The sequence below is a fragment of the Caballeronia sp. LjRoot31 genome (genome assembly GCF_964253885.1).
In the GTDB taxonomy this organism is placed as follows: domain Bacteria; phylum Pseudomonadota; class Gammaproteobacteria; order Burkholderiales; family Burkholderiaceae; genus Caballeronia.
Genome location: NZ_CAXURX020000001.1, coordinates 2,235,370 through 2,466,055, shown reverse-complemented (window position 1 = coordinate 2,466,055; position 230,686 = coordinate 2,235,370). Strand labels below are relative to the sequence as shown.

General features: G+C 61.3%; 194 protein-coding genes, 1 other RNA gene and 1 pseudogene (1 of these 196 cut by a window edge). 117 read left to right on the top strand and 79 right to left on the bottom strand.

The window, feature by feature from the left end; genetic code table 11:
- Positions 1 to 30 precede the first annotated feature (30 nt).
- Both ACSQ8V_RS10865 and ACSQ8V_RS10860 read right to left on the bottom strand, forming a co-directional pair.
- Positions 31 to 483 (bottom strand): YidB family protein, encoded by a 453-nt coding sequence (locus ACSQ8V_RS10865; RefSeq protein ID WP_213761541.1) that lies wholly within the window; start codon positions 481 to 483, stop codon positions 31 to 33.
- Positions 484 to 682: 199 nt separating this feature from the next.
- Positions 683 to 1,297 (bottom strand): ComEA family DNA-binding protein, encoded by a 615-nt coding sequence (locus ACSQ8V_RS10860; protein WP_213761540.1) that lies wholly within the window; start codon positions 1,295 to 1,297, stop codon positions 683 to 685.
- 38 nt (positions 1,298 to 1,335) lie between these two features.
- On the opposite strand from ACSQ8V_RS10860, the gene ACSQ8V_RS10855 reads away from it, so the two are divergent.
- Positions 1,336 to 1,509 carry a hypothetical protein gene (locus ACSQ8V_RS10855; RefSeq protein WP_213761539.1) on the top strand — a complete coding sequence of 58 codons (174 nt, stop codon included), beginning with the start codon at positions 1,336 to 1,338 and terminating at the stop codon, positions 1,507 to 1,509.
- A 132-nt stretch (positions 1,510 to 1,641) separates the two neighbouring features.
- Here ACSQ8V_RS10855 and pbpC read toward each other — a convergent pair whose 3' ends face one another.
- The 10 genes from pbpC to trxA all read right to left on the bottom strand — a co-directional run bounded on the left by pbpC (position 1,642) and on the right by trxA (position 18,894).
- Entirely contained in the window at positions 1,642 to 3,840 is a 2,199-nt protein-coding gene (gene pbpC / locus ACSQ8V_RS10850) for a penicillin-binding protein 1C (protein ID WP_436205720.1), read from the bottom strand.
- A 4-nt stretch (positions 3,841 to 3,844) separates the two neighbouring features.
- Positions 3,845 to 9,811, bottom strand: coding sequence for an MG2 domain-containing protein (locus tag ACSQ8V_RS10845; protein ID WP_436205719.1), 5,967 nt, complete (start codon positions 9,809 to 9,811; stop codon positions 3,845 to 3,847).
- A 132-nt stretch (positions 9,812 to 9,943) separates the two neighbouring features.
- The gene (locus tag ACSQ8V_RS10840; RefSeq protein WP_436205718.1) at positions 9,944 to 11,323 is read right to left on the bottom strand and encodes an MATE family efflux transporter; all 1,380 of its coding nucleotides are present in this window, start codon (positions 11,321 to 11,323) and stop codon (positions 9,944 to 9,946) included.
- Positions 11,324 to 11,325: 2 nt separating this feature from the next.
- The gene (locus ACSQ8V_RS10835) at positions 11,326 to 13,089 is read right to left on the bottom strand and encodes an ArnT family glycosyltransferase (protein WP_213761879.1); all 1,764 of its coding nucleotides are present in this window, start codon (positions 13,087 to 13,089) and stop codon (positions 11,326 to 11,328) included.
- A gap of 305 nt (positions 13,090 to 13,394) precedes the next feature.
- Positions 13,395 to 13,649: a type B 50S ribosomal protein L31 gene (locus ACSQ8V_RS10830; protein ID WP_031356448.1), complete on the bottom strand. Its 255-nt coding sequence runs from the start codon at positions 13,647 to 13,649 to the stop codon at positions 13,395 to 13,397.
- 173 nt (positions 13,650 to 13,822) lie between these two features.
- Positions 13,823 to 14,671 (bottom strand): zinc-dependent peptidase, encoded by an 849-nt coding sequence (locus ACSQ8V_RS10825; protein WP_436205717.1) that lies wholly within the window; start codon positions 14,669 to 14,671, stop codon positions 13,823 to 13,825.
- Between the two features lie 47 nt (positions 14,672 to 14,718).
- Positions 14,719 to 16,266 (bottom strand): MFS transporter, encoded by a 1,548-nt coding sequence (locus tag ACSQ8V_RS10820; protein WP_436205716.1) that lies wholly within the window; start codon positions 16,264 to 16,266, stop codon positions 14,719 to 14,721.
- Positions 16,266 to 16,745: a MerR family transcriptional regulator gene (locus ACSQ8V_RS10815; RefSeq protein WP_436205715.1), complete on the bottom strand. Its 480-nt coding sequence runs from the start codon at positions 16,743 to 16,745 to the stop codon at positions 16,266 to 16,268. The genes ACSQ8V_RS10820 and ACSQ8V_RS10815 overlap by 1 nt, the downstream gene beginning before the upstream one ends.
- Positions 16,746 to 16,921: 176 nt before the next feature.
- Positions 16,922 to 18,187, bottom strand: a complete 1,266-nt coding sequence (gene rho, locus ACSQ8V_RS10810) for a transcription termination factor Rho (RefSeq protein ID WP_031356444.1) — start codon at positions 18,185 to 18,187, stop codon at positions 16,922 to 16,924.
- Positions 18,188 to 18,567: 380 nt separating this feature from the next.
- Entirely contained in the window at positions 18,568 to 18,894 is a 327-nt protein-coding gene (trxA, locus tag ACSQ8V_RS10805; protein WP_031356443.1) for a thioredoxin TrxA, read from the bottom strand.
- 413 nt (positions 18,895 to 19,307) lie between these two features.
- Here trxA and ffs point away from each other — a divergent pair.
- The 6 genes from ffs to ACSQ8V_RS10775 all read left to right on the top strand — a co-directional run bounded on the left by ffs (position 19,308) and on the right by ACSQ8V_RS10775 (position 25,473).
- Positions 19,308 to 19,406: signal recognition particle sRNA small type (ffs, locus tag ACSQ8V_RS10800), an RNA gene on the top strand.
- Between the two features lie 304 nt (positions 19,407 to 19,710).
- The gene (gene dnaX / locus ACSQ8V_RS10795) at positions 19,711 to 22,566 is read left to right on the top strand and encodes a DNA polymerase III subunit gamma/tau (protein ID WP_436205714.1); all 2,856 of its coding nucleotides are present in this window, start codon (positions 19,711 to 19,713) and stop codon (positions 22,564 to 22,566) included.
- A gap of 391 nt (positions 22,567 to 22,957) precedes the next feature.
- Positions 22,958 to 23,284, top strand: coding sequence for a YbaB/EbfC family nucleoid-associated protein (locus tag ACSQ8V_RS10790; RefSeq protein WP_158934461.1), 327 nt, complete (start codon positions 22,958 to 22,960; stop codon positions 23,282 to 23,284).
- A 35-nt stretch (positions 23,285 to 23,319) separates the two neighbouring features.
- Positions 23,320 to 23,916: a recombination mediator RecR gene (gene recR / locus ACSQ8V_RS10785; protein ID WP_031356440.1), complete on the top strand. Its 597-nt coding sequence runs from the start codon at positions 23,320 to 23,322 to the stop codon at positions 23,914 to 23,916.
- A 44-nt stretch (positions 23,917 to 23,960) separates the two neighbouring features.
- On the top strand, positions 23,961 to 24,185 hold the full coding sequence (locus ACSQ8V_RS10780) for a DUF1653 domain-containing protein (protein ID WP_031356439.1): 225 nt from the start codon (positions 23,961 to 23,963) through the stop codon (positions 24,183 to 24,185).
- Positions 24,186 to 24,267: 82 nt separating this feature from the next.
- Positions 24,268 to 25,473 (top strand): CaiB/BaiF CoA transferase family protein, encoded by a 1,206-nt coding sequence (locus ACSQ8V_RS10775; protein ID WP_213761531.1) that lies wholly within the window; start codon positions 24,268 to 24,270, stop codon positions 25,471 to 25,473.
- A gap of 44 nt (positions 25,474 to 25,517) precedes the next feature.
- Here the strand turns inward: ACSQ8V_RS10775 and ACSQ8V_RS10770 are convergent, their stop codons facing one another.
- Complete coding sequence (locus ACSQ8V_RS10770) at positions 25,518 to 26,492, bottom strand: NADPH:quinone oxidoreductase family protein (RefSeq protein WP_213761530.1); 975 nt, start codon at positions 26,490 to 26,492, stop codon at positions 25,518 to 25,520.
- A 196-nt stretch (positions 26,493 to 26,688) separates the two neighbouring features.
- On the opposite strand from ACSQ8V_RS10770, the gene surE reads away from it, so the two are divergent.
- From surE to rlmD, 6 genes are all read left to right on the top strand, one after another.
- The gene (gene surE / locus ACSQ8V_RS10765; RefSeq protein ID WP_436205713.1) at positions 26,689 to 27,447 is read left to right on the top strand and encodes a 5'/3'-nucleotidase SurE; all 759 of its coding nucleotides are present in this window, start codon (positions 26,689 to 26,691) and stop codon (positions 27,445 to 27,447) included.
- Positions 27,444 to 28,682, top strand: coding sequence for a protein-L-isoaspartate(D-aspartate) O-methyltransferase (locus tag ACSQ8V_RS10760; RefSeq protein WP_436205712.1), 1,239 nt, complete (start codon positions 27,444 to 27,446; stop codon positions 28,680 to 28,682). The genes surE and ACSQ8V_RS10760 overlap by 4 nt, the downstream gene beginning before the upstream one ends.
- Before the next feature lie 5 nt (positions 28,683 to 28,687).
- Positions 28,688 to 29,677: a peptidoglycan DD-metalloendopeptidase family protein gene (locus tag ACSQ8V_RS10755; protein ID WP_436205711.1), complete on the top strand. Its 990-nt coding sequence runs from the start codon at positions 28,688 to 28,690 to the stop codon at positions 29,675 to 29,677.
- Between the two features lie 11 nt (positions 29,678 to 29,688).
- The gene (gene rpoS, locus ACSQ8V_RS10750) at positions 29,689 to 30,783 is read left to right on the top strand and encodes an RNA polymerase sigma factor RpoS (protein WP_436205710.1); all 1,095 of its coding nucleotides are present in this window, start codon (positions 29,689 to 29,691) and stop codon (positions 30,781 to 30,783) included.
- A gap of 42 nt (positions 30,784 to 30,825) precedes the next feature.
- Positions 30,826 to 31,602, top strand: coding sequence for a 3'-5' exonuclease (locus ACSQ8V_RS10745; RefSeq protein WP_436181896.1), 777 nt, complete (start codon positions 30,826 to 30,828; stop codon positions 31,600 to 31,602).
- Between the two features lie 187 nt (positions 31,603 to 31,789).
- Positions 31,790 to 33,151: a 23S rRNA (uracil(1939)-C(5))-methyltransferase RlmD gene (gene rlmD / locus ACSQ8V_RS10740; RefSeq protein ID WP_436206638.1), complete on the top strand. Its 1,362-nt coding sequence runs from the start codon at positions 31,790 to 31,792 to the stop codon at positions 33,149 to 33,151.
- A 106-nt stretch (positions 33,152 to 33,257) separates the two neighbouring features.
- Here the strand turns inward: rlmD and ACSQ8V_RS10735 are convergent, their stop codons facing one another.
- Positions 33,258 to 33,956: a Bax inhibitor-1/YccA family protein gene (locus ACSQ8V_RS10735; RefSeq protein ID WP_031356430.1), complete on the bottom strand. Its 699-nt coding sequence runs from the start codon at positions 33,954 to 33,956 to the stop codon at positions 33,258 to 33,260.
- Between the two features lie 408 nt (positions 33,957 to 34,364).
- Here ACSQ8V_RS10735 and ndk point away from each other — a divergent pair, with 408 nt between their 5' ends.
- The 17 genes from ndk to ACSQ8V_RS10650 all read left to right on the top strand — a co-directional run bounded on the left by ndk (position 34,365) and on the right by ACSQ8V_RS10650 (position 54,303).
- Positions 34,365 to 34,790, top strand: coding sequence for a nucleoside-diphosphate kinase (ndk, locus tag ACSQ8V_RS10730; protein WP_047897645.1), 426 nt, complete (start codon positions 34,365 to 34,367; stop codon positions 34,788 to 34,790).
- A 99-nt stretch (positions 34,791 to 34,889) separates the two neighbouring features.
- Positions 34,890 to 36,032, top strand: a complete 1,143-nt coding sequence (gene rlmN / locus ACSQ8V_RS10725; RefSeq protein ID WP_436205709.1) for a 23S rRNA (adenine(2503)-C(2))-methyltransferase RlmN — start codon at positions 34,890 to 34,892, stop codon at positions 36,030 to 36,032.
- A gap of 213 nt (positions 36,033 to 36,245) precedes the next feature.
- Positions 36,246 to 37,445: a RodZ domain-containing protein gene (locus ACSQ8V_RS10720; protein ID WP_436205708.1), complete on the top strand. Its 1,200-nt coding sequence runs from the start codon at positions 36,246 to 36,248 to the stop codon at positions 37,443 to 37,445.
- A gap of 253 nt (positions 37,446 to 37,698) precedes the next feature.
- The gene (gene ispG, locus ACSQ8V_RS10715) at positions 37,699 to 39,018 is read left to right on the top strand and encodes a flavodoxin-dependent (E)-4-hydroxy-3-methylbut-2-enyl-diphosphate synthase (RefSeq protein ID WP_213761522.1); all 1,320 of its coding nucleotides are present in this window, start codon (positions 37,699 to 37,701) and stop codon (positions 39,016 to 39,018) included.
- A gap of 6 nt (positions 39,019 to 39,024) precedes the next feature.
- Positions 39,025 to 40,371, top strand: coding sequence for a histidine--tRNA ligase (hisS, locus tag ACSQ8V_RS10710; protein ID WP_213761521.1), 1,347 nt, complete (start codon positions 39,025 to 39,027; stop codon positions 40,369 to 40,371).
- Between the two features lie 102 nt (positions 40,372 to 40,473).
- A complete protein-coding gene (locus ACSQ8V_RS10705; RefSeq protein ID WP_213761520.1) occupies positions 40,474 to 41,103 on the top strand; it encodes a YfgM family protein in 630 nt (209 codons plus the stop codon).
- Positions 41,104 to 41,264: 161 nt separating this feature from the next.
- Positions 41,265 to 42,404: an outer membrane protein assembly factor BamB gene (gene bamB / locus ACSQ8V_RS10700; RefSeq protein WP_213761519.1), complete on the top strand. Its 1,140-nt coding sequence runs from the start codon at positions 41,265 to 41,267 to the stop codon at positions 42,402 to 42,404.
- Between the two features lie 486 nt (positions 42,405 to 42,890).
- Positions 42,891 to 44,228 (top strand): ribosome biogenesis GTPase Der, encoded by a 1,338-nt coding sequence (der, locus tag ACSQ8V_RS10695; protein ID WP_158934623.1) that lies wholly within the window; start codon positions 42,891 to 42,893, stop codon positions 44,226 to 44,228.
- Between the two features lie 151 nt (positions 44,229 to 44,379).
- Positions 44,380 to 44,616 carry an RNA chaperone Hfq gene (hfq, locus tag ACSQ8V_RS10690; RefSeq protein WP_031356421.1) on the top strand — a complete coding sequence of 79 codons (237 nt, stop codon included), beginning with the start codon at positions 44,380 to 44,382 and terminating at the stop codon, positions 44,614 to 44,616.
- A 29-nt stretch (positions 44,617 to 44,645) separates the two neighbouring features.
- Entirely contained in the window at positions 44,646 to 45,926 is a 1,281-nt protein-coding gene (hflX, locus tag ACSQ8V_RS10685; protein WP_213761518.1) for a GTPase HflX, read from the top strand.
- Positions 45,927 to 45,973: 47 nt separating this feature from the next.
- The gene (gene hflK / locus ACSQ8V_RS10680) at positions 45,974 to 47,446 is read left to right on the top strand and encodes an FtsH protease activity modulator HflK (RefSeq protein WP_436205707.1); all 1,473 of its coding nucleotides are present in this window, start codon (positions 45,974 to 45,976) and stop codon (positions 47,444 to 47,446) included.
- Between the two features lie 11 nt (positions 47,447 to 47,457).
- Positions 47,458 to 48,372: a protease modulator HflC gene (gene hflC / locus ACSQ8V_RS10675; protein ID WP_213761516.1), complete on the top strand. Its 915-nt coding sequence runs from the start codon at positions 47,458 to 47,460 to the stop codon at positions 48,370 to 48,372.
- Between the two features lie 42 nt (positions 48,373 to 48,414).
- On the top strand, positions 48,415 to 48,606 hold the full coding sequence (locus tag ACSQ8V_RS10670) for a DUF2065 domain-containing protein (RefSeq protein ID WP_031356417.1): 192 nt from the start codon (positions 48,415 to 48,417) through the stop codon (positions 48,604 to 48,606).
- 154 nt (positions 48,607 to 48,760) lie between these two features.
- Complete coding sequence (locus tag ACSQ8V_RS10665) at positions 48,761 to 49,912, top strand: ATP phosphoribosyltransferase regulatory subunit (protein WP_436205706.1); 1,152 nt, start codon at positions 48,761 to 48,763, stop codon at positions 49,910 to 49,912.
- 174 nt (positions 49,913 to 50,086) lie between these two features.
- Complete coding sequence (locus tag ACSQ8V_RS10660) at positions 50,087 to 51,433, top strand: adenylosuccinate synthase (protein ID WP_436205705.1); 1,347 nt, start codon at positions 50,087 to 50,089, stop codon at positions 51,431 to 51,433.
- Positions 51,434 to 51,536: 103 nt separating this feature from the next.
- On the top strand, positions 51,537 to 52,097 hold the full coding sequence (locus ACSQ8V_RS10655) for a phosphoribosyltransferase (RefSeq protein WP_213761513.1): 561 nt from the start codon (positions 51,537 to 51,539) through the stop codon (positions 52,095 to 52,097).
- A gap of 313 nt (positions 52,098 to 52,410) precedes the next feature.
- Positions 52,411 to 54,303 (top strand): potassium transporter Kup, encoded by a 1,893-nt coding sequence (locus tag ACSQ8V_RS10650; RefSeq protein WP_213761512.1) that lies wholly within the window; start codon positions 52,411 to 52,413, stop codon positions 54,301 to 54,303.
- A gap of 123 nt (positions 54,304 to 54,426) precedes the next feature.
- On the opposite strand, the gene ACSQ8V_RS10645 is transcribed toward ACSQ8V_RS10650, so the two are convergent.
- Positions 54,427 to 56,787 carry a Tex family protein gene (locus ACSQ8V_RS10645; protein WP_436205704.1) on the bottom strand — a complete coding sequence of 787 codons (2,361 nt, stop codon included), beginning with the start codon at positions 56,785 to 56,787 and terminating at the stop codon, positions 54,427 to 54,429.
- 156 nt (positions 56,788 to 56,943) lie between these two features.
- Complete coding sequence (locus ACSQ8V_RS10640) at positions 56,944 to 57,231, bottom strand: hypothetical protein (protein WP_436205703.1); 288 nt, start codon at positions 57,229 to 57,231, stop codon at positions 56,944 to 56,946.
- Between ACSQ8V_RS10640 and ACSQ8V_RS10635 the strand changes: the two genes are divergently transcribed.
- The 3 genes from ACSQ8V_RS10635 to ACSQ8V_RS10625 all read left to right on the top strand — a co-directional run bounded on the left by ACSQ8V_RS10635 (position 57,230) and on the right by ACSQ8V_RS10625 (position 60,776).
- Positions 57,230 to 58,069, top strand: coding sequence for a colicin transporter (locus ACSQ8V_RS10635; protein ID WP_436205702.1), 840 nt, complete (start codon positions 57,230 to 57,232; stop codon positions 58,067 to 58,069). The genes ACSQ8V_RS10640 and ACSQ8V_RS10635 overlap by 2 nt on opposite strands.
- Positions 58,070 to 58,144: 75 nt before the next feature.
- On the top strand, positions 58,145 to 58,372 hold the full coding sequence (locus tag ACSQ8V_RS10630) for a DUF465 domain-containing protein (RefSeq protein WP_165091437.1): 228 nt from the start codon (positions 58,145 to 58,147) through the stop codon (positions 58,370 to 58,372).
- 181 nt (positions 58,373 to 58,553) lie between these two features.
- The gene (locus tag ACSQ8V_RS10625) at positions 58,554 to 60,776 is read left to right on the top strand and encodes an ATP-dependent DNA helicase (protein WP_436206637.1); all 2,223 of its coding nucleotides are present in this window, start codon (positions 58,554 to 58,556) and stop codon (positions 60,774 to 60,776) included.
- A gap of 152 nt (positions 60,777 to 60,928) precedes the next feature.
- Here ACSQ8V_RS10625 and ACSQ8V_RS10620 read toward each other — a convergent pair whose 3' ends face one another.
- On the bottom strand, positions 60,929 to 61,381 hold the full coding sequence (locus ACSQ8V_RS10620) for a hypothetical protein (RefSeq protein ID WP_436205701.1): 453 nt from the start codon (positions 61,379 to 61,381) through the stop codon (positions 60,929 to 60,931).
- 448 nt (positions 61,382 to 61,829) lie between these two features.
- On the bottom strand, positions 61,830 to 62,615 hold the full coding sequence (locus ACSQ8V_RS10615; protein WP_255631120.1) for an outer membrane protein assembly factor BamD: 786 nt from the start codon (positions 62,613 to 62,615) through the stop codon (positions 61,830 to 61,832).
- Positions 62,616 to 62,760: 145 nt separating this feature from the next.
- Between ACSQ8V_RS10615 and ACSQ8V_RS10610 the strand changes: the two genes are divergently transcribed.
- The 6 genes from ACSQ8V_RS10610 (at position 62,761) to phaR (ending at position 70,388) form a co-directional block, all read left to right on the top strand.
- Positions 62,761 to 64,008 carry an RluA family pseudouridine synthase gene (locus ACSQ8V_RS10610; protein ID WP_436205700.1) on the top strand — a complete coding sequence of 416 codons (1,248 nt, stop codon included), beginning with the start codon at positions 62,761 to 62,763 and terminating at the stop codon, positions 64,006 to 64,008.
- A gap of 5 nt (positions 64,009 to 64,013) precedes the next feature.
- A complete protein-coding gene (pgeF, locus tag ACSQ8V_RS10605; protein WP_436205699.1) occupies positions 64,014 to 64,895 on the top strand; it encodes a peptidoglycan editing factor PgeF in 882 nt (293 codons plus the stop codon).
- A gap of 404 nt (positions 64,896 to 65,299) precedes the next feature.
- Positions 65,300 to 67,264 carry a class I poly(R)-hydroxyalkanoic acid synthase gene (gene phaC / locus ACSQ8V_RS10600; RefSeq protein ID WP_436205698.1) on the top strand — a complete coding sequence of 655 codons (1,965 nt, stop codon included), beginning with the start codon at positions 65,300 to 65,302 and terminating at the stop codon, positions 67,262 to 67,264.
- Positions 67,265 to 67,570: 306 nt separating this feature from the next.
- Positions 67,571 to 68,752, top strand: a complete 1,182-nt coding sequence (locus tag ACSQ8V_RS10595) for an acetyl-CoA C-acetyltransferase (RefSeq protein WP_213761505.1) — start codon at positions 67,571 to 67,573, stop codon at positions 68,750 to 68,752.
- Positions 68,753 to 68,844: 92 nt separating this feature from the next.
- On the top strand, positions 68,845 to 69,585 hold the full coding sequence (locus ACSQ8V_RS10590; RefSeq protein ID WP_047897600.1) for a 3-ketoacyl-ACP reductase: 741 nt from the start codon (positions 68,845 to 68,847) through the stop codon (positions 69,583 to 69,585).
- 176 nt (positions 69,586 to 69,761) lie between these two features.
- Positions 69,762 to 70,388 (top strand): polyhydroxyalkanoate synthesis repressor PhaR, encoded by a 627-nt coding sequence (gene phaR, locus ACSQ8V_RS10585; RefSeq protein WP_213761504.1) that lies wholly within the window; start codon positions 69,762 to 69,764, stop codon positions 70,386 to 70,388.
- Between the two features lie 185 nt (positions 70,389 to 70,573).
- Here phaR and ACSQ8V_RS10580 read toward each other — a convergent pair whose 3' ends face one another.
- Both ACSQ8V_RS10580 and ACSQ8V_RS10575 read right to left on the bottom strand, forming a co-directional pair.
- A complete protein-coding gene (locus tag ACSQ8V_RS10580; protein ID WP_213761503.1) occupies positions 70,574 to 70,858 on the bottom strand; it encodes a helix-turn-helix domain-containing protein in 285 nt (94 codons plus the stop codon).
- Positions 70,851 to 71,165, bottom strand: a complete 315-nt coding sequence (locus tag ACSQ8V_RS10575) for a transcriptional regulator (protein WP_436205697.1) — start codon at positions 71,163 to 71,165, stop codon at positions 70,851 to 70,853. Before ACSQ8V_RS10575 ends, ACSQ8V_RS10580 begins: the two co-directional genes overlap by 8 nt.
- A gap of 443 nt (positions 71,166 to 71,608) precedes the next feature.
- Between ACSQ8V_RS10575 and ACSQ8V_RS10570 the strand changes: the two genes are divergently transcribed.
- The 5 genes from ACSQ8V_RS10570 (at position 71,609) to ACSQ8V_RS10550 (ending at position 77,403) form a co-directional block, all read left to right on the top strand.
- Positions 71,609 to 72,661: a tRNA dihydrouridine synthase gene (locus ACSQ8V_RS10570; protein WP_436205696.1), complete on the top strand. Its 1,053-nt coding sequence runs from the start codon at positions 71,609 to 71,611 to the stop codon at positions 72,659 to 72,661.
- Positions 72,662 to 72,780: 119 nt separating this feature from the next.
- The gene (rimO, locus tag ACSQ8V_RS10565) at positions 72,781 to 74,172 is read left to right on the top strand and encodes a 30S ribosomal protein S12 methylthiotransferase RimO (RefSeq protein ID WP_436205695.1); all 1,392 of its coding nucleotides are present in this window, start codon (positions 72,781 to 72,783) and stop codon (positions 74,170 to 74,172) included.
- Positions 74,173 to 74,246: 74 nt separating this feature from the next.
- Positions 74,247 to 75,434 carry a beta-ketothiolase BktB gene (bktB, locus tag ACSQ8V_RS10560; RefSeq protein ID WP_436205694.1) on the top strand — a complete coding sequence of 396 codons (1,188 nt, stop codon included), beginning with the start codon at positions 74,247 to 74,249 and terminating at the stop codon, positions 75,432 to 75,434.
- A 26-nt stretch (positions 75,435 to 75,460) separates the two neighbouring features.
- Positions 75,461 to 76,117, top strand: a complete 657-nt coding sequence (locus ACSQ8V_RS10555; RefSeq protein ID WP_436205693.1) for a hypothetical protein — start codon at positions 75,461 to 75,463, stop codon at positions 76,115 to 76,117.
- 89 nt (positions 76,118 to 76,206) lie between these two features.
- The gene (locus ACSQ8V_RS10550) at positions 76,207 to 77,403 is read left to right on the top strand and encodes a cystathionine beta-lyase (protein WP_436205692.1); all 1,197 of its coding nucleotides are present in this window, start codon (positions 76,207 to 76,209) and stop codon (positions 77,401 to 77,403) included.
- A gap of 63 nt (positions 77,404 to 77,466) precedes the next feature.
- On the opposite strand, the gene serB is transcribed toward ACSQ8V_RS10550, so the two are convergent.
- Positions 77,467 to 78,309 carry a phosphoserine phosphatase SerB gene (gene serB, locus ACSQ8V_RS10545; protein ID WP_436205691.1) on the bottom strand — a complete coding sequence of 281 codons (843 nt, stop codon included), beginning with the start codon at positions 78,307 to 78,309 and terminating at the stop codon, positions 77,467 to 77,469.
- A gap of 128 nt (positions 78,310 to 78,437) precedes the next feature.
- On the opposite strand from serB, the gene ACSQ8V_RS10540 reads away from it, so the two are divergent.
- A complete protein-coding gene (locus tag ACSQ8V_RS10540) occupies positions 78,438 to 79,658 on the top strand; it encodes a cytochrome P450 (protein WP_436205690.1) in 1,221 nt (406 codons plus the stop codon).
- A gap of 37 nt (positions 79,659 to 79,695) precedes the next feature.
- On the opposite strand, the gene ACSQ8V_RS10535 is transcribed toward ACSQ8V_RS10540, so the two are convergent.
- From ACSQ8V_RS10535 to ACSQ8V_RS10525, 3 genes are all read right to left on the bottom strand, one after another.
- The gene (locus ACSQ8V_RS10535; RefSeq protein WP_213761494.1) at positions 79,696 to 79,989 is read right to left on the bottom strand and encodes a BrnA antitoxin family protein; all 294 of its coding nucleotides are present in this window, start codon (positions 79,987 to 79,989) and stop codon (positions 79,696 to 79,698) included.
- Positions 79,937 to 80,242, bottom strand: coding sequence for a BrnT family toxin (locus ACSQ8V_RS10530; RefSeq protein WP_436181877.1), 306 nt, complete (start codon positions 80,240 to 80,242; stop codon positions 79,937 to 79,939). The genes ACSQ8V_RS10535 and ACSQ8V_RS10530 overlap by 53 nt, the downstream gene beginning before the upstream one ends.
- A 227-nt stretch (positions 80,243 to 80,469) precedes the next feature.
- The gene (locus ACSQ8V_RS10525) at positions 80,470 to 81,429 is read right to left on the bottom strand and encodes a LysR family transcriptional regulator (RefSeq protein ID WP_213761492.1); all 960 of its coding nucleotides are present in this window, start codon (positions 81,427 to 81,429) and stop codon (positions 80,470 to 80,472) included.
- Positions 81,430 to 81,550: 121 nt separating this feature from the next.
- Here ACSQ8V_RS10525 and ACSQ8V_RS10520 point away from each other — a divergent pair, with 121 nt between their 5' ends.
- The 9 genes from ACSQ8V_RS10520 to ACSQ8V_RS10480 all read left to right on the top strand — a co-directional run bounded on the left by ACSQ8V_RS10520 (position 81,551) and on the right by ACSQ8V_RS10480 (position 93,936).
- Positions 81,551 to 82,567, top strand: coding sequence for a zinc-binding alcohol dehydrogenase family protein (locus ACSQ8V_RS10520; protein WP_436205689.1), 1,017 nt, complete (start codon positions 81,551 to 81,553; stop codon positions 82,565 to 82,567).
- Between the two features lie 172 nt (positions 82,568 to 82,739).
- Entirely contained in the window at positions 82,740 to 83,324 is a 585-nt protein-coding gene (locus tag ACSQ8V_RS10515; RefSeq protein ID WP_436181874.1) for a DUF6013 family protein, read from the top strand.
- Between the two features lie 225 nt (positions 83,325 to 83,549).
- On the top strand, positions 83,550 to 84,467 hold the full coding sequence (locus ACSQ8V_RS10510; protein WP_436205688.1) for a Ku protein: 918 nt from the start codon (positions 83,550 to 83,552) through the stop codon (positions 84,465 to 84,467).
- Between the two features lie 81 nt (positions 84,468 to 84,548).
- Complete coding sequence (ligD, locus tag ACSQ8V_RS10505; RefSeq protein ID WP_436205687.1) at positions 84,549 to 87,494, top strand: non-homologous end-joining DNA ligase; 2,946 nt, start codon at positions 84,549 to 84,551, stop codon at positions 87,492 to 87,494.
- Positions 87,495 to 87,541: 47 nt separating this feature from the next.
- Positions 87,542 to 87,868, top strand: a complete 327-nt coding sequence (locus ACSQ8V_RS10500) for a hypothetical protein (RefSeq protein WP_436181871.1) — start codon at positions 87,542 to 87,544, stop codon at positions 87,866 to 87,868.
- Positions 87,869 to 88,252: 384 nt separating this feature from the next.
- The gene (locus ACSQ8V_RS10495; protein WP_436205686.1) at positions 88,253 to 88,852 is read left to right on the top strand and encodes a biliverdin-producing heme oxygenase; all 600 of its coding nucleotides are present in this window, start codon (positions 88,253 to 88,255) and stop codon (positions 88,850 to 88,852) included.
- Entirely contained in the window at positions 88,849 to 91,323 is a 2,475-nt protein-coding gene (locus ACSQ8V_RS10490; RefSeq protein WP_436205685.1) for an ATP-binding protein, read from the top strand. Before ACSQ8V_RS10495 ends, ACSQ8V_RS10490 begins: the two co-directional genes overlap by 4 nt.
- Before the next feature lie 71 nt (positions 91,324 to 91,394).
- Positions 91,395 to 91,859: a response regulator gene (locus tag ACSQ8V_RS10485; RefSeq protein ID WP_436205684.1), complete on the top strand. Its 465-nt coding sequence runs from the start codon at positions 91,395 to 91,397 to the stop codon at positions 91,857 to 91,859.
- A 136-nt stretch (positions 91,860 to 91,995) separates the two neighbouring features.
- Positions 91,996 to 93,936 (top strand): response regulator, encoded by a 1,941-nt coding sequence (locus ACSQ8V_RS10480; RefSeq protein WP_436206636.1) that lies wholly within the window; start codon positions 91,996 to 91,998, stop codon positions 93,934 to 93,936.
- 39 nt (positions 93,937 to 93,975) lie between these two features.
- On the opposite strand, the gene ACSQ8V_RS10475 is transcribed toward ACSQ8V_RS10480, so the two are convergent.
- A complete protein-coding gene (locus ACSQ8V_RS10475; protein WP_213761484.1) occupies positions 93,976 to 94,788 on the bottom strand; it encodes an ABC transporter permease in 813 nt (270 codons plus the stop codon).
- Positions 94,785 to 95,465: an ABC transporter ATP-binding protein gene (locus tag ACSQ8V_RS10470; protein WP_436205683.1), complete on the bottom strand. Its 681-nt coding sequence runs from the start codon at positions 95,463 to 95,465 to the stop codon at positions 94,785 to 94,787. The genes ACSQ8V_RS10475 and ACSQ8V_RS10470 overlap by 4 nt, the downstream gene beginning before the upstream one ends.
- 193 nt (positions 95,466 to 95,658) lie before the next feature.
- On the opposite strand from ACSQ8V_RS10470, the gene ACSQ8V_RS10465 reads away from it, so the two are divergent.
- From ACSQ8V_RS10465 to ACSQ8V_RS10450, 4 genes are read left to right on the top strand one after another with little or no spacing between them, the layout of a single operon-like run.
- Entirely contained in the window at positions 95,659 to 98,085 is a 2,427-nt protein-coding gene (locus ACSQ8V_RS10465) for an AsmA family protein (RefSeq protein ID WP_436205682.1), read from the top strand.
- Positions 98,075 to 98,248: a hypothetical protein gene (locus ACSQ8V_RS10460; protein ID WP_436181864.1), complete on the top strand. Its 174-nt coding sequence runs from the start codon at positions 98,075 to 98,077 to the stop codon at positions 98,246 to 98,248. The genes ACSQ8V_RS10465 and ACSQ8V_RS10460 overlap by 11 nt, the downstream gene beginning before the upstream one ends.
- 51 nt (positions 98,249 to 98,299) lie before the next feature.
- Complete coding sequence (locus tag ACSQ8V_RS10455; RefSeq protein WP_035564930.1) at positions 98,300 to 98,572, top strand: helix-turn-helix domain-containing protein; 273 nt, start codon at positions 98,300 to 98,302, stop codon at positions 98,570 to 98,572.
- Entirely contained in the window at positions 98,569 to 99,861 is a 1,293-nt protein-coding gene (locus tag ACSQ8V_RS10450) for a type II toxin-antitoxin system HipA family toxin (RefSeq protein WP_436205681.1), read from the top strand. The genes ACSQ8V_RS10455 and ACSQ8V_RS10450 overlap by 4 nt, the downstream gene beginning before the upstream one ends.
- A gap of 506 nt (positions 99,862 to 100,367) precedes the next feature.
- On the opposite strand, the gene ACSQ8V_RS10445 is transcribed toward ACSQ8V_RS10450, so the two are convergent.
- The 4 genes from ACSQ8V_RS10445 to ACSQ8V_RS10430 form a co-directional block, all read right to left on the bottom strand.
- Positions 100,368 to 100,625, bottom strand: a complete 258-nt coding sequence (locus tag ACSQ8V_RS10445) for a hypothetical protein (protein ID WP_436205680.1) — start codon at positions 100,623 to 100,625, stop codon at positions 100,368 to 100,370.
- A gap of 1,207 nt (positions 100,626 to 101,832) precedes the next feature.
- The gene (locus ACSQ8V_RS10440; protein ID WP_436205679.1) at positions 101,833 to 103,332 is read right to left on the bottom strand and encodes an efflux transporter outer membrane subunit; all 1,500 of its coding nucleotides are present in this window, start codon (positions 103,330 to 103,332) and stop codon (positions 101,833 to 101,835) included.
- Positions 103,329 to 106,532: an efflux RND transporter permease subunit gene (locus tag ACSQ8V_RS10435; RefSeq protein WP_436205678.1), complete on the bottom strand. Its 3,204-nt coding sequence runs from the start codon at positions 106,530 to 106,532 to the stop codon at positions 103,329 to 103,331. The genes ACSQ8V_RS10440 and ACSQ8V_RS10435 overlap by 4 nt, the downstream gene beginning before the upstream one ends.
- Entirely contained in the window at positions 106,529 to 107,671 is a 1,143-nt protein-coding gene (locus ACSQ8V_RS10430) for an efflux RND transporter periplasmic adaptor subunit (RefSeq protein WP_436205677.1), read from the bottom strand. The genes ACSQ8V_RS10435 and ACSQ8V_RS10430 overlap by 4 nt, the downstream gene beginning before the upstream one ends.
- Positions 107,672 to 108,000: 329 nt before the next feature.
- On the opposite strand from ACSQ8V_RS10430, the gene ACSQ8V_RS10425 reads away from it, so the two are divergent.
- Positions 108,001 to 108,621 (top strand): TetR/AcrR family transcriptional regulator, encoded by a 621-nt coding sequence (locus ACSQ8V_RS10425; protein ID WP_165091303.1) that lies wholly within the window; start codon positions 108,001 to 108,003, stop codon positions 108,619 to 108,621.
- Between the two features lie 46 nt (positions 108,622 to 108,667).
- Here ACSQ8V_RS10425 and ACSQ8V_RS10420 read toward each other — a convergent pair whose 3' ends face one another.
- The 4 genes from ACSQ8V_RS10420 to ACSQ8V_RS10405 form a co-directional block, all read right to left on the bottom strand.
- Positions 108,668 to 108,910: a DUF2795 domain-containing protein gene (locus tag ACSQ8V_RS10420; RefSeq protein WP_436205676.1), complete on the bottom strand. Its 243-nt coding sequence runs from the start codon at positions 108,908 to 108,910 to the stop codon at positions 108,668 to 108,670.
- A 79-nt stretch (positions 108,911 to 108,989) separates the two neighbouring features.
- The gene (locus ACSQ8V_RS10415; RefSeq protein WP_436181858.1) at positions 108,990 to 109,265 is read right to left on the bottom strand and encodes a hypothetical protein; all 276 of its coding nucleotides are present in this window, start codon (positions 109,263 to 109,265) and stop codon (positions 108,990 to 108,992) included.
- A 284-nt stretch (positions 109,266 to 109,549) separates the two neighbouring features.
- A complete protein-coding gene (locus ACSQ8V_RS10410; protein WP_436181857.1) occupies positions 109,550 to 111,286 on the bottom strand; it encodes a ClcB-like voltage-gated chloride channel protein in 1,737 nt (578 codons plus the stop codon).
- Positions 111,287 to 111,407: 121 nt separating this feature from the next.
- A complete protein-coding gene (locus ACSQ8V_RS10405; RefSeq protein WP_436205675.1) occupies positions 111,408 to 113,678 on the bottom strand; it encodes a heavy metal translocating P-type ATPase in 2,271 nt (756 codons plus the stop codon).
- Between the two features lie 81 nt (positions 113,679 to 113,759).
- Here ACSQ8V_RS10405 and cadR point away from each other — a divergent pair, with 81 nt between their 5' ends.
- Positions 113,760 to 114,191 carry a Cd(II)/Pb(II)-responsive transcriptional regulator gene (gene cadR, locus ACSQ8V_RS10400; protein ID WP_436205674.1) on the top strand — a complete coding sequence of 144 codons (432 nt, stop codon included), beginning with the start codon at positions 113,760 to 113,762 and terminating at the stop codon, positions 114,189 to 114,191.
- 82 nt (positions 114,192 to 114,273) lie between these two features.
- On the opposite strand, the gene ACSQ8V_RS10395 is transcribed toward cadR, so the two are convergent.
- The 3 genes from ACSQ8V_RS10395 to ACSQ8V_RS10385 all read right to left on the bottom strand — a co-directional run bounded on the left by ACSQ8V_RS10395 (position 114,274) and on the right by ACSQ8V_RS10385 (position 117,119).
- The gene (locus tag ACSQ8V_RS10395) at positions 114,274 to 115,077 is read right to left on the bottom strand and encodes an aldo/keto reductase (protein WP_436205673.1); all 804 of its coding nucleotides are present in this window, start codon (positions 115,075 to 115,077) and stop codon (positions 114,274 to 114,276) included.
- A 54-nt stretch (positions 115,078 to 115,131) separates the two neighbouring features.
- Positions 115,132 to 115,866: a glutathione S-transferase gene (locus tag ACSQ8V_RS10390; RefSeq protein ID WP_436205672.1), complete on the bottom strand. Its 735-nt coding sequence runs from the start codon at positions 115,864 to 115,866 to the stop codon at positions 115,132 to 115,134.
- A 167-nt stretch (positions 115,867 to 116,033) separates the two neighbouring features.
- Entirely contained in the window at positions 116,034 to 117,119 is a 1,086-nt protein-coding gene (locus ACSQ8V_RS10385; RefSeq protein WP_436205671.1) for a YeiH family protein, read from the bottom strand.
- Between the two features lie 108 nt (positions 117,120 to 117,227).
- Between ACSQ8V_RS10385 and ACSQ8V_RS10380 the strand changes: the two genes are divergently transcribed.
- From ACSQ8V_RS10380 to ACSQ8V_RS10345, 8 genes are all read left to right on the top strand, one after another.
- Positions 117,228 to 118,118, top strand: coding sequence for a LysR family transcriptional regulator (locus tag ACSQ8V_RS10380; protein WP_436205670.1), 891 nt, complete (start codon positions 117,228 to 117,230; stop codon positions 118,116 to 118,118).
- 391 nt (positions 118,119 to 118,509) lie between these two features.
- Positions 118,510 to 119,244 carry a sugar phosphate isomerase/epimerase family protein gene (locus ACSQ8V_RS10375; RefSeq protein ID WP_436206635.1) on the top strand — a complete coding sequence of 245 codons (735 nt, stop codon included), beginning with the start codon at positions 118,510 to 118,512 and terminating at the stop codon, positions 119,242 to 119,244.
- A 34-nt stretch (positions 119,245 to 119,278) separates the two neighbouring features.
- Positions 119,279 to 120,280, top strand: coding sequence for a sugar kinase (locus ACSQ8V_RS10370; protein ID WP_436205669.1), 1,002 nt, complete (start codon positions 119,279 to 119,281; stop codon positions 120,278 to 120,280).
- A 63-nt stretch (positions 120,281 to 120,343) separates the two neighbouring features.
- Positions 120,344 to 121,642, top strand: a complete 1,299-nt coding sequence (locus ACSQ8V_RS10365) for an MFS transporter (protein ID WP_436205668.1) — start codon at positions 120,344 to 120,346, stop codon at positions 121,640 to 121,642.
- A 68-nt stretch (positions 121,643 to 121,710) separates the two neighbouring features.
- Positions 121,711 to 122,679, top strand: a complete 969-nt coding sequence (locus ACSQ8V_RS10360) for an NAD(P)-dependent oxidoreductase (RefSeq protein ID WP_436205667.1) — start codon at positions 121,711 to 121,713, stop codon at positions 122,677 to 122,679.
- 78 nt (positions 122,680 to 122,757) lie between these two features.
- Positions 122,758 to 123,816 carry a LacI family DNA-binding transcriptional regulator gene (locus ACSQ8V_RS10355; protein WP_213761462.1) on the top strand — a complete coding sequence of 353 codons (1,059 nt, stop codon included), beginning with the start codon at positions 122,758 to 122,760 and terminating at the stop codon, positions 123,814 to 123,816.
- 20 nt (positions 123,817 to 123,836) lie between these two features.
- Complete coding sequence (locus tag ACSQ8V_RS10350; protein ID WP_213761461.1) at positions 123,837 to 124,655, top strand: YhfC family intramembrane metalloprotease; 819 nt, start codon at positions 123,837 to 123,839, stop codon at positions 124,653 to 124,655.
- 1 nt (position 124,656) lies between these two features.
- Positions 124,657 to 125,025, top strand: a complete 369-nt coding sequence (locus ACSQ8V_RS10345; RefSeq protein ID WP_089163775.1) for a DUF3022 domain-containing protein — start codon at positions 124,657 to 124,659, stop codon at positions 125,023 to 125,025.
- Positions 125,026 to 125,069: 44 nt separating this feature from the next.
- On the opposite strand, the gene ACSQ8V_RS10340 is transcribed toward ACSQ8V_RS10345, so the two are convergent.
- Both ACSQ8V_RS10340 and ACSQ8V_RS10335 read right to left on the bottom strand, forming a co-directional pair.
- Complete coding sequence (locus ACSQ8V_RS10340) at positions 125,070 to 125,504, bottom strand: PGDYG domain-containing protein (protein ID WP_213761460.1); 435 nt, start codon at positions 125,502 to 125,504, stop codon at positions 125,070 to 125,072.
- A gap of 183 nt (positions 125,505 to 125,687) precedes the next feature.
- The gene (locus ACSQ8V_RS10335; protein ID WP_436181846.1) at positions 125,688 to 126,206 is read right to left on the bottom strand and encodes a Spy/CpxP family protein refolding chaperone; all 519 of its coding nucleotides are present in this window, start codon (positions 126,204 to 126,206) and stop codon (positions 125,688 to 125,690) included.
- 352 nt (positions 126,207 to 126,558) lie between these two features.
- On the opposite strand from ACSQ8V_RS10335, the gene ACSQ8V_RS10330 reads away from it, so the two are divergent.
- Both ACSQ8V_RS10330 and ACSQ8V_RS10325 read left to right on the top strand, forming a co-directional pair.
- Positions 126,559 to 127,020: an Lrp/AsnC family transcriptional regulator gene (locus ACSQ8V_RS10330; protein ID WP_031356349.1), complete on the top strand. Its 462-nt coding sequence runs from the start codon at positions 126,559 to 126,561 to the stop codon at positions 127,018 to 127,020.
- Between the two features lie 173 nt (positions 127,021 to 127,193).
- Positions 127,194 to 128,303, top strand: coding sequence for a saccharopine dehydrogenase C-terminal domain-containing protein (locus tag ACSQ8V_RS10325; RefSeq protein WP_436205666.1), 1,110 nt, complete (start codon positions 127,194 to 127,196; stop codon positions 128,301 to 128,303).
- A gap of 88 nt (positions 128,304 to 128,391) precedes the next feature.
- Here the strand turns inward: ACSQ8V_RS10325 and ACSQ8V_RS10320 are convergent, their stop codons facing one another.
- Positions 128,392 to 129,693, bottom strand: coding sequence for a cation:proton antiporter (locus ACSQ8V_RS10320; RefSeq protein WP_436205665.1), 1,302 nt, complete (start codon positions 129,691 to 129,693; stop codon positions 128,392 to 128,394).
- A 95-nt stretch (positions 129,694 to 129,788) separates the two neighbouring features.
- Positions 129,789 to 130,337 (bottom strand): cytochrome b, encoded by a 549-nt coding sequence (locus ACSQ8V_RS10315; RefSeq protein ID WP_436205664.1) that lies wholly within the window; start codon positions 130,335 to 130,337, stop codon positions 129,789 to 129,791.
- Between the two features lie 249 nt (positions 130,338 to 130,586).
- On the opposite strand from ACSQ8V_RS10315, the gene ACSQ8V_RS10310 reads away from it, so the two are divergent.
- Positions 130,587 to 131,483: a LysR substrate-binding domain-containing protein gene (locus ACSQ8V_RS10310; RefSeq protein WP_436206634.1), complete on the top strand. Its 897-nt coding sequence runs from the start codon at positions 130,587 to 130,589 to the stop codon at positions 131,481 to 131,483.
- On the opposite strand, the gene ACSQ8V_RS10305 is transcribed toward ACSQ8V_RS10310, so the two are convergent.
- The 4 genes from ACSQ8V_RS10305 to aldA form a co-directional block, all read right to left on the bottom strand.
- Positions 131,450 to 133,114 (bottom strand): GMC family oxidoreductase, encoded by a 1,665-nt coding sequence (locus ACSQ8V_RS10305; RefSeq protein WP_436205663.1) that lies wholly within the window; start codon positions 133,112 to 133,114, stop codon positions 131,450 to 131,452. The two genes, ACSQ8V_RS10310 and ACSQ8V_RS10305, sit on opposite strands and share 34 nt — an antisense overlap.
- 15 nt (positions 133,115 to 133,129) lie before the next feature.
- Complete coding sequence (locus ACSQ8V_RS10300; RefSeq protein ID WP_436205662.1) at positions 133,130 to 134,347, bottom strand: mandelate racemase/muconate lactonizing enzyme family protein; 1,218 nt, start codon at positions 134,345 to 134,347, stop codon at positions 133,130 to 133,132.
- Complete coding sequence (locus tag ACSQ8V_RS10295) at positions 134,344 to 135,675, bottom strand: MFS transporter (RefSeq protein ID WP_436205661.1); 1,332 nt, start codon at positions 135,673 to 135,675, stop codon at positions 134,344 to 134,346. The genes ACSQ8V_RS10300 and ACSQ8V_RS10295 overlap by 4 nt, the downstream gene beginning before the upstream one ends.
- Before the next feature lie 68 nt (positions 135,676 to 135,743).
- Positions 135,744 to 137,168, bottom strand: a complete 1,425-nt coding sequence (gene aldA, locus ACSQ8V_RS10290) for an aldehyde dehydrogenase (protein ID WP_436205660.1) — start codon at positions 137,166 to 137,168, stop codon at positions 135,744 to 135,746.
- Between the two features lie 249 nt (positions 137,169 to 137,417).
- On the opposite strand from aldA, the gene ACSQ8V_RS10285 reads away from it, so the two are divergent.
- The gene (locus ACSQ8V_RS10285; protein WP_436206633.1) at positions 137,418 to 138,815 is read left to right on the top strand and encodes an FAD-containing oxidoreductase; all 1,398 of its coding nucleotides are present in this window, start codon (positions 137,418 to 137,420) and stop codon (positions 138,813 to 138,815) included.
- Between the two features lies 1 nt (position 138,816).
- Here the strand turns inward: ACSQ8V_RS10285 and ACSQ8V_RS10280 are convergent, their stop codons facing one another.
- Both ACSQ8V_RS10280 and ACSQ8V_RS10275 read right to left on the bottom strand, forming a co-directional pair.
- Positions 138,817 to 139,560 (bottom strand): enoyl-CoA hydratase/isomerase family protein, encoded by a 744-nt coding sequence (locus tag ACSQ8V_RS10280; protein ID WP_436205659.1) that lies wholly within the window; start codon positions 139,558 to 139,560, stop codon positions 138,817 to 138,819.
- Between the two features lie 64 nt (positions 139,561 to 139,624).
- Complete coding sequence (locus ACSQ8V_RS10275) at positions 139,625 to 140,938, bottom strand: MFS transporter (RefSeq protein WP_436205658.1); 1,314 nt, start codon at positions 140,936 to 140,938, stop codon at positions 139,625 to 139,627.
- 165 nt (positions 140,939 to 141,103) lie between these two features.
- On the opposite strand from ACSQ8V_RS10275, the gene ACSQ8V_RS10270 reads away from it, so the two are divergent.
- On the top strand, positions 141,104 to 142,045 hold the full coding sequence (locus tag ACSQ8V_RS10270) for a LysR family transcriptional regulator (protein ID WP_436205657.1): 942 nt from the start codon (positions 141,104 to 141,106) through the stop codon (positions 142,043 to 142,045).
- A gap of 197 nt (positions 142,046 to 142,242) precedes the next feature.
- Positions 142,243 to 143,454 carry a CaiB/BaiF CoA transferase family protein gene (locus ACSQ8V_RS10265; RefSeq protein ID WP_436205656.1) on the top strand — a complete coding sequence of 404 codons (1,212 nt, stop codon included), beginning with the start codon at positions 142,243 to 142,245 and terminating at the stop codon, positions 143,452 to 143,454.
- An 84-nt stretch (positions 143,455 to 143,538) separates the two neighbouring features.
- Here the strand turns inward: ACSQ8V_RS10265 and ACSQ8V_RS10260 are convergent, their stop codons facing one another.
- From ACSQ8V_RS10260 to ACSQ8V_RS10250, 3 genes are all read right to left on the bottom strand, one after another.
- Positions 143,539 to 144,822: an MFS transporter gene (locus tag ACSQ8V_RS10260; protein WP_213761449.1), complete on the bottom strand. Its 1,284-nt coding sequence runs from the start codon at positions 144,820 to 144,822 to the stop codon at positions 143,539 to 143,541.
- 14 nt (positions 144,823 to 144,836) lie between these two features.
- Positions 144,837 to 145,919, bottom strand: coding sequence for a hypothetical protein (locus tag ACSQ8V_RS10255; protein WP_436205655.1), 1,083 nt, complete (start codon positions 145,917 to 145,919; stop codon positions 144,837 to 144,839).
- A 164-nt stretch (positions 145,920 to 146,083) separates the two neighbouring features.
- On the bottom strand, positions 146,084 to 146,650 hold the full coding sequence (locus tag ACSQ8V_RS10250) for an ankyrin repeat domain-containing protein (RefSeq protein WP_436205654.1): 567 nt from the start codon (positions 146,648 to 146,650) through the stop codon (positions 146,084 to 146,086).
- Positions 146,651 to 147,244: 594 nt separating this feature from the next.
- Here ACSQ8V_RS10250 and ACSQ8V_RS10245 point away from each other — a divergent pair.
- The 6 genes from ACSQ8V_RS10245 (at position 147,245) to ACSQ8V_RS10220 (ending at position 152,521) form a co-directional block, all read left to right on the top strand.
- Positions 147,245 to 147,880, top strand: a complete 636-nt coding sequence (locus ACSQ8V_RS10245) for a DUF938 domain-containing protein (RefSeq protein ID WP_436205653.1) — start codon at positions 147,245 to 147,247, stop codon at positions 147,878 to 147,880.
- Positions 147,881 to 148,264: 384 nt separating this feature from the next.
- Positions 148,265 to 149,404: a Rieske 2Fe-2S domain-containing protein gene (locus tag ACSQ8V_RS10240; protein ID WP_436205652.1), complete on the top strand. Its 1,140-nt coding sequence runs from the start codon at positions 148,265 to 148,267 to the stop codon at positions 149,402 to 149,404.
- A gap of 108 nt (positions 149,405 to 149,512) precedes the next feature.
- On the top strand, positions 149,513 to 149,776 hold the full coding sequence (locus ACSQ8V_RS10235) for a hypothetical protein (protein WP_213761444.1): 264 nt from the start codon (positions 149,513 to 149,515) through the stop codon (positions 149,774 to 149,776).
- A gap of 552 nt (positions 149,777 to 150,328) precedes the next feature.
- Positions 150,329 to 150,628 (top strand): hypothetical protein, encoded by a 300-nt coding sequence (locus ACSQ8V_RS10230; RefSeq protein ID WP_436205651.1) that lies wholly within the window; start codon positions 150,329 to 150,331, stop codon positions 150,626 to 150,628.
- Positions 150,625 to 150,933, top strand: coding sequence for a hypothetical protein (locus tag ACSQ8V_RS10225; protein WP_213761442.1), 309 nt, complete (start codon positions 150,625 to 150,627; stop codon positions 150,931 to 150,933). The genes ACSQ8V_RS10230 and ACSQ8V_RS10225 overlap by 4 nt, the downstream gene beginning before the upstream one ends.
- A 4-nt stretch (positions 150,934 to 150,937) precedes the next feature.
- Positions 150,938 to 152,521 carry a PepSY-associated TM helix domain-containing protein gene (locus ACSQ8V_RS10220; protein ID WP_436205650.1) on the top strand — a complete coding sequence of 528 codons (1,584 nt, stop codon included), beginning with the start codon at positions 150,938 to 150,940 and terminating at the stop codon, positions 152,519 to 152,521.
- A 399-nt stretch (positions 152,522 to 152,920) separates the two neighbouring features.
- On the opposite strand, the gene ACSQ8V_RS10215 is transcribed toward ACSQ8V_RS10220, so the two are convergent.
- Both ACSQ8V_RS10215 and ACSQ8V_RS10210 read right to left on the bottom strand, forming a co-directional pair.
- A complete protein-coding gene (locus ACSQ8V_RS10215; RefSeq protein ID WP_436205649.1) occupies positions 152,921 to 155,122 on the bottom strand; it encodes a TonB-dependent receptor in 2,202 nt (733 codons plus the stop codon).
- Positions 155,123 to 155,477: 355 nt separating this feature from the next.
- Positions 155,478 to 156,170 carry a FadR/GntR family transcriptional regulator gene (locus ACSQ8V_RS10210; RefSeq protein WP_218627138.1) on the bottom strand — a complete coding sequence of 231 codons (693 nt, stop codon included), beginning with the start codon at positions 156,168 to 156,170 and terminating at the stop codon, positions 155,478 to 155,480.
- A gap of 275 nt (positions 156,171 to 156,445) precedes the next feature.
- On the opposite strand from ACSQ8V_RS10210, the gene ACSQ8V_RS10205 reads away from it, so the two are divergent.
- From ACSQ8V_RS10205 to ACSQ8V_RS10175, 7 genes are all read left to right on the top strand, one after another.
- The gene (locus ACSQ8V_RS10205; RefSeq protein WP_436205648.1) at positions 156,446 to 158,014 is read left to right on the top strand and encodes a sugar ABC transporter ATP-binding protein; all 1,569 of its coding nucleotides are present in this window, start codon (positions 156,446 to 156,448) and stop codon (positions 158,012 to 158,014) included.
- Positions 158,007 to 159,035: an ABC transporter permease gene (locus tag ACSQ8V_RS10200; RefSeq protein ID WP_158934560.1), complete on the top strand. Its 1,029-nt coding sequence runs from the start codon at positions 158,007 to 158,009 to the stop codon at positions 159,033 to 159,035. Before ACSQ8V_RS10205 ends, ACSQ8V_RS10200 begins: the two co-directional genes overlap by 8 nt.
- Positions 159,036 to 159,121: 86 nt before the next feature.
- On the top strand, positions 159,122 to 160,066 hold the full coding sequence (locus ACSQ8V_RS10195; RefSeq protein WP_213761439.1) for an ABC transporter substrate-binding protein: 945 nt from the start codon (positions 159,122 to 159,124) through the stop codon (positions 160,064 to 160,066).
- Between the two features lie 252 nt (positions 160,067 to 160,318).
- A complete protein-coding gene (locus ACSQ8V_RS10190; RefSeq protein WP_436205647.1) occupies positions 160,319 to 160,879 on the top strand; it encodes a YceI family protein in 561 nt (186 codons plus the stop codon).
- 48 nt (positions 160,880 to 160,927) lie between these two features.
- Positions 160,928 to 161,512 carry a YceI family protein gene (locus ACSQ8V_RS10185; RefSeq protein ID WP_436205646.1) on the top strand — a complete coding sequence of 195 codons (585 nt, stop codon included), beginning with the start codon at positions 160,928 to 160,930 and terminating at the stop codon, positions 161,510 to 161,512.
- A 296-nt stretch (positions 161,513 to 161,808) separates the two neighbouring features.
- A complete protein-coding gene (locus ACSQ8V_RS10180) occupies positions 161,809 to 162,675 on the top strand; it encodes an NmrA family NAD(P)-binding protein (RefSeq protein WP_436205645.1) in 867 nt (288 codons plus the stop codon).
- Between the two features lie 61 nt (positions 162,676 to 162,736).
- The gene (locus ACSQ8V_RS10175; RefSeq protein WP_436205644.1) at positions 162,737 to 163,489 is read left to right on the top strand and encodes an SDR family oxidoreductase; all 753 of its coding nucleotides are present in this window, start codon (positions 162,737 to 162,739) and stop codon (positions 163,487 to 163,489) included.
- 172 nt (positions 163,490 to 163,661) lie between these two features.
- Here the strand turns inward: ACSQ8V_RS10175 and ACSQ8V_RS10170 are convergent, their stop codons facing one another.
- The 8 genes from ACSQ8V_RS10170 to ACSQ8V_RS10135 all read right to left on the bottom strand — a co-directional run bounded on the left by ACSQ8V_RS10170 (position 163,662) and on the right by ACSQ8V_RS10135 (position 177,954).
- On the bottom strand, positions 163,662 to 168,389 hold the full coding sequence (locus ACSQ8V_RS10170) for a cellulose synthase subunit BcsC-related outer membrane protein (RefSeq protein WP_436205643.1): 4,728 nt from the start codon (positions 168,387 to 168,389) through the stop codon (positions 163,662 to 163,664).
- A complete protein-coding gene (gene bcsZ / locus ACSQ8V_RS10165) occupies positions 168,383 to 169,522 on the bottom strand; it encodes a cellulose synthase complex periplasmic endoglucanase BcsZ (RefSeq protein ID WP_436206632.1) in 1,140 nt (379 codons plus the stop codon). The genes ACSQ8V_RS10170 and bcsZ overlap by 7 nt, the downstream gene beginning before the upstream one ends.
- 70 nt (positions 169,523 to 169,592) lie before the next feature.
- The gene (gene bcsB / locus ACSQ8V_RS10160) at positions 169,593 to 172,139 is read right to left on the bottom strand and encodes a cellulose biosynthesis cyclic di-GMP-binding regulatory protein BcsB (protein WP_436205642.1); all 2,547 of its coding nucleotides are present in this window, start codon (positions 172,137 to 172,139) and stop codon (positions 169,593 to 169,595) included.
- A 1-nt stretch (position 172,140) separates the two neighbouring features.
- Positions 172,141 to 174,369 carry a UDP-forming cellulose synthase catalytic subunit gene (gene bcsA / locus ACSQ8V_RS10155; protein WP_436205641.1) on the bottom strand — a complete coding sequence of 743 codons (2,229 nt, stop codon included), beginning with the start codon at positions 174,367 to 174,369 and terminating at the stop codon, positions 172,141 to 172,143.
- Positions 174,366 to 175,154 carry a cellulose biosynthesis protein BcsQ gene (gene bcsQ, locus ACSQ8V_RS10150; protein WP_213761431.1) on the bottom strand — a complete coding sequence of 263 codons (789 nt, stop codon included), beginning with the start codon at positions 175,152 to 175,154 and terminating at the stop codon, positions 174,366 to 174,368. The genes bcsA and bcsQ overlap by 4 nt, the downstream gene beginning before the upstream one ends.
- Complete coding sequence (gene bcsP, locus ACSQ8V_RS10145; RefSeq protein WP_436205640.1) at positions 175,151 to 176,050, bottom strand: cellulose biosynthesis protein BcsP; 900 nt, start codon at positions 176,048 to 176,050, stop codon at positions 175,151 to 175,153. Before bcsP ends, bcsQ begins: the two co-directional genes overlap by 4 nt.
- A gap of 242 nt (positions 176,051 to 176,292) precedes the next feature.
- Entirely contained in the window at positions 176,293 to 176,748 is a 456-nt protein-coding gene (gene bcsD / locus ACSQ8V_RS10140; RefSeq protein ID WP_158934571.1) for a cellulose biosynthesis protein BcsD, read from the bottom strand.
- A gap of 774 nt (positions 176,749 to 177,522) precedes the next feature.
- Positions 177,523 to 177,954, bottom strand: a complete 432-nt coding sequence (locus ACSQ8V_RS10135; RefSeq protein WP_213761429.1) for a YqaA family protein — start codon at positions 177,952 to 177,954, stop codon at positions 177,523 to 177,525.
- 147 nt (positions 177,955 to 178,101) lie between these two features.
- On the opposite strand from ACSQ8V_RS10135, the gene ACSQ8V_RS10130 reads away from it, so the two are divergent.
- The 4 genes from ACSQ8V_RS10130 to ACSQ8V_RS10115 all read left to right on the top strand — a co-directional run bounded on the left by ACSQ8V_RS10130 (position 178,102) and on the right by ACSQ8V_RS10115 (position 180,801).
- Positions 178,102 to 178,449, top strand: a complete 348-nt coding sequence (locus tag ACSQ8V_RS10130) for a YciI family protein (protein ID WP_436205639.1) — start codon at positions 178,102 to 178,104, stop codon at positions 178,447 to 178,449.
- Between the two features lie 145 nt (positions 178,450 to 178,594).
- Positions 178,595 to 179,011 carry a YciI family protein gene (locus ACSQ8V_RS10125; RefSeq protein WP_436205638.1) on the top strand — a complete coding sequence of 139 codons (417 nt, stop codon included), beginning with the start codon at positions 178,595 to 178,597 and terminating at the stop codon, positions 179,009 to 179,011.
- Between the two features lie 75 nt (positions 179,012 to 179,086).
- Positions 179,087 to 179,494, top strand: coding sequence for a VOC family protein (locus tag ACSQ8V_RS10120; RefSeq protein WP_436205637.1), 408 nt, complete (start codon positions 179,087 to 179,089; stop codon positions 179,492 to 179,494).
- Positions 179,449 to 180,801, top strand: a complete 1,353-nt coding sequence (locus ACSQ8V_RS10115; protein WP_436205636.1) for an RNA polymerase sigma factor — start codon at positions 179,449 to 179,451, stop codon at positions 180,799 to 180,801. Before ACSQ8V_RS10120 ends, ACSQ8V_RS10115 begins: the two co-directional genes overlap by 46 nt.
- A 64-nt stretch (positions 180,802 to 180,865) precedes the next feature.
- Here the strand turns inward: ACSQ8V_RS10115 and ACSQ8V_RS10110 are convergent, their stop codons facing one another.
- The 4 genes from ACSQ8V_RS10110 to ACSQ8V_RS10095 all read right to left on the bottom strand — a co-directional run bounded on the left by ACSQ8V_RS10110 (position 180,866) and on the right by ACSQ8V_RS10095 (position 185,137).
- Positions 180,866 to 181,654, bottom strand: a complete 789-nt coding sequence (locus tag ACSQ8V_RS10110; protein WP_436181818.1) for a DeoR/GlpR family DNA-binding transcription regulator — start codon at positions 181,652 to 181,654, stop codon at positions 180,866 to 180,868.
- A gap of 71 nt (positions 181,655 to 181,725) precedes the next feature.
- Complete coding sequence (gene pdxA / locus ACSQ8V_RS10105; protein ID WP_213761421.1) at positions 181,726 to 182,727, bottom strand: 4-hydroxythreonine-4-phosphate dehydrogenase PdxA; 1,002 nt, start codon at positions 182,725 to 182,727, stop codon at positions 181,726 to 181,728.
- Positions 182,728 to 182,810: 83 nt separating this feature from the next.
- Positions 182,811 to 184,136, bottom strand: a complete 1,326-nt coding sequence (locus tag ACSQ8V_RS10100; RefSeq protein ID WP_436205635.1) for a four-carbon acid sugar kinase family protein — start codon at positions 184,134 to 184,136, stop codon at positions 182,811 to 182,813.
- A complete protein-coding gene (locus ACSQ8V_RS10095) occupies positions 184,133 to 185,137 on the bottom strand; it encodes a 2-keto-3-deoxygluconate permease (RefSeq protein WP_436205634.1) in 1,005 nt (334 codons plus the stop codon). The genes ACSQ8V_RS10100 and ACSQ8V_RS10095 overlap by 4 nt, the downstream gene beginning before the upstream one ends.
- Positions 185,138 to 185,433: 296 nt before the next feature.
- On the opposite strand from ACSQ8V_RS10095, the gene ACSQ8V_RS10090 reads away from it, so the two are divergent.
- The 3 genes from ACSQ8V_RS10090 (at position 185,434) to ACSQ8V_RS10080 (ending at position 192,858) form a co-directional block, all read left to right on the top strand.
- The gene (locus ACSQ8V_RS10090) at positions 185,434 to 189,810 is read left to right on the top strand and encodes a DEAD/DEAH box helicase (protein ID WP_436205633.1); all 4,377 of its coding nucleotides are present in this window, start codon (positions 185,434 to 185,436) and stop codon (positions 189,808 to 189,810) included.
- Positions 189,811 to 190,313: 503 nt separating this feature from the next.
- Complete coding sequence (locus ACSQ8V_RS10085; protein WP_436205632.1) at positions 190,314 to 191,375, top strand: helix-turn-helix domain-containing protein; 1,062 nt, start codon at positions 190,314 to 190,316, stop codon at positions 191,373 to 191,375.
- A 628-nt stretch (positions 191,376 to 192,003) separates the two neighbouring features.
- On the top strand, positions 192,004 to 192,858 hold the full coding sequence (locus ACSQ8V_RS10080; RefSeq protein WP_436205631.1) for a hypothetical protein: 855 nt from the start codon (positions 192,004 to 192,006) through the stop codon (positions 192,856 to 192,858).
- Between the two features lie 44 nt (positions 192,859 to 192,902).
- On the opposite strand, the gene ACSQ8V_RS10075 is transcribed toward ACSQ8V_RS10080, so the two are convergent.
- From ACSQ8V_RS10075 to kaiC, 5 genes are all read right to left on the bottom strand, one after another.
- The gene (locus ACSQ8V_RS10075; RefSeq protein WP_436205630.1) at positions 192,903 to 193,274 is read right to left on the bottom strand and encodes a VOC family protein; all 372 of its coding nucleotides are present in this window, start codon (positions 193,272 to 193,274) and stop codon (positions 192,903 to 192,905) included.
- Positions 193,275 to 193,470: 196 nt separating this feature from the next.
- Positions 193,471 to 195,108: a response regulator gene (locus tag ACSQ8V_RS10070; RefSeq protein ID WP_436205629.1), complete on the bottom strand. Its 1,638-nt coding sequence runs from the start codon at positions 195,106 to 195,108 to the stop codon at positions 193,471 to 193,473.
- Between the two features lie 5 nt (positions 195,109 to 195,113).
- Positions 195,114 to 195,533, bottom strand: a complete 420-nt coding sequence (locus tag ACSQ8V_RS10065; protein ID WP_436205628.1) for a circadian clock KaiB family protein — start codon at positions 195,531 to 195,533, stop codon at positions 195,114 to 195,116.
- Positions 195,530 to 195,877 (bottom strand): circadian clock KaiB family protein, encoded by a 348-nt coding sequence (locus tag ACSQ8V_RS10060; RefSeq protein WP_436205627.1) that lies wholly within the window; start codon positions 195,875 to 195,877, stop codon positions 195,530 to 195,532. Before ACSQ8V_RS10060 ends, ACSQ8V_RS10065 begins: the two co-directional genes overlap by 4 nt.
- A complete protein-coding gene (kaiC, locus tag ACSQ8V_RS10055; RefSeq protein ID WP_436205626.1) occupies positions 195,874 to 197,556 on the bottom strand; it encodes a circadian clock protein KaiC in 1,683 nt (560 codons plus the stop codon). The genes ACSQ8V_RS10060 and kaiC overlap by 4 nt, the downstream gene beginning before the upstream one ends.
- Before the next feature lie 273 nt (positions 197,557 to 197,829).
- On the opposite strand from kaiC, the gene ACSQ8V_RS10050 reads away from it, so the two are divergent.
- The 7 genes from ACSQ8V_RS10050 to ACSQ8V_RS10020 all read left to right on the top strand — a co-directional run bounded on the left by ACSQ8V_RS10050 (position 197,830) and on the right by ACSQ8V_RS10020 (position 207,060).
- Positions 197,830 to 199,026, top strand: coding sequence for a GAF domain-containing sensor histidine kinase (locus ACSQ8V_RS10050; protein ID WP_436205625.1), 1,197 nt, complete (start codon positions 197,830 to 197,832; stop codon positions 199,024 to 199,026).
- A gap of 184 nt (positions 199,027 to 199,210) precedes the next feature.
- Positions 199,211 to 200,602, top strand: coding sequence for a GH1 family beta-glucosidase (locus tag ACSQ8V_RS10045; RefSeq protein WP_436205624.1), 1,392 nt, complete (start codon positions 199,211 to 199,213; stop codon positions 200,600 to 200,602).
- Between the two features lie 83 nt (positions 200,603 to 200,685).
- Positions 200,686 to 201,921, top strand: coding sequence for an ABC transporter substrate-binding protein (locus tag ACSQ8V_RS10040; RefSeq protein WP_436205623.1), 1,236 nt, complete (start codon positions 200,686 to 200,688; stop codon positions 201,919 to 201,921).
- Positions 201,922 to 202,046: 125 nt separating this feature from the next.
- Positions 202,047 to 202,883, top strand: a complete 837-nt coding sequence (locus ACSQ8V_RS10035; protein WP_436206631.1) for a carbohydrate ABC transporter permease — start codon at positions 202,047 to 202,049, stop codon at positions 202,881 to 202,883.
- Positions 202,880 to 203,764 (top strand): carbohydrate ABC transporter permease, encoded by an 885-nt coding sequence (locus ACSQ8V_RS10030; RefSeq protein WP_213761406.1) that lies wholly within the window; start codon positions 202,880 to 202,882, stop codon positions 203,762 to 203,764. The genes ACSQ8V_RS10035 and ACSQ8V_RS10030 overlap by 4 nt, the downstream gene beginning before the upstream one ends.
- 14 nt (positions 203,765 to 203,778) lie before the next feature.
- Positions 203,779 to 204,864, top strand: a complete 1,086-nt coding sequence (locus ACSQ8V_RS10025; RefSeq protein ID WP_213761405.1) for an ABC transporter ATP-binding protein — start codon at positions 203,779 to 203,781, stop codon at positions 204,862 to 204,864.
- A gap of 1,173 nt (positions 204,865 to 206,037) precedes the next feature.
- Entirely contained in the window at positions 206,038 to 207,060 is a 1,023-nt protein-coding gene (locus ACSQ8V_RS10020) for a LacI family DNA-binding transcriptional regulator (protein ID WP_436205622.1), read from the top strand.
- 9 nt (positions 207,061 to 207,069) lie between these two features.
- Here ACSQ8V_RS10020 and ACSQ8V_RS10015 read toward each other — a convergent pair whose 3' ends face one another.
- Entirely contained in the window at positions 207,070 to 207,816 is a 747-nt protein-coding gene (locus ACSQ8V_RS10015; protein WP_213768405.1) for a FadR/GntR family transcriptional regulator, read from the bottom strand.
- A gap of 173 nt (positions 207,817 to 207,989) precedes the next feature.
- On the opposite strand from ACSQ8V_RS10015, the gene ACSQ8V_RS10010 reads away from it, so the two are divergent.
- The 5 genes from ACSQ8V_RS10010 (at position 207,990) to ACSQ8V_RS09990 (ending at position 211,893) form a co-directional block, all read left to right on the top strand.
- The gene (locus ACSQ8V_RS10010) at positions 207,990 to 208,811 is read left to right on the top strand and encodes an NAD-dependent epimerase/dehydratase family protein (RefSeq protein WP_436205621.1); all 822 of its coding nucleotides are present in this window, start codon (positions 207,990 to 207,992) and stop codon (positions 208,809 to 208,811) included.
- Positions 208,812 to 208,922: 111 nt separating this feature from the next.
- Positions 208,923 to 209,672 carry an amino acid ABC transporter permease gene (locus ACSQ8V_RS10005; protein WP_213768407.1) on the top strand — a complete coding sequence of 250 codons (750 nt, stop codon included), beginning with the start codon at positions 208,923 to 208,925 and terminating at the stop codon, positions 209,670 to 209,672.
- The gene (locus ACSQ8V_RS10000; RefSeq protein ID WP_158935469.1) at positions 209,669 to 210,322 is read left to right on the top strand and encodes an amino acid ABC transporter permease; all 654 of its coding nucleotides are present in this window, start codon (positions 209,669 to 209,671) and stop codon (positions 210,320 to 210,322) included. Before ACSQ8V_RS10005 ends, ACSQ8V_RS10000 begins: the two co-directional genes overlap by 4 nt.
- Positions 210,306 to 211,034: an amino acid ABC transporter ATP-binding protein gene (locus tag ACSQ8V_RS09995; protein WP_213768409.1), complete on the top strand. Its 729-nt coding sequence runs from the start codon at positions 210,306 to 210,308 to the stop codon at positions 211,032 to 211,034. The genes ACSQ8V_RS10000 and ACSQ8V_RS09995 overlap by 17 nt, the downstream gene beginning before the upstream one ends.
- Before the next feature lie 52 nt (positions 211,035 to 211,086).
- Positions 211,087 to 211,893 (top strand): transporter substrate-binding domain-containing protein, encoded by an 807-nt coding sequence (locus ACSQ8V_RS09990; RefSeq protein WP_436205620.1) that lies wholly within the window; start codon positions 211,087 to 211,089, stop codon positions 211,891 to 211,893.
- Between the two features lie 70 nt (positions 211,894 to 211,963).
- On the opposite strand, the gene ACSQ8V_RS09985 is transcribed toward ACSQ8V_RS09990, so the two are convergent.
- Positions 211,964 to 212,860 carry a 2-hydroxy-3-oxopropionate reductase gene (locus ACSQ8V_RS09985; protein WP_436181801.1) on the bottom strand — a complete coding sequence of 299 codons (897 nt, stop codon included), beginning with the start codon at positions 212,858 to 212,860 and terminating at the stop codon, positions 211,964 to 211,966.
- Between the two features lie 44 nt (positions 212,861 to 212,904).
- Positions 212,905 to 213,690, bottom strand: a complete 786-nt coding sequence (gene garL, locus ACSQ8V_RS09980) for a 2-dehydro-3-deoxyglucarate aldolase (protein ID WP_213768412.1) — start codon at positions 213,688 to 213,690, stop codon at positions 212,905 to 212,907.
- 464 nt (positions 213,691 to 214,154) lie between these two features.
- On the opposite strand from garL, the gene ACSQ8V_RS09975 reads away from it, so the two are divergent.
- On the top strand, positions 214,155 to 215,705 hold the full coding sequence (locus ACSQ8V_RS09975) for a methyl-accepting chemotaxis protein (protein WP_436205619.1): 1,551 nt from the start codon (positions 214,155 to 214,157) through the stop codon (positions 215,703 to 215,705).
- 186 nt (positions 215,706 to 215,891) lie between these two features.
- On the opposite strand, the gene bluB is transcribed toward ACSQ8V_RS09975, so the two are convergent.
- Positions 215,892 to 216,566: a 5,6-dimethylbenzimidazole synthase gene (gene bluB, locus ACSQ8V_RS09970; protein WP_436205618.1), complete on the bottom strand. Its 675-nt coding sequence runs from the start codon at positions 216,564 to 216,566 to the stop codon at positions 215,892 to 215,894.
- A gap of 1,361 nt (positions 216,567 to 217,927) precedes the next feature.
- On the opposite strand from bluB, the gene ACSQ8V_RS09965 reads away from it, so the two are divergent.
- Positions 217,928 to 219,487, top strand: coding sequence for a methyl-accepting chemotaxis protein (locus tag ACSQ8V_RS09965; protein ID WP_436205617.1), 1,560 nt, complete (start codon positions 217,928 to 217,930; stop codon positions 219,485 to 219,487).
- A gap of 424 nt (positions 219,488 to 219,911) precedes the next feature.
- Entirely contained in the window at positions 219,912 to 221,345 is a 1,434-nt protein-coding gene (locus ACSQ8V_RS09960) for a purine-cytosine permease family protein (RefSeq protein ID WP_436205616.1), read from the top strand.
- A gap of 61 nt (positions 221,346 to 221,406) precedes the next feature.
- On the opposite strand, the gene ACSQ8V_RS09955 is transcribed toward ACSQ8V_RS09960, so the two are convergent.
- Positions 221,407 to 222,147 carry a hypothetical protein gene (locus ACSQ8V_RS09955; RefSeq protein ID WP_436205615.1) on the bottom strand — a complete coding sequence of 247 codons (741 nt, stop codon included), beginning with the start codon at positions 222,145 to 222,147 and terminating at the stop codon, positions 221,407 to 221,409.
- 310 nt (positions 222,148 to 222,457) lie between these two features.
- Between ACSQ8V_RS09955 and ACSQ8V_RS09950 the strand changes: the two genes are divergently transcribed.
- Positions 222,458 to 222,751 (top strand): hypothetical protein, encoded by a 294-nt coding sequence (locus ACSQ8V_RS09950; RefSeq protein ID WP_213768419.1) that lies wholly within the window; start codon positions 222,458 to 222,460, stop codon positions 222,749 to 222,751.
- Positions 222,752 to 222,771: 20 nt separating this feature from the next.
- Here the strand turns inward: ACSQ8V_RS09950 and ACSQ8V_RS09945 are convergent, their stop codons facing one another.
- Entirely contained in the window at positions 222,772 to 223,806 is a 1,035-nt protein-coding gene (locus ACSQ8V_RS09945; protein ID WP_436205614.1) for an alpha/beta fold hydrolase, read from the bottom strand.
- Between the two features lie 178 nt (positions 223,807 to 223,984).
- Here ACSQ8V_RS09945 and ACSQ8V_RS09940 point away from each other — a divergent pair, with 178 nt between their 5' ends.
- The gene (locus ACSQ8V_RS09940) at positions 223,985 to 224,650 is read left to right on the top strand and encodes a MarC family protein (RefSeq protein ID WP_213768421.1); all 666 of its coding nucleotides are present in this window, start codon (positions 223,985 to 223,987) and stop codon (positions 224,648 to 224,650) included.
- Here ACSQ8V_RS09940 and ACSQ8V_RS09935 read toward each other — a convergent pair.
- Positions 224,633 to 224,848, bottom strand: a complete 216-nt coding sequence (locus ACSQ8V_RS09935; RefSeq protein WP_436205613.1) for a hypothetical protein — start codon at positions 224,846 to 224,848, stop codon at positions 224,633 to 224,635. The genes ACSQ8V_RS09940 and ACSQ8V_RS09935 overlap by 18 nt on opposite strands.
- A gap of 100 nt (positions 224,849 to 224,948) precedes the next feature.
- The gene (locus ACSQ8V_RS09930) at positions 224,949 to 225,116 is read right to left on the bottom strand and encodes a hypothetical protein (RefSeq protein ID WP_213768423.1); all 168 of its coding nucleotides are present in this window, start codon (positions 225,114 to 225,116) and stop codon (positions 224,949 to 224,951) included.
- Positions 225,117 to 225,293: 177 nt separating this feature from the next.
- Here ACSQ8V_RS09930 and ACSQ8V_RS09925 point away from each other — a divergent pair, with 177 nt between their 5' ends.
- The 6 genes and pseudogenes from ACSQ8V_RS09925 to ACSQ8V_RS09900 all read left to right on the top strand — a co-directional run.
- On the top strand, positions 225,294 to 226,619 hold the full coding sequence (locus ACSQ8V_RS09925) for a sensor histidine kinase (RefSeq protein WP_436205612.1): 1,326 nt from the start codon (positions 225,294 to 225,296) through the stop codon (positions 226,617 to 226,619).
- Between the two features lie 225 nt (positions 226,620 to 226,844).
- A complete protein-coding gene (locus tag ACSQ8V_RS09920) occupies positions 226,845 to 227,534 on the top strand; it encodes a response regulator transcription factor (protein WP_436181790.1) in 690 nt (229 codons plus the stop codon).
- Between the two features lie 9 nt (positions 227,535 to 227,543).
- Complete coding sequence (locus ACSQ8V_RS09915; RefSeq protein ID WP_436205611.1) at positions 227,544 to 227,687, top strand: DUF2165 family protein; 144 nt, start codon at positions 227,544 to 227,546, stop codon at positions 227,685 to 227,687.
- An 8-nt stretch (positions 227,688 to 227,695) separates the two neighbouring features.
- Entirely contained in the window at positions 227,696 to 228,520 is an 825-nt protein-coding gene (locus ACSQ8V_RS09910; RefSeq protein WP_436205610.1) for a c-type cytochrome, read from the top strand.
- A 162-nt stretch (positions 228,521 to 228,682) separates the two neighbouring features.
- Positions 228,683 to 229,153 (top strand): periplasmic heavy metal sensor, encoded by a 471-nt coding sequence (locus ACSQ8V_RS09905; RefSeq protein WP_436205609.1) that lies wholly within the window; start codon positions 228,683 to 228,685, stop codon positions 229,151 to 229,153.
- A gap of 51 nt (positions 229,154 to 229,204) precedes the next feature.
- Positions 229,205 to 229,324, top strand: a pseudogene (locus tag ACSQ8V_RS09900) (LrgB family protein); the annotation flags it as partial.
- 117 nt (positions 229,325 to 229,441) lie between these two features.
- Here the strand turns inward: ACSQ8V_RS09900 and ACSQ8V_RS09895 are convergent.
- Positions 229,442 to 229,870, bottom strand: coding sequence for a hypothetical protein (locus ACSQ8V_RS09895; RefSeq protein ID WP_436205608.1), 429 nt, complete (start codon positions 229,868 to 229,870; stop codon positions 229,442 to 229,444).
- Positions 229,871 to 229,895: 25 nt separating this feature from the next.
- A protein-coding gene (locus ACSQ8V_RS09890; RefSeq protein ID WP_436205607.1) for an EAL domain-containing protein crosses the window boundary here: on the bottom strand, positions 229,896 to 230,686 show its 3' portion. Its footprint extends 1,555 nt past the window's final position; only the last 791 of its 2,346 coding nucleotides appear in the window; its start codon lies off the right edge, out of view — the gene reads right to left on this strand; its stop codon occupies positions 229,896 to 229,898.

The window sequence follows — 230,686 nt, the reverse complement described above, 5'->3', positions numbered from 1 at the left end:
ACTAGTGCCCAAAAATCAGGCCAACAACGTTTACGCCTTCGGTTCCTCGCTCTTGCCGCCGAGCAAGCCTGCCAGACCGCCAATCCCGCCGAGCGATCCCAGCAAGCTGCTCACGTCGAGCTGGCCGTTCGCCGGCACTTGGCCGTCCGGCGTTGCGTGGTTCACGAGATGCGGCAACACCGAAGCCAAAATGCCGGACACCTGGTCGCCGGACAGGCCAGCTTTCTGCGCCATTTGGCTGACCGCATCCGAACCGAGCACGTTGGTCACGGTGTCCGAGCTGATGGGCTTGTTTTCGCCGTTGCCGACCCACGACGAGACGATGTCGCCCGCGCCATTTTCATGGAAACGCTGAATCAAGCCGGTCAGGCCACCGGGCTGGTTGTTGACGAACTCCATCGCAATGGCGACTAGGCCGGACTGCGCGCCGCCACCTTGAGACGAATTGCCGAAAGAAGAGGCGAGGGTATCGAGTAGGCTCATGGCTGTCTCACTTGAAAACGATGCTGGTTAGATACCGTCCGGCGTCATGCTGGTTTGCCTGTGCCGGCCGGAAAACATGCCGTCCCGTGAAGGATGGCCGAAGTGTTTCTGCTGCAAGGCGACCTGGGCGGCTTGAATTCGAACTGCGCGCGATGACCATTCCACGCCCGGAATTCGGCGCCGAAGTGCGTCGCCGTCCTCAGGTTGCTGCCGCGTCGCTCGCGGCTTTCTTTTTCTTGGACTTCTTCGACGCCTTGGCGCCACTCGCGCCCGAGGCTGCATCGGCTGTTGCTGTTGTCGCCGTACTCGAACTAGCCGCCGCACTGGCCTTGGCTTTTTTACCCTTCTTGCCCTTGGTGGCAGAAGCCGCGTCTGCCGTTGTAGCCGTCGTTGCCGGCGTCACTGCGGGCGTCGTGGCCGTGGTCGCGGCGGGTGACGTGGCGGCCGTTGCAGCCGTGGACGACTTCACCGTCGATTTGGCGGGCGCGGCAGTGCCTGCGTTGGTGGCGGCCGGCGTCTTGCTGGCCTTTGTCCCGGTCGGCGGTGCGGATGAACCGCCAACCGTCAGTCCGGCCTGCTCCAGATTCGTCACGGACTTCGTGCCGAGTCCTTTCACTCGGTTGGCGAGATCGTCGGCATCTTTGAACGGGCCGTTCTTCGTCCGTTCGTCGATGATCGCCTTCGACTTCACCGGCCCAAGCCCCTTTACCGCTTCAAGCGAGGTTTGATCCGCCGTATTCACGTCGACGGCCGCGAACGCGGCGCCTATCGACAACGCAAGGGCCAGACACAGCATCAACAGCTTCTTAAGCATGACAAGTGCTCCAGGTTGAAAAACAAAAGGAGGAATCGATGTCGGCCTTACTGGAAGCCTGGCCAGAAAGCCCAACTAGCATAGGACAAAATGCGGGTCAGCATAATGGCAGCGAGGTCCATCCGGTGCGGGCGGGATTATTTTTTACAACATTGCCGGCTATTATTTTGCCGGTTGTGCCCAATCCACTCTCCGGTTTCGATTCTATCTAGCGATTATCACCAGACTCATGGCGGATGGGGGCAGGTCGGTTCAGATTTAACGTTTCGCGCATATACGCTTGTCGAAATCGACGCTATCCCGGATTTGATTCTTCGGGTCTGATTCATCGAGTTTGATCCTCATTAACCTTTTGTCTTGATTTTCGCAAACGCGCCGCGTACTTCGAATTTCACGGAATCGACCACCACGCCCTGGCGGTCGACCAGTTCCAGTGTGTGATGCCCCGGCCACGGCAGCCATGCCATGCGTGACATGCTAGTTGAAGGGCCGGCCAATTTGCCGTCCAGCCGCCACACGCTGCCCGCCGGTGCGCTTTGCGCGCTCTCGAACCAGACCCGCTGGCGCGCGGCGGGAATATCGGGATCGAGCGCGAAAATAGTGCCGTCGGTGGGAGAGGTGATCCGGGCCGTGCCGTTGCGTACGGCCGAGCCTTCGGCATTCGCCGACAACGCGATCCGCGACATTTGCATGCCGCTCAGGAACCAGTCCTCGCGCGCCGGCTCGATATCGTTTTGATAAACAATCTGCGTGCGCACCACGCCCGACGGCGCGATGGGCGGCCGGCTTGGTGTGCGCCGATGCAGGTAATTCACCAGCGCGGCCCACACGGGCGCGGCGCCCGTGACGCCGGAGACGTCCCACATCGGTGCACCGTCCGCGTTGCCCACCCACACGCCGACCGTATAGCGCGACGTGTAGCCGACCGCCCAGTTATCGCGCATGTCCTTGCTCGTGCCGGTCTTAACGGCGCTGAAAAAGCGCGTGGCGAGGACGCTGTCGAAGCCGAAGGTGCGCGTGCGCGCGTTGTTATCGGCGAGGATATTCGTCACGATAAAACTGGCTTGCGGGCTGAAAACGCGTGTGCCGGATGTAGCGAGGGCATGTGCCGGCAAGTCGGACATTGGCCCCGTGACACCGCCGTTCGCAAGCGTCCGATACGCGTTCGTGAGTGTCGCGAGCGTCACGTCAGCGCTGCCGAGCGCAAGACTGAAGCCGTAGTAATCGCCTGCTTGCGTGAGCGGTAGACCGAGCGACACCAGCGTTTTCGCGAACCGGTGCGGCGTAACCATCACCAGCGTGCGCACGGCCGGCACGTTCAGCGACGACCCCAGTGCCGTGCGCATGCTCACCCAGCCCTTGAAATCGTGATCGTAGTTTTGCGGGATATACAGGCCGCCGCCGGTGGCGAGATCGAGCGGGGCGTCATCGAGTAGAGAGGCCGGCGTGAGGCGTTTTTCGTCGATAGCCTGAGCGTACAGGAACGGCTTGAGCGTCGAGCCAGCCTGGCGCAAGGCGACGACGGCATCGACTTCCGGTGCGTTCGACAACCCTCCCGCCGAGCCGACCCACGCGAGAATCTCGCCGCTGCGGTTATCGATAACGATCGCGGCGCCGTCGTGCACGTTGCGCTGATGTGCGCGCGAGTTGAGTTCGAGCAAGGTACGCGCGAGCGAGTCGCGGGCGAAGCGCTGCAGCGAGGCGTCGAGCGTGGACTGGACACGCGCGCCCGCTGCAGGATGTACTTCGCCGGCCACACGTCGCGCGAAGTGCGGTGCGAGCGCGTCGTAATCCGAGGACTGCGGCGAGGCGGACGCGGTGCGCGTGAGTGTCAATTGCACGTAGCTGTCGAGGTTCGCGCAAGGGTCCGTCGCCGATGGCCGCGCCCGATTCATGTCCCGCAAAATGCCGCATGCCCGAGCCGATACCTTCGCGTAATTCGCATTCGGCGCACGCACCAGCGCGGCCGTGAGCGCGGCTTCACGCTCGTTCAGCCCGGACGGAAGTTTGCCGAACAACGTCTGCGACAACGCGGACAAGCCCACGATCTCACCGCGAAACGGCACGAGGTTGAGATAGGCCTCGAGAATCTGGTCCTTGCGCCAGGCGTGATCGAGCCATAACGCGCCGACCGTCTGCGTCGCTTTCTCGCCAATCGAGCGGCGTCCCGGCCGGCGATCTTCATCGATCAGACCGGTCAGTTGCATGGTCACCGTCGACGCGCCGCGCGTACGCGTGTTCCACAGATTCGCCCAGGCGGCGGCCGCAGCGCCACGCCAATCCACGCCGCTGTGCTCGTAGAACCGCTTGTCCTCCGACACGACAATAGCCTCGCGCAACGCCGGCGATACATCCTGCAACTCGACCCAGTCGCCGCGCCGCTCGGTTGTATCGATGCGTGTGCGCTGCAGCGGCTCGCCGTCGCGGGCGAGCAGCACCCAGTCGGAACTGCGCCAGCCCGAGCGCACTTCGTCAAAGGTCGGCAGCGCATTTGCCGGGCTGGCAAGCACGCAACAGACAAGGGCGAGGGCGGCGCGTTTCATCGCGTTATTTGGCCGCGGCCAGTGGCGCGACGACCATTGTTGCGTTGGGAATCGCACCGAATACGGAGGGCGCGTAGAGCGCTTCCACGCGCGTAGGCGGCAACCCGAACGTGCCCGCGTTGTTTAGCCGGACGGTGTATTCCACCTGCAATTTCCCCTTCGGCAGATAGTCGTAATACGCGCGATATCCATCAAAACCACGCTCGACAAACGCCGGCCAAGCGCCTTGCGGGCTCTTTTCGCCTTCGGTCGCCACTTCCGAGTCGCGGCCGAGGCCCGAACCGAGGATCGTCGCACCCGCCGGAATTGGATCATTGACGACGACCCATGTCATATCGCTTTGGGCATCGATGTCGAGATGCACCCGCACGATGTCACCACGCGAGAGCGTGCCTTTGACCGCCGGTTCGATCGGCGTGATGGTTTTCGTGATCCGATACCCCGCCGCGAACGGCGCTTTCAACGCGACGGCCGCGAGGCTCTCGATGGTCGCCCACGGTTTGCCGCTGCCTTCTTGCGTCAGGTTCAGCGTGCCGGATGCCCACGGCAACGTCACGTTGCGAGGATTCGCAGGCGAGGCCGGCGCGTTCCATGCGATGGCTTTCTCCGTCGTGCCCAGCGCAATGCGCGTTTGACCGCTGACCGGCGTGCTTTCGAACACCTTGGAAAAGCGCTGCACGGCGAGCTTGCCCCACAGGTTCGACGTCGTGGTTTGCCACGCGCCGTTCGTCTGCAACGCGAGCAAACCGCCGATCAGGCGCGGCATTTCATCCTTCCACGCGGGGTTATCGGCGAAGATCAATGCAGTGCGCGCCGCGTTCGATTCGGGGCCGGTCATGAGCCAGTAGAGGTCGTCGTCGGCGGCGGTGGAGAAGGTGAGGCGCGTGCCCGAATACGTCAGGCGCGCCCGTAAAATCTGCTCGACCTGAGCGCGTTGGTCGTCGCGTTGCGCGATGCCATCGACACGCGAAAGGATCGAGTAGTAATCGAGCAGCGCGGACGTCGGCCATTGATTCGGCGCGATGGTGATCGAGCCGAGCATGCGGGGCGCGGCCAGCCCGTAACGCGATAAAGCCTCAATCGCCGAGAGTTTCACGAAGTCCAGATCCTGACGCGGCGACCAGAATTTCCGCTCGATCTTGCCTTCCACGAAGTTGGTCAGCGCGCCTGCGAGTTTGTCGCGCAGGTCGTCGGGCAGCGCGAAGCGGGGATCCGCTTTCGATGCTTCATCGCTGACCGCGAGCAGGTAGGCCGACAACGCCGGACTGCCATAAGGCCGCGAATCGTCCGAGGGCGGGAAGTAGTTGGCGAGCCCGTCGCTATCCAGGTATGAGGGCATCCGCGCGATCACCGTCTGCCATTGCGTGAGGTCATCGAGACCCAGCGCACGCGACGTTTGCTGCTCGAGACAGCTATACGGATAACGTTCGAACCAGCGTCGCACACCCGGCAGGCCATCGGCGAGTTTCGGCTGCAACGTCACGGCAATGCCGCCGCGAATTTGTCCATCAGCCGATGCCACCGCGGTCTCCGGCGGCGCCACAGGCAACGCGAATGTACCGTCGACCTGGGTGATCGTTGCTTGCTGCACGGTCACGAGAATCGCGGCCACTACGCGTTGGGTGAGTTTGACGGCATCGGCGGCTTTCGGACCGCCTTGTTCCACCGCGCTGACCTCCCAGTTCAACGCGCCCGTAGCCGCCATGCCGATGGCATCCGGCGTCTTCACGTCCCACGAGATCTCCTGCGACGAATCCGGCGCCAGTGTCACGTTCTGCGCGGGGAGATCGAGCGTAGGAACACGCGGCGTCACGACAACCTGCATCGTCCGTGCGGTCGTATTGCGCAGCGTAAACAACGCGCGGAACTGGTCTCCTACACGCACGAGCGGCGGCAGGCCCGAGATCAATTGCAGATCCTGCGTGCTGCGTATCGATGCACTGCCGGTACCGAATTGACCCGCGCCCACCGCCCCGATCGCGACAATGCGAAAGCTCGTCAACGCGTCGTTGAGCGGGACATCCACCGTTGCTTCGCCGTTCGCATCGAGTGTCACGCGCGGGTTCCAGAGCAAGAGCGTGTCGAACAGCTCGCGCGTCGCGCTGTGTCCGCCGCCACCGCCCGCGGGCACGGCTTTACGCCCGAAGTGACGGCGTCCGATGATCTCCATCTGCGCCGTCGATGTCTCCACGCCATACGCGCGCCGTTGCAGCATGGCGTCGAGCACGTTCCAGCTTTGATTCGGCATCAGTTCGAGCAGGGCTTCATCGACGGCGGCGAGCGCGATTTGCGTGCCGGCCGGCGCGGGTTTGCCGTTCGGCAGCGTCACGCGGACCTTCACATGCGCCTTCGAACGCACGGCATACGACTTCGCATCCGGCGTGACCGTCACGCCGAGCTTGTGCGACGCCGTTCCGACCTTGATCTCGCCGAGCCCGTAACGGAACGCAGGCTTCGACAAATCGACCAGCGGGGTAGGCGCTTCATATTGCCGCCCTTCGTACCAGAACGCGTGCACCCAATCGAGCGGCGATTTCCAGCCCCACGTGAAGAACGAATACCACGGGACTTCGTGAATCCGCCCGCGGATCGCGAGCACGGAGACATACACGTTCGGCCCCCACGACTCCTGCACTTTCAGCTCGACGGTCGGGTTCTTGCCATCGAGTTCCACGACCTTCGTTTCCACGATACCTTCACGCTCCACCGCCACCAGCGCGGTCGCGAAGCGGAATGGCATGCGCACCTGGAAGCGGGCTGTTTCGCCGGGTTCGTAGCTTGTTTTTTCAGGCAGCACGTCGATCCGGTCCGTGTTTTCGCCGCCGAACCAGAGTTGATCTTCACGCGTGACCCAGACCGACGTGGTCGCGTTCGCCACACGTCCGTCACCATCCTTGGCAATGGCAATCAGGTCGACATTGCCTGCTTCCTTCAGTTTTGCTTCGCAGGAAAGCAGGCCGTGGTCATCGCTTTTGCCGCTGCATAGCGTGCCGAGGTCCTTGGTTTCCGTGTGGTTATCGTAGGCATAAAAACCGCCGACCATGCGCTTGCGCGAGCTTGTCATGGTCCGTGCAACGCCGCGGATTTCCAGCGCAACGCCCGCTCGCGGTTTGCCTTGCAAGTCGACCGCGAGCGCCTGCACCGGCACTGCGTTGCCGACCGATACCCAGTCACCCGCCTTGATGCCGGCGGCAACAGCGGCAGGCCAGAGCGTGGCGCTGCCGCGCAGCGTCTGGATCTCGCCGTTCGGGTCCGCGAAGGTCGCTTCCAGCGCAAGCTGCTTCGGTGCTTCCACCAAGGGCAGCGACTTCAGCGTGAGGGTCCCCGTGCCATTGCGGTCGAGCGTCAACGCGGTTTTATCGGCGATAAGCTTGGCCGTGGACGTATCTTCCTGCGCGTTGCTGTTGTCGTCCTCGCCTTCGGTTGCGGGCGCGCTGGCGCCGTCATCGGTGGGCTTCTTGTACGGCGCGAAGCTAAACGATTCGAACTGCGAAGCAAAAGCCGGTGACGTGTCTTTCATCAACGCCGACACTTGCACCGGCAGATTCGATGCCGGTCCGCCCGACACATATTCAATCTGTACCGCCAGCGGCGCCGTGGTCGCGGCCACCAGCGCGCCGGTCTTCTGATCGCGAATGCCGATCGATCCCTTGAACACCGGAAGGCGGAATTCCTCCACGCGGAAATTGCCGGTTTCGATGCTCATGTGCCCTGACCCGGCGTCGTCGCTGTCGGCATCCGAGTTGGCCGAGCCGTCATCCAGCGTCACGCTGTATTCGCCGAGCTTCGCGGCGGCCGGAATCGGGAAGGTGGAATCGGCGCTCCGGTCGGCCGCCCATTTGAGCGGAAGATGGTATGTCTGGCCGCTGCCCTCATGACGGATCGTCACACGCGAAGGTAAATGCGAGGGAAACGCAAAACCGCTCAGCGTTTCTTCGCGCATCAAATGTTTCATCGATACCGTTTCGCCGGCGCGCAACAATGTCCGGTCGAACACGGTCGTGGCGCGCGTGGTTTGATCGCGGCTCATATCGGTCGGGACGTTGAAACGCCACGACTCAATCCCGCGATTCCAGTCCGAGCGCACGAACGCCATGTCCGGGCCAGTCTTCGGATCATCGACACGCGCCGAGACGAAAAAGCCCGAATAGTCGAGGCTGTTTTCATCGCAAGAGCGCGCCGATGCCAAGGGCTTGCCGATCGTCGCAATGCCATGAAGATCGGTCTTGGCGACGGCGATCTGATCGCCATTGCAATCCGTGACGCGCACTTGCGCGTTCGGCACGGGTTTGCCGCTATCGAGCGCGGTCACCCAGACGATGCTGTTTTCGCGGCCTTGTTTAAAGTGAACGCCAAGGTTGGTCACAAGCACCGAGGTACGCACATACATGGCTTGCGGTTTGCCGAGCAATGACGCACCCAGTGCCGGCGACGCCAGTTCGACCACATAGAACCCGGGTTTCGGGAGCGGAATGCCGACCACTTCAAAAGGCCGCAGCGACTTCGGATCAGCCTGCGGCACGCTCAGGGTTTCAACGCCCGGTTGTTTCGCCAGCAACGACAGCGAGCGGATATCGATTAGCGGATCTTTCGCCGTGCTGTTCTGCGCGTAGACGGGCTTGATGCCGTTGCTCAGCGCCTGCGGCATCTCCTCTTTGATCTGCGAGACGGACATTGAAAAGCCGTCGAAACGATCGACGGTTTTCATCCATCGACGGATCTCGGTGTCGGCATCCACACGCAGTTTCGTCACACTCGATGAACCCGCGTTGAGCCCGTTCACTTTCAGGTCGGCCTCCACGTGGCGTAGCGTAACGGGCAACATGGCGGGCATGTTCGGCTCGGCGAAGCGCTCGATGATCCCGAACGTCGACGATGAAAACTTGGCAAGCGGCGGCATGGGCGCCGTTGATGTCTTCAGCGGGAAGAGGTCCGCGTTCGACAGCACGCGGCCACTGGAATCCTTGAGTCCGGCAGGCAGTTCTATCGATAAATCCGCGTGTTCGGGCAACGGCGCCGCGAACTGGACGCTGGTGATGTCGTTGTCCTTTTCATCGGGATCGAACTGGGGCGAGGTCTTGCCGCCCGGGCCGTGCAGAGTGATTTGTTGGGCATCCACACGCGGCACGGGCGAGCTGAAGCGGATGCGCAGCGGGCGCAAGGGCGTGCAGGGTGCTTTCGCGTTTTCGCGTTCGCAGGAAAAACTGGCGGTGAAGGGTTCGCGGACATCGAAGTCGAAGCGCTTCTCCACATCGTTCGCGAGGCCGCTCGGGCCCGCTACGCCCGCGCCGTACACGAGTTGCATTTTCGTCGCGGACGGCAGGGTTTGCTGGCAGGCGAGCGTGAGCACGCGTGCGCTGTCTTTTTCGAGGCGGAAATGTTTGAGGAGGTCGGCGCGTACGTTGGCGTCGACGGTTTTGACGGGAATCCGGTTACCCAACCCATTCGATTCGCACCAGATGTCCTGCAACGCGGACGCTTCCGTAGCGGGGCCATTCAGGCGCAACACGAAGATCTGGTTTTCTTCTATCTCGCCGTCGCCGGGCATGACTTGCGTGACAAACGGGCCGCCGGTTTCGAAGCGGAACTGGCGTGGACCGGTGAGTGCGTTGCCCGAGGTGGATTTGAGCCCGTCTTCCAGCGCGACTGAGCAGCGCATGCCGGGCGTGAGGTCTTGTCCGAAGTCGAAGGCCCAGGTTTTATCGTCGATCCAATGAGCGGAACCCGCCGATGCTCCCCCGCTGCAATGCACCTGAGCCGGGGCTTTGGCTGCGGGGTCTCCGAACGCGATCATGGCTTCGTCGAACTTGACGACCACCTGGCGCACCTGCGTCACCTTGCCTTGTGGCGATACGCTCACCGTGCGGGCAGCGTCCGCGCGATGCGTGGCGCCCAGGAAGCCCACTGCGAGCAAGAAGAGGGCGGCAAGCGTTGCCAGCGGCCAACGTTGTTTTTTTATGACGCGGATCATCGCACTCATTCCAGGGTGACCAAAACGCTGGCGATTTTACCGGAATGTTACGTCATCCTTGCCAATTGTTTTCATTTTATGACAAGACGATGTGAACTGATTGCATCGAGTGCGCGGTTGCGGCGGTTGAACCTAAACCGGCTCGGCCCCTGCGCGGACGCGATCGTTTGGAATGTGCCGCGTGCTGATCCGACGCCAGTAGAGAAACAGTCCTACGCCGGCCACGCCCAGGCTTAGCGAGTTCGCTACCCAGAACCCGCGTGCGCCTTGCAGCCATGCCGGCGTAAAACCGCCCACGTCGAACCCGAGCACGTACCCGCCGCCCAGCCCGATACCCCACAGCGCAACCGCGTAGATCACCGTGGGTACGACCGCCACCTTGTAGGCGCGCAACACGAAAGCCGTGGTGATCTGGAGGGCATCGAAAAAATGATAGAACGCCACAATGGCCAGCAGCGGCATGGCCGCCGCGATCACCTGGCTGTCAGGCGTGTAGGCCTCAAGCAAGTACGGTCGCAGTGCAAACAGCGCCGCGCCGTACACGCACGCAATACCGCACGACAACGTAATGCCGTGGCGGGCGAGCGAACGGGCGGCATCGAAACGTTGAGCGCCGAGTGCTTGCGAGACAAGGGTCGCGGACGCCACGCCAATGGACAGCGGCGTCATATAAAGCACCGCGCCAATGTTGCCGGTGATCTGATGTCCAGCCAGCGTGGTCGTGCCAAAGTGCGAGATGAACAACGCCATGAAGGTGTATGACGTCACTTCGATCAGATACGACAACCCCATCGGAATGCCGAGTTTGAGCAACGCCTTTTGACGCTGCCAGACGGGCCAGCAAAAGCGCGAAAACACGCCGAACGGCCGGAAGAACTCGACACGCAGAAGCACCGTTATGCCGACAATGGCTATGATCCAGTTGATGATCGTGCTGGCAATGGCACAGCCCGGACCACCCAGCGCCGGCACGCCGAAACCGCCGAAGATGAACCACAGGTTGAGCGGGACCTTCAGCATCAGCGCGCCGATTTGCAGAAACATGACCAGGCGTGGTTTGCCGACGGCGTTCGTGAGCGAGCTATAGACACGAAACGCGAGACCCGCGGGCAGTCCAAAAGAAAGGATGCGCAAATAGGCGAGGGTGCGATCGTGCAGGGCGGGGGGTGTATCGGCGATTCTCAGAAGAGGCTGCGGGAAATACAGGCAGACAAAGCCGATCACCGATAACACCGCCGCCAGCCATAACGCCTGCCGGACTTCCTCGCCAATCTCGGCTTCGTGCCGCGCACCGAACAATTGTCCGGCGATGGGCTGCAACGCCGTCAGAATGCCGGTCAAGCCGATATAGACGGAAATGTATATCGACGAACCCAGGCCGAGTGCTGCAAGATCCGTCGCGGAATAGCGTCCGACCATGGCGGTATCGATCACAGCAAACGCGATGATCGCCAACTGCCCGATCAGCACCGGCCACGCCAGGGCCACGATCTTGCGGACGTCCGGCCACATGATCAGTCGCTTCCGCGATGCAGCGACTTCGGTCGCACCCGCTTGACCGGCGCCACCGGCCGCTCGATGCGCACATACAGCCGGAACCGTTCGTCCCGGTCGGCCACGCGCCGGCCTTCCCACACGAGCTTCCACTCGAACGGCGAGATCGACGACGGTTCGCCGTAATCTTGCGTGTCCTGGCGCAGGATGACGTCGCAGTCTTCATCGAAGGCGAAATGCATGCCGCCGAAATACGCGAAGGTCGAAATCTGCGCATCGCCCAGACGCACCGGGGAAATACAGGTGTAGTCAGGCGGCAGATGATCGGCAATCTGTTCGGCCACGTCGCGATACGTCCGGCTGTAGTTCACCACCGGCAACCACAGCGTCATCAGCAGCACCCACATCAGCGTGGTTCCCGCACTCGACAGCACGACGCTGCGCCACAGCACCTTCGGATGACGTGCGAGACGCCAGCGCGCGAGCGAAAACCAGCATATCGTCACGGCGACCGCGCACACGAACGACAGGATCTTGAATTCGGGCTGGAAACCCGGCGCGAGACGCGCGAGATTGCGCGCGAGCGGCGCGGGGAAACTAAACAGGCCCGCGGTCCAGACAAGCCAGACGAACGTGGCGAGCAGGGTGAAACTCAACATGGCGAACCAGTCGATGGCGTTGATCGCCCCGCGCTTGAGCGTAGGCAGCGCGAACGTGGCCAGCACGGACAACGGCGGCAGCAACAGCATGAACAGGCGGTTCGACTGATGACTTTGCAGGATCACCAGCACCAGCAGCGGCCCGATCACCGATAGCGGCACAGCCACGTGTGGCGAGCGGCGCAGTCCGCTCCAGCTCACAAAGGTCCAGATAGCGAGCGGCCACGCGGGCCACGTGAAGAGCGGCAGGTTCTTGAGGGCGTAGGAGAGCGCCTGGATTGGCGAACCGGAAAACGAGTCGAAGCTGTTACGCCACCATTGTCGCAGCCACCATTCGCCGTCGTCCGGATAGAAGTGCAGCACCGGCCACACCCATGCGCCGATCAGGATGACCGCGACGGGCACCCCGAGCACAACCAGATAGAACGGCCGCACCTCGCGCACGATGACAGTCATGGCCAGCGTGCAGATCAGCAGTGCCAGCACCAGCACCGGGCTGCTCGACAAACCCACGAAGCCAATAGCCGCGCCCCAGATGAGCGCGCCCTGGATCGGCTTGTCGCAACTGCGCACGAGGCCGTAGAGCAGCATGGCGGTGCCGGCGAACTGAGCAAGCTGGGGCGTGGTTTCGTGGCCGCGCTCCGCCAGGCCGAAGCACGCGAGCAAGATCAGCAGCGCGCCGTCGGCGAGTGTGCGGCCGTAGTCGCGCGGCTCGGGCTCACCGCCAAAGGCGTATTTGAACGGTTGTGCCTCGTCGCGCCGGCCAAGTAGATACGCCGTGTACCAGACGAACGCGCAGGCGATACAAAACAGTAATCCCGTTACCACGCGCGATGCATTGCTTGCATCGACCCACGGGCTCAGCAGGCGGATAAAACCCGCGCCGAACCAGTACATGAACGGGCCGTCTCCGGTGAGCGCCTTGCCGACCAGATTCGGCAGCAGCCAGTCTTTCACGCTGCCGTTGGCCATTGTCCACATCACGCCGAAGCCCGCTGCGTCCTCGTTTTTCCATGGGTCGCGGCCGAACAGTCCAAACGACGCGTAGATGATACAAATGGCGAGCAGCAGCCAGCGCGGCAGGGCGTTGGTGGCGGAGGCGGTCAGACGGACGACATTTCGCATGCGTTTGGGCGATGGAACGAAACTGATGGAGCGCGGATGAAGCAATGCGGCGGCGCTTGGGTCGTGCATGACACGCGAATCTCGTGCCTTGGCGGGTCGTGCGATTTTTACCGAATCCGGCATTGTAGACGGGCGGCGTCGCGCGCGTCATTGCGGTGCTTATTTGCGTGGGGGTTTGACGGGGCGAGTTCGCCCGATTGGCTCCAGATTGCCCCGATGCCTGGGCAGAGACGGTCGCACAGACGAAAAAAAGGCAGCTTTCGCTGCCTTTTTTCGAATCCAGCCTTGGCTGCTTTCTCGACTAGTTACTTCTTTGCCGAAAATGCTGCGAACTTCTTGTTGAACTTCTCGACGCGGCCGGCCGTGTCCATGATCTTTTGGTTACCGGTGTAGAACGGATGCGATTCCGACGACACTTCGATCTTTGCCAGCGGGTACGTCTTGCCTTCGAACTCGCCGGTTTCGCGCGTGTTGATGGTCGAACGTGTGATGAACTTGAAGTCATTCGACATGTCGACGAACAGCACTTCGCGGTAATTCGGGTGAATGCCTTCTTTCATGGTCTTTCCTTGGTATCTGTTGGTAGCCAGCCCACCCGGTTTGCGGGTTTTGCGCATTTTTTCAAGCCGATCCTGCGAGCGCGAGCCACTTGCCTGAGGTCGAAAAGCGGCAATTATGCCAGAAAATCAGCCGTTTGACATGTTTTCAGGGCACCCGGACTGAGGCATCGGGTTCATTCCTGCCCCGGCGCGGCCAGGGCTGCCAGCGCGCCCACGCCCGCCGGGTCCTGCCGGTAATATCGCGCAAGCAGGCGATACAACTCCGGATATTCACGCTCGAACGCCACGGGTTGCACAAACAGCGCCTCGCTGCAGACCGCAAAAAACTCCGACGGATGGTCGGCGGCGTAGGGATCGATCAACGATTCACGCTCAAACCGGCCCCAGCGGCGCGGGGGAACGGCATCGACCTGAGCGCAGAAATGGTCGTAGGCGTGATCGAAGACGTCGTTCCAGGCATTGGAATCGAGCGGCGCGTGCCAGCGTCGAAAGAGCGGCGGATGGCCGTCCGCCTCGCCATTGAGCATGTCGATCTTGTGTGCAAACTCGTGGATCACCACGTTGTAGGCGTCCTCGCCATCGGTCATCTGCGCGTCTTCCCACGACAGCACGACCGGCCCGCCTTCCCATGCCTCGCCGCTTGCATCGTGTTCAATCTCGTGCACTACGCCCGCCTCGTCCTCGACCGTTTTGCGAATCACGAACTCGCCCGGATACACGATCACGCCGACCCAGCCGCGGTAAAGTTCCAGGCTCAGATTCAGTACGGGCAGGCAGGCCTGCGCCGCGATGGCGACGATCATCGCGTCGGTGAGCGTCAGATCGTGGGCGGTCGAAAACTCCTTTTCCGCGATAAACAACGTTGTACATTCGCGCAACCGGGCGCGTTCTGCGTCGTCGAGATGGCTGAAAAACGGCAGGCGGTCGAGCGTGTTTTGCCAGAGCGTATCGTTGATGGCGTGTTTGCGCAGCGCTCTTTCACGACGATTCCCGCTGATCAGCCGGGTCAGGAAATTGGCCATGAGGTCCGTGTTTGTCCTCTCGATGTTCTCTCGAATTGCTCGCACGCTCAATCGATCTGTTTCTGCCAGAGCGCGAATACGCCGCCGCAAATCGCCACGCCCATCAGGAAATAAAAGCCATCGAGCGAAGCCAGGAAACTCGCCTGTTGCGCGACCGTACGGGCAATGGTTGCTATAGCCAGCGCGTGGGCATCGACGGCTGAATGGCCTGCCGCGGTAAAACCGTTCGCCAGCGCATTCGCGGCGTTCTGAAACTCCGGATTGTACGGATTCACGGCTTCGGCGAGGCGCGACTGATGCAGCGCTTCCCGATGCTGTTCAACGATAATCACCGCCGCCGTCGCAAACGAGAGCGTCAACTGCCGCACGATATTCTTCAGGCGGTAGCCATGCGTAAACTCCTCGATCTCGAAAATCCTGAACGTCAGATTCGCGACGGGCAATACGATGAAAAGCAGCAACCATCCACGCAGCAGCATGGGCAGGACGAGATCGCTTTGAGCCACGTCCGGCGACATTCGCGTCATCAGCCAGCCGACCAGCGCCGCAATCGCAAAACCCGGCACGATGATCCATTTCTTGCGCTTCACGTACTTCGTATACCTGAAATACAGAAACAGCGCGGAACCCGATATCAGCGAGGTAATGCCGACCAGCCGGCCGGTGTTTTCGACCGGATAACCCAGTCCCTGTTCGAGGAATCGGGAGATCAGGTAGCTGAACCCCGTCGACTCGAAGTAATAGAACATGTACAGCACGAGGCCGACCTGAAACGAGCGTTGGCGCAGCGCGTGGAGGCGCACGAGCGGTGCGGGATGATGCCATTGATGCCATGCAAACCAGGCGAGGGCGCCGATACCCGCGACCGTCAGCAGCACGAGCGCGGGCGAGGTGCTGAAGTGCACGAAGCGCACTTGTTGCATCACGATCTGCAGCGCGCCCTGCGCGAATGCAAATAATAGATACGGCCAGAAACTTGTCGCGCCACGTTCCTCTCGCACCACATTGCCGGAGTCAGGCAGCGCGAGCATCGCCAGCACGGCAAACGCGAGCCCTGCGGGCGCGGTGCAGGCGAACAACGCGCGCCAGTCGAAATGCGACACCAGCCAGCCGCCAAGCAAGGGCGCAACCGCGCTGCTGCCCACAATCAGGATCAGGAATGCCCGCGTTGCGCTGGAGCGTTTTTGCGGCGTAAAGCTCACCTGGATCAGGATGCGGCAGGCGCCCATCATCGGACCGATGAAATAGCCTTGCAAACCGCGCGTGAACATCAGTTGCAGCGAGGTTTCGGTGAGCGCCGACATCATCGCGCCGCACGCGTACAGCAACATGCAGCCGGCCACATATCGGCGGTGCCCGAGGCGGTCCACCCACCACTGCTGCTGCAAAATTCCGAGCACGGCGGCGACTGCGTAAGCACTCGATGACCACACGAGTTCATCCGGTGACGCATTGATTCCGCCCGCAATGTAGCTGGCGAAAAACGAGAAGATGGCGTTGTCGAAGTAATCCAGCCCGGTCACGAGCGCGAGGACCCACGGGAAAAAATCGCCGCGCAACCGCTCGACGGTGAACACCGGCGCCCGCGCGCTCATTACTTCTTGCTCCCGGCTTTCGCGCCCGCCTTCGATCTTCGTTCAAGCAGCGCGTCAGCAGGCTGACCGGCGAGCCGCGCTTCCACGTAATCCAGGTCAAGGCGCAGTTCGGCGCGCACCGCTTGCGCTTCTTTTAGCTCGCGGCGCACGGATTCGATACGGCTATCGATCGCATTGAGTTGCTGCTGCAGACCCTGGCGGATGTCCGCCAGCGAATCCGGCGAATAGCGGTTCTGACCGGCTTCCGTTTTTTCGAGCGGCCGCTTGAGCATTTCCACAATGCCATGCAGCGAAAATCCCAGCGATCGCAGCCGCAGGATCCGCCCGAAGCGCTCGAGGTCGTTTTCGTCGTATAGCCGATAACGCCCCTCGCTACGGCTGGGCGTAAGCAGACCGCGTTCTTCGTAGTATTTCAGCGTGCGCGGGGTGACGCCGAGGCGTTCGGCGGCGTCCCGTACGGTGAGCAGTTCGCTGGACATGGTGCTGGCCGATGGGTTTATCGGCGGATGATGATGTCGCGAAATTATAGACCAACATGAACGTGAACGTTCACGTCTACAATCGTGTCACTCATTTCGGCAGACGAAAAAAAGCCGCCCGCGAATGCGGGCGGCTTTCATGTTTCGAACCAGCGCGTTGGATCAACTATGTTGAATTAACTACCGCCGCGGCGCATCAGATCGAAGAATTCAGCGTTGTTCTTGGTTTGACGGATTTTGTCGAGCAGGAACTCCATGGACTCGACTTCGTCCATGTCGTGAATGAACTTGCGCAGCACCCAGACTTTTTGCAGCAGGTCCGGCTTGATCAGCAGTTCTTCGCGACGCGTGCCCGACTTGTTCAGGTTGATCGACGGATACACGCGCTTTTCTGCGAGACGGCGTTCCAGATGCACTTCCATGTTGCCGGTGCCCTTGAACTCTTCGTAGATCACGTCGTCCATCCGGCTGCCGGTTTCAATCAGCGCCGTGCCGATGATGGTCAGCGATCCGCCTTCCTCGATATTGCGTGCCGCGCCGAAGAAGCGCTTCGGACGTTGCAGCGCGTTGGCGTCCACACCGCCGGTGAGCACCTTGCCCGACGCCGGGACAACCGTGTTGTAGGCGCGTGCGAGACGGGTGATGGAGTCGAGCAGAATCACGACGTCGTGCTTCATTTCGACCAGGCGCTTGGCCTTTTCGATCACCATTTCCGCGACTTGCACGTGGCGCGCGGCGGGTTCGTCGAAGGTGGAGGCAATCACTTCGCCGACCACCGAGCGCTGCATTTCGGTCACTTCTTCAGGCCGTTCGTCGATCAGCAGCACGAACAGCACGATGTCCGGGTGGTTCGATTTGATCGCATGCGCAATGTGCTGCAGCATCACGGTCTTGCCCGATTTCGGCGATGCCACCAGCAACCCGCGCTGACCCTTGCCGATAGGCGAGATCATGTCGATGATCCGGCCCGTCACGTTCTCTTCACCGCGCATTTCGCGCTCGAGCGGCATCGGTTTGTTCGGATGCAGCGGCGTCAGGTTCTCGAACATGATCTTGTGCTTCGAGGCTTCCGGCGCCTGGCCGTTGACCTTGTCCACCTTGACCAGTGCAAAGTAGCGCTCGCCGTCTTTCGGCGTACGCACTTCACCTTCGATGGTGTCGCCTGTGTGCAGATTGAAGCGCCGGATCTGCGACGGGCTGATGTAGATGTCGTCTGTGCTGGCGAGATACGAAGTCTCGGGCGAGCGGAGGAAGCCGAAGCCGTCAGGTAATACTTCGAGCGTGCCGTCGCCGAAGATCGTGTCGCCGGTCTTGGCGCGCTTTTTAAGAATCGCGAACATCAATTCCTGCTTGCGCAGTCGATTGGCGTTTTCGATCTCCAGGCCATTGGCCATTTCGATCAATGCGGAGACGTGCTGAGACTTGAGCTCGGATAAATGCATACGGATTTCCCGCCAGGGAGAAGAGGTACAACAGAGAATTTGGGAGGAGAAGTGAGCTGAACGCTCAAGGACCTAAACGTCTTGCCGTCTTAAGAAACGTCTTGCAGTCTTAGGATTCTAGCATAGCACATGCCGGCAGGGCCTCGGGTGGCCATGGTGACAGTGTGATTTGTTCATGTTGTGGCCTCACAACAATCTGCTGGAATCTCACGTGCAGCTAACTGCTTTTGCTGTCTTTACTTGTATTTGCCGATGCTGCCCGAATGAGACGCGGCTCAGGCGTCGGGTCGTGCCGCTGGGAGGCAGTTGTTCCGCGAGAGCCGGAAATGCCGTTGCGGGCTTTCCGGCTTCGAGTCACAACTGCGAGTCACAGCTTCAAATCACAGGTTGCTGTCCAGAAACGCGGTCAGTTGCGACTTGGACAATGCGCCGACCTTCTGCGCGGCGACTGCGCCATTCTTGAACAGGATCAGCGTGGGGATACCGCGCACTCCGAACTTGACAGGTGTCGACTGGTGCTCGTCCACATTGATCTTCGCGATCTGCAGGCGGTCGCCGTAATCCTTGGCCACTTCGTCGAGGATCGGAGCAATCATCTTGCAGGGACCACACCATTCCGCCCAGAAGTCGAGCAGGACAGGTTTATCCGATTTCGTGACGTCCTGGTCAAAGGATGCGTCGCTGATATGTTTGATCGATTCGCTCATTATGTGAATACCTCTATGAATTCGAGGCCCGCGTTTGAATGCTCGCCACGATACACCAAAACAGGAAATAGTTCGCCGCGCTGCGGGGTGTAGAGCCGCTCGCTTGGGTGGGCGCATACCGTTGCCGGAAAAGCCGCATTCTGCCCGTCACACGGTGATTAACCGGTGCTTCAAATTGTCATCTTAGCTTACTTTGCTATCTGTTGCCGGGTACCGATAGGCCCCGTCTGGATGAATCTCCAGCACCCGATATTGCGGCGTATTTATACAGCCAGTGCATGCCGCAACGCTGCTGCTCCCAGGTCATGCCCAGGTCATGCCCAGGTCATGCATATTGCGATTGCGCGCCTGAATTGCAATAGCACCCTCCTTGGTGGTGGGCGCGGCGATCCTTCTCTGATATGATTCTCCGTGACGGGCCTCCTCGCATGGTGGCGCGGTCAACCTGGTCAGGTCGGGAACGAAGCAGCCACAGCCGTTTTCTACCAGTGCCGAGGGTCGGGCTCGTCACCTTCGCTTTTCGTGTTTGTTTTTCGTCATCGTCTAGTCGTTCTCCGTCCCTCGCTGTATTCGCTATTTTTCGTCACGTCCCCGTAGTTTCGCCATCGTTTTGTCCCTCGTTTCACACTTTCTGTATTCCGGGTTTCTCGCGTCTTGTTAAGGTTTGCGTTTTTCGTACGCTTACTTTTCACGTTTTTCGCCCTTGAAAAAGCCACTCTGCCGGTATGCGGGCTAGGTTTCTGCGCGCTGCTTCCACGGGAGTGAGTCTCTTGGCGAAACGCTTTTGCCTCTTGACGTTGCTGATACAATTTCGGCATGACCTATCAAGTTCTGGCACGCAAGTGGCGGCCCAAATCTTTCGCTTCGCTCGTTGGCCAGGAGCACGTGGTACGCGCGCTCACGCACGCGCTCGACGGCGGACGGCTGCACCACGCCTATCTGTTCACCGGCACCCGTGGTGTCGGCAAGACGACGCTGTCGCGGATCTTCGCCAAGGCGCTCAATTGCGAGACCGGCGTGACATCCACGCCGTGCGGCGTATGCCGGGCGTGCAAGGAGATCGATGAGGGACGGTTTGTCGATTATGTGGAGATGGACGCGGCCAGTAATCGCGGCGTGGACGAAATGGCCGCGCTGCTCGAGCGCGCGGTGTACGCCCCCGTCGATGCGCGTTTCAAGGTCTACATGATCGACGAAGTGCACATGCTCACGAACCACGCGTTCAACGCCATGTTGAAGACGCTGGAAGAGCCGCCTGCACACGTCAAGTTCATCCTGGCCACCACCGATCCCCAGAAGATCCCGGTCACCGTGCTGTCACGCTGCCTGCAGTTCAATCTGAAGCAGATGCCGGCAGGGCAGATCGTGGGGCATCTGGAACATGTGCTCGGCGAAGAGCAAATCCCGTTCGAGCTGCAAGCGTTGCGGCTGTTGTCGCGTGCCGCAGACGGCAGCATGCGCGACGCGCTTTCGCTCACTGACCAGGCCATTGCATATTCGGCCAATCAGGTCACCGAGGAGGCCGTGCGCGGCATGCTCGGCGCGCTCGATCAGAGTTATCTGATCCGCTTGCTCGATACCCTCGCGGCCGGCGACGGGCAGGGCGTGCTTGGCATCGCGGACGAGATGGCGTTGCGCAGTTTGTCGTTTTCCACGGCGCTGCAGGACTTGGCCGGGTTGTTGCATCGAATCGCGTGGGCGCAGTACGCGCCGGCTTCGGTGCTGGACGAATGGCCGGAGGCCGCCGATATCCGCCGTTTCGCCGACTTGCTCAGCGCCGAGCACGTGCAACTGTTCTATCAGATTGCAACGATCGGCCGCGGCGAGCTGGGTCTGGCACCCGACGAATACGCCGGTTTCACCATGACCCTGTTGCGCATGCTTGCGTTCGAGCCCGCGGGTGGTCCAGGTGGGGGCGGCGCGCGAGTGAGGCAGGCGGTTGTGGGTGCGCCCAGTGTCGGCGGGACACGTGAGGCGGCGCCGAGTGGTGTCGTAGCTGGTGGGACGGGTTTATCGGCCGCGGGTGTTGCGACGCCGGCAGTGAAGCGCGTAGTCAATAGCGTCTCTACCGGAGCGGCCACGACGGGTTCGGATCGCGAAAAAACGCCGCTGCCGCGGGATGCGGGTCAATCGGCGGTGATCGGGCACGGCGCTGCTGCGGATGGACACGATTCGACGTCGTCGCCGCCGGTAGCTGGTTCGGGATCCGTCTCGCGCGAAAGTCTTGCAGCAACTGGTGTCGATGTAGCGCAAAGCCTCGCGGTTGAGCCGGCGCCGGCTGCGACGGAGAGGGTGATCGCGGAGCCTGATCAACCGGCTGAGGTTATCGATATCCCCGCCGTTGCCCAGGCTCGCGTCATCGATCCGGAAGATGCAGCGCAAGAGAAGACTGAAGCGCTGACGGACAAATCTGTCGACGATCGGCATGACGATGGCGCAAAGATCGACGCAGCGGATACGCAAAGCGCTCCGACGACCACTCCTGCCGGAGCGGGGTCCCCTGAAGTAGCGGCACTATCTTCTGATCCGCAGCCTTGGGCCGACGCGCCTTCGTCATCTGCCAGTTCCGATGCATCGCCGGATGACGTCCTGGCTATTCCTGAGTCGGAAGCCGATTCCAGCTCCGCGACGCTTGCCGCAGCCGCCCAGGAACTCGTCGATCGCGCCGCTACCGATCGGGTCGAGAACCGGGTCGAAAACCGGGCTTTACCGCCGGCTGAAAAACCCCCATCGCCACGTGCGGCGGGCGGTGCTAGCGCCGCGCTCGATGTGTTACGTAGCGCGGGCATGCGGGTATCGTCGGATCGCGGGGCGCGTCCTCCAGAACCCGTGCGCAAACCCGCAGCGAAGGCGACGCCGACCGTGCAGGTTCCTGTGCCACGCCGGCCTGCTGCTTCGGCCGATCGAAGCGCAGCACCCGCGGCCGACTCAAGGTTTAACGGTGCGCAGCCGAACGTGAACGGCAATGATGCAAATACCGGAGCGCCGCGCGGCGCTAACGGCACTGGCGGCACTGGCGCTATCGCAAGCAAGAACACCGGCGGCGCAACGCCACCGTGGGAAGAAATGCCGCTGGACGACTATCAACCGGTATCGTCGGAAGAGGGCTATTTCATGCCGCCCGACGATGGTTTCATGCCGGCGTTTGACAGCGGTCCCGACGACCTGCGGTTTAACGATGCACCTGCTGCCAAGCCAGCGCCCAGAGCCGATGCACGCCCGCTGCCGCCGGCTGTCCCGCTCGATGCCATTGGCGTGAGCGGTGACTGGCCAACGCTTGCCGTGGATTTGCCGCTGAAGGGCATCGCTTACCAACTCGCTTTCAATAGCGAACTGACCGCGTGCGACGGCACATCCATCACGCTTGCCGTGCCGGTCCCGCAATACGCCGAAAGCGCACAGGTCGCGAAGCTGAAGGCTGCATTAACCGATAAGCTCGGCCGGCCGATCGACGTGAACGTGAATGTCGGCCCGGCGCGTCGCACGGCCGCCGCGGTCGATGCCGCCACTCGCGCGCAGCGCCAGCAGGAGGCGGAGCAGGAGATTACGCAGAACCCGTTCGTGCAGTCGCTGATCCGCGATTTTGGCGCGAGTATCGTGCAAGGTTCGATCAAGCCGCTGGCATCGGGTAGCGCACAGGATGGCGGCCAGAACGCGGCATCGGCGAACTGATGTTTTTTCCGTGGGCGAGGAAAGGCTGGCTCGGTAGCGCGGCAGGCGGCGGAACATCGCGGACGCTGCACTGCAGGCAAGCACGCAGTGCTCAGGCTCCGAAAACCGTTAAGCTACGCAGCCCGTGAGAATCCTGGAAAGCGATAAAGCCAGAACCCCCGCGCGGCGAACGAGTCAGAGCGTCATACCGAGAGAGTTGCGCAAGCACGGAGGTGAGAACCCCCCCTTCACGCCGGACGGCTCGAACGAACATCGAAACACTCGCTGCAAAGCATATAAAGCACAAAGGCAACAACCTCACCCATTCACAGCCGGCGCGAACCCGGGCCGATCCCGAACCGCGCGGCATGCACTCATTCTCTTTACCCCGTTTCCAGCAAGGAGCCCGACCATGATGAAGAACCAACTCGCCGGCTTGATGAAGCAAGCTCAGCAGATGCAGGACAACATGAAGAAGATGCAGGACGAACTCGCCCTGGTCGAAGTGGAAGGGCAGTCCGGCGCAGGTCTTGTGAAGGTGACCATGACGTGCAAGAACGACGTCCGCCGCGTAACCATCGACCCGAGCCTGCTCGCCGACGACAAGGACATGCTGGAAGATCTCGTTGCCGCTGCATTCAACGACGCCGTGCGTAAAGCCGAAGCCACCACGCAGGAAAAGATGAGCGGCATGACGGCCGGCATGCCGATGCCGCCGGGTTTCAAGCTGCCGTTCTAAATACCTCAACCCTCAGAGCATAGGGTTCCAAGCGCATGAAACAACCTTCCGCCTTGTCGGCGCTCGTCGAAGCGCTGCGCGCGCTGCCGGGCGTGGGTCCCAAGTCGGCGCAGCGCATGGCCTATCACCTGATGCAGCACGACCGGCCGGGCGCTGAAAAGCTCGGCCGCTCGCTGATGTTCGCCACCGAGCATCTGCAACACTGCGAAAAATGCAATACGTTCACCGAGGCGGCGATTTGCGAAGTCTGCATCGACCCCGAACGCGATCCCGAACTGCTCTGCGTGGTCGAAACGCCCGCCGATCAGATCATGCTCGAACAGACGCTGACGTATCGCGGACTGTATTTCGTGCTGATGGGACGGCTGAGTCCGCTCGACGGCATCGGGCCGAAAGAGATCCATTTCGATCGCCTGATCCAGCGCGCCACCGACGGCCTCGTGAAGGAAATCGTGCTCGCCACGAACTTCACGAACGAAGGTGAGGCGACCGCGCATTACCTCGCACAGACCCTCAAGTCGAAGGGCCTGAAGGTGACGCGCCTTGCGCGCGGCGTGCCGGTAGGCGGCGAACTCGAATACGTTGACGCGGGCACGATCGCGCGTGCAATGCTGGACCGGCGCTCAGTTTAGACAGCAGTTTGTAGACGTCAGTTACACCGCAACAAGGCAAGGATATGACCGAAGCAGAAGCATTGGCGCTCGCCACGCACCGGCATTACAAGGGCGGTTTATATCGCGTGATCGGCGTGGCGCGGCATTCAGAGACGGAAGAGCCGATGATCGTCTATGAGCACCTCTGGCCGCACGATCATGGCCTGTGGGTGCGTCCGGCGGAACTGTTCAACGGCACACTCGCCGACGGTTCGCCGCGGTTCAAGGCGCTCGACATTCCGCTGTAAAAGGCCGTGTGGCGCTTCAAGCTCTCAAGCCACTTCAAGCCGCTTTGAAAACCGCTGTGAATACGACAACGAAGGGGACACCATGAGCGTTTCTACGGGACCGCTCGCCGGCGTCAAGGTGCTCGAACTCGGTACGCTGATCGCCGGGCCGTTCGCCTCGCGCTTCATGGGCGAGTTTGGCGCCGACGTGATCAAGATCGAAGATCCGAACGGCGGCGATCCACTGCGCAAATGGCGCAAGCTGTATCCGGAAGTGGGCGGAACATCGCTATGGTGGGCCGTTCAGGCACGCAATAAAAAGTCGGTGACGGTCAATCTCAAGTCTCCAGAAGGCAAGGAAATCGTCCGGCGGCTGGCGAAGGAAGCCGATATCGTCGTCGAGAATTTCCGGCCGGGCTTGCTCGAGAAACTCGGGCTGGGCTATGAGGTGTTGTCTGCCGAGAACCCCGGCCTCGTGATGGTGCGGCTGTCGGGTTACGGGCAGACCGGGCCGTATCGCGACCGGCCGGGCTTTGGCGCTATCGCTGAATCGATGGGCGGATTGCGCCACATCACCGGTTATCCGGACCTGCCGCCGCCACGCATCGGCATTTCCATTGGCGACTCCATTGCAGCGCTGCATGGCGTGATCGGCGCGTTGATGGCGCTGCATCATCGGCAAGCGAATGGCGGCAAGGGGCAAGTGGTCGATGTCGCGCTGTACGAAGCCGTCTTCAACATGATGGAAAGCGTCGTACCCGAATACGGCGTGTACGGCATGATCCGCGAGCGCACGGGTGCGTCGCTGCCGGGCATCGTGCCGTCGAACACGTATCCGTGCCGCGACGGCAGTATTGTGATTGGCGGCAACAGCGATCCAATCTTCAAACGGCTGATGCTCGCGATCGGCCGCGAAGACCTGGGCAACGATCCCACGCTGGCATCGAATGACGGGCGCGTGCCGCGCACACGGGAAATTGACGACGCTATCCGCGTATGGCTTTGCACCCGCTCCATAGATGAGGCACTTGCCGTGCTGAACGCCGCGGATGTTCCTGCCGGCCGGATCTATAGCGTGGCCGATATGTTCACCGATCCGCAATACATCGCGCGCCAGATGATCCAGCATTTTCCTTGGCAGGATGGCCGGGAGATCGCGCTGCCGAACGTCACGCCGAAGTTGTCGGAGACGCCGGGCGAGACACGCTGGCTTGGCCCGCAACTCGGCGAACACACGGACGACGTCCTGCAATCGCTCGGGTATGAGCCTGACGAGATTGCGCGGCTTCGGGCGAACAAGGCGATTTAAGTTTCCACGGTCTTGGTTTATGCCAGCCACCGCCTCGCGATTCGTCAAGGTTCGATCACGATCTTTCCCGACACGCGCCGGCTGGCCATGTCGTTCAATGCCTCGGCGGTCTGCGCAAGGGCGTAGCGCTTCGTGACGTGCGGCCGTACCCGGCCGTCCTTGATCCAGCCGAAAATCTGCTGCAACGCGGCGCTCGCCAGGTCGGGCTCGCGCTGGATATGCTGGCCCCAAAACACGCCAACAATACTCGCGCCCTTGAGCAGCGCGAGGTTGAGCGGCAGCTTCGGAATCTCGCCGTTCGCAAACCCGACCACGAGATACCGGCCGCGCCACCCGATGCTGCGAAAAGCCGGTTCCGCATACTCGCCGCCGACCGGGTCGTAGATGACGTCGGGCCCGTTCCCGTCCGTCAGCACCTTGATCCGTTCGCGCAGGTTTTCACTCGTGTAGTCGATGGTGGCGTCCGCGCCATGTTCCACGCACAACGCGAGCTTTTCCGGACTCGACGCCGCCGCAATCACGCGCGCACCAAGCGCCTTGCCAATTTCCACCGCAGCCAGCCCGACGCCGCCCGCAGCGCCCAGCACGAGCATGGTTTCGCCGGCCTTCAGTGCGCCCCGGTCGACCACGGCGTGGTGCGAGGTGCCGTACGCGAGCGTAATGGCCGCGGCGCTGGCGAAGTCGATGTCGTCGGGCAATGGCATACATGCCGCCTCGCTTGCCAGCGCCTGCTCGGCGAACGCACCTTGCGCCGTGTAGGCGGCGACCCGCATGCCGGCCTTCAACCGCTTGACGTCAGGGCCTACAGCCCGCACCACACCCGCGAACTCGGAACCGGGCGTGAACGGCAGTTCGGGCTTCATCTGGTACTTGTTCTGGATCACGAGGACGTCAGGGAAGTTCACGCTGGCGGCGCGTACGTCGATCACTACCTGGCCCGGCCCGGGCTGGAGGTCGGGGAGTGTTTCCAGAACGAGGGAGTCCGGTGGGCCGTACTGGTTGCATCGAATGGCGCGCATGGTGTCTCCGGGTGAAATTACCGTGATCTGGCAGTGTAGATCAGGGCTGCATGAGCGTGCGCCTGTCCCTGTCTCGTTGGCCGAAAGGTCTATAAAACGCGTGCGACTTGCCCGCAGTAAAGCGCTATAGCAGACCGTTTGGCCGAGTGTCCCGCCGTCGATCCGCGGGCCTTCCGTCCTCGGTTACAATCGTCGGATGCGAATTCTACTCAGCAACGACGACGGTTATCTGGCCCGCGGCCTCAACGTGCTGCACGTGGCCATGCAGCCGCTTGGCGAAGTCACCGTGATGGCGCCCGAGCAAAACTGCAGCGGCGCTTCGAACTCACTGACGCTGTCGCGGCCGCTCACCATTCACACTGCGGCGAATGGTTTCAACTACGTGAACGGCACGCCAACGGACTCGGTGCACATCGCGCTCACGGGCATGCTGGCCGAGCAGCCGGATCTGGTGGTATCGGGTATCAACAATGGCCAGAACATGGGCGAGGACACGCTGTATTCCGGTACGGTCGCCGCTGCCACGGAAGGGTTCATGTTCGGCGTGCCGGCCATTGCGTTTTCGCTGGTCGGGCGCGACTGGCTGCATCTGGAAGACGCGGCGCGCGTGGCGGCAGACATCGTCGCGCACTTTCTCGCGCACCCCATGCCCGGCCATCCGCTGCTCAACGTGAACATTCCGAGTCTGCCGTATGACGAGATGGGCGAGTGGCGCATTACGCGGCTGGGCAAGCGCCATCCATCGCAGCCGGTCGTTCGGCAAATCGATCCGCGCGGTAACCCGATCTGGTGGATCGGGCCGTCCGGCGACGCGCTCGATGCAAGCGAAGGCACGGACTTCCACGCGGTGGCGAACGGCCATATCTCGATCACGCCGCTGCAACTCGATCTGACGCATACCAAGCTGCTGTCCGCTACGCGCGAGTGGGCCGAGGCACGGAGCCGCCGTTCATGACGGACGAACGCGCGAAACGCTTTCCGCTGGCGCTCGCCGACCTGGTGCGCGAGCCACGCAAGACGGCTGCGCGTCCCGATGCGCGCAGCAAGCCGGCATTGAAGGCGATCTCGGGCGGCGGCGTTCAGAAATCCGCGGCGGCTGCGCACAAGGCCTCTGCGGTTGCACCGAAACTGGCGGGCGGAAGGGCAGTAAAACCGTCGGCTGGCATGCATCCCGGCACGAAGGTGAGTGCGGTGGCGAAACCTGAATTGAAGGCGCTCGCGGGCAATACGGCGGCGCGAGGCGTGGCGGGCAGCCCGGCTGCATCGATGGGAGAGGGGCATCGTCCGGCCCCAAGATTGCATACTGCATCGAAACCTTCCACAGTCGTCGCGCATCATCAGCCCGGCGCGCTGCGTTCGGGTGCGCGTCCGAACGAAACGCGCGATGTTCAGCCAAGGTCCACGACGCACTTGAAGCCGGATGCAAAATCGAATTCACAACCGGCGAATTTACAACCAGCGAAGCTGCAACCGGCGCCGCAGCCCGAGGTCAAACCGAACACCGTCCGAAAAGCTGCATCCCAGGGCGGGCAGCAAAGCACCCACGCGTTGACATCGGAGCGAGTGCGTGAGCGCATGGTCGAGCGGCTGCGTGCCAACGGCATAACGGACGCACGCGTCCTCGCCGCCATGGCCGCAGTGCCGCGCCATATGTTCGTCGATCCCGGCCTTGCCACGCAGGCTTATGAAGATGCGGCGCTGCCGATCGGTCATCATCAGACTATTTCGAAGCCGTCGGTGGTCGCGCGGATGATCGAGCTGGTCGCGGCCGGACGGACGCTCAGGAATGTGCTGGAAATTGGCACGGGCTGCGGGTATCAGGCGGCTGTGTTGTCGCAGGTCGCAACCGACGTGTATTCCATTGAACGGATCCGGCCGTTATCAGAGCGCGCAAAGCTGAACCTGCGGCCGTTGCGCGTGCCGAACATCCGTCTGCATTACGGCGATGGCCGTCTCGGACTGCCGGCGGTTGCGCCGTTCGACGCCATTGTGATTGCTTGTGCCGGACTCGACGTTCCGCAAGCGTTGCTCGATCAACTCGCTGTAGGCGGCAGACTTGTTGCGCCTGTTGGATCCCAGACGGCGCAAGCGCAGATACTGACGCTCGTCGAGCGCGTTTCGCCCACTCAATGGCGCGAGTCGCAGCTCGATCGGGTTTTCTTTGTACCCTTAAAATCCGGAGTGATTTGACACCGATGAGTATGTTGCGTGCTAAACGAGAAGTGAGCGCGAACCCCGGTCTGTCGGTGGTTCAGCGCGGTGTATGCGTCGTGGCGCTGTCCGCACTGGCCGCCTGCGCGACCCGGATGGATCAGGCGCCCGTCGTCGACCGGACTGGATCCGCTATCGGCACGCAGGCTGCCCAGGATGGAGCCGTGTTGCCACCGGGTCCGCCGCCACCGGGTTACTACCGAGTGAAGCCGGGTGACACCCTATACCGGATCGCACTGGAAAACGGCCAGAATTATCGGGATATCGCGTCATGGAACAACATGACGAACCCGAACCAGATCGAAGTCGACCAGTTGTTGCGCGTGGCACCTCCGGGCGCCAATCTCGCGGCTGCAACGCCGGGCGTTTCTACCGCTCCGATTGTCGGCGGCGGGGTGCAGGCCCAGCCGCTCAACAATACGTACGGAGCGAATCCGTCTGCGGCTCCCGGCACCAATGGCTACGCAAATGGCGGCACGCCGGCGGCGCCGAATTACGGCACGTCGTCCGGCATGGGAGCAATGCCGGGCACAGCGGCGCCAGGACTTGCCATGACGCAGCCGCCGGGAACCGGTGTTGACAACGGCGCGGCCGCGGTTCCGGCTGCGCAGCCGGCGTTCATCTGGCCGGCGCGCGGACCGATTCTCGGGACGTTCGATGACGCGAAGAACAAAGGCTTGAACATTGGCGGCGCAACCGGAGATCCGGTCAATGCGGCCGCCGACGGACGGGTCGTCTACTCCGGCAACGGTCTGCGCGGATATGGCAATCTCGTCATCATCAAGCACGACGCAACTTTTCTTACCGCGTACGCACATAACAGTGCTTTGATGGTAAAAGAGGGAGACGCGGTGACAAAAGGGCAGAAAATCGCCGAGATGGGCAACAGCGATTCGGACCGCGTGATGTTGCATTTCGAAGTCCGCCGGCAGGGCAAACCTGTCGACCCTCTGAAGTATTTGCCGCCGCAATAAGCGAAGCCATCATGCCTAAATCGAAGCGCCAACCGCCGCAAGCCGAGACTGAGACAATCAGCCGACCCACGCAGACAACGGTGGAAGACGGCGCTTCGAGCCAGGCAGACGAATCTGAAGGCGAAACGGCCGACGCCGAGCTCGATTCAGACGAAGACAGTGGCGCGAACGGCAAGGATGCCGTCGAGGCTGCGGCTGAATCCGTACCCGACGTCGACGACTTCAAGTCTATTTTGCAGGCCGAACTCACGGCCGACACAATCCAGCATTACCTGAATCGAATCAGCGTGAAGCCGCTGCTGACAGTCGAGGAAGAGCAACGCTATTCGCGGCTGGCGAAAGCCGGCGAATTCGAAGCGCGCCAGGTCATGATCGAGCGCAATCTGCGGCTGGTGGTCAGTATCGCGAAGGGGTATTTGAATCGTGGCGTGCCGCTGCTCGATCTGATCGAGGAGGGCAATCTTGGTTTGATGCACGCTATCGAAAAATTCGATCCCACGCGTGGTTTCCGGTTTTCGACGTATGCCACGTGGTGGATCCGGCAGAGCATCGAGCGCGCGATCATGAATCAGGCGCGCACGGTGCGCCTGCCGGTTCACGTGATTCGAGAACTCAATCAGGTGCTGCGCGCGAAACGTCATCTCGAAAAAAGCTCGGCGAATTCGACGGCGGCCATTGCGCCGGACCGGCGCGACGCGAGTATTGATGACATCGCGCATCTCACCGGCAAAACGCCCGAGGAAGTGACAGACATCCTCGCACTCAACGAACACACGGCCTCGCTCGATGCGCCGTTGGATCTGGATCCGGCGAGCAGCCTGCTCGATCTGCTGTCCGACGACGCAAGCCAGTCTCCGGATTCGGAAGTTCAGCATCGCGAACTGGAAACGCTCACGAAGCTGTGGCTTTCCCGTCTCTCCGACAAACACCGGCACGTGATCGAGCGCCGCTTCGGTCTGAACCATATTGAGCCGGCCACACTCGAAGAACTCGCCGACGAAATGGGGCTGACGCGCGAACGCGTACGCCAGATCCAGCAAGAAGCGCTGGTGCGGCTCAAGCGTTTCTTCGCATCGAACGGTGTGCGAAAAGACGCCGTGCTCTAGTAGGCGAGGCGCGGTCCTTGCAACGCTGTCCTTAAAAAAATAATGACACCCATTCTCGTATTCGACATCGAGACGATTCCCGATGTCGACGGTATTCGCCGTCTCGACTCTCTTCCCTCCACGCTGACCGACATCGAGGTGGCGGAGCATGCGTTCGCCGCGCGCCGCGAAAAGGTCGGCAACGACTTCCTGCCGCATCATCTGCAGCGCATTGCCGCCATTTCGTGCGTGTTTCGCGATAACACGGGTTTTCGCGTCCGTTCGCTCGGCACGACGACGGATTCAGAGGCGTCGCTGATCCAGTCGTTTTTTCGCGTGATCGAAAAATATACGCCGCAACTCGTTTCATGGAATGGCGGCGGTTTCGATCTGCCCGTGCTGCACTATCGCGCGATGGTGCATGGCGTGGCCGCGTCCCGCTACTGGGACCAGGGCAACGACGATCGCGAGTTCCGCTACAACAACTACATCAGCCGTTATCACGCGCGCCACACTGACCTGATGGACGTGCTCGCGATGTACCAGGCGCGCGCGAACGCGCCGCTCGATGCGCTCGCCAAGCTGTGCGGTTTTCCAGGCAAGCTGGGCATGGACGGCGGCATGGTCTGGCAGGCGTACTCGGAAGGGCGCATAGAAGAAATCCGCAATTATTGCGAGACGGACGTGGTCAACACGTACCTGATGTATTGCCGTTTTCAATTGATGCGCGGCGGGTTTTCCGCAGAAGAGTATGCCGACGAGATCAGCTTCGTAAAGAATGCGCTCGCGCTTGAGCCGGCGTCCCACTGGGCGGAATATCTGGCCGCGTTCGACGACTGAGCACCGCGCCGGGGCTCTCCCGGCATCGTCTACAATCTCGCTTTCGATGCTCTTTTCCGGGGTCTTGGCCCCGCTTTTCGTTTCGTTTTCCACTTCCCGATTGTTCATCTTTTCACATTAGCCAGGAAGTCCGCAGGTGTCTCACGCTCGAAAAAAATCGCGTAATCGCTGGAATCCGCCGACTCGGATTGTTCCTCTGGACCCTTCGGCCGCGCCGCTCGAGATCGAAATCAAATCGCTCGATATGGATGCCCAAGGTGTTGGCCGCGCGACGGCCGAGGACGGCTCGGACGGCAAGGTTATTTTCGTGGAAGGCGCGCTGCCGGGTGAACGCGTGTTGTACGCGAGCTTTCGCAGGAAGGCCGCATTCGAGCAGGCGCTGCTAATCAAAATCCTGCGTGAAAGCGTCATGCGCACGCGGCCGAAATGCCCTTATTTCAGTAAATGCGGCGGCTGCTCCATGCAGCACCTCGACGTGCGAGCGCAGATTGCCGTCAAGCAACGCGTCCTCGAGGATGACCTGCAGCATATCGGCAAGCTCCACGCGGAAACGATCTACCGGCCCATTCACGGGCCGTCGTGGGGATACCGGTATCGGGCGCGGCTGGCTGTGCGGCTGATCGCGGGAAAGGGTGGCGCGCTGGTGGGATTCCACGAGAAAAAGAGCAGTTTTGTCGCCGATATGGAAACTTGCGACGTCCTGCATCCGAATGTGTCGGCGCTGTTGATGCCGCTGCGCGCGCTCGTCCGCGATTTATCCATTCGCGACCGGCTGCCGCAGATCGAAGTGGCCGTTGGGGCCGAGATAACCGCACTGGTGCTGCGAATTCTTGAACCACTGACGCAGACGGACGAAGCGCTGCTGCGTATTTTCGCCGATGCCCATGGCGTCCAGTTCTGGCTGCAGCCAAAGGGGCCGGAGACGGCTTACCCGTTTTATCCTCTGGGGCAGGAACTGGCTTACACGCTGCCGGAATTCGGCATCCGCATGCCGTTCAAACCAACCGATTTCACTCAGGTCAATCATCAGATCAACCGGGTACTTGTCAGCCGCGCGTTGCGACTGCTGGCCGCGCAGCGCACGGATCGGGTACTGGATCTGTTTTGCGGCATCGGCAATTTCACGTTGCCGCTCGCGCGGATGGCGCATGAAGTGGTGGGTATCGAGGGAAGCGCGGGCCTGACCGAACGTGCGCTGGAAAATGCCAGGACAAATGGCGTCCGTGAGCATACGTCGTTCGCATGCCGAAACCTCTTCGAGATCACAGCAGACGATTTTCGCGCGCTAGGTCCCTTCGACAAGATTCTCATTGATCCGCCGCGTGAGGGCGCGCTGGCGGTATCGAAGGCGTTGGGGGAGATTGCTCAGAGCGGCGAGGGTGTGTTGCCCAAGCGGATTGTGTACGTCTCCTGCAATCCGGCAACACTCGCCCGAGACGCGGGCGTGCTCGTGCGCGATGCCGGTTATCGCATGAAGGGCGCGGGAGTGGTGAACATGTTTCCGCATACATCGCACGTCGAATCGATTGCGCTGTTTGAGCGCGACTGAATCTCAGGCTTTGAATCCCCAAGCTTTCTGAGCACAAAAAACGAGCATAAAAAAACCGGCCTTCGAAAAGGCCGGTTTTTACGCGCGAAGCAGGATCAACGCGCAATCAGTTCCGGTTGCCACCAAAGATACCGAGCAGCATCAACAGGTTCGTGAACACGTTGTACAAGTCAAGATAGATCGCGAGCGCGGCGCTGATGTAATTCGTTTCGCCGCCATTCACCACGCGCTGGACGTCGAACAGCATGTACGCCGAGAAGATCACGATAGCCAGCACCGATACCGTCAGCATCAAGGCCGGCAGGTGCAGGAACACGTTCGCGAACGCGGCCAGGAGCAATACCAGTACGCCCATGAAGAGCCACTTGCCAAGACCGGAAAAGTCGCGCTTGCTGACCGTCGCGATAGTCGCCATGGCAGCGAAGATCACACCAGTACCACCAAACGCCATCATGATGAGCTGCGGCCCGTTCGTGTAGCCGAGAATGAAGCTCAGCAAACGCGACAGCATCAGGCCCATGAAGAACGTAAAGCCGAGCAGCACGAACACGCCGATGCTGCTGTTTTTGGTGCGCTCGATGGCGAACATGAAGCCGAACGCGATCGCCATGAATGCGATGAAGCTCATGGCGGGGCTGGTAGCCGCGAACAGCGAGAAGCCCGTTGCTACGCCGACCCAGGCGCCCAATACGGTTGGGACCATGGACAGCGCGAGCAGCCAGTAGGTGTTCCGGAGTACGCGGTTGCGGGTTTCGGACGACGTGACGCTACCGCTGCGGCCAAAACCGTAAGGGGATTCGTTCATGGTTTCTCCTTGCCTAAACTTGTGTAAAGCCATCTGGTTCAAAAACACCGGCTTGATTTGCCGTAAAACGCCGACGCTACCGTGCGAAAACACGGCTTTTGTCAGTCAGGCGGCCTGGTTGGACGATTGGCCGCGAAACCTTTAGCTGCATTGTACGCTTCGGACACGACAGCCCTTCCCACACCAAATATGGCGCTATATTGCGCCGAAATCAACGATGTTGCTGTGCAGTATGAAGACCGCGAAAATTACCGCGCGTTTCATACCCACGCTGCAATCCGCACTGCAATTCATTCCTTGCTTTGACGCTTACGAAGCCGTAAGGTTTCCATCGCAATCATACAATGCTTCGTGCTACAATTGTCGATTCATTTATATTCGTAACCCGTTCATTTTTTGGAGTTTTTCATGGCGATCGAGCGCACCCTGTCGATTATTAAACCGGATGCAGTGGCAAAGAATGTGATCGGCCAGATCTACAGCCGTTTTGAGCAAGCTGGCCTCAAGATCATCGCAGCTCGCATGGTCCACCTGTCGCGCGCTGACGCGGAAAAGTTCTACGCAGTTCACGCTGCCCGCCCGTTCTTCAAGGACCTGGTCGAATTCATGATCTCCGGCCCCGTGATGATCCAGGCGCTGGAAGGCGAGAACGCCATCCTGACGAATCGCGACCTGATGGGCGCAACCGACCCGAAGAAGGCTGACAAGGGCACGATCCGCGCGGATTTCGCCGACAGCATCGACGCTAACGCGGTCCACGGTTCGGACGCGGCTGAAACCGCACGTCAGGAAATCGCTTTCTTCTTCCCCGAAGTGAACGTCTATTCGCGTTGATTCGGGAGTAGATTTATCGCAGGAATTGGCGCGAAATAGCTGGAGTGCGGCTCAGAACGCGTTCCATTTTTCGCTCAGCAAGGAAATGGCAGAATCGAAATGACAGCTGCAACAGTCAACCTTCTGGACCTCGATGCCGCCGGGCTCGTCGCTTATTGCGACAGCCTGGGCGAAAAGCCGTTTCGCGCCAAGCAATTGCAACGCTGGATTCATCAGTTCGGTGTCGACGACTTCGACGGCATGACGGACCTGGCGAAATCGCTGCGTGAAAAATTGAAAGGGCGGGCAAGCCTGGATATGCCCGCCATCGTCCGCGATCACGTGTCCACAGACGGCACACGCAAGTGGCTGATCGACGTGGGCAACAGCAACGCGGTCGAAACCGTGTACATCCCGGAAGAAAATCGCGGCACGCTTTGCGTTTCGTCGCAAGCGGGCTGCGCCGTGAATTGCCGGTTTTGTTCCACCGGCAAGCAGGGTTTTTCGCGCAATCTGAGCACGGGCGAGATCATCGGCCAGTTGCGCATGGCCGAGTTCGCGCTGCGGGCCTCGAAAAGCGATAGTTACGGCGCACCGAATAACGGCAAGGCCGATCGCGTCGTGACCAACGTCGTGATGATGGGCATGGGCGAACCCCTGCTCAACTACGACGCCGTCGTGCCGGCCATGCGGCTGATGCTCGACGACAACGCATACGGACTGTCGCGTCGCCGCGTGACGTTGTCCACATCGGGTGTCGTGCCCATGATGGACCGTCTCGGCGCGGATCTGCCGGTGGCGCTTGCCGTGTCGCTGCATGCGCCCACTGATTCGCTTCGCGACATGCTGGTGCCGTTGAACAAGAAATATCCGCTGCGTGAATTGATGGCTGCGTGCCAGCGTTACCTGTTGGTCGCGCCGCGCGATTTCGTCACATTCGAATATTGCATGCTCGACGGCGTGAACGACAGCGAAGCGCACGCGCGCGAGCTGGTTGCGCTTACGCGTGATGTGCCGTGCAAATTCAACCTGATTCCGTTCAATCCGTTCCCCGAGTCGGGTTTGACGCGCTCGAGCAACGAACAGATCAAGCGATTCGCGCAGGTGCTGATGGACGCTGGCGTTGTGACAACTGTGCGCAAGACGCGCGGCGACGACATCGACGCAGCATGCGGCCAGTTGGCCGGCGAGGTTCAGGATCGTACGCGGCTGGCCCAGCGCATGGGCAAGTCCGCGAAGGTCATCGAGGTTCGCGCTGTCTGAGCTTCCGGCGGGAGGGTCGTGCTGCCGACCTGCGGCGACTCATTCAGCGGAAAAACCGGAAAATTCGGCAATAAATGATAGAAGACGGCGCACAATGCCGTGCATTTTGTTATAAAGCCGTCTGCAACGCCGACTCGGCTGTGTCCGCGGTGACGCTAAGGTCAGCAACGAAGCTGAACAGCGACAAAAAAGAATCAATGCGAGGAATTTGGGATGAGTGAGCCGCAGCACCCGACGCCTTTCGGCGCTCATAAAGGTGGCCAATCAGGCAGTCAGGCCGGAGCTTTGCCCGGAAGCCAGCCCGAGAACGCCGCGAGCGCCGCCAATACCGCGCCGGGCGGCATTCAGCAGGCAGCGAGTCTTGATTCGGTCGCAGCAGTCGGTGCGCGACTTACGCAGCTTCGCGAAGCGAAGAACTGGTCTCTGGACGACGTATCCGCACGGCTGAAGGTATCGCCGCAGAAGCTGCGTGCGCTTGAGAGCGGCGATCTCAGCCTTTTCCCCGACCGGAATTTCGCGACGGGCATTGTGCGCAGCTACGCGAAAATCATGGGCGCCGATCCGGCTCCGTTCACCGCCGCGCTGCGTCACGCGAACGGTCCGGTCGAGCAGAATTTGTCGTTGCCGGCATCGTCAGGTGCGGGTTTGCCGCGCGGCCGCGTGTCGGTCCCGCTTGGCAGTTCGCCGCGACGCCGGTCCTGGTTATGGGGCGTTGCCGCGGTGATCGTTGCCGTGATTGCGCTCGCCATGTGGCACACGGGTGGGGATTCCGCCGCGTGGTTTGCCCGGCTGAAGGCCAGCGCCAACAATGCAACTCAGGCAACGAACAGCGAAACCAGTGCGAGTTCGTCGGTGGCGGCTACCGACGAAGCAACGGCCAATACGGGTTCGGTTGCGTCGGGTGACGCCGCTACTGAGCCGCCGGCTAATGCAACTGAGGCTCAAGCTCAGGCTGGAACGCAGGCAGGTGCCCAGCCGATGCCGAGCCCGCTAGGTACGAATGCGCTGCCCGCGTCATCGTCCACTATTACGGCCGTTCAGGGCGCCGCCGCACATGCACAAAGCGCGAGCGCTCCGGTGACGGCGCCGTTGGCGAATGCAGCGAAACCGGCGCTATCGGCGGATGCGGCCGTTACCGCGTCAGCGACTGCTTCAGTTGGTACCGGCGCCAACGAACTCGAATTGAAGGTGGCGAGCGATAGCTGGTTCAGCGTGCGCCAGAAGGACGGCAAGGAAGTGTTTTCAGGCCTGGTCAAGGCTGGCAGTGTGCAACGAGTGGCAGGCGACGCGCCGTTCAAGATCACGGTTGGAAATCGGGCAGGCCTCGATTCGCTGACGTTCGATGGACAACCCGTCGAACCAGCCAAATTTGGTCCTGCGAAGGGCAACGTCGCCCGTTTTTCGCTGCCCTGATCTCGCGGCCCCGGGTCGTCCAAGCGTGCATTCGTGCATGATCAGGCCCGCGCCGTTACAGGACGCGGGCTTGAAAGAATTACGCCACACGGCGTGAGGGGCTTTGAGGTCGGTTCTCAGCCTTGACACGGAGTTGTGCGAAGATTTCATCAAGGCGTCGCAAAGGTGGCGGCGCCGTTTTTATGTCCTCGAGTCTCATTCATGTCCAGATACGCGTCACCGTGTGATAGCCGGCGGCGCAAAGGGTCTTTCGATGCAATCCGAAGCTCAACAACCCCTTATTGAAAGCAAGATTTGTTCGTCGGAGCCAGTCTTCGGCGGATCGTGGAAACGGCGCGCATCGCACGCCGTCGACGTCCGCTGGGGCGGCCAGCTCGTGACAATCGGCGGCGATGCGCCCGTGCGCATCCAGTCGATGACGAATACCGATACTGCCGACGCCATCGGCACGGCGATCCAGGTCAAGGAACTGGCGCAAGCCGGATCGGAACTGGTGCGGATCACGGTGAATACGCCCGAAGCCGCAGCAGCGGTGCCCGCGGTACGCGAGCAACTTGACCGGATGGGCGTGACCGTGCCGCTCGTCGGGGACTTTCATTACAACGGTCATACGCTGTTGCGCGACTATCCGGCTTGCGCCGAAGCGTTGTCGAAGTATCGGATCAATCCGGGCAACGTGGGCGCTGGCGCAAAACGCGACACGCAGTTCGCTCAGATGATTGAAGCCGCTGCGCGCTATGACAAGCCGGTCCGGATCGGCGTGAACTGGGGCAGCCTCGACCAGGATCTGCTCGCACGGATGATGGACGAGAACGCGGCCCGTCCCACCCCGTGGGAAGCGCAAAGCGTGATGTACGAAGCGCTGATTCAATCGGCGATCGGGTCGGCGGAACGCGCGGTCGAACTTGGCCTCGGGCGCGACAAGATCATCCTGTCGTGCAAGGTCAGCGGCGTGCAGGACCTGATTGCCGTGTATCGCGAACTGGCCAAGCGCTGCAGCTTCGCATTGCACCTCGGCCTGACCGAGGCGGGGATGGGATCGAAGGGCATCGTGGCGTCGACAGCGGCGTTGTCGGTGCTGCTGCAGGAAGGAATCGGCGACACGATCCGCATCTCGCTTACCCCGGAACCCGGCGGCGCGCGGACCGGCGAAGTGATCGTCGGCCAGGAAATCCTGCAGACCATGGGCCTGCGCTCGTTCACGCCGATGGTGATTGCGTGCCCCGGTTGCGGACGCACCACCAGCACGTTGTTCCAGGAACTGGCGTCGCAGATTCAGACGTATCTGCGCAACGCAATGCCCGAGTGGCGTGATCAATTCCCCGGCGTCGAGAAAATGCACGTCGCGGTGATGGGTTGCATTGTGAATGGGCCGGGGGAGTCGAAGCAGGCGAATATCGGCATCAGCTTGCCGGGATCGGGCGAAAATCCGGCGGCACCGGTGTTTATCGACGGCGTGAAGGTCAAGACGCTGCGTGGCGAGCATATCGCCCAGGATTTCCAGCAAATCGTCAGTGAGTATGTGACGCGGACCTACGGCAAGCGCGAAACCGCGCAGGCAGAAACACTTTAAAGACAGATGACTGAAGTCAAGAAAAAGCTCGAGAAACTGAGCGGCGTGAAGGGCATGAACGACATCCTCCCGCAGGATGCCGCGTTATACGAATTCTTCGAAAGTACCGTCAAATCGATGCTGCGGGCCTACGGCTATCAGCAGATCCGCACGCCTATTCTCGAGCATACGCAGCTGTTTACGCGCGGCATTGGCGAGGTGACGGATATTGTCGAGAAGGAAATGTACAGTTTCACCGACGCGCTCAACGGCGAGCAGCTCACCCTGCGCCCGGAGAATACGGCTGCGGTGGTGCGTGCGTCGATCGAACACAATCTGCTCTACGACGGCCCGAAGCGGCTGTGGTACATCGGCCCGATGTTCCGCCACGAGCGTCCGCAGCGCGGGCGTTACAGGCAGTTCCATCAGGTCGGCGTGGAAGCGCTCGGCTTTGCGGGACCGGACACCGACGCTGAAATCATCATGATGTGCCAGCGCTTGTGGGACGATCTCGGACTCTCCGGTATCCGGCTCGAACTGAACTCGCTAGGCCAGCCGGAAGAGCGCGCAGCGCACCGGAAGGAATTGATCGCGTATCTCGAGCAACATGCTGACGCACTCGACGAAGAATCGAAGCGCCGTCTCTACACCAATCCGTTGCGTGTGCTGGATACCAAGAATCCCGCGATGCAGGAGATTGCGCAGAACGCGCCGAAGCTCGTCGATTTCCTCGGGTCCGAATCGCTCGCGCACTTCGAGGGTGTTCAGCGTTTGCTGAAGGCGAACAACATTCCGTTCAAGATCAATCCGCGTCTCGTTCGCGGCCTCGATTACTACAATCTCACCGTGTTCGAATGGGTGACCGACAAGCTCGGCGCGCAGGGAACAGTGGCGGGCGGCGGCCGCTACGACCCGCTGATCGAGCAACTGGGCGGCAAGGCAACGGCGGCGTGCGGCTGGGCGATGGGTGTCGAGCGCATTCTTGAATTGCTGAAAGAAGAAGATCTGGTGCCGGCGCCGGAAGGAACCGACATCTACGTGGTTCACCAGGGTGAAGCGGCGGCGGAGCAGGCATTTATCATCGCTGAGCGGCTGCGCGATACCGGCCTGGACGTCATCCTGCATTGCAGCCCCGACGGCACGCCGGCAAGCTTCAAGTCGCAGATGAAAAAGGCCGATGCCAGCGGCGCGGCTTTTGCCGTGGTGCTGGGCGAGAACGAGCTGGCGCAAGGCATGGTTGGCGTGAAGCCGCTGCGCAGTGCGTCGGTTGAATCGACGGGTCAAAAGAACGAGCAAGCCACGGTGCCGGTGGAAGACTTGACCGAATTTCTAATCAATGCGATGGTGGCAACCGCCGACGACAGCGCGGACTGATTTGTCGGGCGGCGCCACGCGGGCAAAGCCCGTGCGGCGGCCTGAAACAATGGCGCGCAGCGTTGCGCGTGAACACAAAAGCAGTCAAGGAATACGCAGGGCATGAGCTATCACGAAGAACAAGAGTCGCTTGAAAATCTGAAAGCCTGGTGGGCGAAATGGGGCAACTCCACGACCTGGATTGTCCTCGCGGTGCTCGTCGTCGCGGCGGGCTGGAACGGCTGGAATTTCTGGCAGCGCAGGCAGGCTGCGGAAGCCGCCGTGCTCTACGACCAGGTGCAGCAAGCGGTGGCATCGAGTGACAAGGCAATGGTCACGCGAGCGGCAACGGACATGGAAGACAAGTTCGGCGGCACTGCGTACGCGCAGATGACGGCGCTGGCCGCCGCCAAATCGCTGTACACCGCGGGCGACACTGCAGGGGCTAAAACGCAGCTGCAATGGGCCGCCGACCACGCGAAAGACGCTGAATACAAACAGATTGCGAAATTGCGGCTGTCTTTGTTGCTGCTCGACGAAAAATCCTATGACGCCGGCCTGAAGGTGCTTGCCGATGCGCCGCTTGACGCGTTCAAGGGCGTGGTGTCGGACCGTCGCGGCGACCTGCTGGTGGCCGAAGGCAAGCGCGATGACGCGCGCACGGCTTACAAGGTCGCGCTCGACACGCTGCCGAAGTCCGATACGTCGGCCCGTCAATTGGTCCAGTTCAAGCTGGACGCACTCGGCGGCTAGCGCCGACGGCCGGCCCTAAGGCCGGTCAGCCGACCTCGTCCTTATGCAGGCGTGTTGCTCGCTAGGTTAAAGTCACCGGTTTGCGGCGGTGAATCTAACCCTGGCGACCACCGCGCAGCACACCGATCAACCGATTTCACTTATTCATGTTGCGTCTACCGATGACCTTTCTGAAACGCTACGCTCTCCCGCTCGCTTGTGCGATGACGGTTATGCTCACCGCCTGCGCCACCAAGGACGAGCGCCGCGTGCCGACTCCGCTTGTAGACATCAAGCCGGTTCTCACCGTGGAGCAGGCCTGGAAGGCGAGCGTCGGCAAGGCCGGGCGTTACCTGTTCTCGCCGGTGGCGATTGGTGACTTCGTCTACGCGGCTGGCGCCAACGGCACGGTTGCGAAGATCGATGCCAAGACCGGGCAGGACGTATGGCGCATCAAGCTTAAAGACGATCTGTCGGCAGGCGTGGGCAGCGACGGCAACCTGACCGCGGTCGGTGGCCTGAAAGGCAACGTGTACGTGCTGGGACCGGACGGCAAGCAACTCTGGACGGCAATCGCGCCGGGCGAAATCATCTCGCCGCCGCTGGTCGGCAATGACGTGGTCGTCGTCCGGACGATCGACGGCAAGGTGATTGCGTTCAACGCGCAAACTGGCGAACAGAAATGGATATTCCAGGCGCGTGCCGTGCCGCTCAACCTGCGCGTGGCTGCCGGAATGACGTTCGCCGCTTCCCAGGCGGTCCTGGCGGGCTTCCCGGGCGGTACCTTCGCCGCAATCAATCTGCAGACCGGCGACGCCTACTGGCAGACGCCGGTGTCGTTCCCGAAGGGCGTGACTGAGGTAGAGCGCATCAACGACGTCACCGGCGCACCAACACTGGTGGGATCGGAGACATGCGCGGTGACGTTCCAGGGACGCATTGGTTGTTTCGACGCGAATTCGGGCCGTCCGCAATGGGAAAAGTCGTTCTCGAGCGATAGCGGCCTGGCGCAGGACAATGAAATGGTCGCGGCCGGCGACGACTGGTCGATTGTCAACGGGTTTAGCGGGATCGACGGCGCGCCGCTCTGGAAGAACGACAAGCTGAAGAATCGCATGGTCAGCGTGCCGTTTATCCTGGGCCGCGCGGTCGTACTCGGCGACTATCAGGGATTTGTGCATTTCCTTTCCACGGCAAATGGCGAATTCGTCGGCCGGGCCAAGACCGATGGCAGCGCGATTACGGCTGCGCCGGTGCTGGCGGGCGATACCCTGGTTATCCAGACGCACGACGGTGGCCTGTACGGTTTCCGTCCGCGCTGATGTAATGGTTTGAGTTGATCTGACGTTCTGACGAACGTGCCGGCTTTGCCGGCCGTTCGTGTTTTTTCGGACTTTTTTGTTTTTTGAGTCCGCGTCGTGCGAATAGAATCGATTCATCAAGGCTGCGCGTGAAGGATCATCGTGCGGCAAATAAGCGCACAAGCAGCATATAAGCAGGTCAGGCAACGTTACAAGTAACAACAGGCATCGGGATTCCGGCAGCAGGATTATGCAAGCCGGTCCACACCTTCGGGTGACGTTGCCCGATCGATCATGTCGTTTGGCGGAGCGCTCAGCGCGTTCCACATGCGCTTCAAACGCCATGAACGTGGAATATCGCTGCACGCCGCGGTCTCCGCCGAAACCGTGCTAATTTTTGACACATCGCCGGGCCACGCACACTCGCGGCTCGCCGTTTCCGGACTTTTATCCGGCGCGCGCCGGGCCGGAATCATCCGCCTTGCGTTCAACTGTGAACACCATCTGATGAAACCCGTAATTGCCCTCGTGGGGCGCCCCAATGTGGGGAAATCGACGCTTTTCAACCGCCTGACCCGTTCGCGCGACGCACTCGTCGCCGACTTGCCCGGCCTTACCCGTGACCGTCACTATGGCGAAGGCCGGGTAGGCGACCGGCCTTATCTGGTGGTCGACACCGGTGGTTTCGAACCGGTCGCGAAAGACGGCATCCTGCACGAAATGGCTCGCCAGACCCGCCAGGCGGTGGAGGAGGCCGATGTGGTCGTCTTCATCACCGACGGCCGCAACGGGCTCGCACCGCAGGACAAGGCGATTGCGGACTACCTGCGCAAGAGTGGCCGGCCGCTGTTCCTCGTGGTCAACAAGGCCGAGGGCATGAAATACAGCGCGGTCGCCGCCGACTTCTATGAACTGGGCCTCGGCGACCCGCGTGCCATCTCTGCCGCGCACGGCGACGGCGTCTCGGAAATGATCGATGACGCGCTCGAGATTGCGTATGCCGGACAGCCGGAAGAAGACCCCGAAGAAAAAGCGGCGCGCGGCGTGAAAATCGCCATCGTGGGACGCCCGAACGTCGGCAAGTCGACGCTGATCAATGCGTTGGTCGGTGAGGAGCGCGTGATCGCGTTCGACATGCCCGGCACTACGCGCGATTCCATCTATGTTGATTTCGAGCGAAGCGGCCGCAAATACACCCTGATCGATACAGCTGGGTTGCGCCGTCGCGGCAAGGTGTTCGAGGCCGTCGAAAAGTTCTCGGTGGTGAAGACGTTGCAGTCTATTTCCGACGCTAACGTAGTGATTCTGCTGTTGGATGCACAGCAGGACATCTCGGACCAAGATGCACATATTGCGGGATTCGTGGTCGAGCAGGGACGTGCGCTGGTGGTAGGGGTCAATAAGTGGGACGGATTGGACTCGCATGTGCGCGAGCGCACCAAGGCCGACCTTACGCGCAAGCTCAAGTTTTTGGACTTTGCTAAATTTCATTACGTGTCGGCGCTGGAAAAGACCGGCATCAGCCAACTGATGAAATCGGTGGATGATGCCTACGCCGCCGCCATGGCCAAGTTGCCCACGCCGAAGCTCACGCGCGCGTTGATCGACGCGGTTGAATTTCAACAGCCGCGCCGCCGCGGACCGATTCGTCCGAAGCTGCGTTACGCGCACCAGGGTGGACAGAATCCGCCGATCATCGTCGTGCACGGAAATGCCCTCGACGCGATCACCGACACCTATAAACGTTATCTCGAAGGCCGCTTCAGGGAAACTTTCGGGCTCGTGGGGACTCCATTGCGCATAGAGTTCCGTTCGAGCGCGAACCCTTACGCGGACAAAGGCTGAACCCCGCGTGCACCAAGCGTTTCGCCGGATTTTCGATGGCCGTGGCGCGCTGGTGCGAAAATGAAAATCGGCTATAGTGTAGCGATTGACGACGGATCTCTTTTTCTTCGTCGCAATCACATCAACCTGCAAAAATAATACGGAGTTTGCTATGAGCAACAAAGGGCAATTGTTACAAGACCCGTTTTTGAACGCACTGCGAAAAGAGCATGTGCCTGTATCGATCTACCTGGTCAACGGCATCAAGCTGCAAGGCAATATTGAATCGTTCGACCAGTACGTCGTGTTGCTCCGGAATACGGTTACCCAGATGGTCTATAAGCACGCCATTTCGACGGTCGTGCCGGCGCGTCCGGTGAATTTCCACCCGGATGCAGAGACGCCCTAAACCTCGTTGCGCCCGGTGTCACGGCATGAATGAACGTGCTAATTCACCGGTCGCTTCAAAATGAAAACATTGATTTGATCAACGCAGCGCTTGTCGGTGTCGACTTCGGAAAAATCGATTTCGATGCCAGTCTCGAAGAACTCAGTCTGCTCGCACAAAGTGCGGGTGCCCATCCCGCCGTCACCCTGACCGGTCGCCGTTCCAGTCCCGATGCCAAGATGTTTGTCGGCAGCGGCAAAGTCGAAGAGCTGCGCCTCGCGTGCGAAGCCAACGACGTGGAACTTGTCATTTTTAATCACGCTCTCGCGCCCGCGCAGCAACGCAATCTGGAAGGCGCGCTGGAACGGCGCGTGATTGACCGCACCAGTCTTATCCTCGACATTTTCGCCCAGCGTGCCCGCAGTCATGAAGGCAAGCTGCAGGTCGAACTCGCGCAGCTCACCTACTTGTCCACGCGACTGATCCGTGCGTGGACTCACCTTGAACGGCAGAAGGGCGGTATCGGTTTGCGCGGCCCGGGTGAGACGCAGCTTGAAACTGACCGCCGTTTGATTGGCGAACGGATCAAGGCGCTGAAGGCGAAGCTGAAGAAGCTGCAACGTCAGCATGGCACGCAGCGCCGCCAGCGCGGGCGCAACCGGACTACCTCAGTGTCGCTGGTTGGCTATACGAACGCGGGCAAGTCGACGTTGTTCAACGCGTTGACGAAAGCGCAGGCGTACACGGCGGACCAGTTGTTCGCCACGCTCGATACCACCTCACGCCGGGTTTATCTCAGCGAGGAAGCAGGGCAGGCCGTGGTGTCGGATACGGTCGGCTTCATTCGCGACCTGCCTCACCAACTGGTCGCGGCTTTTCGTGCGACGCTTGAGGAAACCGTTCAGGCTGATTTGCTGCTGCACGTGGTGGATGCATCGAGCATGGTGCGGCTCGATCAGATCGACGAGGTGAACAAGGTGCTGAGCAGCATTGGCGCCGACGGCATTCCGCAGATCCTCGTTTTCAACAAGATCGATGCGGTGCCTGAGCTGGCGGCCCGTGGCGACTCAGTTGAAAGGGATGAGTATGGTAATATTTTGCGCGTCTTTTTGAGCGCGCGAACGGGTCAGGGACTCGACGCGCTGCGCGCGGCCATCGCCGAATTTGCGGCTTCCGAACCCAAAGATAACAACGAGTACACGGAACTTCCGGACGGCACAATCGTGCCGGAGTCCATGGATAGCACATCCGACGACGGAACCACGCTACCGGAAGACCACCGGTCAGCCGACGAAAGTGATGACCGCAAGGTCCCCGAGCACGGGCACTGATCTGTTCCGATTTGCATTGACCCGGCTGTCTAATGGTGAATCACCGAGTGAACGACTACAACGAGCGGAGTAACCGGCAGCTTTCGCATGCCGTCTTTTCGATCAACGACCCGCGCTGGGGGCGGGGCGACGGCAATGGCGACGGCAAAAGCCAGGACCAGAAGCGTCCGCAGGAACAAAAGCGCCCATCGAAGGACAAGGATGGTGAGGGCCCGCCGGATCTCGACGAAATGTGGCGCGACTTCAACAAGAAGCTCGCCGGCCTGTTCGGCAAGAAAACGCCTGGCGGCGGTCCGCGTACCGACAACGGCCGCGGCGCCAAGATCGGCATGGGCATTGTTGTCGGCGTATTGATCGCGATCTATCTGGGCAGCGGCGTATTCGTCGTACAGGACGGCAATGTGGGTGTCGTGTCGCGCTTCGGAAAGTATGAAGAGTCGGACGACCCGGGCATCCATTGGCGTCTTCCGTATCCGTTCGAATCGCACGAGATCGTCAATACGTCGCAGATTCGTTCGATCGAAGTCGGGCGCAACAACACCGTGACCCAGGCCAACGTTCGTGACGCATCGCTGCTGACGCACGACGCGGATATCGTCGAGGTGCGGTTTGCCGTGCAGTATCAGATCAGGTCGGCGACCGACTATCTGTTCCGCAATGCCGATCCCGAGCAGAACGTGACGGAATCGGCGCAAGCCGCGATTCGCGAAATCGCGGGCACGCACAGTACCGACGACCTGCTTTTCAAGGATCGCGAAGCATTGCGCGCGAAGCTTGTCGACACCATCCAGGCATCGCTTGATTCGTACAAGACGGGCTTGCAGGTGACCGGCGTGACCATCGAGAGCGTGCAGGTGCCGGCGCAGGTTCAGCCGGCCTTTGAAGATGCCGCGAAGGTGCGCCAGGACAACGAGCGCGCGGTCGACACCGCGAAAGCCTACGCAGATCAACTGTTGCCGCGCGCGAAGACCGACGCGGCGCGCATGATCGACGATGCGAAGGGCTATAGCAACCGGGTCGTTTCGCAGGCGCAAGGCAATGCCGAGCGCTTCAAGCAGGTCTACGCAGAATATTCGAAGGCGCCGGCAGTGATTCGTCAACGCATGTATCTGGACACAATGCAGCAGATCTATTCGCGTGCGACGAAGGTGTTCGTCGACAGCAAGAGTTCGAACAATGTGGTGTACCTGCCGCTCGACAAGCTAGTCGATGCAAACCGCCAGAACGCGGCCGCAGCCGCTGTGGCGTCGGGCGCGTCAGGTGTTGCTGCAGGGACGGTGCCTTCGGGCGCAAATCAACCCGTCGGCGCCTCGCCTACCGGTGTGATCGGAGGGGCTATTACGCAGGACGCGCGCGCCGAAAGCGCATCGGCGGCTTCGGCCGTCACTGCCCAGTCCGCCGCTCCCGCCAGCGCTGCGGCTTCTGCTGCCGCCTCGGGTGCCGCCGCGCAGTCGTCGGGTGACCCATTGCGTTCGCGCGATGCGTTCCGTTCGCGTTCGCGCGAAGACGACACGCAATGAGGAGCGCGATCATGAATCGAATTATTGCGCTCGTCGCTGCCGTGGTGGTGGTGTTGTTCATTGGCTCGTCCATGATGTTCGTGGTCGACGAACGTCATGCCGGCGTGGTCACCGCACATGGCGGCGACACGCCCACGCTTGTCACGCCCGGCCTCCATTTCAAGCTGCCGCCGCCGTTCCAGACGCTGACGCTGATCGACACCCGTACGCTCACGCTCGACGAAGCAGGCTCGGACCGTTTCAATACGTCGGACAAGAACGAGGTGATCGTGAATACGGTCATCAAGTATCGCGTGGCCGATCCGCTCAAGCTGTTCGAAAGCAACGAGAAGAACACGCAGACGGCGCAGGACCGGCTGGCCGCGCTCACGCGCACGGCATTGACCTCGTCGTTCACGAAGCGTTCGCTGACGGACGTGCTCGGTGAGCAGCAGGCTATTGCGACCGAAGCGCAGAAGGCGATCGAGCAGCCGGCAGCGGCGTTCGGCGTGGAACTCGTCGACCTGCAACTGACGCGCATCGACTTTCCGCCGGCGGTGGCCGATTCGGTCTACAAACGCATGATCGCGGCGCGCCAGCAAGCGGCGGCCGAGGAGCGCGCGAAGGGGACGGCCGACGCCGATGCGCTGAAAGCGAGCGCAGAGCGCCAGCAGGAAGCCATTCTTGCCGATGCCTACAAGGAAGCGCAGACCATCAAGGGTGAGGGTGATGGCCGAGCTGCGTCCATTGCCGCCGATGCATACGGCGTCGATCCGCAGTTCTACCAGTTCTATCAAAGCCTCGAAGCGTATAAAAAGACTTTCAATGCCGGTGACGTGATGGTCGTCGATCCGAGCAGCGATTTCTTCCGCTTCATGCGCAGCCCCAATGGTGCTGCGCCGAGCGGCGCCGATGCCACCACCCCGGCGCTCGCGCGCAAGCGCTGAGCGTCCAAGCGTCGCGGCGAGAGCCGCGACGCCTTCAATCGAATGGATATGGCTGCATCGTTACTGCTCGCGATTGCGTTGATGCTGATTATTGAGGGGATGTTTCCGTTCGTCTTCCCTAACTCCTGGCGCGACACGTTCCGCCGGATCGCGCAACGGCCGCCGCACCAGATTCGTATCGGTGGGCTGATCGCCATGGTGCTTGGCGTTATCCTGCTGATTATTGCGACGTGACCATTGCAACGTGATCATTGCACCATGATCGTCGCGACGTGAAAACTTCAAAGCGGGTCGACTTGTAGTCTCCGGTCGCCCATAGACTCAAAGCTTGCGCTCACTCGCGGCAATCATCACCGCCGCGCTCAAGCGCTCCGTAGGAAACGCATCGATGTCCACCTGGTTACTCCCCGAGAATATCGCCGACGTCTTGCCGTCCGAGGCTCGCAAGATTGAAGAATTGCGCCGTCGGCTGCTCGACCGTTTTCGTTCGTACGGCTACGAACTTGTCATGCCGCCCATGCTCGAGTATCTCGAGTCGTTGCTCACCAGCGGCGGCAGCGACCTGAACCTGCGCACGTTCAAGCTCGTTGATCAATTATCCGGCCGAACGCTCGGCCTGCGCGCTGACATTACGCCGCAGGTCTCGCGTATCGACGCGCATTTGCTGAATCGCCAGGGCGTGACGCGCCTTTGTTACGCGGGCAATGTGCTGCACACGCGCCCGCGCGGTCTGCACGCTACACGCGAGCAGATCCAGATCGGCGCGGAAATCTACGGCCATGCGGGACTGGAAGCGGATCTCGAGATCCAGCAACTGATGCTGGACTCACTGCGTCTGAGCGGCCTCGATAAAGTGCGCCTCGACCTGTGCCACGCGGGCGTTTTGTCGGCGTTGCTGGATCTGGAGCCGGCTGCTGCGGTGCTCGGTGAAGCGCTGTTCGACGCGCTCGGCGCGAAGGATGTGCCGCGCCTGAACGAACTTACGGCCAAGCTTGGCGATGTCACCCGGGACGCATTGCGCGCGTTGCCTTCGCTGTATGGCGACGCTTCCGTGCTCGACGAAGCTCGGGCTCGGCTGCCGAATCTTCCGGTGATCGGCCGGGCGCTGGACGACCTCGCGTTCCTCGCGGCCCAGGCGAACGGAGCCGAGCTGATGATCGATCTCGCCGATCTGCGCGGTTACGCGTACCACAGCGGCGTGATGTTCTCGGCGTACGTCGATGGCGTGCCGAATGCGGTGGCGCGGGGTGGCCGTTACGACCATGTCGGCCAGGCCTACGGCCGTGCGCGCCCGGCAACCGGCTTCTCGCTCGACCTGCGCGAAGTCGCCCGCATTTCCCCCGTCGATGCCCGCGGCAGCGCGGTCCTCGCCCCGTGGAAGCATGACGAACCGCTGCTCGCGGCAGTCGCGCAATTGCGCGATGCGGGCGAAGTGGTGATTCAGGCGTTGCCCGGTCATGACCATGATCTCGACGAGTTCGCGTTCGATCGCGTATTGGTCGAGCGGGACGGAAAGTGGGTCGTAGAGGCCCGTTCCTAGCGGTTTTGCGGTTTGCCGGCGCGTTTTTTATGGGTGCGCAGCTGCAAACCGCGGACAAAATTTCTGCCAGATCCGATCGGTGCAAAATCGATACGCGTTCGCAAATACCGGGAAAAACTCGGAACCTTCCGCGAACATAGGTAAAATGCTTTTTTAACCAGCTATCAAATTGACATGTCTGCCAGCGCAGTGAATGTGAACCCGGGGCGCAACGTCGTCGTGGTCGGCACCCAGTGGGGTGATGAGGGCAAGGGCAAGATCGTCGACTGGTTGACGGACCACGCCCAGGGCGTCGTGCGCTTCCAGGGCGGCCACAATGCCGGCCACACGCTGATTATCGGCGGCAAGAAAACCATCCTTCGACTGATTCCGTCGGGCATCATGCGCGCCGGCACCGCCTGCTACATCGGCAATGGCGTCGTGTTGTCGCCGGAAGCGCTCTTCAAGGAAATCGGCGAGCTGGAATCGGTGGGTGTGGACGTCCAGAAGCGTCTTTTCATCTCCGAAGCCGCCAACCTGATTCTTCCGTATCACATCGCTATCGACCAGGCCCGCGAAGCGCGGCGCGGCGCGGCGAAGATCGGTACCACCGGACGCGGCATCGGCCCGGCGTATGAAGACAAGGTTGGCCGCCGCGGCTTGCGGGTGCAGGATCTGTACGACCGCGAAGTATTCGCTGAGCGCCTGCGCGAAACCCTCGATTTCCACAACTTCGTGCTGACCGGCTATCTGGGCGCCGCAGCGGTGGATTATCAGGAAACGCTGGACACCATGTTCGGCTACGCCGAGCGCCTCGCGCCCATGGTGACCGACGTCTCGCGCCGTCTCTATGACGAAAACCACGCTGGCCGGAACCTGTTGTTCGAAGGTGCGCAAGGCACGCTGCTTGATATCGATCACGGCACGTATCCGTACGTCACGTCGAGCAATTGTGTGGCGGGCGCAGCGACTGCCGGCGCGGGCGTGGGTCCGCAAAAGCTCAACTACATCCTCGGCATCACGAAAGCGTATTGCACGCGCGTGGGCGCAGGCCCGTTCCCGAGCGAGTTGTATGACGCCGACAACGCCAATCGCCAGGAGCAGGTTGGCCTGACGCTTGCGACCGTCGGCAAGGAATTCGGTTCGGTGACCGGCCGTCCGCGCCGTACCGGCTGGCTTGACGCCGCCGCGCTGCGCCGCTCGATCCAGATCAACGGCATCTCGGGCTTGTGCATGACGAAACTCGACGTGCTCGATGGCCTGGACGAAGTGAAGCTGTGCGTGGGCTACAAGCTTGACGGCAAAGATGTCGACATCCTGCCGCGCGGCGCGTCGGAAGTGGCGCGTTGCGAGCCGGTGTACGAGACATTCGGCGGCTGGAAGGAAAGCACCATTGGCATTACGCAATGGGACAGCTTGCCGGCCAATGCGCGCAAGTACCTGTCGCGTATCCAGGAAGTGGCGGCCGTGCCTATCGACATGGTGTCGACGGGTCCGGATCGCGACGAAACCATCCTGCTGCGTCATCCGTTCAAGGTTTAAGCAGGCCGGACGTGCAGCATCGACCAAAGTGGCCGCGAATCAGCGGCCACTTTTGCATATTCAACAGACGTACAGTGCTGTACATATTGAAAAGAGTTTCACCATGATCGCGATGAAAGATCCGCGCAATGACGACCGGAATCTGTGGGTAGGCTGGGACGAATATCACCGGCTGATCGAACTGCTCGCGCTCAGCGTGCATGACTCGGGCTGGAAGTTCGACAATATCCTGTGCCTCGCACGCGGCGGCCTGCGGGTTGGCGACCAGCTTTCGCGCATCTATGACCTGCCGCTCGCCATCCTGGCGACGAGTTCGTATCGCGAGGCGGCCGGCACGGAACAGGGCACACTCGACATCGGGCAATACATCACCATGACGCGCGGCGAGCTGTCTGGCAACGTGCTGCTTGTCGATGACCTGGTCGACTCCGGCGTCACGCTTTCGCGTGTGCAGCAGCATCTGAAAGACCGTTATCCGGCGGTCACGGCAGTGCGTTCCGCCGTGCTTTGGTACAAGGGCTGCTCCAAAGTGAAGCCCGACTATCATGTGCAGTTTCTCGAAACGAATCCCTGGATTCATCAGCCGTTCGAAGAGTGGGACACTGTCCGCCCGCACAACCTCGGTGCGTGGATCAAGCGCGGCGTCCAGGACGAGCGCGGCTGATTCAAGTCCTGAGCGTGTTCAAGTCGTGCGCGTCAGCCGTTCACGTGAGTTGTTAGTGGTTAGTTGTTGAGCAGCGGAACGAAACTGAAACGAAACGCCGTTCGATTCGCCTGTCCGGTGCGATCGAACGGCATTTTTTTGCTGATAGCCGGTTAAAGCCGGAAACCGCCGCGCATGCACCTTCGCGCCTTTGCCGCAATGCTAAACTGCCGCTTCGCTCCGGTCGTCGCGGTATCGCAACAGGCCGGTCGGGCGCCGCACGCAACGTTAGAATGGCGTTCGTTTTTTCCGCTTCGGACGGCTTCCCGCGTTTATGAACAAAATCACCCACGCGCACGAGCGCAAACAGCCGCTGCCCGCCTTGGCACTCGCCGCAATCGGCGTAGTGTTCGGCGATATCGGCACCAGCCCGCTGTACGCGTTGAAAGAGGCCTTCAGTAAGTCCCACGGTATTGAACTGAGCGACGCCTCCATCCTCGGGGTTATCTCGTTGTTGTTCTGGGCGATCATGATCGTGGTCTCCATCAAATACGTGCTCTTCGTGATGCGCGCCGACAACAATGGCGAAGGTGGCGTACTCGCACTCATGACACTTGCGTTACGCACGTTGAAGGGATCGGGACGTGCAACCGGCGTGCTGATGATGCTCGGCATTTTCGGCGCGTGCATGTTTTACGGCGACGCAGTCATTACACCGGCCATGTCGGTGATATCGGCGGTGGAAGGGCTGGAAATCGTCTCGCCGGCGCTGTCTGAATGGGTGATCCCCATCACCATCGTGATTCTCGTGATGCTTTTCTGGATCCAGCGCCGCGGTACGTCGGTGGTCGGCAAGCTTTTCGGCCCGATCATGGTGCTGTGGTTCCTGACGCTGGCCGTGCTTGGCGTGTATCACATCGCGCAAGTGCCGCGCGTGCTGATCGCGTTGAATCCGTATTACGCGTTCTCGTTCATGGCTGCCCACGTGCTGCAGGCGTATATCGTGCTCGGGTCGGTCGTGCTGGTGCTGACCGGCGCGGAAGCGCTATATGCCGATATGGGGCACTTTGGCGCCAAGCCCATTCGCTACGCGTGGTATGGCCTCGTCATGCCGTCGCTGGTGCTTAATTATTTCGGCCAGGGTGCGTTGCTGATGCACTCGCCGGAAGCCGCCGAAAGTCCGTTCTTTCTCCTGGCGCCGCAATGGGCTCTCTTGCCCCTGGTGATCCTGTCGACTGTAGCCACAGTGATTGCATCACAGGCCGTCATTTCAGGCGCGTATTCGCTGACGAGCCAGGCAATCCAGCTTGGCTACGTGCCGCGCATGAAGATCCTGCATACATCGGATCTGGCGATCGGGCAGATCTATATTCCGGTCGTGAACTGGATGCTGTTGTTCGTCATCCTGTGTATCGTGATCGGCTTCAAAAGCTCCGAGAATCTCGCGGCCGCATACGGGCTTGCCGTCACCGCGACCATGCTGGTCACGACCATTCTCGCGTCGGTTGTGATGACCAAGCTGTGGGGCTGGAACAAGTTCCTGGTGGGCGGGATCATCAGCGTGTTTTTTATCGTCGATGTCGGGTTCTTCGGCGCCAGCCTGCTCAAGATCGAGCAGGGCGGCTGGCTGCCGCTGGGTATTGGCGGCGTGCTGTTTTTCCTGCTGATGACGTGGTTCAAGGGCCGCATGATCGTGAAGGACCGGACCGCCGCCGACGGTATTCCGCTGATGCCATTCCTGCAGGGATTGCTTGCGCATCCGCCGCATCGGGTGTCGGGTACCGCAATCTATCTGACCGGCAACGACACGCTCGTGCCCGTTAGCCTGTTGCACAACCTGAAGCACAACAAGGTTCTGCATGAACGGACCATCTTCCTGAATTTCGTTACCCGCGATGTGCCGTATGTCGATGACGACAAGCGAGTGGAAGTGAAGGATGCGGGCGGCGGGCTCTTTCTCGTGAAAGCGCAGTATGGTTTTAACGAAACGCCCGACGTGAAGGCCGTGCTGAACGAGATTGGCCGTACCCACGACATGACGTTTGAACTCATGGATACGTCCTTCTTCATGGCTCGGGAAACGGTTGTGCCGACGCAGTTGCCGGGTATGTCGGTGTGGCGTGAACGGGTGTTCGCGTGGATGCATCAGAATGCCGCCAAGCCGACTGACTTCTTCAGTATTCCCGCGAACCGGGTGGTTGAGTTGGGGACGAAGATCGAGATTTGACGGGAAGCGTGCGGGGGCGTTTGAGACCATCATGCACGCGTGGCCCGGCTTGATCCGTCAAGATTGTTAAATAGAAAACGGCCCATCGGGCCGTTTTCGTTTCCATCGGGCCGTGCCGCTCGTTTACTTTTTCAGCTTGGCAAACGCCGCTGCCATTGCGCTGGCTGCTTCCGGTTCGCGCTTGCCGCCGCTATTGCCCCGGACATCGCGGGCACTGCCACCACCCGCGCCACCACCACCACGGCGGTCTTGCGCGCCGCGTTGCTGTTGCTGCGGCGGTGCTCCATCGGCGGCGAAGTCATCGTCCAGACGCATAGTCAGCGCGATCCGCTGGCGCTTCACGTCCGTCTCCAGCACTTTCACCTTCACCACCTGACCCGCTTTCACGACCTCGTGCGGGTCCTTGATGAACTTCGTCGACATCGCCGATACGTGCACCAATCCATCCTGATGCACGCCGATATCCACGAACGCACCAAACGCCGCGACGTTCGTGACCACGCCTTCCAGGATCATTCCGGGCGTGAGATCGGAGAGTTTCTCGACGCCGTCGCGGAACGTGGCCGTCTTGAATTCCGGACGTGGATCGCGGCCCGGCTTTTCCAACTCGGCGAGGATGTCTCGCACCGTCGGCAGACCGAACCGTTCGTCGACAAATTCTGCCGGCGACAGGCCCGCCAAGGCTTCACGCTTGCCCATGACATCGGCGGCGTGCTTCTTGATTTTCGCCAGGATTCGTTCGACCACCGGATAGGCTTCCGGATGCACCGACGAGCGGTCCAGCGGATTCACACCGTTGTTGATGCGCAGGAATCCGGCGGCTTGCTCGAAGGTTTTATCGCCGAGACGGGGCACTTTCTTCAATTGATCACGCGATGCAAACGGGCCGTTGGCATCGCGGAAATCGACGATATTACGCGCCAATGTCGCGTTCAATCCCGACACGCGCGCAAGCAATGCAACCGATGCCGTATTGGCGTCCACGCCGACCGCGTTCACGCAATCCTCGACCACCGCGTCAAGCGAACGGGCGAGGTCGCGTTGATTGACGTCGTGCTGATACTGGCCGACGCCGATCGCTTTCGGATCGATCTTGACGAGTTCCGCGAGCGGATCCTGCAGCCGCCGCGCGATGGACACCGCACCGCGCAGTGTTACGTCGAGGTCAGGAAACTCTTTCGATGCCAGTTCGGACGCCGAATAAATCGACGCTCCCGCTTCGGACACCACGATCTTCTGCAGCTTCAGTTCCGGATGTTTCGCGATCAATTCGCTCGCGAGCTTGTCGGTCTCGCGTGACGCCGTGCCATTGCCGATACTGATCAGCTCAGCCTGCGTCTGCGCGGCGATCCGCGCAAGCTTGGCGAGCGAGCCATCCCAGTCGCGACGCGGTTCGTGCGGATAAATCACGTCGGTGGCAAGCAGCTTGCCGGTACGATCGACCACGGCCACTTTCACACCGGTACGCATGCCGGGATCGAGGCCGATCACGGCTTTCGGCCCTGCCGGAGCGGCAAGCAAAAGGTCCTTCAGATTGCGTGCAAACACGCGAATGGCCTCGGCTTCGGCTTCTTCGCGCAAATTCGTCAGCAAATCGTTTTCGATATTCGGCTGAACCTTCACGCGCCAGCACCAGCGGCACACGTCCGAGAGCCATTTATCGGCTGGCCGGCCCTGATTCGCGATGCTCACATGGCGCGCGATCAGCGCTTCGCCGGGGTGCGGCACTTGCGCGTCGAGCTCTTCGCCCAGTCCCAGCTTGACCATCAGGACGCCTGCATTGCGCCCGCGAAAAAGCGCGAGCGCCCGGTGCGACGGGACGGTGCGGATGGTTTCCGAGTAGTCGTAATAGTCGCGGAATTTCTCGCCTTCCTCGGTTTCTTTCCCTTCCACGACCGTCGAAATCACGCTGCCTTGCTTGAACAGGTAGTCGCGAACCTTACCGAGAATTTCTGCCGTTTCACCGAACTGTTCCGAGAGGATGTCACGGGCGCCATCGAGCGCGGCTTTGATATCGGCGACGCCTTTTTCAGCGTCTACATAACGCGCGGCTTCTGTTTGCGGATCGAGCGTCGGGTCGGCAAGGAGGGCATCCGCGAGCGGCTGCAAGCCGGCCTCACGGGCGATCTGCGCACGCGTGCGGCGCTTCGGTTTGTAGGGGAGATACAGGTCTTCGAGCACCTGCTTGCTCTCGGCGCCTTCAACGGCTGCGCGCAGCTCGGGCGTGAGCTTACCCTGTTCGTCGATGCTCTGGACAATCGTCGCGCGGCGGTCTTCCAGCTCGCGAAGATAGATGAGCCGTTCCTCGAGATTGCGCAATTGCGTGTCGTCGAGATTGTCCGTTACTTCCTTTCTATAACGGGCGATGAACGGAACGGTTGCGCCTTCATCGAGTAGTTGCACGGTGGCGGCGACCTGCCGTGGTTGCACATTCAACTCTGTGGCGATGCGCTGGACAATCTTGAGTGCTACGGTTTCCGTCATGGGGGTCTGCGTCAGCCTGCTGGCTCATCAAGGGCTTTTCGTACCGCGCATTTCACTCGCATTTCACTGTAAGCCGCGCGAACACGTTTGCCGGGTTGGTGAAGCGGGGCATTTTGCCATAAATGCCGGAGGGCTCCGGCGCGCGGTGATAGAATTTCAGGATTGTAGAAGCTGCTTTTTCACGCCATTGTCCGTCTCCTTGTTCGTTTTCTTGCCTATCACGCTGGCTATCACGTTGCCGACTTCCCGCCTTTCGCCCGCTTTGCCGACTGCTTCAGTCGATTCGTTCGCCTCGACCGGTCCGGCCGCATCGGGTGGCGATGTTGCCATCGTGCGATCAGCCGGACTGTTGGCTGGCTTGTCGCGGCAGGTCTTGTCATTCGCCCGGCCCGTTGCGGCAATATTGGTCGCGTTAACCTGCGCGGGTATCGGCACGGCCGTCATGGCGCAGACGCCGAAGCCCATCAACCCGGGTACGTCGGTCACGCAAACGCCGCTCGACGAAACCGGCGCGCAAGCCAATGGCAATGGCGATGCAGGCCAAGCGGCATCGGGCGTGCCGGCAAGCCGGGCGGCGGGTCAGATCGGAGCAAGTGGCGTAATCGATGCTGACGCAGCACAAGCCACCGCCGATACCAACGCTTTCGCCGCGCGCCAGAAGGCGTTGGACGTTCGCAGCGCGGAGAACAACTATACCTACGGGGTCAAGCAGCACGATTGCTACAGCAATTTTTTCGTCAATCACTGCCTGGACAAAGCGCGGGACGCCAAGCGTGAAGTAGCCCAGCAAATTCGCAAGGAACAACTGGCGCTCGACGACGAACAACGTCTGCAGCACGCGCAGCAGCGGGACCAGCAAACGGCGATCAAACGCGCGCAGTACGTGTCCGAGGGGCCGCAGCGTGCGGCGAATGAGAAGGCGAGCGAGGAGTCGTTTGCAGAGAAGCAGCGCCAGAATGAGTTGTCAGCGGCGCAGCGAAATGCGGAAGCGCCGCAGCGCGCGCAGAACCAGGCCGATTACGATCGCAAGCAGGCGGATTACCAGAAGAAACTTGCCGATGCCGCCGCGCGCGGCGTGCAGGACGCAAAGGACCGCGAAGACAAGGCGGAACGTTTTGCGGCCAAGCAACGTGATGCTGCCGAGCATCAGGCGGAAGTTCAGTCCCGGCAGAAGGAAGCGGCCGCCAAGCAGCAACAGCGTGCGCAGCAGGACGCGGCAGATCAGGCGCACCAGGAACAACTCAAGCAGCAACAGCAGCAGCAACAACAGCAACCGAAGTAAGCCGGGACCGGACAGTAACCTCGGGCGACGCCGGTCAGTGACCTGAAGCGGCCTACGCGGCCAGGGGAGACGAATATGCATGCATATCCTGCAGCAGCAGTCGACACAGGCACGATCCGTGAACGCATCGGACAGCTGGAAGCGGAGCATCACGGCCTGAATAGTCTTATCGGCAAGATGGCTGAGGTTCCCGGCATCAACGACTTCGAGATCAGGCGCCTGAAGAAGCGCAAGCTCAAAGTCAAGGACACCATCATCCTGCTGCAATTGCAGTTGGAACCGGACGCGCACTTGAATCCATGACGTACACGTGAAGCACACGTGATGCATGCGCGGGCCGGAAGAATTTTTACGCCAGCTACCCTTGGCGCCTCGTCGGCAAGGGGGCAGACCTGGCTTGCTGACACGAGTCACGAGCCGGAACACAAGCAGGAACGTCCCTTTGAATTCGCCCGACAATGCCCTCACAGAGAACGCGGAAGCCGTGCTGAAGCCGGCCGCGAAGGCGGGTGCCGTCGACACCACGCTGTCGCTCTCGCTGGCGCCAAAACGCCGCACTGAACTCGATGCGATTTTTGCCGCCGAGGGTCTGTTGGCGCGGCAAATCGATGGTTATCGCTCGCGTGCTTCGCAGGTCGACATGGCGCGCGCGGTCGCCGCCGCCATGGAGGCTTCCGGGCGCGCCATGCCTGAACCCGCGATGTTCGACGCGCAACGCCGTCCCGCGCGCAAGCTCGGGCCGTCGGATGCGCCTGTCGTTCATGACGACGGTGCGGACGAGTTGGGTGTGGCGACGGCATCGACGGGAATCGACGGCGGCGAGAACACGCTGATCGTGGAAGCGGGTACGGGTACGGGCAAGACGTTTGCGTATCTCGTGCCGGCCATGCTGTGGGGCGGCAAGGTGATCGTCTCGACCGGCACGAAGCACTTGCAGGACCAGCTGTTCCAGCGCGACATTCCTACCGTGCGCGACGCGCTCGCCGTGCCGGTGTCGGTCGCCATGCTCAAAGGGCGCGCGAATTACCTGTGCCATTACTACCTGCAGCGCACGGCCGACAACGGCCGCTTGCCCACGCGCCAGGACACGTCGCATCTGCAGGAAATCATCCGTTTCGCCAAGATCACGCGCACGGGCGACAAAGCCGAACTTGCGAGCGTGCCCGAGAATTCTCCCGTCTGGCCGATGGTCACGTCTACCCGTGACAACTGCCTCGGTCAGGAATGCCCGCAGTACAAAGAGTGTTTCGTGATGCAGGCGCGGCGCGAGGCACAGCAGGCGGATATCGTGGTGGTGAACCACCATCTGTTTTTCGCCGATGTCATGTTGCGCGACACCGGCATGGCCGAGTTGCTGCCGACGGCGAATACCATCATTTTCGACGAAGCGCATCAGTTGCCCGAAACCGCGACGCTGTTTTTTGGCGAAACGGTATCCACCACGCAGTTTCTCGAACTGGCCCGCGACGCGGTAGCAGAAGGCTTGAGCCACGCCCGCGATTTCTCCGACTGGACCAAACTCGGCGCTGCGCTGGAACGTGCGGCGCGCGACGTGCGGCTGGCGTTCAAAGAAGATTCGGTGCGGATGTCGCTTGGCCAGCTTGCCGATGACCATCCGTTATTCGACGCGCTCGACACGCTTGAAGAGCATCTTGATGCACTCACCAAGGCCCTTGGCGAGCACGCGGAGAGGGCCGAGCCGCTGGGGGTGCTGTTGCGCCGTGCGCGCGAATTGCAGGGCTTGCTGGGCGGCTGGACCGCGCCGCCGACTTCTGTCGAAAAGGCGGTAGCCGAGGAGGCTGAAGCGGCGGCGAAAGCCGATCCAAACGAGATGGTGCGCTGGATCGAAGTGTTCTCGCATACGGTGCAGTTACACGAGACGCCGCTTTCCGTCGCGCCGATTTTCTCGAAGCAGCGCGCCGGTGTGCCGCGGGCGTGGATCTTCACGTCGGCAACATTGTCGGTGCGAGGGGATTTCACGCATTACGCCGCGCAAATGGGCCTGAACGCGCGTCGTTCCATGACGCTGCCCAGTCCCTTCGATTACCCGACGCAAGGCTTGTTGTACGTGCCGCGTAACTTGCCGCAACCGTCGTCGCCGAATTTCACCGACGCCGTGTTCGATGGCGCGCTGCCGGTGATCGAGGCATCGAAGGGCGGCGTGTTTTTCCTTTGCACGACGTTGCGCGCGGTCGATCGGATTGCGATGCGTTTGCGTGACACGATCGAGCAGCGCGGCTGGGACTACCCGCTGCTGGTACAGGGCGATGCCAGCCGAACCGAGTTGCTCGACCGCTTCCGCTCCTACGGCAACGCCATCCTGGTGGGCAGCCAGAGCTTCTGGGAAGGGGTGGATGTGCGTGGCGACGCGCTGTCGCTGGTGGTTATCGACAAGCTGCCGTTTGCGCCGCCCGATGACCCGGTGTTGTCGGCGAGGCTGGATGCGTTGACCAAGAAGGGGCTGAGCCCGTTTGCCGTGCATCAGTTGCCGCAGGCGGTGATTACGCTCAAGCAGGGCGCGGGCCGGTTGATACGCGCGGAAACGGATCGTGGCGTGTTGATGATCTGCGACACCCGTCTCGTCGATAAACCCTACGGCCGGCGTATCTGGCAAAGCCTGCCGCCGTTCAAGCGCACGCGCGAACTGGAAGTGGTGCGCGCTTTCTTCTCCGATCCGGAAACGGCGGTGGCTCAAGAAGACGAATGAACGCGGCGTGTTAAACGTCGCGAGCCTGTGGGCCTCTGCGCCGGCAGCATGTGTCGCCGCGCAGTCCTCGGCGCGTTTCTTTCCCTATGCACGCCCGCTCGGGCATGACGCCGGATCAGGCGGCGTTGATCCAAACGCGGCGCGCTGCTCGATCAGCCGCCGGGCGGTTGGGCCGGCACTGTCTGCCAACCTCCGGGGCAGGCCCTGACGTACGGGTAATAACCTTGAGGCTTCCCGCAGTAATACCAGTAGGACGCTTGCGGCGCGCCGCTACCTGTCGTGTCCGTTTGTCCCTGTTCGACATACTGAGTCGGCGTGGGATCGACGACTGGCACAGGGCCGTAAGCGTAGTAATTCGGGTAGTAACCGGGGTAGTACGGGTACGGATAGCCACCGACAAAACCCGGGCCAAAATACACCCCGACCGACCCACCGCAACAACCGCCGTGGTAGTAGCCGCCGCCGTGGTAATAGCCACCGCCATGATAGCCACCCCCCCAGCCACCGCCGCCGCCGTGATAGTAGCCGCCGGCCATGGCTGCGCCGCTTGCACCCACGGCCGCCAACACCACCAGCAATAGCTGGCACGCTCTACGCGCATTCATGATGATCACCTCTACTGTCCGCACTATTTCAGATTTGTTTTGCCAAGCCGGATCCTGCACAGGGCAGGCTACCCCGAATCAGGACCGGTTACTCACAAGTGTATGAATTCCGCGGAGATTTTTCCTTCTTTGTGTAACGGCAGATAACACAGGCTTCGATTCCACCCGATAACAGAGTTGTAATGTCCCCGCTACCCGTTGGGTAATCGTCCACCAGGCACGCTTTTCACGTCAGAAGGCCCGATCCTGGCATCTCTTTTGAGAGACCGGGACTGGCCGGGAATTGGCCGTCTGGAACCCGATTCAGCTGTGAGAATAGTGTCCGAAAAAAAACCGCGCTCCGAAATGAGCGCGGCTTTTTTATAAGGCTTAATTGAACTGCATCACGGCTTTCGCCGATCTTTTCGTTGCTGTGGTTAGCGTGAAGAACCTAGCGTGAAGAACCCGCTTACCAGATCTGCCACCACGATTTATTTTCCTTACCCGGGCGCGATTTGCCGGTGACATACGGGCTGTCGGGGAACGTAGCGGCCAACACGCGTTTCGTGTCGCCTTCCAGCTGCGGCTGGTCGAGCTTGCCGTACGACAGCATCATGATGTGCAACGCATCTTCCGTTGCAGGCGCATTCCGGTATTCACGGATCGCGAGTTGCGCACGGTTGATTGCCGCGACATAAGCGCCACGCCGATAGTAATAATCCGCAGCGTGCACTTCGTGCGAAGCCAGCGCGTTCACAATGTAGCGCATGCGTTGAGCGGCATCGGGCGCATACTTGCTTTGCGGATACCTGTCGACCACGACCTTGAACGCGTCGTACGATTCGCGCAGCGACACCGGATCACGTTCGCTCATGTCCTGGCCGGAGAAACGGCCGAACAGACCGAGGTCGTCGTTGAAGTGAATCATGCCTTTCAGGTAATACGCGTAGGGAATGTCCGGGTGATCCGGATGCAGCTTGATGAAGCGGTCGATAGCCGAATCTGCGGAAGCGGTTTCGCCGTCCTTCCAGTTGCAGTAAGCGACATTGATCTGCGCTTGTTGCGCAAAATGACCAAACGGATCGCGACCTTCCAGGCTCTCGAAATACTTCGCACATTTGCCGAAGTCACCGCCGGTCAGCGCATCCTGCGCCTCCGAGTATAATTTGCCGTTATTCCACGTTGCCGTTTCGTCGGTTTTCTCGGGCAAACCATGGCAGCCCGCAACAATGACGGCACCCGCAGCCAGCGCCATGACCTTGACAGACGAGTTCGACGATAGCCGGACCAGTTGACGGACAGGGTTCAAAACGGTTCTCAAAGCTTGATTCACGGCTCGCATCAGTGCTTGCATTTTCTAGCTCATGCCTTTCTGGCTAATTCCCAGCTTTTCAGTCTAAATGACCCGCTCAAGTACAAGTCGTACCAAAGATCGCAGCAAAGATTATAGCCCAAGCGCATCGGCCGACGACGCACGTCCGGACGATTTGACCGAACCGGCCGCTGCGCCGGACGCCGCAAGCGAAATTCACGGCAAACCCGTGCCCACCAACCTGCACGAGCGCCGCGCCGACGCCGAAACGCCGCGCACGATCCTCGTCCCCGACGAGTACGCCGGCGAGCGTCTCGACAAGGTCATGGCACGCCTGTTCCCCGAGTTTTCGCGTAGCCGCCTGCAGACCTGGATTGATGCGCAGCGTGTGCAGGTCGACGGCGCGCCCGCGAAGATCCGGCAACCGGTGCCGCTCGGCGCCACTATCACGCTGATTCCCGATTTACTGCCCGAACAGCTCGCGTTCACGCCGGAACCGGTGCCGCTCGAGATCGTCTATGAAGACGATGCGCTCGTGGTCATCAACAAGCCTGCGGGCATGGTCGTGCATCCGGCGGCGGGCAACTGGAGCGGCACGCTGCTCAACGGTTTGCTGTACCGGTACGGCGACGCCGCCGCCGGCTTGCCGCGCGCGGGTATCGTGCATCGGCTGGACAAGGAGACGTCGGGGCTGATGGTGGTTGCACGCACGCTCGAAGCGCAGACGGTCCTGACCCGTCAGTTGCAGGCACGCACGGTGAAGCGCCGCTACGTCGCGCTGGTGTGGGGGACGATGCCGGACGAAGGCACTATCGATGCACCGATTGGCCGCGATCCGCGCGACCGCACGCGCATGGCGGTGGTGGAGAGCGCATCGGGGAAATACGCCCGTACGCACTACCGCACCATCGACCGGGCGATGTGGAACAACCAGCCCGTGTCCGCGGTTCACTGCGATCTCGACACCGGCCGTACACACCAGATCCGCGTGCATTGTGCGCATATCCGCCATCCGTTGCTGGGGGATCCCATCTATGGTCACGCGCGTGGCAAGCGTTCGGTGCAGCCGCTGCCGGAGGGGTTCAATCGCCAGGCGCTGCATGCCTGGCGGCTTGGACTGATCCATCCGACCACGGGTCGCGAGATCAGCTGGCGCGCTGACGTGCCGGAGGATATTGAAGCGTTGGCGGCGGAATTGGGCCTGGGTCGCGATGAAGCGACGGATCTCGATCCGGAGGACGCGGATTTCATCGATGAAGACGATGGCGGCGTTCAGGCGCGCGGCGGCTGGGACGAGTCGCAGCCGATCGAATATGACGATGATGACGAGGAATGACGCCAATGGTGACGCCATCTGAGGCAGGCTTCGCGGCTAAGTTTGTGGATTACCCGCCGCTTCGCCACGACGATTGCCTTTGGCCCGGCTGGTCCAGCGGTCCCAATGCGGTTTCGCCGCGAGTGAAGGCGCTTGCAACCACGCGCAATGGGGGTGTCAGTGCCGCGCCGTATGGCGGTGCGAACAGCCGTGGCGGCCTGAACCTCGGCCTGCACACAGGCGATGCACCCGACGCCGTGATGGAAAACCGCCGGCGCGTGGGGGAACTCACTGGCGCCCCGATTGCATGGCTTGCGCAAGTGCATGGCGCACAGATCGAGGATGCAGGCGCGGTGATCGACCGCTGCGCCGGTTCCCCCGCGTCAGTGGTCGAGGCAGACGCAGCGGTGACCGATCGCGCGGGCGTCGTGTGCGTTGTGATGATCGCGGACTGCCTGCCGGTACTTTTCTGCGATGCAGCCGGCCGTGCCGTCGGCGCAGCGCATGCAGGCTGGCGTGGACTGGCGGCTGGAATCGTGGAAAAGACGGCGGAGCGGGTCGCGCATCTCGCCGGCGCCCAGACCAGCACGTTGCACGCATGGCTAGGTCCGGCAATTGGCCCGGCAGCGTTCGAAGTAGGTGAGGATGTGCTCGATGCGTTCGTCGCTGCGGCCGACCCTGAATGTCGCGATGCGACCATTGCCGCTTTCGTCAAGCGTGAAGAGAAACACAAATATCTGGCCAATCTCTATGCGCTCGCCCGTTTGCGCCTCGAACGGAGCGGCGTGCCGTCCGGCAATGTCCACGGCGGGACGTTTTGCACGATGACTGATGCGGACCGGTTCTATTCGTATCGACGGGACCGGACAACGGGACGCATGGCCGCAATGATCTGGCTGGCAGACTAGACCCCGGATCCGACTCGCGCAGATCCGGCTCAAACCCGGCTCAAACCGGCTATGACCTGATGTTCGCCTATGCCGCCAAGCGCACGCTTTTTGCTGCGCGACTAAAACGTGATTGGCCGCGATGGACGCGTCTTATGTTGCGCAACAATTCTTGACATTCATCATCGCGTCACATCGGGAAAACGATGATGAAAAAAATATCGCACTGCGTCAAAATCAAGGCGACGCATTGACACGCCTTGCACCGTGGAGCAAGAATGTTTCACAAAAGCGCACGGCGTAGCAAGGTCACATCATCGCGGTCGGGCGTTTAGCAGCCCGGCACGACGATTACAACGACGCGGCTCCACGTCACGCCTGCATCAGCAACTCAGTCTCTCGGGACGCTTAGGTCAAACGCGGATATGGCTGCTTCCAGATCTTCATCTTCATCATCACCGGGTTCATCAAGTCCATCCGCTGCCAAGGCTTCGCCTAGTACGTCGGGTGCGCCTTTTGGAGTGCCTGCCGCAGATCCAGCGGCAGTGCAAAAGATGTTCGAGCAATGGCTTAACACATGGCGTGCAGTAGCCGACCCGGCCCAGTGGCAAAAGCTTGCCGCCCAGGCGAATTCGGGACATGCGGAATCGGCAGGATCAGCATCGGCTAATCCGTTTGCGGCGCTGGGTAGTTTCCCGGGGTTTTCCGGTTTTCCAGGCATCAGTGGCGGCAACAGCAATAACGGTGGTAGTGGTCAATTGCCGTTGGCGATGCCGAAGATTCCGACTGCCGCTATCGCGCCGCAGCGCCTACAGGAGCTGCAGTCCAGTTTCTCGCGTGACGCCGCGGAACTGATCAAGCAGGCCAGCGAGCAAAGCATCGACCTGGCGACGCTGAAAGACCGTCGCTTCAGCACGACCGCGTGGCAATCAGCGCCTGGTTTCGCATTCGCCGCTGCATGGTATGTGTTGAATGCGCGTTATTTGCAGGAGCTTGCAGAAGCTGTCGAAGCCGATCACAAGACCCGCGAACGAATCAGGTTTGCCGTACAGCAGTGGGCAGCAGCGGCGTCGCCGAGCAATTACATTGCGTTGAATCCGGATGCACAGAAGGCGCTGATCGAGAGCCGTGGCGAGAGTCTGCAAAAGGGCATGCTGAATTTGCTCGCCGACATGCAGCGCGGCAAGATCCAGCAAAGCGATGAATCCGGTTTTGTGGTCGGCAAGAACATTGCGACCACGCAAGGCTCGGTCGTGTTCGAGAACGACCTGCTGCAACTGATCCAGTACACGCCGCGCACGGCGACCGTGAGAGAGCGGCCGCTGTTGATCGTGCCACCGTGCATCAACAAGTTCTACATTCTCGACCTGCAGCCGGAAGGTTCGCTCGTCGGCCATGCGCTTGACGCCGGCCATCAGGTTTTCATGATCTCGTGGCGTAATGCGGATGCATCGATCGCGCACAAGACCTGGGATAATTACATCGACGAAGGCGTGCTTACGCCTATCGATGTAGTCAAGCAGATCAGCGGACGCGAGCAGATCAACACGCTCGGTTTTTGCGTCGGCGGCACGATGCTCGCCACCGCGCTGGCCGTGCTGGCCGCGCGTGGGGAGCATCCCGTTGCATCCATGACGCTGCTCACCGCCATGCTCGACTTTTCGGACACGGGCGTGCTCGATGTGTTTATCGATGAGCAGCATGTGCAGATGCGCGAGCAGACCATTGGCGGCAAGAACGGCAAACCGCCTGCGCTGATGCGCGGTGTCGAGTTTGCCAACACGTTCTCATATCTGCGCCCGAATGATCTGGTGTGGAACTACGTGGTGGACAATTACCTGAAGGGCCGCACGCCGCAGGCGTTCGACCTGCTTTACTGGAACAGCGATTCAACCAATCTTCCAGGCCCGATGTTCGTCTGGTATCTGCGTAACACCTATCTGGAAAATCGCCTGCGTAATCCGGGCGAACTGACCGCGTGCGGTGAGCCGGTGGATTTGTCGAAGATCGATGTGCCGACGTTTTTGTATGGGTCGCGCGAGGATCACATCGTGCCGTGGACGGCGGCGTATGCGTCCGCACCGTTGCTGACCGGGCCGCAGACGTTCGTGCTTGGGGCCTCGGGACATATTGCGGGCGTGATCAATCCGCCGTCGAAGAACAAGCGCAGTTTCTGGCTTCTCGATAACGCCGATAAAACCCTGCCCGAAGACGCCGATGCATGGTTCGAAGGCGCGACCGAACATCCGGGTAGCTGGTGGCCGACGTGGACGCAATGGCTCGATGGTTACGCCGGCAAGAAAGTAAAGCCGAAAGCAAACCTGGGGTCCGGTGATTTCCCGGTGATCGAGCCGGCGCCGGGACGTTATGTCCTGCAGCGGGACCAGTGAAATTTTTGCATGACCTGCACGGCTGAATGACTTTTTGAGCGCAAGTTTGAGCGACGGCCAGGCGGGTCATGCGGATCGGACCCGATTGCATTTCGGGCGCGACCGGTCAACAGTATCCGACGTATCGCTTTATTGCAGTTGCTGAAACCTGAAGAAACTGTAACGCCAGCGCTGTTGAGAGCGTCGCCTGCACCGGGTGAAAACGGCGCAGGCAAACAAGGGGCAAGCGCGAACACGCATCCAGCCGGCCACGCAGTCAGCCGGCTAAACCCGGGCTACCACTTTCGATTCTCAAAGGAAACTGAAATGACAGACGTAGTGATCGTATCGGCTGCACGGACGGCCGTCGGCAAATTCGGCGGGTCGCTGGCGAAAATCGCCGCACCCGATCTGGGCGCCATCGTGATTCGCGCGTTACTCGAACGCGCAAACCTCAAGCCCGAACAGATCAGTGAAGTGATCCTCGGCCAGGTTCTGACGGCGGGCTCCGGCCAGAATCCGGCGCGTCAATCGCTGATCAAGGCAGGCTTGCCCAGTTCGGTGCCGGGCATGACCATCAACAAGGTGTGCGGCTCGGGCCTGAAAGCCGTGATGCTGGCGGCAAACGCGATTATCGCGGGCGATGCCGACATCGTGATCGCGGGCGGCCAGGAAAACATGAGCGCGGCGCCGCACGTGTTGCCGGGCTCACGCGACGGTTTCCGCATGGGCGACGCGAAGCTGATCGATTCCATGATCGTGGACGGCCTGTGGGACGCGTTCAACTCGATCCACATGGGCGTCACGGCGGAAAACGTCGCGAAGGAATACGGCATTACGCGTGCAGCGCAGGATGAGTTCGCGGCCCTGTCGCAGAACAAGGCGGAAGCGGCACAGAAGTCCGGCCGTTTCAACGATGAAATCGTGCCCGTTGAAATTCCTCAGCGCAAGGGCGAGCCGCTGCGTTTTGCCACCGACGAATTCGTGCGTCATGGCGTAACAGCCGAGTCGCTGTCCGGCCTGAAGCCCGCGTTCTCGAAGGAAGGCACTGTGACCGCGGCAAACGCCTCCGGTCTTAACGACGGCGCGGCGGGCGTGATCGTGATGTCGGCGAAAAAGGCCGATGCTCTGGGCCTCACGCCGATCGCGCGCATCAAGGCGTACGCGAACGCAGGCGTCGATCCGAAAGTGATGGGCATGGGTCCGGTGCCGGCATCGAAGCGTTGCCTGGAACGCGCGGGCTGGTCCGCGTCGGACCTCGATCTGATGGAAATCAACGAAGCATTTGCAGCGCAGGCGCTGGCTGTGCATCAGCAGATGGGCTGGGACACGTCGAAGGTCAACGTGAACGGCGGGGCGATCGCGATCGGGCATCCGATCGGTGCGTCCGGTTGCCGGATTCTCGTCACGCTGCTGCATGAAATGCAGAAACGCGATGCGAAGAAAGGACTGGCGTCGCTGTGTATCGGCGGCGGTATGGGCGTGGCGCTCGCGGTGGAGCGGCTGTAGGGAGACAGGGTGCGACAAGCACCGCGCGCCGCGATACGAGCCGGCAGCCAAGGCCGGTCGCCAAGCGCGCATAACGATAAACGGAGCGAGCAATGACGAAACGAGTAGCGTATGTGACGGGCGGCATGGGCGGCATTGGTACGAGTATCTGCCAGCGGCTCCATAAGGATGGCTACACGGTCGTCGCGGGCTGTGGACCGAACTCGCCGCGCCGGGTCAAGTGGCTCGAAGAGCAAAAGGCGCTGGGCTATGACTTCATTGCGTCAGAAGGCAATGTGGGCGACTGGGAGTCGACCAAGAACGCCTTCGACAAGGTCAAGGCTGAAGTCGGCGAAGTCGACATCCTGGTGAACAACGCGGGCATCACGCGCGACGTCGTGTTCCGGAAGATGACGCACGAAGACTGGACCGCGGTCATCGATACCAACCTGACGAGCCTCTTCAACGTCACGAAGCAGGTGATCGATGGCATGGTTGAGCGTGGTTTCGGACGCGTGATCAATATTTCGTCGGTGAATGGTCAGAAAGGGCAGTTCGGCCAGACCAACTATTCCACGGCGAAGGCCGGCATTCACGGCTTCACGATGGCGCTCGCGCAGGAAGTGGCGACCAAGGGTGTGACGGTCAATACCATTTCGCCGGGCTACATTGGCACGGACATGGTGAAGTCGATCCGCCCGGACGTGCTGGAGAAGATTGTCGCGACCATTCCGGTTCGCCGGCTTGGGCGGCCGGAGGAAATTGGTTCGATCGTGGCGTGGCTGGCATCGGAGGAATCGGGTTTTTCGACCGGCGCCGATTTCTCGCTGAACGGCGGCTTGCACATGGGGTGAGGGTGCTTCAAGCGGCGCGCCATAAAGCTGTGCGCGCCGCGCGTCTCGGGTAGGGTCGGGGCGTTGGGACTGGATGCCGGAGATCACCGGCACCAACTACGAACCGGCGGCTTGCGTCGCTTTCAATCACGCGGAGTCCGCCGGCACAGTTTGAGTTTTGCGTTTAAAGGCGTTACATGACCACTACAAAGAAATCCGCCGAACGACTCATAAAAAAATATCCGAATCGCCGGCTCTACGATACCGAAACCAGTACTTACATCACGCTTTCCGACGTCAAACAGCTCGTGCTCGACCAGGAAGAGTTCAAGGTGATGGACGCCAAGTCCGCCGAGGACCTGACGCGCAGCATCCTGCTGCAGATCATTCTGGAAGAAGAAAGCGGTGGCTTGCCGATGTTTTCATCGGTCATGCTCTCGCAGATCATCCGCTTCTACGGCAACGCGATGCAGGGCATGATGGGTACGTACCTGGAGAAGAATATCCAGGCGTTCATCGACATCCAGCATAAGCTCACCGACCAGTCGAAGGGGCTGATCGACGGTAATGCCGTGCCGCTTAATCCTGAAGTCTGGTCGCAGTTCATGAACATGCAGGCGCCCATGATGCAGGGGATGATGACGAGCTATATCGAGCAATCGAAGAACATGTTCGTGCAGATGCAGGAGCAGATGCAGACCCAGGCGAAATCGATGTTCAATACGTTCCCGTTCCCGACGCCGGGGACGGCCGGGGCGGCTGCGACTGCAGCGCCGGCTACTTCCACGGCTACTCCGCCGGCCGGCACGCAGGAGAAGAAGTAAGCGGCGCAGTGTTTGATTTGAAGCAGACTTGGCGAAGGGCCAAAGCCGCGCGGGTCAAGGCTGGGCGCGCGGTATCATGTGGCATCCGCGCGCGGAAAGTCAGCTTTGTTTCCTTCGGATATCTGAAGGAACGTTGATAAATCGGCGGCTTGGCTTTTATACCGGCTTGGCTCCGTATTTCCGCATCACACCGTTTGTAGGTCTCGCAACGCGTCTGGATGGAGAGCTGCGACCCGCAGCAGCGTCTGTGCGGCCCCGGTAGGTTCGCGTCGACCTTGCTCCCAATCTTGCAGTGTTCGCGTCGATACACCGAGCAGAGCGGCAAATGCGCTCTGCGAAAGTCCGACCTTGGCGCGGGCTAAGGACGCCGTTGTGGGTGCAACGGTAGTAGTGCGTCCAGCACGTCCTGCTTTCATATCGCGGACAGACTTCAACAAGTCCGCTTGGAATTGCTCCATTTCCTTATCCATTCTTCACCTCTTCACGTAACTGGTTTAGAAACGACGCTGGCAGATTGTCGAACTTCGCCTTCGTATACGCGATCAGCAACCAGATGCAGCCGTCATCGAGCAGGTTGTAATAGATCACACGTGCGCCGCCACGTTTTCCCATTCCTGGCCTTGACCACCGTACTTTGCGTAAGCCGCCAGTACCCGGAACGACATCTCCGGATAGAGGATTATTGGCAAGCCAAGCGATGAAAGCCTCTCGCTCTGCTTCGCGCCAGATGTCCGCAGCATAACGCTGAAAAATTTCAGTCTCGATGATCGTATACATTGGATCGAATTATACGGCATTGCCGTATAATTCGCAAGAACGCGTGCGCTACATTTGGGACTGGAGGACTGCCTGGTTCAGAAGGTCTGGAAGCTATTCGGTTGAGGCTCTGGTGCACGGCATTCCTTCGCGTCCGCTCACGGTACAATCTCGATTTGCAGCACAGCGCCCAAGGCGAATACCTCGCCCTGTGGCGGATGCCGCGCCGGTTCTCGTCTTTTCCAGCGTCTTTTGCCTGCTTTCGATTGGTGACGCCAACGCTAACGGCAGCACGCGCAGCGCTGCGCTCGCTAGCTTCGTGCCTGTCCGGTGCCCAAACGCCGGCCGGCACTCACCCAGAACACAACATGTCCCACATCACCACACCCGCCACTCCGAAAGTCGGCTTTGTTACGCTCGGATAGCCGTAAGATCGGCAAAAGCAGCCTAGGCGCCGTTCTCCCATGAGCCGGCTGTTTCTTGCGCCCATGGAAGGGCTTGCGGACTACGTGCTGCGCGACGTGCTGACCAGCACAGGCGGATTCGACGGCTGCGTGTCCGAATTCGTCAGGGTGACGGGCTCGGTGCTTCCCCGAAGTGTCTACGAGAGAGATACGCCCGAAGTTCTCCACGGAGGCCGCACACCCGGCGGCACGCCGATGGTGATCCAGTTGCTTGGCAGCGATCCTGAATGGATGGCGCTGAATGCGGCTCAGGCGGCCAGTCTGTCGCCGCATGGACTCGATCTGAACTTCGGCTGCCCCGCCAAAATCGTCAACCGGCACGGTGGCGGCGCGATGCTCCTGGCTCACCCTGAACAGCTGAACCGGATCGTTGCGTCCGTTCGCGCAGCAGTGCCTGCCGCCATCGCCGTGACTGCAAAAATGCGGCTTGGCGTGTCCGATACTTCGCTCGCAATCGACTGTGCCACGGCGCTGGCCGAAGGCGGTGCCGCTTCCCTTGTCGTGCATGCCAGAACGCGTGACCATGGCTATCGGCCGCCGGCCCACTGGGAGTGGATCGCGCGTATCGACGCCGCCGTGGACGTGCCGGTCGTCGCCAACGGCGAAGTCTGGACAGTGGCGGACTGGGAGCGGTGCCGGGCGGTCAGCGGCTGCGCGGACGTGATGATCGGGCGCGGCGCCGTCTCGGATCCGTTCCTGGCCTTGCGCATCCGCGGATTGATAGACAGGACGCCTTCCAGCGAGGAATGGCCGGCCGTGCTGGGTCAACTCGCCGATTACCTGAGAAAACTCCAAGTCCGTGTCGCGGTCCGTCATGAGCACGGACGCGTCAAAATGTGGCTCAGTTACCTCAAGCGGACCTGGCCTCAGGCGGCTGAGCTGCACACAGCCATCCGGCGCCTGCATGATTCGCGCGAAATTCTTGAGGTGATCGAGCGCGCTTCGGCTTTCCACGACTCGATACCGGCACATCAACGCGCGGCGCTCGGCCTGTTTGATGCGGCAACGCCTTGCCGCTTGGCCGGCTCTGCCACCGCCAGCGCGGTACAATAAGCGGTTACGTGCGCGGGACGCTGTCTGGGGTGTGGTCCTCATGGACCTCGGCTCCCTTAGCCTTGCCGCACCGTCCCCATTTGTCGCCATCGTCACCGCTATACGCCGGACCCACACCTATGTCGCAGACCATTTCCCCCGCCGTGCCGACCCCTTCGACTCCGAAGGTAGGATTTGTCAGCCTCGGATGTCCGAAAGCTTTGGTGGATTCCGAGCAGATCATCACCCAACTGCGCGCGGAAGGGTACGAGATTTCCGGCTCCTACGACGGCGCCGATCTCGTCGTGGTCAACACCTGCGGGTTTATCGATGAAGCCGTGCAGGAAAGCCTCGACGCCATTGGTGAGGCGCTCCACGAGAACGGCAAGGTGATCGTGACCGGTTGTCTCGGTGCGAAGAAAAGCGCGAGCGGGACCGGCTTGATCCAGGAAGTGCATCCGAAAGTGCTGGCCGTGACCGGGCCGCACGCGACCGCCGAGGTCATGAGCCACGTGCATCTGCATTTGCCCAAGCCGCACGATCCGTTCATCGATCTCGTGCCGCCTGCCGGCATCAAGCTGACGCCGCGGCATTACGCGTATCTGAAGATATCGGAAGGATGTAACCACCGGTGCACGTTCTGCATCATCCCGTCCATGCGCGGCGATCTGGTGTCGCGCCCGCTGGCCGACGTGATGCTCGAAGCCGAGAACCTGTTCAAATCCGGCGTCAAGGAACTCCTCGTGATCTCGCAGGACACGAGCGCGTATGGCGTCGATGTCAAATACCGCATTGGTTTCTGGAACGGCAAGCCGGTCAAGACGCGCATGACGGATCTCGTCGGCGCATTGGGCGAGCTCGCTGTGCAATACGGCGCGTGGGTCCGCCTGCATTATGTTTATCCGTACCCGAGCGTGGACGAAGTCATCCCGATGATGGCCGAAGGTCCGCTGAAGGGCCACGTGCTGCCGTATCTGGATGTGCCGTTCCAGCACGCGCACCCCGAAGTGCTCAAGCGCATGAAGCGCCCGGCGAACGCCGAGAAGGTGCTGGAACGCGTGCAGAAATGGCGCGCGATGTGCCCGGACCTGACGATCCGGAGCACGTTTATTGCGGGATTCCCGGGTGAAACGGAAGAACAATTCCAGACGCTGCTGGACTTCATTCGTATCGCCGATCTGGATCGGGTCGGATGTTTCGCTTATTCGCCAGTCGAAGGCGCAACGGCGAACGAGCTCGACGGCGCGCTGCCCGACGAAGTGCGCGAGGACCGTCGCGCACGTTTCATGGAGCTGGCCGAAGAACTGTCGGCGGAACGCATGAAACGCAAGGTCGGCAAGACGCTGAAAGTGCTCGTCGATGAACTGAGCAATGAAGGCGGCGTCGGCCGGACCGCGGCGGATGCGCCGGAGATCGACGGCGTGGTGTATATCGAGCCGGCAAAGAAGGCGTCGAAGCGTTACAAGGCAGGCGATTTCGTGTCGGTGAAAATCACCGGCGCCGATGGCCACGACCTGTGGGGCGAAGTCTGAGCGTCTGGTTGTGATTTCACGCTAGCCGCAGCGGTGTACGCAAGACACAAAACAACTGAGACGAAGGAGCTTTCATGGCGCAACGTGAAGTGATGGTGGTCAGCGGCGTGCGGACTGCAATTGGCGATTTCGGCGGTGCGCTGAAGGACTTCAGCCCGACGGATCTCGGTGCGCGCGTGGTGCGGGAAGTTTTGTCGCGAGCGAACGTGTCGGGCGAGGATGTTGGCCATGTGGTCTTCGGCAACGTGATCCAGACCGAACCCAAGGACATGTATCTGGCACGCGTCGCCGCGGTGAACGGCGGCGTGGCGCATCACGCGCCCGCGCTGACGGTCAATCGCTTGTGCGGGTCGGGCCTGCAGGCAATCATCTCGGCCGCTCAATCCATTCTGCTTGGCGACACCGATGTCGCCATCGGCGGGGGCGCGGAAAGCATGAGCCGCGCGCCGTATCTCGCGCAGTCGGCGCGCTTCGGACAGCGCATGGGCGATGCGCGCCTCATCGACATGATGCTCGGCGCGCTGCACGATCCCTTCGATACGATCCATATGGGCGTCACGGCGGAAAACGTCGCTGCCAAATACGGCATTTCGCGCGAGATGCAGGACGAACTTGCGCTCGAATCGCATCGGCGCGCGGCGCGGGCTATCGAAGCGGGTTACTTCAAGGAACAGATCCTTGCCGTCACGCAGGCATCGAAGAAGGGCGACATTGTCTTCGATACCGACGAGCACGTTCGTCTGAACGCGACGCTCCAGGACTTTTCGAAGCTCAAACCCGTGTTTGCGAAGGAAAGCGGAACGGTGACCGCAGGCAATGCGTCGGGCATCAACGACGCGGCCGCGGCCGTCGTGCTGATGGAACGCGGCGCGGCTGAAGCGCGTGGCCTGAAGCAGCTCGCGCGGCTGGTCTCGTATGCGCACGCGGGCGTCGATCCGAAATACATGGGCATTGGCCCAATTCCGGCTACGCGCAAGGCGTTGGAGCGCGCCGGCTTGACCGTTGGCGATCTCGATGTAATCGAAGCCAACGAAGCGTTTGCGGCGCAGGCTTGCGCGGTATCTAAGGAGCTGGATCTGGATCCTGCGAAGGTCAACCCGAACGGCTCAGGCATTTCGCTCGGCCACCCGATCGGGGCAACCGGCGCGCTGATCACCGTGAAGGCGCTGTACGAACTGCAGCGCGTGGGCGGACGTTATGCGCTGGTGACTATGTGCATTGGCGGCGGGCAGGGCATCGCGGCAATTTTTGAACGCGCATGAGCAGGGTAAGGACAGGAAACTATTCGATGACGCAACTGAAAGTGGCGGCGGTGGCGGCAGCGCTATTGCTCGCCGGCTGTAATTCGGCCATGCCGCCCGACGGCTCCCGAGCCGTGTCGGCGGCACGCGCGGCGGCTACGCCAGGCGATCTGGGCCTGCGGGGGCCGGGTACGGCCGAAGCAATTGAAACGCTGGCACTCCCGCCAGCCAAACCGCTGACGCCGAATCCGGCGTTTGCGCGTTTCCCGACCTATGTTGGTACGCTGGGCGACAAGCAGATTGAAATGAAGCTCGGCGCAAAAACCGATGAGCGCACGGGCGTACACGGCGAATACCGGTTTGCGGGAGCGTCGACGGTGATTTTGATCGCGGGTGACCGTGACGGCGATACGCTTGAGATCGAAGAGTCGAATGACGGCACGCATATCACCGGCAACTGGGTCGGCAAGTTTGCAGCCGATGGCAGCGTGTCGGGCGAACGCATGAACGCCGACGATTCCAATCCGCTGCCCTTCGACCTCAAGCCGGTCGGGTCCGGTGTTGTGCCTGCCCCTGCCGCCGGTGCGGTTGCACCGAAAGTGCCGCAATCGGCCGCGCCTTCGCTGGAGCCCGCGCCTCCGCCCGCTCCGTCGGCTGCGGGCCACGCGCTGGGCGGGACCAGTAACGTGATCATCGGCGAGTGAAACACGAACTCGCCGTTCGATGTAACACGGCGTCATCGGCTTCGAGCGATGACGCTTTTTTCTTATAGCCTCGAACAAGCAGGACACTCATGACCGATTCCAGCAACTCGTCCAGCGCGCGCAGCTTGCAGACCCGTATCGTCCATCCGGACGATCAGCTCAGCCCCGGTTTCGACTCGTTCTCGGTGCCGGTTGCACGGGCGTCGACCGTGGTCTTCCCGAATCTCGCCGCCATGCGCGCGCTCGTCTGGAGCGACGACAGTCAGTGGCGATACGGCCTTCACGCCACGCCCACGTCGCTTGCGCTGGCGCAGCGGCTGGCGGTGATCGAGGGTGGCAAGCATGCGTTGCTGCAGCCTTCGGGGTTATCGGCCATATCTAACGTGTACTTTGGTTTGGTGAAGGCCGGCGATCACGTGATGATTCCCGACAACGCTTACTCGCCGAATCGCGAGCATGCCGACTGGCTTGTGGCGGATTTCGGCCTGGAAGTGACGTATTACGATCCACTCGTCGGCGCGGGCATTGACGCGCTGATCCGGCCGAACACCAAGCTGATCTGGCTCGAAGCACCGGGTTCGGTGACCATGGAAGTGCAGGACGTGCCAGCGATCACGAAGGTCGCGCGGGCGCGCAAGATCCTGACGGCTATCGACAATACGTATTCGGCCGGTCTTGCATTCAAGCCGTTTGATCATGGCGTCGATATCTCGGTGCAGGCGCTGACGAAGTACCAGTCAGGCGCGAGCGACATCCTGATGGGCGCGACGATTACCGCCGACAAAGCTATCCACATGCAATTGAAGCGCGCGCGGATGCGCATGGGCGTCGGCGTGTCCTCCGATGACTGTTCGCTCGTGCTGCGCAGTTTGCCGAGCATGCAAATCCGCTTCGATGCTCATGACCGGACTGCGCTTTCCCTGGCTCACTGGCTCAAGACGCGGCCGGAAATTGCGGCGGTGCTGCATCCGGCATTGCCGGATTGCCCGGGCCATGAATTTTTCGAACGCGATTTCACGGGGGCCGGTGGACTGTTCTCCGTGGTCTTCGACAAACGCTACAGCCCGGCGCAAATCGATACCTTCGTCGAGGCGCTGGAAAACTTCGCTATCGGCTGGAGCTGGGGCGGGGCAAATAGTCTTGCCATGCCGTACGACATCAAGTCGATGCGCACCGCCGGGAACTGGCCGCATGAGGGCGTGCTGGTGCGGCTTTATATCGGGCTGGAAGATGAGGCGGATTTGCGGGCGGATCTGGAGCGGGCGCTGTCGGGCTTGGAGGGGTAAAGCCGGTTGATCGGAACAGGGCCGAGTCTCAGACTTAGCCCTTTTCTCGCGATACGAGCCCGCTCAGAACAGTCGCAGCAAGCCGTCCAGTCCGACGAAATTCAACGCCAATCCGGCCGCTTCGCGCACCACCGGCTTCGCCCGGAACGCAACGGACAACCCTGCTTCCGCCATCATCTTCAAGTCGTTCGAACCGTCGCCCATGGCGATGGACCGCTGCGGATCAATACCCAGTTGCGCGCAGGTTTCGCGCAACGTGCGCGCTTTGACATCAGCATTGACGATCTCGCCGGTGACCTTGCCGGTCAACTTGCCGTCCACTATTTCAAGCGTATTCGCGCGCGTGAAATCAAGCCCGAGCCGTGCTTTCAGCTTCTCGGTGAAGAACGTGAAACCGCCAGAGACCAGCAGGGTTTTCAGTCCCGCCGCCTTCGCCCCCGCGAGCATGATTTCCGCGCCCGGCGACAACCGCAGCCGTTCCTCATAAACCCGTTCCAGCGCGCTTGCGTCGAGCCCCTTCAGCAGCGCGACACGCCGCGTCAGGCTCTCGTTGAAGTCCTTGATCTCGCCGCGCATCGACGCTTCGGTGATCGACGCGACTTCTGCTTTCAACCCGCAAAAATCGGCGATCTCGTCAATACACTCGATCGTGATCAACGTCGAATCCATGTCCATCGCAACGAGGCCGAAATCGCTCAGGCGCCACGCGGGATCGATGAACGCGTAATCCAGCCGATGCGCGCCGCAATACGCATCGATATCCGGGCGCTGCAGCGGATCCGCGCGGGCCAGCCGCAACACCCGGCCGGCGTCCGCGCGTTCGGTCTGCTGCGAGCGGGCGAGCGCGGTGAGCGGTTTTAGATGGGTATCGGCGATTGGGTCGAGGCTTTGGATGACAAGGTTCATGACGGGCGGCGAGCGAGAAAAATAGCGGAAGAAAGCAGTACAAGACTCGTCATTGTAATGGTCCCGACCGATGGCGGACGTGCGCGCCGCGCCGCTATGATGACTCTCGATCAACGACGGAGACCCGCATGACCCCGACCGAACGCGCGCTCGACTTTGATCTGCGCAAGCTCGACGCCGCGTTTTACGCCGACCCATATCCGGTCTACGACGCGTTGCGCACCAGGGAGCCGATCAAGACAATGCCCGATGGCTCGCTGTTTCTCACGCGATATCGGGACGTTCAGGCCGTGTATCGCGATCCGAAAACCTTCAGTTCGGACAAGACCGTCGAATTCGGCCCGAAGTATGGCGTCCATACGCCGCTTTTCGCGCATCACACGACCAGCCTCGTATTCAACGATCCGCCGCGCCACACGCGTGTGCGCAAACTGATCGCGGGGGCGCTGACGGCCCGTGCGATCGCGGCGATGGAGCCGGGTCTTGTGCGTCTGGTCGACGGTCTCCTCGATCAGGCTGCGGTACGCGGTGAGATCGATTTGATCGATGACTTCGCTTCGGCGATTCCGGTTGAAGTGATCGGCAATTTGCTCGACGTACCGCACGATGAACGTGCGCCATTGCGTGACTGGTCGCTAGCAATTCTCGGCGCACTGGAACCTGCGCTCAAGCCGGAACAGGAAGCGCGGGGTAATCGGGCGGTCGCGGATTTCATCGATTATCTGGCTACGCTGGTAGCCCGCCGCCGGGCGCATCCCGGCGATCCGCAGCATGACGTGCTTACGCGGCTGATTCAAAGCGAGGCCGACGGAGAGCGCCTGGACGAAGCTGAACTGCTGCACAACTGCATTTTCATCCTGAACGCGGGGCACGAGACGACTACGAATCTGATCGGCAACGGCATCGTGCTACTGGCGCAATGGCCGGAGCAGAGGGCGCGGTTATTGGCCGATCCGGCGTTGATCGAGAGCGCGATCGAGGAGTGCTTGCGCTACGAAAGCTCGAATCAGCTTGGCAACCGGATCGCAACGGCGGATACACATATTGCCGGGATGACCGTGGCGCGTGGGACGCCGGTGACGTTGTGCATTGGGGCGGCGAATCGCGACCCGGAGCAGTTTGAGGTGGCGGATCAGTTCGATATTGCTCGCGAGCCGAATCGGCATCTTGCGTTTGGATTCGGGATTCATCAGTGCGCGGGGTTGTCGCTGGCGCGGCTGGAGGCGCGTATTGCGATCGGGCGGTTTATTGCGCGGTTTCCAGATTATGGGCTGGCGGGGGAGCCGGTGCGCGCGTCCCGGGCGCGGTTTCGGGGGTTCGTGAAGGCGCCGGTGACGGTGGTGGGTTGAGGGCGCCCTGAATGGCGCGCCTTTATTAACCCATCTTTCAACGCATCAATCCGTGCGATTTCGCGTAGTCGCGCAACGCGGCATTCATTCGCGTTTGCCAGCCTTCGCCTTGCGCTTTATAAGCGTCTACCACGTCCGGATCGATGCGCAATTTGATGGGTAACTTCGGGTTTTCCAGCTTCGGTCGCCCGCGCGGCCGCAGAATTTCCATCGCTCGCTCATGCCCGTAAAGCTCCGGCAAAACTTCCGACGCCGGTCGTGCACGGGCGAATTCCGCCTCACCCCATTCGGGGTTCTCGTCCAGCACTTCTTCCTTGTTCTGCTTGCTCATACCGCTTTACCTCGCGAAGGTTCGCTTTCCGTAGACTAATAACGTGAATTTTGTTGCCGCGCGGTGTGAAAACCACCATGTGCAGGCGGTCGGCTATTAAACCGAGGGCCTGAAACCTGCGCTCGTCATACGTGTTACGGCAATCCTCGACGATCAATGCACTCGACATGACAAAGTCGCGGACCGCCTCGAACGACAGGCCTCGTTCCTGGATATTTGCTTCACTCTTTGGGACGTTATACGAAATGCCCATGAATAATGTACCCCCAAAAAACGGTGAGTACAAGGTTTATTTGTACACCCAAAATTTATAAGTGCTGTTGGCTGGAAAAACAACAAACACGAGGACAGCAGGATGAATTGCCGAAGGATGCACACGACTGGGCGCGCCGGCTCCAATTCGTCATTGCACTGCAATAATCCCGCTCCCCCCAAATTTTAAGAATACGTAAATTCCTATTTGCATTTACGGGATGACGACTACCGCATCACTCTCTGCGGATCGACGTCCCAGTAAGGCGGATCGCCAAAATGCTCAATCAGGAAATCGATGAATGCCGTTGTTTTTGGCGGCACGAATGCGCGGCTCGGGTACACAGCCCAGATCGCCACCGTTTCCCCGAGCGGATAGCTATCGAGGATGGTCACCAATTCGCCGCTGTGCAGGAACGGCGCCACGCTCCACGTCGATTTCAACCCGATGCCAAACCCGGCAAGCAACGCATCGCGAATGACCTCGCCGTTATCCGTCTCGAGGCGGCCGGACACGCGCACGTCGATGGTCCCGGTCGGCGTGACGAACGCCCAGTCTCGTTGGCCGGACAAGATCGCGCATTCGTGCTGCGCGAGATCGGCGGGGTGATGCGGCGTGCCGTGCTCAGCGAGATACGCCGGCGACGCGCACAGCACGCGCCGGTTGCTGGCGAGTTTTTTCGCGACAAGCGTCGAATCCTTTAACGCGCCAAGACGCACCGCCAGATCAATGCCTTTATCGACGAGATCGACTATCTGGTCGGTCAGGCGCAAGTCGAGGCTCACGCCGGGATAGCGGCGCAGGAATTCAGGAATAACCGGCGATACATGCTGACGCCCGAGCGAAGACGGCATGGTCACGCGCAAACGCCCCTGCGGTTGCTCGAACGCCCGTCCGACCGAGGCGCGGGCGGCATCGGCGGCGTCGAGCAACGCGCGGGCGTGCCTGGCGAAAATCTCGCCTTCCTGCGTGACGCTGATGCGCCGCGTCGTCCGGTGCAAAAGCCGCGCGCCAAGCTGCCGTTCGAGTTGGGCGAGCCGGGCGCTCGCGACAGCGGCAGACAATCCGAATTCCCGTCCCGCCGCAGACAGATTCGATAAAGCCGCCGACCGCACGAACAGCGCGACGTCCAGCAAATCGAGCTGTGCCTTGTAGGGTAATTCGCTCAGAACGTCTGTTTTTGTCATCTTCGTGATTTTCAATAAAATGTTTCAGCGATTATGACGGTTTCGCGCGAAGCTGAAAGCCCTTAACATCGGGTCCATGCATTGCATAAGCAACGCTTGAAACCCCCTAAGGAGCTCTTTCATGAAAGCCATCGCCCTGACCCGTTACTTGCCCATCTCGAACCCGGAATCGTTGATGGACGTGGAGATCGACAAACCCGCGCCGGCCGGCCGTGACCTGCTGGTGAAGATTGAAGCGATCGGCGTGAACCCCGTCGATACAAAAGTGCGTGCGCCGAAGGACAAAGTCGAAGAAACGCCGCGTGTCCTTGGCTGGGATGCATCGGGTGTGGTCGAAGCGGTCGGTCCGGACGTGACGTTGTTCAAGGTGGGAGACCCCGTCTTTTATGCCGGCAGCATCACGCGGCCGGGTACGAACAGTCAGTTCCATCTGGTCGATGAGCGCATTGTCGGCATCAAGCCCGAATCGCTCGATTTCTCGCACGCCGCGGCCTTGCCGCTCACCACGATTACTGCGTGGGAAGCACTGTTCGCGCGGCTCGGGGTATCGGCGCAAGGAGATGACGCCGGCAAGTCCGTGTTGATCGTGGGCGGCGCGGGTGGCGTGGGTTCGATCGGCATCCAGCTTGCGAAAAAAGTCGCGAAGCTGAAGGTGATCGCGACCGCGTCGCGGCCGGAATCGGCGAAGTGGGCGACTGAACTGGGCGCGGATCACATCGTCGACCATTTCGGTGACATGCCCAAGCAACTGAAGGAAGCCGGTTTCGAGCAAGTCGACTACGTGCTGATTTTCAATGACACGGACAAACACTTTCCTGCCGCTGCCGCCGTCATTGCACCGCAAGGGAGCATCTGCTCGATCGTCGAAAACGACAAGCCGGTCCCCGTCGAATTGCTGAAGGCGAAAAGCGCCGCGTTCCATTGGGAGTTCATGTTCACGCGCTCGATGTTCGGCACGCCGGACATGATCGAACAACACAAGCTGCTCACTGAAGTGGCGCGACTGATCGACGCAGGCACGATCAAGACGACGCTCGGCCGCGACCTCGGCAGGATCAACGCAACAAACCTGCGTGAGGCGCATCGCCTTTTGGAAGAAGGGCGTGCGATCGGCAAACTGGTGCTGACGGGCTTCTGATCGCCGGGCGGTTCAATCGGCCAATCCATTGCAAGCTGCGCGCCACGGGTTTCTCATGAGAAACCCGTGGCGCGCGTCGCGCTAGACTGATCGCGCCACACGCGCGGCGCGGCCACCCCGGCGCCGTTGCTGTATGCCCGGCGTGACGGCTGCAAACGGAGGGGTTTTTCACATGATTGATCGTTCGGGTTTTATTCAGGCTGGCGGGTCTTCGCGAGGTCGCGTGATTGCGGCAGGCGCCGTGATGGCCCTGTTGGCTTGCGTGGTTGCTCCCGCAGCTCATGCGACGCCTGGTATCAAGGTGCTGTCGGAAGTGGCCAACGATGGACCGATCAAATATACGGTGAAGATGGCGTCGAAGAACTGGGGCAGCGCGCAGGAAACGCGCACGATCCGCTCGGGCCAGACGGATGACTTCACATGGCAAAGCAAGCCTGCCGGCGGCTCGCAGAACGTCCCGGATGCGTGTCCGGACGTGGATTCCATCCGCAACGCAAGCGGCACGACGGTGCGTCAGGTGAAGATCCGTTTTGCGGCGGTTGTGGCGAATAGCGGGGACGCCGACGTCCAGTTGAGTTTCCAGGGCCACGCGCCGCGCCCGGCGAGCGCTGTTACCGTGGGCGGCAAGAAGCTTCAATGTCCCACCGATAACTTCTTCAGCCAGCTGGTTCATTTCACGATGCCCACCGGCGGCGCCGACAAAAACATCACACTCAGCGACGGTACGAAACTCACGATCAGCGCGAGCCGCAAGTAGGGTCTCTCCCGGCGACGCTGGCGAGGTTTGCATTTTCGCGTCTTGAGTTCGGAGGCCGCGCTACTGGTGTTGGATAAGCGCGCGTCCAGGCCGGCGCGCGCTTAGCCCATCTGGCATGTTTTCTGCAACGCGATAACGGCCATGCGTCTATCGGCGCGTGTTAATCGTTGTTAGCCGTTCATCCCGTCACGCCGTCAGAGCGGCTTGTCGGAAAGGTCATTCGCGATGCCACACATGATCTGGAAAGGCGCGATCAGCTTCGGGCTGGTCCACGTCCCCGTGCAACTCTATCCGGCGACGCAGTCGGAGAAGGTCGGCTTTAACCTGCTCGACAAGCGCTCGATGGACCCCATCGGCTATAAGCAATTCAACAAGAACACGGGCAAGGACGTCACGCGCGACAACATCGTGCGTGGTTTCGAGTACGAGAAGGGCAAATACGTCGTGATGAGCGACGCCGAGATCCGCTCGGCCAATCCCGAATCGACGCAGACCGTGGACATCCTCGCGTTCGTCGAAGCCCCCGAAATCTCGTTTCTCTCCCTCGATACCCCTTATTACCTCGCTCCCGATCGCAAGGGAGAGAAGGTGTATGCGTTGCTGCGCGACGCGTTGAAGGCGTCGGGGAAAGTCGGGATCGCGAACGTGGTGCTGCACAACAAACAGCATCTGGCCGCGCTGATTCCAGTGGGTCCTGCGCTGACGCTCAACACGTTGCGCTGGGCGGATGAAGTGCGCGAATTCGATGACTTCAAGTTCCCGGACGAAAACCCGAAGAAGGCGGGGGTATCGCCGAAAGAACTGGAGATGGCGCAGCGATTGATTGATGACATGAGCGATACATGGAATCCGCACGATTATCACGACACGTTTCGTGAGGACATCATGGCGCTCGTTAACAAGAAGGTTAAGGAAGGGAAGACGGAGGAGGTGTCGGAGGTTGAAGAAGGCGCGCCGCGCAAGGCATCGGCGGAGATTCTCGACCTGTCCGACCTGCTGAAACGCAGTTTAAAGAAGGGGAAGCCGACGAGGCGCGGCGCCAAGAGTGCCGGCAGCGCCGAGGACGATACGGCTGAAGCCGACGCCGGGGAACCAGCGGCCAAACCCGCACGCAAGACAACAACGCGCCGCAAACGCGCTTGAGCCTGTCGTTGAGCGTTGAATCATGCGTTGCGTCGTGCATCGGTTCTTCCATCTACACGCACCAAGAAAAGCGATCCGCCAATGGCCGGAAAACCCGACACAAAACTCGACACCTATCAGCGCATGAGGCGCTTCAACCAGACGCCCGAGCCATCCGGCCAGGCGGCGGATAAGGCCAAGGCCAGCCGCGCGTCGAAAAAGGCTCAAGCGAGCGCGCTTTCGTTCGTCATCCAGGAACACGATGCCCGACGTCTTCACTACGATTTTCGTCTTGAACTCGACGGCACGCTGAAGTCATGGGCTGTACCGAAAGGGCCGAGTCTCGATCCATCGGTGAAACGGCTGGCCGTGCACGTGGAAGATCATCCGATCGATTACGGCTCGTTCGAAGGCAATATCCCCGAGGGAAATTATGGTGCGGGCAGCGTGATCGTTTGGGATCGCGGGACGTGGGAGCCGCAGGGCGGAAGCATCGAAGAAGCCCGTGAAACGTATGTGAAGGGCAAGCTCAAGTTCGTCCTGCACGGCGAGAAGCTGCACGGCGGCTGGACGCTCGTGCGCAGCAACATGCGTGGCAATGGCGACAAGGAGCAATGGCTGCTGATCAAGGAACGCGACGACGAAGCTCGCAACGAGGCCGACTACGACGTGCTGCTCAAGCAGCCCGGCAGCGTGATCAGCGATTCGCTCGGCGCACGCACGAAGAGTGGTGAAGTACGCGAAAGGACCGAGCGAAAGACCGCTGCCAAGACGAGTAGAACGACGAAGGCTGCACCATCGCCGAAGCGGCCTGCCGTGAAGGATCAAGGCACACGCCCTGAACGGCCGCGTCCGGATATCGTGGCGAACCGGAGCGCGGAATCGCTGCGCACGCTGGCGGATAACCCGGCGATCCAGGACGCGATACGTGCAAAGCTTCCTGCCACCATGAAGCCACAACTCGCGACCCTCGTGGACATCGCACCGTCGAGCGATGATTGGTCGTACGAAATCAAATTCGACGGTTATCGGATTCTCGTGCGCATTGATCGCGAGGCAAGGGCAACGCAAGTCTTCACGCGCAACGGCCATGACTGGACCAGCAAGTTCAGCCGTCAGGTCAAGGCGCTGAGCCAGCTCGATGTGGATAGCGCGTGGCTCGACGGCGAGGCGGTCGTGCTCGACGACAACGACCTGCCCAGCTTCCAGAAACTGCAGAACGCCTTCGACGCCAATCGTCCGCAAGATATCGCCGTCTATTTCTTCGATATCCCCTACCTGAACGGTTACGACTTGCGCGGCGTGCCGCTGGTACAGCGGCGAGCGATCCTGAAGGCGCTGCTGGAACCGGTCGATGACGACACGCTGCGTTTCTCCGCGGATTTCGAATTTGGCGTCGATGATCTGTTGAAGAGTGCTTGCGATATGGCGCTGGAGGGGATTATCGGCAAGCGGCGCGACAGCACTTATACGCCGGGCCGCAGCAGCGCGTGGATCAAGCTGAAATGCCGGCGTCGGCAGGAATTTGTGATTGGCGGGTATTCGGATCCGACTGGCAGCCGGGGGCAGTTCGGCGCGTTATTGCTCGGCGTTTATGACGCGAACGGCAAGCTGCAATACGCAGGGCGGGTGGGCAGCGGCTTCGATGCATCGACTCTACGCGCTGTCAAAAAGCAACTCGATGCACGCGAGATCAAGACAATGCCGTTCGCCAGTGCGCCGAAAGAGCGTAGCCGCACACCGGTGCATTGGGTGAAGCCGGACCTTGTCGCCGAATGCAATTTCGCTGAATGGACGTCGGAGCGGATCGTGCGGCAAGCGTCGTTCGTGAGCCTGAGGGACGACAAGCCGGCGCGTGAGATCGTCAAGGAAGTGCCGAAATCGACGAAGGAGGTTGCGTTGGACGATGACAACAATGAAGACAAAAAACCAGCGAAGAAAACAGTGGCCAAAAGCGCGGCGAAGGCGACTCGCGCGGTGAAAGCGGCGACGAAAAAGACGTCGGCGAAGACCGCCGATACGGTGGAACCGAAGAGCAAATCCAAGCTGGTTTCCGAGGAAACAGCCGCTAAAACAGCCGCTAAAACAGCCGCGAAAACTGCCGCGAAAACTGCCGCGAAAACTGCCGCAAAAAAAACCACTCGCAGTCCCGCTGGTACCGAGCTTGTAGCGGGCGTGAAGATCAGTCATCCCGATCGTGTGATCGATCCTTCGACGGGTACTCGCAAACTCGATCTCGCGCTCTACTACGAGTCCGTCGCGCCGTGGATGCTGCCGCATCTCAAAGACCGTCCCGTGTCGCTGGTGCGTGCGCCGGAGGATATCGGCGGCGAGCTGTTTTTTCAGAAGCACAGCGAGAAGCTGACCATTCCCAACGTCAAGCAGCACCCGGGCATCGATCCTGGTCATCCGGCGCTCATCACGATAGAAAACGTCGGCGCGCTGGTGGGCGCGGCGCAAATGGGCACGATCGAGATGCACACGTGGAATGCGCTCGCGGCCAAACTCGAGAAGCCCGACCGGATGGTCTTCGATCTCGATCCAGGCGAAGGCCTCGGCTGGGACCGGATGCAGGAGGCCGGACGCCTGACGCGTGAGTTGCTGACGGAACTCGGTCTTGAATCGTTCTGTAAGACCAGCGGCGGCAAGGGCCTGCATGTGGTCGTTCCGCTTACGCCGCAGGCCGGCTGGGACGAAGTGAAGGGGTTCTCACAGGCGCTCGCGCAGCATATGGCCAGCACGCTGCCCAAGTATTTCTCCGCGAAGATGGGCAAGCAGAATCGCCGTGACAAGATATTTGTCGACTACTTGCGCAACAACCGGGGTTCGAGCACGGTCGCCGCGTTCTCGCTGCGCGCGCGGCCGGGCATGGGGGTGTCGGTTCCTATCGGCTGGGACGAACTCGATGCCACCACGAGCGGCGATCAATGGAATATCGGCAATCTGCATGAGCGCCTGGACGCACTCAAAACCGATCCGTGGAGCCAGTACACGAAAACACGGCAACGCATCACCGCTTCCATGAAAAAGCGGCTTGATATGAAGTGAACGGAAGCGAAGATCACCGCATAACGATCACGGCAACGGAGGTTGCAATGACACACCAGGGCAATACGTCACAAGATACGTCACACGACGCCGCCAACGCCACTCGCCAGGGTCCTGCGCAGGACGGACGTGAACTGGAAAGCAAGCATCCGGCGCAGCAAAAACGCGATGACGGGGCGGTCGCGCCGCTGCCGCATGAGACCGATCAAAGTCCCGCTTCGCAGCAGGAAGATGAGCCGCGCGAGGTCGGCGAGCAGGCGCACGAAGATCTGGAGCGTGGCTTGCAGGACACGGACCGCCGCGGCGGCGCGGAGTATCAGGAGCGCACGCAAACCGGCGGCCGCACGGACCAGGGTAGCCAAGCGCAGCGGTGACGTGACGGCGCCGATGGTTGCACGTGGTCAACAAAGCACCTCTTGCGTAGAATGGGCGCGCGGTGTTAAGAGAACTTGCGGAGAACCTGCACGGCCTTGTGCGAGCCAAGGTGAGAAAGGCGTTTGCTCCTGGCAGCCGCAGTTGTTTCTACCATTTTTGCGTACGCGTCGCCCTGTGCATCGGTAATCGATGCCGACGGGGAGTTCGGAGTAGCGAGCCAGGACCGCTCAATGCCCCGCCGGCCACAATGCTGTGCCGGCCCACGCCGCCCCAACACGAACAGTAGCAACGCCGTACGCCTGGTCCAGCATCCGGTATCTGGCATTCGGGTCGACATTGCGGCATCCGCGCGGCAAATCCGCGGCAAATCTATTAAATGGATCATGCAATACGATCTCCTGTCCCGTCTGAAAAATGAAACCGCCGAGTGTCATACGCGGCTGGAAAACGCACTCGATCTGATGCGTCCTGAGTGGCCGCGGGAGGAGTATGTGGCCTTGCTTGAGGGCTTTTACGGATACGTCGCACCGTGGGAGGATGCGGCGGCGGCCTTTGTGCCCGCGCGGCTGCGCGATTTTTTCGAAGGGCGTCGCAAGGCGTCGCTGCTTGCGTCGGACCTGGCGCTCCTGACCGGCGATACCTATCGCGCGAGCAGGGTGACGAAAGTTGAACAACTTCCTGCAATGGACAGCATCGGCCGCGTTTTCGGTTCCATGTACGTCATGGAAGGCTCCACGCTCGGAGGGCGCTTCATCGCGCCGCACGTCGCGACATTGTTCGGTCTGCAAAACGGCTCCGGCAACGCTTATTTCGAAGGTTATGGATTGCGTACGGGCAGTATGTGGAACGCGTTTCGCGAGACCGCGAGCGCGAACGTGCCGCCCGAGCGGTACGACGAGGCGGTAGATGCCGCGATCGCCACGTTCGACGGGTTGCACGGCTGGCTCGGCCGGGTCCGCGCAGGATGGGGGACAATGGCATGAGCAGTGGGCCAGAGCCAGTGTTGCCCGATACGGCGGCCATGCGCGGGCACGATGATCGCGACGTGTCGGGTCCGGATTTGAACGGGACCACCCCTGCGGTACCCGGCGCAGAGCCGGCCCACCGGACACTGACGGCGGCTGGGGCGGGCGCGGCGAATGCACAGTGCGACGCCGAGCCAATCCACATTCCCGGCGGTATCCAGCCGCACGGTTATCTGCTGTGCCTCTCCAGCACGCTCACCATCCTTCAGGCCAGCGAAAACGTCGCGGCGCTCGTGGGCAGTCCGGTAGAGCAATTGCTGGGCAAACCGGTGGACGTGGTGATCGGCGCTGCCGCTGCGGCGCGGGTCGCACAGGCCGCGGCCACGGCCATGCTGGACGAAGCGCCGCTCTATGTTGGCGTGATGGAGAAGCCGCTCTTCAGCCTGCCTGATGCCGTGCAGGACCCCGCGCAGGACCATTTGGCCACGGCCGTAGACGCTCCTGAACTCGACATCACGATGCATCGGCACGACGGCAACCTGATCGTCGAACTCGAAGCAGCGCGGCATCAGTCTGCAGACGTGTTTGCGTCGCTCTATCCGCTGGTGCGCACTTTCACGCGCAGCCTGCAGGACGTCGGAACCTTGACCGAACTCGGGAACCTCGCCGTGCGCGAGGTGCGCACGATGACGGGTTTCGGCCGCGTGCTGCTCTACAAATTCGACGACGAGGGCCGAAGCCAGGTGCTGGCAGAACATGTCGATGACGGGTACGCGTCGTTCCTGAACCAGTTGTTCCCCGCCTCCGATATCCCGCGCCAGGCGCGCGCGTTATATGTGAAACAACGCGTGAGGGTTGTCGCGAACGCCGACGCGAAAGCCGCGCGGCTCATCCCCGCGATGAACCCCGCGACCGGCCGCCCCACCGACCTCACTTATGCCGCGCTGCGCAGCTTTTCGCCAATCCATCTCGAGTACATGCGCAACATGGGCACGCATGCGTCGATATCGGTGTCGTTGATCGTGCGCGGACAGCTCTGGGGCCTGATTTCCTGCCACGACCGCGACGCGCGTCTCGTGCCGTTCGAGGTGCGCGTCGCTATCGAGCACCTTGGACAGATCGTGTCATTGCAGATCGAGGCGAAGGAGGAGCGGGCCGAGACGGCGTATCTGCTGAGGTTACGACGCACGATGTCACGCCTGATGGGCTCGCTCGCCGAGCAAGACGACTATCTTTCCGCTCTCGAATCGGCGCCCGAGGATTTGCTGTGTTTCGCCGGATCGACGGGCGCCGCGATCGTGGTCGATGGGAAAGCAACGCTGGTGGGTTCCACGCCGGACCAGGAAACTGTGCTCGTGCTCTCGCAGTGGCTGTCGTCGAGCACGTCGGGCGTCTACGCGACCGATGCGCTGTCGGAAGCCTGGCCGCCTGCGTCGCGTCATACGGATACTGCGAGCGGCATCCTGGCCGTGCCAATCTCACAGATTTTTCGCAACTACGTGCTCTGGTTTCGTCCCGAAACCACGCGCACGATCACATGGGCGGGCGAGCCGGTCAAACGCGTGTCGAGTCGGGACGACAGGGTGGCGCCGCGCAAGGACTTTGCGCCGTGGCTGGAGACCGTGCGCAACCGCTCGATTCGCTGGCACCCGGTGGAGCTGGAAATTGCGGGCGAATTCCGCTTGGGTATGCTTAACATCGTGCTGCGCCGCGCGGAAGAACTGGCGGAACTCGCGAACGAATTGCGTCGCGCGAACAAGGAGCTCGAAGCATTTTCGTATTCCGTTTCCCACGACTTGCGCGCACCGCTGCGGCATATCGCCGGCTATGGGGATTTGCTGCGGGAAAGCGAAGGCGACGCACTGTCCGAGCGCAGCAAACGGTTCCTCAACAACATGCTTGAGTCGGCGCGTTTCGCCGGCGTGCTGGTTGACGATCTGCTCACGTTTTCGCAAATGGGCCGTGCTGCATTGCGTCCGGTGAGCGTTGACCTGAACCAGTTGGTACGATCGGTCGCGCAGGAATTCGGCGAAGAGACAGCGAACCGAAAGGTGGAATGGATTATTCCGGCGCTACCGACGGTGACAGGTGACCCGGCGTTCCTGCAGATCGCGTTGCGTAATCTGTTCTCGAACGCGGTGAAATATACGCGTACACGGGAATCGGCGAAAATTGAGTTGTCGGTGTATTCGACGGTCGATGAATACATCGTCAGCGTGCGGGACAATGGCGTCGGTTTCAATATGAAGTACGTGAACAAATTGTTCGGCGTGTTCCAGCGGCTGCATCGAGCGGAAGAGTTCGACGGCACCGGCATTGGCTTGGCGAACGTGCGGCGGATCATCGAGCGGCACGATGGCCGGACCTGGGCCGAAGGCCGCGAAGGCGAGGGCGCCGCGTTCCATTTTTCGCTGCCGAAGGTGTTCAGGGCCGAAACCACCGCCACTGAAGGCACCGGCAAGCTGCGGAAGCCGTCACCGCAGAAATGAACCTGCGGTGTTTGACGGCTTACCGAGCGACTGATCCCGTCACCTTTTATTCCAACCCGTCATATCGGACCATGCTGAAACCCATTTTGCTTGTCGAAGACGATCCCGGCGATCTCGAACTGACACTCATGGCGCTCGACAAAAGCCAGCTTGCCAACGAGGTGATCGTGGCGCGCGACGGCCAGGAAGCAATCGATTACCTGCGTTGCGAAGGCGAGTGGAGCGTACGCAATCCAGGCAACCCCGCAGTCATCCTGCTCGACTTGAAGCTGCCGAAAATCGATGGCCTGGAAGTGTTGGAAACCATCCGTTCCAATGAAACGCTGAAGGCGGTTCCGGTGGTCATGCTGACGTCGTCGCGTGAGGAGCAGGATCTCGTGCGCAGCTATGCGCTCGGCGTGAACGCTTATGTGGTGAAGCCGGTCGAGTTCAACGAATTTGTGCAGGCGATTGCCGATCTCGGCGTGTTCTGGGCCGTGCTCAACGAGCCGCCGCCCGGGTCAATGCGGGTTCGCCGTCAGCCCGCGCCGCAATGAATCTGGTGCACACTGGCGTATTCCTCCTGCACGGTGCCCGGCGTAGCGGCCTGGACCCGCTGGTCCTTTCGTTGTTTTGCCCGATGCGACCTGCCCGGCAGTATCGCGTATGCCGGTTCGCCTGAGTGCCCTGACCATGCAGCCTTTGCATCTGCTTCTCGTAGAAGACAACGCGCTCGACGCGGAACTGACCCTGACTCAGTTGGAACGCGCCGACTATAAGGTCGACGTGCAAATCGTCTACACGGAGCAGGGTTTCATAGCGGCGCTAGAGGCATCCAGCTTCGATGTGATCCTCGCGGACTTCGTGATGCCGGTGTTCTCCGGTGTCGAAGCGTTGGCGATCGCCCGCGAGCGGGTGCCGCATACGCCGTTCATTTTCGTGTCCGGCGTGCTCGGCGAGGAGCATGCCGTCGACATGCTCAAGCGCGGCGCCACCGACTACGTCCTGAAGCAGCGCCTGCAACGGCTGCCTGCTGTCGTGCGGCGCGCCTTGACGGAAAGCACCGAGCGCCAGCAGCGCATTGCGGTCGAACGCGCGTTGCGGGAGACGGAAACGCACTTTCGCTTGCTGGTGGATGCGCTCAAGGATTACGCCGTCATCACGCTCGATCAGGAGGGCAGGATCAGGACGTGGAACGCGGCGTCCGAGCGAATTCTCGGGTTCGCGGCGCAGGATGTGGTCGGCCGGTCCGCCGACGTGTTCTACGGTCAGGAAGATCGCGACACCCATGTGTTTGCGCAGGAACTGGAGACGGCGCAAGCCGATGGCAGCGCGAGCGACGACCGCTGGCTCTGGCGCAAGGACGGGCGCTCGTTCTTCGCATCGGGCGTGACAACAGCGATCCGTGCCGATAACGGCGAGCTGATCGGTTATTCGAAGATCATCCGCGACGTCACCGAAGAGCACATGGCCGCCGATGCCTTGCGCGTGGCGAAGGAACAGGCCGAGACCGCGAATCGGGCGAAGGATCATTTCCTGGCGGTGTTGTCGCACGAATTGCGTACGCCGCTGACGCCGATCGTCGCCGCCGTGCGTTTGCTGGAGATACGTCACGCGCTGCCGGCCGATGCCCAGGCGACGCTCGAACTGATCCGGCGCAATGTGGAGCTGGAGGCGCGCTTGATCGACGATCTGCTCGACCTGACCAGTATCGCGCGCGGCAAGCTTTCGCTGAACTTTGCGAATGTGGTGCTGGAGACGCTGATGTCGAGCGCGCTCGATATGTCGGAGTCCGATCTGCGCGGCAAGGGCCTGACGCTGGAAACAACATTGGGCGCTACCTCCACGCTGGTTTTCGGCGATGCCGCGCGCTTGCAGCAGATCGTGTGGAACCTGATGAAAAACGCGGTGAAGTTCACGCCAGCGGGCGGGCGTATCGCGGTGCGGATGTGGAATCCGGATGCATCGACCATCGCGATTTCGGTGACCGACAGCGGTATCGGGATTAGCGCCGAAGCGTTGCCGCGGATCTTTTCGGCCTTCGAACAAGCCGATGATTCCATCACCCGGGCGTTCGGCGGGTTGGGGCTGGGTTTGGCTATCGCCAGCACACTGGCGTTGAAGCATGGCGGAACGCTGACGGCCCAGAGCGACGGTCGCGACAAGGGCGCCCGGTTTACGCTGACGTTGCCGCTCGTGAAGGCCGGGGCGGAAGATGAAACTTCGCCGCTCGCGGCGCAGGATCCGAATGAGATCGTGCGGTCGTTGAAGGTGCTGCTTGTCGAGGACAACGAATACACGTCGTCCGCCATGGCGCAGGTGCTGGAGGTGCTCGGGCATCAGGTCGGCGTTGCTACTACCGTCGCCGAGGCGCTGGCTTTAGCCCGGGGCGAAGTGTTCGATCTGCTGGTCAGCGATATCGGCCTGCCCGATGGCAGCGGGCTCGAGGTCGCGCGCGCGTGGACCGACTTGCAACCCGGTAAACCGTCGGTTGCCATCACCGGTTATGGCATGGACGAAGATATCCGCCGATGCCGCGATGCCGGGTTTATGGATCACCTGACAAAGCCGGTCGACTTCTCCCGGCTGGAGTCGCTGATTCACGCTTTGGCCAGGCGGCCGGGCGGCGCGTAACGCAACGGCTTGCGGAGGGACGTGATTTTGCCCGCGTCTTTATCCGCGCTTCGGTTTTTCCCTTTCCACGAGCTTTGACGCCATGAACCGGTGTTCCGGCGAGAACAGCCGCCGGTAGGTCAATAACACTGCGCCCACCGTTCCGAGAGCCGACGAGGCCGCGATAAAAAACATGATGACGATCTGATAACGGACCGCCTGCAATGGCGATTGGCCCGCCAAAACCTGGCCCGTCATCATGCCCGGCAGACTCACCAGTCCTACCACCGACATCTGGTTCAACGTCGGGATCATGCCTGCCCGCACGGCCTGGCGCGCTGGCCCTTGCGCCGCCTCCCATCGCGTTGCGCCGAGCGCAAGCGACATCTCTACCGTCCCTCGTCCCGCCGTCAGTTCCTCTGTCATCCGCTCGATGCCGAGCGACACGCCCGTCAACGTGTTACCCAGGATCATGCCGAGGATCGGTATGGCATATTGCGGTTCGTACCACGGATGAATCCGGATCACGACGAACAATCCCACCGCGGCCACGAGCCACGAACTCACCCAGATCGACACGACGCTATCCGTGCGCTGGCCAAGGTAGGTGCGCCGTCCGCGATTCGATGCCGACAGTCCCGCTATCAGCGTCATCAATGCCATCAGCGGCAATACGACGTACCAGCGTGAAAACTGGAAGACCCAACCGAGCACGTACCCGATCGCAAGCAGTTGCACGACAGTGCGCACCGCCGCCCACGCCAGCTTGCGTTCCAGGTCGAGCTTCAGCGCAACCGATAACGCTCCGTTCACCACGATCAACGCCGCCGCGATCCCAATGTCGAGCAGGCTCAGGTTCTGATAGCCGCTCATGACAAGGTCCCCGCTGTCATGACGAGCTGGCGCTCGCCTACACGTTGGGCCTGCGCCGGATCGTGCGACACCCAGATGCTGGCGCGTTCGCCCTGCCGATCATCGAACCAGGCACCGACGAGCGCTTCTATTTCCAGCGCGGAAGCAGGGTCGAGTGACGCCGTCGGTTCGTCGAGCAGCAACACGTCGGGGTCAACTTGCAACACGCGTATCAGCGCGGCAACTTGCGCTTCACCACCCGATAGCTCGCTCGCGCGTTTATCGAGGAAGTTGGCTTCACGGCCTGCCCGGCGAGTCAGCTTGATCACACGCTCACGATCGAAGCGCACGTCGCGATACACCTTCAGCGAAAACGGGTAACGCAGATTGTCTTCCACGCTGCCATCGAGCATGGCCGGGCGTTGTGCAATGTAAGCCACGCGTCGCCGGTACGCCGGAATCCCCGCGCGCGCGATGGTCTTTCCGCGCCACTGGATCACACCGTCATCGACAGGATCGAGCAGCGCAAGCGCACGCAGGAACACACTCTTGCCTGAGCCCGACGGCCCGGTGATAACCGCGCGCTCGCCTCCGGACAAGCTGAACGTGGTGGGATGCAGCAAGGCAGCGTGGCGCACCGGGTCATGGCGGGTGAGCCCTGTCGCGTGAATTAGAGGCGTGTCGGCTTGCAGGGACATGGCGAAGACAGCTCGGGGAATGATCTCGGAGCGCAATCATAAATCAATGCTGCTTAGGCGATGCTTAGGTTAGTTGTGCCGTCCGTTGCGCATGAGTCTTGATCGGGCTGTTCACGCGTCGAGCGCGGCGGCCCGCCCGGCATGGGAAAAATCGCCGGGCACGCGATGTGCTGCGCGGTGTTTCAAGAAAAACATGGAGGGAGCCACTATGGCGCTTGGCCGGAAAATCGGGAAAACAGTCGCGTGGATCATTGCGGTTCTGATCGTCCTGATCGCTGTGCTGGTGATCGTTTTCCTGACCTTCGACTGGAACCGGGCTCGCCCCTGGGTCGACGATAAAGTCTCGCAGGCCATCGGCAGGCAGTTCCAGATTACGGGCGACCTGAAGATCGGCTGGCAACGGCCACCCGGTGAAACCGGCTGGCGCCGCTGGGTCCCGTGGCCTCGTTTCTCGGCGGAAAAAATCACGGTTGCGAATCCCGACTGGACCAAACAGAAGTTTTTCGCGACCCTGGACGAGATCGATTTCCAGGTCGAGATCCTGCCGCTGCTCGCGCACAACATCGTGATTCCATCGATCAATCTGGTGAATCCCTCAGTCGATCTGGAACGCCTCAAAGACAACCGCAATAACTGGACGTTCAAGTTCAAGCAGTCAACCGAACCGTCTGTATGGAACCTTCAACTGCATGACATCGCGCTGGACAAAGGCAATATCGCGTACGCGGACGAGATCACGAAAGCGGACATGCAGGCCGTCGTGAATACGCTTGGCCAGATGATTCCTATCGGCGATGTGATGAAGCAGCAGGAGGCGGCATCGCAGAAGTCGTCGGCCCAGATGGTCGGCAAGAGCGGCGCGACCAAGCTGAACCAGCAAGTCGACAAAGCAGCGGCATCCGAAGCCGCTGCTGCTTCCGCGGCGTCGGCCGCTGCCGCTGCGGCTGCTAGCGCGCCGAATCCGGCAAGCGTCTCCGCGAACACCAGCATCACCACGAAGGAAGGGCCGAAGCCGCCCGTGCCCCCGTATGGCATCGGCTGGTCTGTGACGGGCAAATACAACAGCGTGGCGGTGTCCGGCAACGGCAAGGTCGGCGGGGTGCTTGCGCTGCAGGACGCCATGCGTCCGTTCCCCGTGCAGGCGGATGTTCGTATCGGAGACACGCATATTGCTTTTGTCGGCACCGTGACTGATCCGGCCCATCTCGCCGCGCTCGACTTGCGGTTGTGGCTGCAGGGCGTGAGCCTCGAACATTTGTATCCGATCGTCGGCGTGACGCTGCCGGCTACGCCGCCGTATGCAACGGAAGGGCGGCTTGTAGGCCAGTTCAAGGCTGACGGCAATGTCTTCAGGTACGAGAACTTCACCGGGCGCGTGGGCGGCAGCGACCTGAACGGCTCACTGACGTTCGTGGGACGCAAGCCGCGGCCCTTGCTCTCGGGCGAACTCGTGTCGAACCTGCTGCAGTTCTCCGACCTCGCCCCGATCATCGGCGCCGATTCGAACGCCAGCAAAGCGAAACGTGGCGACACGGAGAAGCAGCCGTCGTCAAAGGCGCTGCCGACCGAGGAGTTCAAGACGGATCGATGGAAGGCGATCGATGCCGACGTCAAGTTCACCGGCCGCAAGATCATCAAGGACCCGGCGCTGCCGATCACCAATCTCTATACGCACGTGGTGATGACGGACGGCGTGCTGTCGTTCGAACCGCTGTCGTTCGGCGTGGCGGGCGGGACGCTGTCGTCGAATATTCACCTCGATGGCAGCAAGGAGCCGCTCCAGGGCCGCTTCTCGACCTCGGCTCGGCACCTGAAGCTCAAGCAACTGCTGCCGACCGTCAAGACGATGCAGTCAGCGCTGGGTGAAGTGAACGGCGACGCGGCGTTATCGGCGACGGGCAATTCGCCGGCCGCACTCGCCGGAACCATGAACGGCGAGCTCAAGACGCTGATCACCGACGGCACGGTCAGCCGGTTGTATATGGAAGCGGCGGGGCTGAACGTGGCGAACGCGGTCTACGAGAAGCTCTTCGGTAACCACGATGTGAAGATCAACTGCGCGGCGGCGGATTTTGTCGCGACCAATGGTGTACTGGAATCGCGCGTGTTTGCCCTCGATACCGACGACGCCGTGATCAACATGGACGGCACCGTCAATCTGAAGACCGAGGAGATGGACCTGAACATTCATCCGCACACGAAGGGTTTCCGGGTGTTTTCGCTGCGCTCGCCGCTGTACGTGAAGGGGACATTCAAGGACCCGCATGTGGGCGTGAATGCCGGTGCGCTGGCAGTGCGCGGCGCGGCGGCGGTCGGGCTCGGCCTGATCAATCCGTTTGCCGCGCTGATCCCGTTGATCGCGCCGAGTAACAACAAACCGCTGCCGTGCACGCAAATGCTTGCCGACATGCGTACCGCGCCGTCCGCGCCGCCGCCGGGGCAGAAGCAAAAAGCGAAGGGTGCACCCGGGTATATGGATTCGGGCGCGGCGAATCCGGCGGCTGCATCGTCTCCGTCTTCGTCGTCCAATAGTGCGAAGGGTGCCAAGGGTACAAACGGTGGCCAAGCCCGGCCGGCGGTGTCCACGCCGGGCAGTGCGGCGCTTTATCGTGGAAGCTGATAGCCGGCAATGGGATTGCCTGCTTCATGCGATGGATTATCGGCGTTGCCCGATTCTGAATGGAAATTTGCGCGTTTTAACGCGTATTTTCTTATTTATTGGCGAAATTGCGCATGATAGTGCGCAATTCATTGCAACCGATCTACAGGAAATCAACCAATAAAAATGCGCATCATACTGCGCAAAATACAAAATAAGTCTACAATTGCGCATCATGACGCGCAAATACACCGACCCCATCAGCAATTTCGAGCGTGTGGCAGCGGAACTCCGCTCGCTCCGGCGCGAGCGACGCATGAGTCAGCAGACGCTGGCTGATCGCGCGGGGGTGGCCCGGCGCACAATCACCAATGCGGAAGGTGCACAGAACGTCGGCCTTCATGAGTTTTGCCGGATCGCCAACGCGCTCGGCTACGACCTCACACTGCGTCCGAAAGACACTGTGGTCTTCGAAGATCTGGACTTCTTCTTCAGGGAGGACGAATGAGCACGCCGTTGTCCCTTAAGCCTGCGCCGCCGTTCGACCTGGAACAGCTCTTCGACAAAATCCGCCGGCTCGACGTTCACACGCCCCAGGGCTTGGCCGGTCTGCTGGCGAAGGAGAGCACCTTCGTCTTCAACTACGGAGAAGTCGAGCCGGACGCGGCCGTGTCGCTGACCATGCCCGTGCGCCGCAAGAGCTACAGCAGTGGCGCGCTGATGAACGTGTTCGCAATGAATCGCCCGGAAGGTTATTTGCGATACATCATCGAAGAACGGCTGGCGCGCTTCGGTACCCCCAGCGACATGTTCCTGCTGTTCCTCGCCGGGCGAAACCAGATTGGCAGGCTCACCTACGCGCTGCACGGCCAGACAGTGCCTGAGGGCGAGGGTGAGCGGCTTGACGAGCTGCTGTCGTCGCCATCGGGACAATTGTTCGAACGTCTGGTGAGCAAATATGCGCTCGGCTCGGGCATTTCAGGCGTGCAGCCGAAGACCGTGGTGCCACTTGCTGCCGAGGTTCCCGCTAGCATGTCCACGCCCGGTGCGGCGACGCTCGACGCACACGCGACCTTGCCGTTGACCACGGTGATCGTGAAGGCTGAAGGCGACGACTATGCGGGGATCGCCCGCAACGAATTCCTGTGCATGTCGGTGGCGCGCGAGGCGGGTTTCGACGTGCCCGATTTCTGGCTCTCCAACGACGGCCTGCTGTTCGTCATGGCGCGTTTCGATCGTGCGCCGGACGGCACGCCGCTCGGCTTCGAGGACATGAGCGTGCTGACCGGCAACGACAAATACCGCGGCAGTTACGAGATGATCGGACGGGCAGTGGAGGTCTATACCGGCGCTGATTTCCGCGCGCAATCGCTGCGGCTGTTCGAGCGTGTCGCGCTGTCGTGTTTTCTTCGCGATGGTGATGCGCATATGAAGAACATCGGCATTGTCTATGCCGATCCCACCGGGCCGCGTCGGCTCTCGCCCATCTATGATGTCGTCTGCACGGGCATCTATCCGATGCTCGACGGCCGGATGGCGCTGAACCTGAATAAGTCGAAGGTTTTCCCCGTGCCCGGGCAGCTGATTGCATACGGCGAGCGACTGGGCCTGAAACGCGCCGAGGCGGAAGCGATCCTGCTGCGCATCGACCAGGCGTTCGAGACCGTTACCGAGCGGCTCAGCCAGGACGATCGGTATAAAGCAGACGATCTGCTCACGCGGATTCGAGAAGTGATCCGTCGCACTGGCGCAATTCCCGTCGCACGGGCGAAGCGTCCGGCGTTCCGTCTTCCCTGAAACGTCTGCGCTTACAAAGACGCTTTCGAGTCACGGCTATTAAACCGTGCTACATCAGCGACTTAAGCGTTGAGCCCCATGCTTATCAACAAGCCTGCCCACAATTACTGGGGATAACTCGCCGGTCGTTGCGGGCTTGGGAACGCGCCAACATTACACGCAACGCGTGGATCAAAATCGGATCGATTCGAAACTGCGTTTATTTATCAAAGACTTAAGAAGATTCCCTCACGCTTGTCCACAGGTCCTTCAACAGATTGTGTGCACAACTTTGCGGGTTGAAACGATCGAATCCGCGTGCCCGGCGCACTTTGAAGCGGCACCTGAAAACCCTTTCCGTTCAATGCGTTCCGGCGTTTGTCAGAAGGTTGTCAACAGGGTGGTCCCCAATTTCTGTGCACAACTTTGACCGGTGACTCCATTCGACTAATAGCTGGCGGACAAAAGCCTGTATTCATCCGCAAAGCGTTTCGTTTTCCGTCTTAAATTACGCCGCACCTTTTTGATCATCGCTGGGCTTGTCCAACGCGATCCTCCGGCAGGTCGCCCAGTTGCGCCCGATTCACTCGTTGCCGCACCGGCGTCAGCGCGCGATGCCCGGCATGGTGAACGTGCGCCGGACGTTGTTCGTATGCGCGTCGCTGGCGCGATTGTTCGGGATCGCGTCGGTTGTCGCTCCAGATAGGCGCAGGCCGGAGTAGCAGAGCGGCCAGCATGGTGTCGATGCACAGGAACGGTTCCGTTCTCCGTGCCCGCAGCGCCATTCAGCGATGCCGCGCGCTTGCCGAAACTGAACGGCACCATGCGGGCGTTGGCGCTCTACGCGCCCTTGCGCGTTTCGTCCCCGAGGATCGGGGCGCGTTTGAAGTACTGTGAACAATCGGACGGGTCCGTCGATGTATAGGCCGACAGGCTGCCAAAACCGTTGGCGATGCCTCAGCAGATAAAGCGCCCTGAGCCTGGCTGACGCTCGGCAGCCTGGCATCGGGCGTGACCATGAAACCCGGGTGCGAGTTGGCGTCGATGGCGGTAGAAGAAGCCGCCGGGGCAGGCGTCACAACATCGTCCAATGCAACGAGGCCGGGCAAGGGCGCGCTCCACGGATCGGCTGGCGGAGGGGGCGCACTATGTACCGGCGCTTTCGCCGGTTCGCTCGGTTCAGCGACCCGCGTGGTGCGGTTGAGCCACGCGTCGTGGGATGCGATCAGACCGGGCGAACGTCCACGCGGTGTTTCATTCCAGCCGGAGCGATCCATCGCGAGGGCGGGAGATGTTTCCTGGACGGTTGTTGCTACGGAGCCGGGCGCATGCGTCGTTGCGGCCGGTCGGGGCTCTTGCTCTGACGCAGGCGCTGGTGAATCGGCGCGGATTTGTCCCGGCGATGTGAGCCGATCGCCGGACGGTGCGCTCCAGGCATCGTCAACTGCGAGACTGGGTGCTGCGGGGTTGCTCCATGGGTCATCGGCTGCGAGTTGGGGCGCGGCGTGGCTGCGCCATTGCTCACCTGCGGGCACGCTGGCCGGGGCGGACTCTCCCGCGCGGGCCGTTACGTGCATCAAACCAAAGGCAGCGCACGCCAGCGCGACTTTTTCCAGTCCTGAATGAACGAGCCGGAACAGGTCACGGAGCGGTGAGCGAGACATGGCATTTCCCCTGAATACACGAAAGCTCGCAAGCCTATGGGAAAGTGCGGTCCGAAATAACGCGATTTATCTGAATAGTGAAAGGTTTCAGTGAAGAAATTGAGTTGAAGGAAGGTTATGGGCGCATTTGGATGGCAGTGCGATGTTTCGGCGATCCTGAATTGTGACATTCGATGTCTTTAATCCCAGGCTTCGGTCGTCCTGATGAAGTGCAAAGAGCCGTTTCGACTCACGTCGGAATGGCTCTTTGCGTACAGCGCTCGTTTCAGTTTTTACCCGTCAGATGAGAGAGAACTCGCCCGAATGGAATGCGACCCGGCAGCGACGGTTATTTTGCTGTCCCCGTCGCTGTCCCCGTCGCTGTCTCGGCCGCTTTTGCCGCAGCCGCAAGATTCGCCGTGCTGCCGGTCGGAGAACCCATTGCCTGGAACAGCAACGCGGTATCGCTGAGCCGTGCGCTTTCATAGCGAATAGCATCCAGCCGCACATTTCGATACTGGCGCTCGCTCGCACGCGTCGCCGAGGGAGGAATCGCTCCGAGCCGCTCTCGCGCCGCCGAATCCGTGAAGGCGCTCATTGAAGTGCGGCTGGCGGTATCGGCGAAACTGAGTGCCTGGTTATCCTGCTCGAGCGCCACGAGTGAATCCGCCACGTTGCGGAACGCGGTCAGCACCGTCTGCTTGTATTGCGCCACGGCGGCCTCGTAGCTCGCTTGCGCCGCGCGCCTTTGGGCGAGCAATGCGCCGCCATGAAACAACGGCTGCGACAGCGACGCGCCTATCCCCCAGATCGCGCCCGCGCCGGACAAGGCGGTCGGCCAGCTGAAACCCGCTTGCCCCATCGACGCCGACAGCGTCAGGCTCGGGAACATTTGCGCTGTCGCGACGCCGACTTGCGCCGCGGCGGCCTTGAGCAGCGCATCGGCGGCCTGAATGTCCGGGCGGCTGGCGAGCAGTTCCGACGGTACGACCACGGACACATTGCCGGGCACGGTGAGCGACGCGAGATCGAGATCCGGCGGCGCCTGATCCGGTGTCCGGCCAAGCATCACGGCAAGCGCGTGACGGGTTGCAAGCCACTGGGCCCGCAGCGCTGGCAACGAAGCGGCGAGCGCGGCGGCGTTCGATTGCGCGTTGAGCGCGTCCGCGCGCGACGCCGAACCGAGTTCGTAGCGGCGCTGGGTTTCTCGCGCGTCTTCATTGGCGAGGACGATCAGCCGTTCGGTCGTATCGATTTGCGCACGCAACGAGGCGGCACCGATAGCGCCCGTGACGATGTTTGCCGCGAGTGCACGGCGGGCGGCATCGAATTGCCAGGACTGGCTGTCCACTTGTGCAGCCAGCGCCCGGTCTGCGAGCCGCGCCGCACCGAACAGGTCGAACGTGTATTGCGCCCGGATCTGACCAACGAAGAGGTTGTAGAGCACCGTGGGCGGCCCGAAGTTCGGCACGCCAATTGCGCGCTCCCGGTCCGTCTGGCCGCCAAGGTCGATGCTCGGCAACATTGACGATCCGACTTGCGCCCGTAGTTGCTCACGCGCCGCGGCGAGGGTTTTGTCCGTCGCGGCGAGGCTCGGGCTATTGCGCAAACCCTCATCGACGAGCGCGTTCAGCGGTTCCGAACGATAAAGCTTCCACCACTCGGGCACCGGTTTCGCGTTGGCATCGAAACTCTGCGATACCCCTTCGGCCGTCACGGTGCGTGCCGGTTGCGCGTCGGCGCCGTAATGGGCCACCGTTGGCATGACGGGCGGTTTCCCGTCCGGGCCGAACGAGCACGCGGAAAGGGTGGCTGCGAAGCCTAGAGCAGTCAGGTAAGCGCGTTTCATGACTGGCCTCCTTGGCGAGTATCCGGCGCGGAGGGCATGTCTGGATCTTCAAACCCCGCGCGCTCGTTACGCCGCACCTTGAACGAAGCCGCATATAACGCCGGCAGATAAAACAGCGTGAGGACGGTTGCGCTCGTGATCCCGCCCATCAGCGCGGTTGCCATCGGACCGAAGAAGTTGCTGCGCAACAGCGGGATCAGCGCGAGCACCGCAGCGGCGGCGGTCAGCGTGATCGGCCGGAAACGCCGCACGGTCGCGCCAACAATGGCGTCAAAGCGAGGATGCCCCGCGGCAATGTCCTGTTCGATCTGATCGACGAGAATCACCGAGTTGCGCATGATGATCCCGAACATGGCGATCACGCCCAGCATGGCGACAAACCCGAACGGCTTGTTGAACAACAGCAGCGCGATCACCACGCCAATCAACCCGAGCGGCGCGGTCAGAACCACCATCATCACCCGTGCGAAGCTCTGCAACTGGATCATCAAGAGCGTCAACACGACAATCACCATGATCGGCATCTGCGCATTGATGGACGACTGGCCTTTCTCGCTTTCCTCAACCGGTCCGCCCACTTCTATCCGATACCCCACCGGCAAGCCCGCACGCAACGTAGCGAGCTTCTTCTCGATCGCATGGGTGACGTCAATACCTTGCGCGCCGGCCTTCACGTCCGACTGCACGGTGATGGTCGGCTGACGGTCGCGTTCCCAGATCACGCCGTATTCCAGATCGTTCACCACATGCCCGATCGTTCCGAGCGGCACGGGGCCGTTCGGCGTCGGCATGGCCAGCGTGGCGAGCTTCGCCGGATCAACCCGTTCGCTTTTCGGGGCCCGCAAGTCGACGCTGACCAGCTTGTCGCGTTCACGATACTGCGTGACGGTATAACCGGTCAGTTGCATCGCGAGGAAATTCGATACGTCCTGCGATGTGATACCAAGTTCACGCGCCTTCTTCTGGTCGATATCGAAGCGCACCGAGCGCTCCGACGGTTCGTCCCAGTCGTACTGGACATTGGTCGTGCCACTGTCGGCACGCATTTCGGCAAAGACCTTTTCAGCGATACCGCGCACTGTCGGCAGGTCGTCGCCGCTTACGCGGAACTGCACCGGATAGCCGACCGGCGGACCGTTTTCGAGTCGCGACAAACGCGTGCGTACTGCCGAGAACTTCTCGCGCAACACAGGTTCAAGCCAGCGTGCGAGTTTCTCGCGATCTTCGACTGACTTTGCCGTAATGACGAACTGCGCGAAGTTCGCCACTTGCAACTGCTGGTCGAGCGGCAGATAGAAGCGCGGCGCACCCGAGCCGACGAAGTTCACCACATGATCGACCTCGGGCCGCCCCTCCAGTACCTTCTCAAGACGTTTGGTCTCGCGCAGCGTGGCTTCGAATGAGGCGCCTTCTTGCAGACGGACATCGACGAGCAGTTCCGATCGGTCCGAACTCGGGAAGAATTGTTGGGGAACCAGCGTAAAGCCTGCCAGCGCTATCACGAACAGCACGAGCGTAATGCCGAGCACGACGAAGCGCCGCTCAATACACCATGTCAGCCAGCCGCGCAGACGCGTGTAGAACTTCGTGTCGTAGATATCGTGTTCATGATCGTGGGCGTGATGCGCCTCGCGCTTGCGCTCGGGCAACAGCTTGTAGCCGAGCAGCGGAATCAGCACGACCGCCGCGAACCACGACGCGATCAACGCGATGGCCGACACCTCGAAGATCGAGCGCGTGTATTCCCCGGTGCTGGATTTGGCCAGCGCGATCGGCAGGAAACCGGCGACCGTCACGAGCGTGCCCGTGAGCATGGGGAACGCAGTGCTGGTATAGGCGTAGGCCGCGGCACGCGAACGGTTCCAGCCTTGTTCGAGTTTCACCGCCATCATTTCGACAGCGATAATCGCGTCGTCGACCAGCAGGCCCAGCGCGAGGATCAGCGTCCCGAGCGAGACCTTGTGCAGGCCGATATCGAAGAGATACATGAAGAGGGCGGTGACCGCGAGCACGACCGGAATCGAGATCACGACCACCATGCCGGTGCGCACGCCGAGCGACACCAGGCTCACGATCAGCACGATGATGACTGCTTCGGCAACGGCTTCAAGAAAGTCATCGACGGACTTCGATACCGCATGCGGCATGCTCGATACTTCGTTGAGCACGAGGCCGGCGGGGAGTTGCGCGCGCAGCTCAGCCACCTTGGCGTCCAGCGCCTTGCCCAACTGCACGACGTCCTGACCGGGCTGCATCGTGATACCAATACCCAGCACCGGCTTCTCGCCCGCGCGCATTTGCGTGGCCGGGGGATCGAGATATCCTCGCTTGATGGTGGCTATGTCACCAAGACGGAACGACCGGCCGTTGACACGGATCAGCGTGTTGGCGAGCGCGGCCATGTCGGTGATCTGGCCAGTCGGCCGCACGAACACGCGGTCGTCGGGCGTATTCAGCGTGCCGGAGGGCGCAACCGCATTCTGACCGTCAATAGCCTGAGCAATCTGCTGCGGCGAGATACCGAGCCGCGTGAGTTGCGTATTGGCTATTTCGATGTAAACGCGCTCGTCCTGATCGCCGAAATAATTGACCTTCGCTACACCAGGCACGCGCAACAAGACGGTGCGCAGCGAGTCAGCGTAATCGTGGAGTTGCACCGGCGAAAAACCGTCGCCCTCCAGCGTGTAGATGTTCGTGAAGACATCGCCGAATTCGTCGTTGAAGTAGGGACCTTGCACCCCTCTTGGCAGCGTGTAGGCAATGTCCCCGACTTTCTTGCGTACCTGATACCACTCTTCAGGCACGTCTTTCGCGGGCGCGCCGTCCTTCATCGTGAAGAACAGCAGGGATTCGCCAGGGCGGGAGTAGCTGCGCAGGAAGTCGGTGGCGGGCGTTTCCTGCAGTTTTTTCGCGATCTTGTCGGTGACCTGCTCCTGCATCTGCTGTGCGGTGGCTCCTGGCCAGAAGGTCTGGATGACCATCACGCGGAACGTGAACGGCGGGTCCTCCGATTGCGCGAGCCGGGTGTACGCAAGCACGCCGAAAATGGTCGCCATGGCGATCAGGAAGACGACCAGCGCCTGATGACGCAATGCCCAGGCCGAGAGATTGAAACTGCCTTCTTCGTGACGATAATCGCCCGACGCCGCGGCCGCAGCGTTGGCAGCATCTTTCGATGAATCCCGCTCTTGGTCGCTCATGACGCGAAGTCTTCCGGATGCAAGGGCGTGACCACGCGAACCTTTTCGCCGGCGGAAACGGTATGGACACCTTGCCATACCACACGATCCCCAGACGAGATACCGTTGGAAACCGTCACGGTGCGCTCGCCGTATCGAGACACATCCACGCGCCGCAATTCAAGCGACCCGTCAGCCTTCACAATCCAGACGGCAGGCAGTTTGCCCGCGTGAAAAAGCGCGGTGGAGGGCAGCGTGAACGCTTGCGCGGATGCCCCGGATGCGGCTGTCTGCGCGAATGCCACGTCGGCTGTCATGCCAAGGCGGACTTCCGGCGTGGGGGCTTCAAGCGTCATCCTCACGCGATAGGTACGGCTTTGAGGATCGGCGGCGGGCGACACCTCACGCACCCGGGCCGCGAACTGTTTGCCTCCCAGCGCGGCAAGCTTCACGGTGGCTTTCTGGCCGACCGCGAGCGACCCGAGCGTAGTTTCCGGCACGTCCGAGACCACGTCGATCTCGCCGCTCCACGCGAGGTTATAGACGGCCTGTCCCGCCGATACGTTCTGTCCCGTGTCAGCCTGTTCAGCCGTGATGACACCGGCGCGGTCAGCAACAAGCGTGGTGTATTTCAACTGGTCGGCCGACAACGCGGCCTGCGCCTGCGCCTGGTTGCGCTGCGCGAGCGCGGCGGCGTAGGCGTTCTCGGTTTGTTCGAGCTGCGCGCGGGCGATCAGGTTTTCCTGCGCCTGGGCGCGGTCGCGCGTGAGTTGTTGCTCGGCATACGTGAGCTGATGCTGGGCGGCGGACAGTTGCGCGGCTGCGCTCGCGGCGCTTTTGGCGTTGTCGGCGGGATCGAGTTTCGCCACGATCTCGCCGGCTTTCACGCTGTCGCCCAGACGCACGCTGCGCTCGATGATCTTCCCGGCCACACGAAACGACAGCGGGGTCGAGTAACGCGCTTCGATAGTCGCGGGCAGCGACGACTGCACAGTGTGCGTGTCGGCGACGGCCGCCATGGCGACCACGGGACGCAACGCCACGGGGGGCGCTTCCTTCTTGCCGCATGCGCTGAGCGCGACGACAGCGACCACGCCCAACGACCAGGCAAGGGTGCGGCGAGCAGGAAAAGATCCCGGCCCGGGCAACGTGAACGACATTAACCGCGATCGGAGCGATGACAATAATGGCAATGACAACGGCCGCGTGCGGCGACAGACTTGCAGAATCACGAATGACCTCGACGCAAAGGCTTGCCGTGCGCGCAAGGGACTTGCAGGCACGGCCGGCGCGCAGCGTCGACACGGTCTGTCGCTGCGCATTTTCAAGATATGGCGTTATTCGGGGCGCGATACTCGAACAGGCGGCATGCTATGGCCACCAAGCTTTCCAGCACCTCACCGCCAGATACGCGATGAATTCTAATACAACCATGAATCTGGAATCAAAGCCGTATCATAATTCAATTTTGAGATGGTAAACTCGACCGATGAAACGAATTCGCCTCACCCGGGAGCAAAGCCGTGATCAAACGCGTGAGCGTTTGCTGGACGCCGCACAAGCTGTTTTCATGAAGAAGGGGTTTGTTGCCGCCAGTGTCGAGGACATTGCGGCGGCGGCGGGTTATACGCGCGGTGCGTTCTATTCGAACTTCGGCAGCAAGTCCGCTTTGTTTCTGGAACTGCTCAAGCGCGATCACGACGGGATCATGGGCCGGCTGCATTCCATCTTCGATGGCGAAGCGAGCCGGGCCGACATGGAAGCCCGCCTGTTGCAGTATTACAGTGAGTGCTACCGCGACAACAAGTGTTTTTTGTTGTGGGTGGAGGCGAAATTGCAATCAAGCCGCGATGCGAAATTTCGCGCGCAATTCAACGCGTTCATCCGGGAATTGTTGCAGACGACGACCGCTTACATTGTCGCGTTTTCGGAACGGGCGGGGACGCCGTTGCCCATGCCAGCGGAGCAGCTCGCGCTTGGACTGACGGCGTTGATTGATGGCATGCAGTTTTTTTATACGTCGGATCCGCAGGCTTGCGGCAGTGAAATGTCCGAAGCCGTGCTGGCGAAGTTTTTTAGCCGGGTGGTGTTTGGATCCGACGTGGTCTGAGAGGGGCCGTGCGAATAAACGTCCGCTCAGTTTCTCATTCGCTCGCTCAGATAGAGATCCCAGAGCCGCCGTTACTGCCTAGCAACTGCTCCACCGCATCGGCGCTGGCGTAGTCCTGCTCAGGCAATCCATCGAACACGGCAATCACATCGTTGCTCACGCCTGCAGCGCGGGCCGCATCGACAATGCCGTCCTTATTGGCTGGAAACTTCAGGTCACGCAAGACCTCTGCGATTTCGTCATCGATCGGTTCGTCGTTCAAGCCGGCATTCAGATGTGTATCGGTCATTGGTGCCCTTGGTTGTCTTGGTTGTTTTTGGTGGTCAATCCGAGTCGCCATGCGCGCGGCCGAGCTTCACGCCTGCGCTTCACGTCTGCACTTCTATTACCTGGCTCGTCACGCCGTGGCTGGGCGAGCGCGACTTCGGCAATTCCACATGAAACCAGTGCGCGTGATCGAGTTCCTGTGCGCGCACTTCCGGCGCCGGCGGTGAGACCGGCGGGGCATTGGCGCGAATGGCAAGTGCCGCGCGCATGGCTTCGGCCTGGCGAGCAGAGTAGATTGCCGCATCGTCCGTGTGGATCGGCGCGGCATAACACGACACGGATACCAGAACCATCAGTAAAGCCGTTGAGGTTTTCATCGCTCAACCCTCCAGACACTTAGTACACAAGCTCACGCAAGCGGTATCCAGGCAGCACAAACACGAGGCCGTACGGAGAATAGTAGCGAGGATTCGAGCAAACGTTATGCCAATCGATCAGTGCGGTTTTCCAACGCATCACTTGATGAATGGTGCGTGCCGGCCGAGCCTTGTTTCAAGCGGCGCCGGCGGCCGTTGTTCGAGCGAATTCTAGAATCCGCTTTTCAGCGCGTGCTTCACGGGGCAGACCGGTACTGCCGCAATTTTGCACACATCGAGCAATTTCAGCGCGATGCCGGGTTTAATCGGAAGTAAGCATCGAGAAGCGATGTTTTGTAGACAACGCCGAGTAATACCGGCCGCGTCGGGCAGTCGATGACCGGCAAGCGCTCACCCTGGAACGCCAGGAAATGCTGCAACGCTTCACCCAGCGACATGTCCGGTGTAAGGACATCGAAATGAGGTTGCAGATAATCTTCGGCGGTTTTGACGGCAGTGTCGCGCTCATCGAGCAGGTCGGACGTGATGTCCTTCAACGCCACCACGCCGCGAAACTGCCCGTCCGCATCCACGACGTAAAGGTACTTCACCGGATATTCGAGGAACACCCGCGTCATGGCTTTCACGTCTGCATCGAGCGGGACGACCGTGTCGGCTGGTTTCACCAGCTCGCGCATTTGCGTGGCGGCGAGCCGCGAGCGCTCTTTTTCGTCACGGTTGCGCCGCAGCGTGACCTCGTACATCGACGTCTGCGCCGATGCCCGCGCAATGAAAAATGCCACCACGCACGAAAGCATCAGCGGCAGCATGACCTGATAGCTCAGCGTCATCTCGAAGATCATCAGGATTGCCATCAACGGCGCGTGCGTGGCGGCCGCGAGGAACGCGCCCATGCCGACCATCGCGTAGGCAAACGGCGCGGACGTGGAGTGCGGCCAGATCGCATGCGCCGCGAGCCCGAACAGGCAGCCGACTACCGCGCCTACGAAGAGCGTCGGCGTGAAAATCCCGCCCACCGCGCCGGAACCCGCGGTTGCCGCGGTCGCGAGAATCTTGAAGAACAGCACCGCTGCCAGCGCTTCCCAAGTCCACGAATGATGCAGGATCGAGTTGACGACTTCGTACCCGTTGCCCCAGACCTCCGGGAACCAGATCGAGATCACGCCGACAATCAGGCCGCCGAATCCGAGCCGGATTGGCAACGGCAGGGGCAGCTTGGCGAAGCGTTGTTTCGATGCCGCCAGCAGGCGCAGGAAATACGGCGCGAGCACGCCGCAGAGCAATCCGAGCATGACGAACAGCAGCACTTCGACGCCGGTGACAGTTGGAAACACCGGCATTTCGTAAGGCGGCCGGTAGCCGGCGAACTCGCGCATGGTGATGTTCGCGACCACGGAGGACACCACGATTGGCCCGAAACTTTCCATGGCCATGGAGCCGAGCACGAGCTCGGTCACGAAGAACGCGCCGGCGATAGGCGCGTTATACGCCGAGGTGATCCCGGCCGCCGCGCCGCAGGCGACGAGCAGGCGTAGACGCGGCGGATCGAAGTGGACCCAGCGCCCGATCAGCGACGCGCACAGCGCCGCGAGCTGCACCATCGAGCCTTCTCGTCCGATGGACCCGCCGCTTGCGATGGTGAATAGCGACGAGATGCTGCGCCACAGGCTTTGTGAGACCGGCACGACGCCGTCGCCAATGGTCACTGCTTCCATGTAGTCGGCATTCGCCTGACCCGAGCTGCGACGCCGGGCGATCAGCAGGCACAGGCCCGCGATCAGCCCGCCCGCCGTGGGCAACGCGACCCGCACGGGCCAGGGCAGGCGCGTGGCCATCTCGACGAAGTTACCGTGATCGCCCCCAAAAAGGCGCTGCATTTCGTCGATGCCATAGCGGAACGCCGAAGTCGCGAATGCGCCGGCCACGCCGACAATCACGGCCCACACGAGCATGGAGTGGGATTCGGAGAACCGGAACCGGATCTGTGCCCGGGTGCGAAGTTTAAGCAGGAATGAAAGCACGTGAGCTTGAATGTCGGAGCGGGTCGAGGCCAATGATGCGGGGCAAGGATATCACCCGCAAGGGGCCTCGGGGCAGTGCTCCGGCATCCATGTGCATACTGAGTTGCTTGGCACCGGCTGGTTATCGACGTAATAAGCGAAGTCCGTTGGCAACGACCAGCAAGCTTGCCCCTACGTCGGCGAGAACGGCCATCCACAGGGTTCCCGCACCCGTCAGCGCAAGCACGAAAAATACGGCCTTGATCCCCAGCGCCAACACGATGTTTTGTATCAACACTGCATGCGTCGCCTTCGAGAGCCGGATGAAAGCCGGGATCTTGCGCAAGTCGTCGTCCATCAACGCGACGTCGGCGGTTTCAATGGCCGTATCCGCGCCCAATGCGCCCATCGCAAAGCCGATATCAGCGCGGGCGAGGGCGGGGGCGTCGTTGATGCCATCGCCCACCATGCCTGCCGCCGCGCCGTCTGCCGCACGTTTTGCCACTGCCTCCGCCATTGCAGTGAGTTTGTCGGCGGGCAACTGGTCGCCGCGGGCTTCGTCGATACCCACGGCTTTCGCTATGGCCGCCACCGTATGCGAATTGTCACCGCTCAGCATCACGGTGCGAACGCCGAGTGCATGCAGGTCGCCGATGGCGGCACGGCTGGATTCTTTGACCGTGTCCGCGACGGCGAACAAAGCGAGTACGCCTTCTTCGCCGATCAGCAGGACGACGGTTTTTCCATTGCGTTCCAGCGTGTCGAGCCGGGCTTCCAGGCTGGCGGAACAACGCCCGAGCCCTTCGACCAGACGATGATTGCCTAGCGCGTAAGGTCGGCCGTCGATCGTCCCCTGCACGCCGCGTCCGGGCAACGCTTCGAATTCATCGACGGGTAAGTGAGAGATGTTGTCCGCGTTGGCGGCACGCGCGAGCGCCTGCGACACGGGGTGATCCGATCGTCCGGCGAGGCTGACTGCAAGCTGCCGGCATCGGTTGATGTCTGTATCGGCGAGGGCTTCGAAATCGGTCTGCGCCGGTGTTCCATGCGTGATCGTACCGGTCTTGTCGAGCGCGAGCCAGGTCAGCTTGCGACCCCTTTCGAGGGTGGAACCGCCTTTGATCAGAATGCCCTTTCGCGCCGCCGCAGTGAGACCACTGACGATAGTCACAGGCGTCGAGATCACCAGCGCGCACGGGCAGGCAATCACCAGCAGCACGAGGGCCTTGTAGATCCAGTCGTGCCAGACACCGCTAGCCAAGAGCGGTGGCAGGACCGCGACGAGCACCGCAAGCGCGAATATAACCGGCGTATAGACACGCGCGAACTGGTCGACGAAGCGTTGCGTCGGCGCTTTCGAACCTTGCGTCTCCGACACCGCGTGAATGATGCGGGCGAGCGTTGTATCGCTGGCGAGTGTCGTCACCCGATACTCGATCGACCCGGATTCGTTGATCGTGCCAGCGAACACGGCGTCGCCGGGTGCTTTATCGACCGGCAGGCTTTCGCCCGTGATGGGCGCCTGGTTCACCGTGGAGCGTCCGGCGCTTACCACGCCATCGAGTCCGATCCGTTCACCGGGTTTGAGGCGCACGACGGCGTTTATCGATACCGATTTGGCGTCCACGTCTTGCCACGTGCCGTCGGGTTGCTGGACGGTCGCGCGCTCGGGCGCAAGTTGCATCAGCTTCTGGACTGCGTTGCGCGCGCGGTCGAGCGACTTCGCTTCAATCAGTTCGGCAAGGCTGAAGAGGACCATGACCATGGCTGCCTCGGGCCATTGGCCAAGCACCAGCGCACCCGTGACGGCAATGCTCATGAGTGCGTTGATGTTGAGATTGCCGTTGCGAATCGCGCCCCAGCCTTTTTTGTAGGTTCCGAGGCCACCGGCGATGACAGCAAGCACGGCAAGCGACGCCGCGATCCAGCCGGGGAACGCGGCAAAGCTGACTATCTCCGATGCAACCGCCGCGGCGCAGGCCAGCGCGAGCGGCCAGTGCGCGGATTTCCTCGCGCTGGCGGCAGTTCCACCTTGCGGCGCTGATTCGGGCAATTCAGCGGTGAACCCCAGCGATCGAATGGCCTGCGCAATCGCCTCACGCTCAAGCGGCGAATGGTCCACGGTGAGCAAGCGCTGCATCAGGTTGAATTGCACGTTGTGCACGGAAGGCATGGCCGAAAGCTTCTTGCGTATCAACGCTTCTTCCGTCGGGCAATCCATCTGCGCGATGAGAAACACCGTGCGTTCGCCGCCGTTCAAAGGCTTTCGCGGAGCGGGGGCAGCGACCTTTGCCTCGGCGTGCGAATGTGCATGCGAGGGCGCATGGTCCGACGAATGGTCATGACCGTGGCCGCACGGAGACCTGGCCTGCTCTTCATCAACCGTGTGATTCGTTTCGCTGAGTGGGGACATCGTGGCTTCCTGAGGGGATCTATGGTTTAGTAGACGCCCTGAAGTCACTTCAAGGTCAAGCGTTGACCGGGAGCCCAAGCAATGAAAATCGGTGAATTGGCGAAAATGGCTCAGTGCACGACTGAAACCATCCGCTTTTACGAGAAAGAAGGCTTGATGCCGGAAGCCAGCCGGACAGATTCGAATTACCGGAATTACACGGAGGCGCACGCGGAACGTCTGCGGTTTATCCGTAATTGCCGCGCGCTGGATATGACGCATGACGAGATCCGCCATCTGCTCAGCGCGACCGATGCGCCTGGCGAACCGTGCGGTTCGATCAATTCGCTCGTCGATGAACATATTCTTCATGTAGACAGGCGGATCGACGAATTGACGCAACTCAAGTTGCAACTGGTTGCGTTGAGGAGCCAATGCACGACGGAAGAATCAGCGACGGACTGTGGCATCGTCCAGGCGCTTTCAACGAACAATGTCGCCCCCGCACGCGAGAAGCGGACACATTTGGGCTGAGTAGCGGAGCGGGGCGACCAGGGTCTGACAACCCGGCCTCTTCGTATCAAAGCCGGGTTGTGTTCTACGTCAAACTACTCAATCACCACTTCGGCGCGAACGGTGGCTTTGCATTTCGCTGGCCTTCGTCGAGCGCATCGATCTTTGCAATATCGTCGGCGTCCAGTCTCACCTTTTGCGAGTCCCAGTTGAGTTGTTGATGTTCCGGATTCGTCGATGCAGACAGCACCACGATATCGCGCGACAGCAGCCATGCAAACGTCACTTGAGCGGGCGTCACGCCATGCTTCTTCGCGATTGCCACCAACGTGGGATCTTTATGCGCGCGGCCTTCGCCCAGCGGCATATACGCAGTCACCTTCACACCAAGCTTTTGCGTTGCCTCGACCAGCTTGCGGTTCGCGAGGAACGGGCTGATTTCGAACTGATTCGTCACAATGCTCTCGCCGCCGGGCGCGTTCAACGCTTCTTCGAGCAACGGCGCGGTGAAGTTCGACACGCCGAAATACCGGATCAACTGCTGCTTCTGCGCGTCCTGAAAGCCCAAGATCGATTCAGCGACCGGCACCACGCTGTCCGGCGACGGCCAGTGAATCAACGCAAGATCGATTGTGCCGATGTTCAGCTTCTTGTGGCTTTCCACCAGGCTTTTCACCACGTCGTCACGACGCAGCCGGTCGTGCCAGACCTTGGTGGTCACCCAGATATCGTCGCGCGGCACGAGCGAGTCGCGCACGCCTTTCCCGACGGCTTCTTCGTTCTTGTAGAGCTGCGCGGTATCTATATGGCGATACCCGAGTTGCAGTGCGCTTGTGACAGACTTGGCGGTTTTCTCCGCATCCACGCGAAAGGTTCCGAGTCCGAAAGAGGGAATTGTTTCGACCATCTGATGCTCCTTTTGATTACGTTTATCCGATACAGGCCGGCCGGCTCAGGAATCCTAGGCGTCCTGATCCAGTTCCGGGTAATGACGAAAGATGCCGGATTCGTTGAATGGAATCCGGCGCTCCGAGTCCACATAAGCCGCGATGTTCGGTCGTTCCAGTACCGCATCATGCAACGCCGCCACGCGCGGATACAGACTGCCGAACTTTTTCATTGCGCGGGGAAAGGCGTAGTGCAGGCCATCGACAAGTTGAAATATCGACAGATCCACGTACGTGGTCGTGTTGCCGATCATCTGTGTGTCGCCGTGAGGATTCTGCGCGAGCACGCGCTCGAAATAGCCGATGAACTTCGGAACCCGGTTCTCGATGAAATCCTTCGAGCGCTTCTTGGCTGCGTCCTTCTGGTCTTCATAGTAAAGGCCGCTTGCCAGCGGATGATGGGTATCGTGGACTTCGGTCACCATGTCCGCGATCGTCAACTGCAAGCCGTGCGCGACATAGCGCAGGCCTTCGTCCTTCGGCGCGAGACCGAGCTTCGGCCCCAGATATTGCAGTATGTTCGCCACGTGCGGCACGATCAGTTCGCCATCCTTCAGGAATGGCGGGGCGAAAGGAATGTGCGGCTCGGTCTTGCTGTTGATGATCTTCATCATGGCGCCCGTGCCTTGTCCGTCCTTCTTCGCGCCGCGTGCAACGTCGACGTAGTCGGCGCCGGCGTCTTCCAGCGCGAGCCGGACGAATTCGCCTCGGCCCTGAAGACCATCCCAGTAATACAGTTCATAGGCCATCGGCAATATCCTCGCGGTGTGATTGCTGGAAACCCAAAGACAAGAACAAGAGGGTAGCAACACGCGTGCCGTTGTGCTTGCATCGCACTTGTAATCTCGCTGAAAAGCAAAAGCCCCGCAGGGGCGGCGGGGCTTTTGTGTTCCTGCAGACGGCACCTCTACGAACGTTACCCGAGCAGGCGCTCGACGCCTATGGTTATCGCGAGTCCTCCCCCGATCAGCCAGGCATACACGATGGCCCCGGTTACCAGCGCCCGTGGTCCGGCGCGGCGAATCTGCGCGATCCGCGTTTCGATGCCCAAGGCGGTCATCGCCATGGTCAACGCGAAGGTGTCGAGCGTGTTCAGCGTGTGGGTCGCGGTATCAGGCAAAACATGCAATGAATTCACGATCACGAGGGCGAGGAAACCGAGCGCGAACCAGGGAATCGCCAGCTTGCGCTTCGTGCCGCTGCCGTCGCTTTGAGCGCTGTTACGCGAGCGGTTCACCCACATGCCGATCACGAGCAGTACCGGCACAAGCAGCATCACGCGCGTCATTTTCACGATGGTCGCGATATGCGTCGCTTCCGGGCTCACGTTGCTGGCCGCGCCCACCACCTGCGCCACTTCGTGGATCGTGCCGCCGAAAAACAGGCCCACGCCCAGCGTATCCAGGTGCAGCCAGCCGAGGTGCAACGCGAGCGGGTAGAGGAACATGGAGAGCGTCCCGAACAGCACGACGCTGCCCACCGCCATCGCGCTTTTATGCGGCTCGGATTGCAAGGTCGATTCGAATGCGAGCACCGCCGCGGCGCCACAGATCGCGCTGCCGGCTGCGGTCAGCAATGCCGTATCGCGGTCGAGCTTCATCAGCTTCATGCCCGCCCATGTGCCGATGGCGAGCGTGCTCACTACCACCAGTACCGATACCGTCAAGCCCGGCAGCCCGACCTGCGCGATTTCCTGGAGGCTTACGCGCAGCCCGAAGAAGCCGACGGCGATACGCAGCAACTTGCGAGCGGAAAAGTTCACGCCTGACGCCCAGCTTTCCGGCATGCCGTCACGCAACGCATTGCCGTAGATCGCGCCGGCAACAATGCCGACGATCAGCGGACTGAGTCCCAGGTTCGAGATGAACGGCAGCGCGGCCAATTGCGTGACGGCGGCGGCGAACAGCGCGACGAACAAGATCCCGTTTAGCTGACCGCGCGTTTGACCGGCTGGGGCGGTTGGAGCGGAACGAGATGCGGCAGGAGTGGCGAGGGAATTCACGGTTTTTTCCGTTTTGGATTCGATACGCCAATCCTATTATTGATATATAGATATGAAAAATCGTCATTTAGAATGTAAAATATCCATTTGGCCGATAGTTGAGCGCCAATGACCCCAGACCAACTTATAACCTTCGCCACCGTCGCCGAGCATGCCAACATCAGCCGGGCGGCTGTTGCGCTGCATCTGTCGCAGCCGGCTGTGTCGGGGCAGTTACGCCAGTTGCAGGACGAATTCGGCGAGCCTTTGTATCAGCGCGCTGGCCGTGGAATCCGGCTGACCGCCGCTGGCGAACAGCTCGCGGTTTATGCCACGCGGATCCGGGAGACCGTCGGGCAGGCGCAGGCGTACCGGAACGCGCTGCGCGGGCTCGAGCGCGGCACGTTGAGGATTGGCGCGAGCACGACGCCGGCGAGTTACCTGTTGCCTTATCTGATCGCGGAGTTTCATCGGCAGCATCCGGATGTGACGGTTCACACGATCGATGGGAATACGGCTGAGATCATTGCGGCGCTGGGTTCGCTGGACATCGCGATGATCGAAGGGCCCGTGGGCGCCGATCCGCCGCCGGGAACTGAAGTCACAGAGTGGCGCGAGGACGAGATCGTGGCGATTGCGCCGCGCGGGCATCCGCTGGCGTCCGTCTCCGGCAGGGTGACGCTGGAAGCGGTATGTGCTCATTCACTGGTTTTGCGCGAGGGCGGGTCGGGCGTGCGCCAACTGGTCGAGCGCGCGTGCGCCCGGGCCGGCGCGCAGATGCGGGTCGCGCTGGAAATCGCGGGCGTGGAGGGCGTGAAGGAAGCCGTGCGGGCGGGAATGGGGATTGGTTTCGTGTCGGCGATGTCCATGCGCCATGAGGACGGCGCGCTGCTGCGTTTGCGAATCGCCCCGGAGCCGCTGACACGGCGATTTTCGATCCTGATGCCGCATGGAGCGGCAGCGTCGCGGGCAGCGGCGAGGTTTTATGCGCTGTGCGTGGAAGATGGGTCTGAGAAGTGACGATTGCCGCTGATTAGCTCGGCGTGGACGCTCGAATTTCGGTGAGATCCGATCTGTCACCAACCACGGATATCTGGATCTTGCCCGACGGCAGCGGCCCGGCATCGACTCCGATTCAAAGCTACCAGCACGTCAACCGTCGACCAGCGCAAGTAGATCGGTCACCCTTAGGGAATTCCAGAATAGCGCCCTTTTAACCCTAGGCGCATGATTTGACGTCACTCAGACGCAGCAGGCGTCTTTTTTGAAATTCGTTCTTGGAACCGGTTCCATTGACTGGTCAAAGGCAAATTCCGCTGTGAAACACGGCAATTCTGAGAATCTGATCAAAAATAACCCGGCTCATGCGACCGTCCCGGTGGTTATCGTGGCGAGCGCATTCGGCCCGGAAATGATCCGCCGCGACGGCCACGCAATCTGGGCGGAAGTGGCGGCAAAAGCAGGCGCGGCGGGTTTCGAAGTGCGCCGCGAATTGTTCTCCGATGAGACCCAATCCCAGCCCGCGTCCCTGTACGAACTCGGTCAGCGAATCCGGGCGGCCGGCATCTGGCCGGTCTATTCCACCCCCGCGACCCTTTTCGACGATACCGGCGCCCTCGATGAATCCGCGATGGAGCAGACCCTGAACGAAGCCGCTGCGCTCGATGCGCGCATCGTCAAATTCCAGCTCGGCGGGTCGGAGAGCACCGGCACGGCGACGGATTCCGCGACGCTCGATTGCTTGATCGCCGGTATCCGACATTCCAAGGCGCAGGTCGTCGTCGAGAATGGCCAACGGAAAGCGGGCGGCACAATCAATGCTTTTTCTGCGTTGTTCCACGCGCTGGAAAACCGCTCGCACACGCTCTCCATGACCTTCGACACCGGCAACTGGCAATGGGCGCAGCAAGATCCGCTCGAAGCGGCGCGACGTCTGGCCAAATATGTGGGTTACGTGCATTGCAAGGCGGTGCAGGGCGAAGGCGCGCGACGTTTCGCGACGGCCCCGGCAACCAACGACGCGCACTTCGCCGCGTTGCTGGCTTACTTGCCGGCGGACGTTCCTCGCGGCATCGAATTTCCGTTCGATCAAGACAATCTCGCCGCCGATGCTGCCCGCTACGTCAAGCAACTCGCATCGGCCTGAACACCCCCCATCAATGAATGACGAAGGACCGCTTATGACAACCCCTCTCGATGTCGTGACCTACGGTGAAGCCATGACGATGTTCGTCGCCGCCGAGACCGGCGATCTCGCGAAGGTCGGCCAGTTCACCAAGCGCGTGGCCGGCGCGGATCTGAACGTTGCGATCGGTTTGTCGCGGCTCGGTTTCCGGGTCGGCTGGATGAGCCGTGTGGGCCACGATTCGTTCGGCCGATACGTACTCGACGTGCTCGCGCAGGAAGGAATCGACGCGAGTTGCGTGACAATCGATGAGCGTTATCCGACGGCTTTCCAGCTCAAATCGAAGAATGACGACGGCAGCGATCCGGCGATCGAATACTTCCGCAAAGGTTCGGCGGCGAGCCATTTATCGCTCGATGACTATGTCGCCGACTACGTGCTCGGTGCGCGCCAATTGCATCTGACGGGCGTCGCACCGGCCATTTCGGCGACCTCGCGTGAACTCGGGTTCCATATGGCGCGAGAAATGCGCAAGGCCGGCAAGACCATTTCCTTCGATCCGAACCTGCGTCCCACGCTCTGGCCGTCGCGTGAAGCGATGGCGGAGTCGCTTAATGCGCTGGCCGCGCTGGCCGACTGGGTGATGCCGGGCGTCAGCGAAGGCAAGATCCTGACGGGCTTCACGAAGCCGGAGGATATCGCTCGTTTCTATCTGGATCAGGGCGCGAAGGGCGTGGTGGTCAAGCTAGGGGCGCATGGCGCGTACTTCCGCACCGCGGATAACGACGAAGGCACGGTGCAGGCGATCCCCGTCAAAAATGTCGTCGATACCGTCGGCGCGGGTGATGGTTTCGCCGTCGGCGTGGTGAGCGCGCTGCTGGAAGGGTATGACGTGCGCCACGCATTGACACGCGGTAACCGCATCGGCGCACTGGCGATCCAGGTGATCGGCGACAGCGAAGGTCTGCCGACCCGCAGCGAACTCGATGCGCTGGAACAAGCGGGCGGCAACGGGACGCAGGCCAGCGGGGCGTCGGCAGCCAAAGTCGCGTTGTAGAGGGCCGTCAAAGCCCTTTCATAGCCCCTTCACAGAACAAACGAGCCAGGGACGGAGACAATCATGCAGCCAGCCAGTGCCAACACCCATAAGCCCGCGCTCGCGGTGCGCCGCTGGTGGACGATCATGCCGATCGTGTTCATCACGTACAGCCTCGCGTATCTCGACCGGGCGAACTTCGGCTTCGCTTCGGCGGCCGGGATCAATCACGATCTCGGCATCAGCCACGGGCTGGCATCGCTGATCGGCGCATTGTTCTTTCTCGGCTATTTCTTCTTCCAGATTCCCGGCGCGATCTATGCCGAGCGTCGCAGCGTGAAGAAGCTCGTGTTTGTGAGCCTGATCCTGTGGGGCGGCTGCGCGGCGCTGACGGGCGTGGTCACCAACATCCCTTCGTTGATGGTGCTTCGTTTCATGCTTGGTGTCGTGGAAGCGGCCGTGATGCCCGCGATGCTGATTTTCATCTCCAACTGGTTCACGAAATCCGAGCGCTCGCGCGCCAACACCTTCCTGATCCTCGGCAATCCGGTGACGGTGCTGTGGATGTCGGTGGTTTCGGGTTATCTGATCAATTCATTCGGCTGGCGTCACATGTTCGTGGTGGAGGGCGCGCCGGCCATCATCTGGGCGGTGATCTGGTGGTTCATCGTGCAGGACAAGCCGGCGCAAGTTCAATGGCTTTCCGACCAGGAAAAACGCGATCTGGACAACACGCTGCGCGCGGAACAAGCGACGATCAAACCGGTCAAGAACTATGGCGAGGCGTTCAAGTCGCCCGCGGTGATCAAGCTGTCCGCGCAATATTTCTGCTGGAGCATCGGTGTGTACGGCTTCGTGTTGTGGCTGCCGTCGATTCTCAAGAACGCTTCCACGTTCGGCATGGTCGAGACGGGCTGGCTCTCGGCCGTACCGTATCTCGCGGCGACTATTGCGATGATCGCGGCTTCCTGGGCGTCGGACAAACTCGAGCGCCGTAAGTTGTTCGTATGGCCGTTCCTGCTGATTGGCGCGTTCGCTTTCGCAGGATCGTACCTGCTTGGATCGACGAGTTTCTGGGGCTCCTATACTTTGCTCGTGATCGCGGGCGCGGCTATGTACGCGCCTTACGGCCCGTTCTTCGCGATCGTGCCCGAGTTACTGCCCAAAAACGTGGCGGGCGGCGCAATGGCGCTGATCAACAGCATGGGCGCGCTTGGATCTTTCGTCGGATCGTATGTGGTCGGGTATTTGAACGGCGCGACGGGGTCGCCGGCGGCGTCGTATGTGTTCATGAGCGCCGCGCTGGTCGCGGCCGTCATACTGACGCTGATCGTGAAACCGCAGCCGGTCGCGCCCGCCGCTAAACTGGCTACACGTGCTTGAAATGCTTTAGACACGCTTGAGACGTTTGAGAGATCCCCAACCTTCTTGACTCCACAGGACCTGTTTCGATGAAAAAGAAAATCGTCGCGTATAAGCTGTTGCCCGCGGACGTGCTCGCGTATCTGCATGAACACGCGGAGGTCACGACCGTCGACCCGAAGCAGCACGACGTCTTCGTGGCGGCGTTGAAAGAGGCCCATGGCGCGATCGGCGCGGGCGTGCCGATTACGTCAGCCATGCTCGAAGGGGCGACGAAGCTGAAGGCGCTGGCGACGGTGTCGGTAGGTTTCGATGCCTTCGATATCGCCGACCTGAACCGCCGCGGCATCCTGCTCACGAATACGCCGGACGTGCTGACGGAATCGACGGCGGATACGGTCTTCGCGCTGATCCTCGCAAGCGCGCGCCGCGTGGTGGAACTCGCGGAATGGGTGAAGGCGGGCAAGTGGACGAAGAGCATCGGCGAAGACTGTTTTGGTGTCGATGTGCAGGGCAAGACGCTCGGTATCATCGGGTTGGGACGGATTGGCGGCGCGGTCGCGCGGCGCGCGTCGCTCGGCTTCAGGATGAACGTGCTGTACACGAACCGCAGCCCGAATGCGCAGGCTGAACGTGACTACGGCGCGAAGAAAGTCGATCTGGACGCGTTGCTCGCCACCTCCGATTTCGTGCTGCTGCAAGTGCCGCTAACCGCTGAAACGCGCAATCTGATTGGCGCCGAGCAACTGAAGAAGATGAAGCGCAGCGCGATCCTGATCAACGCATCGCGCGGACCGACAGTAGATGAAGACGCGCTGATTCAGGCGTTGCAGGACGGTACGATCCTCGGTGCGGGTCTCGATGTGTTCGTGGAAGAACCGCTGCCTGCCGACTCGCCATTGCTCAAGCTGAAGAACGTGGTGGCGCTGCCGCATATTGGCTCGGCCACGCATGAAACCCGCCACGCGATGAACAAGAACGCCGCTGAGAACCTGATCGGCGCGTTGAATGGCACGCTGACGAACAACATGGTGAATCCGGAAGCATTGAAGCGCTGAGCGGCTTGAGGCAAGCTCGCTGCATTGAACAAAGCGCGCCTTGGCGCGCTTTGTTCTTATCGGATGTCGAACGAGAACATGGCAAGAGACAATTTTTCGAATGACCGGCGTGCGACCATCACCGACGTCGCGCGCGAAGCAGGCACCGGCAAGACCAGCATTTCGCGATATTTGAACGGCGAGACGGGCGTGTTGTCGACGCAATTGCGCGAGCGCATAGAAGAGGCAATCGCGAAGCTCGATTACCGTCCGAACCAGATGGCGCGCGGGCTTAAACGCGGGCGCAACCGGCTGGTCGGGATGCTCGTCGCGGACCTGACGAATCCGTACTCGGTCGAGGTACTGCAGGGCGTGGAAGCAGCTTGTCACGCGTACGGTTATATGCCGCTGATCTGCCATGCGGCGAACGAGGTCGATCTGGAGCGGCGATACCTGCAATTACTGAGCACGTATCGTGTGGAAGGCGTGATTGTGAATGCGCTCGGCGTGAAGGAGGAGACGCTGGAAACGCTTGCTCGCGGCGGTGTGCCGGTCGTGCTGGTGGACCGCTCTGTCGACGGGCTCGTGACCGATATGGTCGGGCTGGACAACACTGAAGCGGTACGGATGGCGATCCGTCATCTCGTGAGCCAGGGTTTCGATGAACTGCTGTTTGTCGTCCAGCCGTACGCGCAGGTCAGCTCGCGACGCGTGCGCGAAGCGGCATTTCGTGACACTATCGGCGCGCTCGGCGTTTCTGGCGTGTCAGGCGCCACGATCGTGCTCGATCTGGATAATGACGAAACCCTTGCTGAAATTGACGCGCGTATTGACGCCGCGCAACGGCGGAATCGCCGCGTAGCGCTGTTTGCGGCGAACGCGCCGGTAGCATTGCGGGTCGCGCTGCATCTGAAGGCGCTTCATGGCGCCGACTGGCAGCGGCGGGTGGCGCTGATGAGTATCGATGACTCCGAGTGGGCCGAACTCGCCGGCATGACCACCGTGCGCCAGCCGACCTATACCATAGGCGAGCGCGCCGTCGAGTTCCTGCATGAGCGCATTGAAGGTGCGGTCATGGCGGCGCGAGAATGCCTTCTGCCGGGCGAACTGATCGTGCGGACATCGACATCAGCACCAACAAATAATGGCGGCACATAGTTCTTGAGGGAATTTAATTAATGGTAAGTGCCTTGACGCTGGTCTGTATCACCCTCGCGACGCTGCTGATTGCCGCGTTGCCTATCTGGTTGTATCGCAAGACAAAACCCCGGTTTGGTTTCGAGCGGCGCGACGTGATTGTCGGGATCGCGGTCTTCGCACTGTTTTCGATGGTGATCGAACGTGGCCTGCACGGGCTCGTCCTGAGCCACGCGACCACGGTCGGCTTGCTGATGAATCCGGCCATTTTCGTGGTCTACGGCGCGCTTGCCACGGGTCTGTGCGAAGAAATCGGGCGCTTCATCGGTATGAAATGGCTGATCAGACGCGATCCAGCTTCATTGCAGCGGCCGGGTACGGCGCTCGGCTATGGAATCGGCCACGGCGGGGCCGAAGCGTGGCTCGTCGGCGTGCTGGTGCAACTGCAGTGGATCCTCTACGCGTTGCTCGCCGATCGCGGCATGCTCGATCAATATTTCACGAGCGTCCCGGCCGAGTCGCTGCTGCGGCTGCACGCCGTGCTCGGCAGTCTTACGCCGGAATCCGCCGCGTTGTTCCTGGTCGAGCGGGCGGCGGCGTTCGTGTTCCAGGTGGGGTTGTCGGTGGGAATGTGGCATATGCTGCGCGAGCGTTTCCGCTTCACGCTGCCGTTCATGATTGTTGCGCACGCGCTGATCGCATTGCCGGTTGCGCTGTATCAGGCGCGCTTGATTCCGCTGCTCGCCGCCGACGCCGTGTATCTCGTGTTCGGGTTGATCGTGATGCGCGCACTTCGGCGCTATTTCCTGGGCGTGGCGGCAGCCGCGAATCGAGCCGCGCGCGCGAAGGCGGGGAACTGAGATGGACGACGAATATCAATACGACTGTCCGAGCGCCGATATCGAATTGCTGGCGCGCGTGGTCAGCGACCTATTCCCGGAGCAGACGCAATTTTCCGAGCGCCCGGGCGACGACGGCCAGCTATCCCTCGTGATTCATTACGTGGCAATGCGCTTCGGTGCAACGGCGCGCCGCATTGCCATCGATATCCGTTTCGATCCCGCCGCGCTCGCGCGTTACAGGGCGATGCCGCCGCGGCTGCACGCGCGTAGCTATGCGGTGCTACGTGCCTATGTGGAAGCCACGCTCGGCTCGCTCGAGGAGATGTACGCGGGCGGAGAAACTGTGCCGCGCACGGTGGAGATCGATATAGGTGAAGATTTCGCGTGAGCCTGGATGCAGCCGGGCCAAGCCCTGCGCTACCTACGCGCTTATCAAGCGCGCTTATAAACCTTCGCGAAACGGGCCGCCTTGACTACCCCGTAGTCGCCCGGCGCGTATTGCATGACCCAGTCGCCCCCTTCGCCGTGAAGCACATCGCCGGCTTCAGAACGCGCGATTGAAAACGCTTCGTGCATTTGTTTCGCCAGGACCGCGACTGGCACGTTCCGGTACGCACCGGCGTGGCCATGCGTGACGCCGTCGTGCGCGACGTACTTGGCATCGAACCGATCCCGCGATACCACCCAGCGCTCGCCGGTAGCGCCCGTGATCAACGCATCGCCGGGAGCATAGCGGTTCGGGCCTTCCAGGCTCATCAGCGAGCCGGGTTCTTCAGCAAACTCGACCGCGACGGTTTCGTCTTTCACCACGCGATGCGCGGCGGGGTCAGCGGTGAGGTCGAGGTGGGTAAGGGTGATTGGCGTCATGCGGATGTCGTGGAAAACGCTGAAACGATAATAATCCGCGATCGTAACGCCAAGCTCCCCGTTATGCATACCGCCATGTGAAAGCGCCCGCATCGAAATCTCGAAGCGGGCGCTTTTTCACGAGCTCACCACGGGCATGACCCGCGTGAAGTCCGGCATTCAGATCAAGCAGTTACCGCAAGCTTACGGCTTGGTGGTCGAAGCACCATCAGCCGCTGCGGCTGCCGGCGCCTTGCGATGCGGCGCGCGGCCTTTATGCGCGCCCGGCTTGCTCGACTGGTGGAAGCTTGCGTCGGCGAGTTTCTTTTGCTCCGGCGAAAGGCTTGCGTACAGCGGCTCGAAAGCCTCGACCAGACGCTTCGTACCGTCCGCGTGTGCTTGCGTGATCTGCTCGTACTGCTTCATGTCGTCGAGCGCGCTTGTGTTGTCGCCCAGCGCAATGCGCTGACGGTACAGATCACCCATTGTGTGGCCGTTGTCGCGCATGACGTCGGCGAACTTGTTCCATTGCTCGTCCTGGGCAGGGGTGATCTTCAGCTTGGCATGCAGTTCCGAAATGCGTTGCTCGACGCGCGCCTCACGCGCCTGGCTGCGTGCCGTATCTGGTGCCGATGCGCCCGCGGGCGCTGCCGGAGCGGACGATTGGGCGAAAGCCGTGGAAAGGGCCAGCGAGGCAGCCAATGCAACGAATGTTTTTTTCATGGGTGACACCTTGGGTCCATTGAGAAGGGGCAAGCAATACACGGAAAAGATAACGTGTGATGTTTGGCCGACGCCGCTATTAATATCACGTTAGCGCACGGTGTTGCTCGGGTTGCCACAACTGCTTACAACCGATACGTCCGCGAAAAAAATGCGATGAAGGAGCAATCCGGGTCCGTAGTGGTAGGAGTTTAACCAACAAGCGAGGGCAGGCGCAGTTTGATGCGCTCGTGTTTTAATGTCTTTGCTTTTTCATGGCTTTGTCATGCTTTGTTACGCGCATGAAGTCGTTCATGATTTCATGCCTCAGTTTCGCTGGTTTAAACAAAATCAAACAAAAGGATCACCCTCCATGCGACCGCCGCGCCTCGATCAGCTCGACGACATCGACCGGAATCTTGTCGCGTCTTTGCAGGTGAATGCCCGCGAAAGCGTGTCCGAGCTTGCGCGTCAACTCGGCATTGCGCGCACGACGGTGATCGCCCGGCTTGCGCGGCTTGAGAAAACCGGCGTGATTGCGGGGTATGGCGTCCGGCTGGGACAAGATGTACTCGATGCCAGTATCCAGGCCTACGTGGGCATCAAACTGGCGCCGAAGTATGGCCGCGACGTGCAGAAGCGCTTCGCCAGGATGCCCGAGATGCAACTGCTCTGCGCGGTGAGCGGCGAGTTCGATTATGTTGCGTGGCTGCGGGCGGATTCCCCCGACCGGCTGAACGATCTGCTCGATGAAATCGGCGGCCTGGAAGGCGTTGAACGCACGACGACATCGATCATTCTCGCCCGCAAGGTTGATCGCGGCGGCCTGGGTTAAAAGATCCGTTCGGCAGAGTTAACCAGGCGATTTCATACAATTTGTCGCATGGGGTCGTCAAAACGTCGAATCTGATAGTCGATTCGCATCATTTTGTGTCTTTTATCAATATTCATGCGCTCCTAAACTGATGGCCGGAGATTGCCTGTTGACCGCCCATCAAGGAGATAAACATGAAAATTGCCCTCATCGGCGCCGGCCTGATTGGCCAGAGCATTGCTCATTTACTGCGTGAAACCGGCGACTACGACGTGGTCGTTTTCGATCGCGATGCCCACGCGCTCGACCTGCTTGAAGCGCAGGGCATTCCCACCCGCCGCGTCGATTCCGCCGACGCGAACGCACTGCGTCTCGCACTGCAAGGCTTCGACGCACTCCTCAACGCGATGCCGTATTACCTCGCCGTGACCGTCGCAACGGCGGCGAAAGCGGCCGGCGTGCATTACTTCGACCTGACTGAAGACGTGCGGGCAACCCACGCGATCCGCACGATCGCCGACAATTCCAGCCACGCCTTCATGCCGCAATGCGGCCTGGCGCCGGGGTTCATCGGCATCGTGGCGCACGATCTGGCGAAGCGCTTCGCCGAGGTGCGTGAGGTCAAGATGCGGGTTGGCGCGTTGCCTGAGTTTCCGACCAACGCGTTGAAATACAACCTGACCTGGAGCATCGATGGGTTGATCAACGAGTATTGCCAGCCGTGCGAGGCTATCCGCGACGGCAGTACGCAATGGGTACAGCCGCTGGAAGGGCTGGAGCATTTTTCACTCGATGGCACCGAGTACGAGGCGTTCAATACATCGGGCGGGCTGGGTACGCTATGCGAAACGCTGGCCGGCAAGGTGGAGACGCTGGATTACAAGTCGGTGCGGTATCCCGGGCATCGCGAGTTGATGAAGTTCCTGCTCGACGACTTGCGCATGTCGAGTGATCGCGACGGATTGAAGGCGATGTTGCGGCGTGCCATCCCGGTAACGGCGCAGGACGTCGTGCTGGTATTCGTCACGGCAACAGGCATGCGCGACGGGCGCCTTGTGCAAGATGTATTCACGCGCAAGATCTTCGCGAAGAACGTATGCGGCGTGCCAATGAGCGCGATCCAGATCACGACCGCCGGCGCGATCTGCGCGGAACTCGATCTGTTCCGTGAAGGCATGTTGCCGCAGAGCGGCTTTATCCGGCAGGAGCAGGTGCCCCTGGAAGCGTTTTTGGCGAACCGGTTCGGACAGTTGTACGAAGGTGCGAGCACGCTGGGCGTTGTCCGGCAACTAGAGGCTGCCTGAGGCTTCGCTCGGTCTGCCGGTTTTGAGCGTGGGGCGAAGTGAGCGGTCAACCATCGCTTTGCCTGACCAAATCCGGTAGACCGGCAGATCAACTTCTCCTGTATCGATTCATCAGCGGCGTCGAGGTAATGCCATGCAGGATCACCGACGCCGCGATCACTCCCAGCACCAGCGGCGCAAGCGTTTCGGCAACGCTGCGAGGCGCATGCTCCAACGCGTACGTCAGGTAATAAAACGACCCAACGCCGCGAATCCCGAACCAACTGGTGAGCAAGCGCTGCGAGCGCGTCGCCGATGAACCCAGCAACGAAGCCTGCACCGACACCGGCCGCGCTACGAAAAACAACAGCCCGATTACCGCGGCACCTTGCCACGTAAACAGCCGGTCCCAAACATTGGCGAGCACGCTGCCTACCATCAGCATCACCGCGACTTCCGCGATTCGCTCGAGTTCTATCGTGAAGCCGAGCACCCGTTCCGCGACAAACGCATGCGCTCGATCGGGATCGGAGGCGGTGGCGCCAACGTCCTCGGTATCGATCACACCCACCGCTTCATGCGCCGACTTGTCACCGCTGGCCTTTTGCTCGACGCGCCGCATCGCGAGGCCCGCCGCGAACACGGCCAGGAACGCATACGTATGGATCAATTCGGCGACGCCATACGCGAGCGCGATCAAGCCCAGCGCATAAAAACCTTCGGGTCCGAGAGCCAGGCCATGGCGAGTGCGCAGCCACGCAATCAGCCGTACCGCGAGGTCTCCCAGCAGCCAGCCCACGGCCAACGCACCGGCGACACCCCAGAGGGCATCGCCGGCGAAATGCCAGCTCAGCGCCTGCTGGGGCGATACCTCATAGTTGCATACCGCGATTCCCAGCAACGCAAACGGCAGCGCAATGCCGTCGTTCAAACCGCCTTCGCCGGTGAGCGAGAAGCGCAGCAAGTCGATATCGCCGGGAACCTGCACTTGCACGTCATGGGCGAGCACGGGATCGGTGGGGGCGAGCATCGCGGCGATCAGTAGCGCAGGTCCCCAGTTCATATGCAGCAGATAGACGCCTGCCAGTGTCATGATGGCGACCGTTGCCACCATCGCGACCAAACCGAGGCGCAGGGGCAAGAGCCAGATGCGGTCGGTGGGCGGCACGCGCAGCCGCAGCCCGATCGCGAATAGTGACACCAGCATGGCGACTTCGGTAATCCGGCGCAGCAGGGTGGCTTCGCCCAGCAGATCGATCTTCAGCAGGCCGATGCCAAACGGACCCAGCCCGAAACCAATGGCGAGATACACCATGGCGCTGCTGATCGGCAGTTGTTTGAACGTCGAACTGGCAAGCCCCATGAAAATGAGAACACCGCCAACGACGAGAAACCATATCGTTTCGGTCATGAGAGCCTGAGGTAAATGCAGCGTACTCGAACAGGAGCAAGAGGCATGCCACAGGCTTTGCCGTTATGGCATCGCCGAAACGCTTCGGCCCTGCGTTACAGCATGCGCCGCAATGTGCCGTCCTTGAGCACTACATGATGTCCGATCGCCGCTAACGCGTGCGCGCCGATGACCCAGTAGAACAAATTCCCAAGAAACTCATGGGCTTCCTTGATGACGGGCCGTGCGACCGGATCGGCACCGACGAGCTGTATCTGCCAGCCCAGCCCGGCGAGCGTCACCGGATGCCCGCCCAGGTTGATCATCAGGATTCCGAGTAAAGGCTGCGCAAAAATGAACACGTATAGCGCGAGGTGGACCAGGCGAGCAAGGAAAGTGAGCACGCGAGCGTCGGCGATCTCCGCGGGTGCGCCGTGCCACAAGCGCCATGCCAGGCGGAGCACAGCCAGCGATAACACCAGCGTGCCGCACCAGAAATGCACGTTGTTCCAGAAAATGCGGCTGTCGCTGCCTTTGGGTCCGCGGATCTCGATGGCGAAATAAGCCAGCGCGATCAGGACGACAATGGCCCAATGAAAGAAAATCGAGGGCTTCGAATAGCGTTCCAGGCCTGGCGTATTCGGGGTGGTTGATCCAGCGGGCATGCAGTTCTCCGGTATGTTTCATTGAGCGGTTCCGCCCGTGGCACGAGCATGCAATGAACGGATAATGGCGTACGCATATTCCATCGATCCTTCCATCGATCCGGCGTGAGGATGTCAAACCGCTACAGTTCGAACGGATGGCTGAGTAAGATCACGCGAACGTGCGCTCAACCGATGCTCGCCGCCCCGGGCTCATGTGTCAACGCGCCAACGAGACAACGAACTTTCCGATCCGCCGTGAAACGTAAAATGCCCGCGCTGAATGCGCTCAAAGCCTTCGAGGCGGCCGGTACCACCGGCAGCTTCACCCGTGCAGCCGCGCTGCTCAACGTCACGCAAAGCGCGGTCAGCCGGCAGGTCCGGCAACTTGAGGAGCAGCTTGGCGAGACGCTGTTTTCCCGCCGTCATCAGCATCTCGTCCTCACGCCCAGCGGCCGCGTGTTGCTGCGCGCGTTGCAACAATCCTTCGACAAGATCGAACTGACCGTCCGCGCGATCGGCCAGAAAAATGATGTCAACCGCTTGCGCATCAATGTCCCGCCGACCTTTGCCGCGCGCTGGCTGGTGCCGCGCCTCGGGCGCCTGCGCGAGGCGTTTCCGCAACTCGACCTGAGCATTACCACGCGTGTGGACGATGGCCTCACGGATTCGAACCGGCTCGACTGCGCGGTGCGTTTCGGCGATGGCGAATGGAATAACCTTGAAAGTACCTTGCTGATGCACGAGCGGCATATCGCGGTGGCGTCGCCCGCGTTGCTGGATCGTGAAGGCGTGGATACGCCGGTGGAGCTGAACCGCTTCACCTTGTTGCATGTTCTATCGGGCGAAGATCAGCGGTATCTGACCTGGCAACACTGGCTGGACGCCGCGCGTATAGAAGGCGTGGACACGGACAACGGTCACGAATTCGACCTGCTCGATTTATCGATACAAGCCGCAGTTGACGGCATGGGCATCACCATTGCCGATCGTCACATGATCGCGGCCGAACTGGCGTCCGGGCAATTGCGGCAGGTGCTGGATGTGGAGGTGGAAGGGCGCCAGTCGTACTGGTTCGTGCTGCGTCCCGAGCAGCGTGCAAGCGGGACGCAGCGGCTTTTCCAGCAGTGGCTTCAGGCCGAAGCGGCGGCAAGCGCTTCGCGTTGAACGAAGGTGGGTGTGGCGGCATCGGCGAGAATCATTTGCGCGCCTTTTTCAGCCACCATCATCACGGGTGCATTGATATTGCCGGACGTGACGTTCGGGAAAATGGACGCATCGACGATCCGCAATGCCTCGATGCCATGCACCCGCAGACGGTCATCGACTACTGCGGTCTGCGGGTCCGGGCCCATCGCGCACGATCCACACAAGTGATAGATCGAGCCGCTGTTCTCGCGGAAATACTGCAGCATGGAAGCCTCGTCGCCATCGGGCACGACTGACGCGCCCGGCAGCGTTTCTTCCACCGTGACCGCGCGCAACGCAGGGGCCTGCATGATCGAGCGGATCAGCCGGCTGCCCTGGATCACTTCATCTATATCCTTTTGCGTCGTCAGATAGTTCGCGTGAATCAACGCAGCATCGTTTGCGTTCGCCGACGCGATCTCGATCGATCCGCGGCTCGTCGGCCGGCACGGATTGAACGCGAGCAGGAAGCCGGGATACGGCTCGGGCGTGAGCTGCGAGCGGTTCGATTTCGGAATCCGGTACGACAACGGATTGAAGTAAAGCTGCAGGTTCGCGAGCGGGCTGGCCGGGTCGGTGCTGAAGAATCCACCGGCCTGATTCACGCTCATCGCAAGCGGCCCTTTGCGCGTCAACAGATATTGCAGACCGAGCTTCAGCTTGCCGAGCAGCGAACCGAAATCGCCATTCAGCGTAGGCATATTCGCGCGATAGTAGTAGCTCGCGCAGAGATGATCCTGCAGGTTCTGGCCGACGGCGGGAAGCGCATGCAGGACGGGAATCCCGTGGCGCTCAAGCAGTGCCTTCGGACCGATGCCCGAGAGTTGCAGCAGCTTTGGCGTGTCAACCGCACCCGCGCACAAAAGCACTTCGCGTGCGGCGTGGAACGTCTTCTTGACGCCGTTTTGCGATACCTCGACGCCCTTGGCACGCAGTCCATCGAACAGTACGCGCGAAGTCAGCGCGTGATGTTCGATATGCACGTTCGAGCGCTTCAGTGCCGGTTCCAGATACGCCACGTTGCTCGACGCACGCTGGCCTTTGTGGGTGTTTACATCGTAGACGCCGGCACCTTCGATCTTCGCGCCGTTGAAGTCGTTATTGCGCGGAATCTTGAGTTCATCGCAGGCATCGAGGAAGTGGCGCGTGATGGCGTGAATACCACGTTTCATCGATGTCACGTGGATCGGGCCGCTCGCGCCATGCACGGCAGTGTCCCCGGCCTCGTGTGTTTCCAGCTTGCGGAAATACGGCAGCACGTCCTTGTACGACCAGCCAGCGTTTCCCGCAGCGGCCCAGTCGTCGAAATCGCGCGGTGCGCCACGCACGTAGATCATCGCGTTGATGGAGCCCGAGCCGCCTTGCACCTTGCCGCGCGGTGCATAGATTTTCCGGTCCGCCAACTGTGCTTCCGGCTCGGTGTAATACATCCAGTTGCAGGCCGGATCATAGTAGGTCTTGGCAAACCCGACTGGAATCTTGAACCAGAACGAATCGGCCTTGCCACCCGCTTCGAGTACAAGCACGGAGTATTGTCCCGACGCGGACAGCCGCTCGGCGAGAATGCAGCCGGCCGATCCCGCGCCAACGATGATGTAGTCGTAAGTCATGTTATGTACTCGGCCTCAGCCTTTGGCCGGAGACGTATCCCGGACATTGGCAGGCTTGGACGCCATCTGCAGATGCAGACGTTCGCCGGTGTAAGGAGAATGGGCACGCACGACGTCCATGTTCAATTCCACGCCCAGCCCCGGCGCCTTCGACGGCACGATATAACCGTCTTCCCATTGAATCGGCGTCTTGAGAATCTCCGCGTGAAAACCGTCCCACGTGCCGATGCTTTCCTGGATCAGGAAGTTAGGCGTGCAGGCGGCGAGCTGGATGCTCGCGGCTGCGCCAATGGGTCCGTTGTACAAATGCGGAGCGATCTGCGCGTAATAAACTTCGGCGAGGGCAGCGATTTTCTTGCCTTCGAGCAAGCCGCCGCAGCGCGCGACATTCAACTGCAAAATGGACGCCGCACCTGCTTGCAGCAGCTTGAAGAACTCATACTTGGTCGTGAGGCGTTCACCGGCAGCAATGGGAATGCTGGTGTGCCGGGAGACTTGCGCCATCGCCTCTTCCTGACCGGGCGGGACGGGCTCTTCGAACCACAGCGGATCATATTTTTCAAGGCGTTGCGCGAGCCGGATAGCGGACGACGGCACCATCTGCCCGTGTGTGCCGAACAGCAGGTCGCATCGGTTACCAACAGCTTCACGGATGCGCTTGCAGAAGGTCTCGCAGCGTTCCAGAACGTCGAGCGAAAGCTGATGACCTGAGTATGCGGTGTACGGACCGGCGGGGTCGAACTTGACCGCGGTAAATCCGATGTCCGCGTTCTGCACCGCACATTCAGCAGCGAGATCGACATCGTCGTAGTCGTATTCGCCCGCGGCGTTCTTCGGATAGAGGTAGGTATACGAACGCAGCCGTTCGTTGACGAGACCGCCCAGCAATTCATACACCGGCTTGTCCGCTGCCTTGCCAATGATGTCCCAGCACGCCATTTCAAGGCCGCTGACGACGCCCATCATCGTGAGGTCGGGGCGTTGCGTGAAGCCGCTTGAATACGCTTCGCGGAAAAAACGCTCCACGTGATGCGGATCGTGGTCTTGCAGATACCGTCCAAACACGTCGTCGATAATGTGCGCCATCGCTTTCGGATGGAACGTCGCCGAATAAATTTCGCCCACGCCTTCAATCCCGCAAGCGGTTTTCAGCTTCACGAAGATCCAGTACATGCCGCCCAAATGCGGCGGCGGCACGGCGACGAAATGCGTTTCGAGGGAGACGATTTTCATTGGAGGACGTCCTTTGCAACGGTCGTGCGCATGCGCTTGAGCGCGAGTGCGGCGATGCCGCCAATCACGCTGATCGCAGCGATGTAAGAGAAGTAGAACTGGTAACCGAGGAGGCCAGGGAAATGCTCAGTAGTCCAGCCGTTCACGAGTGGCAGGAACACGTCGGGTGAATAACCGATCAGCGAAACGAGGCCAATCGCCAGGCCCGTTATACGCAGCGGAATGCCGCATTGGTCGAGCAGCGACCAATAGAGCCCGCGAATGGCGTACGTCAGGATGCCGATCAGCAGCACTACGACGGCGATCATTGCAACGCCCGCACGCGGATCGATATGGCCGAGCGTGGGCAGCACGACCAGTGCGACCAATCCCAGCGCTGCGAGAAACAGGGCAGTGGTCAACACGCCGAGCGTAGAGAAACGATCACCGAGATAGCCGCCACCAATACCGCCAATCGGGCGCATCCAGAGCTTGAGCGTGGTGAGCGTGCCGGCCATGACCACGGTCATCTTCAGGTCGCCGACTTGCAGGTAAGCCGAGAAGCTATAGGTGGCCCAGAAGATCTGATAACCGCAGAACACAATGGCCGCCATCAGCCAGAGTTGCGGAATGCGCATCAGCGTGAGGAGATCGCGCCACAGCGAATGGTTTTGCTTGAGATTGTCTGCCGCTTGCTGTTTTTCCAGCGCCGTTGCGGGCGGTTCTTTCACCATCGCCATCAGCAATCCCAGCGCGATACAGACGCCCGAATACAGGTACACGACGTATTTGAAGCCTACGTTCGTCGGCAGGCCATGCTTCTCCGTGGCGGTCGCAAAGATCACCAGCGCGACAGTCGCGAGCAACGCTTCGATCAGGCCGCGTCCGCCGTCGAGCAAGCCGAAGAACCGGCCTTGTTCGTCGTGCGCGGCAATCGTCTTTACGCGCTTCAGGATGGAAGCCCAGAAGGTCAGGCCGGTGGTCAGTCCCCAGCAGCAGAACACGGCGAGTAAAACGGGGAAGCTGGGCGCCGTCGAATAGACCAGTCCGAGACCGCCGGTAGCAATCAACGAAAAGCAGATCAGGAAACGCGGTGCGATGCGGTCGGCAAGCCAGCCGCTCGGCAAATAACTGATCAGGAAAACGGTGCCGAGTATCGAATACAGATAACCAAGCTGGCTATTGTCGATATGAAAAAACTCGAGCATCGGCGTCTGGTAGACCTGACGCAAATACAGCAGCGGATAAATCGCGCCAGCGGCGATCACCAGCAGCAAAAGCTGCATGTATCGCTGCGCACGCGTTTTATCTGCGATTGACGGGGTGATGCCGGTCAAGGATTTTTCCACAATAAGTCTCCTTCGGCTGCTCGCAATGAACGCCGTTTTTATAAATGTTCGAGTAGGTGATGAGGTGGTCAGTACTTCATGATGACGAGACGCGTCTGCGTGAATTCGAGCATGCCGTGCTTGCCGTCGTCACCGCCCAGGCCTGAGCGTTTCCAGCCGGCGTGAAAGCCTTGGTAGGGATCAGCGGGCGTGCGGTTCACATACAGTTCGCCGGCTTCAATCTCGTTTGCCACGCGCATCGCGGTGCGATAGTTCTCGGTGTACAGCACCGAAGACAAACCGTATTGATGGTCGTTGGCCATCGCGAGGGCGTCGTCGAGCGTGTTGTACGAGATCACCGGCAGCACCGGTCCAAAGATTTCTTCGCGGACAATTTCCATGTCGTGCCGGCAATTGACCAGCAGTGTTGCCGGATAGAAATAGCCAGGGCCTTCGGGCAACACGCCGCCGGTGGCGACCGTCGCGCCCTCGGCAACGGCGCGCTCAACCATCGCGTGGATGTTGCGCTGTGCCGAGCGGCTGACCAGCGGACCCATCTTCGATGCGTCTTGCGAGCGATCGCCGGAACTCACAGCATGCATCTTCGCGCGCAGCAGTTCGACGAAACGATCATGCACGCTGGCGTGGACATAAACGCGTTCCATCGCGGTACACAATTGCCCGCAATGCGTCGTCTTCGACGCCACGATTGCGCTTGCTGCCGCTTCAAGATCAGCATCCGGCTCGATGATCGCAGGCGCCTTGCCGCCGAGTTCCAGAGAAGGTTTCGCTATGTTCGCCTTGCAATAATCGAGCACGATGCGCCCGGCGTTCACGCTGCCGGTCAATGTGATCATGCCTACTGCCGGATGCGTGCAGACTGTGCCGGCGGTGGCGTGGTCCATCGCGAGCACGTTGAAGATGCCTGCGGGCAGACCCGCTTGAAGCGCGGCTTCCGCAATCTCGAATGCGGACGCCGGCGTGTTGTTGCTCGGCCGTACGACCACCGCATTGCCCGTGATCAATGCGGGCGCGACTTTGCGCAGAAGGGTATACACCGGGTAGTTGAACGGTATCAGGCAGGCCACTACGCCAATCGGTTCACGATGCAGCACGAGGTTTTCGTTCGGGGTATCGCTGGGAATGACTTCGCCTTCAATCCGGCGCGCCCATTCCGCGTGATACCGCGTGATGTCGGCGGCGTAGCGGGCTTCGTTCTCCGAATCGGCCACGCTCTTGCCGGACTCCAGCGCGAGCGCCGCGCCAATTTGCGGAGCGCGCTCGACGATGGCATCGGCGAAACGGCGCAGATGCTCACCGCGCTCAATCGCCGTCAGTGCGCGCCACTTTTTCTGCGCACGCGAGGCGGCTTCCACCGCGCTTAACGCGTCATCGTGCGAAGCCAGCGTGACACGCGCGATGACGTCCGACGTGGCGGGATTGTCAACATCAGAGAAAGCGTCAGATTGCGGCTCGACAAAACGGCCATCGATGAAATTACGGTAGGTGCGCATCGTGATTGCCAGGAAAGGTGAAGCGCCGCGGCCGTCCGCGACGTGAATGGCGGTAGTTTTATCGGCGTGACACTCGGCCACAAGCGATTAAAACTCGACCCGCCCATGCGGAAAACGCACTGAAAGGCGGGGCTATTCGCGCAGCGCGATAGCCGATGGCGAGCTACCATGCCAAAACGCCACGTTTGTTCACTGTTCCGCGCTGATTCGGCCTGACCATTCACTGGGGAGACTCGCATGTCACAGCAGATGTCACAGCATTTCGACGCCATCGTGATCGGCACCGGACAAGGCGGCGGGCCGCTCGCCGTCAAGCTGGCCGAGAGCGGCCGGCGGACCGCCGTGATCGAACGGCATCTGTTCGGCGGCACCTGCGTGAACGTGGGCTGCACGCCGACCAAGACCTACGTGGCAAGCGCGCGTGCAGCGCACGTCGCGCGTCATGCAGGCGATTACGGGGTGATCGTGGAAGGCGAAGTGCGAGTCGACCTGGCGCGGGTCAAGGCGCGTAAGGACGGCGTGATCGCCGAGTCACGCGAAGGCGTGGAAAGGTGGTTGCGCAGTACGCCTGGCGTGGTGGTATTCAACGGCCACGGCCGCTTCACCGGCCCGCATTCGATCAGCGTGACAGGTCCCGACGGCCAGCAGCAGGCGCTCGACGCGGACGCGATCTTCATCAATACGGGCACGCGCGCAACGGTTCCTGAAGTCGACGGGCTGGCCAGCGTTTCACATCTTACGAATTCCACCATCCTCGAATTGAGCGAGTTGCCCGAGCATCTGGCGATTGTCGGCGGAAGTTATATCGCACTGGAATTCGCGCAGATGTTCCGGCGTTTCGGCAGCCGCGTGACCGTGCTCGTCAGGGGCGAGCGTGTGCTGGCGCGTGAGGACAAGGACTTTGCTGTTCAGATCCAGAAGGTCATGTCGCGGGAGGGCGTGGAATTTTTGTTCAACACCGAAGCGTCGAAGCTCGAACCGTCAGGCAAGGGGATTCGAATTACATTGAGGGAGCTGATGCGGGATCGGGCGAGCATCGAAGCATCGCATTTGCTGTTTGCGACGGGGCGCATGCCGAACACGGATGATCTCGGGCTTGCGCTGGCCGGCATCGCGTTGAACAAGCACGGTTTGATCGATGTGGACGGAGAGCTTCGCACCCGGACGAAGGGCGTCTGGGCCCTCGGCGATGTCAACGGTCGCGGCGCATTCACGCATACGTCGTACAACGATTATGAAATCATCGCGTCGAATGTGGTGGATGGCGAAGCGCGCAGCGTCGATTCACGCATCATGTGCTACGCCGTTTTCGTCGATCCACCGTTTGCGCGTGTGGGCATGAGCGAGACGGAAGTACGCAAGGACGGCCGGCGTACATTGATCGCCACCATGCCGATGTCGCGCGTCGGCCGGGCACGCGAACGCGGCGAGACCGACGGTTTCATGAAGGTGCTGGTCGACGCCGAAACGAAGAAGATCCTTGGCGCGGCCATGCTCGGTATCGAGGCCGATGAAGCCATCCATACGTTCATCGACATCATGAATGCCGATGCGCCGTACACCACGCTGCAACGCGCGATGCATATTCATCCGACGGTCAGCGAGTTGATTCCTACGTTGCTCGGCATGCTTGAACCGTTGAAATAATTCACGCCCGGCGTTGCTTGATGCGTTGAGCGATAACCGGACTTTGAAGCGAGCGCTCATAAGCGGTTCTGTCGGCGCTAAGCGTGGAGTCACCGTTGGCGATAGCGGTTAGCTGACGTTTCATCGACCGCACGGTATCTGGCACGCAAGCGCGAAGCGCATCGATGTATTCCGCCGTGCGCAAGCTCAGTTGTTCGGGTTTGACCAGCTCGGTCAGGAAGCCGATGCGCAGCATCTCGGGCGCGTCCAGCGTCATGCCTGTAAGAAAGAGCCGTTTCGCCTGCGCGAGTCCCAGCTCACGAACGTATCGGCGCATGCCGTCGGGGTAATAATGCAAACCGATACGCGCAGCCGGCATGAACATGCGCGTGCCCTCTACGCCGATGCGCACATCGCAGCACAGCGCAAGATCCGTTGCTCCGCCATAGACGCTGCCGTTGAGCGCGCAGACAGTGGGCAGCGGGCAGGCTTCCAGCTCGTTCAGGAAGCTTTCGAACGAATCATCGATATTACCCTCGGCCAGCGCCGACAACGTATAGCCCGAACTGAACGTGATCGCGCCGGTTCCAGTGACGACCAGCGCTATGGCTGTTTCATCGTTCGCCGCCGATGCAATCGTTTCCCGGAGCCCGGCCAGATCGGCGGGATCGATGCGGTTATGGTGTTCCACACGCGTGAGCTGGATCGTGACCACGCCGTCGTGCCGCGAGCAGGAAAAACCTGGGGTAGTGCTGGTATTCGTCATGTTTCCTGCCAGTTATCGAAAGCGTTATCGGCTTGCCTGCACGCGCACGGTCATGGTTCAAAGATCAGTCGGGCAACGGTTGGCCGCGTGTTTCAATCGCCCATCGCAGCGTGATGATTCCAACAACGAATATGGATGCGGTCAGCGCAATCGGTATGCCGAGCGTTCCAAAATGGCTCACGGCAACGCCCAGGCACAGACTGACGCCCGCTGCAAAAAACCGCCCGATCGATGTCGAAAACGCGAATGCGGTAGCGCGGATCGAGGTCGGATACTGCTCGGGCAACCATAGCGCATACATGGCCGCGTTACCCCCGCCCAGGCCGATAAAAAACGACAGCGCCATGAACGGAACCAGTCCTGCATGAAGGTAGAACGCCCAGCCAAATCCTGCAACCAGGAACAGCGCGGCCGTGGCGTAATAAGCGGCAAGTGTCAGGCGGCGACCGTAGCGGTCGGCGAGAAAAGGCAGTATCAGACAGCCGATGATCGTACCGATCGAATAAATGGCCGTGGTCGCGGAGGCCAGCTTGATCGCGGTGATGGCGTCGATTCCCTGCCGCTCCGCCAACTGGATGACGGCTGTTGGCAGATAGATCGAGCCGCCCCAGAGCCCCAGAATGGCGACCGTCACCAGCACCGAGTTCACGATGGTCCGCTGCCTGTAAGGCTTGGAGAAAATATCGCGTAAGGGCCGCTTGCTGGGCGCCGAAGCGTGCGCATCGCCATGCGTGCGTTTCCATTTGCGCGGTTCGCGGACCTTGAGCAGGGTGTACAGCGCGACCATGACGGGGAGCAAGCCGCACAGGAACATGACCCGCCAGCCATATCGTGTACCAATGGTGTAATTCAAAGCCGAGGCGAGGAAAAATCCCGCGTAATAACCGGTTTGAAGATATCCCGCGCCTGCTCGCCGCCGGTCTTCCGGCCATGCTTCCGCCACATACGTACCGGCCAGCGCCCATTCGCCACCCACGCCGACACCCGCGAGAAAACGAAAGATCGCGAGCTCCCAGACGTTATGCGAGATAGCCGCGAGCCCCGTAAAAACCGCATAGAACAGCGTAGTGGCCGCGAGCACCCGCACACGGCCAAAGCGATCCGCAAGCGGTCCCCATATGTACGAAAAACCCCAGCCCACCAGGAACAACGCGAACATCAGCGACCCGGCCAGACCGATGACGCCCGGCGTGGCGGCGAAGCCCGACAACGGCAGCAACTCTTTCAACGCCGGCACGAGCACGAGCGCAAAAATCACGGAGTCCATGCCATCTAGCGTCCACCCCGACCATGCCGCCCAGAAACCAATGATCTGCTCGCGATTGAGCGTCGTTTTACGTGGCAGCGCTTCGCCGATAGCGCGACTCGATGAGTTCACTCCTGTCTCCTTGGATATTTTTATCGGGTCCGTACAGCGGCGCAGAGACGCCCCTTGCATCGGCCCAGGGGCAATATAAGCGGCAGGCGCGACATCGTGGAAATATTGAATTACGATCCATCCATAGTGTTTTTGTTATGGACGATGAAGTCGAGGGAGTGATCGATGGACCTGAAGCAGTTGAGGTATTTCCTGTCGATCGTGGAGTCGGGAAGCATTACGCGCGCAGCCGAGACACTGTGTATTGCGCAGCCTGCGTTGAGCCTGCATATCAAGAATCTGGAAGAAGAACTGGGCGTGCGCCTCTTCAGCCGCAGCGTGCAGGGCGTGAAGGTGACGCCCTCGGGGGAGTTGCTCTACAGGCATGCGAAGGGCCTTGTGCGCCAGGCCGACAACACGAAGTTGTTGCTGTCGCAGCACGCGCGCCAGCCGAACGGGACGGTCGTGGTCGGTATGCCTCACAGCACCGCGCACCTGATCGCAATCGATGTAGTCCAGGAGCTTCGCGCTCATTACCCGGGCATTATTTTGGAGCTGACCGAGAGTTCGTCGTCGGAACTATACGGACTGGTTTTGCTGGGCCGGGTGGATTTGGCCGTCGTTGTCCTCGACCAGCCGGTTCGCGGACTCACGCGCACGCCGCTGCTCAACGAACAATTGTTCCTCATTCGTCATCCGGACATGGCCGGCATAGGTTCGACGTGCAGCCTCGCCGAACTGGCGCGGTTGCCGCTGGTGCTGATCAGCCCGCCGAATATCGTCAGGACAAAACTGGATCGGGCCTTCGCGGCGGCGCAGCTCGACTACAACCTGGTCGCGGTCGTCAACTCCACGTCCATGCTGGTGTCATGGGTCGAACGAGGCGTGGGGGCAACCGTCTTGCCCTGGTCCGCCGTGCACGAACAGGTCACGTCCGGCCGGTTGACAGCCACGCCGCTTGACGGCGACGAATGGCAACGGGATCTGTGGCTGTGTCACGCGGAATCGCTGCCGCTGACGCCGGCGGGCGAGATCGTTCAAGGGCTGATCGTGCAGGACGTGCAACGGCGTCTTGTACCCGGCGCATGGCTGGGCGCTCGCAGTCTGGCGGCGCTGGACGAAGGCTGAGGCTTCCGTTCGAGCACGCTGGTGTTCCACCGCTGTCCCGGCTCACTGGCTCCATACCGCAATGTGATTGATCCATCGTCAATCCGTATTTTTCATCTGCGCGGCGGCCGTCTATCTTGTGCGCTTCAATCGTGTGCTGGTCGATAAAAAAACATCGATGAAGCCAGCACACTCACAAGCAGATATCCGGAGGGGACATGGCATTGCCGTTGCAGGGAATCAAGGTGCTGGATCTGACTCGCGCGCTCGCGGGTCCTTTTTGTTCGATGATCCTCGGCGATCTCGGGGCGGACGTGATCAAGGTGGAGCCCGCACCGAGCGGCGACATGGTCAGGACGTGGGGACCTTTTGCCGGCGGCATCAGCGCTTACTACCTCTCGTGCAACCGGAACAAGCGCGGCATGGCGGTGGATTTTCGCAAGCCCGCTGCGCTCGACCTGCTACGCAACATGGCCAGTTCCGCCGACGTGGTCCTCGAAAACTTCAAGACCGGCACGATGGAAAGCATGGGGCTGGGGTACGAGACGTTATCGGCGCTTAACCCAAGGCTCGTCTACGGCAACATCACGGGCTATGGCCGTACGGGTCCTGCCGCGCTGTGGCCAGGGTTCGATCAGGTCGCGCAAGGGTATGCGGGCATCATGAGTCTCACGGGCATGCCGGACGCCGGCCCCACGCGCGTGGGTATCGCGATCGGCGACATGACCGCCGGCATGTGGACCGCAATGGGCGTCCTCGCCGCATTGCTTTCCCGGCAACAGACGGGACGTGGCCAGCGCGTCGAAAGCTCATTGCTGTCGGGGCTGGTTGCCATGCTGGGCGTGCAGGGCCAGCGTTATCTGAGCGCGGGAGAAATACCCGAGCCGACCGGCAATCATCATCCGGTGATTGCGCCGTATGGGGTTTTCGAGGCGCAGGACGGCGCGCTGAACCTGGCGCCGGGCACGCCGGACATGTGGGTCAAGCTCTGCGAACTGCTGGGGCTTGAGCACATCATGTCGGACCCGCGTTTTGTCACCAACGAGCAGCGCATGCAGCATCGGGAGGCGCTAAAAGATGTCATCGATATAAAACTGCGCACGCGCACGCGCGCCGATTGGACCACTGATTTGAGACGGCTCGGCATTCCGGCTGGTCCTATCAACAACCTCGCGGACGTGTTCGCCGATCCTCAGGTGGTGCATTGCGGACTGGTCGAAGAGGTGGCGCACGGCTCGATAGGTCAGTTGAAGCAGGTCGCGAGCGCGATCAGGATGAGCGAGATGACCGAAGGTTCGGTTCGCATGCCACCGCCCATGTTGGGCGAACACACGATCGGCGTGCTGAGCGAGTACGGCTTTTCAGACGAGCAGATCGATGCGTGGCTGACATCGCAGGTCGTATTGCAGCATGAGCACGCGCTGGGCTGAATCAAGCCCCAGACCCAGCGCGGTCCGTCTGCTTATTACGTCCACTCACTAAGTCCACTCATTGAGTCCACTCATTGAGTCCACTCACGCCGCCGGGGTCGCTTCCTTCTCCCTGGCGGCTTCTTCGTTGGCGGCGGCGTCGCGGGTTTCCGGCATCGCGAGCCAGACCAGCGCCACCGCCAGCGCACCGGCCGCGGCAAGTCCGAAGAAGCTGGTGTTCACGCCGAACTTGTCCGCCACGAACCCGGCAATCGCCGTGCTCAGCGTCGCTCCCACGCCCGCCGCCAGTCCAAAGAATCCTATACACAAGTTGTACCGGCCCTTGCCGCCGGCCACGTCGGCGGCAATTAGCGGCAGCATCACGCCGAACACGGCGCCGCTGATGCCGTCGAGCATCTGCACCGGTACCAGCAGGTAAGGGCTGGCCGCGCTGCTGGCGGCCGCGAACAGCAGCGCACGTAACGGCAGCGCCGAGAAACCGATGATCAGCACCGGCCGCCGCCCCCAGCTTTGCGCCTGCCGCCCGACCCACGGCGACAACCCCGCCACGATGAACTGCGGCACGATAATGCACGCCGCGATCACGAGTTGAACGTTGTCGCCCATGTGCGCGGTGACTTCACCGGCGGCGAGATTCAGCATGGCCGCATTCGACAAGTGAAACAGCACCACGCACGCCGCGAAGGTCAAGAGCCTCGGATCACGGAGCAGATCGCGCAGGCTTTCAGGCCGCTCGGCCCCGGCCGCGCTCACCGCTTGTGCGATGCTCGCCCCCGCTTTCGCCGCGGCCTTTTTCATGCGCGGAACGACGGGCGCCATCTCGTGATGGATCATGTTCAGCGCGACGAGCGCCGGCAACGCCAGCGCCGCGGTCAAAAAGAACACCGAGCGCAGCGACAGGTACTCGCCGAACACGCCCATCAACGCCGCGGTGAGCGCGCTGCCGATCGACGCCCAGCGCGCATTGCGCCCAAGCCGGTCGCCGAGATCGGCGCGCGAGACGAGGGCGAGCGAGATCGCGGCCATGGCGGGCACGAGCATGCAGCTCGCAAAGCCGTGCAGCACTTCGGCCGCGAACACGACGACAAACGTCGGGCTCGCGCCGAGCAGCAATGCACTCACGATGATCGCGATGATCGCGGCAGCAGCAGCGCCTTTCTTGTTGCGCAACGCATCGACGAGCGCGCCGGCCGGCAACTGGCTCGCCATCGCGCTGATCGTGCCGACGCTCAGCATCAGCCCGATCTCGCCTTGCGTCCATTTGTTCGCGGCGAGATAGGAGGCGATGAACGGCCCAAAGCCGGTCTGCACATTCGCGACAAAGAAGTTCAGCCAATCGAGCGCGCGCAGACTTCGTGCAATTCCCATATTTCAGATCGTCCTCATTGTTTCGAGGGGCGCGCAACGGCCGCCGCGCCGGTTTTCGCAGCCGGCTCCGGGCCGGAAGCTGCCGCCGGAGCCGGGGCGGCAGGCTCTGGCGATGCGGCAGGTTCCGGTAGCGGGACGACGGGCGAAACGATCTTGATCGGTTGATCGGGCGAGTACGTTGGCGCGGCTTTGATCTGTGCGTCGGTGAAATCCAGTTGCAATTGCATTACCTTGTTGCGCGAGACCACGTGCAGGTCGGGCCAGTTCGCCGCGACTTGCCGTTTGTCGGCGGCGAGGGAATCGGAGAGATCGATCACGAGTGCCTGAGGTTGCGCCTGCGCATCGACCAGCACGTCGACAACGCGGCCCATCCGCGCGCCGTTTTTCTGCGCGACATTGGAGTCGATAAGTTGAGCGAGCGTCGGCGCAATGTCGTTGACCGAACCGGGTTTCGCCGATGCGTCCTGAGCCTTCGCTTTCGCCGCACTCGACGCGCCATTGCTGCCGGGCGGCGGCATCGCGAACGTGATGGGCGCTTTTTTGGTGGCCGGATTGAACCGGAACGCGGTCCATGGGAAGGTCACCTTGCGGTCTCCCACACCCAGGAAACCCGCCAGGTTCACGATCATGATCTTCGGTTTGCCGGTGGCATCGGCGTACATGTCCACCGCTCGGCCGATCACCTTGCCGTCCGGGCGCTGGATCTCGCTGTCGAGCAAACCGCGGATTTGCTCGTGCTGCATGATGCGCGTGGTGAGCAGGGGCGGCGGCGCAGGCGGCGCTTTTTCTTCGACGGGCGGCGGCGGGGGCGGTGGCGGTTTTTTCGGCACGACCACACGCCGTCTCGGCGCGGGATGCGGGGCTTTCGGTTCGGCCGGGGGTTGCGTAGCGACCGGCGCCGGCGCCGGCTCTTCCGGCTCCACGACTTCCGGCTCGGCTGGCGGTTGCGGCGTCGACAAGTCGACGATCGGCGCAGGCGCCTGATGCGGGAACAGGGTGCATCCCGACATGACCGCCAGGACGAGGAGGATTGCAAGCGTCCGGGCCACTGTTCGCCAGTGCCATTCGTACGCTCGAAGCGGGAAACCGCCACTCATCACAAGAGCTCCATGTTGCAGGACTGCCTTCGCGAAATTCGTGCGCCGTCGCATGGGGTATCGGCGGCGCGTGGGTTAATAATGTTCGATACGGACCTGCCGGACGGCGCGCGAAGCGGCTGCGCTCGTCTCGCTTTGTCTCGTCTCGTTTTGTCCGGCTTCGCTCAAACGCCCGGCGGACGCGACTTCGCCTCGGTCGCCTGCGCGAGCCGCGCGGCGGTGTCGGGGGCGCCCATCTTAGCGGCGGCGTCGCGTGCGGTAAAACCGTTCGCGTCTTTCGCGTCGGGGTTCGCACCTTTATCGATCAGGAACTCGACCATCTCCATGCGATTGAACATGGCCGCGATCATCAACGCGGTGCGTCCGTCCGGCGACGCCCCTTCCACGTCCGCGCCGTGTTCCAGCAAAACCTCGATGACCGGCTTGTAACCCTTGAACGCCGCGCCTGCGATGGGCGTCTGGCCGTTGTCGTTGCGCAGGTTCGGATCCGCCTTGTGTTCCAGCAGCACGCGCACCGCGTCGGCATGGCCGTGATAACTCGCGAGCATCACCAGCGTGTCGCCCTTGTCGTTGCGCAGGTTCGGCGGCAAGCCTTTATGGAGCAAGGCGTCGAGCATGGCGGCGTCGCCGCGGCGGGCTACGTCGAAGACCTCGCTCGCGAAATCGATGAGTTCGTCGCTCAAGGGTTCCGGGCTCTGACCGGGAATGCCTGCGGGTGAATCGGGTTGCATGGGAGGCTCCATTAGGGTTGCATGGACGGGTGCGGCGCGGCCGCGGTTCGATGCAGGGGTAGCAGGCGCGCGCCGGGTCGGGCGATGTTCGGTTCGATTGGCACTGCCGGAACCTTCGATCAGCGTCCGATGTCAGGCTGTATCGTTCAGTCGCATACGGCAATGGTCCTGCGGGCGTTCGTGGTTTCTGCAGTTTCTATCAGTGCGTCAGGATACACAGGTTTGGCGGCAGGCCGCACCGGGATAGCAGGAATCGCGCCTTGTCTGGTCGACCGGGCTCCTTCTCCTGTCAGCGCTGACCGCGTGTTCGGAGCGTTATTCTAAAGGGTGCGTCCCCATGGTCATTCATTCTTTAGTGTCGCTGAATGTGACTGATCCGTTTGACCGGCGGTTTATCGGCTTGCGCAGCGGCGCTGCTCGTTCCTCGTTGCAATCTCTTTGCGCCTGTTTTCTCCGCTGTTCATCGGCAGGTCGTCCACGCGCCGGCCATTGGAATTTTTCCTCGTGCTCGCCTGCGAGGTTATCGGCGGCTCTTTGCTTGACCTGTGCCTATCGCGCGCTTACGCTCGCCAGCACTTCATCTGGAAACACATCGTGAGCCCTGATAACGCCGATAACCCCGACACCCTTCGCCGCGTGGCGCCCGCTGCTGAACGTAATCGCGGACCCATTCTCGATGTGCTGAACCGCGTCCTGCCCAAGGCCGGCGTGGTCCTCGAAATCGCGAGCGGAACGGGGCAGCATGCGGTCCATTTCGCCGCGGCGTTGCCCACCGTCACCTGGCAACCGAGCGATCCCGACGCGGCTTCGCGCGCCTCCATCGACGCCTGGTGCAAGCACGCTTCACTCGCCAATCTCAACGCACCGGTAGCCCTTGATGTCCGGTCGGCGCCGTGGCCCGTGCCGGATTCCCTTGCGGCCATCGTCTGTATCAACATGATTCATATCGCGCCGTGGGCGGCCGCCGTTGCGCTTTTCCAGGGAGCCGGCGAGTACCTGGCAAGCAACGGCGTGCTCTTTTTGTACGGACCTTACAAGCGCGACGGGGCGCATACCGCCGCGAGCAACGAAGCCTTCGATGACCAGCTTCGGGCCACCAATCCCGCCTGGGGTGTCCGGAACATGGAAGACGTTGTGCAGCTCGGGCGTGCGGCAGACTTGTGGATGGAAGAAGCCGTGCCCATGCCCGCGAACAACTTCTGCCTGATATTCAGGCGCACCGGCATCTGACGAATCTGATGTATCGGGAGCGAGCCCGCCGGATCGAGGCACCGAGGCCAGGCGGATCCAACGCAGGGCGGTTCCGATCAGAAACCCGTCCAGATGGTTTCGTATCGGCTGGATGGAGAGTGCAGGGGCACCGTAGGCGCGGCGCAAAAGGCGTCGCAAGAACGTCGTCCGGCGCAGCGGCGAAGTGCCGCAAAAAAAGCTGCCGCACCCCCTGTGCACGCCCATCCGGCCCGCGTCCGATGTCTGCCGCCACCCCTCGTCGCGCCTCAATTGCCGTCTGGCGTGTAGACTGCGTTAGGCCTTTGGTTGCAACGTCTTCTCAAAGCACTTTTTTCGTCCTTTTCGTCCGTTTCTAGCCGATTCCCTCAAGCGGAGGCATCGTACATGCATGTAGCACTGCAACAGGACGTCGCTTCGAGCGAACTTCCGTCCCAACAGTCTCAACCGCCGGCGCGCGATCTGCGCCGTGTCGATATTCATCCCGATCACTGGTATCCGGTCGCCTGGTCGCGGGAAGTAAAACGCGGCAAGGCGCATGGCGTTCGTTTTGCCGGCGACCCCGTCGTGCTCGTGCGCACGGAAAGCGACAAAGTGTTCGCACTGGAAGACCGCTGCGCGCATCGACAGGTGCCGCTGCACGCGGGCGTGGTCGACGGCGAAGCCATTCGTTGTTGCTATCACGGCTGGACCTACGACTGCACCGGCAGTTGTATCGACGTCCCGTATCTCGGGCGCGAACGCTTGCCGAACGGCGTGCGCTCGTATCCGTGCCGGGAAGAAGCCGGCCTGATCTTCATTTTCCCCGGCGACCCGCTGCGCGCCGAGACCACGCCGTTTCCGGCGCTGGGTTCTGTCGGCGATAAAGCCTATAAAACCCGCCGCTTCGGCCGCGAAGTGAAGTGCCATTACACCTTCATGCACGAGAACCTGATGGACATGAACCATCAGTTCCTGCATCGCAAGCAAATGGGCCAGATGAAGGCGCGTTCAGTCGGGCGCAGCCGCGGCGACGACTGGGTGGAAGTGAACTACACGTTCGCGCGCGAAGAGGGCAAGCAGCCGATCGGCGAGGCGCTGGTGTTCAGCCAGAAACGCGGCACCAAGCCCAACGACAATCACAAAGACGTGATGACCATCCGCACGGAATATCCATACCAGACGCTCAGGATCCGCACCAAGGACCAGACGATGGTGATGGATCTGTGGATCGCGTACGTGCCGCTCGACGCCGAGCAGCGCACCAACCGCACGTTCGGTCTGCTGTCCATCCGCCGGCCGAAAATCCCGGGCATTCTTGATGCCGCGTGGCCGTTGCTGGTGTGGTTCACCGAGCGTATCTTCAAGGAGGACCGGTGGATCGTGGAGCGCGAGCAGGAAGCGCATGACCGGCAAGGCGCCGATCATAACCACGAGGTTTTCCCGGTGATCCTCGAACTGCGTTCGCTGCTGACCGAATGCGGCGCGCCGGTTCGAGAACCCGCGACGGAGCGTCGTGTGCACATGATCCAGCCGATCAGTGACTGATAATCGACTAATCTCGATTGAGTCGCGCACACGACGAAATGCCGCAGTAACAACGTCTTAGTCAAGACGTCGCAGTCATGAAGTATTAACCAGAAGAGGTCGACCATCATGGAACCCAACTCGACAGAGAACCCGGTCAAGCCGGCGGCGAACGCGCCCCCCGAACAGGACCACTTCGATGCCGCCATCAGCCACGTCGATCAATCCTACGCATCGGGTGTCATGGCTGCAGGCGCGGCCAAGGGCATTCTCTATAGCGTGATCGAGACGCTGGGCACGCTTATCGGCGACCCGGATTTGCCGGAGCATGCGCGTTCCGGCTATCAGGCGCTGCGGGTGAGCGCTCAAGAATTACGCTCGAAGATCGATTAAGCGTTTTTGCTTTGTTTTCGTTTTAACCCCGAGTCGCGCAGCAAGTCCCGGTGACGCATTTTTATGTCCCCTACGTTCCCAAATCGCAACGGCTCGGGCAATAATGCAAGGTCAACCACGGAGCACATCATGAGCAAGAGCCAGGACGCGAAGAAAACCGAGAAGAAGGTCGCTGTCAAATCGCCGAAAGAAAAGAAAGAAGCGAAGAAAGTGAAGAAGGAGGCGTCCAAGCGGCAGTAATGGAAGTAACGGAAGCCCACAAGGGCTGCAAACGGGTGCGTTCAAACGTCCGCCCGTTTGATTGTTACCCGGCGCTTCCAGATCCCCAGCTTTTCGCAGCATGTTTTGGTTATTCGCGGCCCGCTTTCAAGCGGGCCGTTTTCATACTGAAGACCCGTTCGTACGAAGGCAAGTTGATCGTCCCGCTGAGGCGGCGAACTCCATGAAAGACGCCGATGTCGCTGCGCGCCACAAAATTCTGTATGATAATGATTCTCAATAACATATCTCAATCCAATTTCGAGGATTGAGACAGACCCTCTCTCGCGCTCCATGCAAGACTTTTCCACGCCGGGATCCGTATTGTTCGCGATCGCCGGCGCACTCGCGGTTTATCTCGCCGCGCCCGGTCAGCGCTGGCTGCGCGCGCCGTTGCCACCGCGGCTTTTTAGAACGCTCGCGGCGGTTTTCAGCGTCGCGGCGTTTGTTATCGGCGCGAGCGCGCTGCATCCCGCCACCTCGCTCGCCATCGTGTTCACTGCGGCGATGGCGTGCCTGACCGCGTGCCCGTTTATCGGTGTACTTATCGGCGTACTACTCGAGCGGACGCGGCTACGTGGCGCTTCGAAGTGACATTGAAGACCGGACGGCGTGAGACGTTATCGCGGGACTGGCTGTCGAAGACGCTGGCAGGGGTGATCGGCGGGTTCGGGCTTGCGATTGCGGCGAGCGGACTGCTGGCGTGCCTTACACCCGGCGCCCTCGATGAGCAGAACAAATTCCAGGTCGCGATGTGGCTCGTGCCGCCCGTCTGGATCGGCGTGATGAGCGGCAGCTTTGTATTCCGCAGCGGACGGCGCGCCTGGATCGCCCTGGCCGCCGTGAACGCGCTCGGTTTCGCGATGCTCGCGCTCGCCCGTCATTTTTTCATTCGATAACCCCATGCGCAGCGACGTCATCCGCGTCTACAAGACGGTTCACACGTGGACGGGCATTGTTGCCGGTCTTGCGCTTTTTATCGCGTTCTATGCCGGCGCGGTGACCATGTTCAAGGACACGCTGAACGAGTGGGTCACGCCGCCGGCCGCGCATGCCGAGGTTTTCCCGCTGGCTCAGGCGCCGGCCGTTATCGAGCAGACGCTGGCTGCGCATCCAGCGGCGCGGCGCCAGTTCACCTTGCGGATCGAACCGGCCGGCGCGGCCAGTCTTTCGTGGCGCGAGCCCGGCAAGCCGCAGCGTTTCACCGCCACGCTCGATGCTACCGGCAAGCTCGAAACGCATGCGCGCGGCGCGTCAAACGCAGCAAGTTTCATCGATATCCTGCATATGACCGCCGGCATTCCAGGTGGTTTCGATGTCGGCATGAGCGTGATGGCCGTGGTGTCGCTGCTTTACGGGCTCGCGCTGGTGTCCGGTGTGATCGTGCTGCTGCCGAGCCTGATCAAGGATCTGTTTGCGTTGCGCGTGGGTAAGAATCTCAAGCGGATGTGGCTCGATGCGCACAACGTCGTGGGCATTCTGAGCTTGCCGTTTCATGTGGTGATGGCGTTATCGGTTGTCGCGTTCGGGCTGAGCGACACTATCTTCGCGGTGCAGGATCGCGTGATCTATGGCGGCACGCTCAGCGCCACCGTGGCGGCGCAGAACCCGTATTACGCGAAGGCGCCAGTTGTGCCGGGCGCTCCCGTGACGCTTGTCTCACCGCTTCAGATAGTGGCCGCCGTGAAGCAGCACGCGCCGGAATTCGAGCCGGCGGAATTGAGTTATCGGGGAGCGGGGGCACCGGGCGCGACGGTATTGGTGAGTGGCGATGATCCGCGTTATCTGGCGCGCAGTGGAGGGTTTGCGCTGCTGGATCCGGTGACCGGGCGCTTTCTGAATGCTCAATTCCTGCCCGGTGCCGCCGATGGAAACACGTGGTCCGCGGCCACCAGCGCATTTTTCGCGTTGCACTTCGGCAGTTACGGTGGCGAGCCGATCCAATGGGGTTATTTCTTTCTCGGCCTGGCCGGCGCGTTCTTGTTCTATTCGGGCAATTTGCTTTGGATCGAGAGTCGCCGGAAGCTCGAACGGGGTGCCGATACGCCCAGGCAACGGCCTGCGACCTACTTCATGGCAGCGCTGACTGTTGGCGTGACGCTGGGTTGCGTGGCCGGTATTTCCGCGACGCTTGCAGCAGGGAAGTTGCTGAATGGCCGCGTGGCGGATTTATCGGCGTGGCACGCCCGGATTTATTACACGGTGTTCCTGGCGAGTATTGCGTGGTCGTTCGTGCGAGGCGGAGCGCGGGGATCGGTCGAGCTTTTGGCGCTGGCAACGGGCGCCACTTTGCTGGTGCCGCTGGCTTCAGTTGCAGGCTGGCTTTTTCCCGCCACGGGGCTGTGGTTTGAGCCTGCGGCGGCCGGGGTCGATGTATGTGCGCTGATAGGCGCCGCGTGTTTTGCCTGGATGCTGCGGGCAACCGCGAAGCGGGCCGCGACAGGGCGGCAGGATAGCGTATGGGGATATTCCGCTCGTGCGCGATGATGGGTTTTGCGTGGGGCTTTGTCTGGTACCGGAAGGGGCGAATGCAGATTGTCGCCGCTCGGCAAGGCGATGCGCTTGAGGCATGAGGCTGATTTTCTATCGCTGCGGTTTGATCGACACCGCTTTCAGACCGGAGCAGAACCGAGTGCTGTGCCAAGGCAATATCCCATGCTCGACCATGCTTAGGAGGGTGCAAGACACTGTTCGCTACGTCACGCTGTCTTACATCCGTCTCGTCATTGCATGGCCGCCGACCGCGCTTTCACGTCACGGCCGGCAGGCCGTGCGTCCAACGAACAGGCGCGTCGGAACCGCTTTGACTGACTCTCCTCGGCGAGAAGAGTCGGACGACGGCCGCTCCGGCACGCCGACAAAACCGGTCCACTGCGCGTCCCGTTTTCAGAAGTCCGTGGTCATCGAAAGCAGCAGCGTACGCGGTCTCCCCTGCGTCAGGTATGCGCCGGTCGCCGAGGCCCAGTAAGCCTTGTTCGTCACGTTTTCCACGGTCGCACGGAACGTGGTGACGTGTTTCAGGACGCTCGTCGTGTAGCGCGCGCCGAGATCGAAACGGTCCCAGGCCGGGATCGGCAGCTTGTTCTGCGCGTCGAGATACTGGTTGCTCGTGTGGATCCACGCGGCATTGACCGTGACGCCGGGCAGCATCGGAAGATCGTATTCCGCGCCGACGTTGAACAGATAGCTCGGCACGCCGACCGGGCGCAATCCGTCCGTGGCTCCTCCGTCTGTGTCGAGTTGCTTGGCGTTGATCAGCGTCGCGCCCGCGAGCACGCGCACGCCTTGCAGCGGCTGGCCATACACCGACAACTCGATACCACGATGACGCTGCGTGCCGTTGGCGCCGAACAGGTTGGTCGCGCTGTCGGTGTAGACGGACGGCTGTTCGATCTGGAACGCCGACAGCGTCGCGCCGAAGTGATTCGAATCGTACTTCGCGCCCACTTCGTATTGCTTCGTCCTGTTCGGCGAAAGCGTTTGACCCACGTTGGCCGCGCCAAAAGGCGCACTCTGCCCGGCGCTCAGCGATTCGCTGCGGTTCGCAAACAACGCGATATTGTTCGTCGGCTTCACGACGAGGCCGAAGATGGGGGTCGTGATCGACTGGTCGAACGACGACGAGATCGTGTCGGTGCCGACCGTGAAGTTGTTCTGGTGCAACTGCTGATGGCGCGCACCGATCGTGAACAGGACGCGATCGTTCAGGAAACCGAGCGTATCGGAGATGGCCACGCTGCGCGTCAGGATCTGGTCGGCAAGACCGGGATCGGCGAAACTTCCTGCGACAAAACCATTTGCCGCAGGTTCGGGCACGATGCCTCCGCCATAGAGGCTTGTCGGGAACGAGCCGCTGAACGCGAACGCTTCACGATCCTCGAGCGTCGTGATCGCGAACCCTGCGCTGACCAAATGGCTGACTGGTCCCGTTGTGAAGTGCCCGCGTACGCCGGCTTCGGCGGACAACGCATCGGTGGTGCGCAAGATGTCGCCGCGCGTCGCGGTCGTGCCGGCAATGGAATCGAAGGTCGGCGACGAGTACGTGCCGTCCTCGTGCGAGCGATGGATGCCGCCGCTTGCATACGCCGTCCACGCGGGCGCGAAGTCGTATTCGGCCCGCGCGATACCGACTGTGTCTTCGAGCGTGCTTTGCGTCCAGGGCTGAGCAAAATTGTTCGCGGCGGACGGGACCGTTGGCACCTGATCGCCGGTCACGGAAACCGTCGATCGTCCTTGATCGATATTCCTGCGCTGGTAGAGAAAATCGCCATACAAACGCACCTTGTCGCCGCGATAATCAAGCGAGACGGCGGTTGAAGTGTTGTGGCGGAATTCATCGTCGATACTGGTTTCGCCGCCGAGGATCGCGCTATTCACGCGAATGCCGAACTGTCCCTCGTCGCCGAAGCGCCGGCCGACATCGACGTGCGTTCCCAGTTGGCCGGACCCGCTGCCCTCCACGGTCACGCGCGTGAGCGGCTTGTCGTCCGCGCGTTTCAGTTCCAGATTGATGCCGCCGCCCACAGCGGAACCGGTCGGCGATGCGCCGTTCAGGAAAGCGTTGGCGCCCTTGAATACATCAACGCGTTCCAGCACTTCCGTTGCAACCAGTTGGCGCGGCGTAATCCCGTACAGACCGTTCAACGAGACGTCATCCCCGGTCAGTTGAAAGCCGCGAATGACGAAAACTTCTGAAAAGTTGCCGAACCCGAAAGCCGGACGAACGCCGGGATCGTGCGACAAGAGGTCCCCGACCGAATGCGCCTGTTGATCTTCGATCGCCTTCGACGTGTAGCTCGTCATGCTGAACGGCACGTTGATCATTTCCTGATTGCCGAGCACTCCGAACTTTGCACCGCGCGCGATCTGGCCGCCGTCGTAGGCGGGGGCGAAATCACCCGGCAGCGGTTCCTTGGCCGCTTGAACCTTCACTGCGGGCAATACGTTTTCCGTCGCCTCGGGCGAAGCGGTTTGTGCCCGGGCGGTGGACGTTACGCCGATTGTCAGGGGGAGCGCCGCGTAGAGGAACGCGAGGCGAACGGCATTGGATAACGGTCGGACGGACGATGAACCGGTAAAAATAGACATGGCGATTAGATAGTTGGCACGCGAAGCGGTTGCGGAGTGAGGGCGAGCAGGCGAGTTGCAGATAAGTAGCGGACTGTCGGAAATCGCGCGCGTGGCGCCATCAGGCAAGCGATGCCGTCACGCGCGACATTTCGGTCTTGTAGCCGATCGACAAATTACAGGGAGCTAAGAACTGGCTGACGGATTATACACGAATGCGAATCGTTATCATTTGTAGTTTCAATAACAATGCCGTTGTGGTGTGACCGAGGAGGCTTACTGGGAAAGGCGGGGAAAGAGGGGCAGTTGACGGCCGAGTAATGGGGTCGGGTGCTGTTGGGCGTTTCTGTTCGAACGATGCGGTTGATCCGGCCCCTTAAACTCCGCCGACCCACCGTTCTTCCGATGCCTTCAAATGCGACCGCATGGCGGCCTGCGCGGCGATAGGATCGCGCGCTTCCAGCGTCCTCAGGATCCGCTCGTGCTCGGAGAGCGCGACGCCCCATGTCGTGATGTTTTCCGCCAGTCCGCTCACCTTGGCGGCGATCGGATCGTTACGGCCATCGAATAACTCGCCGACCAGCCTTGTCAGTACCGAATTCCCCGCAATTTCAGCCAGCGTCATATGAAACTGCCGGTCCGGTTCCAGCGGCGAGCGTCCTTCCGCGATCAGGTCGCGCATCGACTCCACGCTCTTTTGCAGCCTGCCCATTCCATCCGGTGTCAGCCGCGTGCAAGCCAGCACGATCACGCATCCCTCGATCGCCGCACGCGCTTGCATCAACTCGGTAGGACTCTCGCCCATTGAGGTTAGCGGCGGCTCTTCGGTGTTGCCGTCGCACACATACACGCCCGAGCCCATCCGGATCTCGACTTGACCGCGAATTTCCAACGCAATCAACGCCTCCCGCAACGATGGCCGCGACACGCCCAACTGCTGTGCAAGCTCGCGTTCCGGCGGCAGGCGTGTCCCCGCCTGGAAGCTGCCGAGGCGGATCAGCGTATTGATCTGGTCGGCGATGGTCTGATACAGCCGTCGCGTTTCAATCGGTTTTACAGATATCGTCATGAGTGTCCGGCAGCGATCGGAGTGTAAGGTGGCTTGACCAATTGCTTTCAGGATCGCTTGACCGGCATGCCGATGAATATAAGGGTAAATACCGCGATTCCAGAGTGGGCCTAACGCCATTATCATTCGGAACAGGTAAGGCCACGTGATGAAGCAGAAAAATTGGCTTGACCACTTTGGTGCCAGAACGGTGATTGGCGCCACCCCAGAATCAGAGACCCCGCCGAGGAGACCATGCCGGTGCAAATGCTCATACGAGTCGACGAGGCCCAGCAATGAACGTCGCAGCCGAACAGGGCGCGCCGGATATCGCGCCGCATACTGAGCGCCCGCACGCCATGCCGGACGAGCCCTTGCTGCGGCTGAACAGCGTCGGCAAGCGTTTTCCTGGCGTGATCGCACTGCAGAACGTCAGTTTCGACGTGCGCGCGGGCGAAGTGCACGCCATTTGCGGTGAAAACGGCGCGGGCAAGTCGACGCTCATGAAGATCGTCAGCGGCCAATACCGGCCGGATGAGGGCGACATCTACATCGACGGCCGCGAGCACCACTTCGCATCCACGCTCGAAGCGCAGGCTGCGGGCATCGCGATCATTCATCAGGAACTGAACCTGATCCCGCATTTGTCCATCGCGGAAAATATCTTTCTGGCGCGCGAGCCGAAGCGCGGGTTTTTCATCGACCGGGCGCGTCTCGCCGCTGATTCACAGACGGCGCTCGATCGCATAGGCCTGTCGCTGAAACCGCGCACGCTGGTTGGATCGTTGTCGGTTGCGCAGCAGCAGATGATCGAGATCGCCAAGGCGCTGTCGCTCAACGCGCGCCTCTTGATCATGGATGAACCGACGTCGTCGCTGACCGAATCCGAGACCGTGCATTTGTTCCGGATCATCAAGGAGTTGCGTGCGGCGGGTGTGGGCATTGTCTATATCTCGCATCGGCTGGACGAGCTGGCCGAGATCGCCGATCGCGTCACCGTGCTGCGTGACGGCCGCACCATTTCCACCGATGACTTCGCTGCCACCACCATCGAGCAAGTGGTCTCGCATATGGTTGGCCGCGATCTGGACGATGTCTTTCCCGAACGCAAATCAAAGCCGACGGATGAAGTACTACTAAGCGTCAATGGCCTCAAGCGTCGCGATGTGTTCGGACCGGTGAGCTTTGAATTGCGTCGCGGGGAAATCCTGGGGTTTGCGGGATTGATGGGCTCGGGGCGCACTGAAGTGGCGCGCGCGGTGTTCGGCGCCGATCCGGTGGAGGCGGGCGAAGTCCAGTTGCAGGGCAAGCTGCTTTCGATCCATTCGCCCATCGACGCGATCCGCAACGGCATTGCGTATCTCTCGGAGGATCGCAAGGGCAACGGTCTTGCGTTGCAGATGACGGTCGCGAAGAACATCACGCTCGCGAACATGGAAGCCGTGTCGGGCGCGGGCGGTTTTATCCGCTTCGACGAGGAGGCGAAGGTCGCGCGCAAATATATCGATGCATTGGGGATTCGTACGCCGAGCGTGAACCAGATCACGCGCAATCTCTCGGGCGGCAATCAGCAAAAAGTCGTGATCAGCAAATGGCTGTTCCGCGAATCGAAGATCCTGTTCTTCGATGAACCCACGCGCGGCATCGACGTCGGTGCGAAATACGCGATCTATGAACTCATGGACCGGCTCGCGGCGCAGGGTATCGGCGTTGTATTGATCAGCTCGGAGTTGCCCGAAATCATGGGCATGACGGATCGCGTGGCCGTGTTTCATGAAGGCCAGATAGCGGGCGTGCTCGAGACCCGCAAAACCAATCAGGAAGAAATCATGCACTACGCATCAGGACGGATCGCCCATGCTTGAGATGACTACCGACCCGGCGCACGCCGACCGTGCCCGCGCCCGTGAACGCCGCAAGGACCTGATCCAGAAGTTCGCGGCGCTGGGAAGCCTGGTGATGCTCGTGGTCGTGTTCTCGGCGACCAGCAATGCGTTCATGTCGCTTGGCAACGGCATGACCGTGGCGCTGCAGGTGACGTCCATCGCTTATCTCGGGATCGGCGCGACGTGCGTGATCATCACCGGCGGTATCGACTTGTCGGTGGGGTCAGTGCTCGCGCTGTCGGGCGTGGCCGCCGCGATGCTCGTAAAGGCCGGCGTGCCCGTGCCTATCGGCATGCTTGGGGGTGTGGTCGTGGGCGCGATCTGCGGTGCGTTCAACGGCTTGTTCGTCACGCGCATGGGCTTGCCGCCGTTCATCGCCACGCTGGGCATGATGCTCGTTGCGCGCGGCGTGGCGTTGCAGATTACCGGCGCGCGGCCGGTCTCGGGACTCGGCGATTCCTTCGCCGAACTCGGCAACGGCTCGCTCTTTCGCGTGGTCCGCATGGGCTCGGACGGGTTCCCCGACATTGTGTTTCCGGGCATTCCGTATCCCGTGATCATCATGGTCGTGCTGGCGGTGCTGGTCGCCATCATGCTCAGTCGTACCTCGCTCGGGCGGCACATTTACGCGGTCGGATCGAATGCGGAAGCGGCGCGGCTGTCCGGCGTGAACGTGAATCGCGTGAAGCTGTTTACCTACGTGCTGTCCGGCGCGCTTGCGGGGCTGACCGGCTGCGTGCTGATGTCGCGACTGGTCACGGCGCAACCGAACGAAGGCGTGATGTATGAACTCGATGCCATCGCGAGCGCGGTGATTGGCGGCACGTCGCTGATGGGTGGCGTTGGCACGATCTCCGGCACGGCGATTGGCGCGTTCGTGATCGGCATTTTGCGCAACGGGCTGAACATGAACGGGGTATCGAGCTTCATCCAGCAGATCATCATCGGCCTGGTTATCTTGGGGACGGTTTGGATTGACCAGATCCGTAACCGGAGATGAGTTTCATCGAACGCGCCTCGAGCGTTCGCGTTTTTAGACGAGAGCAAGGGTCCCACGGGGTCTTACAAAATCAACAGGAGCGAGACATGAAACTGACTACGAAGGCGATGTTTACCGCTGTGCTTGCCGTCGCTGCGAGCAGCGCGTTTGCAGCGGGTGGCGAGATTGCCGTGATCGTGAAGAGTGCCGATTCGAACTACTGGCAAAACGTCAACAAGGGCGCGACCGCCGCGATGGCAGCGGAGAAGGGTTACACGATGACCTTCCAGGGCCCGGCCGCCGAATCCGACATAGCCGCCGAAGTGAACATGGTCGAGAACGCGGTGAACCGGAAAGTCGCTGGCATCGTGCTGGCGGCGTCCGACCCGGACGCGCTGGTGCCGGCCGTGAAGAAGGCATGGGAAGCGCATATTCCGGTGGTGATCATTGATTCGGCCCTGTCCGATTCGGGCAAGCCGTATTACCAGGCTTTCCTGTCCACCGACAACGAAAAGGCCGGCGAGATGTGCGCTCAGGCGTTGATCGCGCGGGTGGGGCAGACGGGCAAGATTGCGTTGATGTCGTATGTGGCCGGTGCGGGGTCCGAAGTGGGGCGCGTGGGCGGGTTCCGCAAGTATCTGACGGCGCATTCGAAGTTGCAGGTGGTTGGTCCGTATTACTCGCAGTCGCAAATGGCGAACGCGTTGAATCAGACGACTGACGTGCTGGCCGCGAATCCTGATCTGAAGGGAATTTTTGGGGCGAACGAACCGACGGCCGTGGGGATGGGACGTGCGCTGGCGCAGTCGGGCAAGGCGGGTAAAGTGATTGCGGTTGGATTCGACGGTAATTCGGATTTGCAGAACTTCGTGAAGGACGGAACGATCCAGGCAATCGCGGTGCAAGGTTCGTATCAGATGGGCTATAAGGGCATTCAGACGGTGATTGGCGTGATTGAGAAGAAGGCCCCGCCGAAGTTTGTCGATACGGGTGTCGTCATGGTCGATAAAGAGAATATTGATCAGCCGGCGGCGAAGAATGTGCTGTATTGAGCGTTGTTGATCGCTGCCGCTGGTTAAGGGCTACGCGGTGATGCGCAGTGCGAAGGGATTTCAGGTTGTTCCTTTTGCGCTGCGTTTTTTTGTGGTCGGTTTTGGTGGTTCCGCTTCGCCAAACGCTCATTGCGGCTTTGTTGCCGATTTCTCCATTACCTTCACCCGTAGGACAATCTGTTCCCGCCGCGTGGCTATCCGCCGCATATCTCCTCGCATACCATGCCGTATCGATTACGATCCTGGCCTGATATGCAAACACCCTTGTACCGATGGTTATTGGCTGCTACCGCTTCCGCCACTTTATTCACCAGCGCCGCTCAAGCCCAGGTCGATACGACCAAAAGCACGGTGACGGCGACATCGAAGCAAATGAATGTGCCGGTTGAAGGCAAGTTCAAGAAGTTCACCGCGCAACTCGACTTCGATCCGGCCAAGCCGGCTGCGGGCAGCGCGAATATCAGCATCGATACGAGCAGCTACGATCTCGGCGATGACAGCTACAACAAGCAAGCCGCGAACAAGGACTGGTTCGATACCGCCCATTTCCCGACCGCTACGTTTGCGTCGACGGCGATTGCACCGGCCGGTGGAACCAAGTTCAACGTCAGCGGCAAGTTGACCATCAAGGGCAAGTCGCAGAACGTCACGGTGCCGGTCACGGTGACGAGTCAGGGCGCAACGCAAACCTTCGATGGCTCATTGCCCATCAAACGCACGCAGTTCGATGTCGGCTCGGGTGAATGGAAAGACACCTCGGTCGTGGCTGACGAAGTGATCATCAAGTTCCACCTCGTCGCCGCCAAGAAATAAACCAAGAAATAAGCACTCGTCGATCATCACATTCATCCTGGAAAACTCATGAAAAAGAACCTTCTGATTGCAGCCGCTGGCGCGCTTTTCGCGGCCGTTTCGTTTAACGCGATGGCTGAAGAAGTCACGTACCAACTCGACCCGAGCCACACGTATCCGAGCTTCGAAACCGACCACTTCGGCGGCATCTCGATCTGGCGCGGCAAGTTCGACAAGAGCAGCGGCACGGTGACGCTCGATCGCGCGGCCAAGAAGGGCACGCTGGACGCGACCATCGACATGACGTCGATCGATATCGGCAATGACAAACTGAATGGCGAACTGAAGAGCGCGCAATTCTTCGATGCCGACAAGTTTCCGACAGCGACCTACAAGGGTACGTCGATGAAGTTCAAGGGCGACGTGCCCGTTGAAGTGATCGGTGAGCTGACGCTGCATGGCGTGACGAAGCCGCTGAACCTGAAGATCGAATCGTTCAAGTGTTTCACGAACCCGATGCTGAAGAAGGAAGTGTGCGGCACGGAATCGACGGCAACGTTCGATCGCGGCGACTTCGGCGTGGACTACGGCAAGGCGTATGGCTTCAAGATGAAGACCACGCTGCATATTCAAGCCGAAGGCGTGAAGCAGTAAATCCACTGATGGATGCCGGCGTGGAGATCATCGTGCCGGTCGTTCAGGACACAGAGGCCGTTCCAGCTTATGCGGGAACGGCCTTTTGGTTTGTAAGCTCGGCTCGAATTCGCACCTAGGTTTGCGTAGTTCCCCCGGCGCTGCAACCCGGCGTTACCTGTATATCATCGCCGCACTCATCATCAATGCTCTTATGTCATGAATGAAATGACATGCGGGCTATCGTCAAGCCGGGTCCCGTCCAACACAATCCTCTCCAACGCAGCGCTTGCTGCCTCATTTTATGGAGAGAGACCATGTTTGCAGTGACCGGAATCACAGGGCAGGTTGGGGGCGTGGTTGCACGTTTGTTGTTAGCAGCCGGCCAAGATGTTCGCGCGGTTGTTCGCGACGCAGCGAAGGGCGACATTTGGGCGAAGCAGGGATGTGAAGTCGCTCTCGCCGACGTCAACGATCAGCAGGCGTTGCAACACGCGTTTGAGGGCACTGAAGGCGTGTTTGTCCTGCTTCCGCCAACGTATGACCCAACGCCAGGCTTTCCCGAAGCGCGCAAGACTATCGCCGCGTTGCGGGGTGCGCTCGCGGCTGCCAAACCGTCCAAGGTTGTTGTGCTTTCGACCATCGGCGCACAAGCTACGCAGCCGAATTTGCTGAACCAGTTACAAATCCTCGAACAGGAACTGGGCACGCTGCCAATGCCCGTGGCTTTCCTGCGCGCCGCATGGTTCATCGAAAATGCTGCATGGGATCTGGCATCGGCACGCGATTCAGGCATCGTGCCCAGCTTCCTGCAGCCTCTCGATAAACCCGTGCCGATGGTCGCCACCGCCGATATCGGCCGCGTTGCAGCGGAACTGCTGCGTGAGTCGTGGACGGGGCGCCGCATTGTCGAACTGGAAGGGCCGCAACACATCTCACCCAACATGATTGCCGAGAGCTTCGCGCGCCTGCTTGGTCACGACGTCCGCATGCAAGCCGTGCCGCGTGACACGTGGGAAGACCTGTTCCGCTCGCAAGGGATGACAAACCCGACGCCGCGCATGCAGATGATCGATGGCTTCAATGAAGAGTGGATCTGCTTCGAAGGCGCCGAAAGCGAAGTGCGCAAAGGCGATGTAATGATCGATACGGTATTGCAATCGCTGATTGAAAAGGCGTCGTAGAAGGGCACCGATCCTCAGGATTCGGCTTAGGAGAATCTACCCTTATTAAGGAGTACAACTCATGACTCATGCGGAAGAAAATACGAGCCGCAAAGGCCGCCTCGATGGCAAGAAAGTGATCGTGCTTGGCGGTTCATCGGGTATCGGCTACGCGGTGGCGGAGTATGCGCTGGCCGAAGGCGCGCGGGTCGTGATTGGATCGAGCCATGCGGGACGTGTCGAGGCTGCGGTCACGGCGCTTGGCGCGAATGCCGAGGGCCATGCGCTTGATCTCACGGATGAATCCGCTATCGAAGCGTTTTTCAACACGACCGGCAGCTTTGATCATCTGGTGTTTACCGCCGGGGATTCGCTGCGGCTTGGCGAGATCGCCACGACGGATTTATCGCTGGCAAGACGCGCCTTCGATATCCGCTATTGGGGCGCGCTCGCTGCGGTCAAATACGCCACACCGCATATTGTGGAGGGCGGTTCGATTGTGCTGACAACGGGCGTCGCGGCGTTGCGTCCGCGCAGTGGTTGGGCGTTTGGCGCGAGCGTGTGCGGAGCAATGGAAGCGCTCACGCGGGCGCTTGCCGTGGAACTCGCGCCGGTGCGGGTGAATGCTGTATCGCCAGGATTGATCGCGACGAACCTATGGCAGAACATGTCCGAAGAGGACCGGCAGGCGATGTACGAACAGGCCGGCAAGCATTTGCCGGTCGGACGAGTGGGCGAGGCACGCGATGTCGCGGCTGCGTATCTGTTCCTGATGGAAAGCGCGTTTGCAACGGGACAGACGCATGTAGTCGATGGCGGGGCGGTGCTGGTTTAGGGTGCGCTGGGTGAAGCGCCGCAAGGCTGAAACTGGAGGGACTCGAACCTCTTCAGATTCCCAATGGCGCGATGTCGTACTTCCCGCGCCTTTAGACACTACTCGCGACTAAAAAAGTGGCTTGGGCGAACCACCGCCCAAGCCACTTTGTCATTTCTGACTCACTGCCTTATCAATTCGTCAGCGACAGATACGGCGAGCTCAACGGCGCTGGCGGGAAGGACAGTGCGCCGGCCTGTTTCGTGAAGCTGTACCGCACGTACACGGCGGCCAGATATTCGCGATACTGATACGCATTGCCAAGAGACGCTGTCGCCCCGACCGTAAGTTGCGGTGCGAGCTGATATTCGCCCGTTGCGCTGAACGAATAAGAGATGCCTGTCTTGCTGTTGCCGGGGTAAACGCTGCCGGCAGTCCCTGGACTTCCAGGCTGGATGTTGCCGGTGGTCGGGAAATAATTCGAAGCATCCTGCCGATAATGCTGCACGCCAATCGACCCCTTGAGGTCGTAGGTGAACGGTCCATTGCGGCCCATATATTCGACCGGGATGTTCAGGATCATGTACTGCTGGGGACTGAAGTAGCCGCCCTGACCATAGGTGAAGTAGGACAGGTTCTTGTCGTAGTGCATCAGCGTGGTGTTCACGCCTGCCGTCAACGTGGTGTTCGCGTCCTGGAACAGGCGCGTATAGAAACCGCCGCCGCCTTTCTCGGACGTATTGCTCGCGACATTGGTGCCGTCGTAGTACTGGAACGCGGCGTTTACGTACACGCCGCTCGTTCCATCGTCCCAGCCGAGATCCACGCGTCCGCCGTTCGATGTGACGCCACCCCATTCCAGACCTTGACCCTGATCGCGTGTCCCTGCATAGGAGAGCAAGCTGTCAGTGACCGCGCGGCGCGCGACGGCGATCGAGTACGAGACCTTGTCCGTTACGCTGCCGTTGTACTGTGCGCCGCCGACCACGTTTTCTTCGCTAAAGCCGAGCGGCGTGGTGCCGACATCGAGCTTGACGCTGTTCGTTTCGTATCCCACGGACAAACCAACACCGCTCGCCGTTTGGTTGCCATAGTTGTTAACAAGGGTCGACGCGGCTTGTCCCGAGCCGAAGCGCTTGAGCGTGTCGGCAGTCGTTTGTGCATCGCTCGCGTCCAACGTCACCGGCGTCGCCGTCACGACAATATGCCCGTTCCCCGCCGCGATGCGACCCTGAACCGGCGCTTCGATATCCGTCAGGTTCGACAGCCCGTCCTCGCCCGTGCGTTGGCGAAAGATGATGCCGCCCGACACCGTGCTCGACTGGGCGCGATTGATTTGCGCGAGTTCATCGGCGACGCCTAGCGTCTGTGCGTTTGCTACGCTCGTTGGATTGTTGCCCGCCATGCCCGAGTACGCCTGTGCCGTTTGCGCGGGTGCGTAGCCGTAACCGGCTGGCGGTTGCGGAATATAGGGCTGCCCGTAACCCTGGTTTGCATAAGGTTGCTGTTGCGGATACCCGTACCCCTGCTGCGCATACTGCTGTTGCTGCGGGTAAGGCTGCTGCCTGTAGTCCGTTTCATCGGCCTGGCGGGTGTTACGCGACGTGGTTTGCTTGCGCGTTGACGTGCGTTTCGACTTCGCTGCCGGCGCGCTGGAATACGTGCGGGGTTGCGGCTGCTGAGCGTTCGCCTGCGCTTCGCGGGCAGCGGGCGACATAGGCCACGGCGAACTGACCGCCGGGTCGTATGGCTGCTGACCTTGCTGATACTGAGCCGGATACGGTTGTTGCTGTTGATAAGGCTGCTGATATTGCGGCTGATTCGGTTGCTGATAAACCTGCGGCTGATATTGCCCCTGATATTGCCCCGCGTCCTGAGTCGGCGCTTGCCCCGGATAAGGCTGCAACGGCGCCGCGGCCGGACCGCCGGACTGGCTTGAACCGGAGGTATCGGGACCATATCCGCCGCCTGTCGCTGCCGGGCGTGCTACGTTACCCGGCGTCGAATAGGGCGCAACATACGGTGTCGAATAAGGCGCGGCTTGAGGCGGAGGCAAATAATTCGGCACGTTCTGCGTCGGTGAAGAAGGCTGGGGATAGTTGGACGACCCAGAGGGCAGTCCGGGCATCGGCGTGGTCGAGCGCGAGAACAGTCCGACCAGCGGACCGGTCGGTGCCCCCGATGCGCTCGAGGACGGTTCGACGGCGGTCTTGCCTTCAAATGGATTGGTGCCGGGCAGCGGCATCGACCCGATGCGCTGCATGGCGGATTCCCAGCCACGCGGTACATTGGGTTGCGCGCCTTGACCCGTAGTACGCGCCGTTTGACCCACCGGCGTATTCGCCGCGATCAACGCCTGCTGCAAATAACGCGATGCCAGCGAAAGCTTGCCCTCGGCGTGATACATGCGGCCGGTCGCGGCGAGCACGCGGGGGTCGTCGGGCGCGGCACGCAGCGCCTGATTCGCCGTTGCCTCAGCAAACGAAAATTCCTTCGCGCCCGACGCCGCGCCAATCGTCGCTACCTGCAGGTCGATGTCGTCAGGGCGTCGAGCCAGCGCTGCGCGATAACTTGCGAGGGCGCTGCGGTCGTCTCCTGCGGAGGTGTACAAACGGGCCAGCGCGCCCTGGAGATCGGGGTTGTCGGGCATGGCGGAAAGCCAGGGCGCGATCACATCGTAGGCGCTTGCCAGGTCTCCGCGCTGACGCACGGTATCGGCTTGTTTCACCACAATGCCAATGTTCAGGTTGTTGAAGTCGATGCGTTGCTGCGGCGTGAGCTGCGAAGCGGCCAGCCGCCGCATGACCGAGCCCAGTTCGGCTTCCTGCTGCGGATTCGTCTGGCCCGCGGCGACAGGAACAGCGGTAAGGATACCTGCGTATTGCAGCAGCAGGCCGGTATCGTCGGGGGCGGCGGCCATTGCGCCGCGCACCAGCGACAACGCGCGCATGGTGTCGCCTGCCTGCAGATACGACGAAGCCAGCACGCCGATCAGTTCCGGGCTGCCCTGCGCAGTCGGCGTAGCGGCTTGCAGAATTGCTTCGGCTTGTTGCGTCTGCCCGGCACGCGACATCCGGTTCGCGAGTTCCGCCTGCGTGTGAACCCATAAGCGGTGTTGCAGCACGGTCATGGCCGTCGTGCGCTGGTTGACCGGGACGCGTTCCAGCTGCGATAAACCCGTCGCCCAGTCCTGCGTTTCGGCCGAGAGCAGCGCGCTTGCATAAAGCGCGTCGGTCATGTCCGGGTGCGCGGCAAGCAAGCCGTCCATCATGCTGCGCGCATTGCCGACCGCGCCTTGGCGCACATAAATGCGGGCGAGGTCGAGGCGCATCCAGGCATCGTCGGGATTGTTCAGCAGCGCGTCTTCGAAGAGACTGCGCGCGGTGCCGAGGTCACCTCGCGCTTCCGCGGCACGTGCCTGCGCCGCCTGTGCTTCGCCGCGTAGCTTGTTGATGCCGCCGGCCTTCGCCTGCTGTTCCGCGTTCAGCTGGTTCGCGAAGCTGAGCGCTTCGTCGCCACGGCCTTGCGCGGCCAGTGCACCGACCAGTCCGCGAATCGCGTCGGGGTTGTCGGCCTGACGACGCAGCGCCATTCTGTAAGCCTGTTCCGCGCCACGCGGGTCGCCGCTATTGAGCAGCGTTTCGCCGAGCATGGTCTGCGCGGTGGTATCCGACGGATTCAGCGCAATCGCGCGCTCGAAATCCGACCGCGCTTTCGCGATCTCACCATTGCTGCGCGCGCCGATACCCGCGCTCGTATAACTCCAGTAAGTCGCGCTGGTGAGCGCATCTTTCCACCGAGCCGGATTACCGGCACGCGATGCACGCTCCAGATACGTGCGCGCTTCGTCGAATTTTTCTTGCTTCAATGCGGCGATACCCATGCCGCCGAGCGCATCGCCATCGTTCGGGCTATTCGTTAGCACAGCCGAAAAACGCGCGCGCGCCGTGACGATATCGCCACGATCCAGCGCTGCGAAACCATCGGCAACCGCGCGGCCGCGGGCATCGACGGCGGCATCCGCTTGCACACGGTCGCGAGCTTGCTTGTCTTGCTGGACCATCGAATCGAAACGCGCCTTGACCGCCGGATCGTCGGGCGATGCTTGCAAATACGCTTGATAAAGCGGTGCGTCGGACGGGCGTGCCCCGAGCCACAGCAGCGCCTGGCGCCAGCTTTTTTTTGCCTGCTCGCCGACTGTGCTGTCGGTGCTCAACTGTGCGAGGCGGGCGATGCCGTCACGCCGCGTCGTGTCGCGGTAGGTCAGGTGCTGCGCGAGCGCCAGCGCGTAGCGCGGGTCGTTGGGATTCTGGCGCGCGAGCTGTGTCAGGCCCTGACGCGCCTGATCCCAGCCTTGCGGCGTGGCGGCAAGTGCCTGGTAATACTCGAGCGTGAGTTCGGGTGTGGCGGGCTTGCCTTCGATCGCGCGCTGATATTCCTGCACCGCTGACGCATTCTGCCCGCTTTGCGCGAGCCGCCGGGCGTCGTTCACGGTCTGGTCGCGCGGGCTGGTTTCGCCCAGCCGCTGGCCGAGTTCATCGATATTCGGATACTGCGGCGCTGCTTCCCGCAAGCGCTGCAGGTACTGCTGCGCACCGCTGCCGTCCTTGCGGTCCGCGAGGATGATGCCCATGCCGTAGAGCGCGTCGGGTTGCTTCGGGTCGATGCGCAGCACTTTTTGCCACGCCTGCTCGGCCAGATCGCCCCGGCGATGCGCCTGCCAATAACGGCCCTGATCGATCAGCACGGTCAGCGGCGAATTGGCGCCGGCACCGGCAACAGGGCCGGCGGTGGCTGCGCTGTTGGCGGCTTGCGCGAACACGGTGAGCGGCACATTGGCGACGCAGCCAGCCGCGAGACTCAGCGCAATCGCTCGCACGCCGGTACGCGGTTTCATTGGGAACAGGGGCCGTTTCAACATGCACTTCTCCAGCTCGGCACGAGTCGGCCGGCTTCGTCGAAGCGGTATCGGCCTTCTATAAATCCGGCGCCGAACAAGCCCAGCACCCGGTCGTAATAAACCGGTTCACGGTCAGGATTTGGCGACGCCGTAGCCGATGAAGCGGCCACGGGCGCGTCGAGCACCGCGAGATGCGTCCGGGCAAGGCCCAGGCCGCGATCGTCGCCGATAGTCCTGAAGTACGGTGCGAGCGCGGCCCAGTAGCTAAGCGGGCCTTCGCCGCTGGTAGCGCCGGTCGCCACATTCACGCGTTCCGGTGGATAGCCGTTTTGCGCGACGGCCTGACGCATGCCACCGAGCGCGGCGAGCCACTGTTTGCCAAGCGGATCGGCACCAGACGCAAGCCCCGCCCACAAATACACGCGAATGGCGTCGTAGCTGCCGGTGTCGGCGGTCTGCGGATCGACGACGAACTGCCCCGACTTGTACGCCGCCCAGTCTGGTGCAAAGCCGTGCGGCGCGGCGGTTGCCACGAGCTTGTAGCCGTTCTCGGCAAGCTGGTTCCAGGGGCCGTCCGGCATCTCGCGAGCGAGGCCGCGCAACACCGGCAGCGGTGAATAGCTCGGATTCAGACGCGTCACGTCGCCGGTTTGAAAGCCCTGCGGACCGGGCAGCAGCATGGGCCCAAGACCCGCGAGATTCGTCACTTCATGACGCATGATCTGAGCGGCCAGCGCCATGCCCAGTTGCGTGTAAGTCCTCTCGTTCCACAGACGTCCGGCTTGCAGCAGATCGTAGGCGATCCACAGGTCGGAATCGGAGGCCGAATTGGGATCGAGCACGCCGAACGAACCATCCGGCTTCTTGCCCCATTGCCACGACGGCAACCGGACGTTGCCCGGATCGAACTGGTTCGCGGCGAGGTTCGTGCGGGTCCACGCGAGCAGCCGGTCGAAGGTCGCGCGGTCGTTCGCGACCAGCGCGAAGAACATCGCGTACGACTGGCCTTCGGAGGTCGTTTGCTGCGTCGGGGTAGAGTAATCGATCACACGGCCGTCAGCCTGCACGAAGCGTGCGGTGAACGTGCGGTAAGCGGTCCAGCCGGTACATTGCGCGGGCGTTGAAGAAGCATAAGCGCTGAACGTGGCCCCCATGCCGGTCAGCGCGAGCGCCAGAATTGCCGTCTTCGATCCACGTCTTCCACGTCTGAAACCTGCCGGCATATCAATCCCTCAAACGGCGCGCAGCAATGGCGCGCAGCGACCGGTAGAACAGTGCCGCGAAGATGATGGCCGCGAGCAAGCCGCCAAGCACCAGCAAGAGCGGATGCGACGACAACGCCCAGCGCATGTATTCGAACGGCGACAGGCGGCCGACGTAATACGCCTGGCCATTCGATGTCACCGTCACGTCGCGTCCATGAATCACCGCCATGGCGCCCTGGATTTCCGGCAGCACGTCGTTGTCGAGCAAGGCCGCGGACAGGTCGGCATCGGACTGTCCGGCCGAGCTGATCAACGCCACGGCGCTGCGACTGCTTTTGAGCGGCGACTCGAAGCCGGTGATGAGCGCGTCGCCGCTGGCGCTGACAAGCGACAGGTCGGCGCGTGCCGGCAGGCGCTCCACACCGTGCGCGCCGTGCCACCAGTCGACCACCTTGAACGCCACGTCGGAGAGTTCGAAGTTGCGCGATTCGCCGTCGCCCGAGAACGGCATCTGCTTCGCCCAGCTTTGCAGCAGCGGCTGGCGGCCGGGGGAGCCCAGGATCAGCAGGTCTTTATCGGCGAGATTGTCGACCTGATCGGCCTGGGCGACGGTCACGCCAGTCACCGGATATCCCGTCGATGCCCCCATGCGTCCCATCTCCAGCAAGTACAGGCTGAAGTCGGCGGAGTTGGGATCGTTGGGCATGATGACCGCCGTTTCCGAGAGGTCAGCCATGCGCGTGAACGGGAAACCGCCGTTCGCAAAGGCCGCGAGGTCGGGCAGCGCCATGTAGTGCGGGAAACCCGACAGGTCGATGGTCGAATTCGGATCGATGGAACCCACCACGTTATCCAGCACGCGGCCCTGGCATTCGCCCGTCTTCGGGTAGTCGTAGTAGAAGTGCAGGCGCAACTGCGAGCGAGGCGTGAGCAGCAACGGCGGCACGTAGATCTCATGGCGCGCGGCGGCCGTCTTGTCAGGCATCACCTGGTTGAAATAGCGGCCGAGATCGAAAGTGGACGTGGCGACCGCCGGAATCCGCAGCGACTGCACGAAATCGTCGTTCACATTGATGTTAAGCGTTGACCGGTCGGGCGCGGGACGCACCGTGTACCGATAACCCAGATCGATCGGCACGCCCTTCGTTTGCCACATGAAGAGGTCGGGCGGCACGCGCATGTTCACGCGCACGGCGTCGGCGTTATAACCCGTCACCGACAAGTCGCGCGCTTCCGCCAGTTCGCCGAAACGCACCGGCCGGTCGGTCGGCAGCCAGTTCGGCGCGTCGTAGGGTTTGCGCGGGGCGAAGTCATTCAGTTGCGTGATCGTCGCGGTCGTGCCGGACAACGTGTTCTGACCGATGCCGAGCGCCTTCGCGGCGGTCTTCAGCTCGGCGTCGTTGCGGCCCATCACGAGCAGCAAGCGGCCGCGCGAAGGAGTATCACGATCCACCACCGCGATGGTCGGGCCGGATATATCGGGGATCTTCACGCCGGCCGGGTGCTGGTCGCTGGTGGCGAACACCACGGCATTGCCGGACAGCGGCACATTGTCGATCTGCGCCGGAAACACCGCGCCGCGATACCCGCTAAGCGAGCCGAACCACGACGCTACCGCACCCGCTGCTTCGAGCGTAGCGGCGCTCGGTTTTTGCGCGAACACGAACGGCAGTTCGAGGCGGCGAACGTCGCGGCGATCGAAGAAAGGCGCGGGCAATGCGGCCAGGTCAGGCTTGCTTTCCAGCGATGCATACGTGAGTTCGAGCGAGCTCGCGTTGCTGACACTCGCCCACAGCGTGGAGTTCGACGGGTCCTCGCATTGCTGCGTGTAGTGGCCGATCAACTGCACGTTCAGGTGATTGAATTCGGTGATGAAGCGCGGGTCGACGGACACGTCGCGTGCGACGAGAATGCCGGCCTGCTCGCGCGGCACGGGGAGCGTGGCGGCCACTTCGCCGTTGACGAGCACCTTGAGTTGCGAGATCGACGGCAGCAGCGAAGGTGAATAGCTGTAGATCAGGTGCAGTACCGCGCTGGTCACGACTTCGTCGCTACGGACCGAGAACGGCACGCCGTTCTGGCCGTCCGTGCCACGCAGTTGCAGCGGATCGAGCGCGCCGAGGTCGGAGAACGTAAGGGTCTGGCGGCGCCCTCCCGGTACCAGCGTGCCGGGCTCGGCCGTGGTCGGTGTCCTGGAGGCGAGCGTGCGCACGGCCGGCACGGCTGACGCTGCCAACGCGCCCGAGGCCGCCTGTGCGAACGCCGGCACGGGCACGGCGAGCTGCGGTTGCTCGATGGTTTCCCGGTTGAACGGCGTGGCGGGGCCGGGGAGCGGTACGGCGCCCACGCCGGTAGCGGTTCCGGTTGCGCTGGTCGGGGTGTTAGCCGCCGCAGCGCTTGCCAGCGACGCCAGCGGCACGGCCAGCGCCGTTTGCAACGCAAGCCAGCAGGCGAGGCTGCGCATCAGGGCGCGGGGAATGGGGCGGGAGCTGAACGGAGTGAAAACCGTTGTGTCCGGTTCGCCTTGTTCATTGCCCGGGCGCAGCGTCGAAATTCCCTTACCCATGTCAGTCTTTGGTCTTCAGTTTTTTAACGTCGGGTGAACGGGTCGTCAGCCAGTTCCGTGCGTCGGTGAAAAGATGCTCGAACAACGCGCCGATACCGCCCATGCCCACCAGCAGCACATGCCGCAAGCCGCGCAGCGGCGCGTCCGGGGTGCGTCCTTCGGACCATTGGGTCCAGGCGTCGGCGCGGGCGAAGGTGGTCTTCACGAACTCGAATTCCTGCTCGCGCGTGAGGGCGGAAAAGCGCAGCCCGACGCGTCCGACGGCGGTAAAACCGACGGTCGCGGGAAACGCATATTCCTCATCGCCACGAAAGAGCGAGACGGTGACTTTCTCGTGCAGCGGCACTTCCAGGTCGGCCGGCAGCTTCACGCCCACGCCGCCTTCCGAGTAGTCCATGGTTTCGCAGGCGAGGGTGCGGCCGGTCGAAAACTTGAGCATCACGGGCATTTTCATTTCCACCCGATGCGTCGTGCGCACTTGCTTGCGTTCGCTTGCAGCCGCGACGCTCGCGCCGAGGATCAGCATGTTGTACGTGGTCCAGGCAAGGTTCAGCAAGACCGTGTTCACTTCGCTGCTGACTTCCCAGTGCAGGTAGATGTTCACGAGTCCCGCGATAAACCCGAACAGGTTCAGCACCAGCAGGATCAGATAGGGGCGCGAGATGGCGTAGTCGAAATAATCCTTCGAGATCTGGCCGCCCTTCGCCGTCACGTTGAACTTGCCGAGCTTCGGGTTGATCAGTGCAAGCAGGGTGGGTGCGGTGATGTACGACGCCAGCACGGACTCATACACTTCAGCCCAGAACGAATGCCGGAACGAGCGCTGCATGCGCGAGTTCGTGATGCTCGCATGCATCATGTGCGGCAGCGCGAAGATGGCGATCGTACCGGCCGCCGCGTGGATTACGTGCGCCCCAAAAAACAGGTACGACAGCGGCGCGGTAAGGAACACGAGGCGCGGGATGCCGTAGAAGAAATGCATCATCCCGTTCAGGTAACAGAGCCGCTGACCGAGCTTCAGGCCTCGTCCCGTGAGCGGGTTATCGATCCGGAAAATCTGCGTCATGCCGCGCGCCCAGCGAATCCGCTGGCCGATGTGCCCCGACAAACTTTCGGTCGCGAGGCCTGCCGCCTGCGGGATCGCGAGATACGCGGTCGTATAGCCGAGCCGATGCAGCTTGAGTGCCGTATGCGCGTCTTCCGTCACCGTCTCGACCGCGATGCCGCCAATCTCTTCCACCATCGTTCGACGCAGCAACGCGCACGAGCCGCAGAAGAAGGTCGCGTTCCAAAGGTCGTTGCCGTCCTGCACGAGGCCATAGAACAGCTCGCCTTCGTTGGGCACTTTGCGGAACGTGCCCAGGTTGCGTTCGAACGGATCGGGCGAGAAGAAGTGGTGCGGCGTTTGCAGCATCGACAGCTTCTTGTCGCGCAGGAACCAGCCAAGGCCGATCTGCAGGAACGAGCGTGTGGGAATGTGATCGCAATCGAAAATGGCGAGAAACTCGCCCTTCGTGATCTTCAGCGCTTCGTTGATATTGCCGGCCTTCGCATGCCGGTTGTGCGTGCGGATGGTCCAGGTGACGCCGACCTCTTCGCAGAACGCCTTGAACTCGGGACGGCGGCCGTCATCGAGGACATGAATGGAGATCTTGTCCGCCGGGTAATCGATCGCAAGCGCCGCATAGATAGTCGGCTTGACCACGCCGAGCGGCTCGTTATATGTCGGGATGAAGACGTCGACGGTCGGCCATTCATCGCGGTTTGCCGGCAATGGCATCGGCTTTCTCTGCAGCGGCCAGGCGGTCTGGAAATAGCCGAGCAACAGCACGATCGCCGAGTAGACCTCGGCTGCGACCAGCAGCAAACCCCAGGCGGCATCGAGCGGACGTTCCCAGTACGTTGTCTCGGTCAGCCGCCAATACATGTAGCGCCCCGTGACCGCGACAGACAGCATGATCATCACCAGCGTGGCGTACTGGCCGCGCAGGCGCCGGAACGCAAGCGCGAAAGCAAAACAGCAGCACGCAAAAATCAGTTGCTGCGTGAACTCGAGCGGCACCGTCCAGACGAAATACATCGTCGCGAGGGCGAACAGCGTGAGGATTGTCGTAAAGATCCGGCTGCTCCAGATCCTTGAATCGACAAAACCTTCCAGCTGCGACGCAACCTCGTCGGCCTCGGTCAGTGGTCGTGCGCTTGGTCGTACGCGTGCGCGTGGCGTGCTCATGCGACGTTCCTCGGCGAGAGCTGCCTGGAGTCGACCGCGTGGGTGAGCCATTCGCCGCACGTGCGCAGATCGGCGGCGGCCTGGCTCAGCGGGTCGTAATGGATCAGCGTGGTGTCGCAGGCGAGCGACTCGCTCACGCCTTCGTCAAGGTGGATAACGCCCGGGAACAGCTTGTCGCCGAGCAGGTTGCGCAGCACCTTGAGGACGTCTTTCGTCAATTGCCGCGACTGGTCTACCTGGTTCACCACGTAACCCGTGCCGACAAAGTTCGCCCGCGGCGTGGCGTAGGCTTCGATCATGCGTTCCATCTGCGGGATGGCGGCGTACGAAGCGGCATCGGCCAGCACGACGTTCAACGCAAAATTCGACGCGCACAGGGCCGTGCGCGTATAGACCGACGAACCCGGCGGGGTATCGACTATCACGATATCCGCGGCATCGAGTTCCAGCCTTTCAAGCGATTGCACGAGCCACTGCGGGTCGCGGTCGATGTGCGATTCGAAGCGGCGGCGATCATCTTCCACCACCGCGCCGTAGGGCAGGACCGTGACCCCGTCGACACCATCGAACATCACGGTTTGCCACGGGTCACCGGCGAGAGTGGCGCGCGACAGTCCGTCGATGCTGTCGAGCGGAATGCCGAAGTGCAGGCGCAGCGCGTTTTGTGGATCGAGGTCGAGCGCGATCACGCGCCGCCCGCGCGCGGCGAGCACCGAGGCCAGGTTCGCCGCGAGCGTCGTTTTACCGACACCACCCTTGGCAGAGACGACGGTGATGACTTTCATGATTGTGAGTGGTTTTTGGCGAGCCACGAACCCGCGCCCGAGTTGATGGCGGCCGGCGCTTCTGCGACAGGTCCGCGCAGACGCTGGAACATCGACGCCAGCGAATCCGGCGGTGCGCTTGCCTGGGGCGCAGGCTGAGCGTGCACTTGCGGACGGAACAGCTTGCCGAGGATCGACTGGCTTTTTGGTTCAAGCGCGAGTGCTGATGCAGGTGCAGGCGTTGATGCCGCTTCGGGTGCCTGCACGCGTGGCAACGACAGCGACCTCGCCGCAGTGTTCGAGCGTTGCAGCGCCGCCGCGAAGCCCGTCAGTTGGGCCGACGCGCTCGCAGGCGCGGGCGTGGCGAGCGGCAGCGTGCGCGGTTGTGGCTGTGGGTGTTGAGCCTGCTGCGGAAGTTGCTCTTGTTGCGTGTGGAATGGCCGAAACAGCGGCTGCGGCAGTCGTGCTTGCTGCTGCGGTTGCGCGTCGGCTGATGGCACGGCCTCGGTTTCCACCGCGTTCGACGTTTCTTCTACCGCGTCGACCAGAGCAGAGAAACGCGCTGCGCCAACCGGCGTCGCCGGCAAGGTGACATTGGCGACCGGTGGAACCGTCTTCCGGTGCGCGCGTGCAAAGAGCGGCGGTTTGCCGCGGTTGAGCGGCGCTGCGCCCGCCGGCAGCGTCAGGCTGTTCGGCACGTTGCGATGTTCGCCGGAGCGATCGTGCGTGTGGGGCAGGTGCGCATCGCGGCGAGGCGCGATGTTCGGGATCGACGGCTGCGAGAGGTCAAGGGTCGCGAGCAACGGCCAGCGCGTGCGGGCGTGGATGGCTTCGTTCTCGCGGCCGATTTCCTGGTAGTTGCCGGCATCGCCGCCAAATCTGTCGAACAGCTTCTTGATATCGCGCGAAGGGTTCATGTGCTGCGTCCTCGTACTCTCGGTTGTACTTTGGGCCTTGCCTCGACGACCACTGGCCAGTGACGTCTCCCGCGCTTGTGAGCGCTGATGCGGGCAATGCCTGTTGACTACCTGGTTGACTGCCTGATCCGGTGTCGGACCCGTACCGCATTCGTAAAAGCCAAGGGAGTTTCCGGTCCAGCCTCGCGGTCCAGCTTCAGGCTCGCCCATTCATGCGAGGTTGGACGTGCTCTCGGTTGCCCTCAGTTGCTATAACGGCCCAATCTGAATTCGACTGCAGCACTTTCATCGAACTCGCCGGCTTGCACCACCGACAAGCCTTGCGCGCCGAGCGCGCTTAGCCATTCCTGATACGCGCCTTCGAGAAACGCCGGGCTCCACGGAAGCGCGTTCGCGCCGAATGCGAGCAGCGGCGGACAGCAATGAACGATGCGCAGATAATCCGGCTCGTCGCTCACTTCGACAAAACCCCAGTCGACGTCATTCCAGATCGCGTTCAACGCGGCGCCGAGTTCGGGCGTGGTGGCGCAGGGCGGCAGCGGGTGGGCGGCGGCAAAACGGCGACCTACCCGTTGCATCAACTGACGCAGCTCGTCGCGGCCGATCTGGGTATCGAATTCTTCTGCCAGGGCGACCAGCACGCCACGCCACTGCGAGGAAATTTGCCGGTCCAGCAGGTAGTCGAGGGTCATGGCCATGTTGTTGGAGAGGAAAGCTTTCAGCTAGATAAACGCGAAAATACCGATACCGGCGTAACCAGTAGTAATTACACTGCTCCGTCGTGCGACGGACGGTAATAGTGATACGGCTACCAGTAAGCCGCGAGTCTACTTCAAGGCGATTTCTTTTTCCGACATACCGCACATTAGCAAATAGTTTTGTGGTTAAAGCCGCAAACAGAGGGCAAAAAATCCACCGTGTCCAGTTTATGTAGTACTCGGGCAATTAGCGCAAACGTTTAATCGGCGGAATTCATTTGTCAGTCTAATCTTGCGTTCAGGCGGTTGTATTGTCGAGTTGCGCGGGGCGAACAACGTGTTGATATCGCATAAGCTGTTGTCAAAGAGTTGAAAGTTATGGGCCGCGCCAGTTCGCTTTCCGCGTGGCGAATAATGCGGATTACGTACGGGGATAATCCTCGCGGTTTTTAGCAGTTGGATCTCACCGCGGGATTGTCAGTGAGCAGTTTCTTGCCGTATTTGCCACGCCACCGATTCGACACCGCGACGCGTTTATCTGCTTAATCAATGCAACTGACCCTTTGATCTCAAACGCTCCTTTGCGCCGCAGAAGGATGATCGTCCGGTTTTCGCACCGGCAATGCTCACGCTTACTTAATCAATTTGGACACGCGTCCAACTCGCCCTTTGCGCGACGCCGGACATCGCCGCGTGAGCCGGGCGGCGAAGATTGTTGAGGAAAGAGCTTGGAGCAGAAAGCGGACGGCTGGATATGTCATGCAACCAAAGACATCACAGGGTCAGCAACGCGGCAATCACGGCATAACGCGCTGTTTTCGCAATCGCGACGATCAGCAGGAATGACCACAGGGGTTCGCGCAAAACGCCCGCGATCATGGTCAAGGGATCGCCAATCACTGGCGTCCAGCTCAACAACAATGTCCAGCGTCCGAAGCGCCTGTACCAGTGTTCCGCGCGCTCGAGCGCGCGCGGCTTGATCGGGAACCAGCGACGCTCGCGCAGCTTTTCGATCGATCGTCCCATTGCCCAGTTGATGGTCGAGCCCACCACGTTCCCCACGCTTGCCACCGCGACGAGCATCCAGACCGGCTGTTTGCCGGCGATCAGCAAACCCGCCAGCAACGCCTCGGACTGAAGGGGGAACAGTGTCGCCGCAACCAGCGCAACCGCGAAAAGCCCGCCATATACAGATAAATTGACCATGAGAGAAATGCGGGCAACCGTGAAAGAGGGCGACAGCTTAGCTGTTTTTTGGCGATGCCCCACTTGGGGCGGTGCATCCGGGGATTGAAAGCTTTCTCCACAGTTGATACCTTGAAGGCCGGTTGAAACTTCAATCCAGGAGATGTCATGTCTTATATGCTGCTCATCGCCGAACCTGTTGGACAGCGGGCCGAGCGCTCGCAAGCCGAAGGCAAGCTCCTCTACGAGAGCATGGTCGAGTTCGGTGCGGGACTGAAAGAGCGCGGTTTGCTGATCGCGAGTGAATCGCTGTCAACGGGCGGTGTGCGTGTCAAGAAACGCGACGGCCAGGCTAGCCTGATCGACGGCCCGTTCGCGGAGGCGAAGGAGATGATCGGCGGGTTCTACATGCTCGATTGCGCGACGAAGGAAGAGGCCATCGAGATTGCATCGGCGTGTCCGGCCGCCGAATGGTGCGAGGTCGAGGTACGCAAGATCGGTCCCTGCTGGGAGTGAGGTTTATACGTCGTGTTCGTACGCATCGTCTTTGTCCGTGTTAACCCTCGCACAACTAGAAATTGTCGATTTCTCCGGGCGTGGTTCGTCGTGGGAATGAGAGCGCGGTCAGCGTTCTTGTTTTCACACCACGAGGGGAACAACGATGCGATTCATCATCCTGGTCAAGGCGACCGAAAAAAGCGAAGCGGGTGTACTCCCCGAGGACGCGCTGATCGGCGCGATGGCGACCTACCACGAAGAGCTGGCGAAAGCAGGCGTGCTGCTCGATGCGAACGGCCTCCAGCCGAGCGCCAAAGGCTGGCGCGTGCGTTATGAGGGGCCGCGGCGAAGCGTGGTCGAGGGGCCGTTCGCAGAGACCAAGGAACTGGTCGCGGGCTACACCCTGATCCAGGTGCGCTCACGCGAAGAAGCAATCGAATGGGCACGCCGTTTTCCTTCGCCGATGGGCGAGCATGAAAGCGCCGAAATCGAAGTGCGGCAATTGTTTGAACTTGACGACTTCGGCTCGGGCGAATCGATCAAGCGTTTCCGCGAGCTTGAAGCGGCGCGACGAGTTTGAACGCGGCTCGAATAACCCGAAGGCACTCGCGCAAGCCGGCTAACGCCAGTGATCCCTTCTTCATGGATGATAAAAATGCATAAGCAAATCTACGTGAATCTGGCGGTGGCGGACCTGCCGAAAGCGCGCGCGTTTTTCAGCGAACTCGGCTTCAGCTTCCACCCGACGTTCAGCAACGATCAGGCCGCGTGCCTGATCATCGGCGAGAACATCTTCGCGATGCTGCTGGTCAAGCCATTCTTCCAGACCTTCACCACCAAGGCGCTTGCCGACCCGAAACAGCAGGTCGAAGCGCTCACGTGCCTGTCGTGCGAGAGCCGCGCCGAGGTCGATGAAATCGTGGCCAAGGCCGTGCGCGCGGGCGGCACGACGCCACGGCCAGCGCAGGACCATGGGGTAATGTACGGCCACGGTTTCGACGATCTCGACGGCCATGCATGGGAGTTCGTCTACATGGACCCCAACGCGGCGGGCGCACCGTGAGCGGAGTTTCCGGCGAGTCCGGCAACCAGGAACTAGCCACGCATCGCGCGATAGAGGCGGTGTGGCGGATGGAATCGGCGAAAGTGATCGCGGTCGTGGCGCGTTTGGTGCGCGACGTGTCGCTCGCCGAGGAGTTTGCGCAGGATGCGATGATCGCGGCGCTTGAGCATTGGCGTGTGGATGGCGTGCCGGACAACCCGGGCGCATGGCTGATGACCACGGCGAAGCATCGTGCGCTTGATCGCTTGAGGCAGGATGCGTTGCACGCCCGCAAGCACGAGGAGTTGGGGCTCGACATGGATGCGCGCGAGGAGCATGTCACGCCGGATTTCGTCGAGGCGCTGGACGCCGCGCGTGAGGACGACATTGGCGATGACTTGCTGCGGCTCGTGTTCACCGCGTGTCATCCGGTGTTGTCCGTCGATGCCCGGGTTGCGCTGACGTTGCGCCTGCTCGGCGGCCTGACCACGGACGAGATTGCGCGCGCGTTCCTGCAGCCCGAACCGACCATCGCGCAGCGTATTGTCCGGGCGAAGCGGACTTTGTCGGCGGCGCGCGTGCCGTTCGAAGTGCCGAAAGCCGATGCGCGGGCGGCGCGGCTGGCGTCGGTGCTGGAAGTCATCTACCTGATCTTCAACGAGGGTTATTCGGCGACCGCGGGGGATGACTGGATGCGTCCGTCGTTATGCGGTGACGCGTTGCGTCTCGGGCGCATTTTGGCGGGTTTGACGCCCGACGAGAGCGAGGTATTCGGGCTGGTTGCATTGATGGAGATACAGGCGTCGCGCACTCATGCACGAACCGATGCGAACGGGCGGCCGGTCTTGTTGATGGACCAGGACCGCAGCCGATGGGACCCGTTGCTGATCCGTCGCGGCCTTGCGGCACTGGAGCTGTCGGAGGCGCTGAACGGTGCGCGCGGGCCTTATGCGTTGCAGGGTGCGCTGGCGGCTTGCCATGCGCGTGCGCGACGGGCGGAGGACACGGACTGGGTGCAGATTGTGGCGCTGTACGACGCGCTGGCGATGGTGGCGCCGTCACCCGTCGTGGAGTTGAACCGCGCGGTGGCAGTGGGGATGGCGTTCGGCCCGGCGGCGGCGCTGGAGATAGTCGATGAGTTGGGATCGAACGCAGTGCTAAAGAATTACCACTGGCTGCCGAGCGTGCGCGGCGACTTGCTGGCGAAGCTGGGCCGTCGTGAGGAGGCGCGAGTGGAGTTCGAGAAGGCCGCAGGGATGGCGCGTAATGGGCGGGAGAGGGAGTTGTTGCTTGAGCGGGCGGCGGAGATGAAGGTAGCGAGGGAATAAATCCGGCCTACACGGCTGCAAGCGAGCCGGGGCGAAACGAAAATTCGCAGGGAGCCCAACAACCCTACAAACCCTGCTCCACCCCCACTGCCACAACCTCGACCACCACTCGTTCCAGCGCCCGGAACGGCGCCAGCCTGATGTCATCGGCGAGAGTGGTAGTGATAAGGCGCCAATCCCGCTCCAATGGCGTCCAATGCTGTTGCCGTGCGCGCCCGAGCTTGTCGGCATCGGCCAGCACCACAACACTCGCCGCGCGGCGAATAATGCAGTCCTTCAAGTAAGCCTGTTCCGCGGTGGCCTCGCACAAACCAAAATCCGCCGCCACGCCATCCGCGCCGAGAAACGCAAGATCCACGCTTAACCGGCTCAGCACGAGTTCGGCCAGCGGCCCGAGCGTGCTCATGCTCGATGCCCGCAGATCACCGCCAATCAGCGTAATCCGCATGCCCGGCACATTGGCGAGCGTCATCACCGCCAGCAGATTATTCGTCACCACATGCAAGTCGCGATGCGCACTCAAATGACGCGCAAGCGCGGCGCAAGTCGTGCCACCGTCGAGCAGCACGGTGTCTCCGTCCTTCACATGCAGCGCGGCAGCCTGCGCTATCGCTTCCTTCTGCTCGCGCTGCGTTGACTTGCGTTCCTCCAGCGACGCTTCCGGTTCATGCGCGCCCACCAGCGCAGTCGCGCCGCCATACGTGCGCACGAGGCGGCGCTCCTTCGCGAGCATGGTGAGATCGCGCCGCACCGTCGCCTCCGATACCCCCAGCGCTTCGCTCAACTGTTCTACGTTGGCGTCGCGGGTCAGGACGAGATCGAGGATGGCGCGGTGACGGTCGGCTGCTTTCATCGGTGAATGCTCATGCGGATAACAAGGCCGCCGATGTTACACGAGCGCATGAGCTGATCCACCGATCGGGCTCACCCGCGCCGCGTCGCGAGTTCCGCACCCTGGCGCAACGCTTCGAGCAGGCTGCGTTCATCTGCTATACCCTTACCCGCGATATCAAACGCCGTCCCATGATCCACCGACGTGCGGATCACTTCCAGCCCGACCGTCACGTTCACGCCCGCTTCGAGCCCGAGCACCTTGACCGGACCATGTCCCTGATCGTGATACATCGCGACCACGAGATCGAAGTCACCACGGCCCGCGCGGAAAAAGAGCGTGTCGGCGGGCAGGGGACCGGTGATATCGAGTCCGCGTTCCTGCAGGATCTTCACAGCCGGGATGATCTTTTCCTCTTCTTCGCCATAACCGAACAAGCCGTTTTCGCCCGCGTGCGGATTGATGCCGCACACGCCAATACGCGGCTTTGCAATCCCCGCTTTCACCAGCGTCGCGTTACCGCGTTCGATCGTGCGCTGCACGAGGCCGGGCTCGATCTTCCTGATCGCATCGATGATGCCGATATGCGTCGTCACGTGAATCACGCGCAGTTGCGGCGCGACCAGCATCATCGAGACTTCCTTCACGCCCGTCAGATGCGCGAGCATTTCGGTGTGGCCCGGAAACTTGTGGCCGCCCGCGTGCAGCGCTTCCTTGTTGAGCGGCGCGGTGCAGATCGCGTCAATCTGTTGTGCTTGCGCCAGCTCGACGGCGCGCGCGATGTACTGATACGCCGCGTCGCCGGCTACCGCCGAGAGCTGCCCGAAAGGGAGGTCATCGGGGATCAGGTTCAAGTCGATGCAATCGATGGTGCCCGGCTCATACTTCGCTTCCGTCGCGTCCTTGATGCGGCGAATTTTCGCGCTGCCGTGCACGATCTTGTTGGCTTGCTCGAGACGGCGCGCGTCGCCGATCACGAGCGGACGGCACTGCTCGTAGACGACTTTATGCGTGAGACTCTTGACGACGATCTCGGGACCGACGCCGGATGCATCGCCCATCGTGATGCCGATTACGGGGAGAGTGTTGCTCATGATGATTAGTTAAACTCCGTGTAAGTGGGGGCGCTCTGAGGCGAGGTACATGCTGTGTTCGCTCTCAGTGGCTTTAATGTGTATTAGTGTGTATTAGTGGCCGCGTCCGGCGTCCGCAGCGTCGGAGATGTGGACCGCGTGGGCAGAGGCAATCTCTGCAAATGCTCCCACGCGCCGAACAGCGCATGCTCGCTGCCGAATGCACCGGCCTTGGTGACAATGGCGAGGCGTGCCGCATGCTGCCCGGAAGGCCGCGCCACCGCGACGCCGGCTTCGACTTCCGCCAGCAAATCGAGACTGCCGATACCGGCTGCGCTCAACATCGCGCGGGCGGTTTCGCCGCCGGTCGCAATCAAGCCGCCGACATGCCTGAAATGCGGCGTCACCAGCGCGGCGAGCGCGGTAGACAGATGCGCGCCTTCGGCTGGATCGAAGGCGTCGTCCCGGCCGATGCGCACCAGCAAGTCGAGATGCCGTTCAAGATAATCGCCAATCTTCGACTGCCACGCGACCCAGTCCGTGTGCTCGCTGCCCACACGCAAGACCGCAGGCGGCACGATCAGTTCGCTTACGCGGGCACGCTCACGCAACATCGCGCATTGGCGTTCGGACACGGCCGACAGGCTGCCGACCAGGATCAGGATCGCGCCGTCCTGCTTCTCGTGGGCAAGGGTCTCGCGGGGCGGGGTATCGAAGAGATCGGGCAGCGACGCCAGTTCGCGTGCCAGTCCGCCCGATCCGACCCAGAACAACGGGTGTTCGCGCGGGTCGAGTCGCGCGGTGGCCTGCGCGAGCCGCTTCAGGTCGTCGCCGGTATGGGCATCGACGATCAGCGCTTGCACGCCTTGCGCCGCCGTTGTCTTGATCCTGTCCAGCAGCGCGTTGATGTCACCGCGCAAAGTGTCCACGTCGATGGACTCGCTGCGCAGGCCCGCGTCCTCAAGCATCGTCAGGACATTCGCCGGCTTGCCGGCGTTTTCCAACTTCCATGTGTCCGTGTTTTCCAGCGGCTCGCCATGCACCAGCACGCGCGCCTGGTGCAGCGTGCGGCCGGTCGCGGGAAACGAGGGCGCGACGATCGCCAGTCCGGCGAGCGGTTGCAACGCGGCTACTTCGGCCGTCCAGTTGCCGCGCAATGTCGAATCGATTTTCTTGTACAAGCGCCGGCCGGGTGCGCTCAGCGCGTTGAACGCATCGGCGGTGCGTTGCGCCGCGTCTTGCGGCGAGAGACGGCGCGAGTCGGTATCGGCGGCGATGACGTCTGCGTTGTCCGCCTCTGCCGCGGCGTGAATCACGCCCGATGTCTCCAGCGTCACGACCGTACGCCGTCCCGCGCCGGCGAACGCGATAGCGCAGTCGGCCGCGCCTGAGAGGTCGTCAGCGACGATCAGCATGCTGCGAGTGTTCATCGTGCGGCCTCGTTCTGAACTTTCTGCGCAGTACGGCGCTCTTCGGTCCGGGCGTTCACGCGTTTGGCGACCGCCGCCGTCAGGATAGGCGACACAATAGCAGTGACTACCACGCATGCCGCGACCAGCAGTGTCGCGCTTTTTGCGGCTTCCGCGTAGACCGGATTCGCCGCCGCGATCAGCGCGGGAACCGCCGCCGCATTACCGGCCGTATTGGCCGCCGCCACGCCGGCCACGCCCGTGCCACCCGTCACGCGGTCGGCGAAATACAGCGGAATTCCGGTCACGATAACCACTGCCAGTCCCAGTCCGATACCCAGCAGCCCTGCCTGCCACACTTTGTGCAGGTCGAGACTGGCGCCCAGTGCAAGCGCGAAGAACGGGATCATGACCGGCACGGCGCGGGCGAGGAAGTCGCGCATTTCGCGATCCAGATTGCCGAGCAGCATGCCAACCGCGAGCGGCAGGATACTGCCGACCAGCGTGGGCCACGGAAACGCGGCGAGTCCCGCCACGCCGAGCGTGACCATCGTCAGGAAAGGTCCCGATTCCAGCGACATGATCGTGTATGCGCCCACATCTTCGGACTTCCCGTATTGCCCCATCAGCGCCATGTAGAGGCCGCCGTTGGTATCGTTCATCGCGGCAACGACTGCGAGCGTCGAGATACCGGCAAACAGGCCCGACGAGATGGGTTGCTCACCCAGAAAATGCCCCATCACGATACCGACGACAATCGCCGAGCCGATCTTCGTCGCAAATAGCACCCCGCCTTTCTTCAGCAGATACGGGGTCGCCTTGACGTTGATGCTCGCACCCATACATACGTAGAACACCGCGAGAATCGGCAGCGCCCCCGTGAAAAGCGCGTTGGTGAACGAGCCGAAGAACGTCGGCATGCCGGGCAGGAAACTTGCGACCAACGAGCCGATAAGCAAGGGCACGATCATCATGCCGCCGGGAACACGCTCGATCGAGCGCTTGATGGGAAGCTGGGCCATACGGGTCTCCTGTTTGACGAGCGAATCCGAGTTCAATGCTCGAATCGATCACGTGTTTGATTGAAACAGTCAAAATGAAGTGTAGTCCCATCTCAAAAAATGCGCAAACTGATCGTTCGAATGCTCGATCCAGTCATTTCTTATGAAAGTCGTCCGGCGGTGGGTCATGCGTTGATCTCACCGCTCGATAGCTCGATCAGCAAAAAACACACCGCCGCCGGGCGTCCGCGGCACACGGTTCCTCGCGCGCCGAGCGCGATCAAACACGCTTTCCCGACGGCTAATAAACTAGCGATATGACCGCTGCAAAATCATCGGCTTCCAATCCGCTCGACGACTTCCATCCGGCCGTCGCGGCATGGTTCAGCCGGCATTTCCCCTCGCCAACGGAGGCGCAGAAGTGCGCTTGGCCGCTGATCAAGGCCCGCAGTTCGACGCTCGTGGCCGCGCCGACCGGTTCGGGCAAGACGCTGACGGCGTTCCTTGCGGCAATCGATGAACTGGTTCGGGAAGCATTGGCGAGCGATGACCCATTGCCCAACGAGACGGCCGTGGTCTACGTGTCGCCGCTCAAGGCGCTTTCCAACGATATCCGCGTGAACCTGGAGGAACCGCTCGCCGGCATCTCGATCGAACTCGAGCGGATGGGCTTGCCGCCCATCGACATTCGCGCGGCGGTGCGCACCGGCGACACCACGCCCCAGGAGCGCAACGCGGTAAAAAAGCGGCCGCCGCATATCCTCGTCACCACGCCGGAATCGCTCTACGTGCTGCTCAGTTCCGATTCCGGCCGCGCGATGTTGTCGACGGTGCGTACGGTGATCGTCGATGAAATCCATGCAGTCGCCGGCAACAAACGCGGCGCGCATCTCGCGCTCAGCCTCGAACGCCTGGACGCGTTGTGCGTTGAACATAAGCATGAAGCGCCGGTGCGGATCGGGTTATCGGCGACGCAAAAGCCGATCGAACGGGTCGCGCAATTCCTGACGGGCAACCGGCCATGTTCGATCGTCGATGTCGGCCATGTGCGCAAGCGCGATCTCGCGCTCGAGCTGCCGCCCATCCCGCTCGAAGCAATCATGTCGAACGATGTGCGCGAGCGTGTCTACGACCGCCTCGCCGATCTCATCGCGCGGCACCGCACCACGCTCGTGTTCGTGAACACGCGCCGGATGGCTGAGCGTGTCGCGCGCCATCTCACCGAGCGGCTCGGCAAGCCGGCCGTCGCCGCGCATCACGGCAGCCTCGCGAAAGAGCAGCGGCTGGATGCCGAGCAGCGGCTCAAGCGCGGCGAGCTGCAGGTGCTGATTGCAACGGCTTCGCTGGAACTGGGTATTGATATCGGCGATGTGGAGCTGGTCTGTCAACTCGGTTCGCCGGGCTCGATCGGTGGTTTCCTGCAGCGTGTCGGGCGCTCGGGGCATCAGGTGCGCGGCACGCCGAAAGGGCGGCTCTTTCCTGAATCGCGCGACGATCTCATCGAATGTGCCGCGCTGCTCGATTGCGTGGCGCGCGGTGAGCTTGACGTGCTGCATATTCCCGAGGCGCCGCTCGATATTCTCGCCCAGCAGATCGTCGCTGAAGTGGCGAGCCGTGAATGGAGCGAGGACGCGCTCTTCGAACTCGTGCGTAATGCGATGCCGTATGCGTCGCTTGATCGTACGCAGTACGACGCAGTTCTGCGCGTGCTCGCCGAGGGTTATACGAGCCGGCGCGGCGTGCGCGGGGCTTATGTGCACCGGGATGTGGTGACACGAAGTTTGCGCGGCCGGCGCGGCGGCAGGCTGACTGCGGTGACATCGGGTGGAGCCATTCCGGACAACGCCGATTTCGCCGTGCTGCTCGAACCGCAAGGTTTGCAGATCGGCACGGTCAACGAGGATTTCGCGGTCGAAAGCCTGGCCGGCGACGTGTTCCAGCTAGGCAATACGTCGTACAAGATCCTGCGTGTGGAGGGCGGCCGAGTACGCGTGGAAGACGCGCACGGCCAGCCGCCGAACATTCCGTTCTGGCTCGGGGAAGCGCCGGGACGCAGCAATGAACTGTCGGCGGCGATAGCGCGTTTGCATGCGCAGGTGGACGCTTGGCTGGGCGACTATCCGGTCAATAAAACGATCTCCCTGCTCGCCGATACAACCGGTATCGGTGAGGAAGCGGCGCGGCAGATCGTCGACTATCTGGCGCGTTCGCGGGCCGCGCTCTCTGTTCTGCCCACGCAGGATGTGCTCGTCATGGAGCGTTTCTTCGATGCCTCCGGCGGCACGCAGCTCGTGATTCACGCGCCGTTCGGCAACCGGGTCAACCGCGCGTGGGGCCTCGCGCTGCGCAAGCGTTTTTGCCGCACGTTCAATTTCGAATTGCAGGCGGCGGCAACCGAGGACGCGATCGTTCTGTCGCTGACGGGCAGCCATAGTTTTCCGCTCGATGAAGTCTGGCGTTATCTGCATTCCAATACCGCGGAGCACATGCTGATCCAGGCGCTGCTCGACGCGCCGCTGTTCGGCGTGCGCTGGCGCTGGAACGCAACCAACGCGCTCGCATTGCCGCGCTACGCGGGCGGCCGTCGGGTCGCACCGCAATTGCAGCGCATGAAGAGCGAGGATCTGCTGGCGACCGTGTTCCCCGATCAGGTGGCGTGCATTGAAAACGTGGTGGGCGAGCGTGACGTGCCGCGTCATCCGCTGGTCGATCAGACGATCGATGACTGCTTGCACGACGCCATGGATTGCGATGCGTGGCTCGCATTGCTAAGACGCATCGAGAGTGGCGGCGTGCGGCTCGTCACGCGCGATTTGCCCGCGCCGTCGCCGTTGGCGGCGGAGGTTTTATCGGCGCGTCCTTACGCCTTTCTCGACGATGCTCCCATCGAGGAGCGCCGCACGCAGGCCGTGCTCGCGCGAGGCTGGACCGATCCGCAATCGAGCGATGACCTGGGCGCGCTCGACGCCGAAGCCATCGCAGGGGTGCGCGAAGAAGCGTGGCCAACGGTGCGCAACGCGGATGAAATGCACGAGGCGCTGTCGGGGCTTTCATGCATCACTGAAGCCGAGTCGCAAGTGAACGATGGCTGGCCGGCGTGGCTTCAACAGCTCGCGGCTTCAGGGCGTGCGACGCGTTTGCAGGTGACATCGGCGGATGGGTTATGGGTGCCGGTCGAACGCCTGACCTGCTTGCGTGCCGTTCATCCGGTCGCACCGATGCAGCCGCCGCTAAAAGCGCTGCCTGGTTTCGATGAAGCCTGGACCGAAGACGATGCGCTCGTCGAGATCGTGCGCGCCCGTCTGAGCGGCTTTGGTCCGCTGCCGGCGCCTGTGATTGCGCGCGCGTTGGCCGTGCCGGTTTCGTCGGTCGCGCTCGCCTTGACGCGCCTGGAAGCTGAAGGTTATGTCATGCGAGGCCGCTTCACCCCGGGCACGATCGGCACAATGGGCACGACGGACGAAGAGTGGTGCGAACGGCATCTGCTGGCGCGTATTCATCGATACACCGTGCGGCGTTTGCGGCGCGAAATCGAGCCGGTCGAGTTGCAGGATTTCATGCGTTTCCTGTTCGACTGGCAACACGTCAGCGTGGACGCCAAAGCCGATCCGCATGGCGACGGCCACGACGCGCTGATGCTCGCGATCGAACAACTCGAAGGCTACGAAGCGCCCGCGGTCGCATGGGAAGATGAGATCCTGCCGGCACGCCTGAGCGCTTATTCCATGACCTGGCTCGACGATCTATGCCGCTCCGGCAAGGTCGTCTGGAGCCGTCCGGGTGTCCGGTCGCGAAGTTCGGGCGGCCCGGTGCGCACCACGCCGATCGTGTTGCTGCCGCGTCGAAATCTGGCAGCGTGGAATCCGCTGATGCAACCGGTGCAGTCCCCCGAGCCGTCATCGCGCGCCCAGCTTGTGTTCGACGCGCTCACGCAACACGGCGCCATGTTCTTCGATGAACTGCGTTCGGACGTTCGCCTGCTGGATACCGAACTTGAAAATGCGCTGGGCGAACTGGTGTCGCTGGGGCTGGTGAACGCCGATAGTTTCGCCGGCCTGCGTGCGTTGCTCGCGCCGGCCGCGCGCCGCAACAGTTTCGGCCGGCGGCCACGGCGCGGCGGCCGCTTTATCGGTGGCATGGACGACGCTGGGCGCTGGGCGTTGCTGCGCCGCGCTGAAAACAGTGCCGCGCCCGGCGCTGATTCCCTTGAGCATGTCGCCATGACCCTGTTGCGCCGATATGGCGTGATCTTTTGGCGCTTGCTCGAACGCGAAGCCGACTGGTTGCCGCCGTGGCGCGACCTGCTGCGGGTATTTCATCGGCTGGAAGCACGTGGTGAAATTCGCGGCGGCCGATTTGTCGCGGGGCTGGCAGGTGAGCAGTTCGCGTTGCCCGAAGCCGTGCCGCTTTTACGCACGATGCGCAACCGGCCCGCCGACGGGAGTTTTATCGCGATAAGCGCGGTCGATCCCCTGAATCTCGCCGGCACCTTGCTGCCCGGGGAGAAAGTGCCGGCACTGCCGGGTAATCGCGTGCTCTATCGCGATGGTTTGCCGCTAGGGGCGGTGATCGCGGGGAAAACGCGTTTCCTGGTGGAACTCGATATGGAGTCGCAAGAGCACGTGCGCTGGCATCTTGTCCGGCGCAGCTTTGACCGAATGCCAGTTTCCCCAGTAATGACGACGAGTCGCTGAAAAGAACAGGCGACGGTTCGCGATAAAGTTTTTCGATAAAACGCTGATTTTCTTGCTAAACATTCCGCAAGTTAAACGAATTCGCGAATTGGCGAATTGCAAACGCGCGCAAAACAAACCCGCCCCTTATTAACGAAAGTGGAATGAAAGTTCTGATCGTGTCGCGAACCGTCTTCGCCAAAACCCATCGCCCATGCAGGCAATCCCGTGCACGCCGCATTATCGATTCCATCGTCTTTTAGCTAAATTCTCCTGCCTGACCACGGGGGCATCGGCGGACTGTGGCATTTGAAAAGCCGTCGCCCGCTTGGGCTCTGCCAGCAAAAGAACGAATAAGGATATAGCGACAACTCCCCGTTCCCTTCAGATCGTTTTAAACACATGCTAAAGTTTTACCGCTAAAGCGCCGTTAATTTCTTTGCGATGCAGGGTAATGCCAAAAGCGAACCCGGCAATCTGGAAAGTCATGTCGAACCCTGCTGTTATGGAGGCTGAGTAACGCCATGTCCACGCCCATCAGATTCGACAGTGCCGATTTCCCCGAGAATGATGCCGAGGAAATCTGGCGCGAAGGACTTGACGCCATCTTTGAGATCCAGCGCCGGAAAGATCCACCCGTACCGTTTCGCGCGAAGATGGAAAGTTGGCCTTTAGGTTCAATGCTGCTCATGTCGCATGTCGTGCGCGGAGACGTTGAATTTCAGCGTACCCGCCGCAGGATAGCGACCTCCGGCGTCGACCATTACCTGGTGCATTGCCTGCTTGACGGCACGTTGATGTCGACCTTTGGCCGCGACATCCAGCAGGTGTCGCTCGGGTCGGTCGTCATGCGCGACCTCGCCGTCGAAAACGTCGGTTTCACCCGCGACGCACCCATGCTGACGCTCACCATTCCACGTCAAGCCATTGACCGGCGCACGGGCGGCGCGTTGCGCATGCATGGACTGTCCTGGGAGGCCGCCGACCCTATCGGCCTGCTGATCGCTTCGCATATGCGCAGCCTGATGAGCGTCGCGGACTCGATGGACGACGAGCAGGCTCGCGTGGCGGGCGAAGCCACGCTGGACTTCGTCGCGGCCTCCGTGCTGCGGCGCGCCGAGCGTTGGGAGCAATCCGGCGATCCGCGCCTGACGCCGCTGATCCGGGCGCAGGCGCTGAGTTTTGTCGAAGGCAATCTGGCGGACATGAGCCTTGGCCCGGCGCGGCTGCGCGAAATCCTGAAGGTGTCGCGAACGGCGCTCTATGAACTCTTCGAACCGATGGGCGGCGTGGCTGAGTATGTACGCACTCGCCGGCTCGATGAAGCCATGCGCCGGCTCGAATCGCCGCTGCATGCGCGCGATCTCATTGGTGCAATTGCCTGTGCGGTCGGCTTCATGAGCGAATCGACGTTCAACCGCGCGTTCAAGGAGCGTTTCGGCTGCACGCCGACAGAAGCCCGCAGGCGATGTACAACCGGGGCGCTGATTGGCGTCGCTTCGCCTGTGGACGACAGCAGCCGCTCCCGCGATGCGCGCGGCGTCGGCGTCAGGACCGCTGCGACGATCCGCGGCCTCGGCAGTTGAGTGCGCCCAAGCGGACATAAGCAGCGGACATAAGCGAAGGTGAACAATCCTCACCGCGCTGAACGAAATGGGCGGAAAGAGCGGACGGAATGAGAGGGCTGCGGCGTGCATCGAAGGCATCATTGCCTGACGTGTACGCAGGCATCGTGAACGGTATTGACCAGACGCCGAGGCGGGAAAAGGAGGCCGGTTGTTTCCCGGTCGTGGAATGTGTAGCGAATTGCTGGCCACTTTCGCTATGAACCACGCGCTCTCGGTGCACGTTCCGGGTCCCTTTCGGGGCCTTGCGCATTGGACGCCAACCAGGGTTCCTTGGCCCTCGGGTGTTCACGACCAGCGGCGCCGCCGCGGCTCTGCGACTGAGACCACTACGGCTACGACGGCGCGCCCGTGCCGCCTATAGCCGCCGATTGCGGACACGCGCAGGCAAGTGAGGGCCGTGATGGCCGTCCCGCCGAGTTCGGGCCTGACCAACCTGAACGCTGAAAAGCACGGGATTGCCGACTGAGAGAGAAAGCGCCATCAAGACGCTTCAAGGCGAAACACGCCTCAAGGGGAGATGTCACGGACATCAAGCCCGCCGCGTGTTCGACCCTAAACCAAGAAAAACGTGACATCGGGAAAACTCATGTGGCTGTTCGTTTTGTTCCAGGCTGAAACGTTGCTCGGCCGTATCGTCAAGATGGGTATGTGCGGCGCGGCGGCCGTCGCGCTTTATGCGGGTCTCACTTCGACGCCGCAGTCGGATGCCCAGGTTGCGCTGGCGCTTGCCGTCATCGCGGCGCTCTGGCTGCATGGGTATCGCGAAGGCAGGCGGTTATCGTATGCATCAACGCGATGCGACGCCGAGATTCGCGAGGACGAGGGCCGGATCAGGGTAGCCGGCGGCGGCGTCGATCTCACTTTGCATCTCGTGTCGCGAACGCTCACGGTCAACAAGGTGGCAAAGCGATTTGTCTCGATCGATGCTCCCGGCGAGTTTCAACGCTTGCGCTCCGGCCGCTTCGAATGGCCGTTCCGGGCGCTGGCGGTTGAGCCTGAGCTTGAGTCGAATGCCGGGAGCTTTGGCGCGGTATCTGGCGCTTCGGCAGCACGATGGAAGGGCGAACGGGCGACGTCGGCGTCTGATATCGGCAAAACCATTGCGCCGGCTGGCGAACGCGAAATCGGCGTGTACTGGAAGCACCCGGGCCAGGGTGATCGGCTGTTATTTTCGGTGACTGGTCCGGCAGGAAAATATGAAGCAATAGACCGCGCGTTTTGGATCTTCGCTGCATGGATCGATCGCGAGGACGAAGCGCGGCGCGCGATCGAGCGCCGCCATAAGGCGGAGGCGTGGCAACGCGACTGGGAAGAGAAACGGCTGGCGGAAGAACTCGACCACACGCGGCGCAGAGGGGGCAGCGCCTTCGATGAAACCGATCCGCACATGCGCACAACGGCCAAAGCGGCCAAGGCAATAACGCCGTCGAGACGGTGGTAGCCGCTAGTCATCCGCATTGAAATGCGGCAGTCGCGTGCCGCGTCTTATTTCCCGGAAGGCGTAAAAACGCGCAGGCGATGACCGTCGGGGTCCAGCGCGACGAAGGTAAAGCCAAAATCCATTTCTGTCGGACGCTGGATGATTTCCAGGCCGCGCCTGACCCAATCGGCGAAAAGGCTGTGCACGGAGTCACTGTCTTTCACCGGGAACGCGAGTTCGCCGCCGCCCGGCGCCGCTGTTGCTGCGGGTTCAACTGTATGCCTGGACCACAACCCCAGTTTGAGACCCGACTCCAGGATGAACATGGCGAACGCCGGAGAAGATTCGACGGGTGTCTTGCCGAGCAAGCCCGCATAAAAATTGGCGCTGACGGAAGGGTTGTCCACGTACAGGATGATGAAGTTGGGATCGGTCATGGTGTTTGCGCGTTGGGTCGATGGGAAGTAGCCGGGGGGTGTGGCTGAGAATCCAGCAACGACCGGCGATTAACTGCCGGTGCTGAAGTCGGACCCATCGTAAGCGTGACTACTGCCAGTTTCTGTCAGTAGTGGCGCGAATTGTCACCGTGCTCGTTCACCAAAGTCGCGCCAGCAACCCGATGCCGTCCACGCCTCACGCCAGCGCCGCCGCAACGACCGCCGACAAATTACCAATCGAAAATGGTTTTCGAAGCAGCGAGATATTGTTGCCCATCGCGGCGTCGAGGGCGGAGGTGTCCGCGTAACCGCTCGCGAAAACAATGGGCATGTGCAGACCCTGGGACCGCGCCAGTTTCGCCACCGTAGCGCCGTCAAGATGCGGCATCGCGAAGTCCAGCACCAGCAAGTCCGGTGGATCGCTTGCCATCATGTGGAGCGCCGCGCGCCCGCCCGCCGCCGAGTCCACGCGATACCCCAGCGCGACCAGCGTTTCGACCATGAACGTACGAACATCCGGATCGTCGTCGACGACCAGGATTCGCGGCGCACTCCGGTCACTCGCATTGACGATAGCCGCCGCCGACGGGTCCGGTGCGTCGGCTACCGCGGGCGAACGCCGCAGAAACAAAGACACCCGGGTGCCGCGCGGACTGCTCTCGATCCGCGCATGGCCGCCCGCCTGCTGGCAGATTCCGTACACCTGGGCGAGGCCGAGACCGGTTCCCGCGCCCAGTTCCTTGGTGGTAAAAAACGGTTCGAACGCCCGGGCCGCGACATCGGCGGGCATGCCGGTGCCTGTGTCGGCGACACTCAGTTCCACGTAGTCGCCATCGGCGAGATCGGCGTCGTCCGTGATCGTCCACGTTACCGTGCTGATGCGCAGCACGCCGCCCGTGGGCATCGCGTCCCGTGCGTTGATTGCGAGGTTGAGCAACGCGAGTTCAAGCTGGGTCGCGTCCGCCACGACCAGGGTGGCGTCGTCGCCGAGTTCCAGCCGCAGGTCGATCCCCGGGCCCAGCGTGCGGTCGAACAGATCGGCCATGCCGCGCACGAGTTGGGTCAGCCCGACCGGTTTCAATTCGAGTTTCTGCGAGCGCGAAAATGCCAGCAATTGCGCGGTGAGCTTGGCGCCGCGGCTGACGGCCCGCATGGCGTTGTCGGTCCAGCGCAGTACGCGCTCGCGCTCCGAAGGCGATCGCTTCACGAGTTCCAGGTTGCCGTGAATGGCCTGCAGCAGGTTGTTGAAATCGTGGGCGAGGCCGCCGGTCAGCTGACCGACCGCCTCCATTTTCTGCGCTTGGTGCAGGCGCGCTTCCATCTGCCGTTGCTGCGAGAGATCGGAGATCACGCCGCAGATCAGCCGGTCCTGGTCGCGCTCGGCTTCGAGCGCCTTGAAGCTGCAATACACGGGCGTTTCCCCGTTGGCCGACAGCACCGTGAGTTCGTCGCGGGCAGTGCCGGTCGCGCTTTCGCGGATCAGCTCCTGCAGGCGCGCGTGCTGGCCATCGAGCACAAAAGCGCTGAACGCGTAGCCCACAACGTGCTCGACCTGGGCGCCGAGCAACTGCGCTGCGCGTTCGTTGGCGTAGAGAATTGTGCCGTCGGCGGAGAGCATCACCGCGCCTTCCTGCATCTGCTCCACGAGCACGCGGTACGGCCGGTCCGCGCTTTCGAGCGTATAGATGCGGCGGTCGTCGTCGCTGCCGACCACGACAGCGTCCACCGCGCCGCTGCGGATGGCGTCGAGGGTATCTTCCGCCTCGCGCAGCCGCTCGCGCAGCTCCTCGATAGTCGCGGTTTCCAGTGAAGCGGAGTGGGATTGATCGGACATACGCGTCAGGGTTTGATGGACGCGGCCGAGGACGCGCCTGAGGACGCGCCTGAGGACGCGCTTGAGGACGCATTACCGGCTACGTTCAACGCCATCACGCCGAGCGCGGCCAGCACCTTGTTCGAATCCGAGAGATCACCGATCACCCTTCGCAACGGCCCCGGACGCAGCTTGACCAGCGTCGGTGCGGCAATGATCTGGGCCGCGACCGCGGCTTCAGGGTGCAGGTAGATGTCGATCACTTCCAGCTCGAAGCGGCCCGCCGCATGGGTTTCCAGCAAGCGCCGCGCGTTGTCCACGGCACGCGTGGAGCGCAGCGTATTGCCCGTCACATACAACCGCAGCACGAGCGTGTCCGATGGCGGTGGAGGCGGTGCACCGTCTCCGCCACCTCCGCCGTCGGCTTCGACGGGCAGGGCGCTCACGAACCGGCCCTCGGCCGGATGTCGAGGCCGACCAGCACGCGCTCGGCGTCCGACAAATCGCCGATCACTTTCCTGAGCGGCGCGGGCAGATGCCGGACGACGGTCGGTATTGCGAGAATCTGGTCGGCGGCTGCGAGTTGCGGGTTGATGCGCAGATCGATGACCTCGATCGAATACTCGCCGGCCAGGTGCGTGGCGCAGAGCGCACGCAGGTTACGGATGGCGGCCATCGATTTCGGCGTTTCCCCCGCTACATACAACCGCAGCAAATACGAGCAAGCGTCGGGCGTTTCGGTCCTTTCCGATTCGTGTTCCGCTGGCGTGGACGCGTCCTGTTCGGTCATTCTTTCGATCGCCGCAGTTGCGCCATCCGGGTACGGTCGGCTTCCTGCAGGCGCTTGTGTTCGTCGCTTTGCTCGATTAGCGCATCGAGCTCCGACGCTTCAGCGTCAAGCGCCGACTGCAGTTCCGCGACCTGCTGCTCGACCAGTCTGCGGCGCCGGGCGAGCTCGCGCTTTTTTTGCATCACAAGTTCGTCACGCGCGGCGGATTCGTCGCGTTCCTGCGCTTCCTGCGCGAGCCGCGCGGAACCTGTCAGCACGCCGCCCGCGCCTATATAAGCTGGCACCATGGCGATTCCCCCATTGCTGATCTGATATTCACGAACCTGGTTCGAGTGATCCATGCCGCGCGATTTCAGCACGTAGACAAGCCGGTTACGCTCGCCGTTCGTTTCAATATGCGATAGCGAAATCCAGGTATCCATCAGCGATGAGATGCTGCGGTCATTCACGCTGGACGCCTGGTCGGTACCGCTCAGACTTGTAAAAACTGCCGTAATGCCGCGGGATTTGAGGAGATCGACGAGTCGCAACAGCGTCGCGTGCACTTCCGACTCCACGCCGCGCAGCGACGAGATCGGGTCAATTACCACGGCGCTCGGCTTGAACAGGTCGATGTCGCGCGCCATCCGCGCCAAATGCATTTCCAGCCCGAAAAAACTGGGCCGCGCCGATTCGATCCTGAGCGTGCCGCCCAGAGAGTGCGCAAGATCCACGCCCACTGAGCGCATGTTGCGCACGATCTGCTCGGGCGACTCTTCAAAGGCGAACCACAGCGTGCGTTCGCCGAGTTTGCAGCGGGCCTCGACGAATTTAGCGGCAAAGGTGGTTTTGCCGGTTCCCGCAAGTCCCGACACAAGTACGCTCGAGCCGACGAAATAACCGCCCACGCCCAACATGGCGTCGAGATCGGCGATACCCGTGGAGATGACGTCGCTCGACGTCAGATGCGCCAGACCGGCCGATGTAACCGGGAGGACGCTAATGCCGGTGGTATCGATAAGAAACGGGTATTCGTTCGTCCCATGCGCCGAGCCGCGATATTTAACGATCCTCAGGCGCCGCGTGGTGACCTGGTTTTCGACCCGGTTGTCGAGCAGGATGACGCAATCGGACACGTATTCTTCAATGCCGTGCCGCGTCAACAGGCTCGGGTCGCCGGTTCCGCGCTCCGCGGTCACGATGGCCGTGACGCCGCGTTCCTTCAGCCAGTCGAACAGGCGCCGCAACTCGGCGCGCAGCAAGACGGCGTCGGGGAAACTGGCGAACAGTGCTTCGAGCGTATCGAGTACGACGCGCTTCGCGTTCACACTCTTGATGGCGTAGTCGAGCCGCACGAACAGGCCTTCGAGGTCGTATTCGCCAGTGTCTTCGATTCCCGCCGGGTCGATCTTGACGTGATCGATGGCGAGTTTCTTCTGCTCGATCAGCGACATCACGTCGTAGCCCAGCGACGCCACGTTCGCGGCCAGGTCCTCCGCCGATTCCTCGAAGCTCACCAGCACGCCGGGCTCGCCGTACTTCAGGACGCCTTCCACGAGGAATGTCATGGCGAACAGGGTCTTGCCGCATCCTGCCGCGCCGCACATCAGGGTCGGCCGGCCGGCAGGCAAACCGCCGAGGGTGACGTCGTCAAAGCCAGAAATGCCTGTCGGCGATTTTGAAAGCACTGCTCCGGTCATCGTTTTTCTTTGTAAGGTTTAACAGAAAGGTACTGGCCGGCCCGGCCTCGATACCCGCGCCAGTTGGTCGATGGCGACAGCGCATCTTGGCATCGCGGTACGCACTATGCAATCCAGAAGATCACGTCGACCGGCGCGCGGGGACAGGCGGCCATTTTTAAACGCTTGGCGCGAGCAATCGGACCCGTACAATTGAGCGCAGCATCGAACAAAAAATATCGAGCACTGAGAGGTAGAATTTTGAACCCTGTTGATGGAGTTTTGCAGGCCGCCATGGACGACAGCGACGAAGCCATTGCTCGCGACGTGGCCAGCATCGGACGGATCGGCGCTGTTCCGTCCATGCTGCGCGTGATCTGCAAAAACACCGGCCTCGGTTTCGCGGCGGTGGCGCGCGTCACCGAGGGAACATGGACCGCCTGTGCCGTGCAGGACGATATTCAGTTCGGGCTGTTGCCGGGCGGCCAACTCGACGTCCACACCACGCTGTGCAGCGAGGCTCGCGCAATGCGCCGGCCTGTTGTTATCGATCATGCGAGTACCGATCCGGTTTATCGCGAACACCATACGCCACGCATCTACAACATCGAGAGTTATATCTCGGTGCCGATCATCCTGCCCAACGGCGACTATTTCGGCAATCTGTGCGCGATCGATCCGCGTCCGGCGATGATCTCGGATGCACGCACGCTCACCATGTTCACGCTCTTCGCAGAACTGATCGCACTGCAGCTGGAGAGCGAGAACGAGCGCTCGGCGACCGAAGCCGCGCTCATCAATGAGCGCACGACCGCTGAGTTGCGCGAGCAGTTCATCGCCGTGCTCGGCCACGATCTGCGCAATCCGCTTGCCGCCGTGGGCGCCACCGCGGAATGGCTGGCGCGACGCGGCGGCGAGCCGGAACTGGTGAGCATCGGCACGCGGTTGCGGGCGACTACGCGGCGCATGTCCCGCCTGATCGACGACGTGCTCGATTTCGCCCGCGGCCGGCTCGGCACGGGTATCGGCGTGGCGCTTGCTCCGGTTGACGATCTCCCCGACGCGCTGCGCCACGTGGTCACGGAACTGCGCGACGTGAATCCGCAACGTGTCGTGCTGGAACAGATCGCGGTGGACGGCTGCGTCTACTGCGACCGGGGGCGCATTCAGCAACTGCTGTCCAACCTGCTGGCTAATGCGCTGACGCATGGCTCGCCGGATCAACCGGTGCGGGTGGTGGTATCGGTGGATGCCGGCGAGCTCGCGATCTCCGTCTCCAATCTGGGCGCGCCGATCGCGCCGCAAGACCTGGAAAAAGTCTTCGAACCGTATTGGCGGCCTGCGAGCAGTCAGCCGGGCGGTGGGCTCGGGTTGGGACTCTATATTTGCTCGCAGATCGTCAACGCGCACGGCGGGACGTTGTCGGTGAGTTCATCGGCGGAGACGGGGACGTGTTTTGTGGCCCGGATAGCTGTGAGTGACACGGTGTGAACGCCGGTCCGGGGTCGTAGCGCCTACCTTTCTCGATTCGTCGCCACCTCCCTCGCGACGATCGCGTCTCTCCACCCCCAAACCCTCTCCATACAAACCCGGATTGTCCCTGTCAATTCGGCGCTGCTATCGTTCGCTGGCACATGTGGAAGCGCTTCCACTCCACCGCTCAACAGGAGTCCTCGTGGCACTCGACGCATCCGTTGTCTCCGGCGATCCGTTTTCCCCACCCTCCGATTCAGCCCTCTGGCGACGAGACTTTTTGCTCGGCGCAGCAACCGCCTCCTATCAGATCGAAGGCGCCGTCAGCGAAGACGGCCGGCTCCCGTCGATCTGGGACACGTTCTCGGCCACGCCCGGCAAAGTGCTGGCCGGCGACACCGGCGAGGTCGCTTGCGATCATTATCATCGGTGGGAATCGGACCTCGATTTGCTGTCCGCGCTAAACGTAGACGGGTATCGCCTATCCATTGCATGGCCACGCGTGATGGATGAATCGGGGCGTCCGAACCGGAAGGGGATCGACTTTTATAAGCGCCTGATCGCGCGGCTGAAAGAGAAAGGCCTCAAGACGTTCGTCACGCTTTATCACTGGGACTTGCCGCAATATCTGGAAGATCGCGGCGGCTGGCTGAATCGCGACATAGCGTATCGCTTCGCCGATTACGCCGACCTGATGAGCCGCGAACTAAGCGGTCAGGTCGATGCCTGGGCCACGCTCAACGAACCTTGGTGCTCCGCTTACCTCGGCTACGGCAACGGCCATCATGCACCGGGTCTGGCGAATGACCGTTACGCGACCCAGGCCATGCATCACCTGCTGCTCGCGCACGGGTCCGCCGTGCCGGTCTTGCGGGCAAACGATCCCGAATCGCTCAAGGGCATTGTCGCGAATGTGGGCCGAGGTACCGCTAATAGCGACAGCGCAGCCGACGCACGCGCCGCACATCTTTTCGAAGTCCAGCACAACGCGTGGATACTGGACCCGCTGTTGAAAAAGGCCTATCCCAAGGACCTTTTCGAACTATGGCCGGGCACCGAGCCGCTGGTGCTCGATGGCGATATGGAGATCATCGGTACGCCGCTCGACTTCCTCGGCATCAACTATTACTTCCGCACGAACGTGAAGAGCGACGGCGCGCATGGTTTCACCGAAGTGCCGTTGCCAGGCGTCGAGCGCACACAGATGGGCTGGGAGATTCATCCCGATGGCCTGCGTGACTTGCTGATCGGATTCAACAAGACGTATCCGTCATTGCCGCCTATCTACATCACTGAAAACGGCATGGCGTCGGATGACAAGGTAGTCGATGGACGCGTCGATGATCCGCAGCGCATCTCGTTCCTCAAACACCACCTGGCCGCCGTGGATAGCGCGATCAAGGCCGGCGTCGACATACGCGGATATTTCATCTGGTCGCTGATGGATAACTTCGAATGGGCCTTTGGGTATGAACGTCGCTTCGGCGTGTTTCATGTCGACTACAAGACGCAGAAGCGCACCATGAAACATAGCGCCGAGCTGATTGCGAAGTTCCTCGCGGAGCGCAATACCCGCGTTAATTCCCGCGCCTGACCCGCAGTTCGATTTCAATGCCGAAGCCATTGGACCCTATGGACTACGGGGCCAAATAGAAAATATAGCCCGGAGGAGACGCAATGAACCGCATGAAGAAACTGGTCGTCAGTGTCATCGCCGCCGTTGCGGCGAGCAGCGCAGCGCACGCCGATCCGTTGAAAGCGACCGTGATCCACTGGTGGACATCGGGCGGCGAGTCAGCGGCCATCAGGCAGTTCGCCGACGCCTATAACAAGGCGGGTGGATTGTGGGTCGACCAAGCCGTGGCCGGCGCGGACCAGGCGCGCTCCACGGCGCTCAACCGCATCATGGGCGGGGACCCGCCGACCGCCGCGCAGTTCAATACGTCCAAGCAATTTCACGACATCATCGACCAGGGATTGCTGAACAACGTGGACGATGTGGCGGCCAAGGAGAACTGGGACAAGATCTTCCCGCCGTCGATCATTGAAAGCATCAAGTCGAACGGGCATTACTACGCAGCGCCCGTGGATATCCACATGCCGGCATGGTTCTTCTATTCGAAGCCGGCGTTCCAGAAGGCCGGTATCACGAAAGAGCCGGCCAACTACGATGAGTTCATCGCGGATCTCGACAAGCTGAAAGCGGCGGGCGTGATTCCGCTCGCGCTCGGTGGTCAGGCATGGCAGGAGAAGATCACCTTCGACGCCGTGTTCGCCGATGTCGGCGGCCCGGACCTTTATTTGAAGGTATACCGTGATCGCGATGTGAACGCGGTCAAGTCCGACGCGTTCAAGAAGGTGCTGACGCAGTTCAAGCGCCTGCACAACTATATTGATCCGGGCTCACCGGGCCGCAACTGGAACGACGCCACCGCGCTGGTGATCTCCGGCAAGGCCGGCGTGCAGATCATGGGTGACTGGGCGAAGGGCGAGTTCTCCGCCGCCAATCAAACGGCGGGCAAGGACTTCGGCTGCTTCCCGGGCTTCGGTCCGCATTCGCCGTATCTTGTCGCAGGGGACGCGTTCGTTTTCCCGAAGACCGACGACCCCAACGCGATCAAGGCGCAAAAGCTGCTGGCGACGGTCATGACGTCTCCGGCTGCACAGGTTGCGTTCAGCGCGAAGAAGGGATCGATTCCGATTCGCTCGGACATCGACGATTCGAGTCTCGACATGTGCGCGAAGGAAGGCATCGCGATCATGAAGGACAAGTCGCGGCAGTTGCCGAATCCGGAAATGCTGACGCCGCCTGATATCAATGGCGCGTTGCAAGATGTCATTACCAACTTCTGGAACAAGAACCAGTCGGCGGAGGATGCACAAAAGGCCTTCGCCAGCGGGCTGAAAAGCTGATGGCGCAGAGAGCGCTGAGGACGCATACGCCTGCCGGCAAGGCCTTGCGCGCGCCGGCCGGTCGCGTGAAGCGCAAGCCGCTGAGGAAGCGGTTTGCGCTGGCCGCTTATATTGCGTTGTTGCCGATGGCGCTCACGGTGGTGTTCGCCTATCTCGGCACGATGTTATGGAGCTTGCGCACATCGTTCACGAACTCGCGTACGTTCGCGTCGAATAGTTTTGCGGGCGTGTCGCAATACGTGCGGCTTTTTAATAACGACCGGTGGATGCTGTCGCTGCAAAACATCGCGATCTACGGGGTTTTGTTCATCGTCATATGCCTCGCGATCGGGCTGCTGCTGGCGGTGTTTATCGACCAGAAGGTGATGGCGGAGGGCGCGCTGCGCACGGTCTTCCTGTATCCATACGCCATGTCGTTCGTCGCAACGGGTCTCGTGTGGCAGTGGATCCTGAATCCGGAGCTGGGCATTCAGGAAGTGCTGCACCGAATCGGTTTTACGCACGCGCGTTTCGACTGGATCGTCGATCAGGATCGCGTGATCTACACGCTCGTGATTGCAACGGTCTGGCAGGCGTCCGGGTTGGTGATGGCGTTGTTGCTCGCGGGGCTGCGCGGCATTGATGAAGAGATCTGGAAGGCGGCGCGTATAGATGGCATTCCGCGCTGGCGTGTCTATGTCAGCATTGTCATCCCCATGCTCGGTGCATCCATTTCGACGGCCTTCATCCTGCTGTTCGTGATGGTCATCAAACTCTACGACGCGGTGGTTGCCATGACGCAAGGCGGTCCCGGCACGGCAAGCGAAGTGCCCGCAAAGTTCATCATGGACTATCTGTTCGGACGCGCGAATCTCGGGCTGGCGTCGGCGGCGTCGATCGTTCTTCTCGTGACCGTGCTCGCGATCCTCGCGCCGGTCTTTTATATTCGCAGCCGCGCATTGCGGCTCAGGGATTCCCGATGAACGCGCCACGTCGCCCGTTAAAACGCAGGTCGCGCTTCACGCCCGCGCGCCTGGGCGTGTACGCGTTCCTGCTGACTTCGGCCTTGTTCTTCCTGCTGCCGCTCTATGTGATGCTCGTCACGTCGGTCAAGCCGATGACGGAAATTCGTCTTGGCAATATCCTTTCGCTGCCGGTGCATTTCACGCTGGATGCATGGCGTGTTGCGTGGCAATCGGCGTGTACGGGACTGGATTGCCAGGGCATTCAGGTCGGCTTCTGGAACTCGGTGCGCATTGTCGTGCCGAGTACGGTCCTGTCCATTCTGGTCGGTGCGGTGAACGGTTACGCGTTGTCATTCTGGAAACCACGCGGGGCCACCACGCTGTTCGCCATCCTGTTGGTGGGTGCATTCATCCCGGTACAGGTGATGGTCTATCCGCTTGTGCGGGTGCTCGCGACGGTGCATTTATTTAGCTCATTGCCCGGTATTGTGCTGATCCATACGATCTTCGGCATGCCCGTGATGACACTGTTGTTCCGCAATTACTACGCAGCGTTGCCGCATGAGCTCTTCCAGGCAGCGCGCGTGGACGGGGGCGGTTTCTGGCGCATCTTCCTGCAACTGATGGTGCCGATGTCCACGCCGATCATCGTGGTCGCCATCATCATGCAGGTCACCGGTATCTGGAACGACTTCATCCTGGGTCTCGTTTTCGCGGGCACGAAGAACTTGCCGATGACAGTACAACTGAACAATATCATCAACACCACGACGGGCGAGCGGCTCTACAACGTCAACATGGCGGCGACCATCCTCACGTCCATGGTGCCGCTTGCCATTTACTTCGTTTCGGGTCGCTGGTTCGTGCGTGGCATTGCTTCCGGTGCGGTCAAGGGTTAGTCCAGGGCTCATTCATGTCTACAGTCATGTCGAACGTTTCAATCCGCGATCTGGAGATCCAGCTTGGCTCCAACACGATCATCGAATCGCTCGATCTTGAGGTCGAACCGGGTGAGTTTCTTGTATTGCTGGGCCCCTCGGGGTGCGGTAAATCCACCTTGCTGCACAGCATTGCAGGACTGATCGATGTAAGCGGCGGCAGCATCGAGATCGGAGGCCAGGATATGACGTGGGCCGATCCGAAAGATCGCGGTATCGCGCTCGTGTTCCAGTCCTACGCGCTGTATCCGACCATGAACGTCGAGCGTAATCTCTCGTTCGGTTTGCGTATAGCGGGTACGCCCAAAGCCGAGATCGAACGGCGTGTCACGCGTGCGGCCGAGATGTTGCAGTTAGGGCCATTGCTCAAACGCAGGCCTGCGCAGTTGTCGGGGGGGCAGCGTCAGCGCGTGGCAATCGGCCGGGCGATCGTGCGTGAAGCGGACGTGTTTCTCTTCGATGAGCCGCTGTCGAACCTCGATGCAAAACTGCGCACGGAGCTCAGGCGTGAGCTGAAGCAACTGCATAAGCGTCTCGGTGCAACGATGATCTACGTGACCCACGATCAGGTCGAAGCGATGACGCTCGCGACCCGCATGGCGGTCATGCGTGGTGGGGTGATCCAGCAGATCGGTACGCCGGCGGAGGTTTATGCGCATCCGAATAATTTGTTTGTTGCCACGTTCCTTGGCTCGCCGGGTATGAACTTGCTGAAGGGCGTGTTGCATCGCGAGGGTGGTGGAGTGCGGTTTCGCAATGAGCACGTTGATATTGATGTTTCCGCGTATCCGTTTCTGCAGTCACCGCCGGAGAAGCTGCCGTGCGTGCTCGGCGTGCGCCCCGAGGATGTCTCGATTGATCCGGCGTTCGGACATCGTGGGACGGTATCGCTCGTTGAGCCGATGGGTAATCATCGGGTAATTTGGCTCGATTATCATGGGGCCCAAATCGCGTCGATCGCGCAGGATACTGCGAGCGCAGCGGTCGACGAGATGACGGGGTTTTCGATCGACAGCAAACGTATCTCGCTCTTCGATGAAACCAGTGGTGATCGGGTTTGAGGGGTTATAGGGAAGTGGTTTTCGTTCGCACCGGTGGACGGGTTTTGGGTTTTGGGGTTAGTGGGTCCGGGTCCGGGTCAGTGCTGGGGTGGTCGGTTTTGGGGTTAGTGGTCGGGGTTGATGCCGGGGTGGTCGGTTCTGGGGTTAGCGGTTGGGGTTAATGCCGGGTTGCTGCTTTCCATGTTAGTGGTCTGCGAGAGTCGGATTTTCTCTTTATCACTATTAGCCACTGTGCGTGGCGGCACGTCATTTCTTTGTCCAAAGCGACAAAGAAACGAAGCAAAGAAAACGCTTTTACAACCCGCTACCCTAAGTGTCCACAGCGTGCAGTTTTGATTCATAGGTGCCCCAAAAGCACGGTGCTCGCCAGAGCGACGGATGTTTGAAACCCTCCTTCTCGCGAATCCTGACACGAACACGCTTCGCCCCGTACGCTCTCGGGCAAGCACCAGTTGCCAAGGAACCGGTACGGCCTCACGCGTTCTGCATGCTTCGTTTTTTAGTGAGTTGGCTGCTTGATCGGTTCCCTTATTTCGTAGGTCACAGCTTGATCCGTAACAGCTCGACGTGACGTGTATTTATTGCCTCAGTCCCTGGTGAGTTGGTTACACGGCCTACACCGTTATTTTCGTCCGTTACGGCCTTACGCATTGTTGGGGCTTCGTTTCTTGGCGGGCTGGCGACGTGGTTCGAGGCGCGTACAAATCCGGAGGTAGGTTGTCCGCGGATAGCGCGGGGTGGTCCTTGGGCAGGTTCAATCACTGGTGGCGAAGCGTGTGGGTATCGGTGTTCGGAGAAGGAGGGGTTCACACATCCGTGGCTCTGGCGAGCACCGTGCTTTTGGGGCACCTATGAATAGAAACTGCACGCTGTGGACACTTAGGGTAGAGCGGTTAAAGCGTTTTCTTTGCTTCGTTTCTTTGTCGCTTTGGACAAAGAAATGACGTGCCGCCACGCACAGTGGCTAATAGTGATAAAGAGAAAATCCGACTCTCGCAGACCACTAAGCCCGAAAGCAGCAACCCGGCATAGACCCCGACCGTTAACCCCAGAACCGACCACCCCGGGCATTGACCCTCGACCACAAACCCCAAAACCGCCCCCCGGGCATTGCCCCACCCCCTAACACCAAAATCACCACCTAAAGCCCTCATCCAAGGAGTAAAAACAAAAGTGGCAACCCTGAAGGACGTCGCAACCTTGGCCGGCGTGGGCATGTCCACCGCATCTCGCGCCATCTCCGGCCGCGGACCCGTCTCCGCCGACGCACTCGCTCGCGTGCAGGCAGCAATCGCCGAGCTGAACTTCCGGCCATCATCGCTCGGTCGGGCGCTCTCGACGCAATCCCTCGGCATGATCGGCATCTTCGTGCCGTCGTTCTTCGGCCCCTACTATGGCACCATCCTCAAGCAAACCGATACAGAGTTGCGCAAGGTGCATCGCCATGTGGTAGTGGCAACGGGCTGCGGCGACGACTCGCCACGCGACCAGGCGATTGAAGCGGTGCAGTTCCTGATCGCCCGCGATTGCGATGGCATCGTGGTGACCAGCCACGACCTGCATGACGACGATCTCGTCAAGCTGCACCGCATGCACCCGAAAATGGTGTTCCTCAATCGCGACTTCGCACAGATGCCGGAGGCGTCGTTTTGCGCGGATCATCATAAGGGCGGGGTGCTGGCGGCGCAGACGCTGCTTGCGCATAAACACAAGAAAATAGCCGTGATTTCAGGGCCTTTCCAGGCTTCCGATAATCACGCGCGGATCGCAGGATTCTTCGATGAACTCGCTCGCAACGGCATTGACCGCGCTGAAGTCCAGTTGATCGAATCGGACTTTTCACCAGACGGCGGATATGACTCCGCGCGGCAACTGCTGGCGTCGAAGAAAAGGTTTACCGGGCTGTTCTGCGCCAACGACACCATGGCAATCGGCGCCTTGTCGTGTCTACAGCAAGCGGGTGTCTCGGTGCCGGACGATGTATCGGTAATCGGTTACGACGATGATTATTCGGCCGCGTTCTCCGCGCCGGGCCTGACATCGGTCCACATCCCGACCGCTGATCTCACGCAGAACGCCGTCCGATGGTTGCTCAACGCGAGTTACGGGACAGCGTACACGATCTATCGAGAGTTTCCCGTGACCGTCACGAACCGCGCGTCGGTTGCCGCACCACCGAAACGAATGCGCATGTAATGCCAGCGCTCAGACGCTTGTCTGCGCTCGCCGCAAACGTTCACGGCTGTTGATCAGATGGAGCCGCATGGCGGTACGCGCCGAGTCGGCGTCGCCCCGCTCAATGGCATCGCAGATCTGCTCATGCTCGCGATTCACGCGCGTCAGATAGTCCGCGTACTGGGCGGGCGGAATCTGCGTGGCGGTGAGGCGGGCGCGCGGGATCATGTGAATGCCGAGATGCGTCATGATCTCCACAAAATAGCGGTTGCCGGTGGCATGCGCGATCTCGAGATGAAAGCGGATATCGGGCGATATGGTCTCGGTCGCTTCGCCCAGGTTGCGCTCGAAGTCGCTCAGCGCGCGCCGCATGGCGGCGATCCGCGTTTTGTCGCATCGCGCCGCGGCCAGTCCCGCGCTCTCCGTCTCCAGGCTGATGCGCAGCTCGAGTACGGCGAGGGCGTCGATGGAACCAGCCACGTCGGCGGGATCAAGTTGAAAAAAGCCTCTGCCCGGCGCCTCGCAGACGAAGGTCCCAATGCCATGCCGTGTCTCCACGAGTCCCGCTGCCTGTAGCTTCGACAACGCCTCGCGCACGACCGTGCGGCTCACGTTGAAGCGCTGCACCATTTCCGCTTCGGTTGCGAGCCGGGCGCCCACCTTGAGCTCTGCGGTTTCGATCTGCTGGCGCAGCGCATCGACGAGTTCGGTCGTCAGGCTACGCCGTACCTGCGGGTGGGCCGGGGTTTCGAAGACAGCGCGAGTCGGTCTCTGCACGGCTACCTCGGTTGGGATAATGTTTCACCAAAGTTGACAAACGGATTTGCGAATGATTATATGCACGCTATAGTCATATGACAACGTACAATAAAAACTGGATCAAGCGGCCGATCCAACCGAAAGGAGCGTGCAAGCTCCCGGTATCCGCGCTTAATTGGAGACAGGCTTACATGGCCAATCAAGAACACACAGTCCCGTTTAAACGCCTGTTGCTGACCGGTGCCGCCGGCGGCGTAGGCCAAGCCATTCGTTCACGCGTGTCCGCCTTCGCGGACAAGATCAGGGTGTCGGATCTGCCGGCCGCGTTGCGCCCGGACGCGGCGCCGCATGAAGAAGTCATTCCTTGCGATCTCTCGGACAAGCAGGCGGTCGACGCGCTGGTTGCCGGCTGCGATGCGGTCATCCATCTCGGCGGGGTATCGGTGGAACGGCCCTTCGAAGAAGTGCTGGAAGCCAATATCAAGGGGGTTTACAACCTCTACGAAGGCGCCCGCCGGCACGGTCTCAAGCGTGTCATCTTCGCCAGTTCCAATCACGTGACCGGGTTTTATCGGCAGGACGAGAAGATCGACGCGCATGCGCTGCGACGTCCCGACGGCTACTACGGCCTGTCCAAATCGTTCGGTGAAGACGTGGCGCAGTTCTATTTCGACCGCTACGGAATCGAGACGGTGAGCATCCGTATTGGCTCGGCGTTTCCGGAGCCGAAGGATCGCCGGATGATGGCAAGCTGGCTCAGCTACGACGACCTGCTCGAACTCCTGCAACGCAGTCTATTTACGCCGAATGTCGGCCATACCGTGGTCTACGGGATGTCAGACAACGCGGTCACATGGTGGGACAACCGGTTTGCATCGAAGCTGGGATTCGTGCCGCGTGATTCGTCGGAGCCCTTCCGGGCGAAGATCGACGCGCAGCCGGCGCCTGAACCCGGCAGTGCCGTCGCCGTGTTGCAGGGCGGGGCGTTCACCACGACCGGGCCGTTCGAATAGCGTTTGCACAGAGTTTGATAAGCCCGCTGGCCCGGCGACGGACCGCGCCACGCGCCCGGTGTGGCGACGAAAGACCTGCGCCGTGCACGACCTAACCTAGACATTGCTGCGATGACTTTCTCTCTCGATTTCAGCCCGCTGCTTCCGTACTGGCCCGTCTTCCTGAAAGGCGCCTGGCTGACGTTGAAGATGACGACCGTGGCGGTGTTTTTCGGTGTGATCCTGGGTACGCTGGTCGCATTTGCGAAGCGCGGCAAGAACCGGCTTTTATCGCGGCTCTGCTCGATCTATATCGAGGCTGTGCGCAACACGCCTTTTCTCGTGCAGATATTCCTGCTGTACTTCGGGCTTGCCAGCTTCGGCGTGCGCATGCCGACGTTCGCCGCCGCCGCGCTCGCGATGGTGATCAACATCGGCGCTTACGCGGCCGAGATCATTCGTGCAGGTCTTGAATCGGTGCCGCGCGGGCAGATCGAGGCGGCCGAGTGCCTGGGGTTGTCGCGCTGGCGGATCGGCTGGCATGTGATGCTTCAGCCATCCATTGAAAAGGTTTATCCCGCGCTGACCAGCCAGTTCCTGCTGATGATGCAGGCCTCGGCCATCGCGTCGCAGATCTCGGCGGAAGAGCTCACGGCAACGGCGAACACCGTGCAATCCGACACCTTCCGCTCGCTCGAAACGTACATTGTCGTGGCGCTGCTGTATCTCGCGTTGTCGCTGCTGATCAAGCTGATTGCGTGGGCCGTGGGCGAGGTCGCGTTCAAGCGGCGGCGGGTCATGCGCCAGGCCGCGGAGCGGGCCGGCAAGCCGGTGCCGGACCAGGGGCGCATTGATACCGTGATTCCCGGAGGTGCGGCATGACCGGCGGTTTCACTACGGCACATCTGTTTTACCTCGTGCACTCGATTTGGTGGACGCTCGTGCTCTCGGCGCTCGCCTTCGTGCTGGGCAGCATCGGCGGCTTCGGCGTGATGCTCGCGCGCATCTCGCCGCGCCGCTGGCTCAGCCGTCCGGCGATGGTCTATATAGAAGCCATTCAGGGCATTCCGCTGCTGATCCTGCTGTTCATCGTCTACTTCGGTTTGTCCGTGTATGGCTTCCAGGTGCCGGCGCTGGTCGCGGCCGGCCTCGCGCTGATGGTCTACACGAGCGCGTATCTCGGCGACATCTGGCGCGGGTGTATAGACGCCATGCCGAAACCCCAATGGGAAGCCGCTGAATGCCTGTCATTGACGCGCTGGCAGACCTTGCGCCTCGTGATCATTCCGCAGGCGCTGCGTCTCGCGCTGCCGCCAACGGTGGGTTTCCTGGTGCAGGTCATCAAGATGACATCGCTCGCTTCGGTGATCGGTTTCGTCGAATTGACCCGCGCCGGCCAGATCATCAACAACTCGATTTTTCAACCGTTCCTCGTGTTCGGGCTGGTCGGGGTCTTCTATTTCGTGCTGTGTTATCCGCTCTCGCGCTGGAGCCAATCGATGGAGAAAAAGCTCAATGTCGGCAATCGTTAAGCTCGGGGACGTCTATAAGAGCTTCGGCTCGAATCAGGTGCTCAAGGGCGTGTCACTGGAAGTGGCCAAGGGCGAAATGATCGCCGTGATCGGCGCGAGCGGTTCGGGAAAGAGCACGGCGCTTCGGTGTATCGATCGTCTGGAAACCATCGACCGGGGCACGATCGAGGTATGCGGCATTCGTGTCGATGACCCGAAGGTGGACCTGCATCAGTTGCGCCGTGAAGTCGGCATCGTGTTTCAAAGCTATAACCTGTTTGCGCACCTCACCGTGGAAGAAAACATCATGCTGGCGCTGCGCCACGTGAAAAAACTCGGACGCGATGAAGCGCGCCGCGTGGCAATGAAGGTCCTCGATCAGGTCGGCCTCGCGCAAAAAGCCGATGCGTACCCGGAGCAGCTTTCGGGCGGACAGCAGCAGCGCGTGGCGATAGCACGGTCGCTCGCGATGTCACCGAAGGTCATGCTGTTCGACGAAGTGACGTCCGCGCTCGATCCGCAACTGACCGGCGAAGTGCTGCGCGTGATGGAGGATCTGGCGAAGGACGGCATGACGATGCTGCTGGTCACGCACGAGATGGCGTTCGCCAAGCGCATGGCGGACCGAATCATTTACATGCATCAGGGGAAGGTGTGGGAGGTCGGCAGCGGCGACATGCTCGACGCGCCGCAGACGCCCGAGTTACGCACGTTCCTGAATAACGGCCTGTAGCTTTTAACCTATAGGCCAGGCCCGCAAAATATCTTTTGAACCGATCATAAAAATGGAGACTGCTTTGAAGACCAACCGTTTCATCATGCGCGCCTGCGTGGCCGCTTTGTTGCTCGCGGGCGTAGCGCACAGCGCGATGGCCGACCAGCTCGACGACATCAAGAAGGCAGGCAAGATCCGCGTGGCGATTGCGATGGGCACGCCGCTGTTCAGCTACGCCGATGCCAACCTTCAGCCTGCGGGCTCCGATGTGGACACGGCCGTGGCGTTGGCGAAAGACCTTGGCGTAAAACTCGAACTCGTGCAGATCACGAATGCCGCGCGCGTGCCAACCTTGCAGGCCAAGCGCGCGGATCTCGTGATAGCCGATCTCTCGATCACGCCTGAACGCGCGAAGGTGGTCGACTTCTCGATTCCCTATGCGGTCATCACGATCATCGTAGGCGGGACGAAAAATGAGAACGTCAAGAATTACGATGACCTGAACGGCAAGACAATCGGCCTCACGCGCGCTACCGTCAACGACACCATTACGACGCAAATGGCAAAGGGCGCACAGATTCAGCGTTATGAAGACGACGCGACGCTGATCACATCGATGGTGACGGGGCAGGTCGACCTCTTCTCCAGCACGCCGTCGAACCTGGCCGAGATAATCAAGCGCGCGCCTAACCGCAATGTGGAATTGAAGTTCGCACAGAAGGATTTCGATTTGGGCATTGCGATGAACAAGGACGAGCCGAAGCTCAAGGAGTGGGTCAATAACTGGGTGAGCACGAACCAGAAGAATGGCACGCTCAACACGATCTACAAGAAGTATCACGGCCGCGATTTGCCCGCGAGCGTGACCAAGGGCTAAGCCTGTATGACGTGAAAAAGGGCATCGCGATGTTGATCGCGATGCCCTTTCTTATTTGCCCGGCAGCGGATCAGGCCACTGGCGCCTGACCGATCTCGTGGTTGGCCAGATACTCCAGCGCGCGAACCATCCCGGAGTGATCCCATGCCTTGCCGCCATGCGCCGCGCAGGCGTTGAACAGCGCCTGGCACGTCGCGGTGTTGGGCAGCGACACACCAAGCGATTGCGCCGTCGAGAGCGCGAGGTTCAAATCCTTCTGATGCAATTCAATGCGAAAGCCCGGATTGAACGTGCGTTTGGTCATGCGTTCGCCGTGCACTTCCAGAATCCGCGACGACGCGAAACCGCCCATCAACGCGGTACGCACTTTCTCCGCATCGACACCGGCTTTGGACGCCAGCAACAACGCTTCGCCGACCGCTTCGATTGTTGCCGCGACGATCACCTGGTTCGCCAGCTTGCAGACCTGTCCCGCGCCGACTTCGCCGATCAGCGAGATGTTTTTCCCCATCATGTCGAAGAGCGGTTTCACGCTGTCGAAGGTGGTTTGCGAGCCGCCGACCATGATCGTGAGCGATGCGGCTTTCGCGCCGACTTCGCCACCCGAGACGGGCGCGTCCAGATAGTCCGCGCCGCGTTCGCGCACTTTCGCTGCGAACTCGCGGGTCGCGATGGGCGAGATCGAGCTCATATCCACTACGACCTGACCTGCGCGCAGCGCGGCGACCACGCCGTTCTCGCCGAACAGGACACGCTCCACGTCCGGCGTATCCGGCACCATGACGAAGATCACGTCTGATTGCGCCGCGACCGCGGCCGGGCTGTCGCACGCAATCGCGCCGGCCTGGGTCAGCGTGTCCGGTACGCCGCTGCGAGTAAACGCCGCCAGTGCCACGCCATTCTTGATGAGGTTCTCGGCCATGGGTTTGCCCATGATGCCAAGACCGATGAAGCCTGCTTTTTGCATGTCTATCTCCACAAGTTGTCGGGGTGCTTCCTGCTTCCGTTCCGCTACTTCTGCATGAAATGTTTTTGCACAGCTTGCGCCGCATTCCTGAGAAGGCCCATGTCGGCGCAAACGGCGATCACCTGGCAGCCCATCGACAGATACCGTTCCGCGTCGGCCTGCACGGGAGCCAGTGTGCCGCTCGCTTTGCCTGCAGCGCGGGCACGCTCGAAGACGTGTGCGATGGCCTGCTGCACGTCCGGGTGATTCGGATTGCCAAGTTGCCCATACGATGCCGCCAGATCCGACGGGCCGAGGAACACGGCGTCAACGCCTTCGACGGCAAGAATCTCATCGATTGCATCAACCGCCGTCCGGCTTTCGATCTGCACCACGACGCAGATGTTGTCGTTCGCGGTGCTTAAGTAGTCACTTACGGTTCCGTAGCGATTACCGCGATGACCTACCGACACCCCGCGAATCCCCTGCGGCGGATAACGCGTCGCGGCGACGGCACGAGCGGCGTCGGCGGCGCTGTCGACGAAGGGGATCAGGAAGTTGAAGAAGCCGCTATCAAGCAGCCGCTTGATTACCACGCTGTCATTGGCTGGCGGCCTCACCACAGGGGCGCTACGGCTGTCCTTGAGCGCCATGAGCTGGGGGATCAGGGTAAGGACGTCGTTGGGCGCGTGCTCGGCGTCGAGCAGGATCCAGTCGAAGCCCAGCAAGCCGAGCAGTTCGGTCGTGATCGGGCTGCCGAGCGAGGCCCAGCATCCGATCTGGGTTTCGTTCTTCAGGACCGACTGGCGAAACGTGTTGGGCAAGGGCTGGTAAGGCGAAGACGGTGTCATGGCTAGGCTTCCTCTGGCTTGACGCCTTGAGTTGGACGCCGAAGTATCCCGGCAATCTCATACGTTATCAGACGTCATATTACATCGCGGCTTTTCGGAACCGCAAGTGCATTGGCGGGTTGAAAAGGCTGGCAAGGCGTATTCCCCTACCGCATTCCCCGACGATAAGCGCCTTTCTTCTATAGACCCATGCACGAGTGGGGGTTGCGCCCCCGTGCCGGAATGACAAGTCTTGCGGCTTACGAGGCTCCAAGGTATGGCCACGCATATAACCGGTATTTGTCGAATTGCCGTCCGGCACTGCTTGACTCCCGCCAGAGCCTTATAAAACAAGGCTTTGCGCCATCCCGCCGCAATCTGTTCCATCTGCTTGCGCGTCTAAACTTATCCGTCCATACGCCGTAAGGAGGAGGTCGGCACGGGCCGATGTCCTCGCGCGAAGCGGCGCATCGTATGGAGATTCGATGAAAACAGCGGTAAGCATCAAGGCATGGCTCAGTATCCTGGTGGGCGCATTCGCCATCATGTTGGCCGCGATCGGCGGCTACAGCATCTACGCGGCACGAACGGCGGACGCATCCATGCGCGCGCTCTACATGCAGGACACCGGCGGTCTGGACTTGCTCGCCAAGGACACGATCCGCTTGCTGATCGCGCGCACGGCGTTGCAGGACTATGACCCACGCGCAGGCAGCACCGAGTCGGCCGCGCTGCTGCGTGACGCCCAGGGTGCCATCGACGGTGCGAACGCCGCTTGGAAAGCGTTTGCGGTACTTGCAAGCGGCCGTGAAGAGCAAACGCTCATGCAGAGCGCGAACACCGCACGCGAGCAACTCGTCCAGCAGACATTGTTGCCGGCGGTGGAGGCGCTGGAATCCAAGCGCGCGAGCGATATCCGCGAGTTCAACGAGAACCAGATCAAGGACGCATTCAACGCCTACGATGCCGCGCTGCAGCCGCTCGTCGCCATGGAATTCGAGCACGGCAAGGCACGTTTTGAAGCCTCGCAGCGACGCACCAACACCGTCACCTGGATCGCCTCGACGTTGCTCGCGGCCGGGCTCGTGCTCGCGTTCTTCTCGCGTGTGGCATTGCAGCGGATTGTGATCGTGCCGTTGCGGGCAGCCGTGGATGCATGCACGGAGATTGCCGGAGGCAACCTGGCAACCCGGCTTACTGCGCGTCGGCACGATGAAATCGGCCGCTTGATAGAGGGGTTATCGACGATGCAACAAGGCTTGAGCACGATAGTCGGCGGCGTACGCGACGGCACGGAACAAATGGCCGTGGGGACACGCGAGATAGCGTCGGGGAACATCGACCTGTCGCAGCGGACCGAAGAACAAGCCGCTTCGCTGCAGGAAACTTCAGCGAGTATCGGCCAACTGACAAGCACGGTGCGCCAGAACGCCGATAGCGCTCGACAAGCAAGCGACCTTGCGCAAACCGCATCGACAACGGCAGGTCACGGCGGTCAGGTCGTAGCCGACGTGGTGTCGACCATGGACGGGATTAATAGTAGTTCGAAGCAAATTTCGGAGATCATCGGGGTGATTGAAGGGATTGCGTTCCAGACCAATATCCTTGCGCTGAACGCAGCGGTCGAAGCGGCACGCGCGGGCGAACAAGGGCGCGGATTCGCCGTGGTGGCAAGTGAAGTACGCGCGTTGGCGCAACGTTCGGCGGGGGCCGCAAAGGAGATTCGCGAACTGATCACCACGTCGGTGGAGCGCGTTGGAAACGGCTCGGTGCTGGTCAGAAACGCGGGCAGCGCGATGAGCGACATCATTGTCGCGGTGGGCAGGGTCACGGACATCATGCGGGAGATCACGGTGGCGTCCGAGGAGCAGACCACCGGCATTGAGCAGGTCAACGTGGCCATCGCGCAGATGGACCAGGTAACGCAGCAAAACGCGGCGCTGGTCGAGCAGGCCGCCGCAGCGGCGGCGTCGCTGGAAACGCAAGCGGCGCAGATGAACGCGGCCGTCGCGCTTTTCAAACTGGCAGCGGTTTAGCGGGACGCGAAACCGCATCACGTGTGTCGCTTATATATTCGGCTTATACATTCGGCTTATACATTCGGCTTATGCACCCGGCTCACGCATTCGACTCACGCATCCGACTCAGGCATCCGGCTCAGGCATCCGGCTCAGGCATCCGGCTCAGGCATCCGGCTCAGGCATCCGGCTCAGGCATCCGGCTCATGCGTCCGAATTAGGAAGCGTTTCGGGCCAACGGTTCTCTTCGACGCAATTCGATGTAGGTACGCGCTTGGCCCAGCCTTCTGCCTGCAGCATCGGTTCGTCGTAGAAATGCTCGACATGCCCGATGCACAGAATGGCGACCGGCTTCGCGTCCGTGGGCATATGCAGCAGCCGCTGAACTGCGCCGATATCGAACAGTGACACCCAGCCCATTCCGAGCCCTTCGGCGCGCGCGGCCAGCCAGATATTCTGGATAGCGCACGCGACCGATGCCAGGTCCATTTCCGGCAGCGTCCGGCGGCCGAAAATGTGACGCTCGCGATTCTCCATCAAGCCGACGACTACGACTTCGCCGCAGTCGAGGATGCCCTGGACCTTGAGTCGCATGAATTCGTCGCTACGCTCGTTGAGCGCTTCGGCGGTGGCGCGCCGCTCGGTTTCCACGATGTCGTGCAGTGCGACGCGCAGGTTCTGGTCCGTGATCCTGACGAAGCGCCAGGGCTGCATGAAACCGACGCTCGGCGCGTGGTGGGCGGCGTCGATCAGCCGCGCCATTTGATCGGTGGCGACGGGGGCCTTGGTGAAATGGCGCATGTCGCGGCGTTCGTGGATCGCGCGGTAGACTGCGGCAATTTCCGGTTCCGAAAAACGCTTGAAGGTCGAATCAGTCATACATTCATGCTTTAAAAAGTGTCTTAGGGGTTGTAGCAGGATTGGTTTTCGTTCGCACCGGTGGACGGGTTTTGGGTTTTGGGTTTTGGGGTTAGTGGGTCCGGGTCAGTGCTGGGGTGGTCGGTTCTGGGGTTAGCGGTCGGGGTTGATGCCGGGTTGGTGCTTTCAGTGTTAGTGGTCGGGGTCAATGCCGGGTTGGTGCTTTCGGCCGTGGTGGTCTGCGAGAGTCGGATATTCTCTTTATCACTATTAGCCACTGTGCGTGGCGGCACGTCATTTCTTTGTCCAAAGCGACAAAGAAACGAAGCAAAGAAAGCGCTTTCAACCACGCTACCCTAAGTGTCCACAGCGTGCAGTTTTGATTCATAGGTGCCCCAAAAGCACGGTGCTCGCCAGAGCGGAGGATGTGTGAACCCCTCCTTCTCCGAACACGGATACCCACACGCTTCGCCACCAGTGATCGAACCTGCCCAAGGGGCACCCCGCGCTATCCGCGGACGACCTACCTCCAAATTTGTACGCACCTCGAACCACACCGCCAACCTTCCAAGTAATAAAGCCCCAAAATATGTACGGCCGTAACCGACGAAAATAACCGTGTAAGCACGCAATCACCTCACCAAAAACTGAAGGACTAAACACGCATCGAGCTGCTAGGCATCAAGCTCTGGTCCACGAAGACAAATGCGTAGACCAAGCCGCTAACCTACCAAGAACGAAGCATGCAGAACGCGTGAGGCCGTGCTGGTCCCTTGGCAATTCGTGCTTGCCCGAGAACGTACGGGGCGAAGCGTGTTCATGTCAGGATTCGCGAGAAGGAGGGGTTCACACATCCTCCGCTCTGGCGAGCACCGTGCTTTTGGGGCACCTATGAATAGAAACTGCACGCTGTGGACACTTAGGGTAGAGCGGTTAAAGCGCTTTCTTTGCTTCGTTTCTTTGTCGCTTTGGACAAAGAAATGACGTGCCGCCACGCACAGTGGCTAATAGTGATAAAGAGAAAATCCGACTCTCGCAGACCACTAACGCCGAAAGCACCACCCCGGCATAGACCCCCGACCACTAACCCCAAAACCGACCACCCCAGCACTGACCCGGACCCGCTAACCCCAAAACCCAAAACCCAAAACCCAAAACCCAAAACCCAAAACCCGTCCACCGGTGCGAACGAACGCCCCCTAATAATGTCGCTATACACCACATCCGCGTCGCCTCCCGGCAAATCTTCACATCACCCGCTGCCGTTATCTGATCAATCGACGCTTGATTCCAGTGGTTCCCTTCACGGTTCGCCCCAGATATCCGGAGGATACAGACCTGTTGCGCCGCGTACTACAGCGACGCAGTGGGGACTAGCCCTTATGCGCAAACACATGACTATTCGCGGCGGCCTGGTCGCGACGATCGCCATTTACACCGTCCTGCTCATTGCGGTAATCGCGGTGGGCATCCTGGGTCTGTACGGCAGCAATTCGGCGCTCCGGGAGATGTATCGCGACGATACCGCGTCAGTGCTGCACCTTAAAACCAGCTCGGAGCGCTTGCTGTTGCTGCGCGCCGGGTTTGGCGAAGTCGAGCAGCTGATCAGCGCCGGCAAGCCCGCCCAGCGCGAAATTGCCCGCCAGCATGCGCTTCTTGACGAGAGCAACAAGGAACTGGAAGCTTTTCGGAAGCTTCACGACCCGGTGCCGGCGGAGAAGGCGCTCATCGACGCGATGCAAACACGGCGGGACCAACTGTTGGCTCAGGTATTCCAGAAGGCGCTAACCGAACTCGATCAGGACAATCTGGTGGATTTCCTGACCACCCAGCGGGAAGCGCCACCCGCGCTTTTCTCCGATTATCAAAGTGCGCTGACCGCGCTGGAAAATTTCCAGGTCGAACGCCAGAAAGCACGCTTCGACACCACCGATGCACGTTTCGAAGCCATGCTCTGGACGCTCGGCGCGGCCGCGGTCGTCGCGCTCGTCATCGGCTTCTTCGCGCAAAGGATATTGACCCGGGCAATCGTGCGCCCGATCGATATGGCCGTCGATTATTTCGGCCGGATCTCGGCCGGAGACCTGACCAGCACCGTGACGGTCCAGCGCAACAACGAGATGGGCTACATGCTCAATGCGTTGAAGGGCATGCAGGAAGGGCTTGCGCAGACGGTGCGCAAAGTGCGTTCGAGCGCGGAGACAATCGTGCGTGACGCCCATGCCATCTCGGGCGGCAATCTCGACCTGTCCGCGCGTACGGAGCAGCAGGCTGCGTCGCTTCAGGAAGCTGCATCGAGCATGGAGCAGTTGACCGCCACCGTCAGGCAGAACGCGGACAATGCGCGCAACGCCAGCGAACTCGCTGCGGGCGCATCCGACATCGCGTTGCGCGGCGGCGACGTGGTGAACCGCGTGGTTGCCACCATGGACGCGATCTCAGGCAGCTCCGACAAGATCGTGGGCATTGTCGGCGTGATTGAAGGGATTGCGTTCCAGACCAACATCCTCGCGCTGAATGCGGCCGTGGAAGCGGCGCGGGCAGGCGAGCAGGGCCGGGGTTTCGCGGTCGTTGCAAGCGAGGTGCGAAGCTTGGCGCAACGCTCGGCATCGGCGGCGAAGGAGATCAAGGAATTGATTGGTACGTCAACATCGAGCGTGAAGGACGGCAGCCAGCTCGTGGCTCATGCGGGCGCGACCATGGTGGAGGTCGTGGAAGCGGTCAGGCGCGTCAGCGCGATCATGGCGGAGATCAGCCTGGCATCGGGCGAGCAAACCACGGGTATCGAACAGGTCAATCTGACGGTGGCGCAAATGGAAGAGATGACGCAGCAGAATTCAGCGCTGGTGGAAGAGGCGTCTGCGGCGGCGGTGTCACTGGAAGAGCAGAGCCGGCAGTTGAATGACGCGGTGGCGCTGTTTCAACTGAAAGCCACAGCGTGAAAACGCTGCTTTTCGTCCATGCTCTAGCCAGGCATCGGGTAGTGTCCCGCGGTCCCGCTCCCGCGCGATGAAGGTGCAATGGCCAATCAAAATAAAATTGGCTACCTTACATCTTGTCTATACATATAGAAAAATACTGATCGACATGAATCGCTCATTCATCAAGTCAGATTAAATATAAGTTATTGATTAAAAGAATATTTAACCTGGTTAATACGAGTTTTTGTAAAGCGCAGTTAGGGGTAAACAACCATAATACCAAGCTTGTCTATACATATTGGTTCCCATAGAGTCTCGTTGAATCGTGAGTTGCCGCCCAGCGCCATGTGCGATTCGAGCTGTCGCGCAGGCGTATTGCGCGACGACGTATTGAAAGACGCGGGCGACGCGCGGTTCACGCGACGCCACTGACTCGAGGGTATCCATGTCCGTATCAAAGAGCGACGCAAAGACTGGCGCCATTGCCGAACGCCGCACCATCGACTACATCCCCGAAGCCGAACGTCACGGCGGCCTTGCCAGCCAGTTCACGCTGTGGCTGGCCGCCAACCTGCAGATCACCGCTATCGTCACTGGCGCGCTTGCGGTTGTGCTCGGCGGCGACGTGTTCTGGTCCTTGATCGGCCTGATGGTCGGTCAGCTGATGGGCGGCGGTGTGATGGCGTTGCATGGAGCGCAGGGGCCGCAACTCGGACTGCCGCAAATGATATCGAGCCGCGTGCAGTTCGGGGTGTACGGTGCGGTGATTCCCATCGCGCTGGTGTGCCTGATGTACGTCGGCTTCTCAGCGAGCGGTTCGGTCCTCGCGGGGCAGGCCGTCGCGCAACTGCTGCACGTGGACGACGCGGTCGGCATTGTCGTATTCACGGTAGTGATTGTCGGCTTTACGGTGTTCGGATACCGCGTGATTCACGCGATCGGCCGCGTCGCGAGCGTGATTGGCGTGCTCGCTTTCGTGTACATGTTCGCGCGCCTGCTGACGGGTCACGATATCGGCTCCCTGCTTGCGAACCGTCACTTCACGTTGAGCAGCTTCCTGCTTTCGATGTCGCTATCCGCGTCGTGGCAGATCGCATTTGGCCCGTACGTTGCCGACTATTCTCGCTATTTGCCTTCCTCCACGTCGCCGCGCAAGACGTTTTGGGCCATCGGACTTGGCTCGGTGATCGGCGCGCAGGTGGCGATGGTGTTCGGCGTGTTCGCCGCCGCGCTCGCCGGCAAGCAGTTCTCGCATCACGAGGTGTCGTTTGTCGTCAGCCTGGGCGGGAGCGGGGCGATTGCCGCGCTGCTTTACTTCGCCATCGCGTTTGGCAAGATCACGATCACGACGCTGAATGCATACGGCAGCGTGATGTCGATCGCGACGGTGGTCAGCGGCTTTCGCGGTGAGCAGCGTCTGTCGACGCGTAACCGCGCGGTCTACATTGTCGCGATGGTTGGACTTGCGATGGGGCTCGCACTCGCCGGCCGTCATGCATTCCTGAAGGAGTTTTCGTCGTTCATTCTGTTCCTGCTCGCGTTCTTTACGCCGTGGAGCGCGATCAACCTGGTCGACTATTACTTCATTACCAAGGATCGTTACGATGTCCCCGCGCTTTCCGATCCAGATGGGCGCTATGGTCGCTGGAACGTGACGGGCATCGGCGTATATGCAATCGGGGTGCTCGTGCAATTGCCCTTCATTTCGAGCGCTTTCTATACCGGCCCACTGGTGGACAAGCTCGACGGCGCGGACATTTCGTGGATCATCGGGCTCGCGGTACCGGCGCTGCTGTATTACTTTGCCGCTCGCCACAAGGCACACGCCGCGCCCGCGCATTTGATTCTGCCTGCCCAGCCGGCGTCTACAGGGAAGTAACCGGGTGCAGCCAGGGCTGGCGTTGACCCCGTGGCGTTCGCTGCATGCGCTGGTCTGACGATTAATCGACCGGACACCACCGGCCGGAATCCGGGCACACAATGACCCGTGCACCGTTCAGCCAGACTTGCTCTTCGTCCAGTTGCAGCGAGGTCGAAGGGTCGATGTCGAAGGCAACCCCAAGTGCGTCCCCAACATGGGCATTTTCGATGGGAAGCTCCCAGGTCAGGAATATTTGGGTGTAATCCTGATCAGGCGAGAAGTCGGCCACATTAAAGCCGCTGCTGCCGCGTTGAATGACGCCATGAGGCTGGCCGGTATCGAATATCACAGCCGTACCCCGGGTCAGGGGGATTCGATGACCCGTAGAGGGAAAATGCAGGTCGAGACCCCTGTTCTCGCTCATGAAGAGATTGCAAAAGGCCGCGCCGCCATATTGCTCGGCGTCGTAGTGGTACCTCGCGCCACGGCAGGCCATGAGCGCTACGTCACTGGAAGCAAGCACGCCAGGCAGTCCAAGCGCGCCCGTCCAATCGGATATCGCCTGCACGCAATGCTTGTAGTCCGGCCAGCGAGCCCGCGCTCGCGCCAAAGGCATAGCCTCGACATCCCCGGGCTCCAGGACCATGCGCGACGATATCTCCCTTTCCCAATCTGCAAGCAGACGTGCGGGGGGAACGGGTACGTCGAGCGTGCCTGTTAGCACGATGTCGCTCACGCATCGACTGCGGATGGCGTCGCCACTCCAGAAATAGGAAGTGAGGCGTTCTCGCACTCGATGCGGTTGGGGAGGGTAATTCATCTGCTACCTGTGCGGCGATTCGGGCGATTCAGCATTCATGCAGCGCTCACGTGACTGGCGTGGACGTGGGTGTCGATTGTGTAAAGCAGAGGCAATCCAGGCTCTTCGATCAGGGCAGCATCCCGGCGCACCCGGATAACCAAGCCCGTGTGAAAAACGCATGCCGAGCGTGGTGTCCGAAGAAATTGAACCGTCGGATCATGCCATATCGGGCTGGCATCGCCGTCCTCATTGTCTGCTCATTCTTGCGGCTCACACTGCATTCATCCGATACAGCGAACCGCCTGCATCGCATGACAGGAGAGCAAAAATGAAAACCATTCGTCACTTGATAGTCGCCGCCGCACTCGGCTGCGGCTTGGTTAGCTGCGCACAGGCGCATGTGTTCGTAGGCGTCGGTTTTGCGGCGCCGGTGTATCCGGTCATGCCCGTGATCGCCCCAGCACCTGTGTACGCAACAGCGCCCGTGTACGCCGCGCCGCCACCCGCTTACTACGCCCCGCCTCCGGTCGTGACCGGCTACTACTACGGCCATCCATATGGATACGGCTACGCGCGGCACTACGGTTGCTGGAATTGCGGATACGCCTACTGGGCGCGTTGATGCCCGCGCGGGTCGACGGCTCAGGGCGTCGTGCGCGTTTTCATCAGTGCGGAGCCGGCGTCGGAACCGGGCATATGGCCGTGGCTGCGGCCCGTTTGCTGGATGAAACCGTCTATCAATGCGGCGAGCGCATCGGGATATTGGTACATCATCGCGTGTCCCGCCGATGCCACCACCCACAGCCGCGCCCCTGAGACCAACCCTGCGAGCGCGTCCGAGTTCTGCCTGGGCAGGACCACGTCGTCAGCGCCGGTCACGATCAGCGTGCCGGCCTGCACGGCCTTGAGTGCGACGGCGGTGGCGTCGTCGCCGGCCCAGTCGCGCAGCAGCGCGGCCTGGCCCTGGGTCACCGTGGCAGTGATATCGGGCGAACCGTAATCGGCGGGACTGAACATGTTCGCCCGGAAGCACTGCTGCGCGGCGTCGAGCGCGGCGGGTGGAAACAGCACGCGCATGACGCTCGCGAAGGTGGCGCCAGGCGCACCGGAAAGCACGGCGGCTATGCTGGGTGGTACCGGCACGCCGAGGCGCCCCGGCGCGGGCGCGTTCATCAATACGATCCGGCGCAGGCCGGCCGGCCTGTCGATCGCGAGCTGCTGCACGATTGTGCCGCCCATCGACCAGCCGATGACCGTTACATCGCTCAGATACAGCGCGTCGATCAGCGCGGCGGCGTCTCCCGCCATGTCCTCCACGGTGAATGACACAGCGCCCGGTTGCGAGCGGCCGACACCGCGGTTATCGAAGACGATCACGTCGTGTTTTTCGCCAAGCGCGGCAAGAAACGCTGCATCCCATTCGGCGACTGTCGCGCGATAGCCCGTCTGCAGCACAACCGGGCTCCCATGCCCGAAGCGGTAATACGCAATGTCGCCGCTCGGCGTGTGTGCGATCTGCTGGCGCAAGGCGGGATCGCGGTCCGGCCGGTGCGCTACATCGGGGCAGGGGCTTTCGGCGGGGAGCTGGATATCGTGGATATCGCGGGCGAGGACGGATGCCGGGAGCAGCGCCAACGCGCACGCAATCGCAACGATGACTGCCTGCAAATGCCTCATTTAACGCTCCTGATAGTGTGTGAATCCAGCAAAGCGCGCAAATCCTGCCAACAAGCGTAGTCGAACCGCCGCAGTATTCGGTAATCTTGCATGCAAGACGTTCGCTCGCTTGTTCGCCCGGTCGTTCGCCCGATCTGGCTGCCCCGGCGTTGCTGCCCACCTAGAAACGGATGGACACGTGATCCACGAATTGACCAAGACGGTTCTGCTGATTGTCGCGGCGTTGTTCCCGATCATCAACCCGCCTGCGGCGGCGTTCATCATCCTGGGTCTCACGCCGCACGCGACGCAGGCCGAGCGCGCCATTCTGGCGCGGCGCATCGCGGTGAACAGCTTCGTGATCCTGCTTGCGTCGCTTTCGGTGGGTGCTTACCTGCTGTCGTTTCTCGGGATCTCGATTCCGGTGCTGCGCGTGGCGGGCGGATTGATCATCGCCATGGCGGGCTGGAACCTGCTCCAATCCTCCGACGATGACCCCGGCGAAGAAGCGCAACCGGCCCCGGCGTCTCATCGGCGTGTTTCGCTGAAATCGAAGGTGTTCTATCCGCTGACGCTGCCGGTGACGGTCGGTCCCGGGGCGATCTCGGTGGCTATTGCGCTGGGTACCGGTACGCCGCGCAGCGGCCTGCAGTCGGTTCATTTCATTGGCGTGGGCGTGGCGCTCGCGCTGCTGTGCATCGCCATTTACTTGTGCGTGCGCTTCGTGGCGAACGTCCAGCAACTGCTCGGGCCGTCCGGCACGCAGGTCGCCATGCGGCTCTTCGCATTTGCGATCTTCTGCATTGGCGTGCAGATCCTGTGGCTTGGGCTGTCAGAACTGCTTAACTCACTGCATCCGCACTGAACCTTGCGGACGCTGCAACAGGACCGCCGCGCGCTGGCGCACCACCGCGGCGAGCCGAACCAGGGTCGTGAAGACCGCGACGGTGAGCGCGGCGCCGGCAACGGCGAGCGAGATGTCGAACAGGGCTTGCAGCGCGGTGATCATGTTGGTTTCCTTTACCTTGTACTGGAGACGCGCCGTGCGTGTCATGCGCGTCATGCGTGTCATGTCGATGAACAGGATTCTGATGATGCAGAATGAGGGGAGAATGAGCGGGGCCGAATAGGGCGAATAGGGCGGGCAAGGTGGCTCGTGTGGATCAGAAGCCGACCACGGCGCCGAGCAGAAGCCAGGGCAGCATTTCTTCATACGTGGCAGAGCGTTCACCGGACGGCGCGTCGCTTTCCTCCAATACGCGCTCGTCCTTGCGCAACGCAGCCTGATCGCTGTTGCTGGCGCTGGAATGGTTACTGAAGAGCTGGAACATGAGTCATCTCCCGTTGGGTCGTGGAGCGAACCGGTGGTTCGCGTGACTGCATGTTCACAGGCAAGAATGAGCAGAAAATGAGCGCGCACAGAATTCCGCGCCGCGCCTGGTCTTTGAGTCAGAACCGGTATTCGACTGATGAACCCATCGATGTCATCCGTTTTCGCGCGCCATTCCATGAGACCTTCGCTTCGCAACAATCTCATCATTGCGCTGGCCGCGCTGGTCAGCGTCGTTGCGATTGCGCAGGGTCTCAGCACTTATCAGCTCTGCCGGACCGGCATGAGCGCGCTGCTCGACCTGCGCCTGGAGCAGGTCGCCATGCGAATGCGAGGCGATCTCGCCGATGCGATCCCGAGCGCGCCCGCGCGCGGCTCGCAACCGGCGCGCGATATCGTGATCACCATCGCCAGGCCCGGCGCCGATGTCCCGCTGCGTTCCACCGATCCGTCACTGGCGCTGCCCGCAAATGCGCCGGCGGGATTTTCTTCGGAGAGCGTGAATGGCGAACGTTGGCGCATCTACACGCTGCGCCAGGACGAGCGCGTGATCCAGGTAGCGCAGCGTTCGTCGGTGCGCGACGAGCTCGTGCGCGAAACGGCGCTTACCACGCTCTGGCCCACGCTGGTCCTGTTGCCACTTGTGCTCTTCGCTGTAGTCGTGATCGTGCATCGCACGCTGCGGCGGCTGACGCCGCTCGGGCTGGCGGCGCAATCCGTCGATGCCGCGCATCTGAAACCCCTGCCCGTCACGGGCGTGCCGCGCGAAGTGCTGCCGTTCGTCGAATCGATCAACCGCATGATCGTGCGGCTTGCGCAGCTGATCGAATCCGAGCGCAAGTTCATTGCCGATGCCGCCCACGAACTGCGCACGCCACTCACCGCGCTCCAGTTGCAGGCGGACAACCTGCAGCCGCATATTGTGGCGGGCAACCAGGAGCGGTTTCAGGAATTGCGCAGCGGGATTGCGCGCAGTGGCATGCTGATCGGGCAGTTGCTGCGGCTCGCGCGCGCGGACGCGCCGCTCGACGTCGCGGTCGAGCCTGCGGATGTTTCACCGATCGTCGTCGATGCCGTCTCGGGCGTGCTGCCGATCGCGGCGGCGCGGCGTATCGACATTGGGGCGGAAGCCATGCTCGCCGACAAGGTCGCCGCTTCGTCCGCGGATGTTGCCATTGCCGTCAAGAATCTCGTGAGCAACGCGGTGCGGTATACGCCGGATGGCGGCACGATCGACCTGCGCATGCACCGCGAGGCGAGCGCCCTATGGATCGAGGTCACGGATACCGGTCCGGGCATCGCGGAGGAGTCGCTGCCGCGTGTCTTCGACAGATTCTTTCGCGCGAAATCAGACATGCACGCGGATGTGGAAGGCACCGGCCTCGGCCTGTCGATCGTGAAAGCGATCACGGCAAAATATGGCGGCCAGGCGGTTATTCAGAACCGGTGCGACGGCCGCTCGGGCATTGTCGCGGCGGTCAGTTTTCCGCTGGCGAGCGTGTGAGGATATTGGTAAAAGCGTTTGCTGGGGCGTGGGCTGGGTGGATGTTGTGGCGCTGTGGTCGACGCGCCGGTACGGCATGGGACCGGAGTAAGGCGCTATGGGACCGGAGTAAGCGCTAAAGCGCCAACTTCGGTCGACACGCCAACTCTGGTCGACGCGCCGGTACGGCATGGGACCAGAGTAAGGCGCTAAAGCGCCAACTCTGGTCGACAAAGGAGAGGGGTTATGAGAGTCCTGCTGGTCGAAGACGATCTCCAGATCGGGCAAAGCCTGATGCGTGCACTGAAGGACGCGGACTACGCCGTGGACTGGGTGCGTGACGGCGTCGCCGGACGCGAGGCCATGAGCGCCGTCGACTACACCGTCGTCCTGCTCGACATCGGCTTGCCGGGCATGTCGGGCATCGACCTGCTGCGCGCCGCGCGTGCCGGTGGCAATCCGGTACCGGTGCTGATCCTGACTGCGCGTGACGATCTCGATACGCGCATCGAGGGCCTGGATATTGGCGCGGACGATTATCTGCTCAAGCCCTTCGAAGTCGGCGAGCTGCTGGCCCGGATGCGCGCGGTGCTGCGGCGCAAGGCGGGCTACGCCGTGTCCCGGCTCGGCGATGACATCCTGAGCCTGAATCTCGACCAGCGCACGCTCAAGTTCGGCGACAAGGCCGGCGCGTTGTCCGCGCGTGAATTCGCGCTGATGCACGCGCTGCTCGAACATCCGGGAACGATCTTCTCGCGTGCGCAGATCGAGGACAAGCTGTACGGCTGGGGCAAGGAAGTGGAGAGCAATGCCGTCGATGTGCTGATCCATTCAGTACGCAAGAAATTCGGCCAGGGCGTGATCCGCAACGTGCGCGGACTCGGCTGGACGGTCATGCTCGGCGCGCCGCCCGAGCGCAAACCCTCCGGCGACTGAGCGAGGCCCATGGGAATCGTCCGCGTTTCGAAACTTCTGCTCGCGTCGCTCGTGAGCTTCGGCAACCTCACCGGCTACGGCACCAATCTCGCGTTCGTGCAGCATGTGTTCCTCATGGACACGAGTGTTGATTCTCGTGAGTCTTCGCAATGACGATATCGATGAGTAGACTCGCATTGGTGCAGGCAATGTTGCTGTTCTTCACCTCTTTCCCCGCCATGGCTGCAGCCCTGCTGATCGATACGGGGATGGCTGCCACGCCGGCCACGCTCACGACCGAATCCTTGCTCGCCATGCCCGGTGCAGCGACGATCCAGGTCCCGGACGACGTCACCTACCATCGCACGATGACCTACCGTGCGGTGCCATTGCGCTCGCTGCCCGGAGTGCGAGCATTGCCCGCCGATGGCGAGCTGCAGATCACCGCAACCGATGGCTTCGTCACCAACCTGCCTGCAGCGCTCTTGCACGACGACAGTGGCCACGGCGCGACACCGTGGCTCGCGATCGAACCGCATGACAGGCCATGGCCGCGGACGTCGAAGGGAACGGACATCGGTCCGTTCTATCTCGTGTGGATCAACCCGGGCGCATCGGGGGTGATGAGCGAACAGTGGCCGTACCAGATCAATGCCATTCGGGCGGTGGCGTCGCGCGCGGCGAAGTGGCCGCAATTCGCCGTTGATAACAGCGTGCCGGCGAACTCGCCTGTTCGCCGCGGACAGACACTCTTCGCCACGCAGTGCATGGTTTGCCATCGCATGAACGGCGCGGGCGACGCATCGGTCGGCCCGGACCTGAATCTGCCGCGTAATCCGACCGAGTACTTCCAGCCGTGGGCGCTAAGGGCTTATATCCGCGATCCAAAATCAATCCGGGCATGGTCTGGCATGAAGATGCCAGGTTTCGACAAGGCCATCCTGAGCGACCCTGACCTCGATGCGATCATCGCTTATCTAGGCTACATGGCGCACAGGCGCAAGTAGAGCGGACGGCGTACGCGAAGGCGTCCGATGCGCTAACTGACGCCCCGATGGCGCCGCTCATTCTCTTCTAATTGTTGGTCGTCACCATCTGTCTCATGGATTTGGCAGCAACCATTGCCGGTCCAGCTCAACGACCAAACATTTAGGAGAAGCATCATGTTGGTGAAAACAACGCGCATTCTGATTGCCGCTGCTGCGGCGCTCGCAGTGACATTTGGATCGGCCCAGGCCGGTACGCTCGCCGCGCCAGCCGGAAATCAATTTATTGAAGAAATGAAAACCTTGGCGCCACAACTGAATCTCAGTACGACGCAACAGACCGCTTATGACGTTGCAATGGACACCATGCGTCAAAGCCATGTCAGCGCACGGATGAATGAAGATCAACTTCAGCAACAACTTCAGGCGGTCCAGCAAACGCAGATTCTTGATCTGCGCGCTATTCATGCAGCGAACTTGAAGGTGGAAAAGGAAGATGCCCAGGCACGCGAGCAGTCAGCCAATGCGTGGATCACCTTCTATGACGGATTGAACAACAGCCAAAAGACGGCCGTCAGTTCGCTGCTCAAGCAGCAGTTCGCTGAGATTCAGAACCATCCCGGCAAACCTTATGAACCGAGGACCGGCCTGTGATCAATGGCTGCCCATGCGCGAAGACGCGCTGCGCCAGATCTGCGTACTGACACAGCGCATGCGTTTCAGATCAGCGAGGAAGCCGGAGCATTCGCAGGACTCAATATGGCCATGAACGGAATCCCGAGTGCATTCGTTCTGCCGATCGGCCTTCGCGTGCTCTTGGAATAGATGTCGCCGTGACGCGCAGTGCATGGCAGCATGCATGTTCGCCGAGTCTGCGCATTGTCTTTGCCCGTCGTCCACATCGCCTGCGCGTCCGCATCCGAGGCAACCATCAGGACTGCGCTATGCCTCGCGCTTAGGCGGTTGCGGGTTGTTTGCGGGGTTACTGTCAATCTTGACTACCCGCTCGATTCCGGCGGCACCCGCCAGCGCTGACAATTCAGTTTGCAGCAGATCAGCGATTTCTCTGGGATAGACCTCGTCACCGTCTACATAAACCGTGAAAGACCGCAGATACCTGGCTTTTTTCTCAGGGTTCTCGATCGTTTCCCTGGTCCATTGATAAAGCGGATACTTTTCCGGCCCGAGTCTTTCTGCTTCATTGACGTAGTCAGAAAACGCGTCGAACTGGCATGTCAGCGAGGCGTCATGCCGGCGCAGTACATCGCGTAGCGCAGGGGGCATGCACTGCGGATCTCCGCGCAAGATCGCGGCGGCCTCGGGGGAGACGGTGATCCTGATCTGGAATAGCCATGCGTCACTGTTTGCCATCACTGTTCACCATCGTTCTTCACCATCACTCCACCGTGGGCCACGCCAGATGCGGCGACGTCCAGTCCAGTTCACTACCGACCACCATCACCCGCTCGTCGCGCATGAACGCCATGGTCACGCCGACCGACGCGCGCCCGCTGGTCAGCGATAAATACGGTTGGCAGAACACGGCCGTTCCCATGTTCGCGACCGCCTTCCAGTAATACGGCCGATGATCCCATCGCCCCAACTGCGAGGCGAATAACGGCCCGAGCCGGAAGTCCGTGCTCGACCCCGCGCGGCCGGCAATATCCTGGCCCAACATGCGCCCGGTATCGTCGAGAACAAAGCAGCGTTTGCACAATTCCAGCTTCGCCATGGGCGCGATGGCGTCGTCGATACTCGCGCCGTTCGTCAACGCCGCCGCCGCGGTGTTGAGCATGGCGAGATACGGCGCCAACTGCGCTTCGAAGCGCGCGGTGCGCACGGCACGGCCTTCGGCAATGACATCGAATGCATGATCGATGCGCCGCGTGACCGCTGCCGCCGAGGGCAGCGTGGCGCTCGGTCTGCCCAGCAAGAACCCTTGCGCGAAATCGACGTTCGATTCCACCGCCAGGATAAGCTCCTCGGTCGTCTCGATCCCTTCCACTACCACCAGCATATCCGCCCGATGCAACAGCGAAACAATGGTGGGGAGGAGAGGCTGATCCGAGGCGCGGCTCTTCGCGCGGATCAACGCGCCATCGAGCTTGACGAAGTCGGGCTGGATGCGCAACAGGCGGTCGAGATTGGAGTGACCTGTACCGAAGTCATCGACGGCAATCAGGAAAC

Excerpts from the sequence above, each read along its gene's own strand:
- ACSQ8V_RS10000 (WP_158935469.1), top strand. The coding sequence starts at position 209,669 with ATGACCGGCGGTTTCACTACGGCACATCTGTTTTACCTCGTGCACTCG.
- ACSQ8V_RS10580 (WP_213761503.1), bottom strand. The coding sequence starts at position 70,858 with ATGGATAAGGAAATGGAGCAATTCCAAGCGGACTTGTTGAAGTCTGTC.
- ACSQ8V_RS10235 (WP_213761444.1), top strand. The coding sequence starts at position 149,513 with ATGGAACCCAACTCGACAGAGAACCCGGTCAAGCCGGCGGCGAACGCG.
- ACSQ8V_RS10175 (WP_436205644.1), top strand. The coding sequence starts at position 162,737 with ATGACTCATGCGGAAGAAAATACGAGCCGCAAAGGCCGCCTCGATGGC.
- ACSQ8V_RS09965 (WP_436205617.1), top strand. The coding sequence starts at position 217,928 with ATGCGCAAACACATGACTATTCGCGGCGGCCTGGTCGCGACGATCGCC.
- ACSQ8V_RS09990 (WP_436205620.1), top strand. The coding sequence starts at position 211,087 with ATGGAGACTGCTTTGAAGACCAACCGTTTCATCATGCGCGCCTGCGTG.
- ACSQ8V_RS10790 (WP_158934461.1), top strand. The coding sequence starts at position 22,958 with ATGATGAAGAACCAACTCGCCGGCTTGATGAAGCAAGCTCAGCAGATG.
- ACSQ8V_RS10595 (WP_213761505.1), top strand. The coding sequence starts at position 67,571 with ATGACAGACGTAGTGATCGTATCGGCTGCACGGACGGCCGTCGGCAAA.
- bcsZ (WP_436206632.1), bottom strand. The coding sequence starts at position 169,522 with ATGGGGGCCACGTTCAGCGCTTATGCTTCTTCAACGCCCGCGCAATGT.
- ACSQ8V_RS10735 (WP_031356430.1), bottom strand. The coding sequence starts at position 33,956 with ATGAACGAATCCCCTTACGGTTTTGGCCGCAGCGGTAGCGTCACGTCG.
- ACSQ8V_RS10390 (WP_436205672.1), bottom strand. The coding sequence starts at position 115,866 with ATGGCCTATGAACTGTATTACTGGGATGGTCTTCAGGGCCGAGGCGAA.
- ACSQ8V_RS10300 (WP_436205662.1), bottom strand. The coding sequence starts at position 134,347 with ATGAAAATCGTCTCCCTCGAAACGCATTTCGTCGCCGTGCCGCCGCCG.
- ACSQ8V_RS10405 (WP_436205675.1), bottom strand. The coding sequence starts at position 113,678 with ATGTCCCCACTCAGCGAAACGAATCACACGGTTGATGAAGAGCAGGCC.
- ACSQ8V_RS10770 (WP_213761530.1), bottom strand. The coding sequence starts at position 26,492 with ATGCGCGCCATTCGATGCAACCAGTACGGCCCACCGGACTCCCTCGTT.
- ACSQ8V_RS10825 (WP_436205717.1), bottom strand. The coding sequence starts at position 14,671 with ATGGCCAATTTCCTGACCCGGCTGATCAGCGGGAATCGTCGTGAAAGA.
- ACSQ8V_RS10255 (WP_436205655.1), bottom strand. The coding sequence starts at position 145,919 with ATGAGTGGCGGTTTCCCGCTTCGAGCGTACGAATGGCACTGGCGAACA.
- ACSQ8V_RS10480 (WP_436206636.1), top strand. The coding sequence starts at position 91,996 with ATGCAGCCTTTGCATCTGCTTCTCGTAGAAGACAACGCGCTCGACGCG.
- ACSQ8V_RS10170 (WP_436205643.1), bottom strand. The coding sequence starts at position 168,389 with ATGTTGAAACGGCCCCTGTTCCCAATGAAACCGCGTACCGGCGTGCGA.
- ACSQ8V_RS10575 (WP_436205697.1), bottom strand. The coding sequence starts at position 71,165 with ATGTATACGATCATCGAGACTGAAATTTTTCAGCGTTATGCTGCGGAC.
- ACSQ8V_RS10220 (WP_436205650.1), top strand. The coding sequence starts at position 150,938 with ATGCGCAGCGACGTCATCCGCGTCTACAAGACGGTTCACACGTGGACG.
- ACSQ8V_RS10395 (WP_436205673.1), bottom strand. The coding sequence starts at position 115,077 with ATGGTCGAAACAATTCCCTCTTTCGGACTCGGAACCTTTCGCGTGGAT.
- ACSQ8V_RS10440 (WP_436205679.1), bottom strand. The coding sequence starts at position 103,332 with ATGAAACGCGCTTACCTGACTGCTCTAGGCTTCGCAGCCACCCTTTCC.
- ACSQ8V_RS10090 (WP_436205633.1), top strand. The coding sequence starts at position 185,434 with ATGACCGCTGCAAAATCATCGGCTTCCAATCCGCTCGACGACTTCCAT.
- ACSQ8V_RS10865 (WP_213761541.1), bottom strand. The coding sequence starts at position 483 with ATGAGCCTACTCGATACCCTCGCCTCTTCTTTCGGCAATTCGTCTCAA.
- ACSQ8V_RS10510 (WP_436205688.1), top strand. The coding sequence starts at position 83,550 with ATGCCACACATGATCTGGAAAGGCGCGATCAGCTTCGGGCTGGTCCAC.
- ACSQ8V_RS10665 (WP_436205706.1), top strand. The coding sequence starts at position 48,761 with ATGTCCACCTGGTTACTCCCCGAGAATATCGCCGACGTCTTGCCGTCC.
- ACSQ8V_RS10320 (WP_436205665.1), bottom strand. The coding sequence starts at position 129,693 with ATGACCGAAACGATATGGTTTCTCGTCGTTGGCGGTGTTCTCATTTTC.
- ACSQ8V_RS10365 (WP_436205668.1), top strand. The coding sequence starts at position 120,344 with ATGCAGCCAGCCAGTGCCAACACCCATAAGCCCGCGCTCGCGGTGCGC.
- ACSQ8V_RS10620 (WP_436205701.1), bottom strand. The coding sequence starts at position 61,381 with ATGAATGCGCGTAGAGCGTGCCAGCTATTGCTGGTGGTGTTGGCGGCC.
- ACSQ8V_RS10260 (WP_213761449.1), bottom strand. The coding sequence starts at position 144,822 with ATGGGAATTGCACGAAGTCTGCGCGCGCTCGATTGGCTGAACTTCTTT.
- ACSQ8V_RS10760 (WP_436205712.1), top strand. The coding sequence starts at position 27,444 with ATGACGGACGAACGCGCGAAACGCTTTCCGCTGGCGCTCGCCGACCTG.
- ndk (WP_047897645.1), top strand. The coding sequence starts at position 34,365 with ATGGCGATCGAGCGCACCCTGTCGATTATTAAACCGGATGCAGTGGCA.
- ACSQ8V_RS10095 (WP_436205634.1), bottom strand. The coding sequence starts at position 185,137 with ATGGCCCAGCTTCCCATCAAGCGCTCGATCGAGCGTGTTCCCGGCGGC.
- ACSQ8V_RS10615 (WP_255631120.1), bottom strand. The coding sequence starts at position 62,615 with ATGGCGCTGGCTGCGGGTGCCGTCATTGTTGCGGGCTGCCATGGTTTG.
- ACSQ8V_RS10025 (WP_213761405.1), top strand. The coding sequence starts at position 203,779 with ATGTCTACAGTCATGTCGAACGTTTCAATCCGCGATCTGGAGATCCAG.
- ACSQ8V_RS10720 (WP_436205708.1), top strand. The coding sequence starts at position 36,246 with ATGAGTGAGCCGCAGCACCCGACGCCTTTCGGCGCTCATAAAGGTGGC.
- dnaX (WP_436205714.1), top strand. The coding sequence starts at position 19,711 with ATGACCTATCAAGTTCTGGCACGCAAGTGGCGGCCCAAATCTTTCGCT.
- ACSQ8V_RS10195 (WP_213761439.1), top strand. The coding sequence starts at position 159,122 with ATGAAACTGACTACGAAGGCGATGTTTACCGCTGTGCTTGCCGTCGCT.
- der (WP_158934623.1), top strand. The coding sequence starts at position 42,891 with ATGAAACCCGTAATTGCCCTCGTGGGGCGCCCCAATGTGGGGAAATCG.
- ACSQ8V_RS10515 (WP_436181874.1), top strand. The coding sequence starts at position 82,740 with ATGATTGATCGTTCGGGTTTTATTCAGGCTGGCGGGTCTTCGCGAGGT.
- ACSQ8V_RS10005 (WP_213768407.1), top strand. The coding sequence starts at position 208,923 with ATGACTTTCTCTCTCGATTTCAGCCCGCTGCTTCCGTACTGGCCCGTC.
- ACSQ8V_RS10200 (WP_158934560.1), top strand. The coding sequence starts at position 158,007 with ATGCTTGAGATGACTACCGACCCGGCGCACGCCGACCGTGCCCGCGCC.
- ACSQ8V_RS09895 (WP_436205608.1), bottom strand. The coding sequence starts at position 229,870 with ATGGCAAACAGTGACGCATGGCTATTCCAGATCAGGATCACCGTCTCC.
- ACSQ8V_RS10830 (WP_031356448.1), bottom strand. The coding sequence starts at position 13,649 with ATGAAAGAAGGCATTCACCCGAATTACCGCGAAGTGCTGTTCGTCGAC.
- ACSQ8V_RS10060 (WP_436205627.1), bottom strand. The coding sequence starts at position 195,877 with ATGACCGAACAGGACGCGTCCACGCCAGCGGAACACGAATCGGAAAGG.
- surE (WP_436205713.1), top strand. The coding sequence starts at position 26,689 with ATGCGAATTCTACTCAGCAACGACGACGGTTATCTGGCCCGCGGCCTC.
- ACSQ8V_RS10520 (WP_436205689.1), top strand. The coding sequence starts at position 81,551 with ATGAAAGCCATCGCCCTGACCCGTTACTTGCCCATCTCGAACCCGGAA.
- hfq (WP_031356421.1), top strand. The coding sequence starts at position 44,380 with ATGAGCAACAAAGGGCAATTGTTACAAGACCCGTTTTTGAACGCACTG.
- ACSQ8V_RS10250 (WP_436205654.1), bottom strand. The coding sequence starts at position 146,650 with ATGCAACCCGATTCACCCGCAGGCATTCCCGGTCAGAGCCCGGAACCC.
- hflC (WP_213761516.1), top strand. The coding sequence starts at position 47,458 with ATGAATCGAATTATTGCGCTCGTCGCTGCCGTGGTGGTGGTGTTGTTC.
- ACSQ8V_RS09955 (WP_436205615.1), bottom strand. The coding sequence starts at position 222,147 with ATGAATTACCCTCCCCAACCGCATCGAGTGCGAGAACGCCTCACTTCC.
- ispG (WP_213761522.1), top strand. The coding sequence starts at position 37,699 with ATGCAATCCGAAGCTCAACAACCCCTTATTGAAAGCAAGATTTGTTCG.
- ACSQ8V_RS10425 (WP_165091303.1), top strand. The coding sequence starts at position 108,001 with ATGAAACGAATTCGCCTCACCCGGGAGCAAAGCCGTGATCAAACGCGT.
- ACSQ8V_RS10670 (WP_031356417.1), top strand. The coding sequence starts at position 48,415 with ATGGATATGGCTGCATCGTTACTGCTCGCGATTGCGTTGATGCTGATT.
- ACSQ8V_RS10035 (WP_436206631.1), top strand. The coding sequence starts at position 202,047 with ATGGCGCTCACGGTGGTGTTCGCCTATCTCGGCACGATGTTATGGAGC.
- ACSQ8V_RS10490 (WP_436205685.1), top strand. The coding sequence starts at position 88,849 with ATGAGCAGTGGGCCAGAGCCAGTGTTGCCCGATACGGCGGCCATGCGC.
- ACSQ8V_RS10755 (WP_436205711.1), top strand. The coding sequence starts at position 28,688 with ATGAGTATGTTGCGTGCTAAACGAGAAGTGAGCGCGAACCCCGGTCTG.
- ACSQ8V_RS10650 (WP_213761512.1), top strand. The coding sequence starts at position 52,411 with ATGAACAAAATCACCCACGCGCACGAGCGCAAACAGCCGCTGCCCGCC.
- bcsA (WP_436205641.1), bottom strand. The coding sequence starts at position 174,369 with ATGAGCACGCCACGCGCACGCGTACGACCAAGCGCACGACCACTGACC.
- ACSQ8V_RS10115 (WP_436205636.1), top strand. The coding sequence starts at position 179,449 with ATGGGAGTTCGTCTACATGGACCCCAACGCGGCGGGCGCACCGTGAGC.
- ACSQ8V_RS10340 (WP_213761460.1), bottom strand. The coding sequence starts at position 125,504 with ATGACGCCAATCACCCTTACCCACCTCGACCTCACCGCTGACCCCGCC.
- ACSQ8V_RS10645 (WP_436205704.1), bottom strand. The coding sequence starts at position 56,787 with ATGACGGAAACCGTAGCACTCAAGATTGTCCAGCGCATCGCCACAGAG.
- garL (WP_213768412.1), bottom strand. The coding sequence starts at position 213,690 with ATGACACCGTCTTCGCCTTACCAGCCCTTGCCCAACACGTTTCGCCAG.
- ACSQ8V_RS10040 (WP_436205623.1), top strand. The coding sequence starts at position 200,686 with ATGAACCGCATGAAGAAACTGGTCGTCAGTGTCATCGCCGCCGTTGCG.
- ACSQ8V_RS10840 (WP_436205718.1), bottom strand. The coding sequence starts at position 11,323 with ATGTGGCCGGACGTCCGCAAGATCGTGGCCCTGGCGTGGCCGGTGCTG.
- ACSQ8V_RS10470 (WP_436205683.1), bottom strand. The coding sequence starts at position 95,465 with ATGTCCCTGCAAGCCGACACGCCTCTAATTCACGCGACAGGGCTCACC.
- ACSQ8V_RS09930 (WP_213768423.1), bottom strand. The coding sequence starts at position 225,116 with ATGTTCCAGCTCTTCAGTAACCATTCCAGCGCCAGCAACAGCGATCAG.
- ACSQ8V_RS10085 (WP_436205632.1), top strand. The coding sequence starts at position 190,314 with ATGTCCACGCCCATCAGATTCGACAGTGCCGATTTCCCCGAGAATGAT.
- phaR (WP_213761504.1), top strand. The coding sequence starts at position 69,762 with ATGACCACTACAAAGAAATCCGCCGAACGACTCATAAAAAAATATCCG.
- pgeF (WP_436205699.1), top strand. The coding sequence starts at position 64,014 with ATGGTGACGCCATCTGAGGCAGGCTTCGCGGCTAAGTTTGTGGATTAC.
- ACSQ8V_RS10130 (WP_436205639.1), top strand. The coding sequence starts at position 178,102 with ATGTCTTATATGCTGCTCATCGCCGAACCTGTTGGACAGCGGGCCGAG.
- ACSQ8V_RS10775 (WP_213761531.1), top strand. The coding sequence starts at position 24,268 with ATGAGCGTTTCTACGGGACCGCTCGCCGGCGTCAAGGTGCTCGAACTC.
- ACSQ8V_RS10495 (WP_436205686.1), top strand. The coding sequence starts at position 88,253 with ATGCAATACGATCTCCTGTCCCGTCTGAAAAATGAAACCGCCGAGTGT.
- ACSQ8V_RS10285 (WP_436206633.1), top strand. The coding sequence starts at position 137,418 with ATGTCACAGCATTTCGACGCCATCGTGATCGGCACCGGACAAGGCGGC.
- ACSQ8V_RS10835 (WP_213761879.1), bottom strand. The coding sequence starts at position 13,089 with ATGCGAAATGTCGTCCGTCTGACCGCCTCCGCCACCAACGCCCTGCCG.
- ACSQ8V_RS10180 (WP_436205645.1), top strand. The coding sequence starts at position 161,809 with ATGTTTGCAGTGACCGGAATCACAGGGCAGGTTGGGGGCGTGGTTGCA.
- ACSQ8V_RS09935 (WP_436205613.1), bottom strand. The coding sequence starts at position 224,848 with ATGACGCGCATGACACGCACGGCGCGTCTCCAGTACAAGGTAAAGGAA.
- ACSQ8V_RS10590 (WP_047897600.1), top strand. The coding sequence starts at position 68,845 with ATGACGAAACGAGTAGCGTATGTGACGGGCGGCATGGGCGGCATTGGT.
- ACSQ8V_RS10780 (WP_031356439.1), top strand. The coding sequence starts at position 23,961 with ATGACCGAAGCAGAAGCATTGGCGCTCGCCACGCACCGGCATTACAAG.
- ACSQ8V_RS10265 (WP_436205656.1), top strand. The coding sequence starts at position 142,243 with ATGGCATTGCCGTTGCAGGGAATCAAGGTGCTGGATCTGACTCGCGCG.
- ACSQ8V_RS10010 (WP_436205621.1), top strand. The coding sequence starts at position 207,990 with ATGGCCAATCAAGAACACACAGTCCCGTTTAAACGCCTGTTGCTGACC.
- pbpC (WP_436205720.1), bottom strand. The coding sequence starts at position 3,840 with ATGAAACGCGCCGCCCTCGCCCTTGTCTGTTGCGTGCTTGCCAGCCCG.
- ACSQ8V_RS09960 (WP_436205616.1), top strand. The coding sequence starts at position 219,912 with ATGTCCGTATCAAAGAGCGACGCAAAGACTGGCGCCATTGCCGAACGC.
- cadR (WP_436205674.1), top strand. The coding sequence starts at position 113,760 with ATGAAAATCGGTGAATTGGCGAAAATGGCTCAGTGCACGACTGAAACC.
- ACSQ8V_RS10120 (WP_436205637.1), top strand. The coding sequence starts at position 179,087 with ATGCATAAGCAAATCTACGTGAATCTGGCGGTGGCGGACCTGCCGAAA.
- ACSQ8V_RS10610 (WP_436205700.1), top strand. The coding sequence starts at position 62,761 with ATGACCCGCTCAAGTACAAGTCGTACCAAAGATCGCAGCAAAGATTAT.
- ACSQ8V_RS10660 (WP_436205705.1), top strand. The coding sequence starts at position 50,087 with ATGTCTGCCAGCGCAGTGAATGTGAACCCGGGGCGCAACGTCGTCGTG.
- bcsP (WP_436205640.1), bottom strand. The coding sequence starts at position 176,050 with ATGAACCCTTCGCGCGATATCAAGAAGCTGTTCGACAGATTTGGCGGC.
- ACSQ8V_RS10050 (WP_436205625.1), top strand. The coding sequence starts at position 197,830 with ATGGACGACAGCGACGAAGCCATTGCTCGCGACGTGGCCAGCATCGGA.
- ACSQ8V_RS10335 (WP_436181846.1), bottom strand. The coding sequence starts at position 126,206 with ATGAAAAAAACATTCGTTGCATTGGCTGCCTCGCTGGCCCTTTCCACG.
- ACSQ8V_RS10635 (WP_436205702.1), top strand. The coding sequence starts at position 57,230 with ATGGCGCAGACGCCGAAGCCCATCAACCCGGGTACGTCGGTCACGCAA.
- trxA (WP_031356443.1), bottom strand. The coding sequence starts at position 18,894 with ATGAGCGAATCGATCAAACATATCAGCGACGCATCCTTTGACCAGGAC.
- ACSQ8V_RS10420 (WP_436205676.1), bottom strand. The coding sequence starts at position 108,910 with ATGACCGATACACATCTGAATGCCGGCTTGAACGACGAACCGATCGAT.
- ACSQ8V_RS10630 (WP_165091437.1), top strand. The coding sequence starts at position 58,145 with ATGCATGCATATCCTGCAGCAGCAGTCGACACAGGCACGATCCGTGAA.
- ACSQ8V_RS10570 (WP_436205696.1), top strand. The coding sequence starts at position 71,609 with ATGAGCCGGCTGTTTCTTGCGCCCATGGAAGGGCTTGCGGACTACGTG.
- ACSQ8V_RS10205 (WP_436205648.1), top strand. The coding sequence starts at position 156,446 with ATGAACGTCGCAGCCGAACAGGGCGCGCCGGATATCGCGCCGCATACT.
- pdxA (WP_213761421.1), bottom strand. The coding sequence starts at position 182,727 with ATGAGCAACACTCTCCCCGTAATCGGCATCACGATGGGCGATGCATCC.
- bamB (WP_213761519.1), top strand. The coding sequence starts at position 41,265 with ATGACCTTTCTGAAACGCTACGCTCTCCCGCTCGCTTGTGCGATGACG.
- ACSQ8V_RS09985 (WP_436181801.1), bottom strand. The coding sequence starts at position 212,860 with ATGCAAAAAGCAGGCTTCATCGGTCTTGGCATCATGGGCAAACCCATG.
- ACSQ8V_RS10855 (WP_213761539.1), top strand. The coding sequence starts at position 1,336 with ATGTCGGCCTTACTGGAAGCCTGGCCAGAAAGCCCAACTAGCATAGGA.
- ACSQ8V_RS10125 (WP_436205638.1), top strand. The coding sequence starts at position 178,595 with ATGCGATTCATCATCCTGGTCAAGGCGACCGAAAAAAGCGAAGCGGGT.
- rimO (WP_436205695.1), top strand. The coding sequence starts at position 72,781 with ATGTCGCAGACCATTTCCCCCGCCGTGCCGACCCCTTCGACTCCGAAG.
- bluB (WP_436205618.1), bottom strand. The coding sequence starts at position 216,566 with ATGACTGATTCGACCTTCAAGCGTTTTTCGGAACCGGAAATTGCCGCA.
- ACSQ8V_RS10075 (WP_436205630.1), bottom strand. The coding sequence starts at position 193,274 with ATGACCGATCCCAACTTCATCATCCTGTACGTGGACAACCCTTCCGTC.
- ACSQ8V_RS10500 (WP_436181871.1), top strand. The coding sequence starts at position 87,542 with ATGACACACCAGGGCAATACGTCACAAGATACGTCACACGACGCCGCC.
- ACSQ8V_RS10450 (WP_436205681.1), top strand. The coding sequence starts at position 98,569 with ATGAGCACGCCGTTGTCCCTTAAGCCTGCGCCGCCGTTCGACCTGGAA.
- hflX (WP_213761518.1), top strand. The coding sequence starts at position 44,646 with ATGAACGTGCTAATTCACCGGTCGCTTCAAAATGAAAACATTGATTTG.
- ACSQ8V_RS10550 (WP_436205692.1), top strand. The coding sequence starts at position 76,207 with ATGACCGATTCCAGCAACTCGTCCAGCGCGCGCAGCTTGCAGACCCGT.
- rlmN (WP_436205709.1), top strand. The coding sequence starts at position 34,890 with ATGACAGCTGCAACAGTCAACCTTCTGGACCTCGATGCCGCCGGGCTC.
- ACSQ8V_RS10360 (WP_436205667.1), top strand. The coding sequence starts at position 121,711 with ATGAAAAAGAAAATCGTCGCGTATAAGCTGTTGCCCGCGGACGTGCTC.
- ACSQ8V_RS09950 (WP_213768419.1), top strand. The coding sequence starts at position 222,458 with ATGAAAACCATTCGTCACTTGATAGTCGCCGCCGCACTCGGCTGCGGC.
- ACSQ8V_RS09945 (WP_436205614.1), bottom strand. The coding sequence starts at position 223,806 with ATGAGGCATTTGCAGGCAGTCATCGTTGCGATTGCGTGCGCGTTGGCG.
- ACSQ8V_RS10860 (WP_213761540.1), bottom strand. The coding sequence starts at position 1,297 with ATGCTTAAGAAGCTGTTGATGCTGTGTCTGGCCCTTGCGTTGTCGATA.
- ACSQ8V_RS10435 (WP_436205678.1), bottom strand. The coding sequence starts at position 106,532 with ATGAGCGACCAAGAGCGGGATTCATCGAAAGATGCTGCCAACGCTGCG.
- bktB (WP_436205694.1), top strand. The coding sequence starts at position 74,247 with ATGGCGCAACGTGAAGTGATGGTGGTCAGCGGCGTGCGGACTGCAATT.
- ACSQ8V_RS10315 (WP_436205664.1), bottom strand. The coding sequence starts at position 130,337 with ATGCCCGCTGGATCAACCACCCCGAATACGCCAGGCCTGGAACGCTAT.
- ACSQ8V_RS10380 (WP_436205670.1), top strand. The coding sequence starts at position 117,228 with ATGACCCCAGACCAACTTATAACCTTCGCCACCGTCGCCGAGCATGCC.
- ACSQ8V_RS10185 (WP_436205646.1), top strand. The coding sequence starts at position 160,928 with ATGAAAAAGAACCTTCTGATTGCAGCCGCTGGCGCGCTTTTCGCGGCC.
- ACSQ8V_RS10030 (WP_213761406.1), top strand. The coding sequence starts at position 202,880 with ATGAACGCGCCACGTCGCCCGTTAAAACGCAGGTCGCGCTTCACGCCC.
- ACSQ8V_RS10280 (WP_436205659.1), bottom strand. The coding sequence starts at position 139,560 with ATGACGAATACCAGCACTACCCCAGGTTTTTCCTGCTCGCGGCACGAC.
- ACSQ8V_RS10100 (WP_436205635.1), bottom strand. The coding sequence starts at position 184,136 with ATGAACACTCGCAGCATGCTGATCGTCGCTGACGACCTCTCAGGCGCG.
- ACSQ8V_RS10080 (WP_436205631.1), top strand. The coding sequence starts at position 192,004 with ATGTGGCTGTTCGTTTTGTTCCAGGCTGAAACGTTGCTCGGCCGTATC.
- ACSQ8V_RS09915 (WP_436205611.1), top strand. The coding sequence starts at position 227,544 with ATGGGAATCGTCCGCGTTTCGAAACTTCTGCTCGCGTCGCTCGTGAGC.
- ACSQ8V_RS10110 (WP_436181818.1), bottom strand. The coding sequence starts at position 181,654 with ATGAAAGCAGCCGACCGTCACCGCGCCATCCTCGATCTCGTCCTGACC.
- ACSQ8V_RS10845 (WP_436205719.1), bottom strand. The coding sequence starts at position 9,811 with ATGATCCGCGTCATAAAAAAACAACGTTGGCCGCTGGCAACGCTTGCC.
- ACSQ8V_RS09975 (WP_436205619.1), top strand. The coding sequence starts at position 214,155 with ATGAAAACAGCGGTAAGCATCAAGGCATGGCTCAGTATCCTGGTGGGC.
- ligD (WP_436205687.1), top strand. The coding sequence starts at position 84,549 with ATGGCCGGAAAACCCGACACAAAACTCGACACCTATCAGCGCATGAGG.
- ACSQ8V_RS10455 (WP_035564930.1), top strand. The coding sequence starts at position 98,300 with ATGACGCGCAAATACACCGACCCCATCAGCAATTTCGAGCGTGTGGCA.
- phaC (WP_436205698.1), top strand. The coding sequence starts at position 65,300 with ATGGCTGCTTCCAGATCTTCATCTTCATCATCACCGGGTTCATCAAGT.
- ACSQ8V_RS10745 (WP_436181896.1), top strand. The coding sequence starts at position 30,826 with ATGACACCCATTCTCGTATTCGACATCGAGACGATTCCCGATGTCGAC.
- ACSQ8V_RS10465 (WP_436205682.1), top strand. The coding sequence starts at position 95,659 with ATGGAGGGAGCCACTATGGCGCTTGGCCGGAAAATCGGGAAAACAGTC.
- aldA (WP_436205660.1), bottom strand. The coding sequence starts at position 137,168 with ATGCGCACCTACCGTAATTTCATCGATGGCCGTTTTGTCGAGCCGCAA.
- ACSQ8V_RS10525 (WP_213761492.1), bottom strand. The coding sequence starts at position 81,429 with ATGACAAAAACAGACGTTCTGAGCGAATTACCCTACAAGGCACAGCTC.
- ACSQ8V_RS10640 (WP_436205703.1), bottom strand. The coding sequence starts at position 57,231 with ATGACGGCCGTGCCGATACCCGCGCAGGTTAACGCGACCAATATTGCC.
- ACSQ8V_RS10270 (WP_436205657.1), top strand. The coding sequence starts at position 141,104 with ATGGACCTGAAGCAGTTGAGGTATTTCCTGTCGATCGTGGAGTCGGGA.
- ACSQ8V_RS10350 (WP_213761461.1), top strand. The coding sequence starts at position 123,837 with ATGGTAAGTGCCTTGACGCTGGTCTGTATCACCCTCGCGACGCTGCTG.
- kaiC (WP_436205626.1), bottom strand. The coding sequence starts at position 197,556 with ATGACCGGAGCAGTGCTTTCAAAATCGCCGACAGGCATTTCTGGCTTT.
- ACSQ8V_RS09995 (WP_213768409.1), top strand. The coding sequence starts at position 210,306 with ATGTCGGCAATCGTTAAGCTCGGGGACGTCTATAAGAGCTTCGGCTCG.
- recR (WP_031356440.1), top strand. The coding sequence starts at position 23,320 with ATGAAACAACCTTCCGCCTTGTCGGCGCTCGTCGAAGCGCTGCGCGCG.
- ACSQ8V_RS09925 (WP_436205612.1), top strand. The coding sequence starts at position 225,294 with ATGAGACCTTCGCTTCGCAACAATCTCATCATTGCGCTGGCCGCGCTG.
- ACSQ8V_RS10310 (WP_436206634.1), top strand. The coding sequence starts at position 130,587 with ATGCCCGCGCTGAATGCGCTCAAAGCCTTCGAGGCGGCCGGTACCACC.
- ACSQ8V_RS10345 (WP_089163775.1), top strand. The coding sequence starts at position 124,657 with ATGGACGACGAATATCAATACGACTGTCCGAGCGCCGATATCGAATTG.
- ACSQ8V_RS10475 (WP_213761484.1), bottom strand. The coding sequence starts at position 94,788 with ATGAGCGGCTATCAGAACCTGAGCCTGCTCGACATTGGGATCGCGGCG.
- ACSQ8V_RS09920 (WP_436181790.1), top strand. The coding sequence starts at position 226,845 with ATGAGAGTCCTGCTGGTCGAAGACGATCTCCAGATCGGGCAAAGCCTG.
- ACSQ8V_RS10230 (WP_436205651.1), top strand. The coding sequence starts at position 150,329 with ATGCAAGACTTTTCCACGCCGGGATCCGTATTGTTCGCGATCGCCGGC.
- ACSQ8V_RS09910 (WP_436205610.1), top strand. The coding sequence starts at position 227,696 with ATGAGTAGACTCGCATTGGTGCAGGCAATGTTGCTGTTCTTCACCTCT.
- ACSQ8V_RS10330 (WP_031356349.1), top strand. The coding sequence starts at position 126,559 with ATGCGACCGCCGCGCCTCGATCAGCTCGACGACATCGACCGGAATCTT.
- ACSQ8V_RS10540 (WP_436205690.1), top strand. The coding sequence starts at position 78,438 with ATGACCCCGACCGAACGCGCGCTCGACTTTGATCTGCGCAAGCTCGAC.
- bcsQ (WP_213761431.1), bottom strand. The coding sequence starts at position 175,154 with ATGAAAGTCATCACCGTCGTCTCTGCCAAGGGTGGTGTCGGTAAAACG.
- ACSQ8V_RS10530 (WP_436181877.1), bottom strand. The coding sequence starts at position 80,242 with ATGGGCATTTCGTATAACGTCCCAAAGAGTGAAGCAAATATCCAGGAA.
- ACSQ8V_RS10190 (WP_436205647.1), top strand. The coding sequence starts at position 160,319 with ATGCAAACACCCTTGTACCGATGGTTATTGGCTGCTACCGCTTCCGCC.
- ACSQ8V_RS10655 (WP_213761513.1), top strand. The coding sequence starts at position 51,537 with ATGATCGCGATGAAAGATCCGCGCAATGACGACCGGAATCTGTGGGTA.
- hisS (WP_213761521.1), top strand. The coding sequence starts at position 39,025 with ATGACTGAAGTCAAGAAAAAGCTCGAGAAACTGAGCGGCGTGAAGGGC.
- ACSQ8V_RS10430 (WP_436205677.1), bottom strand. The coding sequence starts at position 107,671 with ATGTCGTTCACGTTGCCCGGGCCGGGATCTTTTCCTGCTCGCCGCACC.
- rpoS (WP_436205710.1), top strand. The coding sequence starts at position 29,689 with ATGCCTAAATCGAAGCGCCAACCGCCGCAAGCCGAGACTGAGACAATC.
- ACSQ8V_RS10305 (WP_436205663.1), bottom strand. The coding sequence starts at position 133,114 with ATGACTTACGACTACATCATCGTTGGCGCGGGATCGGCCGGCTGCATT.
- ACSQ8V_RS10815 (WP_436205715.1), bottom strand. The coding sequence starts at position 16,745 with ATGTCCAGCGAACTGCTCACCGTACGGGACGCCGCCGAACGCCTCGGC.
- ACSQ8V_RS10210 (WP_218627138.1), bottom strand. The coding sequence starts at position 156,170 with ATGACGATATCTGTAAAACCGATTGAAACGCGACGGCTGTATCAGACC.
- ACSQ8V_RS10375 (WP_436206635.1), top strand. The coding sequence starts at position 118,510 with ATGATCCGCCGCGACGGCCACGCAATCTGGGCGGAAGTGGCGGCAAAA.
- bcsB (WP_436205642.1), bottom strand. The coding sequence starts at position 172,139 with ATGGGTAAGGGAATTTCGACGCTGCGCCCGGGCAATGAACAAGGCGAA.
- serB (WP_436205691.1), bottom strand. The coding sequence starts at position 78,309 with ATGAACCTTGTCATCCAAAGCCTCGACCCAATCGCCGATACCCATCTA.
- ACSQ8V_RS10535 (WP_213761494.1), bottom strand. The coding sequence starts at position 79,989 with ATGAGCAAGCAGAACAAGGAAGAAGTGCTGGACGAGAACCCCGAATGG.
- ACSQ8V_RS10135 (WP_213761429.1), bottom strand. The coding sequence starts at position 177,954 with ATGGTCAATTTATCTGTATATGGCGGGCTTTTCGCGGTTGCGCTGGTT.
- ACSQ8V_RS10415 (WP_436181858.1), bottom strand. The coding sequence starts at position 109,265 with ATGAAAACCTCAACGGCTTTACTGATGGTTCTGGTATCCGTGTCGTGT.
- ACSQ8V_RS10240 (WP_436205652.1), top strand. The coding sequence starts at position 148,265 with ATGCATGTAGCACTGCAACAGGACGTCGCTTCGAGCGAACTTCCGTCC.
- ACSQ8V_RS10705 (WP_213761520.1), top strand. The coding sequence starts at position 40,474 with ATGAGCTATCACGAAGAACAAGAGTCGCTTGAAAATCTGAAAGCCTGG.
- ACSQ8V_RS10215 (WP_436205649.1), bottom strand. The coding sequence starts at position 155,122 with ATGTCTATTTTTACCGGTTCATCGTCCGTCCGACCGTTATCCAATGCC.
- rho (WP_031356444.1), bottom strand. The coding sequence starts at position 18,187 with ATGCATTTATCCGAGCTCAAGTCTCAGCACGTCTCCGCATTGATCGAA.
- ACSQ8V_RS10070 (WP_436205629.1), bottom strand. The coding sequence starts at position 195,108 with ATGTCCGATCAATCCCACTCCGCTTCACTGGAAACCGCGACTATCGAG.
- ACSQ8V_RS10370 (WP_436205669.1), top strand. The coding sequence starts at position 119,279 with ATGACAACCCCTCTCGATGTCGTGACCTACGGTGAAGCCATGACGATG.
- ACSQ8V_RS10555 (WP_436205693.1), top strand. The coding sequence starts at position 75,461 with ATGACGCAACTGAAAGTGGCGGCGGTGGCGGCAGCGCTATTGCTCGCC.
- ACSQ8V_RS10820 (WP_436205716.1), bottom strand. The coding sequence starts at position 16,266 with ATGAGCGCGCGGGCGCCGGTGTTCACCGTCGAGCGGTTGCGCGGCGAT.
- ACSQ8V_RS10485 (WP_436205684.1), top strand. The coding sequence starts at position 91,395 with ATGCTGAAACCCATTTTGCTTGTCGAAGACGATCCCGGCGATCTCGAA.
- bcsD (WP_158934571.1), bottom strand. The coding sequence starts at position 176,748 with ATGGCCATGACCCTCGACTACCTGCTGGACCGGCAAATTTCCTCGCAG.
- ACSQ8V_RS10325 (WP_436205666.1), top strand. The coding sequence starts at position 127,194 with ATGAAAATTGCCCTCATCGGCGCCGGCCTGATTGGCCAGAGCATTGCT.
- ACSQ8V_RS10355 (WP_213761462.1), top strand. The coding sequence starts at position 122,758 with ATGGCAAGAGACAATTTTTCGAATGACCGGCGTGCGACCATCACCGAC.
- ACSQ8V_RS10445 (WP_436205680.1), bottom strand. The coding sequence starts at position 100,625 with ATGGCGCTGCGGGCACGGAGAACGGAACCGTTCCTGTGCATCGACACC.